The sequence below is a fragment of the Ollibium composti genome (assembly GCF_004801285.1).
Taxonomy (GTDB): Bacteria; Pseudomonadota; Alphaproteobacteria; order Rhizobiales; family Rhizobiaceae; genus Mesorhizobium; species Mesorhizobium composti.
On the sequence record NZ_SSNY01000003.1, the window covers coordinates 167,130 to 397,815 of the forward strand.

Genomic DNA, 230,686 nt, shown 5'->3' on the forward strand with positions numbered 1-230,686 from the left:
CCATCGGCAATCCCTTCGGCGTCGGCCAGACGACCACCAGCGGCATCGTCTCGGCGCTGGCACGCACCCACATCGGCATTTCCGATTCCGGCTTCTTCATCCAGACCGACGCAGCCATCAATCCCGGCAATTCCGGCGGCGCGCTCATCAACATGGCGGGCCAGCTGATCGGCATCAACACCGCCATCTTCAGCCGCAGCGGCGGCTCCATCGGCATCGGCTTCGCCATTCCCTCCAACATGGTGCACGCCTTCGTCGAGGCGGCGAAGGCCGGCCGTGACTTCTTCGAGCGGCCCTATATCGGCGCCACCTTCGACCTCGTGACGCCGCAGATCGCCGAATCGCTCGGCATGGACAAGCCCTATGGCGCGCTGGTTTCGGCGGTGGAGCCGAACGGTCCTTCGCAGAAGGCCGGTTTGAAGCCGGGCGATGTCGTTCTCACCTTCAACGGCACCGCGCTGGAGAACGTCGACGCGCTGGGCTACCGCCTGGCGACGCAGCCGATCGGCGCCACCGCGCAACTGGGCATCCTCACCAAGGGCGAGCAGAAGACGGTCGACGTTGCGCTGGAGCGCGCGCCCGAAGGCGCTGCTTCCACGCAGGTGGTGCTGCGCGGCCGCAGCCCCTTCGCCGGCGCCAAAGTGGCGCTCCTGTCGCCCAGGCTTGCCCAGCGCCTCGGCATGAACGCTGACGTGAAGGGCGTCACCGTCGTCGATGTCGATCCCAATTCGCCGGCCGCCGATTTCGGCTTCCAGCCGGGCGACATCGTGCGCGAGGTCAACGGCGCGACCATCGACAGCGCCCAGAAGCTGGAACAGGCCGTCGCGCAGAACACCCGCTGGTGGCGCTTCACCGTCGAACGCAACGGCCAGCTCCTGCGTCAGGTGCTGCGCTACTGATCCGGCTTGTGGGCTCTCTCGGCCGGCGCTGGTTCTCGGCGCCGGCCGCGCCTATATTCGCGCCATCATGGCCGACCTTTTCAACACCGACGAACCCAAGGCGCCGCCGCCCGGTCAACCGCTTGCCGATCGCATGCGGCCGAAGACGCTTGCCGAGGTGGTCGGCCAGGAGCACCTGACCGGCCCGGACGGTGCGCTGACACGCCTGATCGCTTCCGGCTCGCTCGGCTCGATGATCTTCTGGGGGCCGCCCGGCACCGGCAAGACGACGGTGGCGCGGCTCTTGGCCGGCGAGACGAAGCTCGCCTTCGAGCAGATTTCGGCGATCTTCACCGGCGTTGCCGACCTTAAGAAGGTGTTCGAGGCGGCCCGCCTGCGCCGCGCCAACGGCCGCCAGACCTTGCTGTTCGTCGACGAGATCCATCGCTTCAACCGTGCCCAGCAGGACAGTTTCCTGCCCGTCATGGAAGACGGCACCGTCATTCTGGTGGGCGCCACGACCGAGAACCCGTCGTTCGAGCTGAATGCCGCGCTTCTGTCGCGGGCGCGGGTGCTGGTCTTCCATTCGCTCGGCGAGGACAGTATCGAGAAGCTTCTGACGCGCGCCGAGACCATGCAGGGCAGCGCGCTGCCGCTGGACGAAGAGGCGAGGGCGGTGCTTGCGCGCATGGCCGACGGCGACGGCCGCGCCTCGCTCACGCTGGCGGAAGAAGTGTGGCGCGCCGCCAAGCCCGGCGAGGTGTTCGACGCCGAGGGCCTCCAACGCATCGTCCAGCGCCGCGCGCCGATCTACGACAAGGGGCAGGACGGCCATTACAACCTGATCTCGGCGCTGCATAAATCCGTGCGCGGTTCCGATCCGGATGCCGCGCTCTACTATCTTTGCCGCATGTTCGACGCCGGCGAGGACCCGCTCTATCTCGGCCGCCGGCTGGTGCGCATGGCGGTGGAGGATATCGGCCTGGCCGACCCGCAGGCGCTCGTCGTCGCCAACGCCGCCAAGGACGCCTACGACTATCTCGGCTCGCCGGAGGGCGAGCTGGCATTCGCGCAGGCCTGCGTCTATCTGGCGACCGCGCCGAAGTCGAACGCGGTCTACACCGCTTTCAAGGCGGCCACCCGCGCGGCCAAGGAACATGGCTCGCTGCTGCCGCCCAAGCACATCCTCAACGCGCCGACCAAGCTGATGAAGGAAGAGGACTACGGCTCGGGCTATCGCTACGACCACGACGAGCCGGACGCCTTCTCCGGCCAGGACTATTTCCCCGAGAAGATGGGCCGCCGGACCTTCTACGATCCGCCCGAGCGCGGCTTCGAGCGCGATATCCGCAAGCGCCTCGACTACTGGTCGAAGCTGCGCCGCGAGCGGCAGGACTGACACCGGTCCGCTTCGCCAGACTGCCCGAAAACTTGAAACAGCTTCAAACCGGGTTGCTCGAGTAGCCCCTTGCGCTCGGCATGCCACCCGGGCGACAGACTACAGGTCGGGAGGACAGCCGGATATCGCGTTGCCAGAGGGCAGGGCGTTACGGCTGTCGGGGATAGGCAGCCATTGTGGCGACCGGGAGGAACAATGCTCGATAAGTTTTTCAGATTGTCGGAAAATGGCACCACCGTGCGCACCGAACTGGTGGCCGGCCTGACCACTTTCCTGACCATGTCCTACATCATCTTCGTCAACCCGGACATTCTGTCCTCGACGGGCATGGACCGCAACGCCGTCTTCGTCGCCACCTGCGTGGCCGCGGCCATCGGCTCGGCCGTCATGGGCATGGTCGCCAACTGGCCGATCGGCATGGCACCGGGCATGGGACTGAACGCCTTCTTCGCCTTCACCGTCGTTGCCGCCATGGGCTTTTCCTGGCAGCAGGCGCTGGGCGCGGTCTTCATCTCCGGCGTGATCTTCCTGCTGCTCACCGTCACCGGCGCGCGCGCCTGGCTGATCCGCGGTATTCCGAAATCGCTGCGTAGCGCCATTGCCGTCGGCATCGGCCTGTTCCTGGCGATCATCGCGCTGAAGACCTCGGGCATCGTCGTCGCCAACCCGGCGACGCTGGTCGGCCTCGGCGACCTCGGCAATACCGGTACGCTGCTTGCCATCTTCGGCTTCTTCGTCATCGCCGGCCTCGACGCGCTGAAGGTGAAGGGCGCGATCCTGATCGGCATCCTCGTTGTCACGCTGGCCTCGATGGCGCTCGGCGTCAGCGAGTTCCACGGCATCGTTTCGGCGCCGCCGAGCCTGGCGCCGACCTTCCTGCAGCTGGACATCATGGGCGCGCTGCATGCCGGCTTCCTGCACGTCATCCTGGTCTTCGTGCTGGTCGAGGTCTTCGACGCCACCGGCACGCTGATCGGCGTCTCCAAGCGCGCCGGCCTGATCGAGGAGGGCAAGAAGAGCAACCTCGGCCGCGCCCTGCTGGCCGATTCGACGGCCATCACCGTCGGCTCGCTGCTCGGCACCTCCAGCACCACGGCCTATGTCGAGAGCGCCTCGGGCGTCCAGGCCGGCGGCCGCACGGGCCTCACGGCGCTGACCATCGCGGTGCTGTTCCTGGCGGCGCTGTTCATCTCGCCGCTGGCGGGGTCCGTGCCGGGCTACGCCACAGCCCCGGCGCTGCTCTACGTTGCTGGCCTGATGCTGCACGAACTGGTGGAGATCGACTGGACCGACGTCACCGAGGCGACGCCGGCGGCGCTGACGGCCATCATCATGCCGTTCACCTATTCCATCGCCAACGGCCTGGCCTTCGGCTTCATCAGCTACGTCATCCTCAAGGCGGCTACCGGCAAGTGGCGCGTCATCCATGCCGCGACCTGGATCGTGGCGGCGCTGTTCGTCGTCCGCTACGCCATGCTGTCGGAATAGCCACGGCAGCGATCCATAGCTTCCCTATGCATGGCCGATGTTCTAGACATCGGCCATGCTGAATCTCGGGCTGGTGATCGTCGGCGGCGGAATAGGGGCTGGTATCCGCCACCTCCTCAACATGGGCGCCATGCGCCTTCTCGGCTCCGGCTATCCCTGGGGCACGATGATCATCAACATCACCGGTTCCTTCGCCATGGGCTCCTTCATCGAATTGCTGGCGCGGCGCTTCGGCGCTTCCAACGAGCTACGCCTGTTCGTCGCCACCGGCATCCTCGGCGGCTACACCACCTTCTCCTCCTTCTCGCTCGATTTCGCCGCGCTGTGGGAACGCGGCGCGCTCGGCCCGGCGCTGGCTTATGTGCTGGTTTCCGTCGTCGGCGGCATCCTTGCTCTGTTCGCCGCCTTCTGGCTCGTCAGAAATCTCGTCTGAAGCCCTTGCCGCCGCTGAAAAGGCACGGCAGATAGCCGGACATGGCTGGCGTCGAACAAATTACCGTTGAAGCAGGCGAAGCGGGCATGCGTCTCGACCGCTGGTTCAAGGCCCATTACCCGGGCCTCGGCTTCGGCCATCTGCAGAAATTGCTGCGCTCGGGACAGGTGCGCGTCGACGGCGGCCGCGCCAAGACCGACACGCGCGTCGAGCCGGGGCAGGTGATCCGCATCCCACCGCTGGACGTCGACAAAAAGGGCGACGCCAACCTCACCGGCCATTCTATCCGCAACCAGGACGACGCGGACGTGCTGGCCAAGATGCTGCTGCACGAGGACGACAAGGTGTTCGTCTTCAACAAGCCGGCGGGACTTGCCGTGCAAGGCGGCTCGGGCGTGACGCGCAACGTTGACGACATGCTGGAAGCCTGGCGCAACAAGAAAGGCGAGAAGCCGCGCCTCGTCCACCGCCTCGACCGCGATACCTCCGGCGTGCTGGTGGTGGCGCGCACGCGCCTTGCTGCCATGAAGCTTTCGGAAGCCTTCCGCGCCCGCGAGACGAAGAAGACCTATTGGGCGCTGGTCAAGGGCGTACCGCCCAAGCGCGAGGACAAGATCTCGACCTGGCTGGTCAAGGAGCAGACGCCCGACGGCGACCGCATGCGCGTCGCCAAACATGGCGAGAAGGGCGCCGACCACGCCGTCTCCTTCTACCGCGTGGTCGAGCAGGCGGCGCGCTCGCTAACCTGGCTGGAGATGGAGCCCTACACCGGCCGCACCCATCAACTGCGCGTCCATGCCGCCTATATCGGCTGCCCGATCATCGGCGATCCGAAATATTTCGAGGCCGACACCAACTGGGAATTTCCCGGCGGCATCCAGAACCGGCTGCACCTGCACGCGCGCCGCATCCGCATCCCGCATCCGGGGCAGGGCGTGCTCGACGTCACGGCACCCATGCCGCCGCATATGCGCCAGAGCTGGAACCTGATCGGCTTCGACGAGCAGAGCGCGGAGGAGGGGACGTGACAGCGCCTGCGTTGACGCGCTACGACGCGATCGATGCCACCGCGGCCGCCCTCATGGTCGGCATCACCTTCTCCTGGGGGTTGAACTACGTCGCCGCCAAGATTTCCTACGCAGGCTTCGACCCGGTCTTCGTTTCCATCATGCGTTCGCTGCTCGGCGGCCTGTGCGTGGTCGCCTGGTGCCGCTGGCGCGGCATTTCGCTTCTGAGCCGCGACGGCACGCTTGCGGCCGGCATCGGAGTCGGCCTGCTGTTCGGCGTCGAGTTCCTGTTCCTCTATATCGGCCTGGAGCACACGACGGTGGCGCGCAACACGCTGCTGGTGAACGCCATGCCGTTCTGGATGCTGCTCGGCGGCCACTTCCTGCTCGGCGAACGCATGACGACACGCAAGGTGTTCGGTCTCGTGCTGGCCTTTGCCGGGCTGATCGTGGTGTTTGCCGACAAGCTCGGCGCCTACGAGCAAAGCATGCTCACCGGCGACCTGCTCAGTCTCGGCGCCGGGGTCGCATGGGCCGCGACGAACATCCTCATCAAGCGCTCCAACCTCACCACCGTGCCGGCGGAGAAGCTTCTGCTCTACCAACTGGCGGGTGCGGCGATGGTCGGGCTTCTGGTCCTGCCGTTCTCCGGGCCGCCGGTGCGCGTCTTCGCGCTGGTGCCGACGCTGGCGCTGTTGTTCCAGGCCGTCTTCATCGTCGCCTTCACCTATGTTCTGTGGTTCTGGATGCTCGGCCGCTACCCGGCCTCGGGCCTGTCGAGCTTCGCCTTCCTGACGCCGGTCTTCGGCGTTCTGTGCGGCGCGCTGTTCCTGGGCGAGCCGCTTTCGGCCGGCATTTTCGTCGCCCTTGTGCTGATCGTTGCCGGATTGGTCATTGTCAACAGGCCTGCGCGACGCCAGATACCGGGTGAGGTGCCCGATGCGTGATATTTTGAGCGATCTTGAAGCCGGCAAGCTGCTGTCCGATCCCGATCCGGTTCGCCGTGCCCAGATCCAGATGCGGACGCCGCTGCCCAAGCGGTTCTACAAGGCCGTCTCGGTGGAGCCGGACGGCGAGGTCTTTGGCGTGCGGCTGGACGGAAAGCCGGTGCGCACGCCCGGCAAGGCGCTGCTGGCGCTGCCGAACGCGGCGGCTGCCGCTCTGGTGGCCGGCGAGTTCGAGGCGCAGGCCGAGGTCATCGATCCGGTGACCATGCCGACGCTCAGGCTGGTCAACACGGCCATCGACGGTGTCGCCGCCGATCCGCAGGCGGTGCTGGAGGACATATTGCGGTTCGCCTCGTCCGATCTGCTGTGCTACCGCGCGGACAGCCCGCAAGGGCTGGTGGATCGCCAGAACGAGCATTGGGACCCGGTGCTGGACTGGGCGAGCAGCGAACTCGGTGCGCGCTTCAACCTCGCCGAAGGCGTCATCCATGTCGAGCAGCCGCGCGGCACGATCGCTGTGCTCGGCGCGCATCTCGCCCGCCGTGCCGATCCGCTCAGGCTTGCGGCGCTGCACGTCATGACGTCGCTGACCGGTTCGGCGCTGCTGGCGCTGGCGGTCGAGGCCGGCGGGCTCGACACCGAAGCGGCGTGGCTCGCCGCCCATGTCGACGAGGACTGGCAGATCGAGCAGTGGGGGCAGGACGCCGAGGCCCTGTCGCGCCGCGCCCAGCGCAAGCGCGACATGATGGCGGCGGCTGGCCTGCTTGCCGCGCTGGATTGATTTGACGGCTTTTCGCCATCCCCTTGAAAATTAGACCAAAGCCGTAATCCCAAAGGCTCTCTGCCGTCGGTCGCGACTTTCTGCCAGTTTGCGCCTGCGTCCGCTGCCCGTCCGCATCCCGAGGAGGAGATGCGGGCCTGCCGGCGCAGCATCGCAACGCTTGATGGGAGAACAGTCATGACAGTGGCATCGACCACCGCCGGCAGAGCCAGCCGCGGCATGACGCGGGAGGAAAAGAAGGTCATCTTCGCCTCGTCGCTCGGCACGGTCTTCGAATGGTACGATTTCTATCTCTACGGGTCGCTTGCCGCCTTCATCGGCTCGACCTTCTTCTCCTCCGCCATTCCCGAAGCGACGCGCAACATCTTCGCGCTGCTCGCCTTCGCGGCGGGCTTCCTGGTGCGCCCGTTCGGCGCGCTGGTGTTCGGCCGCGTCGGCGACCTCGTCGGCCGCAAATACACCTTCCTTGTCACCATGACGATCATGGGCCTGTCGACCTTCCTGGTCGGCGTGCTGCCCGGCTATGCGAGCTGGGGCATGGCCGCACCCATCATCCTGATCCTGCTGCGCATGCTGCAAGGCCTGGCGCTGGGCGGCGAATACGGCGGCGCGGCGACCTACGTGGCCGAGCACGCGCCCGACGACCGCCGCGGCTACTACACGTCCTGGATCCAGACGACGGCGACGCTCGGCCTGTTCCTGTCGCTGATCGTCATCCTTCTCGTGCAATCCTCGCTAAGCAAGGAGACCTACACCGAGTGGGGCTGGCGCATTCCCTTCATCGTCTCCTTCGTGCTCCTGGCCGTCTCGGTGTGGATCCGCCTGCAATTGTCCGAATCGCCGACCTTCCAGCGCATGAAGGACGAGGGCAAGACCTCCAAGGCGCCGCTCAAGGAAGCTTTCGGCCAGTGGAAGAACGCCAGGATCGCGCTGCTGGCGCTGCTCGGCCTCACCGCCGGCCAGGCCGTGGTGTGGTACAACGGCCAGTTCTACGCGCTGTTCTTCCTCACCAATGTGCTGAAGGTCGACGCCTGGTCGGTCAACATCATGATCGCCATCGCGCTCGCCATCGGCTCGATCTTCTTCGTCGTCTTCGGCTGGCTGTCGGACCGGATCGGCCGCAAGCCGATCATCATGGCCGGCTTCGTTCTGGCGATCCTGACCACGTTCCCGCTGTTCAAGGCGCTGACCTGGGCCGCCAACCCGACGCTGGCGGCAGCCCAGCAGAACGTGCGGGCGACCGTCACAGCGGCCCCCGGCGACTGCAAGTTCCAGTTCAACCCGGTGGGTACCGCGAAGTTCACCACCTCCTGCGACATCGCCACCTCCTTCCTGACGAAGAACTCGGTTCCCTATGACGTGGTGACGACGGCAGCCCCCGGCACGGCCGCTACAGTCACCATCGGCAACGAGACGGTCGAGTCCTACGACGCTGTGGCAGCCGGTGCCGACGCCAAGGCCAAGGACGCGGTGTTCGCCAAGGGCATCAACATCGCCCTGCAGGACGGCGGCTATCCACTGAAGCGGGCGGCTGCGACGATCGCCGACCAGAAACTCGACGCCTTCGTCGCCGCCAATCCGGAACTGAAACTCGACGCCGCCGCCATCCGCGCCGGCGAGAAGAAGACGGTTCCGGTGGCTCAGGCCGTCGCCGACAAGATCGTCACCGCCGAGGAAGCGGCAGGGGCGACCGAGATCACCGCCTATTCGATCCCGAATGGCGGCGCCTTCTCGATGTTCGCTGATCCGGCCAGGATCAACTGGCCGCTGACCATCGCGATCCTGTTCGTGCTGGTGCTCTACGTCACCATGGTCTACGGGCCGATCGCCGCCATGCTGGTGGAGATGTTCCCGACCCGCATCCGCTACACCGGCATGTCGCTGCCCTACCACATCGGCAACGGGTGGTTCGGCGGCCTGCTGCCGGCGACGGTGTTCGCGCTCAGCGCCTACAAGGGCGATATCTACTACGGCCTCTGGTATCCGATGGCGATCGCGGCCATGTCGCTCGTCATCGGCACGATCTTCGTGCGCGACACGCTGGGCACGAATCTGGACGAGAAAGAGTAGCGGCTTCAAGCCCAGTCTTCTCCAAAAGCAAAAACCCGGCGGGAAACCGCCGGGTTTTTCGTCGCCCGTATCAATAGATGCCGGCGGTGGGCAGGCCGAGCGCCGTAGCACCGGCAAACCGGGACTGTGGGCCTGGTTGAAGGGGATGGTACCGGGCCCCCTGGATGTCCCGGAATCGACGCTCCAGTCCGTTCGACCGATAAAACCCCGCACCGCCTGCGACCTCCATGGCAAGCGTCACCGCGGCGATCGCATTTTCGGCCACCAGGTTGCGGCCGATCATCACCTCGTTGACGGTGTCCGCGGACGGCGCGTTCCTGTCTATGACATCGAGCATCCAGCGATGGGCCAGTTGCGCGGCGCGCAGCGCCGTTTCCATCCGCCCCGCGAGCGCGACGGTGTCCGAGTTCGGCTGCTTGCGCCTAGCCAGGTCCAGGGCGATGTCGCGCGCGGATTCCGCCACTCCAAGATACACCGAATAGATCAGCGGAATTGCGATCGTCGCGATCACCTGGAACAGCGGATGCCATTCCCCGGCTTTGCGGGACAAGGCGACGGCGCTGTCAGGGACGAAGAGGCCCTCGATAATGACGTCGTTGGAGCCGGTTCCGCGCATGCCCAGCGTGCGCCAGTTGTCGAGCACTTTCACCTCCGCCGCCTTCATGGAAACCGGGAAATGGATGATCGTCTCCGGCGGGCTGTCTCCATCGGGTTTGATGAGGGCGGTGGTCATCAGCATGTCGCCGATCGGCGATCCGGACGTGAAGACCTTCCGGGCGGTGATGCGATAGCCGCCTTCCACCCTGGCGGCCCAGCCAGCACCCCCGACCCAGTCCGACCCGCCGCTGGAGAGCAGGATAATGCCGTCGCTGGCGACGCGCTTCAGCAACGGCTCGACGGCCGTTACCTTCTGGTGGCGCCAGCGCCATGCGGGGATCGCGACCTGGTGGGTGTGCATCGCGAAGGCGAGGGCGGTGGAGCCGCAGTGGCGCGCGATCTCCTGCAGCATCGCCGAGAGTTGACGGATGTCGGCGTCGCCGCCGCCGAGCGCGGCCGGCACGCCGGCCCTGGCAAGACCCGCCTGTTTCAGAGCGGCGTAGTTGACGGCGACGAACTCGTCGTTCGCATCTGCGGCTTCTGCTCTCGCGGCGATTTCTGGAACCAGCAACCGCACCTTTTCGACTGGCGTCGCCTGCGCATCTTCCACTTCTCTTGTGATTGTCTGGGTGGACATTGAAATCTCCTTCACGACATCGATGGCGAAGGATGCCGTTCAGGCGTTGGCCGCTCCAGTCCACGGACTGTACCGCAAATGGCGCAGGCAGGCGTTTCTTGGCAGGTAGAGCGCATGCGGCTATAATTGGAAAGGCCAACGACCGAGCATCCGACGATGGGCGATCAAGGCAGTTACGGCCAGTTCTGTCCCGTCTCCATGGCTGCGGAGATTCTCTGCACGCGCTGGACGGCCCTTGTCGTGCGCGAACTCCTGTGCGGCAGCACGCGCTTCAACGATCTACGGCGCGGCGTGCCGCGCATGTCGCCGTCGCTTTTGTCCAAGCGTCTGAAAGATCTGGAAAAAGCCGGCGTCATCGTCACGGCGCCCGGCAGCTCGGGTTCGACGGAATACCGTTTGTCGGCCGCCGGCGAGGAGCTGGGTCCGATCATCCTCGGCATGGGTTTCTGGGGGCAGAGATGGATAGAGTCTCAACTGTCGCTCCAGAATCTCGATCCCTCGTTGTTGATGTGGGACATCCGCCGCAAGCTCGATCCCCAGCCGCTACCGGCCAGAAAATGCACGATACAGTTTCAGTATCCCGAATTGCGGGATGCCCGGCGAAATTGGTGGATGGTCATCGAGAACGGTGAGGTCGACCTGTGCAGTTCCGATCCGGGCTACGAGGTCAACCTGCTCGTGCGAAGTTCGCTACGCACGATGACGGCCATCTGGATGGGGTTTGCTGCCATTCCGCGCGAACTCGAGGCTGGGCGGCTGGAACTGGAAGGCGAGCGCCCGATCGCCAACGCGATCCAGAGGTGGCTGTCCCTGAGCACCTTTGCACCGGAGCCGCGCCAGGTTTCCTGACACAGGACCCGCAAAGCAAAACCCCGGCGCTGGCGCCGGGGTTCTGGTGGTCGAGACAATCTGCCTGAACGGCCGATCTCACACCGAATAGTACATATCGTACTCGACCGGATGCGGCGTCATTTCGAAACGCATCACCTCGACCATCTTCAGCTCGATGTAGGAATCGATCTGGTCGTCGTCGAAGACGCCGCCGGCCTTGAGGAAGCCACGGTCCTTGTCGAGGCTCTGCAACGCTTCGCGCAGGCTGCCGCACACGGTCGGAATGCGCTTCAGTTCCTTCGGCGGCAGGTCGTAGAGGTCCTTGTCCATCGGCTGACCGGGATGGATCTTGTTCTTGATGCCGTCGATGCCAGCCATCAGAAGGGCTGCGAAGGCGAGATACGGGTTCGCGCCCGGATCGGGGAAGCGGACCTCCAGACGCTTGGCCTTCGGCGAGTTGCCGAACGGGATGCGGCAGGACGCCGAGCGGTTGCGCGCCGAATAGGCGAGCAGGACGGGGGCCTCGTAGCCCGGCACCAGCCGCTTGTAGGAGTTGGTCAGCGGGTTGGTGAAGGCGTTGATCGCCTTGGCGTGCTTGATGACGCCGCCGATGAAGAACAGGCAGCTTTCCGACAGGCCGGCATACTCGTTGCCGGCGAAGGTCGGCTTGCCGCCCTTCCAGATCGACATGTTGACGTGCATGCCCGAGCCGTTGTCGCCGAAGACCGGCTTCGGCATGAAGGTGGCCGTCTTGCCGTAGGCGTTGGCGACCTGGTGCACGACGTATTTGTACATCAGGATCTTGTCGGCGTTGCGCACCAGCGTGTCGAACTTGATGCCGAGCTCGTGCTGGCCGGCGGCGACCTCATGGTGATGCTTTTCCACCCTGACGCCCATTTCGGTGAGCACGGTCAGCATCTCGGAGCGCATGTCCTGGCAGTTGTCGATCGGCGGCACCGGGAAATAGCCGCCCTTCATGCGCGGCCGGTGGCCGAGGTTGCCGGTCTCGTAGTCGGTGTCGTCGTTCGACGGCAGGTCGGCGCCGTCGAGCTTGAAGCCGGTGTTGTAGGGGTCGGCCTTGAACTTGACGTCGTCGAAGACGAAGAACTCAGCTTCCGGGCCGACATAGATGGTGTCGCCGATGCCTTCGGCCTTCAGGTAGGCCTCGGCCTTCTTGGCGGTGCCGCGCGGGTCGCGGTTGTAGGCTTCGCCGGAGATCGGATCGAGGATGTCGCACAGGATGACCATGGTCGACTGCGCGAAGAAGGGGTCCATGTGCACCGTCTCGGGATCGGGCATCAGCACCATGTCGGACTCGTTGATGGCCTTCCAGCCGGCGACGGACGAGCCGTCGAACATGACGCCGTCGGCGAACATGTCCTCCTCGACCTCGGCGACGTCCATCGTCAGATGCTGCAGCTTGCCCTTGGGGTCGGTGAAGCGAAGGTCGACGAATTTCACGTCGTTGTCCTTGATCTGCTTCATGATGTCGGATGCGGTCGTCATAGGCTGTTTTCCTGTGGCTTTGACTGTCTGTTGGGAATGGCTGCGCGTCAGATCGCGTCCGGTCCGGTCTCGCCGGTGCGGATGCGAACGACTTCCTCGATGTTGGAGACGAAGATCTTGCCGTCGCCGATACGCCCGGTCTGGGCGGCCTTGCGGATCGCCTCGATGGCGGCGTCCACGGCGTCGTCGCCGAGCACGACCTCGATCTTCACCTTGGGCAGGAAGTCGACGACGTATTCGGCGCCGCGATAAAGCTCGGTGTGGCCCTTCTGGCGGCCGAAGCCTTTCGCCTCGGTCACCGTGATGCCTTGCAGGCCGGCTTCCTGAAGCGCCTCCTTCACCTCGTCGAGCTTGAACGGTTTGATGATCGCTTCGATCTTCTTCATCGCAACATGGCCTCCAAATGCAATTCGAGAGGGCTGCGGCCCGCTCGCGCATTTGGAAAGCAGGAAGCGTGCCAGTTCGAAAACCGCGCGTTTATGGGCAGCCCTGCGGTCAGGTCCAGAACGTGTTTCGATGTGCTGCTTATTTTTTGTGCAACGTGCCTGTCGTAGCGGCTTCGCAGGCCGCTAAAAATCCCACGGCGAAATCAGGTCGAGGCCGGTGTCGCGGAAATCGGCAAGATTGCGCGTTGCAAGCCTGCCGCCGTTTACCCTGGCGATGGCGGCGATCATGCCGTCGGGCGCGCTCATCGTGTTGCCGCTGCGAACGGCCTGACCCATGATATCGCCATAGGCCAGCGCCGCTTCCTCGGTCAGTCCGAAAATCCGGTCGGAAAAGCGGCGGCGCCAGTCCGCAAGCCCTTGTTCCAACCGTATCGCACGCTCGTCGGGACGGATCTTGGCGATGCCGAAAGCGATCTCCGCGATGGTGACGGTCGGCAGCGCGAGTTCGGCGTCGTGGCGTACCAGCCATGCGATCACCGGTTCGGCAGGTGCCTTGCGCAGCGTCTCCGACACGACATTGGTGTCGAGGAAGATCAAAGTTCCGGGCCTTTATGGGGGAGCCGTTCTTCGCGGATGACCGCGTCGAGATCGATATCGGTCCCGTACGTGTTCGATAGCCGCGCATAGAAGCTTGACGCCGGCTCGCGCCCGGCTTCACGTACTTCGTAGGCTTCCAGCGCCCGCTCGACCACGTCGGCGATGGAGCGTTTCTCGCGGCGGGCGAGACGGTGAGCAAGATCGCGTGCTCTGGCACTGCGGACGGAAAGTTGAGGCTCGGCCATGGGAATATCCTTGCTCGACGCTAATATAGTCGAGTTCCATTTTGCCATCAAGATGGCGGGTGCCATCTTGATGGCTGATGATGTGTCAGAGGCAGGCACGATTGGCATCGATCAGAATGCGCACCATTGAGCTGCTGACGTCCGCCGAAATGGCCGAGGTTGACCGCCGCGCCATCGCTGCCGGGCCGTTCGATGGCATCGGCCTGATGCGCAACGCCGGACAGGCGGTGGCGTCGCTGGTGCTGGCGCGCTGGCCCGGCGCGCCGCGCGTGCATGTGCTCGCCGGACCGGGCAACAACGGCGGCGACGGCTACGTCGTGGCTCGTCTGCTGCATGAAAGCGGCGTCGCGGTTTCGCTGTGGGCGTCGGGCAAGCCGCGAACCGGCAGCGATGCCGCGCTTGCGGCGGCCGAATGCCCGCTGCCGGTGCATGACCTCGCCGCTTTCGACGCGGAGCCGGGCGATCTGGTCGTCGACGCACTCTACGGTGCCGGTCTGTCGAAACCGCTTGTTGGCGCGGATGCGCGGGCCGTCGACAAGGTGGCGGCACTCGGCCTCGCTGTCGTCGCGGTGGACCTGCCGTCCGGCGTGTCGGGCGACAGCGGCAGGGTGCTTGGTCGTGCTTTCAAGGCGAACCTGACCGTCACTTTCGCTCGGAGAAAACCCGGCCATCTGCTTTTGCCCGGCCGTGAGCTCTGCGGCGAGGTGGTGGTGGCCGATATCGGCATCGCCGACGCCGTCGTCGCTTCCATCGGCGCCGGGACCTTCGCCAACGAACCGGAACTGTGGCGCGCCGCGCTGCCGGTGCCGGCGATCGACACGCACAAATACAGGCGCGGCCACGTCGGCGTTTTTTCCGGGGGACCGGCATCGACCGGCGCGGCTCGGCTGTCGGCGCTCGCTGCCGCGCGCGCCGGGGCCGGCGCGGTGACGGTGTTGTCGCCGGGCAGCGCCATGCAGGTCAATGCCGCGCATCTCACCGCGATCATGCTGCGCCGGACGGACGACGCTTCCGACCTCGACGCTTTCCTGGCCGACCGCCGTCCTTCCGCCTTTGTTCTGGGACCCGGCTTCGGCGTCAGCGAGAAACTGCGCGACTTCGCCTTGGTCGTGATGGCAAGCGGCGAGGGTGAGGGGCCATCCGGGGTGGAAGGCCTTGTGCTGGATGCCGACGGCATCACCGCCTTCCGCGACGACTCTGCGCCGCTTTTCCAGGCTGCCGGCGCCGCCAACGCTCCCGCGCTGGTGCTGACGCCGCACGAGGGCGAGTTCGCCCGGCTGTTTGCGGACTTGGCAGGGGACGAAACGCTTTCGAAGCTGGACAAGGCACGCAAGGCGGCGAGCCGCGCACACGGTGTGATCGTCTACAAGGGACCCGACACGGTGATCGCCGCTCCCGACGGTCGCGCCGCGATCAACGCCAACGGCGCTCCATGGCTGGCGACGGCAGGTTCCGGCGACGTGCTGGGCGGCATCGTCGCCGGCTTACTGGCGCAGGGCATGCCGGCCTTCGAGGCTGCCTGCGCGGCCGTCTGGATGCATGCCGAGGCGGGCGCCCGCTTCGGGCCGGGCCTCATCGCCGAGGACCTGCCGCAGGCACTGGCGCCGGTGCTGCGCGAATTGCTCGGCGATCACGCAAGGTAGAGCATTCGCCGGCCGGAGGCCCCATCTATGGCGGAGGACGGCCGCGGCGGTTGACTTGGCACCAGCCTTCCGATTTACACCGACCCAACACCATCCTACGGGAAAATCCCGACAATTCGGACGCCTCCCATGCTTGAGAAAACCTATGACGCTAGAAGCGTCGAGCCGAAGATCGCGAAGGCCTGGGAAGAGGCGGACGCCTTCCGCGCCGGCGCCGGGTCGGAGGAGGGCGCCGAAGCCTTCACCATCGTCATCCCGCCGCCCAACGTCACCGGCTCGCTGCATATGGGCCATGCGCTGAACAACACGCTGCAGGACATTCTCGTCCGCTTCGAGCGCATGCGCGGCAAGAATGTGTTGTGGCAGCCGGGCATGGACCATGCAGGCATCGCCACGCAGATGGTGGTCGAGCGCAAGCTGATGGAACGACAGATCCATCGCCGCGACCTGACCCGCGAAGAGTTCATCGAGAAGGTGTGGGAGTGGAAGGCCGAGTCCGGCGGCGCCATCTTCAACCAGTTGAAGCGGCTGGGAGCCTCGGCCGATTGGTCGCGCGAGCGCTTCACCATGGACGAGGGCCTGTCGAAGGCCGTTCTGGAAGTCTTCGTCACCCTTTACAAGGAAGGGCTGATCTATCGTGGCAAGCGGCTGGTGAACTGGGACCCCAAGTTCGAGACGGCGATTTCCGACCTCGAAGTGGAGAACCGCGAAGTCGACGGCCATATGTGGCATTTCAAGTACCCGCTGGCCGGCGGCGAGACCTATACCTATGTCGAGAAGGACGCCGACGGCACGATCACCTTCCAGGAGGAGCGCGACTACATTTCCATCGCTACGACCCGGCCGGAAACGATGCTGGGCGACGGCGCGGTGGCGGTGCATCCGTCCGATGAGCGCTATGCGCCCATCGTCGGCAAGCTGTGCGAAATCCCGGTTGGCCCGAAGGAGCACCGACGGCTGATCCCCATCATCACCGACGAATATCCCGAGCCGGATTTCGGCTCGGGCGCGGTCAAGATCACCGGCGCGCACGACTTCAACGACTATCAGGTCGCGCGCCGTAACCGCATTCCGCTCTACCGGCTGATGAACGGCGTTGCCGCGATGCGCGACGACGGCGAGCCTTACGCTGTTTGTGCCGCGCAGGCGGCCGAAATCGTGCGGTCCGGCGAACTGCCGGACGAGGCGGATGTCGACGCCATCAACCTCGTGCCGGACGAGTACCGCGGCCTCGACCGCTACGAGGCGCGCAAGCGCATCGTCGACGCCATTAACGCCGACGGCTTGGCGGTGACGGTCACGGACGCCGAAGGCAATGCCGTGCCTTATGTCGAGAACAAGAAGATCATGCAGCCCTTCGGCGACCGCTCCGGCGTCGTCATCGAGCCGATGCTGACCGACCAGTGGTTCGCCGATGCCGAGACGCTGGCCAGGCCGGCGATCGCCTCGGTGCGCGAGGGCCGCACGAACTTCGTGCCGAAGAACTGGGAAAAGACCTATTTCGACTGGATGGAGAACATCGAGCCGTGGTGCATTTCGCGCCAGCTCTGGTGGGGCCACCAGATCCCGGCATGGTACGGGCCGGACGGCCATATCTTCGTCGAGAAGTCGGAAGAGGAGGCGCTGGACGCCGCCGTCCAGCACTATCTCGCCCATGAAGGGCCGTGGAAAGCCTGGGTGGAGGAGAAGCTGGAGAACTACCGGCCGGGCGACATCCTCACCCGCGACGAGGACGTTCTGGACACCTGGTTCTCTTCGGCGCTGTGGCCGTTCTCCACGCTCGGCTGGCCGGACGAAACGCCGGAGCTGAAAACCTATTATCCGACTTCGGTGCTGGTCACCGGCTTCGACATCATCTTCTTCTGGGTCGCCCGCATGATGATGATGGGCCTGCACTTCACCGACAAGGAGCCGTTCCACACCGTCTACGTGCACGCGCTGGTGCGCGACAAGAACGGCGCCAAGATGTCGAAGTCGAAGGGCAACGTCATCGACCCGCTCGACCTGATCGACGAGTACGGCGCCGACGCGCTGCGCTTCACGCTGGCGGTCATGGCCGCGCAAGGCCGCGACGTGAAGCTCGACCCGGCCCGCATCGCCGGCTACCGCAACTTCGGCACCAAGCTGTGGAACGCCACGCGCTTCGCCGAGATGAACGGCGTGGCGCGCAACGATGAGGTCTGGTTGGGCGACGCCAAGCTGGCGCTGAACCGCTGGATATTGACGGAGCTGACGCGCGCGGCGAATGCCGTCACCGAGGGCATCGCCACCTACAAGTTCAACGAAGCCGCGAGCGCGGCCTACCGCTTCGTCTGGAACCAGGTCTGCGACTGGTATCTGGAGCTTCTGAAGCCTGTCTTCATGGGCAACGACGAGGCCGCCAAGGCGGAAAGCCGTGCCTGCGTGGCTTTCGTTCTGGACGAGATTTACAAGCTGCTGCATCCCTTCATGCCGTTCATGACGGAGGAGCTGTGGGCCGAGACGGCGCCCGAGGGCGGCGAGCGTTCGTCGCTGCTGTGCCATGCCGCCTGGCCGGCGCCGGACTTCGAGGACGACGAGGCCGCGAGCGACATCAACTGGCTGATCGATCTCGTCTCCGGCATCCGCTCGGTGCGTTCGGAGATGAACGTGCCGGCGGCGGCGATCGCGCCGCTCGTCGTCATCGGCGCCGATGCGGCGACGCGCGAGCGCCTTGCCCGCCACGACGGCGCCATCAAGCGCCTGGCGCGAATCGGTGACATCTCGCTGGCCGATGCGGCACCGAAGGGGTCGGCGCAGCTCGTGCTCGGCGAGGCGACGGTGTGCCTGCCGCTGGGCAGCCTGATCGATCTCGATGCCGAGGCCGCGCGCCTGCAGAAGGAACTGGCCAAGGTGACGGAAGAAATCGCCCGCCTGCACAAGAAGCTCGGCAACGAGAAGTTCGTCGCCAACGCGCCCGAAGAGGTGGTGGCTGCCGAGCGCGAGAAGCTGGCCGAATACGGTGAGTCGCAGCTTCGCCTGAATGTCGCCCTGCAGCGTGTGCGCGGCACCGGCTGACGCTCCGGAACGGCCGGTTTGCGCGGGTTTCCGTCCTTCCGTTGCGTCAGAATTGACGTAAACGGAAAGATTTGAGCCTCATTGTTGCCGTAATGTAACAATGGAGCCGAAATCCGCGAAAAACGACGATTTTTGAAGTGAAAGCCGTTGGATTTGTCGGATTTTTGGGTCGCGCATATCGATTTTTTGCCCGTTTTGGCCATGCACCGCATTGGTGTGATCGAAAGCCAGCTTCTGCACGCATAGGTGTACTTGTACGGCCGGAAAATTCGTTATTGCGCCGTTAACCGGGAAACGCTCTTGCTTGAGCGACTGATTTTCGGGGAGACGGACTCATGCGGACTTTCAAGGCAAAGGCGCTGTTGGGGGCAGGCAGCCTGACGCTGGCGCTGGTCGGCGCGGCACAGGCCGGCGGCTTTTCGCGCGGCACGGCCGACACCGACATCCTGTTCGATGCCGGCAACTTCAACATTCGCGCCGGCGTGACCTATGTCAGCCCGAAGCGCGAGTTTTCGAGGACACAGGACCCACAGCCTGGGAAATTTAACCCGAGCGGGCTAGCCGGCACGTCCTATACGGACGATTACATCGTGCCGTCGATGGCGATCAAGATGAACCTCACCGACAATCTGCGCTGCGCCGCCACCTTGGTGGATAACAACGGCGGCTCGGTCACTTATGCCGTACCGAAGCCGAGCGGCAAGTTGTCGGAAGACTTCACCACGAACGAGAAGGCGCTGACCTGCGGCGTGAAGTTCCAGGCCGGGCCGGGCAATGTCTGGCTGCTCGGCGGCGGTTACGTGGAAACATTCAACTACGACCGTGTGAATGCAACTCCGATTCCCGGCGCATTTGCAAATCTAACGCTCGGTGGCGAGGAAGTAGGCTATCGCATCGGCGCTGCCTATGAAATTCCCGACATCGCGTTTCGGGCCCAATTGATGTATCGCTCGGGCACCGACTACGGCGCCACCGGGACTCTCGCTGTGCCCGGCGCGCTGCTGGGACTCCCCGTGGCAAGCGTTCCGCTGAACGCCACCGGAACCGGCCACTTGCCGCAAACAGTGGAGTTCAAGCTTCAATCCGGTATCGCGCCCGGCTGGCTCGCTTTCGGCTCCGTAAAATGGGCGGATTGGAGCGTGCAGGATAAGCTTCTGGTGACGAGTGTCGTTCCCACTCCCGGTGGGCCTGTTCCGGGTCCAGGTAGTGATGACGAATACTTCTGGAAGGACGGCTGGACCGTCACCGGTGGCGTCGGTCATGCCTTCAACGACCGCGTGTCCGGCCTCGTCAGCCTGACCTGGGACAGCGGCGTCAGCACCGGTTACGATTTCTCCTCCGACAGCTATACGCTGGCGCTTGGTGGTTCGGTCAAGGACACGCTCGGCGGCGAACTGCGTGCCGGCGTCGGCGTCAGCTACCTGACCTCGGCCGAAATCACAAAGGGGGCGGACAAAGGTTTTGCGGTCAAGGACGGCTACGCGGTGGCCGGTAGCGTGGGCTATAACATCAAGTGGTAAGTTATTGCCATTATTGACAAAAAGGCCGGGCATCGCCCGGCCTTTTTGTTGCGGCAATTGTCAGATTGTCTCACCGGGCGTTGCGAACAGGAAAAGGGGCCGTGCCGGCATGCGTGTGTGTCGTTTCAGCAACAGTTTATGAACACCCTTGTGTTACAAGCCTGCGCCGGAGGGAGTTGCCCACATCCCGCCATAAACCCGGCGCACCTCGTTAAGGTCCCCGGACACGCGCCATGAAGGCTCGGCGACGGGCAAGGCCGCACCGCCCGCGGCAAGGATGAGTATGAGCGCCAGAGTGATCGCATTTGCGGATCTGACGGATCGCTGCACCGCCGGCTCCCCGGCGCTTGTGGATGCTTCCGCTTTGATCCGCGGCATCGGCCGCCATGCCCGCCGGGGCAGGGTGCCGGCTGCCCCGATCCGCTCCTGTCTTCTCTCCGCGCTGGCCGCCGTTGTCCTGCTGATCGGCGCCGGGCAGGCGCTGGCCTTCGACGACAAGGTGTTCGACGACAAGACCGGGGTGAAGCCGCAGTCGAGCCCCTGGGCCGTTTTCCAGTTCGGTTTCTCCGCCTACAAGAGCGGCCACAAGGAACAGGCCGTCGAGGCCTACAAGTACGCCGCCGAGAACGGGCAGATTGGCGCCACCTGGAAGCTCGCCCGCATGTATGCCGAGGGCGACGGCGTGACGCGCGACGACTACGAGGCCTACAAGTTCTTCTCCGAGATCGCCGACCAGGACGTCGAGCCCGGTTCGCCGGAGGAAAGCTATGTTTCCGATGCGCTGGTGGCGCTGGGCAATTACCTGAAGAAGGGCATTCCCGGCACGCCCGTTGCGATTAATGAGGTACAGGCGCAGGAATATTACATGCGCGCCGCCGCCAACTACCGCAATCCCGTCGCCCAGTTCGAGATGGGCAAGATGTTCCTCAAGGGCGAGGGCGGTGTCAGGGCCTCGGTCAAGCAGGCGGCGCGCTGGTTCCAGCTTGCCGCCGAGAAGGGCCATGCCGGCGCCCAGGCGACGCTCGGCAATCTGCTGTTCCAGAGCGGCAAGATCGTGCGCGGCCTGGCCATGATGACGGCGGCCCTCGACCACGCGCCGGCCAGCGACCAGCCGTGGATTCGCTCCATGCAGGAAGAGGCCTTCGCGCTGGCGCCGGAAGCAGACCGCCGCACAGCCATTTCACTGGCCGACGACATCCTCACCAAGGGCTTCGGCGGCCAGTAGCAGGCATCGCCGTCCTGTTCCGTACCATTCATGGACATTCAGGTTCGACCCGCCACGATGGAGACGCGCGATGCGTTTGCATCCCTGCTGGCGCGGGCCAGTGCGTGGCAAAGAGCGCGCGGCTCGGAGGCGTGGTCCCGTCCCTTCGACGATGATTGGATGCTGCCGCGCATGGAGCGAGGCGAACTGTTCCTGGCCTATCTGGACGGCGAACCCGTTTCCGCGTTTCGTCTCCTCTGGGAGGATCGCCCGTTCTGGGGTGAGCGGGAGGTCGGCGACAGCGTCTATCTTCACACATTCGCGGTCCGGCGCGACAGGGCGGGCCTCGGCATCGGCGAGGCCGTCATCGAAACGGTCGTCGGCATGGGACGCGAGCGCGGCCGGACCAGGGTCCGGCTCGACTGCTTCCTCTCCAGCACGGGCCTGATCGCCTATTACGAGCGCAACGGCTTCGTTTCGGTCGGAACCGCGTCCATGCAGGGCAAGGTCGTGGCACTCATGGAGAGGGCAATCTGATTATTGGAGCGCCGCTCACGAGCGGCCGAGCAGCCTGTCCAGAAGCTCGCGCGGTTTTTCCAGCGGCTTCCACGACCCGTCGTCCGGCGCATGGCTCGCGTCAAGCGGCGGATTGCCCGGACAGTCGTCCTGCACCTTCGTCCACGACGAGGTGTTGAGCACGAGGTCGCAGCGCGCCAGGTAGCGCGTGCCGTCTACGCTGAGGCAGGCCAACCTGCCGGCGGCGAACGATTGGGCGTTCGCCAGGCAATTGGCGTCGAAATCGGCCGTCTGCGGGGCCTGTTGGTGTTCGCCGCCCGGGCAGTAGTCCTGCACCGTGCGCCAGGACATCACGTCCTGCGTCGTTTCGCACAGCGCCAGCTTTCCCCTTTCGCCGACCTGCAGGCAGGCATACTGGCCGACGCCGAACGCTTCTCCCGCGGAAAGGCACCGAGGTTCCGCCGCCGCTTGCGATGCGCCCGCAACCGCTGCGGCGGTCATGGCAAGCGTGGTTGAAAACCGCATGTCCGCCTTCAATTCCAAACCCGAAAAGTCAAGCAGAACAGGCGAATGTGGCCATATCGCGGAGCCATGCCTCAAGCTGCGGCGAGATCGAGTTCGATCGCGACGGGCACGTGGTCGGAGGGTTTTTCCCAGGCCCGCACATGTTTCTCGATCGAGGCCGCGGAAAAGCGATTTGCCGCCTCCGGAGAGAGCAGGAGATGGTCGATGCGGATGCCGTTGTTCTTCTGCCAGGCTCCGCCCTGATAATCCCAGAAGGTGTATGTGTCGGGCTGGTCAGTCACCGCGCGCACGGCTTCGGTGAAGCCGAGGTTCTTCAGGCGCCGGAAGGCCTGCCGCGTCTGGGGCTGGAAAAGGGCGTCGCCCAGCCAGTTCTCCGGATAGCGGGCGTCGGCTGGTTCGGGAATGACATTATAGTCGCCGGCGATCACCAGCGCTTCCTCCAGCGCCAGTCGCTCCTCGGCCCAGCGCTCCAGCCGCTCCATCCACGAAAGCTTGTAGGGAAACTTCACCGGATCGTCGATCGGGTTGCCGTTGGGCAGATAGATGGAGGCCACGCGCAGCGCGCCTTTGTCGGTGGAGAACACGCCCTCGATGAATCGCGCCTGCTCGTCGCCGTCGTCGCCCGGCAGGCCGCGGTTCACCTCGTCGAAGCGCAGCTTCGACAGGATGGCGACGCCGTTGAAACCCTTCTGGCCGTGCGTCTCGACATTGTAGCCCAGCGCCTCGACCTCGGCGCGCGGGAACTGCTCGTCGACGGTCTTGATCTCCTGCAGGCACACGATATCGGGCTGGCTTTCGCCCAGCCAGTGGGTGAGGTTGCCGATGCGGGCGCGCACGCCGTTGATGTTCCAGGTCACGATCTTCATGAAAATCTCGCGATGATTTCAAAATGTTCTTGATAGCGCACACGGCGATTGCAGACGATCCTGCACTATCCTTCGGAGGAAGGGAACCGGCTCTCTTGGGCATTCTTCGGGCCGGTTCTGGGAGAGAGGAAAAAATGCCATGACGTCAACCACGCATTCCGTGGACGAGGTGCTGCCGGCACCGCGTCTGTTCGCGCTCGGCCTCCAGCATGTGCTGGTCATGTATGCCGGCGCCATCGCCGTGCCGCTGATTATCGGCCGCGCATTGAAATTGCCGCCGCAGGATGTCGCCTTCCTGATCTCGGCGGACCTGTTCGTCTGCGGCATCGCTTCGATCCTGCAGTCCATGGGCGCCACGCAATGGTTCGGCATCAAGCTGCCGGTGATGATGGGCGTCACCTTCGCCGCCGTCGGGCCGATGGTGTCGATGGCCGTCGCCAATCCCGGTGTCGACGGCGCGCGCACCATTTTCGGCGCGATCATCGGCGCCGGCATCGTCACCGTGCTCATCGCGCCCTTCGTCTCGCGCATGCTGCGCTTCTTCCCGCCAGTGGTGACGGGCACCATCATCCTGGTCATCGGCGTGTCGCTGATGAAGATCGGCATCGCCTGGATCTTCGGCCTGGGTGTCGGCCCGACCGCGCCGAAGCTGGTCGATCCGGTGCATGCCGACTGGCTGAAGGCGGCGATGGATACGGCAAGCGCGGGCGGGTCCGCCATTCCGCCGGTACCGCCGGGCATCGCACTGGCCCCTTCGCTGCCGAATCCCGCCTACGCGCCGGTTTCCAACATCGTGCTCTCGCTGGTGGTGCTCGCCATCGTCGTCGGCGTCGCCCGTTTCACCAAGGGCTTCCTGTCCAACATCGCGGTCCTGATCGGCATCATCGCCGGCGGCGTCATCGCGGCCGGGCTCGGCCTCATGCACTTCGACAAGGTCGCGAACGCGGCCTGGTTCGCGCCGATCATGCCGTTCCATTTCGGCATGCCGATCTTCTCGCCGGTGCTGATCCTGACCATGGTGCTGGTGATGATCGTCGTCATGATCGAATCGACCGGCATGTTCCTGGCGCTGGGCGAGATGACCGGCAAGGAGGTGACCCAGCCGATGTTGTCGTCCGGCCTGCGCATGGACGGTCTGGGCACCGTGCTCGGCGGGATCTTCAACACCTTTCCCTACACGTCCTTCTCGCAGAACGTCGGATTGGTCGGCGTGACCGGCATCAGGAGCCGCTTTGTCTGCGTCGCCGGCGGCGTCATCATGGTTGTGCTCGGCCTCATTCCGAAGATGGGTGCGCTGGTCGAAGCCTTGCCGACGGTGGTGCTGGGCGGGGCGGGCATCGTCATGTTCGGCATGGTCGCCGCGACCGGCATCCGCATCCTGACGGCGGTCGACTTCAAGACCAACCGCAACAACCTGTTTATCGTCGGCATCTCGGTCGGCTTCGGCATGATCCCGGTCGTGGCACCCGAGTTCCACATGTGGTTGCCGAAGGCGATCGGCCCACTGATCGATTCGGGCATCCTGCTCGCCTCGATCGCGTCTGTGTTGCTCAACCTGGTCTTCAACGGCGCCACCGGCGATGCCGAGGGCCTGCGCGAAGCGGCGATGAGCGCCGAGGCGTGATCCTCGACGCCAAATTCCCTGGCGCCAAATCCTCAACACCAAATCCATTGAAAAGGGCCGCTCGGGCGGCCCCTTTCGTTTTATCCGGAATCTGGACGGGCGGTCCGGGCCGTGCTGAAGTGTCGGTGATGAACGCTTGCTCGACGCTGCCGCTTTCGCGGCGGACTCTCCTCAAACAGGCGGCCGCCCTCGGGATCATCGGCGCCGCCGGCCAGGCTTTCGCCCAGTCGGCTCGCGCCGTTCCACCCATCGACGCGACTTTCCTGTTCATCGCCGATATCCATGCCTGCCGCATGGCGAAGGGGCTGAGCCCCAATTGCCAGAAGGAAGGAAAGACCGACGCCAACCTGCTGCGCAACATCGCGGCGCTGAACGGCCTCGGCGACACGCTGTGGCCGGCCGAGATCGGCGGCGTGGCCACGAGCCTGCGTTCGGCCGGCCGGCCGATCGGTACGCCGCTCGGCATCGTCGTCGGCGGCGACATGACCGACGACGGCGGCGGCCAGGTCATCCTGCCCAGCGAAGGCACGCAGCTGCTGCAGTTTTCCCAGCGCTACCAGCAGGGTGTCGGGCCGGACCGGGTCCACGTTCCGGTCTATGTCGGGCTGGGCAACCACGACCTCGACCAGAATGGCCCGACGGGGCACCTGAACTGGTATCGGCGCGAACTGCGCGACTATGTCGAGATCAACCACCGCGCCGGCGTCTTCTTCAAGCCGCCCGTGCCGGCCGACAACTACGACGTCGGTTCCGACTGCTATTCGTGGAACTGGGGCGGCCTCCATCTCGTTCAGACGAATCGCTTCGCCGGCGATACCGGGCACGGCGCCCTGAGCAGCTTGCCATGGCTGAAGCAGGACCTTGCGGCCAACGCCGCGGACGGGCGTCCCGTCGTCCTGTTCCAGCACTACGGCTGGGACACGTTCTCGACCGAGATATGGGACAAGGCCCAGCATCGCTTCGACGACAGCGGTGAGGGCACCGCACACTGGTGGAGCGCGGCAAACCGGGAGGCGCTGCTGGAAGTGCTGAAAGGCTACAACGTCGTCGGCGTCTTCCACGGCCATCAGCATGAAACGCCGATGATCTATCAAAGCGACGGGCTCGACCTGTTCAAGCCGAAGGCCGCCTATATGGGCGGTTTCGCGATCGCGCGGGTCACCAACCAGGCGATAGATGTCGTGCTGGCCGAGGCGAGCGACGACCATGGCGGCGTCGTCTTCACCAACGCCTTCAGCAAGACGATCAGCGTGTGAAGCCGGGACTGCCGGTCAGATGGAGAAGCTGGTGCCGCAGCCGCAGGAGGCGACGGCGTTCGGATTCTTGATCTGGAAAGACTGGCCCATCAGGTCGTCGACGAAATCGACCACCGAGCCGCCCATATAGACGAGCGACAGGTCATCGATCAGAAGCGTCGCGCCGTCCTTCTCGATGGCGACATCGTCGTCGTTGCGGCCATCCACGAGATCGAATCGGTAGGAGAATCCGGAGCAGCCGCCACCCTCGACGGCGACGCGCAGCGCCGTCTTGCCGGGCTCGGCGGCGACGATCCGGGCAATCCGCTTCGCCGCGGCTTCGGTCATTTCTACGGTCGTGGTGGTCTTGGCGCCGGCATCCATTGCGCTCACCTTGCGTTGTGCTTGCCATGATAGGTATGAAGCGACAGCGGCCAAGTCAACGGCCGCCGAAGGAGGTGGCGATGATCCAGATCAGGGCCATGACCGAGCGGGATGTCGAGGCGGTCTCGCGGCTGCTGGGTGCTTCCTGGCGCCGCACCTATTCGACGATCCTGGGATCGGAGACGACCGCGCGCGAATCCGATGCCCGCCATGCGCCGCAACGGCTTGCCGCGGAACTCGCCGACCCCGACAAGACATCCTTCGTGGCCGAGCGGCGGGACAAGTCGCTTGCCGGCTATGCGCTGGCCAGCATGGATGAGGCCGGCGACGTCACGCTCGACCGCCTGCATCTCGATCCGTCCGAGTTCGGCACCGGCCTGGCGGTTGACCTGCTGCATGCTGTTCTGGCCTTCCATGCCGGCATCCCCAGCATCGCGGTGGAGGTGATCGAGGGCAACGACAGGGCTCTGGCTTTCTACCGCAAGCACGGCTTCGAGGTCGTCCAGCGCCAGGACGCCTCGCACGAGGCGGACGGCCATTCGTCCGTCATCCTGCGCAAGCTGCTGCCGCGAGCCTGATTGCGATTTGAATGGAAGACGGGGGCAGGGATCTCGGCGACATCGGCTTCGGCTACAGGCCGCGCGCGGCCTATGCCTGCGATCCGGCGCGTTCGCGCGGGCGGCTGTTCGCCGAGCCCGAAAGCCCGACGCGCACGCCTTTTCAGCGCGACCGCGACCGCATCATCCATTCCACCGCTTTCCGCCGGCTGAAGCACAAGACGCAGGTCTTCGTCGCGCACGAGGGCGACCACTATCGCACGCGGCTCACTCATACCATCGAGGTGGCGCAGATCGCGCGTGCGCTGGCCCGAGCGCTCAGGGTGGACGAGGACCTCGCAGAGGCGGTGGCGCTGGTGCACGATTTCGGCCACACGCCCTTCGGCCACACCGGCGAAGACGCGCTGAACGAGAAGATGGCGGCCTGGGGCGGCTTCGACCATAACGCCCAGTCGTTGCGCATCGTCACGCGGTTGGAGCACCGTTATGCCGACTTCGACGGGCTGAACCTGACATGGGAAACACTGGAAGGGCTGGTCAAGCACAATGGCCCGCTGACGGATGCGGCGGGCAGGGGGCTGGCCGGCCCGGTGCCGCCGTCCATCCGCAACTACAACGAGCTGCACGACCTCGAGCTCGCGAGCTTTGCCAGCATAGAGGCCCAGTGCGCAGCACTCGCCGACGACATCGCCTACGACACGCACGATATCGACGACGGCCTGCGTTCCGGCCTGCTGACGCTGGACATGCTGGAGGAGCTAGCGCTGCCGGGCGCGATCCTGAAAGCCGTTCGCGAACGCTATCCCCACCTCGATCCCGTCCGCACCGGGCACGAGCTGATGCGGCGCCAGATCACGGCGATGGTCGAGGACGTGATCGCCGAGGCTTCCGCCCGGCTGGCTTGCATCGCCCCGCAATTTCCGAATGACGCGCGCGCCGCAGGCGAGCCCATCGTTGCCTTCTCGCCGGCCATGGCGGCGAAGGAGAAGGAACTGAAGGCCTTTCTCTACGGCCACCTCTATCGCCATCCGGAGGTGATGCGCGTGCGCGCCGACGCCGAGCAGGTGGTGAAGGACCTGTTCGACGCCTATTACGCCGATCCACGCGCCATGCCCGAAGGCTGGCGCGAGGGGCTGGACCGGGCAGAGGATCGCATCAAGGCGCGTTCGGTGTCCGATTTCCTCGCCGGCATGACCGACACCTATGCCCTCAAGGAGCACCGCCGCCTGTTTGACCGCACACCGGATTTGAGCTAGGGCGAGCCGAAACCACGAAAAACGTGAAAATCACGCCCGAAACGTGAAATTTTACGTGTTTTCCGTTCTACGAAAGCCCGTCATGAACATTTTCGCCGACTTCACTGCGCGGATCACCAAGGCCGTCGAAGCGCTTGATTTGAAAGACAAGGAGGGCGCCGCGCCTGATCTGTCGCGCATTGCCGTCGAGCCGCCGCGCGACGCCAGCCACGGCGACCTCGCCACCAATGCGGCAATGGTATTGGCAAAGCCCACCGGCCAGAACCCGCGCGCGCTGGCCGAAAAGATCGCCGCCGCACTTCGCGGCGACGCCGATATCGCGTCCGCTGAGATCGCCGGCCCGGGCTTCGTCAATCTCAGGCTCACCGAGCGCTTCTGGCAGGCGCATCTGGTCGACATTCTGGACGCCGGGCGTGACTTCGGTCGCTCGACCGTCGGCAAGGGCCACAGCACCAACGTCGAGTACGTTTCCGCCAATCCGACAGGTCCCATGCATGTCGGCCATTGCCGCGGCGCGGTGGTCGGCGACACGCTGGCCAACCTTCTGGCCTTCGCCGGCTATGCGGTGGTGAAGGAATACGTCATCAACGATGCCGGCGTGCAGATCGACGTGCTCGGCCGCTCGGTGATGCTGCGCTATCGCGAGGCGCTGGGCGACGACATCGGCGAGATCCCGGCCGGCCTCTATCCGGGCGACTATCTCGTGCCCGTCGGCGAGGCCTTGGCGAAGGAATTCGGCCGCTCGCTGCTGCAAATGCCGGACGACGAGGCGCTCGCCATCGTCAAGGATCGCACCATCGACGCCATGATGGTGATGATCAAGGCCGACCTAGCGCTGCTCAACGTCCATCACGACGTCTTCTTCTCCGAGCGGACGCTGCACGCCGACAACGCCAAGGCGATCCGCGCGGCCATCGCCGATCTCACGATGAAAGGCCACATCTACAAGGGCAAGCTGCCACCGCCGAAGGGTGAGAAGCCCGATGACTGGGAGGATCGCGAGCAGACGCTGTTCCGTTCCACCGAGGTCGGCGACGACATGGACCGGCCGCTGGTCAAGTCGGACGGCTCCTTCACCTATTTTGCCGCCGACGTTGCCTATCTGAAGGACAAGGTGAACCGCGGCTTCGACGAACTGATCTATGTGCTCGGCGCGGACCATGGCGGCTACGTCAAGCGGCTGGAGGCTCTGGCGCGCGCCGTCACCGGCGGTCGCGTCAAGCTCACCGTGCTCCTGTGCCAGCTGGTGAAGCTGTTCCGCGATGGCGAGCCGGTGCGCATGTCGAAGCGCTCGGGCGATTTCATCACGCTGCGCGAGGTGGTGGAGGAGGTGGGGCGCGACCCGGTGCGCTTTATGATGCTCTACCGCAAGAGCGACGCGCCGCTGGATTTCGACTTCGCCAAGGTGACCGAGCAATCGAAGGACAATCCGGTGTTCTATGTGCAGTACGCCTCGGCGCGCTGCCATTCGGTGTTCCGCCAGGCCGGCGAGCAGTTTCCGGGCGAAACGTTCGACCGGGCCGCGTTGAAGGACGCCGTGGCTGGCCTGACGGACGAGGGCGAAATCGGCCTTATCCGCAAGCTCGCCGAGTACCCCCGGCTGATCGAACAGGCGGCTCTTGCGCAGGAGCCGCACCGGCTGGCATTCTACCTCTACGACTTGGCGAGCGCCTTCCATGCACACTGGAACCGGGGCACGGAGAATCCCGGCTTACGTTTTGTTAAGGTTAACGACCGACAATCGACTTATGCCAGGCTGGGTCTGGTGCAGGCTGTTGCGGACGTTTTGACGTCCGGCCTGACGCTGATAGGGGCCGACGCCCCGACCGAGATGCGTTAGGCTTTACTAAAAAACCTGCCACCTTTCGCCCACATTGGCTTGGTAAGGGCCAACCCTTCGCGACGTCGCTGGCGCGCGGACGAGTACGAGTTCGGGAACGATTATGGCAGACAGAAACCAGCTGAAAGTCGCCGATCATCATGGCATAGCCGATGACGATCCCTTTGCGGAACTGACCCGTATCATGGGTTTCGATCCGCGCGAGCCGGTTCGCCCGCAGACGCCGGTCCAGGCCGTTCCCGCCGAGGCGGCGGATGACGCCTTTGGCATCGACCTCGAAAAGGAATTGATGGGCGAGCTTGCCGGGTTCGACGACGAGCCCGTCGCTGCGCCTGCGGCCATCGAGCCGCAGGTGGACGCGCAGGCGTCGCAGGTGGAGTGGGATTCCGCCCCGACCGCAGCGGTCGAAGCTGCCGCCGGCGACGGTTTCGATCTCGATGCCGCCATGGACGAGCACGTCGCCGCATCGCTGCATGAGGATTTCAGCGTCGAGGACGAGATCGAGCAGGCCGCCGAGTACGAGGCCTATGTCCAGCCTGAATCCGAGGACGCTACTGACGAGCAGGCGCTGGCGGACGAAAACGCATTCGGCGACGTGACGGCGGAAGACTTCAGCGCCGCGCCGCAGAACGCAGACACGGCCGGGGACGATGGCTATGCCGTCGCCGCCGAAGCTGCGCCGGCCACAGGGCAGGGCGCGTCCGACAACGATTTCGCCGCCTACTTCGATGGCGCCATGGCCGACGTGGACATGGATTTCGCCGCCCGTCCGGTTGAATCGGAAGCGGTCGCGCAGCCTGTCCACGACGACGTGGTCAAGCTGGATGACGCGCTCGGCGCTGTCGGCGAGGAATATCGCGAGGCCGTCGACGAGCCGGCTTTCGAACACGTCGCCGAACAGCCCGCTTTCGAGGAGACGGCCTACGAGCCCGAGCCGGTGTCGGCCTACGAGCCCGAGCCCGTGGCGACTTACGAACCCGAGCCTGTTGCTGCCGCCTATGTAGACGACCAGCCGGTTGCCGACGAATCTTCGGTGCAGGATATCGATTTCCGCGGTGCCTTCGACGAGCACTTCGCGGCTGATCCCGTTGCGGAAGCGCCCCAGCCTGTCGCGGCCGAACAGTCGCAGCCGGCCCCGGCCTTGCACGAGAGCACGCTGGAAGACGAACTGAATGCGCTGTTGAACCGTATGACGGCGCGCCCGGCTGCTTCCGAGCCGGCAATCGCGGCCGTGAGCGAGGCTGCTACCCAGGCAGCCGAGGAGCCGCCCGTGTCGCATCACGAACACGACCCGGAAGCCCTTGACGCGGCGTTGCTGGCCGACCTCCAGGCTCTGGATTTCGACGACATCGCCGCTGACGCGCACGAGCAGGAGGCGGCCACCGCTCCCGCCGCCGAATCGAACTGGACGTGGAGCCGTGGCACGCCGCTTGCCCAGACGCCGGTCGCCGAGCCCCGCGCCGCCGCGCCCGAACCAGCGTCCGATTGGCAGGGGATGGCGCAGCAGCCCTACACTTACGGCGTACAGACGGCCGCGCCGGTCGCAAGCGTAGAGCCTGCTGCACCCGCCGCCGCGCCGCGTTCCGAGATGCCGGACGTGGAGACGGTGGACGTGCCGGAACGCGTTGTGGCGCTGGCCGACGATCTTGATCTTCCCGAATTGTCCTTCGAGCAGGATGAACCCGAGTCCGTCGCCTACGACGATCTCGACGCGGAATTCTCCGGCCTGATCGGCACCATGGCGGCTCCCGAGCCGGAGCCCGTCGCGCCGCGTGCGGCCGCTTATGAAGACGATCCCTATGTCGGCGGCGCACACGCGCAGTATGAGGCGCCGGCCTATGCCGCGGCAGCTGCGGTGGCGGCATCCGCCGGCAGCAAGGCCGCGGAGTTCGGCCCGGCAGGTTTCGCCGCCAGCCGGCCGCGCGCCGGTCACGATCCTCTTCCCGTCGGCGAGTTGGACTACGATCCCGACCTCGACGAAGTGAACACCGTCCCGGATGTTGCGGAAGGCGTCGGGCGACCACGCAACCGCGTTCTTCTGGCGGCCGCCGTCATCGGCGCCGTGGCGATCGTCGGCGGCATAGGTGCCTTCGCCCTGTCGCCAGGCAGCGGCGGCAGCGATGCGCCGGCCATCGTCAAGGCCGACAACCAGCCGATCAAGGTGAAGCCGGAGAACCCCGGCGGCACCGTCATTCCCAACCAGGACAACAAGGTCTACGAGGCAGTCAATGGCGTGAAAGCGGCCGATCCGAAGCAAGAGAAGCTGGTGACGGACGCCCAGGAGCCGATGGACGTAACGCAGTCGGCGGGCGGTCAGCCGGAAAGCCGGGTGGTAGACCTGTCGCCGGATAGTGATGCCGGGCCGGCTGTGCCCGCACCGAAATCGGAAGACCGCATCGAGCAGGCGGCCGCTCCCGAAGCCGACGCTGGCAACAAGGAAACCGCGCTGGTGACGCCGCGCAAGGTGCGCACCATGGTCGTCAAGCCCGACGGCTCGCTGGTGCCGCGCGAGGAGCAGGCGCCCGCCAAGGTCGCCGCGACCGAACCGGCCGATCCGGCGCCGCAGCATGTCGATACGTCGGGCGACCAGACGGGCGCCGTGCCGGCCGCCGCCGCCAACGAGCCGGCGGCAGCCGAAAGCGCGGCCCCGGCGCAGTCCTCGGCCACGCCCAAGGTGGCGCCGGTCGCCCCGCAGCGTCCCTCCGACCAGCCCGTCGACATCGTCGGCGAGGTCAAGCCGGACCAGGTCGCGGCACTCGATCAGGGCGCGCCGGCTGCCGGTTCATGGTCGATGCAGATCGCCTCGCAGCCGACCGCCGAGAGCGCCCAGGCGAGCTACAAGGACCTTGCCCGCCGCTATGCCAGCGTGCTCGACGGCCACACCGCCAGCATCGTCAAGGCCGAGATCGCCGGCAAGGGCACCTTCTATCGCGTGCGCGTGCCGGCACAGTCGCGCAACGACGCCATCAAGCTGTGCGAAAGCTACAAAGCCGCCGGCGGCAACTGCTTCGTCTCGAAGTAACGGCGGCTTCAGCCCAATCGGAAAACGGCGCGGCTTCCCGCGCCGTTTTCGCTTTTTGTGGAGCCGACTGTGCTCCGTGCCGCCCGATTCCCTTTGGTCCCGCAACATTCTAGAGTCCGCATATGAGCGAATCACAATCCCTTGTCCTCGGCTGCGCCGGAAAATCGCTGACCCGCGAGGAGGTTTCCTTCTATCGCAGCGAGATGCCGTGGGGCTTCATCCTGTTTGCCCGCAATATCGGCGAGCCTGAGCAGATCCGCGACCTCGTCGCCCATCTGCGCGATTGCGTCGGCTGGCACGCGCCGGTCTTCATCGACCAGGAGGGCGGCCGGGTGCAGCGCCTGCGCCCGCCGCTGGCGCCGAATTATCCGGCGGCGGGCGCGCTCGGCGCGCTCTATCGCGACAGCGAGGAAGACGGCCTGCGCGCCGCCTGGCTCATGGCGCGCCTGCATGCCTTCGACCTTGCCCGCTACGGTATCGATGCGGACTGCCTGCCGGTGCTCGACGTGCCGGTGGAAGGTGCCAACGACGTCATCGGCCAGCGCGCCTACGACCGCGAGCCGAAGATCGTCGCCACGCTCGGCCGCGCCAGCGCCGAGGGGCTGATGGCTGGCGGCCTGCTGCCGGTGATGAAGCACATGCCCGGCCATGGCCGGGCCACCGCCGACACGCATCTGGAACTGCCGACCGTCACCGCCTCGCTGAAGGCGTTGATGAACCACGATTTCGCCCCGTTCCAGGCGTTGAACGACCTGCCGGCGGCGATGACCGCGCATGTCGTCTATCAGGTGATCGATCCGGCGAACCCCGCCACCACCTCCGGCAAGGTGGTGGACGAGGTCATTCGCGGCGAGATCGGCTTCGATGGGCTGCTGATCAGCGACGACACCTCGATGAAGGCACTTTCTGGGGATTTCCGCACAAAGGCCGCCTCCATCCTTGCGGCGGGCGTTGATATCGTCCTTCACTGCAACGGCGTCATGGAGGAGATGCGGGGCATCGTTTCCGGCGCCAAACCGTTGCAGGGCAAGGCGCTGGAGCGGGCGACAAGGGCGCTGGCGGTCATCGGCGGCGGGGACGACAGTAAGGAAAGCGAATTGCGCGAGGAGTTCGCGCAGTATTTCGAAGCGGTCGCTTGAGGGTGTAGCAGCCCCGGCCGCAACAGGCGGAAACGGACAGGTGGCACAGGCAGCGGAGACGAAAGGCGGAACGGGCGGAGCGGGCAAGGCCGCTCCCATGGATCGTCTTTGGGCCGAGAACGAGGAGACCCGCGCCACCAGCGAGCCGTCGCTGGTTGTCGACGTCGACGGCTTCGAAGGGCCGCTCGACTTGCTTTTGCATCTTGCCCGCAACCAGAAGGTCGATCTGGCGCGCATTTCGGTGCTGGCGCTGGCCGAGCAGTATCTTGCCTTCATCGGCAAGGTGAGGGCGATGCGGCTGGAACTGGCTGCCGACTATCTGGTCATGGCGGCCTGGCTGGCCTTCCTGAAATCGAAGCTCCTGATCCCTAAGCAACCGGGCGAGGAAGGCGAGAGCGGCGAGGAACTGGCGGCGGTGCTGCAATTCCGCCTGCGCCGGCTGGAGGCCATGCGCGATGCCGCCGCCCGGCTGGTGAACCGCAACCGGCTCGGCCGCGACGTCTTCCAGCGCGGCATGCCGGAAATGGTCATCGTCGAGAAGCGCAACGAATTCTCCGCCACGCTCTACGACCTGCTCACCGCTTATGCGTCGCAGCGCCAGCGCCAGGCGATCTCCAACGTCACCATCGCCAAGCGTGGCGTCTGGTCGCTCAAGATGGCGCGTACGATGCTGTCGCGGCTGATCGGCACGAGCGCTGATTGGACGGCGCTGGACGCCTTCCTGATCGAGTATCTGGCGAGCCCGGAGGAAAAGCGCACGGCGATGGCCTCGTCATTCGCCGCGACGCTGGAACTGGTCCGAGAGGGCAGCCTGGAAGTGCGTCAGGAAGAGGTGTTCGCGCCGATCTACCTGCGCGGGCGCCAGCGCGTGAAAGCAGTCGAGGTTGCACGATGAGCGAAAGCGTCAACGCGTCGGTCATTCCCTTCGTCATCGGCGACGACGGCGAGGCCGTCCGCAATCCGGCCGAGCGCCTGCATCTGGCCGAAGCCGTTCGCATGGCCGAAGCCATCGTTTTCGCCAGCGCCGAGCCGGTCAGCGAAAAGCAGCTTGCCCAGCGCCTGCCGGAAGGCGTCGACGTGCCGGCGGCGATGGCCGAACTGCACAAGATCTACGAGCGGCGCGGCGTCAACCTCGTGCGTGTCGGCGACGCCTGGGCCTTCCGCACCGCCGGCGATCTAGCCTTCCTGATGAGCCGCGACGCCGTGCAGCAGAGAAAGCTGTCGCGGGCCGCGCTCGAGGTCCTGGCCATCATCGCCTACCATCAGCCCGTCACCCGCGCCGAGATCGAGGACATCCGCGGCGTCGAGACCTCGAAGGGCACGCTGGATACGCTCCTGGAGACGGAATGGGTGAGGATGCGCGGTCGCCGCAAGACGCCTGGCCGCCCTGTCACCTACGGCACGACGGAAAATTTCCTCGACCATTTCGCGCTGGAGGAAATCCGCGACCTGCCGGGCATCGAGGAACTGAAGGGCGCCGGCCTCTTGTCGGCACGCATGCCGTCCAATTTCTCCATTCCCCTGCCGCCGGCCGATCCCGATGAACTGACCGAGGACGAGGATCCGCTGACCGATATCGACCTGGAGGAACTCGGCCTTTTGACGCCGAAAGTCACCGAAGAATGATCGCCGACCGGGACGCTTGCCTTAACCACGCCGAACGCCTGCGTCATTTCGGTACGTTGGGCGATGCGGTTGTGTTTGAAACCGGAAGCGAAAACGCATAGATCAACATCTGGGAACAGTTCTGAGAGAGAGTGACAATGGGTTCGTTTTCGATTTGGCATTGGCTGATCGTTCTGGTGATCGTGCTTCTTGTGTTCGGCCGCGGTAAGATTCCCGAGTTGATGGGGGACATGGCCAAGGGCATCAAGAGCTTCAAGAAGGGCATGGCCGACGACGACGAGGCCGATGATGCCGCCGACAAGGCCCGCACCGTCGAACATCGCGCCGACGAAACGGTTTCGGCGCGCGAAAAGGCGACCAAAAGCTGATTTTCGTTCGCCTTTAAGCGGGTAGCAGCGTCATGTTCGAGGTCGGCTGGACCGAGATGCTGGTGATTGCGGTCGTCATGATCGTGGTCGTCGGGCCTAAGGATTTGCCCAACATGCTGCGCACCATGGGCCGCATGACGGCGAAGATGCGCGGCATGGCGAACGATTTTCGCCGCCAGTTCGACGAGGCGCTGAAGGAAGCCGAGCTTGACGACGTCAAGAAGTCGGTGGATTCGCTGCGCAGCCTCAATCCGGCGACCGAGATCAGGAAGCAGCTCAATCCCTTCGAGAAGGCGGCTGCCGACGTGCGTGCCGGGCTCGACCAGGCGATGAAGCCGAAGCCTGCGCCCGAACCGAAGGTCGCAGAGGCCGACGCCCCCGCCGAACCCGCCGAGCCGCTGAAGAACGGCGCGACGGAGATGCCGGGCGTCACCGGGCCAGACACCATGCCGCCCGCGCCGGCGATCGCTTCGGCAACGGCGGACGCCACTACAAAGGCCACGCCGGCCATAAAGGCGAAAACCGCAACGAAACCCGCGAAGGCGCCAGCGGCGAAGCCGGGCAAGAGCGCGGCTCCCGCCACGGGTAAGGTAGCAAAATCGCCCGCGAAGGTCGCTGCTCCCAAGGCCGCGGCAACTGGGAAGGCCGTTGCGAGTGCGCCGGCAGCCAAGGTTGCCAGGCCGGCGGCAGCAGGGAAGGCGGCTGCTGTGTCCAAGGCTGCGAAGCCGGGTAAGGCAGCTTCGCGCAAGAGGGCCGGCTCGTGAGCATCACCGAACGCGATCGCGATGAGATCGACAAGTCGTCGGCGCCGCTGATCGAGCATCTGATCGAGCTGCGCCGCCGGCTGATCTGGTCGATCGCCGGCTTCTTCATCGCTTTCCTCGCCTGTTTCTTCCTCGCCAAGCGGCTGTTCAACCTGCTCGTCATCCCCTTCAAATGGGCGACGCAATGGGCCGGGTTGGACCCTTCCAAGGTCGAGCTGATCTATACCGCGCCGCAGGAATTCTTCTTCACGCAGGTCAAGCTCGCCGCTTTCGGCGGCATGGTCATCGCCTTTCCGCTGATCGCCACGCAGATCTACAAGTTCATCGCCCCCGGCCTCTACAAGAACGAGCGGAACGCCTTCCTGCCGTTCCTGATTGCGTCGCCGATCCTGTTCTTGATGGGCGCGGCGCTGGTCTACTTCTTCTTCACGCCGATGGTGATGTGGTTCTTCCTGTCCATGCAGCAGGTCGGCGGCGGCGGCGACGTGCAGATTTCGCTGCTGCCCAAGGTGTCGGAATATCTCAGCCTCATCATGACGCTGATCTTCTCCTTCGGCCTGGTGTTCCAGTTGCCGGTGGTGACCAGCCTGATGACGCGCGTCGGGCTGTTGTCCTCGCAGGCGCTGAAGGACAAGCGCAAATGGGCGATCGTCATCGCCTTCGTCGTGGCGGCCGTGCTGACGCCACCCGATCCGATGAGCCAGATCGGCCTGGCTCTACCCACCATCATCCTCTACGAGGTGTCGATCTGGTCGGCGAAGCTGATCGAGCGCAGCCGCGAGCAGGCCACCAAGGCGGAAACCGAAGACAAATCGGACGAATCGCCCTCCCAGCCGTCGGCCTAGACATAGTTTCATGAAAAAACCTCCCGGCGGGTCCGCCGGGAGGTTTCTTTTCGTCTGCCCTGCAAACGTGCCGGGCGGAGGCTTCAGGCTCCTTCGACGATCGAAAAGCCCTCGAATTGCGGGTGGCCCAGATAGTGGACCTTGCCGGAACCGGCATTGCGGTGGGCAGCCCGGAAGTTCTCCGATTTCGTCCAGGCGATGAAGTCGTCCTGCGTGGCCCAAAGCGTATGCGAGGCGAACAGCGTGTAGCCTTCCTCCTCGTTGACGGGGCCGCGCAGCAGATGGAATTCCTTGAAGCCGGTCATCTGCGAAAGCGAGGAATCGCGGCTCTTCCAAACGTTTTCGAAGGCATCTTCCGATCCCTTCTGCACCTTGAAACGGTTCATGGCTATGAACATTGGCTTTCCTTTCTGGGGTGGGTTGGAGAACAATCGTCCAGCCGCCGTCGCAGGCCGAACGGTAGAATAAAGGGTCGGCTTGGCGCGCCGTCTGTTCAGACGCCGAAGGTGATGCCGGCGCGCGTCGAGGTCTTCAGGCCGCGCATGCAGGCCGTCGGCTCGATGCCGGAACCGGCGCATTCGGTGGCAGCATTGACGAGGACCCGGCTCACCTTGGTGCAATCGGTGCCGGCGAGATCGAAGCGCGTCACCTTGGTCTTGCCGGCCGGCAGACCCTTGAAGTCCAGCACTGTCAGGCGCTCGACCACGCCGGCCTCGTTGAACAGCGCAATCTCGAACGCCGCCTTGGAAAGGGCGGCGCCGAGATCGTTAGTCACCACGAAGGTCAGGCGGCAGCCCTTGTCAGAGGGCTGCGCGCCGTTGAGTTCCAGCGAAAGCGCAGGGGCGGGCTTTGCCGCCTCCTGCGCCGCCGCCCCCGAGCAAAGCACTGTCGCTACGGCTGCCGAAAGAACAAAGGTTGCCGTCTTCATGGTCGTGTCAGCCTCCGAATCGCACCGTCGCCGCAAGCTTCACCGACACGCCCGGCTCGTAGATGGTGCTGGTCGCCGTGGCGTTGAGCGGGTTGGCGTACTTCTCGTCGAAGATGTTGTCGACGCGGAAGTCGAACTTGAGATTCTCGTTTGCCTTGTAGCTGGCGAAGGCGTTGACCAGCGTGTAGTCCCTGGCCGCGTCGTTGCCCTTCGGCTTGCCGTTGTGCTGCACCTCGCCGCCGACCGTCAGCCTGTCCTCGAGGAAGCGGAAGCCGAGCTGTGCGGTCACCTGCGAGGAAGGGATGGTCGTCAGGTCTTCGCGCAGGCCGTCATAAGACACCGTGTGGCCGTCGATGATCGAGGCCGAAAGGCCGGCGAAGCCCCAGCTCGCGTCGTAAACGCTCTCGAATTCGAAGCCGCGGATCCTGGCGCTCGCGTAGTTCTGGTACTGGTAGCACGAGTACGTGTAGGAGCCGGGCTGCAGTCCCGGGATATAGGGGCAGCCGGGAGCGCCAGCCGCGATATCGTCGTTCCCCTGAATATAGTCATCGACGTTGTTGTTGAAGTACGCGGCCTTCATGCGCAGCGCATCACCAGCCTCAATGACGCCGTCGGCCTTATAGTTGACGCCCAGTTCCCAAGTCTTACCGGTTTCGGGCTTCAGGTTCGGGTTCGGCAGGAACGGGAAGGTGACACCGCTCGGGTGCATACCGTTCATCAGCGTTTCGGTGATCGACGGCGAGCGGTAGCCCTCGGCATAGGTGCCGTAGAACTGCAAACCATCCAGCCCGGCGGACTCGAAGGGCGTCACGCCGACGGTGATGCGCGGCGACAGGCGGTCGCCGGAGCTTTCGGCCGTGGCGCTGTCGAGGCTGTAGCTGTCGTAGCGCAGGCCGGCGATCACCTCCAGCCACTCCCAGCTCATCTTGTCCTGGACGTAGAGGCCGCTCACGCGCCGCTTGCCCGACGGCGTGTAGGTGTCCTGGCCGCCGGACGGGTCCAGCGTCACCATGTCGTCGCTCACCCAGTCGCCGCCATAGGTCAGCTCGTGGCCGAGCGTCCCCGTCTCGAAGCGAGAGGTGTTCCAGATGTCGAAGCTCAGCGTTTCGAGGTCGTAGGTGGTCCGCGAGCCGGCGGGAATGGTGGTCGGACGCCCGGTGACCGGGTCGTATTGCCCGCCGAGCGTCCTGAGATAGGTCCGTTCCAGATCGGTCTTGCCGTAGGAGGTGTTGATGTGGAGGTCTAGCCAGCTCCTGTCTTCGTCCGTCAGGTTGTAGCGGGCGGTGAAGGTGTTCTGGCGCATGTCGAGATCGGACGTCGGGACGCCGCCGCTGATCTCGCTCCAGCCGTCGCTGGAGCCGACCCAGCCGAGCTTCAGCTCGCTGTTCTCGCTCGGCCGCACGGTGGCCTTGAGCAGGCCGCCGAGCACGTCGAAGGCGGAGCCCGCGACCCTGTTGCCGTCGCCGTCCTTGTAGTCGCCGTAGTCGCGATAGACGATGTTGCCCAGCACGTCGAAGTCGGGGCTCAAGCGATAGGCGCCGGTGGCGCTGGTGGTCCAGCCGGAGCCGTTCGTTTCGTAGCGGCCGGTCACCGAGGTGGCCCAGGTCTCTTCCGGCTTGAGAAAGTTCGTCGCGTCCTTGGTGTCGAAGAAGACGACGCCGCCGATGGCGCCCGAGCCGTAGGTGTTGGCGACCGGACCGCGGATCACGTCCACGGACTGGATCAGTTCGGGGTCGATCCAGAAGGTCGACGATGTGCCGTGGCCGGAGCGGTTGAAGTCCTGCCGGGCGCCGTCGACGATCACCTGCACGCGGCCGAAGTCCTGCAGGCCGCGGATGTTGACGCTGGAGGCGGTGCGCTTGGCGTCGGACTGTACGGTCAGGCCCGGCACGCCGAAGAACACGTCGTTCACGCTGGTCGCTAGGCGCCGGTCGATCTGTTCTTGGTCGACGTGGCTGGATGACGACAGCGATTCGATCGCCGTTTCGCCGGTACGGCTGAGCAGCAGGATCTTGTCGAGCAGCGTTTCGCCGGAGGCGCCTGTCTTGCCTTCGGCCTGCTGCTCTTCCTGCGTCTGCTGCTCCGTATTTGTCTGCTGCGCGTGAGCGAGAGACGCCGACAACGAAGCCGTCGCCACGCCCGCCAACAGAATGCTGATGCTCTTTAGTGTCCGCCACTTTGCGCCGCTATCGCCGGCGCAACCCTCGAAACGATCCGCGGGCACCTCGCCCCCAACCGCCAAGCCCATGATTCAACTCCAAATTCTGTGTTGAATGCTGGCTGGCGTTGCCGCTTGCTCGCATTTTTCATCTCATCCGGCATCTTAAATGTTGACTCATTTAGTCCGGTATTGCACTGACTAGTAAACATGATTATCCGAGTCAACAAATGAATCGGCGATCATCCCCGGCGTCGCGGGCAGCGGCGCGAGATGGATCAGGAGCCTGACGATGAACACGCACAACCCTGACGAATTCCGCTATCGCTTCCGCCGCGCCGAGACGCACACGCCCATGCGGTCGGAACGCATGCCGCTGTCGCCTCGCACGCTGTCATCCAATTCGCTGTTCCAGGGCGAACACGAGATCGGCATCGAGCATCATGGCGCGCTCTACCGGCTCAAGATCACCCGGCAGGGCAAGCTCATCCTCAACAAATAGGGCCATAGCCAGCCGATACGAACGATTGTTGCCAGCGAACAGGTGTGACCATGGATCGGAATGTGAAGCCCACAGCGCAGGAAATCAGATCGGCGCGATCGCAGAATCCCAAGATGCGGGAGCGCGATCTGGCCCTGCAACTGGGCATTTCGGAAGCCGACCTGGTCGCGGCGCATTGCGGTGACGGCGTGCGGCGCATCGAGCCGCGCGTTCGCGAATTGCTCGACGAACTGCCGGCGCTCGGCGAGGTGATGACGCTGACCCGCAACGACAGCGCCGTGCATGAGACGATTGGCACGTTCGGCGAGGTGCGGGCGAGCCCGCACGCCGCTGCCGTGTTTGGCGACAATATCGACCTTCGGGTCTTCTACGAGCACTGGGTGCACGGCTTCGCCGTCGAGAAACGCGACGGCGACGCCATTCGCCGCAGCCTGCAATTCTTCGACGCCGGCGGCGAGGCGGTGCACAAGATTCATCTGCGTCCGGCATCGGACGTGGCTGCCTACGAAACGCTGGTCGACCGCCATCTGTCGGCCGACCAGTCACCGGTCGTGCGGACCGAAACCGTCGCCGAGGAGGAAGGAATCGCGATTGATGCCTTTTCGCGGCGGGACGAGTTGCGCGCGCGTTGGGGCAGCATGACCGACGTTCACCAGTTCTACGGCATGCTCAAGGATCTCGGCGTTTCGCGCCATGTCGCGGTGCGTTCCGTGGGCGAGGAATATGCCTGGCCGGTCGATCGCGAGGCCATCGGCACGCTGTTGCCGCGGGCGGCTGCGGCGCAGACGCCGATCATGTGCTTCGTCGGCAGTCGTGGCTGCGCTCAGATCTACACGGGGCCTGTCAGCGAACTGAAGACGATGGGCCCGTGGCTCAACGTGCTGGACGAAACCTTCCACCTGCACTTGCGTACCGACCATATCGCCGAGGTGTGGGCTCTGCGGCGGCCGATCAGGGAAGGGCATCTGACGACGATCGATGCCTATGATGCGCAAGGGCGGCTGATCATCCAGTTCTTCGGCAAGCGTCGCGAAGGCGAGGATGAGCGCCAGGACTGGCGTTCGCTGGCCGAAAGCCTGCCGCGCCTGCCCGGCTCGGTCGCGGCCTGAGCGGACGTGGACGCATGAACGCCGTGGTTTGCAGCTTTGTGCGCCGGTCGCTGCTCGGTGCGGTTCTGGTCTTCGGCGCCGCCTCCGCAGCGGCGGCGGCGGAAGACGGCGATGTCTTCGCCGATTCGTCGCGCATCGCCTCCATCGGCGGTTCGCTGACCGAAATCGTCTATGCGCTCGGCCAGCAGGAGCATCTGGTGGCACGCGATTCCACCAGCCTTTATCCGCAGGAAGCGCTCAAGCTTCCCGATGTCGGCTACATGCGCCAGCTGTCGCCGGAAGGCGTGCTGTCGGTCAATCCGTCGGGAATCCTGGCGCTGCAAGGCAGCGGCCCGAAGGAAGCGGTCGAGGTTTTGAAGAAGGCCAGCGTGCCCTATGTCGAGGTGCCCGAGACCTTCGACCATGAGGGAATCCTTGCCAAGATCCGTGCCGTCGGCAAGGCGTTCGGCGTTGACGACAGGGCGGCGGCGCTGGCAATGGAAGTCGACGCCAAGCTGAAGGCGGCCGAGCAACTCACGGCGGCGGTCAAGCAGCGCAAGCGCGTGCTGTTCATCCTGTCCATGCAGGGTGGCAAGATCCTGGCTTCCGGCGGCGACACCGCGGCCGACGGCATCGTCAAACTGGCCGGCGGCGTCAATGCCATCGAAGGCTTTACCGGCTACAAGCAGCTTTCGGACGAGGCCGCCGTCACCGCCGCGCCCGATGTCATCCTGATGATGGATCATGCCGGCCCCGCCGTATCCGACGAGGAACTGTTCGCCAACGCGGCCATTTCCCAGACACCGGCCGGTGCCGCCCGCAAGGTCATCCGCATGGACGGCGGCTATCTGCTGGGCTTCGGCCCGCGCACCGCCGACGCCGTCCACGACCTTGCCGTGGCGCTCTACGGCGCCGACCTCGGCCAGTGAACGCGAATCCGGTTTGAACGAGGCTGAGCGATGGCGGATCAATCGATCGCCGGCCCGTCCGGCATGACCAGGCTCGCCAGGGGCGGCGAGGACGGCGACCGCGCGGCGCGCGCGCGGCTGGCCATTGTGCTGCTGGCCGTTATGCTTGGCGCGGCCATGCTTTTCAGCCTGACCTCGGGGGCGTCGGACGCCTCTGCTTGGGCTGTCTTGCGCGATTGGGTCTCGGGTGCTGTCGCCGATGGTTCGGCGACCGATATGCGCACCCGCGTCATCATCCAGGACATCCGCCTGCCGCGGGTCGTGATGGGGGTTCTGGTCGGCGCTTCGTTGGCGGTCTCCGGCGCGGTCATGCAGGGCCTGTTCCGCAACCCGCTGGCTGATCCCGGCCTGATCGGCATTTCGGCTGGAGCCAGCCTCGGCGCCGTCGCCGTCATCGTGCTCGGCGCCACGATGCTGGCGCCGCTGGTGGCGCTGCTGGGGCCGATGGCACTGCCGCTGGCGGCCTTCGTCGGCGGTCTGGTCGCCACGCTCATCCTCTATCGCATCGCCACGCGGCAAGGCCGCACTTCGGTGGCGACCATGCTGCTCGCCGGCATCGCGCTGGCGGCGCTCGCCATGGCGCTGACGGGCGTCCTGGTCTACATGGCCGACGACCGGCAGTTGCGCGACCTGACCTTCTGGCAGCTTGGCTCGCTGGCCGGCGCCACCTGGCAGAAGATCGGCACCGCCGGTCCGGTGATCGTGGCGGCGCTCGCGGCGACACCCTTCCTGGCACGCGGCCTCAACGCGCTGGCGCTGGGGGAGGCGACGGCCGGCCATCTCGGCATTCCCGTGCAGCGGCTGAAATACGTCGCGATCATCTCGGTCTCGGCTGCGGTGGGAGCGGCTGTGGCCGTCAGCGGCGGCATCGGCTTCGTCGGCATCGTCGTGCCGCACCTGCTGAGGCTGGCCATCGGCCCGGACAACCGCTATCTGCTGCCGGCTTCCGCGCTGTTCGGCGCCGCCATGCTGCTCGTTGCCGATGCCGTCTGCCGCACCATCGTCGCGCCCGCCGAACTGCCCATCGGCATCATCACGGCGGCGGTGGGCGGGCCGTTCTTCCTGTGGATCCTCCTGCGCAAGCGCGGCATCGTCGATCTCTAAGAGCAAGTCCAGCAAAAGTGGAAGCCGGTTTTGCGTTCGGGATTGCGACAAGAAAGATGAGTCCGATATGATCGAGGCGAAAGAGGTTTCGGTTTTCATCGGCCGCCGGCGCATCGTCGCCGACGTCGCTTTCACGGCGAGGCCGGGTGAGGTAACAGCCATCGTCGGTCCCAACGGCTCCGGCAAGACGACGCTGCTCAAGGCCCTGTCGGGCGAACTGCCTTATGAAGGCCGCATTGCCGTCAACGGCCGCGACCTCGCCGCCATGAAGCCGGCCGAGGCGGCAAGCCTGCGCGCCGTGCTGCCGCAGGCGACGAGCCTGGCCTTTCCCTTCACCGTGCGCGAGATCGTCCGGCTCGGCCTGCTCGGCGGCCGTTCCGGCGCGCTGGCGGGCGAGAGCGAGCGCTTGCCGGAGCGTGCGCTGGCGAAGGTCGATCTCGACGGCTTCGCCGGCCGTTTCTATCAGGAGCTTTCCGGCGGCGAGCAGCAGCGCGTGCAGCTTGCCCGGGTGCTGTGCCAGGTCTGGGCACCGGTTCTGGAGGGCGTTCCGCGCTATCTCCTGCTGGACGAGCCGGTCTCCAGCCTCGACATCCGCCACCAGCTCACCATCATGGATATCGCCCGCGACTTCGCCCGCCGCGGCGGCGGCGTGGTGGCGGTGCTGCACGACCTCAACCTGACGGCCATGTATGCCGACCACATCCATGTGATGCAGGGAGGCCGGCAGGCCGCATCCGGCGCGCCGCAAGAGGTGCTGGTCGATCCGCTGCTGGAGAAGGTTTTCGGCTGCAGGCTGAGGGTCGGCGCCGTACCGCCCAGCGGCGCGCCTTTCGTGCTGCCGCAGTCGGCGGCGGTGTCCTGACATTCCTTGGAAACCGGCCGTGCTTAAGCCGCCGGTGCGTGGCCTTCCAGCATGTCTATGCCGAGCAGGTTGCGCATGCCCGGGCGTGCCGCCACCAGGTCGGCGATGGTGTGGCGTCCGAGTACCTCGAAGAAGGCGTTGAGCGCTTCGCGCAGGGCCGCGTTCAGCGAGCAGCTGTCGACTAGCGGGCAGTCAGTATCGCTCTCGAAGCATTCGGCCATGGCGAAGCTTTCCTCCGTCACGCGCACTACGTCGAACAAGGTGATGTCCTCGGCCGGGCGGCCGAGCCTGACGCCGCCGTGGCGCCCGCGCACCGTCTGGATGAGGCCGTTTTCCACCAGCGGCTGCAGGATCTTGAACAGGAACAGTTCCGACACCGAATAGGCGGCGGCGATCTCGGGAATGCGGCTCAGCCGATCGTTATTCGCCGTGCAATACATAAGGATGCGTATCGCGTAGTTGGTCTGGCGGGTGAGTCGCATAAGACGGGTCCTTGAAATTCACCCGACGAATATGGCCCATACCTTGGAACAATTCCAGACAAGCTGTGCCGGATAGGTGATTTTTTCTGTCATCTTTCGGTGATCGGCGGCAGAAACCTCGAGAGCCGACCGTTTTCGCCCCGGTTTCGCTTTCCCTTCCGTTATGCGCGTGCGCCTTGCAATTCATGCTGCGCTGCACAATATTAGGCACAGCACGACTCGAGGGAGGAGACCCCACGAGGAGTTCGACATGGACGACCGTCTTCACCTTGCCGCGCCCCCGATCGGGCCGGTTCCGCTTACGGGCACGATCCGCCAGCTCAGGCCTTCCGATCTGCCACGTTTTCGCGACCATCTCCTGCGTCTCGACGCAGTCAGCCGCCGCGACCGTTTCAACGGCGCCATCAGCGATGTTTTCGTCGCCGCCTATGCCGACCGTTCCTTCGCCGAAGGCACGACGGTGATCGGCTATGTCGAAGGCGACGAGGTTCTGGGCGCCGCCGAATTGCACGAGCGGCCAGAGGAAGCCGAACCGACCGCCGAGATCGCCTTCAGCGTCGAGCGCCATCTCCAGCATCGCGGGCTGGGCGGGCGATTGTTCGCGCGGCTGATCCAGCAGGCGAGGGGGTTCGGCTACACCCGCCTGTTCGTCACCACCCATGCCGATAACCGCGCCATGAAGGCGCTGGCCCGGCGCTTCGATGCGGCCTTGACCTTCGCCGAAGGCGAGACGGTCGGCGTCATCCACCTCGAACCGGCGGCGGAAGAGGATTTTTTTCCCGTTCCGCGACGCCTAGTGCCGGTAGGCCCGATACCGGCAAGAAGGGCGTTCGCGTAGGAAAATAACCGGCACGGAATCAAAAAGGCCGCATCGAACCTCGATGCAGCCTTTTCCGTTTTTCCGGGCAGTCCGGATCAGTTCTCGTTGGCGGTGACCGTGAGGCCCAGCGTCTTGGGCAGTTCCAGCGGGTTCGACATGCCGTTCGCCATCAGGAGCGCGAAGGGCACCGGCGAGGCCGGCTCGGCGGCGATCTCGAGGCTCTTGGGGTCGTCGAGGAACTTGCTCACCGCCGCTGTTACCTGCGCCGTCAGTTCGGGATTGTTGAGCTGCGCCATGCCGAAGGGCACGATCGCCTTGGCCTGGTTGGCGATGTCCTTGGCCGACATGCCCTGCTGCTTGCCGACATATTCGAGCACCTTGTTGGTCAGCGAATCATCGTCGAAACGGATCGAGGCGCCGTTGAAGGTGAGCTGCTGCAACAAGCCCAGCATCGCCATGCCCTCGGCGGAACTGTCGGCGCCCTCGGGCTTTTCGGCCATCTTCTTCTGCATCTCCTGCAGCGACTTGACGAAATCCATCGTGTAGCCGCTGATGTCGAAGGTCATGCCGAAGGTGCCGGCATTGTCCACGGTGATGTCGTACTGCGACAGCTGCATCTTGCCGTCGGACGGCTGCCAGGAACCGGCGACCTGCATGTCGCCGGAGATGGTCTGGTAGCCGAGCGCCTCGATGACCGCCTTCGACTTCGGGTCTTCCACCAGCGAAAGGTCGCCGGTGAACTTCGCGGCGCTGCCGGTGAACTCCAGCGCCTTGCCGTCGGCCGGCGGGGTCACCTCGACGCTGAGCGTGTCGAGCGTGAAGGCCGGCTTGTCGCCTACCTTGACGGTCATGTTGGCGAGCTCGGCCGATTTGTACATGAGGATGCCGGCCAGCGGATCGGTGCTGCCCTCGGCCGGAATGGTCAGGCCGTGCATCATGAAGGGGCTGATATCGACCGAAATGCCGTCCTCGGTGCGCGAAAATGCCTGCGTGGAGACGGTCTCGATCGCGTAGCCGCCGTTCTCCTCGCTGACACCCTCGAGGGTGACGTTGCCGATCGGCAGGGCGTCCTTTTCCGCCGCCGGCTTGATGGTGACGCCTTCCATCACCATGGAGGACGCGTCGCCCGAAATGCCGCTCCAGGCGAGATCGACGCCCTGGTTCGCCATCAGCGCCTTGAGCCGGTCCGCGACGGCGGTGGTGTCCTGCGCGAAGGCCACGTTGAGCGGCAGGGCGAACAAGAGGCCCGAGAAGGCGAGCTTGGAAAGGGTCGAGCGGTGGATCGTCATCGCGGGCTCCGAAATAGGCCTGAGTATATGTTGATTTGCTGTATGCCCTTCACGTCTCCGTGAAGAACTGGACCGGAAAAAGGCGATCGCCGCCACAATGGCAGCAAACCGCCGAAAAAGGCAATCGGCACGGCTACGCCCACACCGTGGTCTGTCGCAAACGCCGTGCCGTCCCATCCTGGGGCGATAGCCGCCCAATGTAACGGCAGGATGCCGGGAGAGGCGGTCGAGGTTTCCGGAGCGGACCCCGCCTTTGGCGGTTAAGCTGCCGCCAGCATCGCCCGCGTCTTGCCGATGACAAGGGCAGCCTGCGCGGCCTCACGTCCCTTCTTGACGAAATGGGAGCGGAAGATCTGCGTATGGTGCTCCGTTTCCTGGTAGTTATGCGGCGTCAGCGACACCGACAGCACCGGCACGCCGGTGTCCATGCCGGCCCGCATCAACCCGTCCACCACCGCCTGGGCGACGAAGTCGTGGCGGTAGATGCCGCCGTCGACGACGAAGGCGGCCGCCGCGACCGCCGCATAGCGGCCGGAAGCAGCGAGGTCGCGCGCCAGCAGCGGCATTTCGAAAGCGCCGGGCACGTCGAACACGTCGACCTGCTCACGCGGGATCAGTTCGAGGAAACCGTCGAGCGAGCGGTCGACGATATCGGCGTGCCAGCCGGCTTTGATGAAGGCATAGCGGGTGTGTGTCATCGTAATCACCTTTCTCGTAACGGACACGTCACCCAAGGCGATCACGGCTGTTCCGCCGGCAGGCTGCCGCCCGGAACTGCACGTTCTCTTTCATCCGGACTATACCGTCGGCCCAGGCATCGCACCTGGTCTGCTGACCCTTCCTGCGGAAGGCGCTCGCGGGCTCGCGGCTCGCACCGCATACCGCCGGTGGGGAGTTTCGCCCCGCCCTGAGAACGGCGAATAGATAGCGACGCCATAGCGGGCAGGCAAGGGGCGTGGATTGGTCCTGCCGCACCCTCAGCGCGAAAGGAAGGCGGCCACGGTGCCGGAGCGCAGCACCGACTGCGTGACGCCGCCGAACAGGAGCCGGCGCAGCCAGGAATGGCTGTAGGCGCCGAGCACGAGGAGGTCGGCCCCGGTTTCGGTCATCCTGCTCTGGATGACATCCTCCACCGACGCGCCGTCGGCCTTGCGCACGGCGACGCTGACATTCGCGCCATGGCGCGCCAGCGCGGCGGCGATTTCGCTGCCGGCCGTGCCGTCGTCGTCCTGGTTGTCGGGCGGATCGACGACGAACACTTCCGTCTTGTCGGCGGCGAGGATGAAGGGCAGGGCGTCGAAGGCGGCGCGTGCCGCCTCGCGGGTGCCGTTCCAGGCGAGCAGCACCGTCTTGAAGGTGGTGACCACAGGTCCCGCATGCGGCACCACCAGCACGGGGCGCCCGGCGTCGTAGACCAGCGAGCCGACGTCGGCATTGCCGTCGCCGCCGCTTTCGCTCTGGGCGGCCACCACGAGATCGGCGGCGCGTACGGTCGAGATGCCCGACAACCCGCTGTCGCCGGAGAAGGTTTCCAGGCTGCGCCATTCGAAGGACAGGCCCGAACCTTCGACGCGCTTGAGGAAGAGCGCCTGCAGTTTTTCGGCGCGCTCCTTGTTCATCTCGGCCGAAACCTGCAGGAACTCGGTGTCCGGAAACCCGGTGGCGGAGGTGTAGGGAACCGGGACCGATTCGGCGTGAATGCCGACGAGATGGCTTTGAAGGCCGGTGGCGAGCGGTATGGCGCAGTCGAGCACGCGCCCGGCGTCCTGTTCGCTCTGGAGGATGGCGACGATGGTCTTGAACGACATGGCAGGCTCCCTCAACTGGCCGCGTGCCGTATCCTATCACGGCCGCCCGTATAAAACGCGCTGCTTGTCGTCACGGTTCCCGCCGTGCTTGGCTCAGCCCGCCGTGGCGAAGCGTTTCACCATCGCCTCGACGTCGGCGCGCGCGGCTTCAAGAGCCTCCTGCGTGCGGGCGCGCACCACCAGTTCGGTCCAGAATTTGCCCTCGCCGTACTTCGGATAGGAGCCGATGATGGTGTCGGGATGCGCCTTCTGGATCTCAGCCAGCGGGCCGCCGATCGTGCCTTCGCCGACCGGGCAGTGGACGGCCGCCGACAGCATCTTCGCGCCCGTCTTCAGCGTCGGCACGACGTTGTCGAGCATCGCCTGGAAGATCGACGGCACGCCCGCCATGACGTGCACGTTGCCGATGCGGAAGCCCGGCGCGGTTGAAACGGGATTGTCGATGTGGTCGGCGCCACGCGGCATGCGCGCCATGCGCTTCCTGGCCTCGGTGAACTCGATGCCGCGCTGGGCGTAGCTGTCGCCGAGCATCTTGTAGGCCTTGGCGTCGTATTCGCACGGCACGCCGAATGCCTTGGCCACCGAATCGGCGGTGATGTCGTCATGCGTGGGGCCGATGCCGCCGGTGGTGAAAACGTAGGTATAGCGGGTCCTGAGCGCATTCAGCGCCGCGACGATCTCGTCTTCCTCATCCGGCACGATGCGCACTTCCTTCAGGTCGATGCCGATGGCCGTCATGATGTCGGCCAGATGGCCGATGTTGCGGTCCTTGGTACGGCCCGAAAGGATTTCGTCGCCGATGACCATCATGGCGGCGGTGACGATATCTGGCATGGCGGTCTCCGGAAGAAGGGCAGGGCATCGACCCATACTCCCGCATCGGAACCGGGGCAATGGCATCCGATTAGTGAACAATCCGTGCTCCAGAAGATGGCTTCCGATGAACGGTGGGCACCTTAGATAGAGGTCGACGGCGCGCTTCGCGCCGACAGGTTTGCCCATCAAGGAGACTGTAATGGCAAAGGTTCTGGTTCTTTATTATTCGAGCTTCGGTCACATGGAGCAGATGGCCAAGGCGGCCGCCGAAGGCGCGCGCGAAGCCGGCGCCGAGGTCAGCTTGAAGCGCGTTCCCGAACTGGTGCCGGAAGCCGTCGCCAAGGCGTCCCATTACAAGCTGGACCAGCAGGCCGAGGTCGCCACGCCGGCCGAACTGGAGAACTACGACGCCATCATCGTCGGCTCGGCCACCCGTTACGGTGCCGTCGCCTCGCAGATGAAGAACTTCCTCGACCAGACCGGCCCGCTGTGGGCACGCGGCGCGCTGCTCGACAAGGTCGGCTCGGTTATGGTCTCGACCGCCACCCAGCACGGCGGCGCCGAACTCGCGCTGCTTTCCACTCAGGCGACGCTCCAGCATCACGGCATGATCATCGTGCCGCTGTCCTATGCCTATCAGGGCCAGATGGGCAACGACGTCGTGCGCGGCGGTGCGCCCTACGGCATGACCACGACTTCCGACGGCGACGGTTCGCGCCAGCCCTCGGCGCAGGAACTGGAAGGCGCGCATTTCCAGGGCAAGCGCGTCGCCGAGATCGCTGCCAAGCTGCACGGCTGAGTTCACGGTTGATCCGCGACGATCAGGGAAGGGCGCTCCGGCGCCCTTTCGCTTTTTTGGGGACACCGTCTTCCCGCGGTAATCCCTCACGGTAATCCTTGCGTAACGCCGCCGCGATAGCCAGTGCTTGCGGGCAGACGTTTTGCAGCGAGGACGGCGATGAGAGCATGGATATGGGCGGCCTTCGCGGTGACCGCCGTGATGGGACATGCAGGCGCCGTGCAGGCGGCGACCGTCTGCACCATCCTGGCCGATGCGGCGACCGGCGACAGGCTGGTGGCCGAAGGCGATTGCGACCGGCGCGTCACCCCGGCGTCGACCTTCAAGATCGCCATCGCCCTGATGGGCTACGACGACGGCTTCCTCAAGGACGAGCACAGCCCGAAACTGCCCTTCAAGAAGGGTTATCCCTCATGGGTTGCGGCCTGGAAGGCCGATCAGGACCCGATGTCGTGGATCGCCAATTCCGTCGTCTGGTATTCGCAGCAGGTGACGCAGCATCTGGGCGTCGAGAAATTCGACCGCTACATCCGGGCCTTTGGTTACGGCAACCGGGACGGCTCCGGCGATCCGGGCAAGGACAACGGGTTGACGCGGGCTTGGCTGTCGTCGTCGCTGAAGATTTCACCGGCCGAGCAGATCGAGTTCCTGCGGGCGCTGACGACGGGCAAACTGCCGGTGTCGCGCCACGCGCTCGACATGACCGCCGCCGTCACCGCCCTTGGCAAGCTGCCCGGAGGCTGGGACCTGCACGGCAAGACCGGAACCGGCCCCTTCCGCAAGGCGGATGGCAAGCCCGACCAGAACCACACCTATGGCTGGTTCGTCGGCTGGGCGGTGCGCGACGGCCGGACGGTCGTTTTCGCCCGCCTTGTCGAGGAAAAGGGCAAGCGCGTCACCATGACGGCTGGCCGCTCGACCCGCGACGCCATGATCAGGGAACTGCCATCCCTGTTGCCCGCCCGCTAAGCCAACCGGCTTCCGTCAGCCGTTTTCGGCGTCGTCCGCGATCTCGGTCTGCGGCCGGTCGCGGCCGTCGGCCAGTTCCTCGTGCCATTTGCCCTGGGCGTCTTCGTACTGGATGCCGTCGGTGGTGCCGGCCACCTGCTGCTCGGCAGAGGCGTTTTCGGCGGCCCGCCGCGCTTCCTCGTGGCTCCGGAAGGTTTCGGAGAAGGTCGAGCCGACCTTGTAGGCCCAGCCTCCGTCATGCTCGACGATCGTGTAGGTCAGTTTCGCCATAAGACGTCTCCGAGGGTACAATATTGCGGTCGCGCTGCCAAACGGGGCGCGTTCCGTGCCAAACGCGAAGCACGGAAAATGGTTGCCTGCCGGCGCCGGCCCGAGGCGGCGGACATACTATGCGTCAACCTGCCTTCTTCATCCAGTGCTGCATGGTGGTCACCGCGCGCACCAGTTGCGGTGCCGCATGGACCGGCTCACCAAGCATTGCCGCCGCGCGCCAGCCCCAGCGCGGATCGGCAAGGAAAGCACGCGCCAGCGCCACCATGTCGGCACGGCCGTCGGCGACGATGGCGTTCGCTTCCAGCGGATCGTCGATCAGTCCGACGGCGCGGACGGGAATGTCCGCGCCCTTGCGGATCGCCTCGGCCAGATGCACCTGGTAGCCGGGGCCGGAGGGAAGTTTCTGGTGCGGCGAATTTCCGCCGGAAGAACAGCAGATATAAGCGACGCCTTCCGCTTTCAGCGCCTTCGCCACCTCGATCGCCTCGTCGACATCGAAGCCACCGTCCACCCATTCCTTCACCGAAAGCCGCGCCCCCAGCATCAGCTTCGGCGCGGCCTTGCGCACGGCGCGCGATATCTCGACCGCGAAGCGCATGCGGTTTTCAAGGCTGCCACCCCAGCGGTCGGTGCGCCGGTTGGAGATCGGCGACAGGAACTGGAAGATCAGGTAGCCGTGAGCGGCGTGCAGTTCGATGAAGTCGAAGCCGGCGCGCTCGGCCCGCAGGGCGGCGTCCGCGAACCGCTCGATCAACCGGACGATCTCTTCTTCTTCCAGCGCGTGCGGCGGGTGCCATCCCTGATCGTAGGGGATCGCCGAGGCTGAGACCGTCTGCCACGGGTCCTGGTTCGGCCCGAGCGGTCCGCCGCCTTCCCAAGGCCGCTGGCAGGAGGCTTTGCGACCGGCATGGGCGAGCTGCGTGCCGAACTTCGTGCCCGGCTGCGCCACCCGGCGCGCCGCATCCAGCGCGCGCTTCGCCGCCGCTTCGTTATGGTCCGAATAAAGGCCGAGGCAGCCGTGGCTGATGCGGCCGCGCCGTTCCACGTCGGTCATCTCGACGGTGACCGTGCCGGCGCCCGACAGCGCATAGCTCATCCATTGGTGGAGATGCCAGTCGGTGGCCGAGCCGTCGTCGGCCGAATACTGGCACATCGGCGCCACCGCGATGCGGTTGGGGACGGTCATCCCGCCAAGCGTGATGGGCTGGAAAAGCGGTGCGGTCATGAAAAACTCCGGCGGATCGTGCAGGTGGCGGGATCGTCGAGCCTATGTAGGGGCATCTGCGGCGTGACGCCAGAGATGGGCCTGCCGGTCGCAGGCCGGCCCATTTGTGCGACGTGATGGAACCGCCAGCCGCGCCAGCCATTTGTTTCCCACGCCGGCCGACCAAAGGGAGAACAAGGCGATGCCGAAACTCAGCAATGCAAGCCCCGAGCGGATCGAGCGGCTGCGCGCCGATGCCAGCGCCATGTTCGGACCGGTCCTGCTCGGCGAGGCGCTACGCCGCCTGTGCAAGACCCACGGCAGCGGCTGCCTCGACGAATTCGAGAAATCAATGGCCGACCGCATCGAGGCCATGCGGGCCGAGACGCCGGATTTCGGCGACATGAAGGAACTAGCCATCGAGCAGCTGTTCGCCGTGGTCAAGGAAGTTCGCACGCATCCCGACAACAAGCAGCCGCTTGAAGATCCGGCCGCGCGCCGGACGTCCGGTCGTTCGGAAGAGAATGAGACGCTGGAGGAGCAGCTTCAGTCCGGCCTCGAGGACACTTTCCCGGCAAGCGATCCGCCGGCCGTCGTGTCCACCGCCATTCCAGGCGGCGCCAAGGACAAGCAGCCGACCGGCGTCGAGGAGCATCTGCGCCGGCAGCGCGAAGCCGCCAAGCGCGCAAGTTGAGCGTGGCAGCCACCGGGCAAGCCGGTGGCTGCGATCACGCCTAGAGCGAGGTGCCGTTTCGCTGAATCGGCACCTCGCTCTAACCTCTTGTTTTGACGCATGATGTTTTCCGAAAAGTCTGCAACTTTTCGGCATCATGCTTTAGCGGAGGAATTCGTCGATCCGGCGGATGGTGACGCGACGGTTGCGCCAATCCTCGTAAGGCGTATCGACCAAAAGATAATCTTCGCCGTAACCCACCGCCTCGAGCGTGCGGGAGGGAATGCCGAACTCCGACACCAGCAGACGTTTCAGCGAGGCGGCCCGCCGCTCGGAAAGCGCCTGGTTGGATTCGCGCGATCCGACCGCGTCCGTATGGCCTTCGATGAGGAAGCGCGCCCTGCGGCGGCGGCGCGTGATCTGGTCGAAGGCACGCGCGATCTCCCGCACCTTGCGAAACTCCGAGCGCGGTATCTCTGCCGAGCCGAACTCGAAGTTGATGGCCTGGATATCGATCGAGGGGGCTGCACGGCGCAGGTCCGGCCGGCGGCGGAATTCCTGGATGGTGACGCGCTCTTCCGGCCGTACGCGCCTGCGCGGCTCGACGTCCAGCCGGCGCATGATCTGGTCGGAGGTGGGCGCGCTGCGGCTTTGCGCGAAGGCAAGGCCGGGCGTGGCGAGCAATGCGGCGATGCCGGTCAGGACGTGGCGACGATCCATCGTGATCTCCTTGGTCGTTTGTTCCGGCCGCCTGTTTGCCCGCCGCAACCTGAAGATTGGCTGAACGAACCTGACAGCCAAAAACATCGATTGACGAAAACGGCCAAAGCCTCGACAAGCGGGCCAAGCGGACGTGGTGGAACTGGTAGACACAAGGGACTTAAAATCCCTCGGGCTTGCCCGTACGGGTTCGATTCCCGTCGTCCGCACCAGTCTTCGCGGTCACCGTGCAGCGAGAATTTCGGTAAAGCGGGAGCGCGAAACGGCTGGCGGGCTCGCCCCTCTGAGCCCCGAGCCGCGCGCCGGCTGAAATGTCCCGCGCCCCCTCTGTATCTTTACGGGACAACGGCGGAAGCTTCCAACGAAACGAAAACTTAACCTTAGCGGCTAAGGTTAATTCTCCGGCTCACTTGGCGTCGATGAAGTCCAGCACCGCCTGATTGTATTCGTCCGGTGCCTGCAGCATGGCGAAATGGCTGGCATTGGGCAGGATGATCTCCTTCGCGCCGGGGATGACGGAGGCCATGTAATCCGTGTGCTTGCGCAGGATTGCCTCGTCGTGGTCGCCGGCAACGACGGCGATCGGCGTGGTGATTTTGGCCAGCTCCTCCTTCGACCAGTTGGGCTGCGTCTCCCACATCTTCGAGATTTGGCCGACGAAGGCATCGTACTGGTCCGGCGTCTTGGACAATTTCTTGTAGTCGCGGCCGGAGCGGTCGATGTAGGCGGCGAACGTCTTGTTGGTCAAAACGCCGGGATCGACGCCGTCGGTGGTGACGTTGGCGGCCTGCGCGAACACCTTCGTCAGCCGCTCTGGATGGTGCAGGGCGATGTCGATGCCGATGATGCCGCCGTCGCTCCAGCCGACGAGTGCCGTCTTGTCGATCTTGAGATGGTCGAGCAAAGCGAGATAGTCGGAGGCCATGAGGTCGTAGCCGAAGGGCTCCTCGGTGCGTGTCGAGCGCCCGTGGCCGCGTGAATCGGCGATGATGACCTTGTGCGTTTTTGAAAGCGTGGCGACCTGGCTGGCCCAGATGTCGGCGTGGCCGAGGCCGCCGTGGATGAGCAGCACAGGATCGCCCTTGCCGAACACGGCGTAGTACATCTCGATGCCGTTGACCGGCGCATAGCCGCTCTCGTCGGCCTTCGGCATCGGCGCGGGTTCCGGCAGGGTCTGCCAGCGTTCCTCGGCGCCGGCGAGGCCGGGCAGGACGAACAGGGCAAGGACGGACAGCAAAAGGGACAGGCGGGTCATGGCGAACTCCCTCGATGTACGCGGAATGAACCGCCTTCCGCCGCTGAAAGTCAACAAAGCCAACTGGTCAAATCCGTTGCGGCTTGGCAGAGTCACCGCGAAGATTCTTCAGAAACGGTGACGCTGTGAAAAAACCAAGGCCATGGGCGGAGATGGCGACGGAGCTGGTGGATGTGGCGACCGGCCGCAAGCCGGCCGACCTCGTCGTGCGGGGTGGCCGCTGGGTGAACGTCTATTCCGGCGAGATCGTGCCGGATACCGACATCGCGATTTCCGGCGGCCGCTTCGCCTATTGCGGGCCGGATGCCAGCCACACCATCGGCGAAAGGACCAAGGTGGTCGAGGCGCAAGGGCGCTATCTGGTGCCCGGCCTGTGCGACGCGCACATGCACGTCGAGAGCGGCATGGTGACGGTGACCGAGTTCTGCCGGGCGGTGATCCCGCATGGCACCACCTCCATGTTCATCGACCCGCACGAGATCGCCAACGTGCTCGGCCTTCCCGGTGTCCGGCTGATGCACGACGAGGCGCTGGCGATGCCGATCAATGTCCATGTGCAGATGCCGTCCTGCGTGCCCTCCGCGCCGGGGCTGGAGAATCCCGGCGCCGTCTTGACGGTGAAGGACGTCGAGGAGGCGATGGGCTGGGAAAACATCATCGGCCTGGGCGAGGTGATGAATTTCCCCGGCGTCGCCGCCAACGATCCGGTGATGGCGGGCGAGATCGCCGCCACCATGCGCGCTGGCCGCACCGTCGGTGGCCACTATGCCTCGCCCGATCTCGGCCCTGCCTTCCACGGCTATGTGGCCGGCGGCCCGGAAGACGACCATGAAGGCACGCGCGCCGAGGACGCCATCGCCCGCGTCCGCCAGGGCATGCGAGCAATGCTCAGGCTGGGGTCCGCCTGGTACGACGTCGCTGCGCAGGTCAAGGCGGTGACGGAGAGCGGGCTCGATCCGCGTAACTTCATCCTGTGCACAGACGACAGCCATTCCGGCACGCTGGTCGAGGAAGGCCACATGGACCGTGTCGTGCGCCACGCCATCCGCCAGGGCTTGAAGCCGGTGACGGCGATCCAGATGGCGACGCTGAACACCGCCCAGCATTTCAGGCTTGAACGCGAACTGGGCTCCATCGCGCCCGGCCGGCTGGCCGATTTCCTGATCGTCTCCGACCTCGCCGAAATGGTCATCGACGACGTCTATGCGCGCGGCGTGCTGCTGGCGAGCAAGGGAAGATTGGCAATCGATATCCCCGCCTATGATTACCCGGCTTCGGCGAAGAACACGGTGCGGCTGGGCAAGACGCTGGCAGCGGCCGATTTCGATATCGCTGCACCCGCCGGCGCCAACGAGGCGCGGGTGCGCGTCATCGGCGTCATCGAGAATCAGGCGCCGACCAGGGCGCTGGAGGCGGACCTGGCCGTAGAAAACGGGCAGGTGGCGATGGATCGCGCCAACGACGTCTGCCAGATCGCGCTGGTCGAGCGCCATCGCGGCACCGGCGGCGTCACCAACGCCTTCGTTTCCGGCTTCGGTTACACCCAGGATTGCGCCATCGCCTCCTCGGTGGCCCATGACAGCCACCATATCATCGTCGTCGGCACCAACAAGCAGGATATGGCGCTGGCCGCCAATCGGCTGGCCGAGGTGGGCGGCGGCGTCGTGCTTTACTCGAAGGGCAGGGAACTGGCGCTGGTCGAAATGCCGATCGCCGGCCTGATGTCGGACGAGCGCGCCGAGATCGTCGCCGCCAAGGCACACAGACTGGTCGAAGCCATGCGCTCGGTCGGCTGCACCCTGAACAACGCCTATATGCAGCACTCGCTGCTGGCGCTGGTCGTCATTCCCGAACTGCGCATTTCCGATATCGGTCTGGTGGATGTGCGGACGTTCGAGAAGGTGGAGCTGTTTGTGTAGGGCAATAAGGCGCCAGGGCAATAGGGCAGTAAGGGAATAGGGCAGTAAGGGAATAGGGGAGTAGGAAAAGAGAAGAACCGGATTTCCCCTATTCCCCTATTCCCTTACTGCCCTGCTACCTTATTCTCCCCCCGTCGCCACCGACAGCACCTTGAACGGCGTTGTGATGATGATCTGGGCGACCGAGCCGACCGCCTGGCCGAGGCCGTTGCCGAGTTGCTCGATCGGCTGACCGGGCAGGGGCGCGCCGGTGGCGAGTGCGGCGGGCGTTTTCAGCTGGTCCCCGAGCAACTGCACCAGCATCGGGTTGTCGGCGAACTTGGCGTGGTTGAGCCGGTCGGCGCCCTTGGTGTTGGTAAGGTCGGCGACGACGACACCGTATTGCGCGAGGTCGGCGGCGTCGCCGTAGTCGCCGACGCGTGGCTTGTCGCCGGAGATGAAGCCGGAAAGCTTCAGCGCCCGGTCGTCGCCGGAAAGCAGGATGGCGAAGGGCTTGTCCGGCTTGCCGTAGCGCATCATCTGTTTCTTGAACACGTCGACGTCGATGTCGGGCGAGGCCAGCACCACGTAGCCGAGCTTGTCGTCGAGGTCGCGGTTGCCTTCGATGGCCAGCTGGCGCAACGCCTCCATCGTCACCCATGTGCCCATCGAGTGGGCGACGATATCGATGCTTTTGGCCTTGGTGCGGGCCAGCATCTTCAGCGTCGCCTCAAGGTCGTCGCGGGCGGCGTTGGCGCTTTCCTTGTCGTAGACATAGCCGGTGATCTTGCCGGCCGACGCCCAGGAAAACAGCACCGGCGTGCCCTTGTAGCCGGTGTCGTGGGCGATCTGGGTTATGCGGTAGACGCCGTCGTCGAAGCCGTTGTTGAAGCCGTGCACGAACACCAGCACCCGGTCGCCGCGCCGGGCGATGTCGGCGCCCACCGCCTTCTGGAACTGGCCGGCATCACCGTAGAGGGTGACGCGCGAAGCGGAAAAATCCTTGGCCGGGTCGCTGGGGGCCGATCCTCTGGCCCGCTCGATGGCGCCGACCTTGTGGACCTTCGGCACCGTCATCTCGACCTCGGCGAAGTTTGAGGTCAGCGAGCGGTCGCCGTCGAACACCTGGCGCGGCTGTTTGGTTGCTTTCTGGCGCGTGGTGACGACGAAGATGTCGTGCGTCGCGGCGATCGCCGATGCCGGCGCCTCGACCGCCGTCTTGTTCAGGAGGTCATGCGTGTTGCGGCCGGCGCAGCCGGTGGCCAGCAGCGCGAGTGCGACGATGAAAGCGGTCTTTCCCTGCACCGGCGCGGACCTCGCTGGCGAACGCGACACATGACGACCCTGCCTGCATAAAGCCGACCGCCTCTCCGGTCCAGCCCGCAGGCTACATTGCGCCCGGGCTGGCCTGCTGGTTCAGCTGGATGATGCGGTCGGTCACTTCGCGGTCGCTGGCATAGCCGTCATCCTGTCTCAACCGCTTGCCGAGCAGCGTCACCAGGTCCGGATTGTCGGCGAACTTGGTGTGGTTGAACCTGTCGCCGGCCTTGGCGCCGGACATGTCCACCACCGTCACGCCATAGCTGGTGAGGTCGGTGGCGGCGTTCTTGTAGTCGCCGACGCGCGGCTGCGAGCCGGCGATCATGCTGGACAGGCGCAGCGCGCGGTCGTCGTCGGAGAGCAGCACGATGAACGGCTTGTCCGGCTTGCCGTAGCGCTGCATCTGGCTCTTGAACACGTCGACGTCGATGTCGGGCGAGGCGAGCACCACATCGCCGAGCTTGCCGCCGAGATTGCGGTTGCCCTCGATGGCAAGCTGGCGCAGCGCTTCCATCGTCACCCATGTGCCCATCGAATGCGCCACGAGGTCGATGCGGCGCGCACCCGACTGCGCCAGCAGCCGCAGCGTCGCCTCGAGCTGGTCGCGTGCCGCGGCCGCACTTTCCTTGTCGTAGACATAGCCTGTCGTGCTGGCGCCCGAGGCCCAGGAAAACAGAACCGGCGTGCCGGGATAGCCGGAATCGTGAACAATCTGCGTGAGGCGGTAGACGGCATCGTCGAAGCCGGTGTTGTAGCCGTGGACGAACACCATGACGCGCCCGCCGCGCGCGGCGATGTCGGTGTTCAGCGCCGACTGGAACTTGGCCGCGCTGTCGTAACCGGTAGCCTGCGAGGCCATGAAATATTTCGACGGATCGTCGGACTTGCCGCGGCTCTTGCGCTCGATCTTGCCGGTCTCGTGGCTTTTCGGCACGGTGATGTTGACGCGCGCGAAGCTGAGCAGCGCCGACCGCTCGCCGTCGAACACCTTGTTGGGATCGTCCGAGCGCTTGCGCGTGGTGGCGATGAAGATGGCGTGGTTGCCGGAAATGTCGGCGATCGAGGCCGTCACCACGGCGCTGCCCAGCAACTCCTCCGGCTTGTGGCCGGCGCAGCCGGCGACAAGGACCGCAAGCACGGCGGCAAGAAGCGTTTTCGGCAGCACTTTCAAGTCCACTTCACTCCGCCATCGGCGCCAGTCCGCGGCTCAAACCCTGATATTTTCGTAAAAAATCTCCCCACAGGGCAAGTGCGGCCAAAGTAAGTCGAGGTCAGCCGAAATCGGCCGGGATGTGAGCGCCGGCGGCAGACTGTTGCGCAAAAGTCCGAATGGCGTCAGGAACGCGGTTTCGGTTCTACAGGGGAGATTGCCGTGACCAGCTTCGCCGAAAAGGTTTCCAGCGCGGCTGCCGCCATGCGCGAGCTTTTCCCCGAGACGCCGTTGCAGGAAAATCCCTACCTGTCGCGCAAATACGGGGCGCGGATCCTGTTGAAGCGCGAGGACCTGACCCCGGTGCGCTCCTACAAGATCAGGGGAGCCTTCAATTTCTTCCGCAAGGCGCTGGCCGCCGGCAACAAGGCCGAGCTTTTCGTCTGCGCCTCGGCCGGCAACCACGCTCAGGGCTTTGCCTATGTCTGCCGCCATTTCGGCAAGAAGGGCGTGGTGTTCATGCCCGTCACCACGCCGCAGCAGAAGATCGACAAGACGCGCCTGTTCGGCGGCGATTTCGTCGAGATCCGTCTGGTCGGCGACTTCTTCGACGACTGCTACCGCGCGGCCCTGGAATTCACCGCCGAAAGCGGCGCGCACATGGTGCCGCCCTTCGACCACAAGGACATCATCGAGGGACAGGCGACGGTCGCCCATGAGATCGCCGGGCAGATCAGCACCCGCATGCCCGACATCCTCATGCTGCCGGTCGGCGGCGGCGGGCTGGCGGCGGGCATTTCGCATTATTTCGCCGAGCAGGCCAGGGAGTGCCGCTATGTCTTTTGCGAGCCGGCCGGTGCGCCGAGCCTGAAGGAGAGCCTCGGCGCCGGCCGCCGCGTCAAGCTTGCCAAAGTCGACAACTTCGTCGACGGCGCGGCGGTGGCCGAGATCGGCCGTGAACCGCTGCGCTTCCTCAAGGATTTTCCTGCCGATGCGGTGCGGCTGGTGCCGGAAAACCGGCTTTGCGCCACGATGATCGAGATGCTCAATGTCGAGGGCGTGGTGCTGGAGCCCGCCGGCGCGCTGGCCATCGATGCACTGAAGGATTTTGCCAGGAAGGAGATCAGGGGCAAGACGATCGTCTGCGTCGTCTCCGGCGGCAATTTCGACTTCGAGCGGCTGCCGGACGTGAAGGAGCGGGCGCTGCGCTTCGAAGGCCTGAAGAAGTATTTCGTCATCCGCTTCCCGCAGCGGCCGGGCGCCTTGCGCGATTTCCTCGAAATGCTGGGGCCGGATGACGACATCGCCCGCTTCGAGTACCTGAAGAAGTCGGCGCGCAATTTCGGCTCGGTGCTGATCGGCATCGAGACGAAGGAACGCCGCAATTTCGACCTCCTGACCGCACGTTTCGATGCCAATGGCGTGCAGTATCAGGACATTACCGACAATGAGACGCTGGCGGGCTTCATCATATGACGGCGAGGGGGAAGATTTTCGTCGCGTTGTTTTCCGGCATCAATGTCGGCGGCAACCGTATCGTCAAAATGGCCGAATTGCGCGCCTTCTTCGAGGCGCTCGGCTTCACCGCCGTGCAAAGCTATGTGCAGAGCGGCAACGTCGTCTTCCGGGCGGACGAAGGCGACGCCGCTGAACTGGCCGGGACGATCGAGGACGCTTTCGAGACGAAATGGGGCTTCCGCTCGCGCATCATGGTGCGGGACGCCGACTGGCTGGCGCGCCGCGTCGCCGAGAACCCGTATCCCGAAGTCGCCGACGAGCCGAAGAAGCTCCACCTCTATACGCTGGAGCGCCAGCCGACCGAAGAGGAAGAGAAACGGCTGGCGGACAAATGCACCGGCCCGGAGCATTTCACCGTCAAGGGTGACGCCTTCTACCTCAAGGCGCCGAACGGGCTCGGCCATTCCGAATTCGCCAACCTGATCCCACGCACGCTGAAAGTGCCCGGCACGGCACGCAACTGGCGTACCGTGCTGACGCTGCTGGAAATGGCGAAGGCGGCGGGATAGGCGCTCAGCCGGCGTCGCGCTTCCAGTCGAAGACGAGCTCCTCGCGGAAGGCGAAACGCTTGATGTGGTCGGCCACCACCGTCTCCAGTCGCTCCAATGCTTCGGCGTCCTGTGCCGTCACGGCGATGTGCAGCGCTTCCGCATCGGCATCCATCACGGTGCGGCCCAGCGAAAGCTCGATCGTGCCGTGAGTTGGATCGAACGCGACCGGAAACTTGTGCGCCCAGTGCTTGCACAACTGCTGGAGATATTTGCTGGCCTGTCCGGTGACGACGTCGGCGCGGCTGGTCGGCATGGTCTTTCCTCTCGGGCCTACCAGGCGCCGGTGTTCGCCATCGAGGCCCATGGCTCGGCCGGCGCCTTGGGCTGGCCCTTTTGCAGGAGTTCGATGGAGATGCCGTCCGGCGAGCGGATGAAGGCCATATGGCCGTCGCGCGGCGGCCGGTTGATGGTGACGCCGCTGTCCATCAGGCGCTGGCACAGCGCGTAAATGTCGTCCACTTCATAGGCGAGGTGACCGAAATTGCGGCCGCCCTTGTACTCTTCCGGATCCCAGTTGTAAGTCAGCTCCACCAGCGGCGCGTGTTCGGCGCGGCCGCTTTGCTCGTCCTCCGGCGCGGCGAGGAAGATCAGCGTGAAGCGCCCTTTGTCGTTCTCGATGCGCCGCACCTCCTTGAGGCCGAACTTGTTGCAGTAGAAGTCGAGCGAGGCATCGATGTCGGCGACACGGACCATCGTGTGCAGGTAGCGCATAGGTATCTCCGGAATTGTGGCTGGCGGTTCGGAACGCAACATAGGGTGGGTGTATTGGGGCGGCAACCGCCAAGTATTCGCTGCTCGAAATGACAGCAAAACCGGCAACCGCAAACGAGCCGTGAAAAAAGCCCGTGCAGGTCTTGCACACCCCGGAAGCGCAAGTGTTAATCTGGCGTCAAGAATCAGTTTGCTGCACTGACGAAGAAAGGGGGCGCTCAATGGGGGAAAAGGCCTCTTGGATGGGGCAGGATGCGACAGCGGTGGGACACGACGAAGCCGGCGAGGGCGCCGATCTTCAGGAGGTCTCCGGCGCAATCAAGTGGTTCGATGTCGCCAAGGGATATGGCTTCATCCTGCCCGACGACGGCGTCACCGGCGATATCCTCCTTCATGTCACCTGTCTGCGGCGCGACGGCTTCCAGACCGCGCTTGAGGGCGCGCGGGTGGTTTGCCTTGTGCGCAAGGGGGAGCGCGGCCTGCAGGCCTTCCGCGTCCTGTCGATGGATATCACCACCGCCGTCCATCCCGCCGAGATGCAGGAACAGCGCACGCACGTCACCGTCACGCCCGAGAGTGGGCTGGAGCGGGCGCTGGTCAAGTGGTTCAACCGCACCAAGGGCTTCGGCTTCCTGACGCGCGGCGAAGGCACCGAGGACATTTTCGTTCACATGGAGACGCTGCGCCGCTACGGCGTCACCGAGTTGCGGCCGGGACAGGTGGTGCTGGTGCGCTTCGGCCGTGGCGACAAGGGGCTGATGGCTGCCGAGATCCATCCGGACGTCGGGACTTTGCCTGTCGCGCACTGAGCGGATGGCGAAGCGATGCAGAGGGGCCGCGCTTGCGCGGCCTTTGTTTTGCCGGCCGTCACCGTGGCAAGGGTCGCCGGCTTGGCTTTGCCGTGGCCGCATGCTTGATGGGCATGCCACGTTTCCGGCCCTTTCCGTGCCGATAAGGGGCCGAGGGCCGGGAAGATGATTGGACGAAAGAGCAGGACCTTGCGATGGCGCGTTTTGGCTGGCTGAAGGCACCGGCGCTCTGCCTGGGAGCGGTCCTTGCTTTGATGGCGTTGCTGCGGCCCACATGGTCCGGGCCGGCCGAAGGCCAGCCGATGATCCTGCCGGTCGATCCTGCGCCGCTGGTGGCGGTCACAAGCCGGGGTGAGCGCCCGTTCACCATCGAGATCGCCGACGATTCGGGCAAGCGGCAGGCCGGCCTGATGTTCCGGCAGGAGATGGCGGACGACCACGGAATGCTGTTCGTCTTCGAGGCCACCCAGCCGGTTGGTTTCTGGATGAGGAATACGCCGATGCCGCTCGACCTGATCTTCATCGGTCAGGACGGCCGCATCAAGGCCATCCGTCAGGGCGAGCCATTCTCGGAGGCCGTCATCTCGCCGGACGAACCGGTGCGCTTCGTCTTGGAACTGAAATCCGGCACGGCTGAAAAGAACGGGATCGCCGACGGTGATCTGGTCAGGCATCCGGCCATCGCGGCCGCTCCCGTTCCCGGCGAGCCGCCGCCCGACAACGGTGATGCGCCGAACGTCAATGATGGGCAGGGCACCGCGAAATGACGGTTCAGGACACGACGCTGCAATTCTTCCGCCACGACGGCTTCGATCTGGCCTATCTGGACCGCCGGCCGGCGTCCGGCGCCGGCGATCCGGTGCTGATGATCCACGGCTTCGCCTCCAGCCACTATGTCAACTGGGTAGCGCCCGGCTGGTTCAAGACGCTCAACGACGCCGGCTACCGGGCGATCGCGCTCGACAATCGCGGCCACGGTTCGACATCCAAGAGCTACGAGGCTTCCGACTATACACCGGCGCGCATGGCTGGCGACGCGGCCGCACTTCTCGACCATCTCGGCATCGGGCGGGCGCACGTCATGGGCTATTCCATGGGCGCGCGCGTTTCCGCCTTCATGGCGCTGTCCGATCCCGACAAGGTCGCGACGCTGGTGCTGGGCGGATTGGGCATCGGGCTGGTCGACGGCGTCGGCGACTGGGACCCGATCGGCGAGGCGCTGCTGGCCGAGGATGCGGCCAGCATCACCCATGCGCGCGGGAAGACCTTTCGGGCGTTCGCCGACCAGACGCGCAGCGACCGCCGCGCGCTCGCCGCCTGCATTATCGGCTCGCGCGACGAACTGACCGAGGACCAGGTGGCGCTGATCGCCCAGCCGACGCTGATCGCCGTCGGCACGAAGGACGACATCGCCGGCTCGGCCGAGGAACTGGCAGCACTTATGCCGAACGCCACCGCCTTCGCCATCGAAGGGCGCGACCACATGCTGTCGGTCGGCGACAGGAGCTTCAAGCAGCGCGTGCTGGAGTTCTATGCGGAGAATGCGCTGTAGGGCGCACGTTGTTTATTCCGTCCGGGCTTTGGTGCCTCGGATTTGAAGCTCTGAAAGGGGTGCAGATAAAGCCGCTACAGAGGCTGCCTCGCCAGCCTCTCAACCGACCGCGCCATGTTCTCCCGCGCCTGCGCCTCGAACCGGCCCCGGAATTCCGGCGTATGGAAAATATGCGGACGGGCGAGGAAGTTGTTCAGCACCGCGCCGCGCCCGGCCCGCCACGCCGGCTCGTCGACCCAGTCGTATTCGCTTCGCACCGCCTGTTCGTAGGCATCGAAGACATCCGGCTCGGCGCCCAGGATGGACAGGTCCATGTCGAGTAACAGGGCGGCGTCGCGAACATGGCCCGGATCGGCGAGGGCAGGGACCTCGTGCGTGGCCGTCGCCTCGATCATTGTGGCGATGCGGTCGATCCGCGTTCCGTCCGTTCGCCCAGCGAGCTTTTGCCGGGCAAGGCCGGCGCTCTGTGCCTCGTTGTCCTTGGCCCGGCTGTCGTAGATGGCGTCGTGGAACCAGATCGCTGCTTCCACCGCCTCCGGATCGGACAGGGCAGTGCGGTATTCGGCCGCCAGCGCCAGCAGCGCCTCGATGTGGGCAAGGCCGTGATAGTGGCGCCCGGCCGCGCGATAGAGATCGGCAAGCTCCGCCTTCAGCGCGATATCGAGCAGCGGCGTGCTCATCGGCCGGAAAACCGCGGCTGGCGTTTCTCGCGGAAGGCGGCGCGGCCTTCGGCGTAGTCGGCGCTCTCGAAGGTCCGCGCGCCGGCTACCCGCGCCGCTTCCGCATCGGCGGCGGTGCCGCTCAGCGTGGCGCGGATGGAAAGCTTGGAAGCCAGAACCGAAAGCGGCGCATTGGCGGCGATCGAGGCCGCGATGCTTGAAGCGCGGGCCTCCAGTTCGTCCGTTGGCACGATCTCCAGGATCAACCCGGCCGCCAGTGCCGTCTTCGCATCGATGCGGGCGCCGGTGAATGTGAGGTAGCGCGCCATCTGCGGCCCCGCCGCCGCGACGATGTCCTGCATGGCGTCTTGCGGATAGGCCAGCCCCAGCCGCGCCGCCGGCACCGAAAACAGCGCGTCGGGCGCGGCGATCCTCAAATCGGCGGCTGCCGCGAGGCCGAAACCGCCGCCGAAGCAGACGCCGCGGATCGCCGCGATCACCGGCACGCGCGCGTTGCGCACCGCCGCGAAAGCGGCGGAGTTGGCCGTCTCGTAGGCCTCGGCGTTGCCGGCGCCGCGCAGCGTGTCGAATTCCGCGATATCGGCCCCGGCGGAGAAATCGCTGCCGGCACCCGTAAGCACGATTGCACGTGTTTCAGCGGAGGCGGAGAGGGTCTCGAAAAGCCGGGAAAGCTCCAGCCAAAGCGCGTGGCTGATGGCGTTCTTGCGGCGTGGTCGGTTGAGCGTCACCGTGGCGACGCCGCCGGCCATACGAACCATCAAGGGTTCCTGTTCCATTGCCGGTTGATTTTGCGTCATCACAAACCACTTGAAGACAGGATAAGGAAAATTCAGTTCACGCCTGTTATCATCTGGCTTATATCAGCGGCCGGATAAGGCAAGCGGCAGCGGAGGCCTTCGATGAACAGCATGACCATGGCCCGCCCGAACGGGCTCCAGCAGGCCGATCCGATCTGGCGCTCGGTCCGCGACGAGGCGATGACCACGGTGGAGCGCGACCCGCTGCTGGCGGCGTTCCTCTATTCCACCATCCTCAACCAGGACAGCCTGGAAGAAGCGGTGATCCATCGGCTGGCCGAACGGCTGGCGCATGAGGACGTCGGCGCCGACCTGATCCGCCAGACCTTCAAGGCGATGCTGGTTGACGACCCGAACTGGTCGTCCGTGGTGCGTGTCGACATCCAGGCCTATTACGACCGCGATCCGGCCTGCGACCGCTTCATCATGCCGGTGCTCTACTTCAAGGGCTTCCATGCCATCCAGACGCACCGCCTGGCGCATTGGCTGTGGAACAAGGGCCGGCAGGATTTCGCGCTCTATCTGCAAAGCCGCTCCTCCTCGGTCTTCCAGACCGATATCAATCCGGCCGCGCGCATCGGCAAGGGCATCTTCCTCGATCATGCCACCGGCCTCGTCGTCGGCCAGACGGCGGTGATCGAGGACGACGTGTCGATCCTGCACGGCGTGACGCTGGGCGGTACCGGCAAGGCAGGCGGCGACCGCCATCCGAAGATCCGCCACGGCGTGCTGATCGGGGCAGGGGCCAAGATCCTCGGCAACATCGAAATCGGCCATTGCTCGAAGATCGCCGCAGGCTCCGTCGTGCTCTCGGCCGTGCCGCACAACAAGACGGTGGCCGGCGTGCCGGCCCGCGTGGTCGGCGAGACCGGCTGCGACCAGCCGTCGCGCCAGATGGACCAGCTTCTGCCGTCGCAGACGATGGACCAAGTCGTCTCCTTCGATATCTGACTGGGCGCGCATCCCTGCGCCGATATCTTGTCTCCGCGCGGTCGAGGCATAGATGCCTTTACAGCGCCGCAGTCGGCGTGCCAGAAGCCGGCGAGCCAAGCGCGGCGCCGATTGCGCCGTCGCCAGCCGTCCAACCGGAGAAAACCGTTGAAGCCTGACGAAATCCGAAAGCTCGACGCCTATTTCAAGCGCGTCTTCCAGAACCCCAAGCTGGAAGTGAAGGCACGTCCGCGCAAGGAGGATTCGGCCGAACTCTATATCGGCGACGAATTCCTCGGCCTCGTCTACAAGGACGAGGAAGAAGGGGACTACAATTTCTCGATGGCGATCCTCGACATCGACCTCGGCTGAGCCAGCCCGCCCGGCGCAGCCTTTCAGCGCGCCGTCTTGAGGATGCGTCCGGTCTCGGTCGCGATCGCCGCGTCGAGCTTGCGCCAATCGGCCAGCAAGCTCTGCGGAAAGCGGTAGGTGAGGCTGAGCGCATTGCCGACATGAACGTCGCGCTCGCAGGGCGCCAGCGATTGCTCGGCGGTGGGACCGCTCAGGCAACGGGCGACGAACGGCTCCTGTCCCGCTCTTGCCGCGACCGCCAGCACTTCGTTCACATAGCCCGACTGCTCGGTGAAGTCGTAGAGCGTCGTGCCGCCCGGCCCGGGCTTGCCGGGCCGGACAATGAGGTTCTTGTAGATCGGCTCGAAGCGGCCGCTCATGTCACGCGACATCATGCGGGGCTCGAAGGAGACGAAGACGATCGTCCTGCGTCCGCCGACGTCGTTGAAGTCGTCGCGGGCGGCCGTGCTGTAGCCATCCATCTGCGGATAGCGGAAATAAAGGTCGAGCCGCGAGGCGATGCCGTCGCGCCGGGCACGGTCGAAACGGATGACGTTGGCCGGTACGCTGACGACGTCGTTGCCGATGACGACCTCATGTACCGTCGTATCGTCCGTATAACCCGCCTTGATGATCGAGCGGCCCAGCCATTTGCCGCCGAAACTGATGACGAGCGACAAGAGCGCCAGGGCCGCGAAGGCGTAGAACACCTTCATCATCAGCGACGAATCGATCACCCGCAACTGCGGGCTGTCGACGGTTGCGGCGTTGTTGGCGGTCATTCCCGTTCTCTGTGCCGATGCGCGGCGCGCGATTTTCGCAGGCTGCAATCTGCCGCGACTGTGCGGGCGTTATGGTAAACGGGCGGTAAACGTGGCGCGGCGTGTCGTCGGCGGGATTGAAATGGTGCCGGATACGGCACAGAAAGAATGAGAGCCCACGAAGCCGACGACCATTGGAGGAGAAATGCCGCTCTATGAACTGGAAGGGAAGGCGCCCCGCCTGATCGATGCCGACAGCAACTGGATCGCTCCGGATGCGTCGGTGATCGGCGATGTCGAGCTTGGCCGCAATGTCGGCGTCTGGTTCGGCGTCGTGATCCGAGGCGACAACGACCCCATCGTCATCGGCGACGACACCAATGTCCAGGAACATACCGTCATGCACACCGACGAGGGTTTTCCGCTGACGATCGGAGCCGGCTGTACCATCGGTCACCGCGCCATGCTGCATGGCTGCACGATCGGCGACAACAGCCTGATCGGCATGGGCGCCATCGTGCTGAACGGCGCCAAGATCGGCAAAAACTCGCTCGTTGGCGCTGGCGCGCTGGTTACCGAAGGCAAGGAATTTCCCGACAATTCGCTGATCGTCGGGGTGCCGGCCAAAGCGATCCGTACGCTTGACGAGGCTGCCGTCGGGCGTCTTCGCGCTTCGGCCGCGCATTACGTCGTGAACGCCCGCCGCTTCAAGGCCGGGCTGAAACGAGCCTGAATTGTTGGATTTTTACGCCGGCCCAGCCATCAGCCGCGAATCGGCAGCGACGTCGTGGCGGCGAGAAGCTGAAGCAGTTCGGTCTGGCGCGAGGTCGCTGTCTTGGCGAAGATGCTCTTGAGTTGCGCGCGCACGGTTTCCTGCGAGACGCGGAAGGCCACGGCGCAGTCCTGAACGCTCATGCCGCCGAGCAGCGCGCGCGCGACGCGATCCTCCGCCGGGGAAAGGTCGAACAGGCCGCCGAGAATGTCGGCGTGCGGCGCCGGCGCCGGCACCAGCGGCGTGACGATGGCTAGGGCTACGGTGCGGGCGAAGACGTCGTGCGCCATGCGCCTGATCGGCACCAGATGCAGGATAGCGGCCCGTCCGTGTTCGACAGTTGGCAAGGGGATGGAGGCCACGCCGCCGGTATCCTTGCGGGCCATCCGCGCGAGACTGTCGGCGAGCAGGACATCGGCGGTCGGACTGGTCAGGTAGATGCGGTCGCGCGCCCGGATGCCGACCTGACCCTCGAGCGTATCGAGGAGATCGTTCTTGGCGATCACGCGCCCGTCGGCGTCGACGGCGGCGGCCGGGAGGCCGAGCCTGCGCATCGTCTCGGTGGCGTTCTGCGCCTCCTGCAAATGCAGCCGTGCAGCAAGCAGGCCGGCACGGGCAAGATGCGGCCGGAAGCCGTCGAGCAGTTTCAGGGCCGGGCTCTCGTAGGGGCCACGCTCGATCCGCCGGTCGAAGATGACGCCGACCTGATCGCCGGACGGAATGGAAATGTAGGTGCTGGCAGTCCAGCCGACCCCTGCCGGCAGCAGAATTTCCAGATTGATGATGTCGGTGGCCATTTCCGCTTCCGTCATCACGTCCAGATCAGTCATGAAGCCTGCGTAGCGCTTGGCCAGGTTTCTTTGCGGACGGGTGTTGTACTTCTCGTAGCCGCCTTCGATGTAGCGTTCCATCAGCGGCACGGCGAAGTCGGAGGCAACCCAGTTTCCCGTGCGATTTCCGTCCAGCGTGGTCAGCAGGCCGCCTTCGGCGTCGGCCATCCCGGCGAGTTTCTCAAGTATCGCGGGCCAGCGCTCCGGAACGAACGGAGCCTCGTAGATTTCGTCGATGATCGCCGCTGTGTTGTCGTTGTCCGCCATCGAATCGATGCCGGACATCAATGCACCCGACATTCTCCACCGTCTGCCCGTGGGAAGTCTAACGCATGTATCGCGAAAGTGGGAACCGGTTTCGGGGAAAAGACAGGCGCAAAGTCAAAAAACCGGGGCATCCGAAGTGAAGCGGGGATCGCAACGTGTTCCGGCCCGCTTTCGGCATCCGTCAGGTTGCAAAAAAGTGGAGCCGGCCCGGGGACGGGGCCGGCTCCTTAACCCGGTCGTTGGGGACGGGGAGGGTGGGGACTCGACCGGGTATTCCTGGCGCGTCCTATTGAACGCTGGCGACCGCGTCGGCGCGGCCGTCGTTGATGGTGACCCAGACACCGGAATTCTGTGTCGACTGGCGCTTGAGGTAGGTGTAGTCGGTGTCGGTCCAGGCCAGCACGCGCCCTTCCAGATTGTCGAGGATGAATTCGCCCAGACTGGTGCGCACGGTCAGCACCGCGTGGCCGTCGCCGTTCGGCTGGCGTGCTACCGTCATCAGGAGATCGCCTGCCGGCACGCCCGCCTGCATCAGCCGGCGGCGCTTTTCCAGCGCATAGTCCTCGCAATCGCCGAAGCCGCTGGTGGGATAGGACCAGACCTCTTCCTTGCCCCACATTTCCATGTCGGTGCGCGGCTGGACTTCCGTGTTCACGGCGTTGTTGACCGCCACGATCGTCGCCCACAGATTGCGCGACAGTTCGACCGGACCCTGTTTCGGCGTGCGCTGCCGGCATTCGGCCGGCAGTTGCTGGCAGAATTGATAGTGGCCGACCGGCTGGGTCGTGCGGCCTCCCGTGTGCATGAAGCTTGCATCGGCATTGGCGGCAGTGGCCCACCCGGCGGCCTGCATCGCCATTGCCAGAAGCAACAGCTTTCCCCTTGTCCCGAACATTGTTGTCGTCTCCCCTGTTGAGGAGACAATGACACGACCGGATTTATTTGACGCAAAAGTGCGAAGAAGATATTGAGTAAAACGAATGTCGGATTAGAATAGATTTTGAATTATATAAGAATAAAATGATCGAAAAATTGTCCTGATTTTTGAAAGAGTTCATTAAGGTGCGAAATGCCCGTCGGATCGCGGGTGGCAACGATAGGGCAAAACTAAAAGGCCGGCGCGAGGCCGGCCTTGATTATCGTTGGTGATGTTGTTCAGGACCGTTGACGGTTGAATTCCGAATCCAGCGTTTCGGGCAGCTGGACGACGGCAAATTCGATGGCGATCCCATCCTCGAAATGGCGGACGACCTGGCCGCGCATGGTGCCGAGCACCACCTGTACGCCGATCGCCGGTTTGACATCGATCTCGATGGCCGCGCCCGACAGCGACAGGTCGATGATGCGGCACTGGTACTGGCGCCCGTCGGTCAATTGCAGCACGCTCACCGGGTTGCGCGGCGCCGCGCGCTCGTGGCGGCGATCTTCCGGCAGGTCGAGCTCGTGCTTGTTGGCGAGCCAGGTGAGCTGGGCGGCGAGCTTGTCCTTCTTGCGCTCGGAGGCGATGATGGTCATCGCGAAGCCGTCCTGCTGGGTGCGGGTGACCACGCCTTCAACGCGGCCGATATGGTCCAGATAGGCGATGACCTTCTCGCCGGGTTCGCCGATACGATCGGTACGCAGCGCCACGTTGCCGGGTGACATGTCGATCACCTGGCAGGGATGTTCGGTGCGGTCTTCCAGCATGAAGCGCCCGTAGATCTTCACGCGGACGCGCTGGAAATTGCGCCTTTCAACCGTGGACGGCGCGTATTCGACCGCCGCTGACCTCATCACTGCCTACACCCCATTGGCATTCTCTCCGGCCGATCACCGGGAATTTCACCAGTAAACTAGGGTGGAAGAGGTTAACAAAGCAGTAAATGCGGCGCCAAAACCCGCTGAATCGTTAAGATCGGATACGTGAAGACAATGATTGCCGGCCTGCCTTGCGGCGGCTCTATTCCTCGCGGCCGCCGTCCAGGACAACAAGGTGGCGGATGCGGCGTGCCCTGCCGAATTCCGAGATGGTTTGCGGCGCTTCCAGTTCCGATGGCGCCAGCGCCGGCACGGAAATTGCCGGGCGATTCTTGAGGAAGAGCGGCTCCCGTTCGGGGTCGATGACGCGGATGGAATCGATCAGCACGTCGATGATCGGATCGGCGCCCAGCCAGAACGGCTTTTCGGCCGTGCTGATGATGCCGAGGCAACGCGGATGTTCGGCGCCGCCGTCGAGCGGCAGCGCCAGAAGCTCGAAGCGGGTGGATCGGCCGGCCCGGCTGAACCCTTCATAGGTCGCCAGAACCACCGATTTCTGCTGGAAGACCCCGTGAATGAGGCGCGCCATCAGCCGCTGGTCCTTCTCGCGCCACAACGAAGGGAAGGAAAAGCCTTTCAATTCGCGCCCGTAGATGGCGCACAGCCGCGTGCCGGCGAGGCGGAACACGGCTTCGCCGCGCGTGTCCTTTTCCAGGATGAACGTATCGGCGAGCAGCGTCTTGATATCGGCGGGCTCGACCTCGGTCCGCTTGGGGGCTGGGCGCCCGTCGCGCAGGCGGTTCCAGTATTGAAACAGGGTGATCGATCCGCTGAGGTTCATGAACTGGTCCGTTCCCTGACGTCTGCCGTTGGTTGTCCCATCGTTGAACAGAAGGGTGGCTCCGGGACACCTTCATGCGTCGCGGAGCACAGTCCGTGCCAGCTTCGTTAAGGTTTGTTCACGGGGATCGGGGCCGTTAAGGTTAACGAATGGTTTCCGTTGCACGCCTGCGGGCGCCGTGAGAGGCTTCGAACCACTCCGGGTCGCCATATGCGACCGTCCAGTCGGAAGTTTTCAGGGGAGCAAGGGGGCTCGACCGGCCGTTCAAGGGAAACCTTGGACGGCTTCTTTTTTGGTGATTCGCCTCGTTCCGGCATTTTCGCCGTTTGTGATTCGGCCAAGGCTCCTCTACATCGGCCCAATGTCGCGATCGCATGACGAACAGACGCATGGACAACCGGCCATGGAGCCGAACGGACCGGGGACCGAAGGGCAGGCGGGGCGACCGAGCCACGAACCGGTGTTCAACCTGCCGCCGGTGGTGCTTGCCATCATCGGCCTGTGCGCCGCCATCTTCCTCTTGCAGGCCTATGTGCTTACCCCGGACCAGAACCTGGACCTGATCCGCTACGGTGCCTTCATCCCGGTGATCTATACAGGCAAGTACGGTTTCGATATCTGGGCGTTCACCAGCCCGTTCACCTACACGCTGCTGCACGGCAGTTTCCTGCACGTCGCCGTCAACATGGTCTGGCTGGCGGCGTTCGGCTCGCCGCTGGCGAATCGCTTCGGCGCGCGGCGCTTCGCTGTTTTCTTCATGGTCACCGGCCTTGCCTCCGCCTTTTTCTTCTGCGCCATCCATCCCTTCACCCAGGCGCCGCTGGTCGGCGCCTCCGGCTCGATTTCGGGCATGATGGGGGCGGCCGCGCGCTTTGCCTTCCAGATCGACCGCTCGTCGGGCAAGGCCGCCTTCGCCGGAGCGCCGCTGCCGTTTCGTCTGGTGCTGCGTTCGCGCGCGGTGGTGACGTTCCTGGCGGTGTGGATGGTCATCAACCTCATCACCGGTCTCGTCGGCTTCGTGCCGGGCAACGAAGACCAGATCGCGTGGGAGGCGCATATCGGCGGTTTTCTCGCCGGTTTCTTCGGTCTGCGCTTCTTCGACCGGCCGGAAAAACCGATGTCCTGACACGCCTCGATGCCGCTTTGGATGCACTTGCAATGCAACCAATCGCGGCGCACCATGTTCACCGGAATGTGATGGCCGGTGACGGCTGGCGCCGGCCCCATCGACCAGAGGAGGACGCCATGACTGTTAAGGCAATTCTTGCGGCGAAGGGCCACGATGTGGTTACCCTCGGGCCGAACGAGAAACTTTCCGAAGCGATCCGTATCCTCGCTGAATATAGGATCGGCGCGCTGGTGGTGACCAATGGCGACCGCAAGATCGTCGGCATTCTTTCCGAGCGCGATGTCGTGCGCATGCTCGCCAGGGAAGGGGCTGCCGCCCTCGACACGCCGGTGCGCTCGGCGATGACGCCGAAGGTCAAGATCTGCAACGAGAACCATACGGTCAACGAGTTGATGGAGATCATGACCACCGGCCGCTTCCGTCATCTGCCGGTCGAGAAGGACGGCCTGCTCGACGGCATCGTCTCCATCGGCGACGTGGTCAAGCGCCGCATCGAGGACGTCGAGCGCGAAGCGGAGGAAATCCGCGCCTATATCGCCACCGCGTGAGATATCCGGTCGGCCTCTGCGAGCCGACCGGAAACCGGTTCAACGGTTGTCGAGCTCGGCGCGGACCAGTTCCAACCCGCGCCGTGTGATGCGGTAGGGGCCGCCGCCGGATGAGGCGACGGCCTTCTTCCGTTTCAGTTTCCTGAAAAGGCCGAGGTCGAAACCCGGATAGCGCCAGCCGTCGCGGGTGAGACAGACGACCGTCTCGATCTTCCTGTTCTCGTTCTTCTCGATTTCGATACGCCCGCCCTGTGCGAGCAGGTGCAGGATGCGCTGTTCGGTGCGCGAAATGTCCATGGAGTGTCTTCCGGGAAAACCAATGCGAAAAACCGCTGTCGCGATCGTTCGCGGCACGGTGGCTGAAGGTTTTCTGCCCTGCCTCGCTACGAGGTCAGGGCCTCACCGGGACTGAGAATAAGTGGACATCCACTCTCCATTGGATGTCGTTCATATAGAGGGGAGCGCGCGAAAAGGCCAGACGCCGTGTGCCGGCCGGCTTTGCGCTTGTCTCTCCGGTCGCTTTGCACTAGCGAAGGGCCGAGCAAAATTGCGAAAATCGCGACTTCCGGATAGCTGCCCATGACCATCGTCGACACCCGCACGCCCGATCCCAAGCGACTGATCCCCGGTGCCACCGGCGACTGGGAGGTCATCATCGGCATGGAAGTTCACGCGCAGGTCACCTCCGAGGCAAAGCTGTTTTCCGGCGCTTCGACCAACTTCGGCGCGGCGCCCAACGCTAACGTGTCGCTGGTGGATGCGGCGATGCCCGGCATGCTGCCGGTCATCAACGAGGAATGCGTCAGGCAGGCCATTCGCACCGGCCTGGGCCTGAAGGCGAAGATCAACCATAAGTCGGTCTTCGATCGCAAGAACTACTTCTATCCCGACCTGCCGCAGGGCTACCAGATTTCGCAGTTCAAGCAGCCGATCGTCGGCGAGGGCACCGTCGTCGTCTCCGTCGGCCCCGACAGCAAGGGCCAGTACGAGGACATCCAAGTCGGCATCGAGCGCCTGCATCTCGAACAGGATGCCGGCAAGTCGATGCACGACCAGCATCCGACCATGTCCTATGTCGACCTGAACCGCTCCGGCGTGGCGCTGATGGAGATCGTCTCCAAGCCGGACATCCGCTCGTCCGACGAGGCCAAGGCCTACATCACCAAGCTGCGCACCATCGTGCGCTATCTCGGCACCTGCGACGGCAACATGGACGAAGGCTCCTTGCGCGCCGACGTCAACGTCTCGGTGCGTCGGCCCGGTGAGGGCTTCGGCACCCGTTGCGAGATCAAGAACATGAACTCCGTCCGCTTCATCGGCCAGGCCATCGAATACGAAGCGCGCCGCCAGATCGCTATCCTGGAGGACGGCGGCAAGATCGACCAGGAGACGAGGCTGTTCGATGCCGTGAAGGGCGAGACGCGCTCCATGCGCTCCAAGGAAGAGGCGCACGATTATCGCTATTTTCCCGATCCCGACCTTCTGCCGCTGGAGTTCGACCAGGCCTATGTCGACGCGCTGGCTGAGCATCTACCGGAACTGCCGGACGATAAGCGGGGTCGCCTGATCGACAGGCTCGGCCTGTCCGCCTACGACGCCTCGGTGCTGGTGTCGGAAAAGGCCATCGCCGACTATTTCGAGCAGGTGGCGGAGGGCCGCGACGGAAAGCTTGCGGCCAACTGGGTCATCAACGACCTACTGGGTGCCTTGAACAAATCCGGCAAGGCCATTGAAGAAACTCCGGTTTCGCCTGCCCAACTCGGTGCCGTCATCGATCTCATCAAGGAAGGCACCATCTCCGGCAAGATCGCCAAGGATCTGTTCGAGATCGTCTGGACCGAGGGCGGCGACCCGAAGGAGATTGTCGAGAAACGCGGCATGAAGCAGGTCACCGACACCGGCGCCATCGAAAAGGCCGTCGACGAGGTCATTGCCGCCAATCCCGACAAGGCCGAGCAGGCGCGCGCGAAGCCGACGATGGCCGGCTGGTTCGTCGGCCAGGTGATGAAGGCCACCGGCGGCAAGGCCAACCCGCAGGCCGTCAACGACCTGGTCAAGGCCAGGCTGGGCATCGAGTGATGTTCGTCCGCACCGCCGGCGAGCGCGATCTCGAAGCGATCCGCGCTTTGCTGGTGGAGACGTGGCATGCCACCTATGACACCATCTACGGTGCGGCGAAGGTGACGGAGATCACCGGCGAATGGCATTCGCTGGCCCGGCTGAAAACCCGCCTCGTCGAGCCGAACTCCGAATTCCTCGTCGCCGACGACGGCGAGGCGCTTGCCGGCGTTGCCTTCGCCAGGGCGGAAAGCAAATCGGTCAAGCTGCACCAGCTTTACGTGCGACCCGCAATGCAGGGCAGGGGCGTCGGCGGCATGCTGCTGGACGAGATCGGGGGCTGCTTCCCTGAGGCGGATAAAATCACGCTGGAAGTCGAGCCGGCCAACGAGAGGGCCGTCGCCTTTTATGTGGCGCAAGGCTTCGTCAAGACCGGCACCGTCAACGACTGTGGCCGTCAGGGGTTCGGCATCGCCGCGAACGTCTACGAGCGGCCGATCCGTTGGGCGGAATGAGAAGGCTGCGTTCGTCCACTGCGGAGTAAGCCAGCCTGCCGTTCATCGTGCGCGCATAGTTCCGCCGCATTTTTGACGGAAAGGCTGGCTGAGAGGGCGCGCCGACAGGGCCCTCGGCGGGCTACCATGACTATTCGTTCCCATATTCGCAACACGACGATTATCGCCGGCACGGCGGTGGCCGTTTTCCTGGCCATTCTGGCTTTCCAGCAGGTGCTGCGCCTCAGCGGCAATTTCCATACCGTCGTTGCCGGCCAGTTCTACCGTTCCTCGCAACTCTCCACGGCGGCGCTCGAAGGCTACGTGCATCGCTATGGGTTGAAGACCATCGTCAACCTGCGCGGCGCCGAGCCGAACAGGAAGTGGTATCAGGACGAAAAGCATCTCGCCGACTCGCTCGGCCTGACGATGATCGATTTCGGCATGTCGGCGACCAAGCCGATCACGAGGGACCGGGCAGCGGCGCTGGTTGCTGTTCTGAAGGCGGCGCAAAAGCCGATCCTCGTCCATTGCCTCGACGGCGCCGACCGCACCGGCCTTGTCTCCGTCATTTACGCCAGCCAGGTAGCCGGTGAGGACGAGGAGACGTCAGAGAGGCAACTGACGCCGCTTTACGGGCATTTCGGCATACCGCTGGTGTCGCCGACCTTCGCCATGGATTCGAGCTGGGAAGACCTCGAGACGTTTTTCGGCATTGCCGGGTCCTAGCTCTTGCCTTCGCCGCCGCCGGACGCCATAAGCGGGCAACGGGCGGTCGCACCGCGAGGATGACGATGAAGACGCTGATCCTGCAGTTTTTCACCTGGTGGAACAGCCAGACCTGGGGCACGCGCTTCCACACCTGGCGCTTCGGCAAGAAGGTCGGTGAGGACGAGTTCGGCAACGTCTATTACGAAGGCGGACTCAATTCCGACGGCCAGACCCGCCGCTGGGTGATCTACAACGGCTATGCCGAGGCTTCCGCCATTCCGCCGGGCTGGCACGGCTGGATTCATCACCGCACCGACACGCCGCCCTCGGCCGAGACCTACAAGCCGCGCGACTGGCAAAAGCCGCACCTCCCGAACCTGACGGGAACGGCGGGCGCCTACCGGCCGAAGGGCTCCATCCTCGGTGCCGGCCGCCGGCCGCAGGTGAGCGGCGACTACGACGCCTGGACGCCGGGCTCCTGAGCCTGTTCCGGTTCGGGTTCTCGCCACATTTGCCGTTTAGCTGGTTCGCTTCATCGCAACGCTCTACCTTTGGGCGTCGAGAATCACCGCATGCCCAAAGACGGGTCGTCCGCATGATGCCTTCCAGCCGCCTTTCGACCGTCGCCCTGGCCGCGATGCTGGCGGCTGCCTGCCCGCTCGCGGCCCATGCGCAGCAGATGCCCTGGGACCCGCCGCTCGAGAACGAGGCGCCGGCAGAGGTGCCTTTCCAGATCCAGCCGGACCCCACACAGGACCAGCCGATGGGCGAGCCGGTTCCGGACCAGCCCGCGCAGGAACCGACTCCGGATCAACCCGCCGAAGGACAGCAGCCCGCGCCGGATCAGCCGACACAGGACCAGCCCGCCGACGGTCAGCCGGCCCAGGACCAGCCGGCACCGGCGCCGAAGGTCGAGCGCGTGAAGAACCCGATCGCCGAATTCACCGGCATCGACAAGATCACCGGCCGCATCATCACCTTCGACGTCTATATCGACGAGACCGTGCAGTTCGGCGCCTTGCAGGTGACGCCGCGCGTCTGCTATTCGCGCCCCGGCGCCGAGGAGCCGAAGACGGATTCCTTCGTCGAGGTCGACGAGATCACGCTGGACCGCAAGATCCGCCGCATCTTCACCGGCTGGATGTTCGCAGAAAGCCCCGGCCTGAACGCCGTCGAGCATCCCGTCTATGACGTGTGGCTGAAGGCCTGCAAGCAGAAGTCCGACGTGCCGCCGCCCGAAAGCGTCAAGGCGCCCGCCACCACGACCGATACGGTCCCCGATTCGGCGTCGGCCACGGCCAAGCCCGCCAACTGACCGGAACCGCAACCCGCGCCGCGCGTTTGGTGCGGCGGCAGGGCGCCAGCGGGACGGAGCAGGTTATGACAGCCAGCGAGAAGGAACTTCTCGAAATCGAGAAGGGGTTCTGGGCCCTTGGCGAAGCGTATTTCAAGGCCCACGCCGACAAGGAATGCCTGGTGGCTTTTCCGGACATGGCGATGGCCATGAGCAATGCCGACCTCGCGGCGACTGCGAAGAATCCCAACCGTTGGCGCGATCTCTCGATCGATCTCAAGGGTATGGTCGAACCCGGCAGCGATGTCGTCATGCTGAGCTACGAGGCGCATGCGACGCGTGAGGGCGGCGAGCCCTATGCGGCGCTCGTCAGCAGCGGCTACGTCCATCGCGCCGACGGCTGGAAACTGATGTTCCATTGCCAGACGCCACTGACCGTGGACCACGGCAAGAAGAAACGGTGAACCGTCCGCCATCTCTTAGGGGTTGAAGGTCGCGCTGCCCTTCAGCGCCTCGGCCAGCATCGTCTCGTATTTGGCCCGCGGCACGTCGACGGCGCCGAAGCGCTTCAGGTGTTCTGTGGTGAACTGCGTGTCGAGCAGCACGAAATTCCGAGCCTTCAGCCGTTCGACCAGATGGACGAGGCAGACCTTGGAGGCATCGGTCTCGCGCGAGAACATGCTTTCGCCGAAGAAGACGCGGCCGAGCGACACGCCGTAGAGCCCGCCGATCAGCCGGTCGTCACGCCACGCTTCGACCGAATGGGCATGGTCCATGCGGTGCAGTTCGACATAGGCCTGCCGGATCGGTGCGTTGATCCACGTCGAGGTGCGTTCCTCGCGCTTTTCCGCGCAGGCGTCGATGGTCGCCTCGAAATCGGAATCGAAGCGGATATCGAAACGGCCTCTGCGCAAAGTCTTGGCGAGGCTCTTCGGCACATGGAAACCGTCGAGCGGAATGATGCCGCGCGTTTCCGGCCGCACCCAGAACACCTCCGGGTCCGACGCGCTTTCCGCCATCGGAAAGACGCCCGAGGCATAGGCCTTGAGCAGCAGGTCGGTCGGAATGTGGAAACCGGGCGCGTAGGGACGGGTCATGAAGGTTCGTTGATAGTCAGGCCACATCGGCCTGCAAATGTCGGCTTGCTGTGCTTCCGGTGCTCACGTACCCAAATGTACGCTCCGCTCCGGTTCTCGCAACCCGGCATTTTGGTCGCTACGCGCCCATCTTCGCTTCCGGCTCGCTCTGACCTGAATCTGAACGAACCTTATCCTTCCTTGGCCAGATACTTCTCCAGCCAGTGGATGTCGTAGTCGCCGTTGGCGATGTCGGGGTTGCCGACAAGGTCGCGGAACAGCGGCAGCGTCGTCTTGATGCCGTCGACGACGAACTCGTCCAGCGCGCGTCTCAGCCGCATCATGCACTCGACCCTGTTGCGGCCGTGTACGATCAGCTTGCCGATCAGCGAGTCGTAGTAGGGCGGGATGCGGTAGCCCGAATAGACACCCGAATCGACGCGGATGCCGAGGCCGCCCGGCGTGTGGAAATGCGTGATCGTGCCGGGCGAGGGCGTGAAGGTGCGCGCATCCTCGGCGTTGATGCGGCACTCGATGGCGTGGCCGTTGAACTTGATATCCTCCTGGCGCACCGAAAGGCCGGCGCCGGAGGCGACGCGGATCTGCTCGTGCACGAGGTCGATGCCGGTGATCGCTTCCGTCACCGGATGCTCGACCTGCAGGCGGGTGTTCATCTCGATGAAGTAGAACTCGCCGTCCTCGTAGAGGAACTCGATGGTGCCGGCGCCGGAATAGCCGAGATCGGCCACCGCCTTGGCGCAGATGCCGCCGATCCTGGCGCGCTGGTCGGCGTTGAGGGCAGGGGAATTCGCCTCTTCCCAGACCTTCTGGTGGCGGCGCTGCAGCGAGCAGTCGCGCTCGCCGAAATGGACGCCCTTGCCGAAGCCGTCGCCGAACACCTGCAATTCGATGTGGCGCGGCTTTTCCAGGTACTTCTCGATATAGACGGCGTCGTCGCCGAAGGCCGCACCCGCCTCCTTGCTCGCCGTCTGCAACGCCTCGATGAGGTCGTCCTCGGTGCGCGCCACCTTCATGCCGCGCCCGCCGCCGCCGGCGGAAGCCTTGATGATGACGGGATAGCCGATCTCGGCGGCGATGCGCTTGGCGTCCTTCTCGTCGGAGACGGCGCCGTCGGAGCCGGGAACCACCGGGATGCCGAGGCGCTTGGCGGTGCGCTTGGCCTCGATCTTGTCGCCCATGATGCGGATGTGGTCGCCGGTCGGACCGATGAAGGTGATGTTGTGAGCCGCCAGTATGTCGGCGAACTTGGCATTCTCCGACAGGAAGCCGTAGCCCGGATGCACGGCGTCCGCGCCGGTGATCTCGCAGGCGGCGACGATCTGGTGGATGTTGAGATAGCTGTCGCGCGATGGCGGCGGCCCGATGCACACGCTCTCGTCGGCGAGCCTGACATGCATGGCGTCGGCGTCGGCGGTCGAATGCACCACGACCGTCTGGATGCCGAGTTCCTTGCAGGCGCGCAGGACCCGGAGTGCGATTTCGCCGCGATTGGCAATGAGGATCTTCTGGAACATCGGCCCTTTCCCGGCCTTATTCGATCACGACGAGCGGCATGCCGAATTCGACCGGCTGGGCGTCCTCGATGAGGATGGCCGTCACCGTGCCGGCGCGCGGCGCCGGTATCTGGTTCATCGTCTTCATCGCCTCGATGATGAGCAGTGTCTGGCCTTCCTTGACCTTCTGGCCGATCTCGACGAACGGCTTGGCGTCCGGCGAGGGGGCGAGATAGGCGGTGCCGACCATCGGCGAGGGCACGGCGTTCTTGGACGGATCGGCAGCCGGGGCGGCGATGGGCGCTCCGGCAGTCGGCGCAGCGGCGGCCGGAACCGGGGCGGCGTAGGTCGGCGGCGCGGCGAAGGCCTGCACGGACGGCGCCTGGCGCGAGACGCGCACCTTGAGGTCGCCCAGTTCCACCTCGATTTCGCTGAGGTTGGTGTCGTTCAGAATGCCCGCGAGATCGCGGATCAGCTGCTGGTCAACACCGGTCATTTTCGTCGACATGATCGATCCTTCTTCTTGTCCGCGCTCAGAGCCGGGCCGCGAGCGCTTGCAGCGCCAGCCTGTAGCCGAGTGGCCCGAAGCCGCAAATCATGCCGAGCGCATGCGGAGCGACCATCGAGGCGTGGCGGAACGGCTCCCGCGCGTGGATATTCGACAGATGCACTTCCACCACCGGCACCGGTGCGGCGGAACGGATGGCGTCGTGAATGGCGATTGAGGTATGCGTATAGGCGCCCGCATTGAGAACGATGCCGGCCGCCGCGCCGCCCGCCTCCTGCACCCAGGAGACGAGATCGCCTTCATGGTTGGACTGGCGGAAATCGATTGCCAGCCCGAGTTCCTCACCGGCCTTGCGGCAGTCGGCGGCGATGTCGTCCAGCGTCTGCGTGCCATAGATGGACGGCTCGCGCTTGCCGAGCATGTTGAGGTTGGGACCGTTGAGGACGAAAATCGTTTTCAAAAATACATACCTTTCCCGGCGCCGCCGCGGGCGGGCGCCGGACCCTCTATAATGGGCATAGTCCACCGCGAAAAGAGCGCAAGTGCCTTCTTTGGCTGTCCACAGCGGCGCCAGTCGCAAGCCGGCGCGAGGGAACGCCGGATTGCGGACTGAGAATCGGTCAGAGCGAGGCCTTGGCGGCTTCGATCTTCTCGGCCAGCACCTTCTGGCCGAGTGCGCCGAAGATCACCTCGTCGCCGACGACGTAGGAGGGCGTGCCGGTGATCGCCAGCTTGTTGGCGAGGTCGTAGGTCTTTTCCAGCGCCGCCGGGATATCGGGGTCCTGCATGTGTTCGCGCAGCTTGCCTTCGTCGGCTCCCAGCGACAGCGCGATCTTGATCGCCTTGGCTTCCGTCGCACGCCCTTCGCCGCCGAGCAGGGCGGTGTGGAACTCGCCGTACTTCTCCGGCATCAGCTTGTGGAAGGCCATCGAGACCACGCTGGCCTTATGCGAATCCGGGCTGAGGATGGGGAATTCCTTCAAGACGAAGCGCAGGTCCGGGTCGGCCTTGGTCAGCGCCTGCATATCTTCCATGGCGCGTTTGCAGAAGCCGCAATTGTAGTCGTAGAACTCGACGATGGTGACCTTGCCGTTGGGGTTGCCGACGACGCCGTCGAAGGCCGAATTGAAGATATCGCCCTTCTGGTTCTTGATGACGTCCAGATGGGCGAGGCGTTGCTCTTCCTTCTGCTTGGTTTCCAGCGCCTCCTGCACTTCGAGCAGGATTTCCGGATTCTTCAGAAGATAGTCGCGCACGATCGCTTCCACCTCGGCGCGATCGAGCGTGCCGCCGGCCGGGACCGTCGTGGTCGAGGCGACCTTGATCACGTCTGGCGCGGCCTGCATGGCAGGCTTGTTGCCTGCCGCATAGCCGGCGCCGAGCATGGCGAGCGCGGCGATGGCTCCGGTCGCACTCAGAAGAACTGCCTTGTTCATGATCCCTGTCCTTTTGGTCGTCCGGGCGGCGACGGCGCCTGCCGGAGAAATGTTCAGTTGCTCTTGGCCGGTCCGAAATTGATGATGTCCTGCGCGCGTAGCCAGGCAGGCTCGCCGCGCTTCAGGCTCTTTTGTGCGCGCATGGCGAATATCTTCGCGTCGCGGAAAGCGCCGGAATAGAAATAGCCCTCGGCCGTCGCCAGTTCCGCCTTGGCGACGTCGCCCTGTTCGCCATAGGCTTGCGCAAGATAGCGGTAGGCCGCGCCGTTTTCGCGGTCGCGCGCAAGCCCGCTTTCGATCTGCGCGACCGCCTTCTTCAGCGAATCCGGCGTGCCCTGTGCCAGCAGCGCCTGGCCGTAGGACACCGGCAGGATGCCCGATTTGGCCGGATCGAGGCGAACCGCCTTGGCATAGGCCGTGGCGGCGTCCTTCGGCCGGTTCGCCTTCATCAGGATGTCGCCCCGCAATTCGTGGAAATAGGGGTTCTTCGGCTGCGCCTTGATGAGCGCGTCGGCCTGGCTCAGCGACGAGGCGAGGTTCCCATAGAGATAGGCCACCTGCGCTTCGCCGTACTTTGCGGCCAGCGGGTCGAGCTTCCTGCGGATCAGCCGCGACACCGCCGCCTGGCCGTCCAGATAGGCGGCGATCTTGACGCGCATCATGTCGTGGCGCTGTTGCAGGGCCGGCGGGTCGGTCTTGTCGCGATAGGGGCTCTTCTTGACCAGTTCTTCGAGGTTGGAGATACGGTCCTGCGGCATCGGGTGGCTGATGCGGTAGGGGTCGATCTGCGCGCCCGACAGCGACAGCGCGCTCTGGAACCGTTGGAAGGTCTTGAGCATGCCCATGCCGGACTGGCCGGTGGCGTTGAGGTAGGTGATGGCCGAGCGGTCGGCGGTGATTTCCTCGCCGCGCTGGTAGCTGAGCAGCGAGCGCTGAGCCATTTCGCCACCGCCGGCGGCCAGCCCCATGCCGGCACCGGCAAGGCCCTTGCTGTTGGTGGCGGCACCCGCGGCGATCGCGCCGACGCCCAGCAGGCTGGCCACGATCGCCATCGTCTTGGCGCGATCGAGCTGCTCGCGCAACTTATCTTGGTGCCCGCCGGCGAGGTGGCCGGCTTCGTGCGCGATGACGCCGATGATCTCGTTCGGCGTTTCGGATTGCATCAACGCGCCGGTGTTGATGAACAGGCGCCGGCCGGCGACGAAGGCGTTGAAGGACTTGTCGTTGACCAGCACGATCTGGATATTGGAGCTGGACAGGCCGGCGGCCTTGAAGATCGGCCGGGCGTAGTCGCGCACCAGCGCCTCGATCTCGGCGTCGCGCACCACCGGCACGCTTTGCGCGAAGGCGCTGACGGTGCCGGCAAAGGCCATCACGGCACCCAGCGACAAAGTCGCTGCTACGCGCGCGGCTTTGGCGAAAGTCGAGGCGGGTCGTGACAGGCTCAGCATTGCGCGTCCACTGGTAGACGAGGCGGCGCGCGATGAAAAGCCGCCGCCCGAAACATCATGAACTTGTGAAGGCCACGCCAATCGGGCATTTGTGCGGCGCGCCGGGCCGAAACGATGGCATTGCCCGATGCGCAACAAATGGGAAAGGGATGAGATGGCTGTTTCGCTGTCACGCCGGGGCGAGGTCGAGCCGTTCCATGCGATGGACGTGCTGGCGGAGGCGAATCGGCTTTCGGCGGGCGGCGCCGACGTCATTTCCATGGCCGTCGGCCAGCCGTCCGACCCGGCGCCGGCTGCCGTGCGCGCTGCTGCCGCGGAAGCGCTGAAGCGCGGTCGCATCGGCTACACCGACACGCTGGGCCTGCCGGGGCTGCGCGCCGCCATCGCCGCGCATTACAGCGAGCACTACGGCATCGAGGTGCCGGCCGCCCGCATCGCCGTCACCACCGGCTCGTCGGCCGCCTTCAACCTCGCCTTTCTGGCCATGTTCGACGCTGGCGACCGTGTCGCCATCGCGGCCCCCGGCTACCCGGCCTACCGCAACATTATGACCGCACTCGGCATCGAGGTGGTCGAGATCGAACTGGAAGGGGAGGCGTGGCTACATGCCGGCCATCTGGAGGCCGCGCACCGAGAAAGGCCGCTTGCCGGCGTGCTGTTCGCCAGTCCCGCCAACCCGACCGGCGCCGTCGTTCCGCCCGACGAATTGAAGACGCTGGTGGAGACGGCGCAGAGGCTCGGCATCGCCGTCATTTCCGACGAGATCTACCACCGTCTCGCCTATGGCGCGCCGGATACCACCGCGCTCGCCTACAGCAAGGACGTGACGGTCATCAATTCCTTCTCGAAATACTACTGCATGACCGGCTGGCGCATCGGCTGGATGGTGCTGCCGGAAACCCTGGTGCGGCCCGTCGAGCGGATTTCCCAGAGCCTCTACATTTCGGCGCCCGAACTGTCGCAGGTCGCGGCCGTCGAAGCCTTCGGCGCGACGGCGGAACTGGAGGCAGTGAAGGCCCGCTATGCGGCAAACCGTGAGCTGTTGGCCCGGCGCCTGCCGGAACTGGGTTTTGCGCTGGCCGCGCCCATGGACGGCGCCTTCTATGCTTTCTGCGACGTCACGCGCCTGACCAACGACAGCATGGGATTCGCCCGCCGTATGCTGGCCGAGGCGCATGTCGCCGCCACGCCCGGCCGCGACTTCGATCCGCAGCGCGGCCATCGCACCATGCGCTTTTCCTATGCCGGCCGGACCGACGAGATGGCCGAGGCGATGAACCGCATCGAACGCTGGCTCGGCTGAGACGCCGCCGGTCCGTCCGGCTTGCGTCTCGTCGCGGACCGTTAACGTCTTTCACAATTGCGCGACTGTCGTGGCAATGCGCTGAAAAGGACTTACTTTTCAATGCAGGTAAACGAATTCGCGGAGGCGAACATGCGCGCGATCAACCAGATTACTCTCATCCTGACCATCATCGGCGGCCTGAACTGGCTGTCGGTCGGCCTTGCCGGCTACGATGTCCTCGGTGCCCTGTCAGGCGGCGCCGGCGACGCGGCTGCCCGCATCGCTTATGTCATCATCGGACTGTCGGCGATATGGCAGCTGATGCCCATGGTCCAGAGCTTCACCGAAGGCGAGGTCTCGGCGGAACGTCACGCCCACCACTGACCCGGACTGCGCGAGGCGGCGACATAAGTTGCCGCCGCTTCGTCCTGACGGATCCAAAGAAAAATCCCGCGCCGATGGTCATGCGGCGCGGGATTCTTTTTGTCAGCCGATCAAGGCAACAGGCTGAAAAGCTTAGAAGAAGCTTTTGCGCTGCCACCAGCCGGCGCGCTTCGGCTTGTCTTCTGCCGGTTTGTCTTCGACGGCCGCAGCATCTTCGCTGGCAGGCGTTGACGAGACCACGACCGGCACGGCCGCAACTTCGGCTGCTGCCGGCTTGCGACGCGATGACCGGACCTTGGGCTTGTCTTCGGCGGGCTTATCCTGGACCGGGGGAGTTGCCTCTACGGCTGTCGCCAACGGTTCGCTGGCCGCTTCGGTTTCTGCCGGGGCGGCGTCCGATTTCTTGGCGCGGGTGCTGCGGCGCGGCTTCTTCGGCTTGGCTTCCTCCGTCACCTCGGCAACTGGCGCTGCTTCCTCGACCGCTGCCGGCTGTGCGACCTCGGCGCTGACGGTCTCGGCGACTTCGGGGGCCTCCGTCGTCTTGGCTGCGGTTTCGTCCGTGGAAGCGACCGCTTCGTCGGAGTCCTCGCGGCGGTTGCGTTTGCCACCGCGCTTGCCGCGCCGGCGCTTCTTGCCTTCGGCCTCCTCGGCAGCGGATGCCTCGGCGGCGACGGTGGCCTCGCCCGCTTCGCTGTCGGCGCTGGTCTCTGTCGACTCGGCTTCGCCGTCATGCGCTGCCGCGACAGCCTCGTCCTGCTGGGCAGCGCCTTGCTCGCGGTCGCGCCCGCCGCGCCGACGCCGGCGACGCTTGCGCTTGCGCTGGCCGTCGCCGCTCTCGCCGTCATGACCATGCTGAGTGTCGGCCTGCTGGCGCGGCTGTTCGTCTTCCGCCTCGTCCTCGGCCTCGATGACGATATCGTCTTCCGGCTCTTCCTCGACGAGAGCCGGCTGCGGCACCTTGTTCTCCACAAAGCCTTCCGGCTTTTCGGCCAGTGCGCCGCGCACGATCAGGTAGTGCTGCACGCCGACCGTATCGTCCGCCTCGATGGTGATCGTCAGGCCGAAGCGCTGCTCGAGGTCAACCAGCGTCGAGCGCTTGTGGTTGAGCACGTAGAGCGCGGTGGCCACAGGCGTCTTGACGGTGATGTGGCTGCGCGAATCCTTGAGCAGGAATTCCTCGATGGCGCGGACCACCAGCAGCGCCGTGGAGGAATCGGAACGCACATGACCGGTGCCGCCGCAATGCGGGCAGGGCTTCATGGTCGATTCCAGCACCGAGGCGCGGATGCGCTGGCGGCTCATCTCCATCAGGCCGAAATGCGAGATGCGGCCGACCTGGATGCGGGCACGGTCGTTCTTCAGGCAATCCTTGAGCTTCTTTTCGACCGCACGGTTGTTGCGGTTCTCCTCCATGTCGATGAAGTCGATGACGATCAGGCCCGCAAGGTCGCGCAGGCGAAGCTGGCGCGCCGCTTCCTCGGCCGCTTCCAGGTTGGTCTGGAGTGCGGTGTCCTCGATGTTGTGCTCCTTGGTGGAGCGGCCCGAATTGACGTCGATGGCGACGAGCGCTTCGGTCTGGTTGATGATGAGGTAGCCGCCGGACTTCAGCGTCACCTGCGGCTGCACCATCTTGTCGAGCTGCGCCTCGATGCCGGCGCGCGCGAAGATCGGCGTGGTGTCGCGATAAGGCTGGACCATCTTGGCATGGCTGGGCATCAGCATGCGCATGAAGTCCTTGGCCTCGCGATAGCCTTCCTCGCCGGAGACCAGGATTTCGTCGATGTCCTTGTTGTAGAGGTCGCGCACCGAACGCTTGATCAGCGAACCTTCCTCGTAGACGAGGGCAGGGGCCGTCGATTCCAGCGTCAGGCTGCGGACGTTCTCCCACAGCCGCATCAGGTATTCGTAGTCGCGCTTGATCTCGGCCTTGGTGCGGCTCTCGCCGGCGGTGCGGAGGATGACGCCCATGCCCTGCGGCACCTCCAGGTCGGCGACCACTTCCTTCAGCCGCTTGCGGTCCTGCACGTTGGTGATCTTGCGCGAGATGCCGCCGCCGCGCGCGGTGTTCGGCATCAGCACCGAATAGCGGCCGGCCAGCGACAGATAGGTGGTAAGCGCCGCGCCCTTGTTGCCGCGCTCTTCCTTGACCACCTGCACCAGCAGGATCTGGCGGCGCTTGATGACTTCCTGGATCTTGTATTGCCGGCGCACCGGCTTGCGGCGGTTGCGCACTTCCTCCAGCGCGTCCTCGGCGCCGACCGACTCGACCTCATGATCGTCACCGTGGGCGTCGTGGTGCACTTCCTCGACCGTGCCGCGATCTTCCGTGCTTTCCGGCGCTTCCTCGGTCGCGACCTCTTCCGAGATCACATGCGCATCGGCGGCCGCCGCGATGGTGGTATTGGTTTCCTCGTCGAGGACCGCCGTTTCCGAAACCTCGACGGTTTCCTCGCCGGCATCGCTTGTCTCTGCCGCGTTATCGACCTCGACCGCGCCGTCTTCGCCCGAGGTGTCATGATCGCCGGCGCCGTTTTCGGCGGGCGCGCTGTCGTCGCCCTCGGCGGCATGACGGGCCTCGCCATTGTGGCGGTTGCGGCCGCGCCGGCGTCCGCGCCGGCCGCGATTGCGGTCGTGCCGCTCCTCGCTCTCGCCGTTCTCGTCGTTGTCCTCGTCTTCGGCTTCCTGCGCTTCGGCGCGCAGCAGCGCCTGACGGTCGGCGACCGGGATCTGGTAATAGTCGGGATGGATTTCACTGAAGGCGAGGAAGCCGTGCCGGTTCCCGCCATATTCGACGAACGCAGCTTGCAGGGAAGGTTCCACCCGCGTCACGCGGGCGAGGTAGATGTTTCCTTTGAGCTGTTTCTTGTCCTGGGATTCGAAATCGAATTCTTCGATGCGGTTACCGCGAACGACAACGACGCGTGTTTCCTCCGGGTGGGAGGCATCTATCAGCATTTTGTTGGGCATTATCGTGTTTCCTGCCGGCCACACGCAGCCGCGACGCGGAGGGAAAGACCCGCCGCCGTGCGGTTTGTACGGTGTCTGTGCCGGATGATTGAACGTCCGCCCTGCGAGGCTGGAGCGCAATGCCGGTGCCGCCCGCCGCCACTACAGCGCGGTTGATTGCGGACCTTTGCATGGTTGCGCCTGAAGCCATCGTGACCAAGCGGACCTCTTTGAACCAAAGCCCGGACGATCCGGACCAGCTTGTTGCTCCTTGCGGGAGCCGGCGCGGGCAGGGCCCTGGCCGTTTTCTTCACCGCAGGCGATTCCCCCGCCACGGGCGCACGCCTGCGAAAATCGATGCGATCACCCTTGCCTGTCGTCCGGTCGCCCGTGCGAAGGAACTGCCCTTTGTGCGATACCCAGCCGAAAGCTGCGCGGAAGGCGGTTCCTGGATTGCAGTGATCCAACGTCGCTTTTATGATTTGGCAGGAGCGAAGGCAACCCCGATTTCCACGCCGGCAAATTGGCTCTTGCGTGACCGAATCCGGTGCCGAAAAGGCTTGGTTAACCTTCTCTGGATACCAATCGTTAATCGAGTTCGCGGCCTGAACGGCAAAGTCCTGCAATCGCCGCACGCGGCGCGCCAACCGGAAGCGACTGGAATGAAGATGGGGTCCAAAGCGACAGCACACAAGGGGATCGCCCGCTTTGCCGGGCGCGTCTGCCTTGACGGCAAAGACGGTTTCGGCGCTGCCGTCCGTGCCTTGACGGTCGCGGTGGCCGTCATCCTGGCCTGTCTTTGTGCGCCGACCGTCGTTCAGGCGGCCGAGACGGCGCCGACGGTCGCAACCGGCTACAAGATGGCCGGCGACGCGGAAAAAATCCGCGTCGTGGTCGATGTCGACCGCCAGCCGCAACCGAAATGGTTCCTGCTGCGCGGGCCGAACCGGCTGGTGCTCGACCTGCCCGATACGCGCCTTGCCATCGATGCCCACGACCTGAAAGCAAGAGGGCTCGTTCGCAACGTGCGTTGCGGCCGGCTGGATGACGGCACCGCCCGCCTTGTGTTGACGGGCAAGGGACCGTTCCTTGTCGACAAGCTGGACGTGCTGAAGAACGAGGAGGGCGCCGGCTGGCGCATCGCCATCGACCTCAAGGCGGCCTCGGCGCGTGAGTTCGAGGCGGCGCTTGCCGATCAGGCCTTGTCGACCGGCTCTACCGCTGCAACCAAGGGCCAGCGCGTCGGCACCGGCCCGGTCTCGGCCCCTTCCCACCGCTTCACCGTCGTCGTCGATGCCGGCCATGGTGGCGTCGACGGTGGCGCCGAAGGCGTCACCGGCGCGGTCGAGAAGGATGTGACGCTGGCCTTTGCCAGGCTCTTGCGCGACAAGCTCGCCGCGGCCGGCCCTTACGATGTGTTCTTGACCCGCGACAGCGATGTTTTTCTGCGGCTGGACGAGCGCGTGGCGATCGCCCGCCAGCACGAGGCGGACCTGTTCATCTCGATCCATGCCGACACGATTTCGGTGAAGAGCCTGCGCGGTGCCACCGTCTACACCGTGTCCGACAAGGCCACGGACGCCGAGGCGCAGGCGTTGGCCGACCGCGAGAACCTGTCCGACCGTTTCGCCGGCATGGAGATCAAGGGTGACGATCCCGAGGTGACCGACATCCTCATCGATCTTATCCGGCGCGAAACGCACTCCTTCTCGCTGCGCTTCGCCCGCACGCTCGTCGGGCAGCTTTCCACGACTGTCGGCCTCATCAACAATCCGCATCGCGAAGCCGGCTTCCGGGTGCTGAAAGCGCCGGACGTGCCGTCCGTTCTGGTCGAACTCGGCTACCTCTCCAACGCCAAGGACGAGGCGCAACTCCTGTCTTCGGACTGGCGCGACAAGGCCGCCGACAGCATCGTCAAGGCCGTCGGCCTGTTCGCGCAGGCCCGGCTGCAGACGGGCGGGTGAGCATGCGCCGCGGTCCTCGCCACAACCGGGACGGGCGTTGCGTGACGACAACACCGGTCGTTTTTATTCGGGGCGTCCGGAACGGAAATCAACCCTTGCCGCATTTTGCCCACATCGTGGCGACATGGGGTTCTGATTACGGATCGGGAGTGATCGGGAAGCTTGCGCTGCCCCGCGTTGCGTCTAGGACAATTCCCGACCACGGACTGGAGCGGGCATGATTCGGCTCATCGGCTATTTCTTCGGCGTCGCGACGACGCTCGGGCTGCTCGTCGCGGCGGCGGTGGCGGTCTATGTCGGCCATCTGGCCAAGGACCTGCCGGATTATGAAGTGCTGGCCAAGTACGAGCCGCCGGTGACGACGCGCTTCCATGCCGCCGACGGCGCGCTGATGGCCGAATATGCGCGCGAGCGCCGCCTTTATCTGCCGATCCAGGCCATTCCCGATCGCGTCAAGGCTGCTTTCCTGTCGGCCGAGGACAAGAATTTCTACAATCATCCCGGCATCGACATCACCGGCCTCGGCCGCGCCGCGCTGCGCTACGTCACCGGCGGCCCGACGCAGGGCGGCTCCACCATTACCCAGCAGGTGGCCAAGAACTTCCTGTTGACCAACGAGCAGACGATAGACCGCAAGATCAAGGAAGCGATCCTGTCCTTCCGCATCGAGCAGGCCTATCCGAAGGACCGCATCCTCGAACTCTACCTCAACGAGATCTATTTCGGCCTTGGCGCCTATGGCATCGCGGGTGCCGCGCTCACCTACTTCGACAAGTCGGTCAACGAACTGACGATTTCGGAAGTCGCCTACCTGGCCGCGCTGCCGAAGGGGCCGTCCAACTATCATCCCTACAAGCACACCGACCGTGCCATCGAGCGCCGCAACTGGGTGATCGACCAGATGGTCGACAACGGTTACGTGACCCGCGAAGAGGGTGCCAAGGCCAAGGCCGAGCCGCTCGGCGTCAAGCCGCGCCGCAACGGCACCTATCTGTTCGCCGGTGAATATTTCACCGAGGAAGTGCGCCGCCAGATCATCGCCCGCTACGGCGAGAACGCGCTCTACGAGGGCGGCCTTTCGGTGCGCACCACGCTGGAACCCAAGCTTCAGCGCCTTGCCCGCAAGGTCATGCAGCGCGGCCTGATCAAATACGACACGCTGCGCGGCTATCGCGGCCCCGTCACCACCATCGACGTCTCCGGCGATTGGGGCAAGCCGCTGAGCGAGGTCAAAGGGCTGAGCGACGTGCCAGAATGGTCGCTCGCCGTCGTCCTCGACAGTTCCGACAAGGGGCTCACCGTCGGCCTCCAGCCTGCACGCCAGGATTCCGGCGCACTGGTCGACGAACGGGTCGAGGGCACTGTCGCCAAGGCCGACATGAGCTGGGCGATGCGCTACAAGAAGGACGGCAAGACCGTGAAGGCCAAGTCGCCCGCCGACGTGCTGAAGGCCGGCGATGTCGTCTTCGTCGAGAAGAAGGAAGACGGCGACGGCTATCTGCTTCGGCAGGTGCCGGAAGTGGAGGGCGGCCTGGTCGCCATGGACCCGCATACGGGCCGCGTGCTCGCTATGGTCGGCGGCTTCTCCTATGCCGCCTCGGAGTTCAACCGCGCCACCCAGGCGATGCGCCAGCCCGGCTCCTCCTTCAAGCCGATCGTCTATTCGGCCGCGCTGGACAACGGCTACACGCCGGCCTCCGTCATCATGGACGGCCCGATTACCATCACGACGGGCAACACCACCTGGACGCCGAAGAACTATGACGGCCGCACTGCCGGTCCCGCCACGCTGCGCTCCGGCATCGAGCGCTCGCGCAACCTGATGACGGTGCGCCTCGCCAACGACATGGGCATGAAGCTGGTGGCCGAATATGCCGAGCGCTTCGGCGTCTACGACCATCTGGCGCCCTACCTGCCGATGGCCCTGGGCGCCGGCGAAACCACGGTCATGCGCATGGTCTCGGCCTATTCGATCATGGCCAACGGCGGCAAGTCGATCAAGCCGTCGCTAATCGACCGCATCCAGGACCGCTACGGCAAGACCGTCTACAAGCAGGACGATCGCAATTGCGAAGGCTGCAACGCCACCGAATGGAAGAACCAGCCGGAGCCGGAGCTGATCGACAATTCCGAACAGGTGCTCGATCCGATGACGGCCTATCAGATCACCTCGATGATGGAGGGCGTCGTCCAGCGCGGCACGGCCGTTACCATTTCGGAGCTCGGCTATCCGATCGCCGGCAAGACCGGCACCACCAACGACGAGAAGGACGCCTGGTTCATCGGCTTTACGCCCAACATCGTCGTCGGCCTCTACATGGGCTATGACACGCCCAAGGGCCTGGGCCATGGCGCCACCGGCGGCGGCCTGGCCGCTCCGGTCTTCAAGGATTTCATGAAGACCTATCTGGTCGGCCAGCCGAAGATCGACTTCAAGGTTCCGGAAGGCATGAAGCTGATCGCCATCAACCGCAAGACCGGCATGCGCGCCAATCCCGGCGATCCGGGCGCCTTCATCGAGGCCTTCAAGCCCGGAACCGGCCCGGCCGACAGCTATTGGGTGATCGGCATGGGCACCGACGGCTCCAACGGCCCGGGCGGGAATCTGTCGCCGGGCGCGGCCCAAGCCATCGAATCGGGTGGCGGCGGCCTGTACTGACGCTTTCCCGAGCGGCGTGCGAGCCGCTCGGATCCGTCGGGGCCCGCTTTGCCGGCCCATTTTCCTTTACACACTCCGGCGCGCTGCCTATGTATCGCGCCGACCAGTCGAACTCTTGCATCGGGACAGCATCGTGCGCGCGGAAACGCAGAACATCGTCGACGAAATCAGGCAGGCCATAACCCTGCTGAGGAGGCATCTTTGACTGGGATCAGGCTGTAAAGAGGCTTGAGTACCTGAACGTCCGCGCCGAGGATTCCAGCCTCTGGAACGATCCCGCCGAGGCGCAGAAGCTGATGCGCGAGCGCCAGAGCCTCGATGAGGGCATCGGCGCCGTCAACAGCCTGACGCGGGCGCTCGAAGACAATATCGGTCTGATCGAGCTTGGCGAGGAAGAGGGCGACGAGAGCGTCGTCGCCGAGGCCGAGGCCGCGCTGCGCTCCATGCAGGGCGAGGTCAAGGCGCGCCAGATCGAAACGCTTCTGTCGGGCGAGGCCGACGCCAACGACACCTATCTGGAAATCCACGCCGGCGCCGGCGGCACCGAGAGCCAGGACTGGGCCTCGATGCTCCTGCGCATGTATACGCGCTGGGCCGAGCGCCGCCGCTTCAAGGTCGAGGTGCTGGAAGTCCATGACGGCGAGGAGGCCGGCATCAAGTCGGCCACCGTGCTTATCAAGGGCCACAACGCCTATGGCTGGCTGAAGACGGAATCGGGCGTGCACCGGCTCGTGCGCATCTCGCCCTACGATTCCAATGCGCGCCGCCATACGTCCTTCGCTTCGGCCTGGGTCTATCCCGTCATCGACGATTCGATCCAGATCGACGTCTCGGAATCGGACGTCCGCATCGATACCTACCGGTCGTCGGGCTCAGGCGGACAGCACGTCAACACCACCGATTCGGCCGTGCGCATCACGCATCTGGCGACCGGCATCGCGGTCGCCTGCCAGGCCGAGCGCTCGCAGCACAAGAACCGCGCCAAGGCGTGGGAAATGCTGCGCTCGCGCCTCTACGAGGAAGAGCTGAAGAAGCGCGAGGCGGCCGCCAATGCGACCGAGGCCTCCAAGAGCGATATCGGCTGGGGCCATCAGATCCGCTCCTACGTGCTCCAGCCCTATCAGTTGGTGAAGGACCTGCGCACCGGGGTCGAATCGACCAGCCCGTCGGACGTGCTCGACGGCGATCTCGACGACTTCATGGAAGCCTCGCTGTCGCACCGCATCGAAGGCGGATCGGGCGAGCCGGTCGCCGACATCGACTGATCCTGGACATCCGGCGACGGGAGCGAATTCCGTCGCCTTTTTGCACGGTAACACTTTATTGACCGCGATCCGGCCGTGGCGGCTCTGCGCCCTGCCGATCCCCGGCATTCCGCATCGCAGCGGCCCATTCGGGGCGATTGCCATCGCTCAACGACCTCGGCCAAAACGGGCCGGCGCGGACCGGGGCAGGGGCGTCGGCAGGAACCGGTACAGGGCAAGGCACGTTTCCCGCACGGGTGGGCTTGGAAAAGCCGCTCGTTCGAAAGGAAACGACGATGTCTGCTGCCACCCAATGTTCGGCCCGAGCCGTTCCGTCGGCGGGCCGACTTCTGTGTTCCCTGCCGGCTGCCGGGGTCCTTGCACTTTTTGTGTTGCCGGCTTTCGCCCATGACGCCGCGCCGACACCCGCCAAGCCCCTAGGCTGGTCCTATCCGTTCGCCTGCTGTGCGAATTACGACTGTCGGGCCACCCATACCGGCGAGGTTCTGGAGCGCCCGGAGGGTTACGTCATCGCCGATACCGGCGAGGTCGTGCCGATGACCGACAGGCGCGTCAAGGACAGTCCCGACGGACAGTTCCACTGGTGCGCCCATCGCTCGGGTATCGATGCCGGCCACACCATCTGTCTTTTCGTGCCGCCACGCTCATACTGAGCGCCCGTTGATCCGGACTATCTCCTGACAGGCGCCGGTTGCCAGTGGCAAGGTCCTATGATCGCATGCCCGTCTTCAGCCAGGGAGAACGGTTATGCCGCTCAAGGGAAGCTGCCATTGCAAGGCGACGGTTTTTGAAGTGACGCAGGCGCCTGTCAGCGTGACCCGCTGCACCTATTCGATCTGTTCGAAGAAGGGCGCGCTCTGGGCCTACTACAGTCCCGATGAAGTCAGGATCGCGCCGCAGCGGTCGAGCGCCACGTACCGCTGGCAATCGATGACCGTGAAGCACAATTTCTGCCCGACCTGCGGCTGCACGACCTTCACCGAATCGCCCGACTGGAGTACGGGCGAGCCGAATTTCGACAACATGCGCATCGCCGTGAATGCGCGCCTGTTTGATGATTTCGACCTCGACGCGGTCGAGACAGTGACGATCGATGGCAAGAATCTCTGGTAATTGCTGCATCTGAAGACAGATACGGGCTGAAAGCCGTGGATCACGGCCACCGGCGGCTCCGTTTTTCGCCGCATTTCGTGTTACAAGTCGGCCGGAAGGGTGACGGCGCGCTCGCGCCGCGATTTGAGAGGGAATTCCATGAAAAAGGCCGTGCTCGCCGTGATGGCGACGTCATTCCTGGTCGCCGCATGCACCACCGACCCCTATACCGGCGAGCAGAAGGTGTCCAACACCGCCGGCGGCGCCGTGATCGGAGGTCTCGCGGGCGCTGCGCTCGGCACGCTGGCCGGCGGTAACGACCGCCGTAACGCGCTGATCGGCGCCGGCATCGGCGCGCTGGCCGGCGGTGCCGTTGGTTCCGTCATGGACCAGAACGAAAATGCGCTGCGCGCGCAGTTGCAAGGTACCGGCGTCAGCGTCACCCGCACCGGCAACCAGATCATCCTCAACATGCCCTCCGACATCACCTTCGGCACGGACCAGGATGCGGTGAAGCCGCAGTTCTATTCGGTGCTCAATTCGGTGGCGCTGGTGCTGAAGAAGTACAACCAGACCGTCATCGACGTCTTCGGCCATACCGACTCGACCGGCTCCGACCAGCACAATTTCGACCTGTCGCAGCGCCGCGCTTTGTCGGTCGCCAATTACCTGTCCGCGCAGGGCGTGGATTCGCGCCGCTTCGCCGTCACCGGTTTTGGCGAGACGCGGCCAATCGCCTCCAACGGCAATGCCGAGGGCCGCGCACTCAACCGCCGGGTCGAGATCCAGCTTTCGCCGCTCACCTGACCAGAGCGGCGCCGTTGAGAATAGAAAAAGGCCCTTCGCGGGCCTTTTTCATGCGCGGAACGTAGATGTCCGCGAAACCGGTGGGTGAAGGTCAGACCTTGACGGCGATCTTCATGAAGGCCGGCACGTCGTCGCCGAAGCCGACTGTCTTGTCGTCGTCCTCGTCGCGACGGGCAGGGCGGTTGCGGCCCGGCCGGTCAGTGTCCCCGGATTTCTGACCGCGTTCGCCTTTGTGCCCGGCACTGCGCTCCGCGTTGTCGGCGCGGATGGCCTGCTTGCGCTCGCTGCGGCCGGCGTCGGCTGCCGGTTCGGCCGAAACAGCCTCGGCTTCCTCCGCGGCGGCGGGCTTGCTGCCACGCTTGCCACGTTCACGGCGGCCATCGCGCTCGCCGTCCTTGCGACCGGCCCGGCGCGGAGCACCACGGCCACGGCGCGGGGCGTCGTCCTCGCTGTCGCTGGCCGGCACGGTCGAAAGATCGCCGTCGTGCCATTCGATCTGCTGCCCGATCAGCTTCTCGATGGCGTCGATGTATTTGGTGTCGCTTTTGGTGGCGATGGTGAAGGACTTGCCCGACCGGCCGGCTCGGCCGGTACGGCCGATGCGGTGGACATAGTCTTCCGAATGGATCGGAACGTCGTAGTTGAAGACGTGGCTGACGTCGGGAATGTCGAGGCCGCGCGCGGCGACGTCGGAGGCGACCAGCAACTTCAGCTTGCCGTCGCGGAAATTGGCCAGCATCGTCATGCGGGCGCGCTGGTCCATGTCGCCATGCAGTGCGCCGGCATTGAAGTCGTGCTTGACCAGCGAGCGGAACAGCTCCGAGACCTCGACCTTGCGGTTGCAGAAGATGATCGCGTTCTTGAGGCCGTCTTCTTCCTCGCGGATCAGCTTGCGCAGCACCTCGCGCTTGTCCCACGGCTTGGAGCCGGACTTGACCAGCCGCTGCGTCACGGTGGAAGCGGTGGAGGCGGCCCGCGCCACTTCCACGCGCACCGGCGCGTGCAGGAACTGCTCGGTCAGCTTGGTGATTTCCGGCGGCATGGTGGCCGAGAAGAACAGCGTCTGGCGGGTGAAGGGGATGAGCTTGCAGATGCGCTCGATGTCGGGGATGAAGCCCATGTCGAGCATGCGGTCGGCCTCGTCGATGACGAGGATGTCGACGCCGGTGAGCAGCAGCTTGCCGCGCTCGAAATGATCGAGCAGGCGGCCGGGCGTGGCGATCAGAACGTCGGCGCCGCGCTCCAGCTTGCGCTCCTGGTCGTCGAAGGAAACGCCGCCGATCAGCAGCGCGACGTTGAGCTTATGGTTCTTGCCGTAACGGGTGAAGTTCTCTTCCACCTGAGCGGCAAGTTCGCGCGTCGGTTCGAGGATGAGGGTGCGCGGCATGCGTGCCCGCGCGCGGCCTTTTTCCAGCCGGGTGATCATCGGCAGCACGAAGGCGGCGGTCTTGCCGGTGCCCGTCTGGGCGATGCCCAGCACGTCCTTGCCCTGCAAGGCGTGCGGGATGGCGCCGGCCTGAATCGGCGTCGGCTGCGAGTAGCCGGCATCGGTGACTGCCGAAAGCACCTTCGGCGATAGGCCGAGGTCCGAAAAATGCAACGCTTCTTGAGCGGTCTGGCTGTCTGAGGACAAAATCTGCTGTCTTTGGCTTTTCGGGGAAGCGCGGCGGTTTGCGTCGCGGCGGGCGCCTCGCGCCTGCGTCATGTTGCATCGCGATAGGCGCAAGTCCGCGGTTTGTCAACTTAAACGGCTGTAATGAAGCTGCTTGCCGTAACCTAACCTTAACCATCAACGTTAATGTGCCGCTGGAATCAGTAGCGGAACTGTTCGCTCAGGATGCGCTCGTTCCACGAGTGGCTGGGATCGAACAGCAATGTCGCCGTCTTCGTCGGCGATTCGCGCACGGTCACCGCCGCCGCCGCCTTGACCTCGGTGTGGTCGGCTGCTGCGTTCACCGGGCGCTTGCCGGGCTCGAGGATATCGAAACGCACCGTCGAGCGGTTGGAGAGCAACGCGCCGCGCCAGTTGCGCGGCCTGAAGGGGCTGACCGGCGTCAGTGCCAGCAGCGGTGCATCCAGCGGCAGGATCGGGCCGTGGGCGGAAAGGTTGTAGGCGGTCGAGCCGGCGGGCGTCGCCACCATCACGCCGTCGCAGGATAACTCTTCCAGCCGCACATGGTCGTCGACGGTTATGCGGATCTTCGCCGTCTGGTAGGATTGACGCCACAGCGCCACCTCGTTGATGGCCAGCGCCGATACGGTTTCGCCGTCCTGCGTCACCGCCTCCATCTCCAGCGGGCGGATCGTCTCGGGCAGGGCGGCTGCGATGCGCTCGGGCAGGCCGCCGACGCGATACTCGTTCATCAGGAAACCGATCGTGCCACGGTTCATCCCGTACACTTTCCGGCCGCTGCTCATCGTCTCGCGCAGCGTTTGCAGGAGGAAGCCGTCGCCGCCGAGGGCGACGATGATTTCGGCCTCCTCCACCGGGGCCTCGCCATAGCGGGCGGCCAGCGCGTCGCGGGCGGCGCGCGCATCCGGAACGTCGGACGAAACGAAGGCGAAGCGGCTGCTGTTGCTGCTCATGGTCCCCGGCGGTCGCTGTCTTCCTGGCAAGATGGTGGGCAGGTAGCATGGGCGCGAGCCGCCTGCAAAGGAAACGCGCCGCGACTCGCCGCGCAGCCTCGGCGGAACAAAGGTTAACGACGCCCTTAAGTCATCGTAAAACCTCGATCGTCATGCTGACTGAGGGAGACGGGTGGCGGGGGCCAGACCGGTCGGGACACCGCGTTGCCACTGTCACGTTTGCTGTTTGTCTTGTTGCTCGTGTGCGGCTTTGCCGCCGCCTTCGCCGAACTCGTCGATCATTCCGACCGGTTGGGACCACGCCAGTCCGCATCGGCCAGGTGCGGCGAAGCCGCTGGCGTGCCGTGCCCGTCGCGGGCGATGATGGACTGAGGGTGCGGCTGGCAGCCGCCATTCGGCCTTGAGTCGGTAGACGCACTAAATGTCACATTGAAAATATATCTTTTATGATGATACTGGCGCATCGAACCTGTTTCGGGGAACGGCGATGGCCGAGAAGAATGAAGACAGCACCCTCCTGCCGATGCTCATCGCCGGTCTTGTGCTGGTCGTCATCGGTGCCATTGTGGTGATGATGTTCGTCTGAACGGGCGGCAGGACAGGCCGCACGCAGGAGCGCTCCTTGATCGGGGTGCCGATGCGGATCATGCTGCCCGTCGAACCATGCGAAACACAACGATGGCCGGACGCATAGCCTTTGTCGGCGGCGCCGACAGCGAAACCATCCAGCGGCTGTTTGCGGCCGTCGCGGCTGATCTGAAGGCCGAAGGTGTCAAGGTGGCCGGAGCGCTTGCCGAAGCGCCGCCCCTGCCGGACAGCACCTGTAGCGCCGGGCTGTTGCGCACGCTTGGCATCGGAGAAGCCTATTCGATCACCTGGACGCCGCGCCGGCCGGCACCTCTTGCCACCTCGATGCGCGAGGGGTGGAGCTTGCCTGCGCGGCTGTGCTCAGCGACATGCGCGGCTGCGACCTCGTCGTGCTCAGCAAGTTCGGCCAGCTGGAAGCTGTCGGCGAGGGGTTGTTCCCGGCCTTTGCAGCCGCAGTCGCAACCGGAACGCCGACCTTGACGACGGTATCGGCCCGGCACCGACAGGCATGGCTGGCCTTCGCTCCGGATGTCGATCTTGTCGACGCGGACATAGCGGCGGTGAAGCGATGGTGGCACCAGGTTTCAAGGTGAAGCACTGGCGGCCCGCGTATCGATCGTAAAGTGGGTGTTTAAAGCATTAAGTAAAGGCAAGCTTACATCGATATTTTGCGAGCTGACGCGAGCGAAGAACTTCATCGTATGGGCAGGATTTCCATTTTCGATAGGTGAATTAGGGATTCCTTTGATATTTCGAGCCCATCCTTCGCACGGGTTTGGTGCAGAAGGGGCGGGCTTTGTTCAAAGTCGTTTCATGTCTTGCCTACGAGCATGACTATTCGTTCGTCGTGGTCGCCGCCATCGTGTGTGTCGCAAGCGCGGTCATGACCATTCGCCTGTTCGACCGGGCGGGGCGGCTCTCCAGTGACGCGCGCCTCTCGTGGATCCTGCTGTCGGCCATGGCCTGCGGCGCGGCGATCTGGACGACGCATTTCGTCGCGATGCTGGGCTTCCGGCTGCCGATGGACCATGCCTTCGATCCGGTGCTGACCATTGCGTCGCTGCTGATCGCCATCGTCTTCAGCGCCGGCGGTTTGTTTATCGCCACCAGCCGGACCAAGGGTGTGCCGGGAGAATGTGGGGGCGTGGTCATCGGCCTCGGCATCGTGGCCATGCATTTCACCGGCATGGCCGGGTTGGAAGTGGCGGGCCGCATCGAATGGGATTGGTCGCTTGTCGCCGCCTCGGTGCTGTTCGCGTTCTCCTTCGGAACGGCGACGACCCATATCCTCGCCCGGCACAGGTTCCGGTTCAGCCGGCCGCTGGCGATGGGCCTGCTCGTGCTGGCCATCTGCACCATGCATTTCACGGCCATGGGAGCCGCGACCCTGATGCCTGATCCGTCCGTGTTCGTGGAGCCGCGCACGATGTCGAGCGAGTTTCTCGCCGTGCTCGTGCTGGCCGCGATGGCGATCATCGCCGGCCTTGCGCTCTACAGCGTGGACGCGCGCTCGCAGCGCGAGCTCATCGATGGCTTTCGCCACGCCGCTCTTCATGATGCGCTGACCGGCTTGCCCAACCGTGCCTTCCTGTCGGCCAATCTGCCCGCCATCCTGGAGCAGGATCGCGCCGGCGGCCTGCAAACGGCCGTGCTCGTTCTCGACCTCGACCGTTTCAAGGAGGTCAACGACGTCCACGGGCACCACACCGGTGACTTCCTGCTGCAGGATCTTTCCCGGCGCTTCACGCAGCTGATGGGCAAGGGCGAGATGATTGCCCGCGTCGGCGGCGACGAGTTCATCGCCGTCAAACGGCAGGTCAGGCAGAGGGCGGAAGTCGATCAGTTCGCGCTGCGCCTCGTTGCCTGCGTACTGGAACCACTGGAGCGTAACGCCAGCACCTTGAGCGTCGGCGCCAGCGTCGGCATCAACCTGTCATCGGGCGATTGCGGCGATGCCGAGGAACTGATCGGAGCGGCCGACCTTGCCATGTACCGGGCAAAGCGCTCGCTCGGCGACAAGATCTGCTACTACGAGCCGTCGATGGACGAGGGCCGGCGTGCGCGCAGCGCCCTGGCCATGGAGCTTCGCTACGCCATCGAGCGCGACGAACTGGAACTCTACTACCAGCCCCAGCTCGACGTTCGGTCGGGCCGGGTCAGCGGCTACGAGGCGCTCCTGCGCTGGCATCATCGCCAGCGCGGCATCATTTCGCCTGCCGAGTTTATTCCGATCGCCGAAGAAACGGGCCTCATCATTCCGATCGGCGAATGGGTGCTGAAGACCGCCTGCGCGGAGGTGGCCGGCTGGAAGAAACCCTACAGGGTCGCCGTCAACATCGCTTCGGCCCAGCTGACCCAAGCCGACCTGCCGAAGATCGTGCACGAGACGCTGCTGACGACGGGATTGCCGGCTTCCAGGCTGGAGCTCGAAATCACCGAGGCCAGCATCATCGAGGACCGTGAGCGGACGCTGCACGTCATCCGCCAGCTCAAGGCGCTTGGCGTGACCATCGCCATGGACGACTACGGCACCGGCTATTCGTCGCTGTCGACCTTGCAGGTGTTCCCCTTCGACAAGGTCAAGATCGACCGTTCCTTCATCGACGGGCTGCTGGCCGACGAGGCCGCGACGGCGATCGTCAAGGCGACCATCCTGCTCGCCTCCAGTCTGAATATCGCGGTCCTGGCGGAAGGGGTCGAGCGCCAGGAGCAGATCGATTTCCTGCAGGCCGAAGGCTGCACGGAAGCGCAGGGCTTCCTGTTCGGGCGGCCGCGCCCGCTGCCGGAGATTGCCGAGCAGGTTGGCCGCCGTGTAAAGCAGGCCGATCCGGCCGTCTCGCGCGCTGCCTGAAATCACCCCGGAAAGCGGGCGATGTCGGGGGAGGGGCGTCAGAACCGGATATCGAAATCCGCCTTGGCGCCATTGTCGGTGGCGTGTGCGCCGAACTGTCCGGTGTAGGAGAGGCCGAGCGTGGCGTTGTCGGAGATGGCGAAGTCGAGCCCGGCTTCGAGCACGGCGGCGTCCTTTGCGATCGGGGTGCCGGCGATGTCGAAGCTGTTTGTACTGGCAAAGGCGAAGGCTTGTGTGGCCAGCGGCGTGGTGTCGCCGAAGGCATGCCGCCAGCCGACCATGCCGCGTGCCGTCGCCGTCATGCCGCCGAGGTCGAAGCCGGTCGAGGCGCGCATGCCCAGCGTGGTGAAGGTGGTGTCCGTGGTCTGGCCGGCGCTGGTGAGGGCCGCCGCACCGCCTTTCTCGGCAAAGCCGTCGGTGTGCAGGCTGACATAGGCAAGGTTGGCGAACGGCTCGAACGAGGCGCTCGCCGTGTCGATGCGATAGCCCGCCTCGCCGAAGGCCTGGAAGGTGCCGGCGTCGTAGTCGGCGCTCAGGCTGTCGGCAAAGCCGGGGAAGGCGACCGAGCGCGCCGTCGAAATGTCGTGCCAGCTGTAGGCGAGGCCCGAGCGCAGGCCGAGCGCGCCCATCTCAGTGCCGCCATAGAGGCCCAGATGATAGCTGTCGCTGGAGCCGGAAGAGGCGCGGCCGTCGATGGCGAAGCTCGCATGGCTGTAGCCGGTCATGATGCCGAGGCGGACGTTTTCCGCCACCAGTCCGTCGATGCCGGTGAAGAAGCCGCCGGCGGAGCGGTCGAGCCCGGCGGCATTGCCGTCGCCGGCGGTCGAGCCCCAGGAGCCGAAGACCGAGCCCCATGCCGCCACGCTTGCCGAATCGGCCGGCGCCAGCGCGTGGCTGAAGGCCGCTGTCGCGGCACCATCCGTATCCGTCTCGCCATAGGCCAGCACCGGCGAAGCCGCCGCGCCGACGCCGGCGAAGGCGGCGCGGATGCGCTCGTTGACGGCATCGCGCAGGAAGCGGCTGTCCTCAAGCAGCGCCGTCCTGGCGGAGGCGTGGATCTCGCCGGACAGACCGTCGAAGGCGCTTTCGGATTGGGTGGCACTCAACGAGACGACAGCGTTCCAGATCGGATTGCCGGGGCCGAACAGGTCGACGGCGCCGCCGACGTTGCGCTGGTTCGGCGTTTGGCCGGCAGATGCAAAGGCGACGTCGTTACGGACGAGCCTGAGATAGACGCTGGTAGGGTCGTAAGACAATTTTGGGTCGAGGAACGCGAAACTGGAGGTGACCGCGCCGAAAGTGCCGCTCACGCCGGCGTCGGCTTTCAGGATGGTGTAGCTGGCGTTCGGCTCGTAGGTGCCGGCCTGGCCGACATGCACGACTTTACCGCCATTGAGGAAAGCCTTTCCCGTCGCGCGGATCAGGTCGCTGCCGGTGCCGCCCGGTTCGACTTCCACTTCGTAGGTCGAGTCCGATCCCAGAGTGATGTCGCCCGCCACGGTCAGCGTGCCGATCGAATTGCCCGGCGCGACGGTGCCGGCGACCGACGTCGTGCCCACGGTGCCAGATCCCATCAGCCTGCCGCCCGACTGGACGTCGAGCGTGCCGCCGAGCGTGCCGTTGACGGAGAGCGCTCCGCCTTCGACCGTCGTGCTGCCGGCGAAGGCCGAGGACAGTCCGCTGAGCAGCAGGCGACCGTCGCCCTTTTTCACAATACCGCCGCCGCCCGTTATAGTTCCCGCGAAGAGCGCGTCGGCCGCCTGGTCGAACACCACAGCCGCGTCGTTGCTGAGGTTGCCGCGGATGGAATCCACATTTCCCACCAGCGTGCCAGCCTGCACCACCGTGCCGCCGGTATAATTGTTGGTGCCGGACAGAAATACGGTGTCATTACCCGATTTGACGAGCATCCCAGCCCCGGTCAGGTGGCCGCTGACGGTTCCGGCCTGCATGTCGAACAGGGTCGCCGCCGTCGCCATGCCGGAAATCAGGCCGCCGGTGAGCTGATAGGTGCCGGCATCGGCCGTTCCGGCCATCGTGCCGCCGGACTGCTCGACTTTCGTGGCCGTGACCGCGCCTTGGGTCAATCCGCCGGACTGGTCGTAAGTGCCGGCGGTCGCGCTGCCGTTCATCGTGCCGCCGGTGAAAACGAACTGCGTCGCGATCACCGTGCCGCTGGTCAGGCCGCCGGACTGCTGGTAGGCGTCGGCATGCACGTTTCCCGCCATGGTGCCTTCCACCAGGGCATAGAGCGGCGCGTTGCCGATCCCGCTCGGGCCTGCCACGGTGCCCGCCATGACGGTGTTGGCGCCATTCTGCGTCATCCCGCCGCCGGGAATGATGTTGTCGATATTGATGAGGCCGGTAGCCGACACCGCGCCGTTGCCCGTCAGCTCGAACTTGCCTGTGTCGGTGCTACCGGACAGAGTGCCGCCCGTGAGCTTGTATTGCGTCGTCGCCACGGCGCCGGAAGTCAGCCCGTCGTCCTGTTCGTACCGGCTACTGGCAATGATGCTGCCGGACATGGTGCCGCCGGCCAACGCGTAGTCGATACTGTAGGCGGTCGCCGCCATCGTGCCGCCCGACTGGGCAAAAGCTGAGACGTCACGAAGCGTGCCGCCGCGGATTTCTCCATTGCCGGAAAGGTCAACGACAAACTGGCTGACATCGAAGCCGCCGAGATCGACGACGCCACTGGACGTAACCTGCAAGGTGTTGGTGGGATTGCCGAATGCCGAGGTATTGCCCGCTTGCAACGTGCCGTTCGAAACCAGCGTCTGCCCGGTGTAGGTGTTGGCCCCGTTCAGCACCAGCGTGGCGCCGCCTTCCTTGGTCAGCGCGCCGCCGCCGGAAACGACGCCGTCGATGATCAAATCGGCATCGGTCAGGAACGTGCCGGCGCCATTCAGCGTGACATTGCGCGTGGACGTGAAGGAAGCCGTGTTCTCCAGCGTGCCGCCGTTGAAGGTGAGGGGGCCGGCGCTTGCACCGAGATTGGCCTCGGAAGACACCGACAATATGCCTTGTTTCAGCGTCCACGGCGTCACCGCGGTGGTCGTGTTCGTCAGCGTCCAGGTGCCGGAGCCGGTCTTCTCATAGCCGGTGAAACCCCGATATTGCTGCGCGGCGCCGACTTTCGAGACGTCGAAACTGCTGGCGGCCACCCCGCCGAGCGTCAATAGGTTGCCGGTGCCGGCCGTCGCATCGACATTGCCGACGATCGTCGACCCGGCCTGCAATTCCAGCCGGTTCGTGCCGCCGGTGAAGGTGATGGCGTTTGCCCGCGCCGAGCCATCGCCCCTCATTCCGCCGGAAATCGTTCCGGAATTGATGATGGTGAGGTTCGATCCGATAATGCCTACGCCGCCGACGCCGCCCGCACCGGCTGAACTGCCCGGATTGCCGGGAGTGTAAGGGGCGCCGCCGCCCGCGCCACCGGCGCCGCCGTAACCGCCGAAACCGCCGAAGGTCGCCCCGCCACTCGTACCACCAGGACTTCCGGTCGTGCCAGGAGCGCCGGCAACACCTGAACCCGTACCGCCCGTACCGCCAAAGCCGCCATCACCGCCCTGACCACCCGGGCCAGTGATAGAACCGAAGCCGCCCGCGCCGCCATCTCCACCGTAACCGCCTCTGCCCCCGGAACCGCCCTTGCCGTTGGCAGCATTTCCTCCTGCCCCGCCAAAACCGCCAATGCCGCCGACACCGCCGGCCGTCCCAGGCGCGCCTCCGATGCCAAGGCCACCGATTCCGCCCATACCGCCATACCCGCCCGGGCCGCCCGATCCACCGTCGCCCGCGACGCTTCCCCCTGCGCCTCCTGCGCCCCCTGCGCCGCCGACGCCACCTGCACCACCTGTTCCGCCGGGAGTGCCTGGAACTCCGGTTGCACCAATGTCGCCGGCGCCGCCCTTGCCGCCGTTGCCGCCAACGCCACCAGTGCCAATCGTGCCGGCGTTGCCGCCAGCCCCGCCAACCCCACCGCCGCCGCCAGGGTAGCCGCCTGCGCCGCCATTGCCGCCGGCACCACCATTGCCGCCGCCGGTATTCTAGAATCCCACGGAGGCGCTGCCGCCGGCCCCTCCGTCGCCGCCGGCAATCGTGCCGGTATTGGTCACGGTCCCGTTGCTGCCGCTCACCGCGTTCCCGCCGACGCCACCCGCGCCCGCCGTGCCGGAAGCTCCCCCGGCACCCAGATCGCCGCCATCACCGCCACGGCCGCCCGCGCCGCCCGAGGGCCCGACGCCGCCGGCAGCACCATTGCCGCCCGCGCCGCCGTTGCCTGCCGCACCGCCGGTGCCGCCACTGGCGCCGCCGCCCGAGCCACCCAGACCACCGACGATGGCCCCGGCATTCTGCAAGGTGAAACCGCTGCCGTCGAACGCTGTGCCGCCGGAACCGCCGGAACCGGCCTGAGCGCCCGCTCCTCCCTGTCCACCGTTGCCGCCATCGCCGCCGGCACCACCGTCACCGCCAGAGCCGGCTACGGCGTTTACACCGGCTACACCGTTGGTGCCGTTGCCACCCGTTCCGCCATTGGCGCTGCCGCCCACGCCGCCAGTGCCGCCGATCGCGGCCGCATCCGAGTTAATCGTAATGATCGGGGTGCCGATGAACACGCTGCCGCCAACGCCACCGGCGCCGCCGTTTGTAGCGTCGCCACCCATCGTGCCGACGCCGGCAACCGTTGTCCCTGCCGTACCGTCGCCGGCGGTGCCGGTCGACCCTGCGACGCCTTGGGTACAGGTCGTGTAATTCACGTCGTTGATCGTGCAAGCCGCGCCCCAGGCAGGCGGCGCGTATGCCCCCGCCGTGAGTGCCGTCGAGCACAGCAGGACAAACGCCGCCCGGTCATGCTTATGGAATGAACGCTTCGCCATGCTCCCCCAGCGCGCCCAAGATCGCGCCGCCTCCTCCCCACAAACCCGTCAGACTTTCAGCCGGGCTAAATTCCTCCTGGATTGTCAAATCTATCGGGTTGCGATCTTTCAGCTACACGTTACTTCCATGATTTTGCGGCCTGCAAGGAAAAACGGTCCGCATCCCCGACATAGTCTCGAATTCGCAGGGATTGCGGGCGGCCGAAAGCGTTCCAGCGGCGGGTGGGCCGTTCGGTCCGGACGGGAAGCGAAGCAACAGTCGGGAAGGTGGAAAGTGGTGCGGATGAGAGGACTCGAACCTCCACGCCTTTCGGCACTGGAACCTAAATCCAGGGCGTCTACCAGTTCCGCCACATCCGCTGCGCCTGCGGCAATCCCATGTAGCCATCATTCTGTCAATGTCGGGGCCTTGATTGCGCTCGTCTGGAAGCGCGAAGACGGTTGAAAATTGGCCTCGCCTGTGACAGAAGGCGTGTCGAATGTGACGGGATGAGACGATCCGCTTCTGGAAGATGTGATAAGAAGTCGGAAAAACAAAGACTTAATCACATTTTGGAGCGTGTTTCGGATGCTTCGGCCTAATCGCGGCCGGCTTTCCGGGTCCCGCGCCAAAGCTATCCCGGCCAAGACTGTTCCACAGGCTGCAAACGGCGAACACCGTTTTGACGGCCTGATCGATTGAAACAAAGGTTTGATGATGCAGGTCACCGAAACGCTCAATTCCGGCCTCAAGCGCGAGATCAAGGTCACCGTACCGGCCGGCGATATGGAAGCCAAGCTGATGGCGCGGCTGTCCGACGCCAGGGACAAGGTCCGCATCAACGGCTTCCGTCCGGGCAAGGTGCCTGTGCAGCACCTGCGCAAGGTCTACGGCAAGTCGTTCATGGCCGAGGTGGTCAACGAGATTCTCAACGAGTCGCGCACGATCATCACCGGTCGCGGCGAGAAGGCCGCCATGCAGCCCGAGATCGTCATGACCGAGGACGAGAAGGAAGCCGAGAAGATCCTCGCCGGCGGCGCCGATTTCGAGTTCAAGCTGAACTACGAGGTCATCCCGCCGATCGAGATCAAGGACTTCGCCGACATCAAGGTCACCCGTCCGGTCTACGACGTGCCGGAAAGCGAGATCGACGAGCAGGTCAAGCGCGTCGCCGAATCCGCCCGCACCTATGAGCCGAAGGACGGCAAGGCCGCCGAGGGCGACCGCGTCACCATCGACTACGTCGGCAAGATCGACGGCGAGGCTTTCGCCGGCGGCGCCGGCAACGACCAGCCGCTGGTGCTCGGCTCGAAGGAGTTCATCCCCGGCTTCGAGGATCAGCTTGTCGGCGCCAAGGCCGGCGACGAGAAGCAGGTCACCGTGACCTTCCCGGAGAACTACCAGGCCGCGCATCTGGCCGGCAAGGAAGCCACCTTCGACGTCACCGTCAAGGAAGTCGCCAAGCCGGGCGCGCTGGAGATCAACGACGAGACGGCCAAGAATCTCGGGCTGGAGTCGCTGGAGCGCCTGCGCGAGGTGGTCAAGGGCCAGATCGAGAGCCAGTTCGGCTCGATGACCCGCCAGAAAGTCAAGCGCCAGCTTCTCGACCAACTCGACGCCGCCTACATCTTCGAGGCCCCCTCCAAGCTGGTGGACGCCGAATTCAACAACATCTGGGCCCAGGTCAACCGCGATCTCGAAGCTGCCGGCCATACCTTCGCCGACGAGGACACCACCGAGGAGGACGCGCGGGAAGAGTATCGCCGTCTGGCCGAGCGCCGGGTGCGCCTTGGCCTCGTGCTGGCCGAAATCGGCGAGAAGGCCGGCGTGACCGTCACCGACGACGAATTGCAGCGCGGCCTATTCGAGCAGATCCGCCGCTTCCCGGCCAACCAGCAGCAGGAAGTCTACGAGTTCTACCGCTCCAATCCGGATGCGCTGAACACGCTGCGCGCGCCGATGTTCGAGGAAAAGGTGGTGGACCACCTGCTCGGCCAGATCTCCGTGACCGACAAGGCTGTGAGCAAGGAAGAGCTGATGGCCGAGGACGACGAGGACGAGGTGAAGGCCAAGCCGGCCAAGAAGGCGTCCGCCAAGAAGGCCGAGGAGGCCGGTGAGGAGCCGAAGAAGAAGGCGGCGCCGAAGAAGAAGGCAGCCAAGGACGCAGAGTAAACCGTTCCGCGTTCGTTTTCGAGAAGGCCGCCGCGAGGCGGCCTTTTCCGTTTGCGGGGATCGCAGCTGTATCCGATCCCGTCAGATCAGAAGCAGGCCCTTCATCGACACATGGCCTTTCTTGCCGATGATGATGTGGTCGTGAACGGCGATGCCCAGCCTCTTGCCGATCTCGACGATCTCCTTGGTCATGTCGATATCGGCGCGCGAGGGCGTCGGGTCGCCGGAAGGATGGTTGTGCACCAGCACGATGGCCGTCGAGGAAAGCTCCAACGCCCGCCGCACGACCTCGCGCGGATAGACGGGCGTATGATCGACGGTGCCGGTCTGCTGCACTTCGTCGGCGATCAGCGCGTTCTTCTTGTCGAGGAACAGGATGCGGAACTGCTCGCGTTCTTCGAAGGCCATGGCCGCGCGGCAATAGTCGAGCACCTGCGTCCATGACGACAGCGTCTCGCGTCCCTTGATCTCGGAGCGCAGCATGCGCTGTGCTGCGGCGGCGATGATCTTCAGGTCGAGTGCCACCGCCGGGCCGATGCCTTTGACCTCTCGCAGCAGGTTTTCCGGCGCGCCCAATACTTCGGCCAGCGTGCCGAAGCGCGCCAGCAGCGCCTTCGCCACTGGCTTGGTGTCGGCGCGCGGTATGAGGCGGAACAGCAAAAGTTCCAGGAGTTCGTAGTCGGGCAGGGCACTATGCCCGGCGCTGGCGAAGCGTTCGCGCAGCCGGTCGCGATGGCCGAGATAGTGCGGCTTCTGTTCGGCGGTCGGCGGCACGACGGCCTGCTCCGCCAGGAATCCAGCTTCTTGTCGCCTGTCTGCGCCCACTTGCACCGCTCCCTGCCGGCATCATGATAGGCGATGTTTCCGGCACGTTGAACGGGCATGGCGGCCTTTTTTCCACAGGGCCGCACTGCAGGCAGTTGTTGAAATCAGGTGGGCAGGCCGGGCCGGTCCAGCCCTTTGGGCGAAAGCGTGAAGATCTCGCAGCCGGTCTCGGTCACGCCCACCGTATGCTCGTATTGCGCCGACAGCGAACGGTCGCGCGTCACTGCCGTCCAGCCGTCCGACAGCACCTTCACATGCGGCCGGCCGAGATTGATCATCGGCTCGATGGTGAAGATCATGCCCGGCCGCATCTCGACGCCTTCGTTGGTGTGGCCGTAATGCAGGATGTTGGGCGCGTCGTGGAACAGAAGGCCGACGCCGTGGCCGCAGAAGTCGCGCACCACCGAGCAGCGTTCGCCCTCGGCATAATTCTGGATCGCGGCGCCGATGGCGCCTGTGCGGGCGCCGGGCCTGACCGCCGCGATGCCGCGCGTCAGGCACTCGTGCGTGACCTCCAGCAGGCGCTCGGCCGCCCGCTTGATCTGGCCGACCGGATACATGCGCGAGGAATCGCCGTGCCAGCCGTCGAGGATGTAGGTGACGTCGATGTTGACGATGTCGCCCTCGCGCAGCGGCTTGTCGTCGGGGATGCCGTGGCAGACGACATGGTTGATCGAGGTGCAGGACGATTTGGTGTAGCCGCGATAGTTGAGGGTCGCGGGCAGGGCGCCGTTGTCCATGCCGAATTCGAAGACGAAGCGGTCAATCGTCTCGGTGGTGACGCCCGGCTTCACCAGCTCGGCGAGCTCGTCCAGGCAGCGCGCCGTCAGCTGGCAGGCCTTGCGCGTGCCGGCGAAGCCGTCCTCGTTGTAGAGGCGGATCTGGCCGGTGTTGCGCAACGGAGCAGTGGCGGCGTCGAGATAGGTGGTCATGAACGGTGCGGCAGGGTTTGTTTCGATATCGACCCTTCATGTGACATCGAAAGGCTCATTCTTCAACCTTCAATATCGCGCGATGGCCTTGAAGCGCCCGCATGGAAGCCACAATTGAGGGCGACAAGCGCCCGATCAATCGCAACCTTTCACCACGCAAGGCGTTGCCGTCGCACGACGGCGCCGGATGAAAAGACGTTCCATGAGCAGCCTGCAATTTGCCATTCCCGTCAGGGTCCGCATGGTGGACGGCCTGCCGATCGAGGAAATCTACGGGATCGAGCAGGCCCTGGACCTGTTGGCCGAATGGCCGGTGGGCCGGCAGGGCAAGCTCTACCAGGCGGCCTTCAACGCCTGTTTCAGCGCCAGCGTCGGCGTGGTCGACGTCGAGGAAGCCGGCCGCGCCTTCACGGCTTTCTGCCGCGTCGGCGGCATCCTGGCCAAGGACATGATGTGGCAGGCCAAGCGCGGTCGCGACCACCGCAGGCCGCTGTCCGCCTGATCGGGCGGAAACGCGTGCCAGCGTTGGCGGGCGAGCCGCTTCCCGTCAGGCGATCGATCTCGGCTGTGCCACCGCGAATTGTTGTGTTCTTCCGTTTCTTAACTGCTCAGATGCCTCGACTGCAGGGCAATAGTGGAGAAGGCAGGAACAGTGACGCGATTGGCCGAGCGTTTCGCAATCTCCCTGCCGACCTCGATCAGCGGCTTTTCGACCGCACGATGCAGCACATAGGCAACAGCGATCGAGGCAGCGTAGGAAAGTACGAAAACTGCCATCCAAGGCATCGCAATGTTCAGCTTTGTCATGATCAGCACGACCACGTTCATGGTGAGGACGTGAGTTAGATAAACGGCATAGGTCAAACGACCGGCGGCGGCCAGGGGACGCATGGAAAGCGCCCTGCTGAGGAGCCACTCGCCTTGCGCCAGCCAGAGATTACCGATCAAACCTGCTGCAAAGAAAGCGATACCGACGTTCCACAGATACAAGTGAGGCAAGGCGAGCGAGCCTGTGTAGGAGGCGGCAATTCCGACCAGCGCCAGCCATGCCGTCTTTTGCGACTGGAGCCGAACCCTCAACCTGCCTGACTGTGAGGCCGCGACAGCCAGCGCGGCGCCGAAGCTCAACCCGGCGTAGCCCCGGATGAGCAGTTCCGGGTTTTGCCCGATCCAGATCAAGGACAATAGCGCACTCGCCAGCGCGGTCACGGCAAAGAGCCTGGAGTTCCACAGGAACACCATGATGAACGGCCAGATGATGTAGAATTTTTCTTCTATGCCGAGCGTCCAGGAGTGGCCGAAGAGCGTTCCCGTCTCCTGGTGCATGTATTCGCCGTTGAAGGTCGCGAAATAGGGTAAGCCGTCGCGAAAATTGAGGATCTCCGCATCGCTTCCCGTCAAGAATCCGAGCGCCAGCGCCGCTAGCCCGTAAAGGATGACAGTGAGTGCATAGAGCGGCACGATGCGGAAGACACGACGGATATAGTAGGAAGCCAGTTTGGCTCCTCTGCCGTCATGTGTGTCGTGGATCAGCAGCCAGGTGATCAACCATCCGCTCAAGGCGAAGAAGATATCGACACCGACCGAGCCGTTGATCAGTCGTGGCGTGCCCGGAACATGGTTCGCCACCGTGAACAGGATGCAGATGGCGCGAACCCCGTCGAGTTCGGGCCGGTAACCGGTTCGCATTGCGGTCTTGGCGTTTCCGCCGCGTGTCAAAGCCATCGCAACAAATCCCTGTACCGTTCCAGTTTGGAACAACTCATCCGTCTGTCGTCCGTTGAGAGGGGTAAAGCAAAAGACATGCCAAGCACGGGTGGCGATGTCAGCATTGAGTGAGCGGCCTCTGGTTTGGCCACTTGGCGGTGGAACTCATTGTGATCGCTGGAATGCTCCGATCGGGAGACGGATGATCCCCCGCTCCGCTACATCAGGCTCGTTGCCCGATGGGGCGCCTTTCCGGATCTGGCGTCGGGTGCGGCGGCATGTTTGCGGGTAGGCGAGAAAGTCTGGTCACATAGCCGTATATGCCCAGGGAAATGACGAGGAACATCAGGAAAAACGACGATGTCGAGCGGCCTATCTGGTTCTCGACCAGATTGCTGACCAGGAACATCATCGTGAAGGCGAAGGCGACGCTGAGATAGGCGTCCCTGAGATGACCGACCGAGACGAGAAGCAGCAAAAGGATAAAGCCGATCGCTGTCAGCATCAGCAGCAGGCCAACCAGGCCGCCCTCGATGAGGATGGTGATGTAGCCGTTATGGAAATTATCCAGCACCCAGCCGTGCATGTCCTGGAAAGTGAGCAGCCGTGCCGGTGTCCAGAAGCCGCCGACGCCGAAGCCGAGGAACAGGTGGCTCTGGAGCTGGTCGAGACCGTAGAACCAGAGCGTCGTGCGATTGCTGGTGTTGAGGGTCGTGCCCAACACGCCGATCCTGTCGTCGGTCAGGGAGATGGTCGAGAGCACGAGCTGGATCAGCGGCACCGAAAAGACGACGAGCGCGACGAGGATCAGGCGCTGCAACGTCTTCGGCAGGCGCGAGCAGATGAGCGAGGCAACGCCGACGACCGCGATCAGCTGGCCGCCGCGCGATCCTGAATTGATCAGGCAAACCATGGCGATGGCGATGTTGGCCAGCCGTATCGGCATGGCCAGCCGGCCGAGTCCCACGGGCAGGGCGAGGGCGCCGACCACGACGAAGGCCGAGATTGCTCCCAGCTCGTTCTTTTGCGCGGCAAATCCCTTCCAGTCGCCTTCCAGCTCCCAGCCAGTTTCGATGCCTTGCGCCGGAAACAACACCACGATGATCAGCGATACGACCACGAAGATGCAGGCCAGTGTGTAAAAGACCACGAGAAGCTCATCGAGTCGCTTCAGGTTGACGATGCAGATCGACACCGTAAGGGTGAAAAGGATCAGCACCGCCTTGATCATTCCGTTCGCCCCGCCGTCGCCCCACAGGGCCGACAGCGCCGTATAAAGCAGGAACGCGATCAGCAATGCCCAGTCCGCGGACAACGATACCCTGATGCGCCGCGCGAAATAGGTATAGGCGATCAGCGTCAGCGAGATGCCAGCAAACAGGGCGTAGCGAAGCGGTTCGCCGAGGCTGCCGAGCGGCGAGTCCGGAGCAGGACTCCACATCGAGACGATTACCAGCGCATAGATCGCGACGCTTTCGAATTTCGGGGATGCCATGGCCTGGTCCGAACATCTGCGCGGGCGCGGCCGCGTGCTGCCGCCTGCGGATGCGGTCCGTGCGCTATGATTACCGGGAATGGTAAACAAACTCGGAACCGGGGCGGGGAGGCAACACGCGGGATTGGCCCTCGAAACCGAAAATTAAATACGCTGCCCGTAATGGAATTGAGGGACTTTCCGCGAAGCGCGGAGAGTCGCTGCAACGCGAGGTTCGCATACCGATGAACCAGGACCACGATCAGAGCCCATACGGTACGCAGCAGCGTAACGGATGGGACGCCGTCAGCGCCTATCTGCTGGTCGACCTGCCGCGTCTGTTCTTCTGGCTGCGCAAGGGCGTTCGCTGGATCGTTCTTGCCATGGTCGTCGGTCTGCTGGTGGGCGTGTCGTACTCGATGCTGTCAAAGCCCCGCTACACGGTAACGACCGACATATTGATGAATCCGGCGGGCCTGCAAATCGTCTCAGACGACCTCTTCAGGCAGAACGACCAGCAAAGGGACGCACAGCTTCTCAACGTCGAGAGCAAGCGGCAGACGCTGGTTTCGCGCAGTGTGCTTCTCAGGGCCATCGCCGCGCTCGACCTCGAGAACGATCCGGAATTCGTGCCGCCGCCGTCCGCGTTCAGCATCGGCCGGCTGCTCGGCCGCGCGCCTTCGCAGAGCAACGAAGTAATTGCCCTCGCCAACCTCATGAAACGCCTGAGCGCCCGTCGTGACGAACTTTCCTTCGTCGTCACCCTGTCGGTCTGGACGAACAATGCCGACAAGTCGATCCGCATTTCCGAGGCGATCATCAAGGCGTTCCGGGAAGAGCTGGTTTCGGCCGATTCCGAAGGCGCCGGCCGCACCGTGGATGCGCTGACCGAGCGCATTGGCAAGCTGAAGGCGGACGTCAACGCCGCCGAGGAAGCGGTCGAGGCCTTCCGTCGCGAGAACGGATTGCAGGCTATCCAGGGGGAGCTTGTCTCCTCGCGCTCCATGTCGCAAATCAACCAGCAGCTCGTCGAGGCGCGGCAAAAGCTGATCGCGGCGCAATCGCGCTATCGCGAACTGTCGTCCGGCAACGCCGATGCGGTGGCGATGCAATCGCCGACGGTCTCTGCCCTGCGCACGCAGTATGCGACACTGAAGTCACAGGCGGACGCCCAGTCGATGATTTACGGCCCCCGGCATCCGCGCGCGTCGTCGCAGCAGATCGAATTGCGAGCCCTGCAGCAGGAAATCGACGCCGAGACGAAACGCATCGTGCTCGCTGCCAAGAACGACCTCGATCAGGCGCAATCCAATGCCTCGTCGCTCGAAGCCGAGGCCGCCCGGGCAGGCTCCGGCGTGTTTTCGGACAACGACGCTCAGGTGCGGCTGCGCGAGCTTACGCGGGAAGCGGCGGCCAAAACCGCCATCTACGAGGCCTTCCTTGTCCGTGCGCGCGAAGTCACCGAGCGCCAGCAGCTGGACACGACCAACATCCGTATCATCTCGCCGCCGGTGGAACCCAGGTCCCGCAGCTGGCCGCCTCCAACCATGCAACTGGGTGCCTTCGGCGCGCTGGTCGGGATGGTGCTTGGCATCCTCGGCGTTCTCGGCAGGGGCATCGCCATCGATATGAAGGGGCCGCGTCGGCCGCCTTCCAGGCCTGTGGATTCCACGCGCCGTTCTCCGGCCCAGGCCCGCTTGCACGAACTGCTGCGGACCTCGCCGTCGCATGCTGCTGTTCGCGCGCCGGCTCACGCCCGTTCGCTGCTCGATCCATGGTATGCAAGTGCGCAGGAGTCCCCAGCACCCCATCGGGATGATCCGCGGACATATCGAGCCGCGCCCGCCTATCGCCGATAGGAAGATTTCCGTGGCGGCATCCCAGCCGCCTCGCTTTCGCCCTGCACGAATCATCGGCCGAGGCAGCGACATGGCGTAACTTGCCGACCGATGGCGGCCTGGAACCGGTCAAGGATTTTTGCACGGCTAAATGGACGTCGATGGGATCGCGGACGACTTCGTCGCCTTGCTCAAGGCGACGACATGAACTTGTGCCGGTTCGCGCGCCAGCGCTGCCCTGATCTGCAATAGCCGCTATCGATGGAAATTGGTACGCTCAAGCGGAATCTAACCCCTGTTACCGCCGTGGAAAGGGGCAAAGAAAAGGCCGATCGGATGGCACTACCAGCCTTCGGTACCTACACTTGGCTATGGCCGGCTGTTTGATTCCCGCGATTTTGATGATCCTTGGTGCCGCCGTCGGTGCGATTGTCGGCGGCGACGGAGGTAGCGTCTATGGCGCGGCCTTAGGGCTTGCTGTCGGCGGGATTGCCATGTCTTGCTGATTTTCGTTATGTCTATGGCGAAGCGATAGCCACTCCATGACAGCATGAGCAATCTCAGCACATTGGTCGCCATCGCTACGGCTCGGCAAGAGATCAAAAAGAGCCGTTTTCTCGCGGTCGCCGGGCCAGTCCCCGACGAAGCTGCGGCAAAGGCTTTCATAGAGGCGAATTCGGATCAGACAGCGAACCATAACTGCTGGGCCTGGCGGATCGGGCAAGCCTACCGGTTCAGCGACGACGGCGAGCCAGGCGGAACGGCAGGCAAACCGATCTTGCAGGCTATCGATGGGCAGTCGTTGGATCGTGTCGCCGTTGTCGTCACGCGCTGGTTCGGCGGTGTCTTGCTCGGGAGCGGCGGCCTGGTCCGGGCATACGGTGGCACGGCCGCCATGTGTTTGCGGGAGGCTGAAAAGGTGCTGCTTGTCGATACTGTCGCGGCGACGGTGAAATGCGCCTTCGGTGATCTGGCGCTTGTGCAGGCTCGGCTTGAGGCACTTCCCGGAGCGCAGGTCCGCGTTCAGTCATTCACAGGTACCGGGGCGGAACTGATCGTCTCGGTGCCGGAGGACCTGGCAGACGGCATGGCGCGTATGGTCGCTGATCTGACGAGCGGCCGGGCGGTAATCAAATTCAGCGAATAGCCGTCCCAGCCGCGAGTATCCATAGATCTTACAGAGCAGCGGGGACGAATTGCCCTGCCTGAAGGATTCGCGTCTCGTTTCCAGGCGAATTTCAGAGATTCGTTTGCCACCGTTGACAGCCGTGCAAGAGCGTGAACGGTTCAGCTTTACGTTCGTGGAGCATATTTCGACTGCCCCTTTCTCTATGGATTCGTATTTTAAAATAAAAATAAATATTTATATATTATAATCACTACAATTATTAAATATTATTCTATGTGTCATGATATGATGAATAGATAGTTTTTCTTACTATAATATATTAAATTCTATATTGTTGTCAACAAACCATTGGAAATTCATCTTATTTCTTTCCTCGTCCGTCAAATTGCGAAGAAAAGCGAAAAAAATTAACGTAAGGGTAGGTCACTCCCATGGCGCCGCGAGTTTTAGCATGATATAAAGTGACATTCCGTATCTTGCCAGGGGGGTTGAGATGCTGCGTCCATTCGCTGTGAGTTCGTCATTATTGCGGGAGGCGGCGCAAGAGCCGGGAACTGCTGGAAGGAGCGTGTGGGCGCGGTTGCTCGGCTGGGGCAGGAAGCGCAAGGCGAGCCGGAAACCGCACTCCGCCACCAGTCATCTGCCCGGTCTCCGGCTCGAGCCGCTGGAGCCGCGGTTTCTGCTCTCGGCGGACATCATTCCCTTCCGGATCGACATGACGGGCGACGCCAGCGGCGCTCATTATTCTCTGAAGTACGACAATCTTATTCAGACGGTTCAGGTTTTCGACGACCGGACCGGTACGCTGATCGACAGCCGCAGCGCGCAGGACATCAATTTCATCCAGGTGGTCGGCACGGCCGCGAACGATCGGCTGACGGTGGACTTCGCCAAGGAGTTCCTGCAAGGGATCGAAATCGACTTCGAAGGCGGCGACGGCGACGATGTACTGGCGCTGTCGGGCGGCGACGTCACGGACGTCACCGTGACGATGACCGGCGACGGTGCCGGGGCCGTCACGGTCAACGGCGCGGCCGGGGCGCAGACGATCGGCTTCACCGGCGTCGGCACGGTCTCGGACACGAATGCGGCCGGCAACCGCATCTTCCGGGATGCGACAGGGCAGGGCCAGACGCTCAGGATCGGCGACAACGGCACGGTGGGAGACGGCGTCTCGAGCATCGACGCGATCGGCGCCGGCGGCGCGCTCACCTACAATTTCCTGCATCCGGGCGTCACGCTGACCGTCGATGCCGGCGCGGGTGACGACACCTTCGTCCATGGCGGCTTCGAGACGGCGCTCGCCGGCAAGATCCTGCTGAGCGGCGGCGCAGGCGGCGATGCGGTGACCGGTCCGCCCGCAAACACCACCTGGAGCATAACCGGACAGGATTCGGGCAGTGTTTCAGGGGTGTCCTTCGTTGAGGTCGAGAACCTTCGGGGTTCGGCCGACAACGAGGACACCTTTGTCGTTTCCGCGGGCGGCGCCATAAGCGGCGTCATCGACGGTGGCGCTGGCGGCTTCGACAGCCTGGCGCTGGAAGGTAATTCCGACACGGTTGTCTACAAGGCCTTTGACGCAAATTCCGGCACCATCACGCGCGATGGCAAGGTGCTGACATATGCCGGCCTGGAGCCGGTCGATCTCGGTAACGCGGCGAATGTGACCGTGGATCTCAGCGGCAATTCCGACGATGCCCTGGTAACGATGAACGGCTCGACCGTGACGGTTGCCTCGCAAAGCGTCGTCTCGACCTTCGAGCAGGCTACCTTCGCAATTCCGACCACTTCCGTCACGATCAGGCTTGGCAACGATCAGGGCCTGTTTCCGCTTCTCAACGAATATGTCGGCCAGACGGATGTAGCGCTTGGCCTCATCAATTTCATCCAGGGTGACGCGATCACCTTCCAGGGCACCATTGATCTCGGCGGCGCGAGCCTGACGGTCGACGGCGAGGACGGGCTCGACAACATCATCGTGGCCGGCTCCCTGACCGCGGGAGCGATCCATTTCAAGGCCGAGGAAATCAACGTAGACGCTGGAGCGTCTGTTTCCGGCACCTCCGTCAACTTCGAGGCCGCCGGCGAGGGCAACGGCCTGATTCCGACGGAACTCACCGAAGGCGTCTATCTGGCCGCGCCGCACGCCACCATAAACGTCAAGGGCGATGTGTCCGCAACGGCGGGCGACGTGGTGATGAGCGCGACCGCGACCTCCTCGCTCACGCCCAGCCAGGGCCAGATCGGAAGCATCGGCGGCGCTATCGTGCTTGGGCTGCCCAAGGCGACGATCACCTTCGGCGTTGCCGGCGATGGCGCATCCGGTGCCCATGTCTCGGCCACCGGCAAGATCGATCTCGGCACGGCGGTCAATGTCACCGTCGCGGCGGCCGATGCCGCGGATTCGAGCGACACCGAGGCCAAGGTGGACGCCGCGATCGCGGTGACGACGCTGATTTCCAAGTCCGAAATCGGCATCTACGGGATCAGCACGATCAATGCAGCCGGCGCGGTCAGCGCCGATGCCGCTTCGACTTTCGAGATTGAGAACGTCGCCGACGGAACGCAGGGCGGAGCTGGCGCGACCGTTGCCGCGACGGTGGTCGTCGCGGCCACTGGCGTGAAGCTCGGCGATGCCGCCTCGATCGGCGCCACCACCACACCGACTTCCGTCGCGCTCACCGCGACCACCACCAGCACCATCACGACCTCGGCGATCTCGACCAAGGGTGGTGGCGACGAGAGCGCCGGCGGCACCAACGAATCCGAGCAGCAACTCGCCAGCAACGATGCGAAGACGGCCGAGGGCTCCGTCAAATTTGCGGGCGCGGTCGCTGTGACGGTCTATAAGCCAGTCACGGAAATCTCCAGCAACACGTCAGGCTCGATCGCGAGTTCCGGCGACGTCACGCTGACGGCGACGACCTCCGACACGATCACGTCCAGCGCCGACGGGTCCAACACCGGCGAAGCCCAGGACCCGCCGCCTGCGGGCGGCACCGGCGTCGGTGTCGCCGTGGCGATCAGCTACATCACGCCCGAAACGCGGGTTTCGCTCGGCGGCACCGGCAGTTTCACCACCCCGAACGTGATCCTGACCGCGACCCTCGATGCCGGCAGCGTCTATAAGACCGAAGCCACGTCCGGCGTCGGCGACGGCGGCAAGACCGGCTTTGCCGGCTCGCTCGCCATCGGTATCGTCACCGCCACCACCGAGGCGCGGATCGAGAGCGGCGCGAACATCACCCTGAACGGCGCCAACCTGACGGTTTCGGCGCAGGCCTCCACCGCCATCGAGACCTCCGCCAAAGCCTCTGTCGACGGTGCGGGCAACTCGACCGGCATCGGCGCCTCCGTGGCGATCGGCGTCGGCGACAACGATACGCTCGCCCGCATTTCAGGCGCGGTCGCCGGTGCGGCCGACGTCACCGTTTCGGCGAAGGGGGAGCATGCGGTTATTTCCACGGCCGAAGGCGGCACGACGGGCGGCACGGCCGTCACTCCAGTCGTTGCGACCACGGTCGCGCTTAACGACACGAGCGCCGAGATTCTGGCCGGGCCGGCACTTACGGTTACCGGTGACCTGACCGTCACCGCCGAACAAGACAATGAGGCGGCCTCCATCGCCACCGGTGCGGCCAAGGGCACCAAAGCGGCGGTCGGCGCAAGCCTTGCGCTGACGATCGTGCAGGGCAGTTTGCTCGCCGATCTGGCGCGCAGCGTCACGGCGGGCGGGGCGGTGCTCGTCTCGGCGACCAGCCGGGCGGCGAGCCGTGCCGATTCCAAGGCCAGCGCCACCGGCGCCAAGCAGGAGGGCGACAACGGCAGCAGCACCACCCAGAGCCAGACCGACACCCAGGTCGCGGGCGCCAACAACGCCAGCGGTTCGAACGCAACGGCGCCGGGCACCAGCACGTCGTCCGGTCCGCTCAGCGTGGCGGCGGCCATCGGCATCAATATCGCGCAGGATACGTCCTCGCGTGCGGTCATCGGCGGCACCGTTGGCACGCCGATCACCGTTGCCGCAGAGGGTGGCGTCACCGTCAAGAGTCTCGCCAACCACGATGCCGCCGCAACCGCCGACGGCAAGTCGGTGACCACTTCGAACGCCACTGCCATCGGCGCGGCCGTCGCGGTCAACGCCTCGGACAGCCAGAACCATGCCCTGATCGAACATGCCGCCGTGACCGGCGACGGCGTCACTGTCGAGGCAGGGATGGCCGAACGCGAGATCGAGGCGCTTTCGACCATCGATCTCGATGCCGACACCATCTTCGTCGGCGAGCAGCCCGGTCTCGAGACTGGCGAGAAAGTCACCTATTCCAACGGTGGCGGCGGCAGCATCGGCGGACTGACCAGCGGTACTGAATATTACGTCATCAAGGGCGAGAAAGGTCTGATCCAACTCGCCGAAACCGCGCAGAAGGCCGACGACGGCGAGGCAATCGACCTGACCAGCCTCGGTTCCGGCAATTCACACAAGCTCCAGCGCACCGAGACCGCCGAAGACGATGACATCACCTTCGACCCCGATGCGGCGCGGTTTGCGTCTCCCGGCGTGGTGACCGGCGACGAGGTCGTCTATTCCAACGGTGGCGGCGGCAATACCGACATTGGCGGCCTGACCAACGGCACCACCTATTTCGCCATCGTCGACGGCGACGGAAACATCAAGCTCGCCGAAGATCGCGCCAAGGCCCTGAAGGGCGAGGCGATCGACATCACCTCGTCCGGCACCGGGGACGGCCATAAGCTGACCGAAACCAGCCATTCGGCCGACGCGACCGCGAAATCGGGCGCCAGCAAGGGCAAGATCGGCGTCGCGGGTTCGGTGGCGATCAACGTCGCCGAGGGCGAAACCAGCGCTATTTTCGGCGACGGCGCAGCCATCACCGCTCGGGACGGCGACGATGCCGATACGGATATTGGCGCATCGGCCGTCAAGGCCGCGACAACGGCCTATACGCTCACGCGGGCGTTTCCGGCGACCGCGGCGACGGGTGCGACCACCGGCGTCGGCCTCTCCTTTGCCGTCGGCTATGCCGGCTACGACACGCTGGCCGAAATCAACGGCTCGGCCACGGTAACGGCGAACGACCTTGAGGTCAGCGCCAGCGCCGGCCACGGTTTGATCACGCTGGCGACCGCCGGCGCGGGCGCTGGCCAGGGCGGCACCTCGGTCGGCGGCGCCATCGCGCTCGGAGTTTCCGACAACCACACCGATGCGCGGGTGCTGGCGGGTCTTGGGGCGCTCGAAATCGAGGGCGACCTGACGATCACGGCTGACAATGTGGTCAGCCAGACGACCGAAGCCAATGCCGAAGTGACCGGTTCTGGCGGTACGGGCGTCGGCGCGGCCATCGCGCTCGGCTGGACCGAGGACGATGTCGGCGCGCGGCTCGAGCGCAGCGTCTCGACAGGCACGGCGGTTGCCGACGACGTGAAGGTCGAAGCCAAGGGCACGATCACCTCGACGGTGCTCGCGACGGGCAGCGCCGAGGGCGAAAAGAACGCCAACAGCGGTGGCCAGACCGCGCAGAGCCAGACGGGCTCGCAGACCAGCTTCCTGAACGCCAGGACGAATTCCAGCCTGACCGAGCCGACCCCGCAGACCCAGGTGGCGAGCGCCAACCAGACATCGCAGAACCAGACGACGAATCCCGGCGGGCAGGGCAACGCCAACGCCAATCAGGCGGGCACGCAGACATCCGGCGGCGTGCTGCGGATTGCGGCGTCGATCGGCGGCACGGTGATCGTGTCCAAGGTCGCGGCGGAGATCGCGGACGATGTGACGATCGATGCCAGCGGCGACCTGTCGGTCAAAGCGATCAGCGACGTCGATGCGCAGGCGGAGGCGGTGAGCATCGCCTTCACCAAGGGCTCGTCCGCATCCAACAATGTGAGCGCCGCGGTGGCGTTCAACGTCGCGCTGATGGACACCACGGCCCGGCTCGGCGACGGCACCACGACGGCAGGATCGGTGACCGTCGAGGCCGGCACCAGCGCCGGCGAGACGAACACGTTCAAGGCGTTGGCTCTTTCGGGAGCCGGCTCGCAGCAGAGCAGCGGCGGCGGCTCCACCCAGGGTGGCCTCGGCGGCGGCCAGGGAAGCGGCGGCGACAAATCGAGCCTCGGCATCGCCGGCGCGGTCGCCTTCAGCGTGCTCGGTTCGCCGGCAACTAGCGACCCGAACACGGTGAGCGCCAGCATCGCGGACGGTGCGACCGTCACCGCGCTGACGGGCGACGTCACGGTTACCGCGCGCCAGGATATCGGTATGCAGAACATCGCCGGCGGCGGCGCGCTGAGGATCGCCGGCGGCAATGGCGGCGGCGGTGGTTCCGACACGACGGTTGGCGCAGCGGTCACCATCGGCGTTCTCGATGTCGAGACGCTGGCCACGATCGGCAGCGACGCCACGGTTACGGCGGATGGCGGCAATATCGGCGTAAGCGCCGCGACCACGTTCAAGCCGCTCGAGATCGTCTCGCCATTCGTCAAGGCGGTGGACACGGGCGTCGACGTCACCAATCTGGCGATCGGCGCGGCCATCGGCACGGGCGGCGATGCAGGCGCGGGCTCGGCCGTCATCAACGTCTTCGACGTGACCACCCGGTCGAGCATAGGTTCCGGCGCGACGGTCACAGCCACGGCAGGCGACGTCTCGGTGACGGCGTCGAGCGACGTGAGCGTCATCGATTTCGCGGGCAGCATCGCGGTCACCATCGGCACTGGGCAAAAGAGCGGCAGCGGCGTCGGCATCGGCCTCGACGTCACAGTTCTCAATGAAACCACCGAGGCGCTGGTCGAGACGCGGAACGGTGCGGCGACCACGGTCGCCGCCGGCGGCAATGTCGTCGTCGACGCCACCTCGTCGGAGGACTTTTTCCAACTCACCGTCAATGCCGGGGCAGGCAACAGCACTTCGGGCGCCGGCGGGCTCAATGTGCTCGTCAACGATACCACGACACGGGCGCTGGTCGGACGCGACCCGGAGGATGCTGCGTCAACCACCGGTACAGCTGCGATCGATGCCGACGGTTCGGTCGTCGTCGCGGCAGACAGCAAGACGGTGATCGAAAGCTATGCAGGTACGCTCGGCCTCTCGCTGAGCGGATCGGCGGTCGGCGTTTCCATCGGTATCCTGGTCGATCTCGACCAGACCACAGCGACCGTGGGCGCAGGGTCCACGATCACCGCGCTCGGAGGCAAGACCGCCTCGGTGCACGACGGACTGTTCGACGCCGACGGCAATCAGGGCACGGAATCCGTCCGCGGCCTTGCCGTTACCGCGACCAGCTACGGCGACGTGTTCCTGCTGGCCATAGCGGCGTCCGGTTCGCTGGGCAGCGACAATAGCGGCCAGGGCGGCGGCTCGGGCGGCAGCAGCAGTTCCGGCGGTGGCGCCAAGGTGGGGATCGCGGCCTCGGTCGGCGTTGCGGTCCTGAAGGGCGAGACCAAGGCCACCATCGGCAATGGCGTCGCGGTCAATCCGGCCAACACCGGGGCCAACGCGGCGCAGGGAATCCTGCTGCGTGGCGCCGGCGAAACCAACCTGACCAACGTCACGGGCGGCCTGGCGATTACCCTCGGTGGCGGCGACGCCGGCATCACCGGCTCGGTCACCGTCAATGAGGTCGACAATTTCGTGTGGGCGAGCGCGCTCGGCGGCAACACGCTGAACGCGGCGGGGGGCGGAGTCCGTCTGGATTCCCACTCCAAGGTCGACATCGACGCGGTGACGATCGCGGTCGCGGGGGTGATCGGCACCAGTTCGTCCAGCTCCGGCAAGAAGAGTTCCGTCAACTTCTCCGGCGCCGGCGCGGTGACCGTGAACATGGTGGAGACGGAAGCGCGGGCCGATATCGGCGCGGGCAGCAGCGTCTCGACCACCGGCGACCTGACGCTTGACGCAGGCGACGATTCGGCGATCAGCGCGGATTCCGGCGGGGTCGCCATTACGATCTCGACTAACAACGGCACGACGGCGGGCTCAGTGGGTGCGTCGGTCGCGGTCAACGACATCACCCAGACGATTTCGGCGACGGCGACGGACACCTCCATCTCGGCCGCCAACGTGTCGGCCACGGCCGACAACAGTGCCGTCATCGATGCACTGACCATCGCGGGCTCGGCCGCGGCGTCGACGAGCGGCGGCAGCGCGTTCGGCGGCGCCGGTTCCGGCTCAGGCAACTATGTGAAGGCTGACACCGTAGCCGAAATTATCGGCGGCAGCGTGACAGCGACCGGCGACGTGACGCTCACGGCGACAAATTCCGCAAGTGTGACTGCCGATGCCGGCTCGGGCGCGCTGGCCGTGTCGCTGAAGGGCGGCAATCTCGGCGCCATCGCCGTTGGCGCGGCCGCTGCGGTCAACGAAATCACGGCGGTCACCAGCGCAGCCTTGCGTGGCGCCAGCATCACCCAGTCCGATAATGTTTCGCTGACCTCCGAGTTCACCGGAACGATCACCGCCACGACCTTCGCCGTTTCCGGCTCCGTGTCTTCCAACAGCGGTCCGCTGGCGCTTGCCGGCGCCGGATCCGGTTCGGGGAACTTCATCGCCGGCAAGACGGAAGCCGTCATCGGTACGCGTCTCGTCGACGGATCGACGGTTGCCGGCACGGTCACGACCGGCGGCAACGTCACGCTGATCGCGAAAGACACAAGCACGATCACCTCGACCGCCGGTTCCGGATCGGCGTCCATCACGGTCGGCGGCAGCGGTTCCAACGTCGGTGTCGGCCTCGGCCTTTCGATCACCGAAAACGACATCGCCATGCGCACGGCGGCGCAGATCCTGTCCATTGAGGTGACCGCCGGCGGCGGTCTGACGATCTCGGCCGAAAGCTCGGCAACGATCAAGGCCCTTGCCGTCGGAGCCTCGCTGACGGTTTCGTCCTCCTCCAGCGGCAGTTCGGTCAGCGCACAGGCGACGGGCGCGGTCGCGATCAACGACATCGATAACGACGCCATCGCGGAGGTCGCCGATCCCGACGGACTGACCCCCACCGTCAGCCTAGGTGGGCCGGTCAGCATCACGGCCCAGAACGGGTCGCTCACCAATGACGCCACCATCGAAGCGACGGCCATCGCCGCCAAGCTGAGCGTCTCGAACGCGTCCAGCGGGACATCGATCAACGGCTCGCTCGGCGCGGCCGTTGCGGTCAACAAGATCGGCCTCGGCGCCGAAACCATCATCCTTGGAGAGGACGACGCCTCCAATCCGGGCGCGGACGATCCCGAGGATATCGTGGTCGGCGATGCCGACGCGTCGAGCATCACCCGCGCCGCGATCTCGGGGGTCGATGTATCCTCCAGCGCCGGTGCGGCCACGCTCTCGGCTACGTCGCGGGCCGATATCGATGCCGTCACGGTGATGGCCGGCGTCTCCGTTTCGAATTCGTCGAGCGGCACGTCTGTCAACGTCTCGGTCGACGCCTCGGTGGCCGTGAACCTGACCGCCAGCACCGTCGAGGCCGTCATCGAAAATGGCGCCCTTACGGTTCCGGGCGCGGTGACGCTCACCGCGCGCGACGAATCCACGATCAAGGCGGACATCGTCTCCGCAACCATCAGCGCGACGATTTCGTCGGGCAACAGCCCGTCCGTCGGCGTCAATGTGACCGCGTCCGTCGCGGTGAACGAAATCAACAACACCACCCGCGCCGTGGTCGACAACGCCACCGTTTCCGGCGCCAGCTTCACGGCGGGGGCAAGCTCCACCGCCGAGATCGACGTGGTGGCGGTCGCAGCCTCGGTCTCCGTCTCCGTGGGCGGCAGCTTCACGCTCGGCGGGCAGGGCACCGGCGCGCTTGCCTTCAACACCATCGGCAACGTCATCGAGGCCGGCGCGATCAACGGTTCCGTCGTCACGACGACCGGTTCCGCCAATATTGCGGCCACCAACGCCGCGACGGTCGATGCGAAGGTGGTCGCGGCCTCGGCCAACATCGCCGCCTCCACGGGGTCCGGCGCCGCCGTCACCCTGGACGTGGTCCTGTCCATCGCGGACAACACCGTGACGACCGAAACATCGGCCCTCATCGACAACAGCAAGCTGACGGCGGGGGGCGATCTGTCGCTGATGGCCACGGCATCGGGCTCGGTGAACGTGATCGCCGTCGCGGCGAGCATTTCCGTCGCCGCATCGGGCAGCGGCGTCTCGGCCGGCCTGTCGGTCCTGGTCGCCCAGGCCACGAGCACGGTCGCCGGCTCCGTCGAAGCCGTGATCCGCGACAGTCTCGACAATGTCCTTCCGTCGCTCGACAAGGGCGTCTCGGCGAACAACGTGACCATCAAGGCCTCGAACCTGACCGTCGTCGATGCCCTGAACATCTCCGCGTCCATCAGCATCTCCGCGAGCGGCGGCAGCTTCACCATGACCGCGAGCGCGGCGACCGCCATTGCGCGCAACGACGTGAGCACCGACGTCACGGGCGGCATCGTTCGCGGCGATCTGACGGCTGGCGGTTTCGTCGATATCGACGCGGTTTCCGGCACCAGCATCATCGTCAAGACCATCGCCGCAAGCGTGGCCGTGGCGGCCGGCAGCGGCACCTCCTTCTCCTTCACCGGAGCGGGCGCCAGCGCCAAAAACATCTATAGCGGTGTGGTCCAGGCCCTGGCCGAGGATTCGTCGATCGATGCCGCGGGCATCGTCAGCATCGACGCCGTCGAACAGGACGGCACCGGCAGCTACCTGGCGACACGCGTGACCGAGGAGATCGTCGACGTCGACGCGAACACGATCTTCGTGGGCGACGCCTCGGGCTTCGAGGTGGGCGACAGGGTGGTCTATTCCAACGGCAACGCCGACCCGCGCAAGGGCACGAATATCGGCGGGCTGGTAGATACCGTCACGGTCACCGACGACAACGGCACGCCGTCGCTGCTTGAGGACGACGACATCGAGGATACGGCCGACATTTACTGGGTCGTCTCCAAGGTCGACGGGAAGATCCAGCTTTCCGCGACCAATGGCGGCCCGGTGATCGACCTGACGACGAACAGCCACGGCGGCGCGCAGACGCTGTCGGCCTATGAATCCGGCGAGGCCAAGACCGGCACCGCCGTGCGGATCGGCGACCCGGGCGGCGAAGGCCGCCAGTTCGCCATCGTCGACACCGGCGACGACAGCATCTATGTGGGCGACGCCGCAGGACTGACGACCGGCGACCAGGTCGTCTACTCAAGCAGTGACCGGCCGGCCATCGGCGGCCTGCAGGACGGCGAAACCTATTTCGTCATCGCTGCCGAGGACGGGCGCATCCGTCTTGCGGCGACGCTTTCCGACGCCAGTAACGGCGATGCCATCGATCTCACGAGCGCCGGCCTCGACGGCGGTCATACGCTGACGAAAGGCGCGCAGCTCATCGATCTGTTTGCGCCGCTCGAGGTTTCCGGGACCAAGATGCAGGCGACCGTGGTCGCGGCCTCGGTGGGCGTCGCGGCAGGCAGCGGCGGCGCCTCGGCGGCCGTGACCGTCTCGGTGACCGAAGCCATGAACGAGAGCACCGGCGTGACGGAAGCGCTGATCACCGGTTCGCATGTGAGCGGCTCCAACGTTTCGGTGTCGGCGGACGCGTCGGGCGAGATCTCGGTCGTGGGCGTCGCGGCGAGCATCTCGGCGGGCGTCTCGTCGAGCGTCGCGGTGAGCGTCACCGTGAGCGCGGTGGTCATCGACAACGCCATGAACAACACCGTCTCGGCCCATTTGCTTGGCGGCGACATCACCAGTGGCACGGGCGTCTCGGTGACCGCCGAAGACAGTTCCGGTATCGACGCGGTGGGCGTTGCCGCTTCGGTCGCGATTTCGGTCGGGTCTTCGGCTTCGATCGCCGCGGGCGCGGCGATCTCGATCGTGGACAACGAGGTCAACACCGACCTTAAGGCGATCCTGGACTCGGAGTCCGTCGCTGCCGGCGGTCCCGTCCTGGTGACGGCGACCAACGAGACCGAGATCAACTCGGTCGCGGTCGCGGCGGCGGTAAGCGTTGCGGGCGGCGGCAACGTCGCGGTGGGCGCCGCCGGTTCGGGCGTCGAAGTCACGACCACGATGGGCAATTCCGTCTCGGCGATCCTGGGCGCCGGCACTGTCACCGACCTCGGCACCGTGACGGTGACCGCGAGCGACCGGGCCGACATCGACACCGTGGGCGTCGCAGCCTCCGTCAGCGCGGCTGTCGGGTCGAGCGCGGGCGTCGCGCTCGGCATCTCGGTGGTCAAATCCACCCTCGACATGACGACGGCCGTGCTTGCATCGATCCTGGCGGCGAACCTGGCGTCGCCGGGCACGGTCGCGGTGACGGCGCGCAGCGATACCGAGATCGATACCGTGGTGGTCGCGGCCTCGATCAGCATCGGCGGCGGCTCGACGGTGGGCGTGGCGGCGGCGGGCTCGGTGGTCCTGGCCGACGCGACCGTGGGCGGCACCACCGCGGCGAGCATCACCGGCTCGACGATCACGGATGGCGGCATCGTGCGGGTCAACGCCTATGGCACCATGGATGTCTCCACGGTCGCGGTGGCGGCGGCGATCGCCGGTTCCTTCGGCGGCACCGGAGGCGTGTCGGTCGCGGTCTCCGTCGTCACGGCGGATGTCTCGGTCGAGAACGCGGTCAGCGCGAGCATCGCAAATTCGACGATAACCACAGGCGACCTCGTTGAAGTGAAGGCGCAGAGCGTCGAGGGCGCCGACCGGCTGAACGTCGACACGATCGGCGTCGCAGCCTCGATTTCGGTTGCCGTGGGCGGCACCTTCGCGGTGGGCGGCGCGGGCGCGGGCGTGAATGCCACGGCCTCGCTCACCAACCAGACCACGGCGGAGATCGACGGTGGCACGATCACTGCCGACCGGGTGACGGTGACGGCTCTCGACCGGGCGGACCTGGAGACGGTCACGGTTGCGGTTGCAGCCTCGATCGCGGCCTCTGGCACGGCTTCCGTGGGCCTTTCCGGCGCGGCGGCGCTGGCGGATATCGATTACGATTCGGCGACGCGGGCGAAGATCAGCGGCGCGACGGTCACCCAGACCGGCAATCTCGACACGCTCGTGACCGCGACGTCGGACGGCGACGTCGTGACCACGTCGGTCGCGGCGGCTGTATCGATCGCGCTTTCCGGAACGGCGGCGGTGACCGCCTCGGTGGGCGTGGCGACGGCGAGCACCTATGTCGGGACCACCACCGAAGCGCTGATCCTGGGCGGCAGCACGGTGAAAACGCCCGGCAACCTGATCGTCGCGGCGAACGATACGTCCGTCACCGACACCTTCGTTCTGAGCGCCGCACTTGCCGTTTCCGGATCGGCATATGCCTCGCTGAGCCTCTCGGTGGCGCTTACCTTCGCCGACAACACCTATGACGGCACCGTGCGTGCTAAGATCGACGACAGCACGATCGATGTCGAGGGCGACCTGTCTGTCCTGGCCACGTCGAGCGCCAATATCGAAGTCGACGGGATTGGTGTGTCCGTTTCGATCTCGGCTTCGGCTGGAGGCTCGATCGCCGGCGCGGCCGGCGCGGCGGTCACCTCCAACACGGTGACGAGCGTCGTCGAAGCGGCGATCACCAATGCCGACACGGCCTCGGGCCAATCGGTCACGGCCGACAACGTTACGGTGGACGCGACCGAATCGCTTACCGTCGATGCCGACGCGCTTGCCGCGTCGGTGGCGGTTGCTGCCGGCATCGGCGGCGGCTCGCTCTCCATTTCGGCCGCCCTTGCGGAGAACACCAGTAAGAGCACCGTGCGCGCCGTGATCTCGAACAGCAAGGTGACGGCCGAGACCGGCTCCGTCCTGGTCGACGCGGACACGAAGACGACGCTGACCACCAAGCCCACGGCCGTATCGGTCGCGGTCACGGCGGCGATCGGCATCGCCGCCGCCGGCGCCGGCGCGGTGGCGCGCAACACCTCCGCCTCGACCGTCACCGCCAAGATCGACGAGGACTCGACCGCCACGGCCGACGGGGCGCTGACCGTCAGGGCGACCGACACTTCGGACGCCCATGCCGAACTGCTGTCGCTCGCCATTTCCGGCGGCCTCCTCGGCCTCTCGATCGGCGTCGGCATCGCCCAGAACGACATTCACAATGCGGTGCTTGCGTCGGTGCTGGACAGCAGCGCGATCGCGGGCGGGGCGAACGACCTCTCGATCATCGCCAGCGCGACCCAGGACGTCGAGGCAAAGGCCGACGTCGTCTCCATTTCGATCTCCCTTGGCGGCGCCGGGGCCGGCGCGGTCACCCGCACCAACCTCGACAGCAATGTCGAGGCCTATGCCCGCAACGCCAACCTGACGGCCAGCGGCAACAAGGTCGTGATCGATGCCCACAGCACGCATACGGCGCGCGCGAACTCCCTCGGCACGGCGGCCGCAGGCGGTGTCGGCGCCTCGGTGGTCATAGCCGAGGCCAGCATCGGCGGCGCGACGCGCGCCTATGCCGATGGCGCGACCTCGATCAACGCCACCGCCATGGACGTGCTTGCCAAGTCGACCACCAAGGCGCTGCCCGACGGCGTCTCGGTCGCGCTGGCCTTCGGCGGCGCAGGCAATGCCGTGATCATGAGCGGTTCCGTCGACCGGGTGACGGAGGCCTATGTCGGCGACCGCGCGCAGCAGCAGCGCGACAGGGTCGAGCCGGTGTCGAACTCGATCTATATCGGAAACACGGGTTTCCAGACCGGCGACCTCGTCACCTACAATTCGGGCGGCGGTGACGACATCGGTGGCCTCGAGAGCGGCAAGACCTACCTTGTCATCAATGACGGCGACGGCACGATCCGCCTCGCCGAATATGTGGAGGATGAGGACACAGGCGACGCCATCTACCAGCACGATGTCTTCCTGCAGTCGCAGGGCACCGGCGCAAACCACAGCCTGACGCGGGTGAACGGCGCGCCGCTGGTCTTCAACTTCAATCCAAAGGGCAAGGTCGATCTCGCCAACGCCAATCCGGCCACGGATGCGACGACGATCACGCTGACCGGCGGCGAACTGACGATCAAGGCCCAGTCCGATCATACGGCCACTGCGACGCCGACGAGTTTCGGCTTCGCGGCCGGCCTGTCGGTCAGCGTCGCGCTGACCGATGCGACCATCGCGGCCCAGACGCTGGCTTATGTGGGCGAGCGCGCCACGGTGAACGCCGGCGATCTCGACATCGACGCGATCTCGGACGAGACGGTGAACTCCGTCAACACCACAGTTGCGCTCGGTGGCGGCGTTTCGGTCAATGTCTCTATGGCCACGGCCACGATCGACAGCCAGACCGAGGCCTTTGTCGGCGCCCGCGCCGGGCACGCGCCGTCACCGGGCGGCGCCGTCAACATCACGCTCCACGATACCGACACATCCGCCGGCATCGCCGATATTTTCGCCCAGGGCGACAGCAGCGCGACGGCGAAGGCCGACGGCGGCACAGGCTCCTTCGGCATCGCCGCCACGGTCTTCATGCCGACGGCGGAAAACAGCGCGGCGATCTTCGCCTATGTCGGCGAAGGCACGACGCTGACCGCGGACGATCTGACGGTGAAGGCCGCGACCGGACCGGCCGGGCCGATGAAGGCCTACGCCGACAGCGTCGCCGGGACGATCTCCGGCATCGCCTCGATCAATGCGCTGATCGCACCGTCGCGCGTCACCGGCCAGGTCGAAGCCTTCGTCGGCGCACAGGAGGCGAATGTCTCCTCGAGCACCGCGAGCCCGGTTCTGATCATCGCCGGCACCGACGCCGGCGACGGCGATGTCGATGTGATCGCGGACGCCTCGATGCAGGCGGATGCTGAAATCCACGGGGTTTCCGGCTCCTTCGGCCTCGACATCTCCTATGTCCGGCCGACGGCGGAAATCGCGGGCGCGACGCGAGCCTATGTCCGTGACGGCGTCGACATAAGCGCCGAGCGGTTGAAGGTGCAGGCGGGCTCTTCGAATTCCGACCGCATCGACTACACCGCCAACGCGACGACCTTCACCGCCGGCTTCTCCGGCGTCGCGGGCATCAGCCTCGGCGATGCGGAGGCGATTGCCGGCGGCACCGTCGAGGCCTTTGTCGGCGCACCGGTCGGCCGTGCGGTAGGTGGCTCGGATGACGGTGTGATCGACATCGACGAGCCGGTCACGATCAACGCCTGGTCGGACCTCAACGCCAACGCTCTCCTTTCCAAGCTCAATGCGTCCTTGTCCGTCACCGTGAACGATCTGACGACCAACGCCAGGGTCTCGGGCATGACCCGGGCGTTCTTCGGGCAGGGCGGCGACCTTCTGGCGCCGGGTCTCACCATTATGGCCGATGGCGACTACGACGCGGTCGGCGAGACTAACGTGGTCAGCATCGCCGGCATCGTCGGCGTGTCGGACCTGACCGCGAACGCCACCGTCTCGGGCACCGTCGACGCCCATGCGGGTGCTGGCGCAAAGACCACGCCGTCGGACGATATCGGCAAGATCGACCTGGGCGGCGGCACGCTTTCGATCACCGCCAACGGCAACATGCTGGCGAAGCCCGATCTGCTCGACGTCGGCATCTCGGGCCTCGCCGATGTCGGCATCGTTGGGATGAACGCGACCGTCAATGGCGCCGTGCGCGGCTATATCGGCGAGGGCATGGATGTCGATGCCGGCAACGTCAACGTCACCGCGACCGCGCCGCAGATGGAGGCGAAGTCCGACCTGTTCTCGTTCAGCCTGGCGGGTGCGGCGTCGGTCAGCAGCGTCACGTCGTCCGCCACGTCGAGCGGCGTGGTCGAAGCCTATATCGGCGCCAACGCGGCCGATGCCGCGCATAATGTGACGACGGATGTCGACGTCGGCACGACGGGCACGATCAACGTCTTCACCGACGCTTTCATGAAAGCCGACGCGAATGTCGACGGCGGCGGGTTCGGAGGGCTCCTCGAACTCTCGCTCTACGAAGTCACGGCGACCGTTTCGGGCCGCGTGTCGTCCTATGTGCGCGACGGCGTCGATCTCGACGCCGGGACCCTCAACGTGAAGGCGGGCGTCGACGGAAGCGACCGCGTGACGATGCTCGCGACCGCGCACTCGACCGCCGGCAATGTGAGCCTGGGCGCCGCGGTGCAGGACATCGCCCCGACGGCAAATGTGACGGGAATCGTCGAGGCCTTCATCGGCGCTCCGGCGGAAATCGACGCCGGCGGCTCGGCTGACGCCAATATCACCGTCTCCAATTCGCCGCTCAACGTGCTGGCCTATTCCGACATCGACGCCACCGCGAGCGTGGAGGGCGGCAGCGGCTCGCTCGCCGTCTCGGTCAACGCCTACAGGCCGACCGCGAATGCGGGCGGCACGACGCGCGCCTTTGCCGGCGACGGCACGAAAGTGTCCGCCGGCACGCTCAAGCTCTTCGCCGACGGCGACGCGCGGGCCGATGCCGACCTGTTCTCGCTCACGCTTTCGGGCGTGGCCTCGGTGAGTGTGCTGAGGCCGGAGGCGAACGTCACCAACAATGTCGAAGCCTATATCGGACGAAACCTCGACGAGGCGACGGGCGACGGCGCCGAGATCACGCTCTCGGGCGCGGCGGATGTCGACGCTATCGGGCGCAGCATCGCCGAGGCGACCGGAACTGGCGTCGCGGTGGCCCTTGCCGTCGGCGTAAGCGACGTGAACGCGCTGGCGACGCTGGCCGGCAAGACGCGGGCCTATATCGGCAAGAACACCACGCTTGGCGCGACCACGGTGGACCTGCGGGCCGAGGAAGCCTCGGCCAAGGCCAGGGCTTACATCGAATCTGGCTCGGGCGGGCTGATCGCGGCCGTGACCTCCCTCGAACCCGTCGCGGTCGGAAGCCGCGAAACCGGCGCGCTGGTCGGCGATGGAGCCCATGTGACCCTGAGCGGCAGCTTCACAGCCACCGCGCGCACCGAAACCGGCCAGCCGCTGGCCGACGCTTCGGTTTCCGGCGGCTCGGGCTCGGGCGGGGTGGCGGTCAACGTGCTGAAGGCGACCGCTGTCGTGGGCGACGGGGACGTGAACGGCGACGGGATCAACGACGATCCCGACATCGTCGGCTTCACCCTGTCGCCTTCCTCGACCCGCGCGGCGATCGGCAATGACGCCAGCATCTCGGCCACGTCCATCACGCTCGACGCGAAGGCCAACACCGACGCCGCCGCCAACGTGACCGCGGGCAGCGGAGCGGGAATCGCGGCCGGCAACGTAACCACCATCAACGCCAATTCGGGCCACGACACCGTGGCCAGCATCGGCGACCGGTCCACCGTGACGGCGACGAACGGCGCTGTGACGCTGCTGGCCAACGGCACCACGACGGCCAGCCCGTCGTCCGACACGGGCGGCGGTGCGCTCGGCATCAACTTCAACGTCGCGACGCTGAAGACCGTGGTGTCTTCCAACACCACGGCGGCCATCGGTGGCGGCGGCACGTTGACCGCGCAGAGCCTGCGGCTCGACGCCCAGGCCAGCCATACCGCGACCGGCGTCGCCACTTCGGGCGGCGGCGCGGGTATCGCCGATATCGCCAGCCTCGACAGCCGCGCCGAAGACCATGGCTCGGCCAACGTCGCCATCGGCAAGGCGGGCGATGCGACGGGTGCGACCATCACCACCTCCGGAGCGGCGGGCATCGACGCCGACGCCAGGCTGACGTCGAACGTGCGCTCGGCGGCCAGCGGCGTGGGCTTCGCCCTGATCGCGGGCGTCCAGTCCGTCAAGACGACGGCGCTGAACGAGAGCGCGGCGACCGGCTATATCGGTGACAATGTCCACATCACTGTCAATGGCGGCGGCGACTTCGACCTCAAGGCCGATCTCGACGGCTATGCCGTCGGCAAGGCTTCCTCGGTGGGCGGCGCCGCGGTGGAGGTCAAGGACTCCACCACCGATGTCGACTTCAAGGCGAAGACCGCAATAAGCAATGGCAGCGGCGGCAGCATCTTCGCCGACGGCAACGTCAATATCGCGGGCGAACTCAACTTCGACGAAACCGCCGGGCCTGGCGGCAAGTTCCGCACCACGGCTCAGGGCTATGGCGCCATCGGCGATGCCGACAATGCCGGCGGCGGCTTGGCGTCGGTGCAAGGCGGCACCGTGGACGTCGACGCCAACTCGACGCTGAACGTGTCGATCGGCAACGGCCTGTCGCTCACTTCGGACGGCGGCGACATCAACATTTCGGGCAGGCATTCCAATCAGGCCTATGGCACGCTCCAGAACGCGGGTGGCGGCCTGGTGGCGGTTTCCACCGGAACGGTGACGGCCGATGCCACGGGTTCGACCACGGTCGGGTTCACCGGCGATGTCGATCGCGGCGTGGCCAACAGCGCGAACAATCTGAACGTGCTCGCCGAAACTGCCTCGATCTCGAATACGAACATGAGCGCCTCCAGCGGCGGCGCGATCAACGTGCAGGCGGATTCCGGATCGATCACGGCGACGACGAACACCACCCAGACAGTGAATTTCGCCGGCGACGGCAGCGTGATGCGCCTGGGCGGAAACATCCACGTCACCGCCAACCTCACCACCGACGCGGATTCTTCGACCCAGTCGGCAGGCGGCGGCATTGTCGCGGTCCAGACCCTCAATCCGACGGCGCATTCGACCGGCGCCGTGACTTTCAACGTCGGCAGCTCCGAGAACGTGACCGCCGGCAAGGAACTGAAACTCAGCGCCAGCCATGGCGGGGACGCGCAGCCGGTGTCCGACGGCACCATCCAGAGCGCGAACGGCAGCACGGAAACCATCGACTTCGGCCTGCCGCACCTTCTGGCGACGGGCGCGCAGGTTTCCTTCAACGGCGCGAACGGCAATGGGCTGACGAGCGGCCGCGAATACAACGTCATCGTCCGCGGCCCCAACGCCATCAGCCTCGGCGAGGTGTTTGGTTCCGGCGCGGTCAACACGGAATTCGACACGATCACCGTTGAAGGGCACAAGTTCAACAGCGGCTGGGACGAGGCCGGATGGAACCAGGCCAACGCCGACGTGGTCGTCTACCAGTCGGGCGGCGCCGACACGATCAACGGGCTTACCAACGGAACGGCCTATGGCGTCCTGGTGATCGATGAGAACACGATCAAGTTGCAGGCGATCGGCCAGAACCTCGTCACCGATACGGTCTCGCGCTCTGCGATAAGCAGTGCCAACGACACGATCACCTACGCGAACCACAACTTCGCCGATGGCACGGCGATCACCTATCGCGTCAACCCCGCCAAGGCGTTTGCGGGCAACTTCATCGACGCCACGGTCAGCATTCCCAATTCGGGCGGCGCCCCCTCCGTCGCCTTCGACGCGCTCAACCGGATATTCATCAAGAGCCACGGCTTCACCGCGGGCCAGGAACTGGTCTATCACGGGCCGGGCATCTCCTATGGCGGAGGTGTTTATTTCAACGGCACCACCCAGGTGGCCCTGCCGGCCGGCACCATTGTCGAAGGCCAGCATGTCTTCGTCGCCAGCAGCGGTCTGTCGACCGACTATTTCCGTCTGGCGCTCACCTCTCAGGATGCCCTCGGCTATACCGACACGAAGGGCACGGCGGACCCGGATGACGACGTGCCTCGTGGCGCGAACCCGCTTAATCTTTTCCAGGGCAGCGCGACATCGGAGCACTCCATACGAGCTGCGGCGGATGAGCCGCTTGAACTGTCCGGCGGCGGCAAGCTGGTCGACGGGCGCACCTACTACGTCCGCGACGCGACGACGAACACCTTCAAGCTCGCCGAGACATCGGGCGGCACGGCCCTCAACTTCGCGCTCGGCGCGACCAGCGGCGGCACCCACAAGTTTGCCATCGAGGGCCTCGATCTCGGCGACGGCGGCCCGTCTTCGGGCCAGGAACTGCTCTTTGATATTTCGAGCGGCCTCTCCGGCAGTTTCGACGGCATCGGCGGCGCGCTCGGCTTCGCGACTCCCTCCGGCGGGGACGGCACGGCCAGCGCGTCCTCGACCGGCGGCTCGGGCGGCGGCGTCAATGTGCAGGACTCGACCGCTATCGCGACGTCCTCCGTCTCCACCAACCTCACGGTCGCCGACGGTGCGCACCTCAAGGGCGAGACCGTTGTCATCGAGACCAACAGCCGCATGGGCGTGAGCGCCACGGCCGACGGCGCCGGCGGCGGCGGCATCCAGGTTGGTGTCGCCGGGGCCGAGGCCAGCGGCAGCAACACCTCGACGATCACCATCGGCAACGCCACCATCGAAGCGATCGCCGACCTGACCATACAGACGAAGCTGGACAGCGACGTCACCAGCCAGGCCTCGTCGGACGGCGGCGGCGGCATTGCCGTGCTTCTTGCCGACGCCAGCTCCGATCTCGATTTCGGAACGCTGATCAGCGTCAACGGCAAGCTGACGGCAGGCGGTGCCGTCAATGTCCAGACCAATGTCGACAATTTCGCCGACAGCCAGGTCACCGCCTATGGCGGCGGCTTCGGCGCGGGGACGGATATCAACGCCGACTCCTTCATCGATAACGAAACGGGCTTCAAGGGCAGCGAGATCCACCTTCTCGGCAATGCCGACGTGACCGGCAACACCGTGGCCATCAAGTCGGAGATCACCCGCCAGAAGAACCGGGCCTATACCGACACCGTCGCCGGCGGCGTCGGCGGCGCGGCGCTGGCGTCCTCGGACGCGCGCGTTTCCAGCGACAACACCGTCATCCTCGACCACGGCTCGTTCATCGTCGGCAATTCGCAGGTCCTCATCCAGGCGAAGTATGACGGAACGGACAACAACGCCCGGTCCAAGGCGCGCTTCTATGCCTTCGCCGGCTACTCGCGCGCTCGCGGCACGGCGGACCTGACGGAAAACGGCAAGATCGAGGGTCATTGGGAAGCGATCATCAAGACCGCGGATCTCGATGTGAACGTGCTCAACAGCTTCGTGGCGGCCAATCATCGCGCGAGCGGCGACGCGGGCGGCGTCTATATTGGCCCGGCGGACGACGAGCCCAACCGGAACAACCCCGTGCTCAAGCGGGAAATCTTCTGGGAGGCTCACGTCATCCTTCTGGGCGAGCCCAATCCCTATCTGCACATCGACAAGGACGGCTACATCCGCTCGCTGTCGAACATCAAGTTCCTCGGCATCAATGAAGGCAAGGGTGTCAACGACCAGCTCGAAGCCTTCGATCCGGGCAACAAGCAGGTCGTGCTGGACGATATCGTCTTCGACCGTGCCGGCGACGCAACCTTCTTCGCCAGTGCCATTTCCGGTGAGGAAGACGGCGTCATCTGGGGCAATGAGGGGCTTATCGAGAGCCAGCGGAGCTGGGATTCCGTCACCATCATCAACGAATCCGAATGGGATCTGGTCATCAACCACATCGACACCATCGACGGTGGCGCGGTGGTCAAGGTGCAGGTGGACCACATCCCCTATGATGGCGGCGATTCCAGCAACAACACCTCGAACACGGCCGGCACGGTCGGCAATACGTTCGAGTTCCGCCTGAACCTGCTCTACCCGCAAACCGCGGTGCGTATCCTCAACATGGATCACGCGCTGGAGCACCCCATCGATCCGCTTTCGGCGCCGATCTTCGGCACCACGGCCCTGAACGAGCCCCACAGCGACATCATCCTGCTGGGCGGAATCGAGAACACCTTCGGCCACACCCAGATCGTCAACGAACGCGGCAATATACGGGCCGACGAGCGCGACCAGGTGGTGAATGACACCACGGCCGGGAAGCCATCGGTCTTCAAGACGCCGATCTTCGACGAAGCGCTGATCCGCACCAACACGATCGAACTCGAGGCAAGCGGCGACATCGGCGACCAGACCGCGGCGTCCTTCGGTTCGGGCGACAGCACTCGCGCCCGCAAGGCGCTGGAAGTCGAGCTGATGCGCATCAACCATGCCGTCGGAAGCGCGGACGAGGTCGAGCTCAAGGAAATCTCGCTGACGGCCGAAGCCGGCGGTGACGCCGTGCTCGACATCACGCTGCATGACCGCACGACCAACAGCGGGCCGCTGACCGTCGAGATCGAGAAGATCACGGCGGGCGACGACGTCGATGTGGTGATCAACGACAGCAAGGCCGGCAATGCGCCCTCGACGCTGACCGGCGTGACGGTACAGACCTACGACCCGCCGAATCTGACGACGACAAAAGACCGGACCGGCCCCTACTTCCGCTATTGGAGCCCGGACGAGGACGGCGGCGCGGCCTATTACGATTTCATTGCCCGCACCCTCAACACCACGGCGACCGAGGTGGATTCGACCTACATCTTTGCCGAAGTCCGCGCCGGCGACGACATCGACATCGGCCATGTCTCGACCAACGACGTCTATCCGAACAACCTGCCCGGCGAGGAAAACCGGAGCTATCGGACCACGGACATTTCCTACGGCACCATGGATCCGGTCCTGAAGACCACGCCGATCACGGTGACGCCGGCGACGTCGTCCACGACGGTGAACTTCATCGTCTTCGGCGACGTGGACTGGTCTGCCGGCACCCCGATTGACGAGGAGGGCGGCGGCGAACAGATATTCCTGACCACCGACGGCTTCATCAAGGCGCAGGAACTGGCCGGCGACATGCTGGTCGGCCATATCCATTCGACCGACGACGATGTGACGCTTTGGTCCGGCGCGAAGATCCTCGATGCCGACGGAACCGCGACGGTGGACGTCACGGGCGTCAACATCACGATGTATTCAGGCGTTGCGACCGGCGCCTCCAATGATGCCGTCCTCGACGAGATCTTCGGCGTGCACGGCCTGAACAAGACGCCGGGCGGCCTGTCCGTCCCGACCGGCGTTCAGAACCCGTCCACCGGCGGCATCGGACTGGCGGGCGACTTCCTGGAAATCAATGTCGACCGCAACAACGGGTCCGGCGTCCTCAACGCCTTCGACAACAACGCGTCGATCACGTCCCATGGCGGCATCTTCCTCGACGAGCTGACCGGCCCGATGGAGGTCGATACCGTCTGGTCGATCGACAATGTCAGCCTGCGCACCGTCGACGGCTCGATCCGCGACGCACGCAACAACGGCCTCGGCGACAATCTTGCCAACGTGCTCGGCCAGACCGTCGATCTCGATGCCAACGGCGCCGGTGCGAACATCGGCTCGTCGGGCAACGATCTCGAGATCAACAGTTCGCGCGGTTCGCCGGCGCTCACCCTCGACGCGGCTGGCGACGATGTCGCCATGGAGGCGACGGACAACATCTACGTGACCGAGACGGACGGGCTGCTCAGGCTCGTGCTCGCCCACACCTATACCGGCGACATCCGCATCACCGTGCATGAAACGGCCGAGACGGACGAGCATCTGCACCTGGTCGACAGCGGTTCGGCGCGCTTTGCCGAAAGCACGTTCCGCAACGCCCAGCCCGACGCACCGCGTCTCATCCCGCACGGCCAGATTTTCGCCGAGAACGGCAAGGTCACGCTGCTGGTCGGCGACAATGTCTCGCTCGACTCCAACAGCGAGATCCTGGCTCGCGAAAGCATCGACATCTTCGGTGACGTGTCCGCGACCAACGGCACTATTGCCGCTCTCGCCAATCTCGACCTGGGATTCGGCACGATCATGCTGCTGCGCGGCCGCATCATCGCGAATGCCGTGGTGGTGGCGGGCAGCCAGTCCGGCGGCACGCCGGTCGGCACGGCCACCCGCCGCACGACGGCGCCGGCCTTCCTCACCCAGATCTACGGCAACACGGATGTCGACACGATCCAGTTCGGCGACGGCAGCGGTGCCGCCGGCGGCATCAGCCAGGGCGATGACGGCTACATCTTCCTCGGTTCCAAGACGCGCGCCTATGGTTCCCAGAACATCCCCGTCTACGACGCGGCGACTGGCAAATTCGTGTCCGCCGGCGATGACGGCGAGGACAGGTTCATCGTCTACTACCTGCAGGACACCGCCAGCCAGACCGGCCCGAATATGGTCACCAGCGCCGAGCACACGCTGACGCTTGACGGCCAGGCGGACACCGACACCTATCTGGTCTACACGCTGGGCTCGCAGGGCAACGCGCGCAACTACGTCATCAACGTGCTCGACACGGGCAGGGAAGACGACGGCGTGGACGAACTCTCGATCTTCGGTTTCGACAGCGCCAAGAACGGCGCCAGCTTCCAGACCGACGACATCTTCCTGCTGCGCGCGGCGGCCTACCTGCCGAACGAGACGGCCGACCGGCCGGGCTATGTGGCCCTGCTGCACGGCACGCTCGGCCCGTACCAGGACGTCGTGCAGGGCAACGAGGATTCGAACGAGGTCCAGCGGATCAACTACGACAGTGGCCTGAACGGACGGCTCACCGTCGAAGGCCGCGGCGGAAACGACGCCTTCTTTACCGACGACACCACCGTCATCACCACGCTCGACGGCGGCGCGGGCGACGATACGTTCCAGATCGGCCAGATATTCGGCGCGCAGCGGGACACGGCCGATGGCGGCCTGCTGCCGCAGGACGTCTTCCCGAACCTCGTGGCCACGACCCGTGGCTGGCTGTCGGCCGGCTCCTCGTCGCCCACGGTCGCTCAGGGCGGCACGGGCAACGACACCTTCCGCGTCTATTCCAACCAGGCTGAACTGCGCCTGGAGGGCGACGACGACAACGACCTGTTCATCGTCCGCGCATTCGCGCTCGCGGCCACGACCGATTTCGACTGGAACGGCGACGGAACGATCAACAAGGCCGACCTCGATGCCGGTGTTGCGATCCTGAAGGGCCTCGACAACGGCTCGATCACCTTCGGCAGTCTCTCGAACGGCGCGGCGCTGCAGTCCAGGATCGGCAATGTCTTCGACACCAATGGCGACGGCGGCATCAACTATCTCGACCTTCTGATCACCGACGATCCGACCGACGACGTCATCGTGCTCGACAATGAAGGCGTGGCGACGCCCCAGATCGGGCTTGGCTTCTCTGTCGCCCAGGCGCCCGACATCCGGGCCGGCGGCGGCCAGGACGAGGTCCGCTACAACATCAACGCGCCGGTCTCGGTCGACGGCGGCGCCGGCTTCGACAAGCTGGTCATCCTCGGCACCGAGTTCGCCGACGACATCGTCATCACGGCGAAGGGCATATTCGGCGCCGGCCTCAACGTGCGCTACTCGACCGTCGAGGTCGTCGAGGTCGACGGCCTTGAGGGCGACGACGAGTTCTTCGTGCAGTCGACCGCCTTCGGCGTCGCCTACCGGGTGATCGGCGGGCTCGGCTCCGACACGATCAACGTGACGGGAGACGTCACCGAGGACATCATAACCCGCGAGCTGGAAGGCGTTTCCGGCGCCGTCGATCACCTCGTCACCTCGAACGACCCGCTCTATAACGGCGTCGTCGTCGACGGCTTCGATTACAACGTCTCGACCGCGAACGAAGGCCTCGTCGTCATCAACGAGGAGGCCGCCGGCGATACCAGCTCGGGACGCACCGTCGTGCGCGAGGAGGATCAGGCTCATCAGTTCACCGACTTCTACACGGTTCGGCTCTCGCAACAGCTGACGGCCGGCCAAGTGGTCTACGTCACGGTCTCCGCGGCGCGCTCGCCGCAGGAGGAACGTACGATCAACCCTGCAACGGGTCTTCCCTACGACCTCAATCCGTCGTTCCTGACCGATGCGCTCGGCGACTCGATCTGGCTCTCGACCGATCCGCTTTCGGGCAATCACACCAATACGTATGACGGCCAGCTGGCGACGACGGCCGACGATGGCTTCATGCACAAGGTCACGATCGACGGCCACGATATGTGGATTCCCGATCGCGCCGTCGTCCTCAAATTCGATGCCAGCAACTGGAACCAGGAACAGAAGGTTTTCGTCTTCGCGCCCGACGACCAGCGCTCGGAGGGCGACCGTGTGGTCGTGGTCCAGCATTCGGTCATCTCGAATGTCGACGCCTATGACGGCGCGGATGTACGCAACGTCGAGGTTCAGGTTCTGGATAACGACACCCCCGGCGTCTATGTCCGCGAGATCGACGCGGCGGGCAATCTCGACGACCGCACCATCGTGATCGAGGGAACCGACACCACCAAGCTGACCGACCAGATCGAGCTTCGTCTGGCCAAGGCGCCCGCCGGCACGGTCGTGGTCGACATCGTGCTCAACGACTTCGCCGACAAGGCGATGAAATTCTTCAACACGAATGCGGACAGCCGCCTGACGTTGTTCGCCGATCCGACCTACGACGCGGTCAACGATCGCATGGTGGTCGGGCAGGTGACCTTTAACGCCGGCGACTGGAACGATCCGATCGCGCTCGGCGTCGAGGCGCGCGACGACTATGTCCGCGAGGATGTCCAGACGGCCGTGGTCGAGTTCGTGCGCAACGACGCACTGACCACCGATACGAACTACGTGTTCCCCAACCTGCGCTCGGGCCTGCAACTCCTCGACGTGGAAGTGCACGACAACGAGACCTCGGGTGCGGTCATCATCGAGAGCGGCACCGGCACGCAGCTGATCAAGAACGTTCCGGCCGGCAGCGGCAGGAACGACACCTATCAGATCCGCCTGACCCGCGAGCCGGACGCGACGGTTCGGGTCGCCGTCCTCACGGACGGCCTCGCCGACGTGGTCAAGATCGGTTCCACGGTCATCTCGCCGGAAGACTATGCGGTGATCGGCGGGCTGCAGGCCACGCAGATGTTCACCGGCAATCTGGTGTTCGGCACCGAGGGCGGGTTCCTGACCATCAAGCGTGGCGCTGGCTCCGATCTCGGCAGCTTCATCGATCAGGGTTTCTTCGGTGCTTCCGAGGCCGCTCATCAGGTCTTCAGCGGCAGCCTGACCTTCACCACCAGCGGCGGCAAGCTGGCGCTGAATGGTGCCGGCCTCAACACGCTGGGCTTCGCCGCGGGCGACAAGATCCGCGTCAGCGCCCCCTCGGCGAACGGCTTCGACGTCAACAATGACGACTATCAGGTGCTGAGCGTCAGCGCCACGCAGATCGTCCTGACGAAGACCGGCGTGTGGGACAAGGCGGGCGCTTCCAGCCAGCCCGTCATTCTCAGCGAGTTCGTGCCGGTGGAAGGCCAGCGGATCCGCATTGGCGGCAGCGCGGTGGCACAGCAATTGCTGAGCGGCAGCCTGACCTTCGGCACCAATGGCGCCAATCTGGCGATCACCCGCGCCGGGCTCGGCGCTCTGGGCCTTGCTGTCGGCGACCGGATCCGCATCGACGCCACCGGCGCGTTCTCCGGTAACGACGGCGATTATGTGATCCAGTCGATCGGCGCCAGCGAGATCGTCTTCACGGCGCTTGCGGCGGCCGACCCATGGGCGGCCACGGGCGCCTCGCCAACCGCCGTGTCGGTGAGCAAGCTCGTCAGCAATGACGGCGACTACCAGATCGCGTCGATCTCGGAGGACGGCAAGACCATCACCCTGACCCAGGCGGGCACCTGGAACGCCGCCGGCCAGACGGCCGATCCGGCCGTGCTCAGCGACCTTGCCAAACTGTTCTTCTTCGAAGGAACCGTGAATTACGGCCAGGAAACCAACCCGCAATCCTTCCCCGGTCAGTTCCTCGACAGGGGGCTGACCGGCGAGCAGGCTGGATGGCTCTCCGAAGGCTTCCTCGAAGGCATGTGGGTGCGCATATCGGACCTCAACGGCGTCAATCCCGACATCGAGGCCAAGATCCAGCTCATCCGCGGCGACAACGCCGGCAAGGATGCGAAGCTCCAACTGATCCATGTCATGATCGACGGCGTGGAACAGACGCTGAGTTCGACCTGGCTGGGCGACGCCACGGCGGACAACGTGCGCGTCGCACGCATCGCGCCGGAAGCGGTGTTCAGCGGCGGCGACGCTTCGGCGCCCGATGCCTGGCATCAGTTGCAGACCGTCGAACTGGCGGCCGACGTGGATTACATCGTCCCGCCGACCCGCGACGGCGTGAAGATCTTCCCGGTCTCGACCCATCTCCTGTCCAAGCTGCGCGGCCCGCTGGCCGTGGAGGGCGGCCCGGCCGGTGCCGACCGTTCGCTGACCGCCGGCGTCAAGCTGCCGGGCGAGAAGGATGCCTTCCTGATCGCCATCGGCGCGCAGCCACCGGAAAGCCAGCAGATCGACGTCCTGAACATCTTCGACGACTCCAGCCAGGCGGACGGCAACGGGGTCATGGACCAGACGACGCTGCGCGGCTTCGGCATGGCGGGCGACCTCGTCTTCAAGGGGTTGAGCGGCCCGCTCTTCGGTGAAGCTGCGGCAGGTTCCACGCAGATCGTGGTTCCCGGCGGCATCAGCTTCGGCAAGGTGAACTACGGTTCGGCCAGCGTCGGCACCGACGGCCACCAGAGCACCATCGAAGTGTTCAACCTGATGCTCGGGCAGGGCAACGACCGCCTCGACATCGGCGGCACGCTCGACCCTGCGCCGTTCGTTTCGGCCCAGAATGTGTTCGATTACAACAATGTGGGCCATGACCCGGAATATCCGGCCAATGTCACCATCCGCAGGGACGGCTTCGACTGGAAGGCACAGGGCTTCCTGCCCGGCCAGACGGTCACCATCGAAGGTGTCGCCGGCAGCTGGACTGTGCTTTCGGTCGAGGACGCATTCTATCTCGACGGCAACGGCCAGAAAGTTTCCGACGGGCACGGCGGATATTTGCGCGATCCCAACGACAACTCGATCCTGGTGCTGAGCGGCCCGGCCTTACCGGCGGGCCTGACGGGCGAACGCAAGATCGTCGCGGTCGATCCGCTGGTGCTGGAGAGGGTCGTCTATGACGTGGCCTATACGGCGACGGGCGGCATCCTGACGCGCAGGGACGGCCAGAACTGGGAGGACCATGGCTTCCTCAAGGGTCACCTGATCAACATCGGCGGCGAGAACGGCAGCTTCGATCAAGCCAGGCAGTACCGCGTCCTGTCGATCGACGGTGACGTCATGGAATTGCTGGGCGAGCCGATCGCCAGCGCCACCAACGCCAGCGCAAACATCTGGGTGCAGGGCCCGCATGGCGGGCTGACCATGGTGCATGGCGGCGGCAATTTGCCGGTCCAGACGACAGGCTCGTATCAGACCGAGACCCGCGGCGGCCAGAACATCCTGACCCGGCTCGACGGCCGCAACTGGCAGGCCGACCGCTATGTGGTCGGCCAGTTCATCCAGGTCGGCAACGAGGGCGAGACCCGCCAGATCCTCGGCTTCGGCAATGCCGCCGATTACGGGGTCGCGCGCCCCGCCGGCGAGTTCGCCACATGGGGCACGGGTTCCGTGCTGATCCTTTCCGGCCCGGATTTCGGCACGGCGGCGACCATAAGCGACGTTGACCTGCATCGTTCGATCCCGCAGCGCGTGGAAGTGCAGATCGAGGCGACACTGGTCGTCGACACGCTGACGCGTGCCAGCGGCAACTGGCTCGACGACGGCTTCGCGGCGGGGCAGGTGATCTATATCGAAGGCCTGCCGGGCGGCTTCACCATCAAGTCCGTCACCGCGACGGAACTGGTGCTGGACGGCGCTGCGATCCACGACTGCGTCATCGAAGAAGGCAGCACGATCACCGTCTACCGGATCGACCTGCAGCAAGATTCCGGTCCCGAGGTGGGCGGCGATCACTTCGTCATCGCACCGGCCACGCCGGACAGCGTGCTCGCCGGCCCGAACAGCCCGCTCGTCGTCTATGGCGACACGAGCCAGGACGGAACCTGGTATTCGGGCCGGTCCTTCGACCGGCTGGGCCAGGAATTCGGCCAGAAGCCGTTCGATCCGTTCCCGCAACTGCCGGATGAGGAAAACGAGGATAATGAGTGGGTCTTCCCGCTCGCCAACCGTTTCGTCTATTTCGGCAACGACATTATCGACGCCAGCGCGTTGTTCGCCAATCTGTACGACCAGAACGGCAACCTGACAGGCAACCTGCCGAGCGTGGGCTTCACCGCCTATGGCGGGGCCGGCAACGACCTCATCATCGGCAGCCAGGCGGGCGACCATCTGGCGGGCGGCTCGGGCGACGACACCATCTACGGCCAGGGCGGCAGCGACCACATTTACGGTGACAGCGGCTTCAACGTGAACATCCTGACCCGCGCGCTCGATGTGGCCACTTCCGACGCCAGCCCGGCGCCGACCATCGATCCGCGGCTTGGCGCCAGCGACCAGACCTTCAAGCCGGTCAAGGTCCAGACGCCGATGCGCGACGATATGGCCGCCGGCAACGACTTCCTGGATGGCAACGGTTCCATCAACAAGGACATCCCGAATATCATCTTCGGCGACCACGGCGTCGTGAAGCAATTTGTGGACGATCCCAACCTGCCTCCGGTCCTGCTGCAGAAGATCCAGACGACGGACCTGTCGACCGTGATCGAGATCAGCACGGCCGAGCCGCAAAACGGTGGCGACGACATCCTCTACGGCAGCGATATCCCCGATATCCTGATCGGCGGCAGTGGCAACGACATGCTCGACGGCCGTGAGGACGACGACCTGATCTTCGGCGACAACGTCAAGCTGACCCGCAGGGGTGGAGACGACGCCAACCTGCTGGACGACATCCAGAACCTGCGCTTCCAGACGCTCGCCGGCACGTTGCTGTATTCACGCACCGACCGGCCGGTTCCGGCCGGCGTGGATCCCCGCTATGCCTATGATGCGACAGGCGCCAATTCGCTGACCGAATACACCTCGGGCAGGCTGCTGACCGATGGCATCGCGCGCAACTACCGCGACCCGACCGGTCCGGAATGGTGGGCGGAATACGCGATCGACTATGCCCAGTACCACACCTTCGCCATCAACAATGGCGGGGCCGGTATCGGCTCGTTCGGCAACGACTATATCGCCGGCGGCGCGGGCAACGACGAAATCTTCGGCCAGCTCGGCCATGACGTGATCCAGGGCGACGGTTCGATCGACGCAGCCGTCATGGGTACCGCCCATGTCGGGGCCGCTCGCAAGCCGATTCGGCTGAGCGATCTCGACGGCCACGGCATCGATGATCCGGCAGGCGCGCTTTTCGTGGTGCCGAGCTTCGAGGCGGCCGGCGACGGACAGGACTATATCGAGGGCGGCGGCGGCCGGGATGTCATCTTCGGCGGCATCGGCCAGGACGACCTGGTGGGCGGCTCCTCGGACTTCTTCAGCCTGACGACTGCCGAAAACCGCCCCGACGACATGGACTGGATCTTCGGCGGCGCCGGACTTCGGATCGATCGCAACGATGGCTTCGATCCAACATTGGGCCAGGTTCCGGGTGCTGCCAGCTACGGCGCGGACGTCGTCACCATCGAGGACGGCACGCCGTTCGCAAGCAAGCACGGCCGCGATTCCGATGCGATCGTAGGCGACAATGGCGACATCATCCGCATTGTCGGCATCAACCACACCGACGTGAACCCGCATCCGGAAACCAATCCGTTCGGGCAGAACTACGTCACCTTCAACTACGACAATTACGGCGGCGAGAGGATCGTCGTGCGCGGTATCCGGCTGCTCGACTACACGCCGGGCGGTCCGGACTTCAAGCCGGAGGACTTCTCTCTGGTCGACCCCGCCACGACCGCGACGACCGCCGACGACGACATGCGGCCGATGTTCTCGCTTTGCTGCTGTGATCCCCATACCGGCATATGGGCCCGTTTCGACATCGGCGGTAACGACGAGATTCACGGTGAAACCGGTGATGACTTCATCTACGCAGGCGGTGGCGGGGATGTCGTCTTCGGCGATGCCGATGACGACGACATCATCGGCGGCTGGGGTTCCGACTGGATTTCCGGCGGCACCGGCGCCGACGGCGTACTTGGCGACGACGGTCGCATCTTCACAAGCCGCAACACTGCGAGCCAGTCCCTTGCCGAAAGCCTCTACGGCGTCCTGCCGCTGCGCGCCACGGATCCCGACACCAGGACCAGCCAGGGCGACGTGTTGAACGAGCTGATCCATACGCCGGGCAACGTCCAGGTCGAGTTGATCAACGTGGCGGGTGCGCTCACGAAGTCGGTCGACCTCACACCGTTCAACCTGACGGACGTAGAACTGGGCGCAGCCAATCCGTTCCTGTCCGATCAGCAATTCGCGGACGACGTCATCTTCGGCGGCCTGGGTCAGGATTTCCTGCACGGCGGCTCCGGCGACGATGCCATCAGCGGTGCGGAGGCGCTCGGGGAATCCTATGCTCCGCGCTTCGACAGCCTCGGTAATTTCGTCGGGCTGATTCGGACCGATTTCAGCCGGCCTTACAACCCCGGCGATATACTGCACTTCGGCTCCGGCGATCCGCACTGGAACGAACCCAAGCCCGTGCAGAGCCGTACCGGCGAATTCTTCCTCTACAACGAGTACGATCCGCGCCGGGTCATTCTGTTCAACGGTGACGCGGGGCAGGTCTGGAATGGACCGACGGCCGCGAATGGAGGCTTGCCAGCCATCAGCCAGGACGGCATCACCGGCGGAACGGAGCTTCTGCAGTACTTCCTTAACTGGCGCAGCGACGAGGGCGTCAGCGTGCTCGGCTATGTCGCGTTCAAGCCCGACGGCCAGACGCCTGATCCGACCGTGCCGCAGCAATACCGTCAAAGCGACGGGGACGACCGCATCTTCGGCGATCTGGGTAACGACTGGATCGTCGGCGGTACCGGTCGCGATCACATCTACGGCGGCTTCGGCAACGACCTGATGAACGCCGACGACTATCTGGGCACGATCAATCCGGATCCGCCCCATGCCAATCCGGGCCAGTTGCCCTTGCACGGCACCGACGAAAGCCCGGACACGCACTGGAGCTATGAGGACCGGGTGTTCGGTGGCGCGGGTCTCGACATCCTGATCGGCAACACCAAGGGCGATCGCCTGATCGACTGGGTGGGCGAGTTCAACAGCTACATCGTGCCATTCGCGCCCTTTGGCATCGCGACGGTCAGCCGGCAGGTGCCGCCGCATCTGTACGACTTCCTCTATGCCCAGGCGTTCTCGGACGGCGTGGATATCACCCGCTACACCGATACCGGCACGTCGAACCACAACCAGAAATACTCGAACGTCACCACCATGCAGGGCGGCATCGACGGCGAGATGGGGTTGGTGACCCAGCAGGATCACGGCTACTGGCAGAACCAGACCGGCGGGCCGACCGATCCGCAGGCCGGCAATGTTCCGGGTGGACGGCGCGACGTGCTGCGCACGGCGGCCTTCAACGACGGCACGCTCGACGTGTTCGCGGCCGACCAGGGTAAATTCGCTGTGTCCAGCGCTGCGATGTCGGTGCAGTCCGACAGCCCGACCGACCAGGCCGCGGCGGTGTTCTACGCCGACCAGTACCTGCCGGTCTATTTCGAGATCACCGCCAAGATCACTGCGGAGAAGCCGACCGGCGGCTGGAAAGCCAATTCCTACATTATCTTCGACTATCAGTCGCCGACCGACTTCAAATATGCCGGCATCAACATATCGAACGACCAGATCGAAATGGGCTATCGCGATGCGAGCGGCTGGCACCAGGTCGTCAAGTCGAACAAGCCGGTGCAACTGAAGCCGGGTACGGCCTATGACGTGCTTGTCGCCGTCAATGGCACCAATGTCACGGTGAGTGTCGCCGGGGTGAACTGGTTCAGCTACACCTTCGCGCCACGCATCGAGGACGGAGAGCCGCAGGGGCTGAACAAGGGAATGATCGGCGTCGGCAACCAGGGCTCCAAGTCCACAGTCGACAACTTCACGCTGCAGATCCTGCCGCCCGAACTGACGCTGGACTACACCGATCAGTTCGACAACGCGCAGGGACGCTTCCCGCTCGCCCCGACCACAGGCTGGACGTTCAGCAACGGCAGGCTGATAGCCAATGGCGGGGCCGCTCCAAACACGTTCAAGCTCGGCACATCGCTGGAAGCGGACTCCTATCTGGAAGTCGAAACCAAGCTGTCGACTGTTTCGACCGGCGGCATCGTTTTCGACCGCTATGCGGCGAACGACTACAAGTTCATCACGCTTGATGTCGTCAACGACAAGGTGCTGGTCGGCCATGTCAGCCCGAAAGGCGGCCTGACGATCGACGCGAGCTTCAGCAAGGTTCTCGACGCGAATGTCGATTACTCGCTCAGGCTCATCTTCAAAGGCGCGTCGGCCAGCATCCAGGTCAACGGCGGCTTCGTCGGCACTTATGGCTACAACTCGGTGCTGGTCGATGGCGAAATCGGTCTGATGACCGGCAGCGGCGCGACCTCGTTCGACCGCTTCCAGGTGCGCACGAACGACCTGTTCTTCGACACCTCTTCCAGCCTGATGGCTGCCTCGTCCGAAACGACCGGAAATGCGGTCAGTCTGACGGACGGGGCGCCTGTGGAAGCCCTGTTCGACCAGGCAGTCGCGGTGTGGAAGGCGAGCGGACGCTTCGACGAGCAGCAGATTGCGGCGCTGTCCGATGTCACCATCGACATTGTCCAGCTCGATGGCCGCACTCTTGGGCGTTACGAGAACGGTACGGTGTTCCTGGATGCCGATGCCGCCGGCAACGGCTGGTTCGTAGACCTGACGCCGGCTACCGCCGAGGAGTTCACCTGGCGCGACGGCAAGCTGGTGGCTGTCGGTGGCGGGGCGGCCGAGGGCCGTGTCGACCTTCTGTCCGTGCTGATCCACGAACTTGGCCATGGCCTTGGCCTCACCCATGAGGACGGCGCCTCCGGTGGTTTCGGTACGGTGATGGGCGAGGTGCTCGCAATCGGCGAGCGGCGTCTGCCTGCCATCACCCCCGATGCTGGCCTGAGCGTTACCGCCTTCTTCGACGAAGGACTTGGCGCTTTCGTCGGTGGCTCGGCTGGCGGGCGTGAGCAGGGGGCGGCGAGCATCGAACTGCCGCTTCCTGTCATTGGCCCGCAAGCCGTCAAGGCCACTCCGGCAAACGGTGGCAAGTCGTCCGGCGGTAGCACGACGGGTTTCTTCGACGAAGGGCTTGGCGGTTTCGTCAGTGGCTCGGCCGGCGGGCGCGAGCAGGGGGCGGCGAGCATCGAAGTGCCGCTTCCTGTCATGGGTCCGCAAGCCGGCAAGGCGACTCCGGCAAACGGTGGCAAGGCGTCTGGCGGTAGCACGACGGGCTTCTTCGACGAACAGAGCGGTGTGTTTGTTGAAGCATCGGAGTTCAAGCTGATGCGTCTCGCCAACGTCAATGGTGATGGCGCTGAGGATGCCTATCTGGTCGTGGAAGCAACCAGCGACGGCCATCGCAACGCCACCCCGGCACCGTCCGACGACAGCGGTGCGGACATCGAAGACCTCAGCGGCATGATCGAGTGGGAGGCCCGCACTGGCCTTCTGCAAAGATTGGCCGGGCTGTTCGGCAGGTCATAAGGCGCGAGTAAAACGAGGTATGCCCGGCGTATGAATGAATTGCTGAGGGGCCCGGCGCCGGGCCAGACGGATCCAGCATCAGGAACGGTGAGCTTCGCCGTTCTTGACCAGGCCCTGTGGCACAAGTTCCGCAACGCCGCAGGGCCGGAGGAATTCGTAGAAGCGTGGCTGGCGCTTCTTTGCCGGCAGATTCCGGGCGTGATGGCTGGTCTGGCCGTTCTCGGTGAGCCGGATATCGGCCCATTTACTCCGGTGGCATGGTGGCCCGACAAGGAAATCGTCGGTGTCGGCCTTTCCGCCATCGCAGAGAAGTCGCTCGCCCAGCGTCAGGGTGCCATTACCAGCGGCACGGGCCCGGACGGAGCGCAAACGGTTCGGCAGATCGCCCAGCCGCTCATCGTCGATGGGCGGGTCTATGGTGTGTGCGCGGTTTCCTCCACCGGGGATGAGATCGGCGCCAGCGAGACCTTGCGTCGCATGCAGTGGGCGGCAGGCTGGATGGAAGTCCTGTTGCGGCGCCAGATGCAGGCCGAGGACCAGGAAGCGCGCGAGCGCAGCCGCATCGCCTTTGACATGCTCGCGACCGTGCTCGACAACAGTGGTATTACCGCAGCGAGTACGGCCCTGGTCACGGAGCTTGCACTACGGCTCAACTGCGATCCGGTCAGCGTCGGCTTCGTCAGGCATCGCCGGTGTTCGGTGGTAGCGGTTTCGCATACCGCCGATTTCTCAAAGAAAATCAATCTTGTAAAAGATATTGCCGCAGCGATGGACGAGGCCGTTGACCAACGCGCCATCGTGCTGCATCCAGCGCGGGAAAGCTGGGAATATCGGGTCAGCCGCGAACATGAGGAACTTGCCCGGGAGCACAAGACTGGCGGCGTGCTTACAGTGCCGCTGCAGGCTGACCATCAACCGATCGGTGCGATTACCTTCATCAAGCCGGCAGGCCGAGAGTTCGATGAGGCCGAGGTCGATCTGTGCGACGCGGTGGCAGCCGTCGTCGGACCGGTGCTCGAGGAAAAGCGCCGCAACGATCGCAACATCTTCGTCAAGATCTGGGAAGCATTCGCCAGACAGGTCCAGCGGCTGCTCGGACCCCGCTACTTCGGTCGCAAACTCGCTACACTCTGTTTCGTCGCTGTAGTGGCCTGGCTTAGCGTGGCCACAACCGACCACACCGTCACGTCGCCGGCCATTGTCAGGGGCACGATTCAGCGGACGATCGTGGCGCCCTTCAACGGCTACGTAGCCAGCGAGAACGTGCGTGCCGGCGAAACGGTCCGGAAGGGCGACACGCTGGCGCAACTCGACGACCAGGATCTTTCCTTCGAGCGCTTGAGGCTCTCCACTTCGCGCCAGCAGCGGATCACCGAATACGACCGAGCGCTCGCCAAGTACGATCGCGCCGAGGCGGCGATCATCAAGACCCAGATCGAGCAGGCGGACGCGCAACTGAAGCTTATCGACGAACAACTGAGGCGCACCCGTCTCGTCGCGCCGTTCGATGGTTTCGTGGTCCAGGGCGACCTGAGCCAGTCGATCGGAGCTGCCGTCGAAAGGGGACAGGAGTTGTTCCGGATTGCGCCCCTCGATACGTACCGGGTCGTCATGGAAGTCGACGAAAGCGACATCGACGACATTGCGCTTAACCAAACCGGCGTGCTGCGCGTGGCCTCCCTGCCGCAGGAGCCCATGAGCTACCACATTGAGCAGATTACCGCGCTTTCCATGCAGAAGGACGGTCGGAACTTCTTCCAGGTGGAAGCCGCCCTGGACCATCCGAGTGCTCGGCTCAGACCGGGCATGGAGGGTATCGCAAAAACGGCGATCGACCGGCGTCTTCTTGTTATGAGCTATGCCGGCAAGATGCTGGACTGGGCCTACCTCGTCCTGTGGCGTTGGCTGCCTTAGGCCGAACCGATGGAACAGTCCTATTTCAGCTCGTCCTGGTATCGGGTCTCTGGCCTGAAGCTCAGGCTGCGCAGTCACGCCCGCATCCACAGAGCCATCTTCCGTGGACAGCTCTGGTATGTGCTGCAGGACAGGACGTCCGGCCGCTTCCACCGGTTCACGCCCGAAACCTGGTTCATCATAAGCTTGCTCGACGGCACGCGGACGATCCAGGAAATCTGGGACATGGCCTGCGCGCAACTCGAAGACAAGGTGATGACCCAGGACGAGGTCATCCAGCTTCTCGGACAGTTGCACACGGCCGACGTGCTATTCGGCGACGTGCCGCCCGACATCGGAGAACTCGCCGACAGGGGCAAGAAACAGCGCGACCGCAAGCTCATCATGAGCTTCATGAATCCGCTGGCGTTGCGCTTCGGCCTGATCGACCCCGACAAATTTCTGCAAGCGACCCTGCCGCTGATAAGACCGCTCTTCTCCTGGGTGGGCGCACTCGGTTTCTGCCTGCTTTTGGGCTACGCCATTGTGCTCGCGGGGGTGCACTGGAGTGCGCTTACCAAGGACGTCACGGATCGCGTGCTGTCGGCGGAGAACCTGATCCTGTTGCTCATCGCCTTTCCGATGATCAAGGCGGTGCACGAACTCGGCCATGCCTATGCGGTAAAGCGGTGGGGCGGCACTGTCCACGAAATCGGTGTGATGCTGCTCGTCTTCATGCCTGTGCCCTATGTCGATGCATCCGACAGCCTCGCCTTCCAGAACAAATGGCACAGGGCGCTGGTCGGCGGTGCGGGAATACTGGTCGAGATCGTGCTCGCCGCGCTGGCGTTGATTGTCTGGATCAACGCGGAACCCGGGCTGGTGCGGGCCTTCGCCTTCAACGTGATGCTGATCGGCGGCGTGTCGACGCTTGTCTTCAATGGCAACCCGCTGCTCAAGTTCGACGGCTATTACGTGCTCTCCGACATTATTGAGATCCCGAACCTCGCCAGTCGTGCCAACGCCTATCTCGGTTACCTGGTTCAGCGCTATGCGTTCCGGATACGCTCGGCCACTTCCCCCGTCACGGCGCCGGGGGAGGCGGGCTGGCTCTTCTTCTACGGGCTCGCTGCCTTCTTTTACCGGCTTACCATCACGGCGGCGATCGTCACTTTCGTCAGTCGGCAGTTTTTCATCGTGGGGACGCTTATCGCAGTGTGGGCGGTCATACTGATGCTTGGCGTGCCGGCCGCGAAGGGAATGTGGTTCCTGCTGACCAGCCCGGTACTCCGGCATAATCGCGGACGGGCCTTCGGCGTGCTTTCAGGCACGATCGCCGCGCTTGCGGTGGTACTGTTCCTGGTCCCGTTACCGCATTCGACGATCGCACAGGGAATAGTCTGGTTACCCGGCAACGGCATCGTCAATGTCGGGGCCGATGGCGTCGTGAAGGAGGTTCTGGCCGCTCCGGACAGCGAAGTGGCGCCTGGGATGCCCTTGGTCAGGCTGGAGGACCCGCTGCTTTCGGCCAAGGTCGAGCTACTGACGATACGCGTCCGGGAACTGCGGGTGAGGCTGGGCAAGCAGGATATAGCGGATGAAGCCAATTCGCTCATCATCAAGGAGGAGCTTCGGCTGGCGGAGGCCGATCTCGCCTTGGCCACGGACCGGCAAAAATCGCTCACCGTGCGCAGTCAGGCTGCCGGAACTTTCATCCTGCCAGGGGCGACCGACCTTGTCGGACGCTTCCTGCACCGCGGCGAGACGGTGGGTTACGTCGCCGAGTTCGACCATCCGCTGATCCGGGTCGTCGTGCCCGAAGATGAAGCGGATCTGGTACGCAGCCGCACCCGTGATGTCAGCGTGAGACTGGTTGGCGATATGTGGCGGGCCGTTCCCGCCAGCGTTATCCGGGAAGTGCCGGCGCTGAGCGACTCTCTGCCGAGCGCCGCCTTGAGCACCGCCGGCGGCGGCGCGATCTCGCTTGATCCGACCGACCCAAAGCAGCGCCGTGTGGTTGCCAATCTTCTCCATCTCGATTTGCGCCTGGATAAGGATCGAACCATTCCGCGTATCGGCAGTCGCGTCTATGTGCGCTTTTCATATGGGACGGAACCGCTTGTAGGGCGTCTCTATCGAGGTTTTAGGCAGGTATTCCTGCGCGTTTTCCAAATATGACTTAACGAATATTATTGATAAAATAATGTATTGTTTAGATTAGAAGATATTATCTATGATAAAATTTTGGGAACAAAGGTGATAACTTTGATATTATATCGTAGTTTTAATCGACGGGTAAGTCTCTCTGTTCGATTCGACGGTTATCTTGGTGTTAACGATTCTTTGTAGCCTTTTGGAATCTGACTGGACAGCGAAGCCATGAACGTGTTCCATTGCTATCCGGGGGAGCCAGGCGGCGAAAATAAGTAAATATCATTTCAGCCTGCAGATGGCGTCGGGATTCTCCTTGGATTAACGAGGGAGTGTTTCATGTCCACACAACTGCTTTTCTATCAAAATGCAACGCCAGTCAGTGCCGAGCGCCACAGGGACCTCGCCGTCAAGGCGGGTGTCAGCTACCGTTTTGCAAGCAGCGTCAACTCCGTACCGCTCACGGCGGTCGAGTTTGCCCAGGCAGCGGCTGAATATCCGATCGTCTTCGCCGGTACCGACGATGCGGTCATGCCGGTCGTGGTGCTCGGTGCCCAGCAAACCGAGAACCTATTCATCAATGACGAGGGCGCCTGGCAGGGCAAATACATACCGGCCTTTGTCCGCCGCTATCCTTTCGTCTTCTCCACCGACAAGTCAGGCAAGACCTTCATCCTGCACATCGATGAGAGCTTCGAGGGTTGCAATCGGGAAGGGCGCGGCGAGCGACTGTTCGACAATGACGGACAGCAGACGCAGTATCTGAAGGGCGTCCTGAGCTTCCTTCAGGATTATCAGGGGCGCTTCCAGCGAACCAAGGAGTATTGCGACAGGCTGAAAGCGCTCGACCTTCTGCAACCCATGCAGGCACAGTTCAACCTCAACAGCGGCGAGCGTCGGTCGCTTTCGGGTTTCATGACGGTCAACCGGGACAAGTTGAAGGCGTTGCCCGATGCCGATCTGCTCGCCATGTTCCGCAACGACGAACTCGAGTGCACGTACCTGCATCTGCATTCGCTCCGCCATTTCGGCGACATGATCGAGCGCATCGCCACGAGGGGAACTGCATCCGAAAGCGCGGCCGAACCCATCGAAATCGGCAAGGAAGCATCACGGCACACATCCAAGACGGCTGGCCGCAGTGCCAAGGCCGAGGAAGTCTCGGCATAGCTTACTGCCGTGCGAAGACAGACAGATATTAGGATCCCCGGGGGCCGAGGTGCAGACACCATCCCCGGGGCAGTACTCTGCCTGCGGGGTGAAGTCAGGTGAGCGAGCAAGCGCAAGGGCGGCCGCTGCCCGCCCTTGAACGGTATGCTGAACGGGCTGACCCGCGACAGCATTGGCTGGATCCGATCGAGGCAGCCGTCACAGCGGCGCCAAGTGCGTTTCTTAGGCGGCTGTGGCGATCGCGGATCGGCGGGCTGGTCGGCGACGTTGCCGCGCTCGAACCGGAGCTCAAGCAGGCGTCGGATGCTTATCTGGCGCGACGTGCTCGCGAGGTGCGAGCCGCGATGCGCCGTGACGGACTGGACGACCGGCTTGTTGTTGGCCTCTTTGCGCTGGTGAGGGAGATTTCCCGCAGAACCGTCGGGCTGCGGCATCACGACGTCCAGGTTCTCGCGGGTCTTTCAATGATCGGGGGAGCCGTCGTCGAGATGGACACAGGCGAAGGCAAAACGCTCACCGTTGCCTTGCCGGCCGCGGCCGCTGCCTTTGCCGGGATGCCCGTGCATGTTGTGACGGTGAACGACTATCTCGCGGCGCGTGATCACGGCGCGTTGTCGCCCGTCTTCGATTTTCTGGGCCTTTCCACCGGTGTCGTCACCAACGGGCTGTCGCCAGCGGAGAAGGCTGCGATCTATTCCCGCGATATCGTCTATGCCAGCAACAAGGATATTGCGTTTGACTATCTGCGCGATCGCATTGCGCTCGGCATCCGTCCGAATTTCCTCCGCACGAGGCTCAGAGAGTTCGCTCGTGACGCCAGCGTCGGCCAGCGAGTGGTGATGCGCGGGTTGCATTTCGCCATCGTCGACGAGGCCGACAGCGTGCTTGTCGACGAGGCGCGAACGCCGCTGATCATCTCAAAGGAAACCGACGCAGGCGAAGAACGGGAGTGGGCGCAACAGGCCTTCCGGCTGATCGAGGATATGGAGCCTGACCTCCACTACCGGATGCGGCCCGAAGAGCGACGGATCGAGCTCACCGATGCCGGACGAACGTACCTTGAGCACAGGGCCGAGGCCATGGGCGACATCTGGCTGAATCGTATCCGGCGCGAGGAGGGGGGCCGCCAGGCGCTGTCGGCCTTACATCTCTTCCGCAAGGGCGAACATTATCTCGTCCAAGACGGCAAGGTGCAGATCGTCGATGAGTACACCGGCAGGATCATGCCGGACCGCTCCTGGAGTGACGGGCTGCACCAACTAATCGAATTCAAGGAAGCATGCGAGACGACGAGCAGGAAGCTGCCGATGGCCCGTATGACCTATCAGCGCTTCTTTCGACGCTATCTTACGCTGTGTGGCATGACCGGGACCGCGCGCGAAGTGTCGAATGAGTTGTGGTCGGTCTATCGACTCGGCGTCGTTCGCATTCCGCCGAACGTACCATCAAAGCGTCGGGATCTCGGCGTCACCATCTGCGCCAGCCAGGACGAGAAGTGGCGCTGCATCGTCGAGCGCGTGAGGACGTTACATTCCAGCGGCCGGCCGGTGCTGATCGGCACGCGCTCGGTGCTCGCCTCCAACCAACTCAGCCGGTCCTTGATGGAGGCCGGGCTCGAACACGAAGTGCTCAATGCTGAGAACGTCGCGCGCGAGGCCGGGATAATCGCCGAGGCGGGACGCCGCGGCCGCATTACCGTGGCCACCAATATGGCTGGCCGCGGCGTCGATATCGCTGTCGACCCCGATCTTCTCGATCATGGCGGCCTTCATGTCATATTGAGCGAATTGCACGACGCGGGGCGTATAGACCGTCAGATGCAAGGGCGAACCGCAAGGCGCGGCGAGCCAGGCACGACCGAGGCGGTGCTTTCCATGGAGGATCCGCTGCTCGAACTTTTGTCGGCGCGCCTGCCGCGCCCGCCGCATTTCGGCCGGATGCTTTTTCATCTGGCTCAGCGCCGGGCCGAGCGCGCCCACAGGCGGGATCGCAAGAACCTGCTCGCACAGGACGGGCGGCTGGGTGTGCTCCTGGCATTCTCGGGAGGAAAAGAGTGATGTCGGCAAGGTCTTCGGCCCGGCGAATAAGGTTTACTGCGGCGCAGGATCTTCGCTCTCGGCAACCTCCCGACAGAGGAAAGGCGGTCGTCCGCAGGGACGAGAAAGTCGGCTATCGCAGATTGGCTCTGGCGGTGGCGTCACGGTTGGCGGCAGGATTGGTTTTCATGGCTTCGGCGGCTACCTCGGCACCGGCCGAATCGTTCGACTGCGTCATCGATCCTGCAATCGTCGTCAAGGTCGGCAGCCAGGTCCCCGGTCTGCTCGATTCCGTCCTCATCAACCGCGGCGACAAAGTCACAGCCGGAGAAGCGATCGCGACGCTCTCATCGAAAGTCGAGTCGGCGACGGTGGCGCTGATGACTGTGCAGGCTGGGAGCACAAGCGAGATTGAAGCACAAAAAGCGCGCCTGGACCTTGCGCAGAACAAATTGTTGCGCATCGAGGAACTGGTAAAGCGCAACATATCGGCGAAGAGCGACCTCGATGCCGCGATTGCGGAGGCAGAGGTTGTAAAACGGGAGTTGGCACTCGCGGAAATGCGTAAGCGTGCTGCGGAACTGGAACTTGCCCGGGCGCAAGCCGTGCTCGACCAGAAGACCATCCGCAGCCCTATTACCGGTGTCGTGATCCAGCGGTCTCTCTCCAAAGGAGAGTATCTCGACCAGGACGGACAACTCGCTACGATCGCCCAACTCGATCCCTTGTTTGTCGAGTCTTTCCTTCCAGTGAGCAAGTTCGGCAGCATCAAGTTGGGCATGCCGGCAATCGTCACGCCTAATGAACCGATCACGGGCACTTATGAAGGCACCGTCAAGGTCGTTGATTCTGTGTTCGACGCCGCCTCCAGCACATTCGGCGTGCGTGTGGAGCTTTCCAATGCCGGCCAAAAGCTACCCGCCGGCCATCGCTGCAGGGTTTCGTTCGATGGCACGACGGATTAACGGAAACGACGAAAGGAGGTAACCTCAGGAAAAGAAGGTTGGTACGCCCAAGGGGAATCGAACCCCTGTTACCGCCGTGAAAGGGCGGTGTCCTGACCGCTAGACGATGGGCGCAGCCAAGCGCGCTTATAGTTGCGTTGAACGCGGCGGGCAACCCCGTGCAGCGCGCTTATGACGAACTTTTTCGCTGTTATTTGCGCCGGCGGCAGCGCCAGTTCCAGTCGCGTTCCGGGCCGACGTCGACATGCACAGATTCGGTGTGGCAATAGGTACCGACCCCGCCGCGGCCGGGCATCGAGCGCACATAGTTCGCCAGATCCCATTTGCTGACGCCGGGAATCTGGATATCGGCCGCCGCGCAGTACATATGCAGCGAATTCTTGGCGCCGCGCGCGCGGCGGTTGCGATTGGGATCGCGATAGCCGGAGGTGACGATCATCTTGCGTCCGTAATGCCCCTCGATGGTCTTTAGCACCCGGACCAGCGAGGGTTTCAGGCAGGCGACGTCAACGCCTTCGGTCTGCTTGAGCAGGCCATTGGGCGCGAGCCGCGCCATGCCGGCGGCGGACGCGACCTGGTAGGGGCCGCCTTCGTCTTCGTTGAGATCGACGTCGCTGTCGTCGTCGATGCCCGACCGGCGCCGGATCTCGAACAGCGCCGTCTGGCGCACGCCGGGCAGGGCGTTCTCGGAACCGAGCGAGACGAGCGGCTTGGTATCCCCGCCGGTGGAGGCGAGCTGGACGATCGGCGTCACCGCCTGGCGCGCGGCGTCCGGCTCGATGATCGGCTGCGGCTGGCGTGCCGGCGCCGGAACGATCGGTGTCGGTGCCGGCTTTGCCTTCGCCGGCGACGAGCCAAAGAACGCGGCGAGGAAGGTTTTCTTCGGCTTCACCGGCTCGGCGGCCGGCATCTCGCCGGCCGTAACATAGACCGCGTTGTCGGTAGCCGTTTCCGACGCGGCGGTCGCCTGCTCGGCCTGTTTTGTCGCAGATGCTTCAACATCGCTGGCCGCGATCTTCTGCGCCGCGGCGGTGGTCTCTTCGGCGCTTTGCGCCGGCGGCACCAGCGGCTGCGGCGTGGTGCCGGCGATGGATTGCGCCTCGACCGGCGCGGGAATGGCGAGCTCGGCTGGCGTGCCGGGTTTCTGCGTCGGGAAATAGGCGATCTGCTCGGGCAGGGCGGTGTCGCCTTCGGCGCTCATCAGCGCCTGCGGGCCACTGGACGCCGTCGATTCGCCCGCTTCCGGCTGGGCTGATGCGGCCGCGATATCGCCGGCTGTCGCATTGTAGCCCGGCATTCCGACCGATAGCGACGGATTGTTGACGGCGGTGCAGGAGGCGGCGAGCACGGATAAAAGAGCCGCCAAGACAGCGCGGCGTCCTTCTCGTGCGAGACGCGATCCCGTTGAATTCAATGCGTTTCCCCCTCGCTATCCGCCTCGGATGACCAGCAGCGCGCCGTTTGCATGGCGGCTTCCGCATGGTCGTGTTTCCGCGATCGGAAACGAGATATGTATCAAATCCGCCAGCCTCGACGAAAAACGTCAGCAGCAAGCAGATAGAGTCAATTTCATGCTTGACCGTGACCATTTCGCCCGCTTTGCGGACGCCGTCAACTCACCACACATTACAGCGTGTTACACGCGCACCTTGACATAGCTGCCGGGTGCGTCGCCCAGCGTCTTGGCGCCGGGCTGGCGTGCCGGCACACGCGTGGCGTCCTGATCCTCGATCCAGCGCTGCCAATGCGGCCACCAGGAGCCGGCATGTTCATGGGCAGCGGATAGCCAGTCTGCCAGCGAGCCGACAGCCTTGCCGCCGGTCCAGTACTGGTATTTCTTCAGCGAAGGCGGGTTGACGACGCCGGCGATATGGCCGGAGCCGGAAAGGACGTACTCGACCTCGCCGCCGAAATAGCGGCTGCCCTCGAAGGCCGATTTGGCCGGTGCGATATGGTCTTCCTTGGTGGCGAGATTGTAGACGGGAATGGTTATGTCGGAGAGCGACAACGTGCGGCCCGCCAGTTCCATGCGCCCGGCCGACAGGTTGTTCTCCAGATAGCAGTTGCGCAGGTAGAAGGAGTGGTTGGCGGCCGCCATGCGGGTGGAATCGGCGTTCCAATAGAGCAGGTCGAAGGGCAGGGGCTCCTTGCCGCGCATATAGTTGTTGACGACGTAGGGCCAGATCAGGTCGCCCGAGCGCAGCATGTTGAAGGCGGTCGCCATCTTGGTGCCTTCCAGATAGCCGCGCTCGTTCATCGCCAGTTCGAGGGCGGCGATCTGTTCCTCGTCGACGAACACCTTGAGGTCGCCCGCATAGGTGAAATCGACCTGCGTGGCGAAGAAGGTGACGGAGCGGATGCGGTCGTCGCCTTCCTGCGCCAGGAGGGCGAGTGCCGCAGCGAGCAGCGTGCCGCCGACGCAGTAGCCGATGGCATTCACCTCACGCTCGCCGGTGGCCTTCTCGATCATGTCCAGCCCGAACTGAATGCCTTCGCGCGTGTAGGCTTCCCAGGTCTTGCCGCCGTGCCGTTCGTCCGGATTGACCCAGGAGATGACGAACACGCTATGGCCCTGTTCGACGGCCCAGCGGATGAAGGATTTCTCCGGGTTGAGGTCGAGGATGTAGAACTTGTTGATCCACGGCGGGCAGATCAGCAGCGGTCGCTTCAGCACCGTTTCGGTGGTCGGCGTGTACTGGATGATCTCGGCGATGTCGCTGCGGCCGATCACCTTGCCGGGTGAGACGGCGATGTTTTTGCCGATCTCGAAGCGCGTGTTGTCGGCCTGCCTGAGTTTCAGGTCGCCCTTTCCGGCGGTGATGTCCTCGGCCAGCATCTTCATGCCGCGCACAAGGTTCTCGCCGTTCGAGGCGATTGTCTCGCGGAACAGCTCGGGATTGGTCAAAACGAAGTTGGACGGCGAGATCGCGTTGGTGACCTGCTTGACGTAGAAGGTCGCCTTGTGGCGGGTGTGCTCGTCCATTTCATCGGCATGTTCGGCGAGATCGGCCGCCCAGCGCGCGGTGACCAGATAGGCCTGCTTGAGGAAGTCGAAGAAGGCGTTCTTGCCCCATTCGGGGTCGAGGAATCGCTTGTCGCCCTTTTCGGGTTTCACCACGTCTTCGACCTCGGCGCCGCCGCTGACGCGGTCGATGGCGTTGGCCCAAACCTGCATATAGCCGGAAAACAGCCGCGTCTGCGCCTCCAGCGCGCGCGAGGGGTCGGACAGCCAGTATTCGGTCAGCTTGGAAAAGGTCCGCACCATGTCGGCGGCTGGCTCGGCGACATGGTCGCTGCGTTCGCCCTTCTCGCGCGGCTCGGCCCAGGCGGAGGCGGCCTTGCCGGCCTGTTCGATCATGCGCGCGATGTTGAGCGCGAACCGCTCCGGATCCTTGACCAGATATTGCTCGACGGATGGGGTGTCCGGAGCCTCGGTCTTGCCGGCGTCTTTGCCGGATCCGGCTGTGCTTGGCATGATGGACGCGGCTCCTCCCTGAAGCGTTTTCTTGACACATTATCATGAGACGTCGGATACGGTCCAATGCCGATCAACAGCGGCCAGTCCGACTTTCGGGGCAAGACAATGAGATATCGCGCCGGCCAGCCTGCCATCTTCGTCCTTGGATCGTTTTGCCGCAGCCTTGCAGCGACCGTTTTGCTCGTGGCGGCCGCCGGCTGCACCAGCACCGGCATCGAGGACGCGGCCCCGCAATCGGCGACGGTAACCGGGCCGAAGGACACCGGCAGCTACCCCAACCTCAACATTCCTCCCCAGCAGGCGGCCGAGCAATTCACCGATGCCGACAAGAACGCCAAGCTGGCGGCTCTGCAGGCGGACCAGACTGCGGCCAACGCAGCTGCGGGCAATACGGCCGGCACACCCGATTCGGCCGAACTCGACAAGCTGGCCAAGACGCATGCCTCGGACACGTTGAAGCAAATCGAAGGCAAGTGCGATCCCGCCCTCGACCCTACCTGCAAATAAGTGTATATCGCGCGCCCAATCCCTCCTTCGACCGGAAACTGACATGGAAGAGTTTCACAAGGTCCGCCGGCTGCCGCCTTACGTCTTCGAGCAGGTCAACCGGCTGAAGGCCAGCGCGCGCTCGCGCGGCGCCGACATCATCGATCTCGGCATGGGCAATCCCGACTTGCCGACGCCGAAGGCGATCGTTGACAAGCTGGTCGAGGTGGTGCGCGATCCGCGCACGCATCGCTATTCCTCCTCGCGCGGCATTCCGGGCCTGCGCCGCGCCCAGGCCGCCTATTACGCCCGCCGTTTCGGCGTGAAGCTCGATCCTGATACGCAGGTGGTCGCCACGCTCGGCTCGAAGGAAGGCTTCGCCAACATGGCGCAGGCCATCACCGCGCCGGGCGACGTCGTGCTGTGTCCCAATCCGACCTATCCGATCCACGCCTTCGGCTTCATCATGTCCGGCGGCGTCATCCGCTCGATGAAGGTCGAGCCGGACGACGGCTTCATCCCGGCGCTGGAACGCGGGGTGCGGCATTCCATCCCGAAGCCGCTGGCGCTCATCCTGAATTATCCGTCCAACCCGACGGCGCTTGTCGCCTCGCTGGATTTCTACAAGGACGTCGTCGCTTTCGCCCGCAAGAACGACATCATCATCCTGTCGGATCTCGCTTATTCCGAGATCTATTTCGACGGCAATCCGCCGCCTTCGGTGCTGCAGGTGCCGGGTGCGATGGACGTGACCGTCGAATTCACCTCGATGTCGAAGACCTTTTCCATGCCCGGCTGGCGCATGGGCTTCGCGGTCGGCAACGAGCGGCTGATCTCGGCGCTGACGCGTGTGAAATCCTATCTCGATTATGGCGCCTTCACGCCGATCCAGGTGGCCGCGACCGCCGCGTTGAACGGCGACGGCGCCGACATCGCAGAGGTGCGCGACATCTACCACAAGCGCCGCGACGTGATGGTGGACGCGTTCGGCCGTGCCGGCTGGACGATACCTGCGCCGGCGGCTTCTATGTTCGCCTGGGCGCCGATCCCCGAACAATTCCGGCATCTTGGCTCACTCGAGTTTTCCAAGCTGTTGATCGAGCATGCCGACGTGGCAGTGGCGCCCGGCGTCGGCTTCGGCGAGCACGGCGACGATTATGTGCGCGTCGCCCTGGTCGAGAACGAGCACCGGATTCGCCAGGCCGCGCGCAACATCAAGAAGTTCCTGGCATCCAGCGCCAAGCAGCCGAACAATGTTGTGCCGCTCGCGGCGCATCGCTAGATCGCCGTGCGTCCTTTCAGACGCACAAAGGATGATCTAGCACTTTGATTGAGCATCGGAATATTCCGAAAACCGGATTCCACTTTTCGGTCCGATGCTCTAAACAGCCCGCATCAGCGACGAATCCGGGGACGGCGCCTATCATGGCCGAAGCATTGCGTATTGGAATTGCCGGGCTCGGCACGGTTGGCGCGTCGGTTGCGCGCGTACTGCGCGACAAGGCCGGTGAACTCACCCGCCAGTGCGGCCGCCCGATCACCGTCACCGCGGTTTCGGCGCGCGACCGAGGCAAGGATCGCGGCGTCGATCTTGGCGATGTCGCCTGGTTCGACGATCCGGTCGAACTCGCCCGCTCGAACGGCATCGACGTGTTCGTCGAACTGATGGGCGGCGATGAGGGCGCGCCGCGCGAGGCGGTCAAGGCGGCGCTGGAAGCCGGTCGCCATGTCGTCACCGCCAACAAGGCGCTGCTGGCAATGCACGGCGTGGCGCTGGCCGAGATCGCCGAGAAGAAGGGCGTCCTGCTGAACTACGAAGCGGCGGTGGCCGGCGGCATCCCGGTCATCAAGACCATGCGCGAGGCGATGGCGGGCAATTCCGTGTCGCGCGTCTTCGGCATCCTCAACGGCACCTGCAACTACATCCTCACCCGCATGGAGGCCGAGGGCCTGACCTTCGAGGCCTGCCTGAAGGATGCGCAGCGGCTGGGCTATGCCGAAGCCGACCCGACCTTCGACATCGAGGGCAATGACACGGCCCACAAGCTTTCCATCCTGACCAGCCTCGCTTTCGGCACCAGGATCGCCGCCAACGACATCTATCTGGAAGGCATTTCCAACATCACCCAGGCCGATATCCGCGCGGCGAGCGACCTCGGCTATCGGATAAAACTGCTGGGCGTGGCGCAGCGCACGGAAAGCGGCATCGAGCAGCGCGTCCACCCGACCATGGTGCCGACCGCTTCGGTGATCGCGCAGGTGCATGGCGTCACCAACGCCGTCGCCATCGAGACCGACATTCTTGGCGAACTGCTGCTGTCTGGCCCCGGCGCCGGCGGCAACGCCACGGCGTCCGCCGTGGTCGGCGACATCGCCGATATCGCCAAGAGCCGCCCCGGCTTTCAGCACGGCCCGGTGTTCGGCCGCCCGGCAAAGGAGCTGAAGCCCTACAAGAAAGCACAGATGCGCAGCCATGCCGGCGGTTACTTCATCCGCCTTACCGTGCACGACCGCGTCGGCGTCTTCGCCGCCGTCGCGCGACGCATGGCTGACAACGACATCTCGCTGGAATCGATCGTCCAGCACGCCGCCGGGACGAACGGCGACGACAAGAAGACCGTCATCCTCGTCACCCACGAGACGACCGAGGCGGCCGTGCGCAAGGCCGTCGACGGCGTCACCAAGGACGGTCATCTGGTCGACAAGCCGCAGGTGATCCGCATCGAGCGTGCGGGCTAAGCTGATCGCCTTTCAATCGATTGATATTCCTGCGTTTTCGAAAAAGCGTGGGAATGGCCTTGCCGTTGTCGCACGGCTTTGACAAAAGGCGCCCGCATCAGGCCGGAAGCCAGAGGATATTGCCCATGACCATCGCCCAGACCCTTTCCACCGGCCTCGACCGCGTGCTGACCATGGAACTGGTGCGCGTCACCGAGCGCGCGGCGGTGGCGGCTGCCCGGCTACGCGGGCGCGGCGACGAGAAGGCGGCCGACCAGGTCGCCGTCGACGCCATGCGCCAGGAACTCAACCGGTTGGCGATCCGCGGCACGGTGGTGATCGGCGAGGGTGAACGCGACGAGGCGCCGATGCTCTACATCGGCGAAGAGGTCGGCACCGGCAAGGGACCGGCCGTCGATATCGCGCTCGATCCGTTGGAAGGCACGACGATCTGCGCCAAGAACCTGCCGAACGCGCTGGCGGTTGTTGCCTTGGCCGAGAAAGGTAGCCTGCTCAACGCGCCCGACGTCTACATGGACAAGATCGCCGTCGGTCCGGGTTACGCGGCCGGCGTCATCGACATCGACGCGCCTCCGGCAGACAACATCGCCGCCGTCGCCAAGGCCAAGGGCGTGCCGGTCGGCGAGGTCACCGCCTGCATCCTTGATCGCCCGCGCCACGCCAGGCTGATTGAGGCGGTGCGCGCTACGGGTGCTGCGATCCGCCTGATCGGTGACGGCGACGTCGCCGGCGTCATCCACACCACCGATCCGGACGAGACCGGCATCGACATCTATCTCGGCACCGGCGGCGCGCCGGAGGGCGTGCTGGCGGCCGCCGCATTGCGCTGCACCGGCGGGCAGATGCAAGGGCGACTGATCCTCGATACGCCGGAGAAGGTCGAGCGCGCGGCGCGCATGGGCGTGGACGATCCGCGCCGCATCTACCGCGCCGAGGATATGGCTCGCGGCGACGTGCTGTTTGCCGCCACCGGCGTCACCGACGGCAACATGCTGGCCGGCGTCAAGTTCGGCCGCACCTTCATCACCACCCACACCATCGTGCTGCGCTCGTCGTCCCGCACGGTGCGCGAGATCAAGGCCCGGCATCAGGATCTGGAAAAGTTTTGATTTCGCCCGGCCGAACGGCGCATAGTGCCCCGCACGCAGGATAGGCGTGCGGCAGCTGTAATGGCGGGTGAAAAGCGTTTCTTTCTCGATGTTCGGCGGTCTGCGACTGGCCTGGCTTGGGCGCATCGGCTGAGCGAGCGCCAGGACATGGCGGCGTTGGCCATCGCCCAGGGGCAGGGCGTGCCCGATATCGTGGCGCGCGTGCTTGCCGGCCGCGATGTGCTGGCGCACGAGGCAGCCCGCTTCCTCGATCCGACGATCCGCGACCTGCTGCCCGATCCGGCCTCGCTGACCGATATGGAAAAGGCCGCCGCCCGCCTCGCCGAGGCCGTCATGGCCCGGGAAAAGGTCGCGATCTTCGGCGACTACGATGTGGATGGCGCTTCGTCCTCGGCGCTGCTCAAGCGCTTCCTCGGACATTTCGACGTACCGTCCGAAATCTACATTCCCGACCGCATCTTCGAGGGGTACGGACCGAATCCCGATGCGATGCGCGAACTGGTGTCGCGCGGCGCAAGCCTGATCGTCACAGTCGACTGCGGCACCAACAGCGCCACCTCCATCGACGCGGCGAAGCAGGCCGGCGCCGATGTCGTCGTACTCGATCATCATCAGGTCGGCGGTACGCTGCCGGCTTCCGCCGTCGCCGTCGTCAACCCGAACCGGCAGGACGACCTGTCGGGGCAGGGGCATCTCTGCGCTGCCGGCGTCGTGTTCCTGGCGCTGGTGCAGACGGCGAAGGTGCTGCGCTCCCGCATGCCCGGTACGCCGCCGCCGGACCTGCTCTCGCTGCTCGATCTGGTGGCGCTCGGTACCGTCTGCGACGTCGTTCCGCTGACGGGTGTCAACCGGGCCTTCGTGGTCAAAGGCTTGCAGGTGATGCGCCAGCAGTCCAACCCCGGCCTTGCCGCGCTGGCCAATGTCGCGCGCATCGGCGAGCCGCTCGGCGCCTTCCACCTCTCCTTCATGATCGGTCCGCGCATCAATGCCGGTGGTCGCATCGGCGACGCCGCGCTCGGCAGCCGGCTGCTTGCGACAGACGATCCGGTCGAGGCGCGCGCGATCGCCGAAACGCTCGACCGGCTGAATCAGGAACGGCAGGCGATGGAGCAGGAGATGCTGGCCGAGGCGCGCGCCGAAGCGGATGCCGAACTCGCTGGCGGGCAGGGGCCGGCGGTGATCGTCACGGCGAGCACTAACTGGCATCCGGGCATCGTCGGGTTGCTCGCCTCACGCCTGAAAGACTATGCCCGTCGTCCGGCTTTCGCCATCGCTTTCAATGCCAACGGCGTCGGCACCGGCTCAGGCCGCTCCGTAGCCGGTTTCGACCTCGGACGGCTGGTGCGTGAAGCCACGGAAGCCGGGTTGATCGTCAAGGGCGGCGGCCATGTCATGGCTGCCGGCATCACCGTGGACCGTTCCATGCTCGGCACCCTGCGCGCCTTCTTCGAGGAACGCGCCGCGGCCGACGTTTTCCGTCTCCAGGACGAGGAAAGCCTGCTGGTCGACGCGGCACTCGCCGCCGAGGGTGCGACGCTCGATCTGGCGGACACGCTGGAGAAGGCGGGGCCGTTCGGCGCCGGCCATATCGCGCCGCTGTTCGTGCTGCCGCGCCACCGGCTGGCGGATGTGCGGCCGGTTGGTACCAATCATGTGCGGGTCGATCTGTCGTCCGAGGCGGGAGGCCGGCTGCAAGGCATCGCCTTCCGGGCCGCCGGCACGCCGCTCGGCGAATTCCTGCTCCGCAACAGGGGCGGCACCGTGCATGTCGCCGGTTCGTTGTCGGTGAACCACTGGAACGGCAGCCGCAACGTGCAATTCCGCATCGTCGATGCGGCTCAGGCCTGACTATATCTTTGTTTTCCGCAATTCCGGACGGAAAACCGCTTCACACTTTTCCTGGAATTGCTCTACACCAGCGCCGTCTGCAGGCGCTCCAGTTCGCCGATACGCGCCGTCGCCGCCTCATAGCCCATGCGGATGGCTTCGTCGGCGCGGTGAAACTCGGTCATGCCGACATGGCCGAGTTTCGGCTGCAGCGCGAGGTCGGGCGGGTCACCGGCAAGCCGCGCGCGCGAGATGCGGTCCTGGATGATGTTGAAGGCTTCCACCATGACGCCGGTGATGCCGAGCTTGGTTTCGCGCGCCTGGTGCTCCAGGTCTGTGCCTTCCGGCTGCGGCGCATCCTTCTCGGCGACGAACTCGCCGGCATTGTGCCGGATCACCGCGGCGCGGCCGAAATTGTCGTTGTTGAGATTGACTGCCACCACCAGCGGCTGCTCGTAGGCGCGGCAGACCGACACCGGGACCGGATTGACCAGCGCACCGTCGACCAGAAGACGGCCATTGCAATTGACCGGCTCGAACACGCCGGGCAGCGCATAGGAAGCGCGCATGGCCGCGATCAGCGAGCCGGCGGTCAGCCAAATCTCGTGGCCAGTGCGGATTTCGGAAGCGACGCAGACGAACGGCTTGGGCAGGTCTTCAAGGCGCACGCCTTCCAGATGCTGGCGCAGCCGGGCGTCGAGCCGCATGCCTCCGAGCAGGCCGCTGCCGCCGAGCCGGAAGTCGAGCAGGCCGAACATGCGCCGACGGGTCAGGCCGCGGGCGAATTCCTCCAGTTCGTCGAGCTTGCCCGCGAGATAGCAGCCGCCCACCAGCGCACCGATCGAGGTGCCGGCGATCATCGAAATCTCGATCCCGGCCTCGTCCAGGGCACGCAGCACCCCGATATGGGCCCAGCCGCGCGCGCATCCGCCGCCGAGCGCCAATGCGATCCCGGCCTTCTTCTGAAGCCGAAAGCCGGCGAGGCTGCCGGAGGAGAAGCCATCGGCTTCCCGAACGTCCGGTCTGCTACGGAATGACGCCCATTCGAGCATCATTTTCTCCCTTGTCCCACGGTTAGCCTACAGGCGGGCCGTATCGAAATGGTGAATCTATGGCGGGAACTGGGCAAAGGGATTCACGAAGGATTTCGATACGTTTCTTCCGCATCGAACAGCGGCGCGCTGCCGTCGCTGGCAAGGGTTGCCTTGCCGTCCTTCAGCCCCACCGTCCGATAGAAACAAGAACGTCTGCCGGTATGACAGGTTGCATCGTGGCCCAACACATTCACGCGCAGCCAGACCGCATCCTGGTCACAATCCGTGAGCACGGCGACGACCTTCTGCACGTTGCCGGACGTCTCGCCCTTTTTCCACAGCGCCTTGCGCGAACGCGACCAGTAATGCGCGATGCCGGTTTCCAGCGTCAGAGCCAGTGCCTCGGCGTTCATGTGCGCGACCATCAGCAGCTTGCCGTCGCCGGCGTCGGTGACGACGGCCGTGACCAGCCCGTTCGCGTCGAAGCGCGGCGTGAAGACCTCGCCGTCTTCGAGCGTCTTCTTGTCGGAGGAGGGAGGATCGAACTCAAAGGTCGGCATGCTTGACTGCCGACCTCGGCCGGCTCCTTTCCTGTGACGACGACCCGGCCGCTTAGCCGATGCCGCCGCCGCGCACCATGGTGACGAAGCGCAGCTGCTCTTCCGGATGGTCGCGGAAGACGCCGGTGAAGGTCGAGGTCAGGGTGGTCGAGCCCTGCTTGCGGATGCCGCGCATAGCCATGCACATATGCTCGGCCTCGATCATGACGGCGACGCCGCGCGGGTTGAGCACGTCCTGGATGACGCCGGCAATCTGAGCCGTCATCGCTTCCTGCGTTTGCAGGCGGTGCGCGAAGATGTCCACCACGCGGGCAATCTTCGACAGGCCGACGACCTTGCCATCGGGCAGGTAGCCGACATGCGCCTTGCCGATGATCGGCACCATGTGATGCTCGCAATGCGAATGGAACTGGATGTCCTTGACCAGCACGAGATCGTCGTAGCCGGCGACTTCCTCGAAGGTCCGGCCGAGCTCGTCGGCCGGGCACATGTCGTAGCCGCCGAACATCTCGCGATAGGCTTTGGCGACTCGCTTCGGCGTATCGACCAGTCCCTCCCGGTCAGGATTATCGCCCGTCCAGCGGATCAGGGTGCGAACGGCGACTTCAACCTCGGCCTGGGTCGGCCGGTCGGTCACCGGCTTGTCGAGGTAAACAGAGGGCGGCATGATTTTCTTGGCAACGGCGTCCATCAAAGGCGTCTCCCGTAGTCCCTTGCGCGAAGGGACGAGTTGAACGGACCACAGCCTTCCACGGAGCGGTTGCCCCGAAAGCGGCGTGACATGGTTCCGGGTCTTGGATGCGTGGATCGCCTTGCCGTTCCCGGATTGCAACCATTATATATGGTGGTGCCGAGCGAATGAAAGGCTGGCCAGCGGCAAAGCTTGTTCGCTGTGCGGCGATGGACCGGAAAATCATGATCGACGACGTCTACAACGCGAAAATTCTCGGTTTTGCCGGCAACATCGCCCGTATCGGTCATCTCGATCATCCTGATGCCACCGCCAAGGCGCACTCCAAGCTGTGCGGCTCGACGGTCACCGTCGACCTGAAGATGCAGGACGGCGTCGTCACCGATTTCGCCCATGAAGTGAAGGCCTGCGCGCTCGGCCAGGCCTCGTCGTCCATCATGGCACGACACGTCGTCGGCGCAACGGCCGAGGAACTGCGCTCGTTGCGCGAAACGATGCTGAAGATGCTGAAGGAAGGCGGCCCGCCGCCGGCAGGCCGTTTCGAGGAACTGAAATATCTGGAGCCTGTGCGCGACTACAAGGCGCGCCACGCTTCCACCATGCTGACCTTCGACGCCGTGGTCGATTGCATCGGCCAGATCGAGGCCAGGCACGCTGGCGAGGCGGCCTGACATTCACAACTTTCTTGAGACGCGCACGTCGCCGGCCAGCTGACGTTCGGATAGGAACGGGTGGTTATCCCTCGTTCCTCCCGGAGGCTCCATGTTCTTCAAAACGCTTGGTCTGGGCGTTCTCGCTCTGGCCGCTCCCGCTGTTGCGATGGCACAGCCGATCGCTCCGAAGGTGATGGTCATCACCATGTTCGGAGCGGAAACCAAGCCGTGGCTCGACAATCTTCAACTCTCCGAAAAGGTCGCGGTGCCGGGCCTGGCTGCAGACGCGCCCGAAGTCTCCTGCAACGGCGACCTGTGCGTGATGACAACGACGATGGGCTTTGCGGACGCCGCGACCTCGACCGCAGCGGTCGCCCTGTCAGACAAGTTCGACCTGTCGAAAACCTATTTCATCGTGGCCGGCATCGCAGGTATTGACCCGTCCAAGGGCACGCTTGGTTCGGCCGCCTGGGCCGACTATGTGGTGGACGGTGGGCTCTTCCATCGCATCGGCAAGGCCGACGCGCCTGCCGACTGGACCTCGACGATCGTCGAACTCGGTGCCAAGGCGCCCGGCGAAAAGCAGGGCTGGGGCGCCGGCACGGAAGTCTATGAAATGAACAAGGCGGTCCTCGATGCCGCGGTCGCTGCCAGCAAGGACACCGAACTTGCCGACAGCGAGGATGCCGCCGCCTATCGCGCGCTTTATACGCAAGAGGCTGCCAGGGCCAAGCCGGGCGTGACGGTCTGCACGACCGTATCGGCGGACACCTACTGGCACGGCGCCGAGATCGCGAGGGAAATGGCGGCCCACGCCAGGACCCTGACCGACGGCAAGGCCGACTACTGCACCAGCCAGATGGAGGACAATGCGACGCTGACGGCGCTGAAGCGCGCGGCGAACGCCGGAAAGCTGGATTTCAACCGCGTCGCGGTGTTGCGCACGGCTTCCAATTTCGACCGACCCCATGACGGCCAGGGCGCGGCCGAATCGCTTGCCGCCAAATCCGGCGGCTTCGGTCCGGCGACCGAGAACGCCTTCCGCGTCGGCAATGCCTTCGCGCAGGACATTGTCAAGAACTGGGACCGTTACGAAGCTGGCCTCAAATAGCCGGTGACTGGCATAGAAAAAGGGCCGGCAGCAGTGCCGGCCCTTTTTTGTCGGTTTTGCAGCTATTCGCAGGCGTCAGGCGGCCTTGTCCTTCTCTGCCAGTATGTCTCGTACCATCGGGATCACCTTGGTGCCGTAGAGTTCGATGCTTTTCATCATCTTCTCGTGGCTGGTGGTGCCGGCCGAATATTTCAGGTCGAAGCGGTCGTTGCCGAGCGCCTTCACAGTTGCGGCGATCTTCTTCGCCACGGTTTCGGGCGAGCCGGCATAGGTCGAGCCGAGTTCGATCTCGCGGATGAAGCTGTCCTTGGTCGTCTCCGGCCAGCCGCGCTCCCGGCCGATGCGGTCGTGCATGGCCTTGTAGCCGGGCCAAAGCTCCTCGCGCGCCTGCTCGTCCGTCTCGGCGACGTAACCCGGCGAATGAACGCCGAGCGGCATAGCCTCCGCGCCCATTTGCTGCTGGGCGCGCTTGTAGAGATCGACGAACGGCAGGAACCGCTTCGGGTCGCCGCCGATGATGGCGAGCGTCATCGGAATCCGGTAGTGCACGGAACGCACGACCGATTCCGGCGAGCCGCCGACACCGATCCAGGCGCTGAGCTTGCCGCTTTCGATTCGCGGATAGACGGTGACGTCCTTGAGCGGCGGCCGGAGTTCGCCGTCCCAACTGACAGGGCCGTTGGCGAGCAGCGCCGCGAACAGGTCGAGTTTCTGCTCGAACAGCACTTCGTAGTCGCTCAGCTTATAACCGAACAGCGGAAAGGATTCCGTGAAGGAGCCACGACCGAGGATCACCTCGGCGCGCCCGTTCGACAGCGCGTTGACGGTCGAAAAGCGCTCGAAGACGCGGATCGGGTCGTCGGACGACAGAACGGTGACGGCTGACCCCAGCTTGATTCGCTTGGTGCGGGTGGCGATGCCGGCCAGCACAACTTCCGGCGCCGAGACGGCGAAATCGCCGCGATGATGCTCGCCGACGCCGATAAAATCCACGCCCACCTCGTCGGCGAGGATCGCTTCGTCCACCACGTTGCGGATGACTTCGGCCTCGTGCAGCAGCTTGCCGTCGGCACCGACGGTGACGTCGCCGAAAGTGTCCATCCCGAATTCTATTGGCTTGGTCATGGTCGTTCTCGATCCGTGGGAAATCCGGCCCGGCCGGTCGCGAAAGGGGCGCTTGGCCGAAGGGTTCGGACGATGCGCCAGGTTGTTTGCAGGGCAAGATAGGGGGCGTTCCGGCGTTATTCAAATTGAACGGACAGCACTCACTGTTCACTCCTGCTTGACGATAGCCTCTTGACGGCTGGTCATGCCTCGCGCCACGAGGGCGAAGCGCCTATCTTGAGCCCATGCACGACCATCCTCACGCAAAGCCGGCCGCGAACCGCTCCCGCAACTGGGCCGGGCCGTGGCCGCGTACACCGGCGCGCCTTGCCGGTACCGGGCTGGTGCGGCTCTATCAACTCACTCTGTCCGGCTTCGTCGGCAACACCTGCCGCCACATGCCGACCTGCTCGGAATATGCCTATGAGGCGATCGCCCGGCATGGCCTGTGGGCAGGCGGTTGGCTGGGCCTCTTCCGGGTGCTGCGCTGCGGGCCGGGCGGCACACACGGCATCGACAATGTGCCGGAGCGGCTGACCGCCGATCTCGCCTGGTGGGCGCCCTGGCGCTACTGGCGGGTGGGCAAAAAGCGCGGCGGGACTGTCGGATGAGCGGTGTTCGCCACGCCATATGCCGCAATCGTTAATCTTCGCTTCATGATTTGTTAGCGTGCCCTTAGCACAGTCCGGCGGAAGGTCGCCGGTCCGCATCACGATGCGCGCCCCGCTGGCCGTTGTTGCTTTGGGGAGAGGGGACCAATGCGGGTCTTTACCGAACGGCGTGTCCGGCATGTCTTTGCGATCCTGTTTACGGCCGCGGCCGTGAGCATTAGCGCGGGTGCCGCAATGGCCACGTCATGGGTGGTCCTCGATGCCGACAGCGGCGTCTTTCTGGGCGAGGACGGCGGCAATCACGTCCAGCCCCCGGCTTCCTTGGCCAAGATGATGACGCTCTACCTGACGTTCGAAGCCTTGCACGATGGCCGCCTGCACTGGAACGACCGCATTACCGTTTCGCGCAACGCCTCGGCCAAGATCCCGATGAAGCTCTGGATCAAGCCGGGCAATACGATCAGCGTGCGCGAGGCCGTGGACGGCATGATCGTCATTTCCGCCAACGATGCTGCTGCCGCCATCGGCGAGCATCTGGCGGGATCGGAAGCCGCCTTCGGCCGCCTGATGACGAAGCGCGGCCGGCAACTCGGCCTGAAGAACACGGTCTTCACCAATCCGTCCGGCCTGTCCGACGGGCACCGGCAAGCGACGACGGCGCGCGACATGGCGCGGCTGGGCCGCGCCTTGCAGCGTGATTTTCCCAGGGAATACAAGCGGTTTTCTCAAACCTCCTTCGTCTATCGCGGGAAGCGGCTGAGGGGCCACAACAACCTGATGTATCGCTACGACGGGGTGGACGGCATCAAGACCGGCTTCACCAATCTGGCCGGCTACAACATCGTCAGTTCGCTTAACAGCGGCGGGCGCCATCTCATCGGCGTGGTGCTGGGCGGCAGGACCGCGCGCAAGCGCGACGACCGGATGGCGGCGCTTCTGAGCCGGTTCAGCAGCAAGAGCGCCGCCCAGCCGCAGATCGCCATGCGCGTGCCGTTGCCGACGCCACGGCCTTTGCAGGACGTCGCCATGGACGATTCTCTCATCGAGCAGGGTGACGGCGGCGTGGTGCCGGCGATCTCCGCATGGAAGATCCAGATCGCAGCGCTTCCCAGCGCCGCGGCAGCCCGCGCGTTGCTCGACAAGGTCTCTGCGCTGGCAGGTTTCGCGCGGGACGGGCTGACGGCGAGCGTCGAGCCGGTCGTCGCCGGTGGCAAAAAACTCTACCGCGCCCGCTTCGATGGCTTCGAGGATCACACCGCTGCCGGAAAGGCATGCGCCGCGCTCAAGCAGCGCAAGTTCGACTGCATCACCGTCGAGGCACCCTGAGAGACATGGATGCGGTGGCCTGAGAAACCGGCGGCTGCCGCTTTACGACCTCCGATCCGCTGACTAAAAGACACGGCGCTGCCGGACCTTATCCGGCGATCAACCACCCGCGCTCGTTTGCGGGACTGGATAGGAGTGAAGAATGTCCCAGGTTTCCCTCACATTTCCCGATGGCTCCGTTCGCGACTACGACGCGGCGACCACCGGCGCGCAACTGGCCGAATCCATCTCGAAATCGCTGTCGAAGAAGGCTGTCGCCTATACGTTCGACGGTACACTGCGCGATCTCGCCGATCCGCTGGGCGCTTCCGGCGCGGTCGAGATCGTCACCCGCGAAGACCCGCGCGCGCTGGAATTGATCCGCCACGACGCCGCGCACGTTCTGGCCGAGGCCGTGCAGGAACTGTGGCCGGGAACCCAGGTGACCATCGGTCCGGTGATCGAGAACGGCTTCTATTACGACTTCGCCCGCAACGAGCCGTTCTCGCTGGAGGATTTTCCGGTCATCGAGAAGAAGATGCGCGAGATCGTCGCGCGCAACAAGCCGTTCACCAAGGAAGTCTGGGCGCGCGACAAGGCCAAGAAGGTTTTTGCCGACAAGGGCGAGGCCTACAAGGTCGAGCTGATCGACGCCATTCCCGCCGATCAGGACGTCAAGATCTACCATCAGGGCGACTGGTTCGACCTCTGCCGCGGCCCGCACATGGCCTCGACCGGGCAGATCGGCTCCGCCTTCAAGCTGATGAAGGTGGCCGGCGCCTATTGGCGCGGCGACAGCAACAACCCGATGCTGACGCGCATCTATGGCACCGCATGGGCCGACCAGGTGCAGCTCGACGCCTATCTCACGATGCTGGAGGAAGCCGAGAAGCGCGACCACCGCAAGCTCGGCCGCGAGATGGACCTGTTCCATTTCCAGGAGGAGGGGCCGGGCGTCGTCTTCTGGCACGCCAAGGGCTGGCGGGTCTTCCAGAACCTGATTTCCTACATGCGCCGCCGCATCGACGACGACTATCAGGAAGTCAACGCGCCGCAGGTGCTCGACAAGTCGCTGTGGGAGACGTCCGGTCACTGGGGCTGGTATCAGGAGAACATGTTCGCGGTGAAGTCCGCGCATGCCTTCACCCATCCCGACGATCCGGATGCCGACCAGCGCGTCTTCGCCCTGAAGCCGATGAACTGCCCCGGCCATGTGCAGATCTTCAAGCATGGCTTGAAGTCTTACCGAGATCTCCCGATTCGGCTTGCCGAATTCGGCAACGTCCATCGCTACGAGGCATCCGGCGCCCTGCACGGGCTGATGCGCGTGCGCGGCTTCACCCAGGACGACGCGCACATCTTCTGCACGGAAGAACAGCTCGAGGCGGAAATCCTCAAGATCAACGACCTGATGATGTCGGTTTATGAGGATTTCGGCTTCGACGAGGTTGAGGTCAAGCTCGCCACGCGCCCGGAAAAACGGGTCGGCACCGACGCCATGTGGGACCATGCCGAGGATATTTTGCGGCGGGCGCTGGCGAAGATGGCGCGCGACGACAACCGCATCAAGACCGGCATCAACGAAGGCGAGGGCACCTTCTACGGCCCGAAGTTCGAATACACGCTGAAGGACGCCATCGGCCGCGAATGGCAGTGCGGCACCACGCAGGTGGACTTCAACCTGCCGGAGCGATTCGGCGCCTTCTACATCGGCTCGGATTCGGAAAAGAAGCAGCCCGTCATGGTGCATCGTGCCATCGCCGGCTCGCTGGAACGGTTCCTCGGCATCCTGATCGAGAACTTTTCCGGTCATTTCCCGCTCTGGTTCGCGCCGGTGCAGGTGGTGGTGGCGACCATCACGTCCGATGCCGACGACTACGCCGCCAAGGTCGTCGCGCGGCTGAAGGCCGCCGGCCTGACCGCCGAGGCCGACCTGCGCAACGAGAAGATCAACTACAAGGTGCGCGAGCACAGCCTCGCCAAGGTGCCGGTCATCCTGGTGTGCGGCCGGCGCGAGGCGGAGGAAGGCACCGTCAACCTGCGCCGTCTCGGCTCACGCGACCAGCAGGCGCTGACTCTGGACGAGACAGTCTCCGCTCTGGTCGAAGAGGCGGTGCCGCCGGACCTGCGCCGCAAGCGCGCCCTGGCCTGATGAGGTCGCCCCTGACGGGAACGGCCTGAAAAGGTGGCGGTGGAGCATTCCACCGCCATTTTCATGTGCCTGTCATCGCTGGCGGCTATCCGGTCTTCATGCCAGCCCTGAAGACGCGACCGCGACCGTTTCCCGAGCTTTCCTACGCCAATGACGGGCAACCCCCTCTTGCGCGATGGTTCATCCGGTCGATCGAAGGCCTGTCCGGACGCGACCGCTTTGCTGTCCTGTACGATTTCTGGCGCCGCGACGTCGCCCCCACAGGCCATCTCATCTTCGGCCGCATGCTCGAACTGATCGACGTCACGATACGCAATGCCGACAGCTGGCCGCCGGAGGTCCTGCCCGATACGCCGCTCGTCATCGTCGCCAACCATCCTTTCGGCATCGGCGACGGCATTGCCATCCTGTCCCTGGCCGAACGGCTCGGCCGCCCTTTCCGTGTGATGATCCACAAGGATCTGCTACGGGTGCGCGAAATGGAGCCGTATGCGCTGCCGGTCGATTTCTCGGAAACCAAGGAAGCGTTGAAGAACAACATGGCCGTGCGCCATGAGGCGGTGCGCCTCCTGAAGCAAGGCGTAACGATCGTCGTCTTCCCCGCCGGCGGGGTCGCCACCGCGCCGAAAGGCTTCGGGCGGGCAAGGGACCTGCCGTGGAAGATGTTTCCGGCACGCCTCGTCCAGGACGCAAAGGCGTCCGTGATCCCTGTCCATTTCTCCGGCCAGAACGGCCGGTTGTTCCATATCGTCAGCGGACCGATGAATCTGGCGGAGCGGCAAGGGCGCCTTGCCAGGTTTATCGGCAGGGCGTCGCTGACCTTGCGCATTTCCCTGCTGATCCGCGAATTCGCGCGCCTGTCCGGCAGCGTGATCGAAATGCGGGTCGGTGCGGTATTGCCGTGGAACGAGCTTGAAAGCCTGCGCGACCGAAAGGCGCTGTTGGGCAGGCTGCATCGCGCGGTATTCGATCTGGAGCCGAAGCGTCCGGGGAGGCGTTTCGGCCCGCCGCCGCTCTGGCGTCGGAGTGCCTTCGCTCAGTCCGCGCCTTCTTCCGGATCGATGGCCGAGGCTTCCGAGGCGATCACCTCGACTTCCGTGTTCTTACCGGCCTCGACGGCGAAATCTTTCTGATAGATGCGGTCGCGGTTCTTGGCGATGACCGTGTACTGGCCCTCGGCCAGAACCATCGGGGCGTAGGCGCCGACGGCTTCCTTGACCGGGTCGCCGGCTCCGTTGAGCACCGACCATGAGGTGTCGGCGATCGCCTCGCCGCCGTCTTCGCGCACCAGCTTCATGGTGACTTCGGCCGCATGGTGCTCGACCGTCGCTTCGGTCAGCTTGCCGGCCTCGACGCGGATGTCGGAGCGGACCACCGCGTTGGTGGCGCCATAGGTCGAAACGACATGGTAGGTGCCCGCATTGAGCCGGATGACCGTGTTGGGCTTGACGTTCGGGACAATCAGCGCCCGTTCGCCGCCGGCCTCGGCCTTGCCCTCGTATATCGAGAAGCGCAGCTTGCCGGGCGGGATGCGCTGGCCGCCGGCAAGCACGGCATCCAGTTCGAGGCCGCCGGCGTCGAGCACCAGGCTTTCGCGCTTCGGCTCGCGGCCGACGGTGATTCGCTTGGTGGCTCCGGCACGCCCGTAGGAGGCGTGCACCAGATAGCTGCCTGGCTCCAGCGTGAAGGCGGCCGTGCCGCCATGCGCCGACGCCACCATCGGCAGCTTGCCGTCGGCGCCCGGTTCCGGCTTGAAGACGCGCCAGACGATACCGCGGGTGATGTCGGCGCCCCTGTCCATGAGCTGGGCGCTCAGTGTCACGTCGCCATGTGTGCCTGAGGCGAGGGACTTGTCGCCATGGGGCGGCGCATAGCTGGAGATGTCGGGAAGGTTGAGGTTCTTCAGGACGTCCTTTTCCTGTGCCGTTGCAGGTCCGCTGACGGCGGCCAGCAGCGCTACCGCACAGGCAAGCGACAAAAGGTGGAAACCCCTCGAGATCATGCCTTGCGTTGAAGCCCAATGCGGTGGCAATTTCAAGGCCTGCCGGCGCTCTCGCGCCACGCCCGAGCCGCCGATTCTTTCCCAAAGGGCGCGCTTCAGCCAAATCCCGTTCAGGAGAACCGCGCCATGTCGTCGCCTATCATCGATTTCCTGCTGACCCGCAGTTCGGCTCCCATCTCGGAGTTGCTCGAACCAGGGCCGAGCGACGCCGAGATCGCCACCATCATCGCCGCGGCCTCGCGGGTACCCGATCATGGCAGGCTGGTGCCGTGGCGCTTCATCCTCTATCGCGGCGAGGCCCGCGTCGAGATCGGGGAGAAGCTGGCCGAACTGGCCGAAAGCCGTGAAGGGCCGCTGGCGGAAAACCGCCGCAACCAGGAACTGGCGCGGTTCTCGCGCGCGCCGCTGGTCATCGGCGTCGTCTCCAGCCCGAAGGAAAGCCCGAAGATCCCGCAATGGGAGATGTTCCTGTCGGGCGGCATGGCGGCGATGAACCTCGCGCTCGCGGCCAACGCGCTCGGCTATCGCACCAACATGATCACCAACTGGTATTCCGACGTGCCGGAGGGCAGGGCGATCCTCGGCCTCGCGCCGCATGAGCGTGTCGTCGGCTTCGTCCACATCGGCACCTTCTCCGGCGCCGCGCCGGAACGGCCGCGTCCCGATCCGGCGACGCTCGTTACCGACTATTCAGGCCCTTGGGGGGAATAGACGCCGGCCGCTCTTGCCCGCGCCAGCAGCCGTTCGGCCAGCCTGAGGTGCGGGCGGTCGAACATCCTGCCGTCGATCGAGACGACGCCCGGATCGCCGGCGGCCGCGAAGGCGGCCACCACGGCCGCTGACCTCTCGACCGCCTCGCGCGACGGCGTGAAGGCCGCGTTGATGACCGGAACCTGGTCGGGATGGATCGCCATCTTGGCGGTGAAACCGTCTCGCTCGGCCTCGGCGCATTCGGCCGCGAAACCGGTGGCGTCGCGGAAATCCGGATAGACCGTGTCGACGGCTGCGACGTCGGCCGACGACGCGGCGAGCAGGGTGAGCGCCCGCGCCAGCCGGAACACATCGGTGTAGCGTCCGCTGCCATCGCGGGCGGCCTGCGCACCGATCGCCGCCGAAAGGTCCTCCGCGCCCCAGGTCAGGCCGGCGAGCCGGGCACTTGCGCCGGCGTAGCTCGCGGCGGCAAGGACGGCGCCGGCGGTCTCGGTAACAATCGGCAGGATCTTTATCCCACCGTCCGGCAGGCCGGCTTCGGCCTCATGCACCCTGAGTTTGGCCGAAAGCTGCTGCACGTCCTGCCCACCGCCGGACTTCGGCAGCATGACGCCGTCCAGCCGAACCGGCACGAGTGCTGCGAGATCCTCGTCGGTCAGGCCGCTCTGAAGGTCGTTGACGCGGACATAGACGGCTGCCTGCGTATTCCCCCGGTGCGCGGCGATGAAATCCGCCGCGATGCGACGCGCCGCCTGCTTGTTGGCGAGGGCCACGGAGTCTTCCAGATCGACGATCACCACGTCCGCTGCAGAAGCGAAACCCTTTTCCAGCTTGCGCTCCGAATCGCCGGGTACGAACAGCAGCGAGCGCATCAGGCAGGCTTTTTCCACATCATCGCCTGACGCACGCAGCGGGCCACCAGCACGTCATTCTGGTTGTAGGCGCGATGCTCGAATTCGACGATGCCGCGATCCGGCTTCGACTTCGAATCGCGCGCCGAGACCACGGTCGTCTCCACGCGGATCGTGTCGCCGTGGAACACTGGATTCGGGAAGACCGTCTCCTTCATGCCGAGGTTGGCGACGGTGGTGCCGACCGTGATGTCGTTGACCGAGATGCCGATCATCAGGCCGAGCGTGAACAGCGAGTTGACCAGCGGCTTGCCCCACTCGGTCTTGGCGGCGAAGTCGAAGTCGATATGCAGCGGCTGCGGGTTCAGCGTCATCACCGAAAACAGCACGTTGTCGCTTTCGGTCACGGTCTTGCGCAGGGAGTGCCTGAAGACTTGGCCAATGGTGAATTCCTCAAGATAAAGTCCGGGCATGATGTCCTCCGTTGACGGTTGATAAGACGCCCGGTCGCGGCCTTCAAGCCGGTTAAGGAACATGGTGAACCCTTCGTAAACCAATTCCCGTCTAACGTCGCCGTGGGTTAACGGGCGGGCAGGGGCATGGCGGCAGGAATGGTCGTTTCGCATTTCCTTCATTGGATCGACACCGCAAGGGTGGCCGAACGCGCCGCTGCCGCCACGGCGCTCGCCAGGGCCTATGTCAACGCCGAGCTGCCGTTCGAGGATCGCTGCGCTGCCGAGGCGGCGCTGACGCTGCTGCTGGACGATGCCTCCTCCAAGGTGCGGCAGGCGCTGGCCGAGGTGCTGTCGACCAGCCACCACGCTCCGGTGCAGATCGTGGCGGCACTTGCCGCCGACCAGCCGGAAGTGGCCGGTCCGGTTCTGGCACGCTCGCCGTTGCTGACCGATTCCGACCTCATCGACCGCGTGGCAGGCGGCGCGCCGGCGACGCACAGGCTGATCGCCGATCGGCCGATGCTGTCCATGGCCGTCTCCGCAGCGCTTGCCGAAATCGCCGGCCCGGAGGCCTGCGTCATCCTGGTTGCCAATTCCGGCGCCGAGATCGCCTCGCTGAGCTTCCGGCGCATGGCGGAGCGCCACGGTCATGTGGCGCTGCTGCGCGAAGCCCTGATCGGTGATCCGCGCCTGCCGGCCGATTGCCGCCACATGCTTTTGACCAAGCTCGGCGAAGCGCTGACGGGCTCGCCGCTGGTGCTGGCGCTGATGGGTCGGGCGCGGGCCGACCGGGTCATGCGCGACGCCTGCGTGAAGGCATCCGTCACCCTGATCGAGAACACGCGCGCCGGCGAGCATCCGGCCCTCATCGAACATCTTCGCCTGCGCGGCGACCTCACGGCCTCTTTCCTCATCCGCACGGTGGCGCACGGCAAGATCGATTTCTTCGGTTCTGCGCTGATGGCGCTGACCGGCCATTCCGGCGAGCGGGTGCGCTCGCTGCTGGCCGGCGGCCACGACACGGCTCTGCTGGCGCTGTTTGGTGCCGCCGGGCTCGCCCGGTCGACGCATACCATCATCTTGCGTGCGCTGAAGGTGTGGCGCGAGGTGGCCAACGGCCGCCGCGTCGCCGGCGTGCAGGAAGTCAGCTGGCTGATGCTGAAGGAACTCGGCGGGCAGGCCGCCGAGGGCGACCTCGCTATGCTGGTCAAGTCGATCCATCTAGACGCATTGAGGCAGAACGCCCGCGGCCACGCACTGGCGATTGCCGCCGCCTGAGCACCTCATTTCGCCCGGAAGAAGGCCGGGTGGTCCTCTATGGCCGCCGCGATGACACGTAGCGAGGCGCCCGCGTGAAGCGACGTCGCCTGGCCATCGGTCGCGATGGCGTCGGCCCTTGCCCGCATATTGTCCGCCGTCACCGAAGGCTTGCCGGCTCCGGGCCGCACCAGCAATTCGCGCGCGAAGAGTTTTAGGAAGTCGCCGATTGCGCCCTCCGCTTCCCGCGTCAGGCTATGGGCCGGCAGCAGGGCGCGCAGCCTGAGCAGTTCCAGCCCGACGGCGACAGCCGCGATGCTGCCCCCGAACAGCGCCTCGCCTTTCCGGCCGGCCCGGGCGGCCAGCGGCAGCAGCTGGTTGATCCGGTCGTAGGCGAGGCTTTCGAACGCCGAGCGGCGCGGCGCGCGTTCGTGCAGGCACAGCCGCACCAGATCCTCGCGCATCGCCTGAACGATCCGGCCGACGGCGGCGGCGGGGTCCACCGGCAGCACGACGAGATAGACGCCGATGGCCAGCAGTTCGCCGATGAGGATCGACAGCGAGCCGGCGCCGAAGACGGTGGGGTTGTAGACCATCGTCTGGTGCGGGCTGAGGAAGGCGAGGAAGTTGATGGCGAAGGCGGTGGCGACGCCGACGGTGCGGGGATTGGCCATGGCCAGCGCCGCCGGAATGAGGATCGGTACGACGAAGACCATGAACCAGCCGAAGCCAGGCAGGGCAGGCAGGACGAGCTGGCCGACGACGAAGGCGAAGGGCAGGGCGTAGAGCGTACCCTTGAAGAAGCCCCAGGCGACCTGCACCGGATCGGGGCGCGGCGCGAACAGGCTGGACACCACGGCGATGATGATGACGACGCCTTCCAGTTCGGACCAGCGCGTCGCGATCCAGAAGGCTGCGACCAGCATGGTGGCGATGGTGGCACGCACGGCGTTGCGCCAGGCGCCGTGATGGTCGCGGTGGATGACCAGTGCCGGCTGGCGGCGGTCGCGCGTGCGCCGCGACGGCGGCCGACGCAGCGCATCCAGCCCGAGCAGAACCTCGCGCAGCGCTTCGGCGAATTCACCGGCGATGGTGAGCCGCGAGACGGTGCCGATGCGGTCGGCGCCTTCCGCGCCGCCGGCCGCTGGCACCTTACGCGCCTCGTCGGCGATCGCCGTCAGCCGCTCGATCCACGGGCGGGTATCGTCCAGCGGGCTGGCCGCCAGTTCGACCAGCAATGCCCGAAGGCGCTCGCGCACCGGCATCAACGCCACGTTTCCGGGCGCCGAATGGGCGCGCAGCATGCGCGCCGCCGACAGGGCGGACAGAAGGTGTCCGATGGTGCGCCGGACCGGATGAGCCCGCGTCGCCTGGCTTGGCGCCTCCAGCCGCGCATAGGCGCGCATTTCGCCGAGAGCCCCGGCATCGGCGACCAGCTTGCGGTAAAGCGCTTCCAGCTTCGCATCATCGACCGCGCCGAAGGCGTTGGCGCCGTAGGTTGCGAGATCGTTGACGCAGCGCTTGAGCCGCGCGCCCATGGCGTCGCCGGCAAGCTGGGGCAGGATCAGCCGGCTGGTCACCGCCGCGCAGACGATGCCGATGACGATTTCAGCGCAGCGGGCGGTGGCGAGCTCGGTCAGCAGATGCGTTTCGCCGAAGGCCGGCAGGGCGATGATCGTGGCGGTGTAGCCGGCAAGGGCCGCGCCATAGGCTTCCGGATTGCGCAGCAGCGAGGAGACGAAGGTGCAGACGCCGATCCAGAGCGACAGCACCGCCACGAACAGCCACGGGTTGGCGCCGAACAGCCAGGTCAGCGCGATCGCGGCGGTGGCGCCGGCGAGTGTTCCGGCCAGCCGGTAGAACCCCTTGGCCAGCACCATGCCGGCGACGGGTTGGGCGACGATGAAGACCGTCATCATCGCCCATTGCGGTTCGCCGATGTTCAGCGCGTAGGCGATGAGAAGCGCGATCAGCCCGGCGGAGACGGTGCGCAGCGCGAAAATCCAGTCCGAACGGGTGGGGCGCGGCACGCGGCCGAGCCAATCGCCGATGACGCCTGCCGGCCACGCATTCACCGCTCCACCTCCGCGTTCGGCAGGCAGGCTGGACGCACCCGGCTCAGATGTCCAGAACCTCGGCCTCGGCGAATTCGGCGCGCTCCTGGATGAAGCGGAAGCGCGCCTCCGGCTTGGTGCCCATCAGCGCGTCGACGGCGTCCTTGGTGGCGCTTTCCTCGTCCAACACCTCGACCCTCAGCAACGTGCGCTTCTTCGGGTCCATGGTGGTTTCCTTGAGCTGGCCCGCCATCATCTCGCCCAGTCCCTTGAAGCGGCCGATCTCGATCTTGCCGCGTCCGGTGAATTCGGTGCGCAGCAGCTCGTCCTTGTGCGCGTCGTCGCGCGCATAGGCGACCTTGCCGCCCTGGCGGATCGAATAAAGCGGCGGTACCGCCATGTAGAGATGGCCGTCGAGGATGAGCTGCGGCATCTCCTGATAGAAGAAGGTGATGAGCAGTGAGGCGATGTGGGCGCCGTCGACGTCGGCGTCGGTCATGATGATGACGCGGTCGTAGCGCAGGTCGGAATCGCGGTATTTCGAGCGCGTGCCGCAGCCGAGCGCCTGGATCAGGTCGGAAATCGTCTGGTTGGCGGCGAGCTTGTCGTTGCCGGCCGAGGCGACGTTGAGGATCTTGCCGCGCAGCGGCAGCACCGCCTGCATGGCGCGGTCGCGCGCCTGCTTGGCCGAGCCGCCGGCCGAGTCGCCCTCGACGATGAAAAGCTCGGCACCGGCGGCTGCGTTCTGCGTGCAGTCGGCGAGCTTGCCGGGCAGGCGCAGCTTGCGCACCGCGCTCTTGCGCGAAATCTCTTTCTCTTGCCGGCGGCGCACCCGCTCGTCGGCGCGCGCGATAACCCAGTCAAGCAGCTTGGTCGCTTCCTGCGGATTGTCGGCCAGCCAGTGGTCGAACGGATCGCGGATGGCGTTCTCGACGATGCGGATCGCCTCGACGGTGGCCAGCCGGTCCTTGGTCTGGCCGACGAATTCCGGCTCGCGGATGAACACCGAAAGCATGCCGGCGGCCGAGATCATCACGTCTTCGGAATTGACGATGGAGGCGCGCTTGTTGCCGGTCAGTTCGGCATAGGCCTTGAGGCCGCGCGTCAGGATGTTGCGGAAGCCGGCCTCGTGCGTGCCGCCTTCATGGGTCGGGATGGTGTTGCAGTAGGAATGGACGAAGCCGTCGCCGCCATACCAGGTGACGGCCCATTCGATCGACCCGTGGCCGCCCTGCTTTTCGCTTTTCCCTGCAAAGACTTCGCGGGTGACCTGGAAGTCACCGTTGAGGGAGGCGGCGAGATAGTCTTTCAGGCCGCCGGGGAAATGGAAGTCCGCCTTGGGTGGCGTGTCGTCCTTTTCCTTCAGCAGCGCCGGATCACACGACCAGCGGATGTTGACGCCGCCGAACAGATAGGCTTTCGAGCGGGCCATGCTGAAGACGCGCGCCGGCTCGAAGGCCGCACCCTTGCCGAAGATTTCGGGGTCGGGATGGAAACGGGTGCGCGTGCCGCGGCGATTGTGCACCTCGCCGAGCTTCTCCAGCGGCCCCTGCGGAATGCCGCGCGAAAAGCGCTGGCGGTAGAGCTGCCGTCCGCGTGCGACCTCGACCTCACAGGAATCGGACAGCGCGTTGACCACCGACACGCCGACGCCGTGCAGGCCGCCGGACGTCTCATAGACCTTGGAATCGAATTTGCCGCCGGCGTGCAGCGTCGTCATGATAACTTCCAGCGCCGACTTGTCCTTGAATTTCGGGTGCGGATCGACCGGGATACCGCGGCCGTTGTCGGTGACGGTGAGGAAACCGTCGGCCGAAAGCTCGACCTCGATGAAGGTGGCGTGGCCGGCCACCGCCTCGTCCATCGAATTGTCGATGACCTCGGCGAACAGATGATGCAGCGCCTTGTCGTCGGTGCCGCCGATATACATGCCCGGCCGCCGGCGCACCGGCTCCAGTCCTTCCAGCACCTCGATGTCGGCCGCGCTGTAGCCCTCCGACCCGTCGCGCGGCGCGGCCTTCTTCGCGGCAGCTGCCTGCACCAGCGGATCGGCCGGGCGCGAAGGCGGGCGTACGGCTTGCGGCTGTTTGTCCGAAGTGCCGAAGAGGTCGTTCATGTCGTCCATGCGGGAGGCGAGGTCCGATGTTGCGAATCACAGATGATATTGCCACGCTTTCAGCGTGGAGGCACGGAAGTTCGCGTTCCGTTCGCGCGGTCCATCCTGCAATGCCGATGCTTCGCCGCAGGTATGGAACTGCAATATCCTGCGGGAAAATGCAAATTTGAATGAAGTGCGGTAATCGTCTGCAAAGCATTCTCCTGTAGGGCTGACGCTGATCAGCGCGGGGGAGGTCGAAACTGCCGGATTTCACATCGATGCTGCTGGCTGTCGGCTTCTCGGGCGTTTGCCTGAGCGCGACCCTGCTCGGAGTCTGGACCTCGACCCGCCGGGACAGCTTCCTGCTGACCTGGGCCTTTGGCGTCCTGCTTCTGGTCGGCCATGTGCTCGTCTACTGGAATTACGTGCAGGCCCCGTCGCTTCCGCTGCTGGCGGGCTTCGTGGCCTTCCTGGCCGCCGGCCTTGCTTTTCTTTACGGAGCAGCCCGGCAATTCTGTTCGGGGCAGTCGCCGTTGCGCTCGTCGCTGCTAGCCGGTCTCACGGTCTTCGCCCTTGAAGTTCCCTTGCTGCTGGCCGGCTATGACGGCGCGGCCATGATGGTGGAGAATTTCGGCGCGCTTACCGTGCTGGGTCTGACCGCATGGGTTTATTTCCGGCATCGGTCTGATGCACCGATCCCCATGGTCGCGCTCGCGGCGATGTACATGGCCTGCGCCGTTTCGTTCGGATTGTGCGGACTGATGCTTGTGCTGAATGGTCGATGGACCATCGGCCACGCACCGCAGAACTGGGCCGAGGACCTGAGCATCATGGTGGCGGTGGCCAGCATGACCGGCATCGGCGCGCTCTCGCTGGCGCTCAACCAGGCGCGCAACGCCGCGCGCCACCGCGCCGCGTCGCTGCGCGACCCGCTGACGGGCGCGATGAACCGCCGGGCGCTTTTCTCCCGCCACGGCGAGCGGTCCTTTGGCGCCTATATGGCGATCGCCATGTTCGACCTCGATCACTTCAAGCGCATCAACGACACCCACGGCCATGCCACGGGCGACCGTGTGCTGTTCAGCTTTGCGGAAGTCGCGAGGCGCCATTCGAGGACGAACGACGATCTGATCAGGCTCGGCGGCGAGGAATTCGCGCTGGTCATGCCGCGCATCACGGAAGAACAGGCGCAGGCGCTGGTGCGCCTCATCTCCGAGGACTTCGCGGCCACGGCGATGACGACCGATCTCGGACCGCTGTCCTGCACGGTCAGCGCCGGCATCGGCTTCGGCCATGCCGAAGGGGCGAGGCTTGAGGAAGTGCTGCACAAGGCCGACGCCGCGCTCTATGCGGCCAAGCGCAACGGCCGCAACCGCATCGAATACAAGAACTGGCGCCTCGTCGGCTGAACCGGTTGCAACGATCCCGGAAAAGCATCAGGCCGGCGTCGCCGCCGGCCTGATGTGAAAATCACTCCGCTGCGTCGGAATATTCCGACAGCGGCGGGCAGGAGCAGACGAGGTTGCGGTCGCCGGCGACGTTGTCGATGCGCGACACCGGCGGCCAGTATTTGACCAGCGTGTCGGCGTTGCCGGCAGGGTAGGCCGCTTCCATGCGCGAATAGGGGTGAGTCCATTCGCCAGCCAGCGTTTCGGAGGCCGTATGCGGGGCGTTGACCAGTGGGTTGTCGTCCGCCGGCCATTCGCCCTTTTCCACCTTGGCTGCCTCGTCGGCGATGGCGATCAGCGCTTCGCACAGCCGATCCACCTCGGCCTTTGGCTCGGATTCGGTCGGCTCGACCATCAGCGTGCCGGCGACCGGGAACGACATGGTCGGCGCATGGAAACCGTAGTCGATCAGCCGCTTGGCGATGTCGTCCACCGTGATGCCCGAGCGGTCCTTGAGCACGCGCGTGTCGAGGATGCATTCATGCGCCACGCGCCCGCCGCGGCCGCGGTAGAGCACCGAATAGTGGTTGCCCAGCCTGGCCACCAGATAATTGGTCGACAGGATGGCGATCTCGGTCGCCTTCTTCAGCCCGTCCGGCCCCATCATGCGGATGTACATCCAGGTGATGGGCAGGATGGAAGCGCTGCCGAAGGGGGCTGCGGCCACGGCGTGCTCCGACCCTTCCGCGACGTGACCCGGCAGGTGCGGCGCCAGATGCGCCTTGACGCCGATCGGGCCGACACCTGGACCACCGCCGCCGTGCGGGATGCAGAAGGTCTTGTGCAGGTTCATGTGGCAGACGTCGGCGCCGATATCGCCCGGCCGGGCGAGCCCGACCAGCGCGTTGAGGTTGGCGCCGTCGAAATAGACCTGGCCGCCATGCGAATGCACGATGGCGCAGATATCCTTCGCACCTTCCTCGAACACGCCATGCGTGGACGGGTAGGTGAACATCAGCGCGGCGAGGTTGGCGCCGTGTTCAGCGGCCTTCGCCTTGAGGTCGTCGATGTCGATGTTGCCGTCGTCGGTGCAGCGCACCACCACCACGCTCATGCCGGCCATCGCGGCACTGGCCGGATTGGTGCCGTGCGCGGAGGAGGGGATGAGGCAGATATTGCGATGCCCTTCGCCGCGCGCCTTGTGGTAGCCGCGTATGGCGAGCAGGCCCGCGTATTCGCCCTGGCTGCCGGCGTTCGGCTGCAAGGTCACCGCATCGAAGCCGGTGATTTCGGCGAGCCACCCTTCGAGTTCATCGATCATGGCGCGGAAGCCGGCCGAATGCGCCTTGGGCGCAAACGGATGCAGGTTGGCGACGCTCGGCCAGGAGACCGGAATCATCTCAGCTGCGGCGTTGAGCTTCATGGTGCAGGAGCCGAGCGGGATCATGGCGCGGTCGAGCGCCAGGTCCTTGTCGGCCAGCCGGCGCAAGAAGCGCATCATGTCGGTTTCCGAGCGGTTCTCGTGGAACACCGGCTGGGTCAGGAATTCCTTGCCACGCGGTTTGCCCGGCAGGCTGGTCGCCGTCGCCGGCTTCGCCTTGGCGCCGAACAGGGCAGCGATCGCCGCGAGGTCTTCGGCGGTCGAGGTCTCGTCGAAGGCGACGCTGACATGGTTGGCATCGATGACGCGCAACAGCCGGCCGCCCTTTTCCGCTTCAGCGGCAATGGCTTGTGCCTTAGCCTTCACCTCGACTGTCACGGTATCGAAGCGACTGGTGCCGAGCACCTTGACGCCGGCTGCCGTCAGGCCTTCGGCGAGTCCGGCTGCCAGCGCGTGGATGCGCGAGGCGATGCCTTGCAGGCCGGCAGGGCCGTGCCAGATGGCATAGGCCGTCGCCATATTGGCGAGCAGCGCCTGCGCGGTGCAGATGTTGGAGGTCGCCTTGTCGCGGCGGATATGCTGCTCACGTGTCTGCAGCGCGAGCCGGAAACCGGGCCGGCCCTTGGTATCGACCGACTGGCCGACGAGACGGCCGGGCATCAGGCGGGTCAGCTTGTCCGACACGGCGCAATAGGCGGCGTGCGGGCCGCCGAAGCCCATCGGCACCCCGAAGCGCTGCATGGAGCCGACCGCGATGTCGGCGCCGAGGCTCGCGGGTGTCGCGGTGACGGTCAACGAAAGCGGGTCGGAAATGAAAACGACGATGGCGCCGGTTGCCTTCGCCTTCTCGATCGCCGCCTTGTGGTCGCCATAGACGCCGTTGGCGTCCGGCCACGAAACGATCAGCGCGGCGGTGTTGTCGTCGATGGTGTCGCCGTCGATCTCGATGCCGAGCGGTTCGGCGCGCGTGTTGAGCACGTCGAGCGTCTGCGGCAGCGGCGCGCCGGCAAGTGCTATCTTGTGGCGCTTGTCGCGATGATGGCGCACGGCGATGCCGACCGCTTCGGCGGCGGCCGTCGCCTCGTCCAACAGCGAGGCCGACGCCACCGGCAGGCCGGTCAGTTCGGTCACCAGCGTCTGGAAGTTGAACAGCATCTCCAGCCGGCCCTGGCTGATCTCGGCCTGGTAGGGCGTGTAGGCCGTGTACCAGGCCGGGTTCTCGAACATGTTGCGCAGGATGACCGGAGGCACCACGACGCCATGGTAGCCGGCGCCGATGAAGCTCTTCATCACCGTGTTCTTCGCCATGGTGGCGGAAAGCTCGGCAAGGGCCTCGGCCTCGCTGGCGGGCGCCGGCAGGCCGAGCGGCCGGTCGAGCCGGATCGACTTCGGAACCGCCTGATCGATCAGCGTCTCCACTGAAGGGACGCCGATACGGGCGAGCATGGCGCGGATGTCGTCGTCGCCGGGGCCGATATGGCGATCCGAGAAAGCGTAGGGTGCCGTGGTCATCTCATCCACCTGTCAGCCGATATGGGCCTGATAGCCGGCCTCGTCCAGAAGCCCGGCAAGCTGGCTTTCGTCGGCCAGCTTCATCTTCCACAGCCAGCCGTCGCCGGTTGGCGCGGAATTGACCAGCGCCGGGTCGGCCGACAGCGCCTCGTTGGCCGCGGTGATCTCGCCGTCGACCGGCGCGTAGACGTCCGAGGCCGCCTTGACGGACTCGACGACGACTGCGGTGTCGCCCTTGGAGAGCGTCTTGCCGACTTCCGGCAATTCGACGAAGACGAGGTCGCCGAGCTGCTCCTGCGCGTAGTCGGTGATGCCGACGGTGGCGATGCCGCCCTCGACGCTCAACCATTCGTGGTCGGTGGTGAAATAGGTCTTGGCCATCGGAATCATCCTTTGTGGTAGCGATGGGGTGAAAAGGGCAGGGCGGCGACGTCGACGGGAACCTTCGTCCCGCGCACGTCGGCGAACAGTTTGGTGCCGGCCTTGGCCAGCGGGGTAGATACGTAGCCCATGGCGACCGGGTGGCCGACCGAGGGGCCGAAGCCGCCGGAAGTCACCTCGCCGGCGGGGTTGCCGTCGGCGTCGGTGAGCTTCGTGCCGGCGCGCACCGGCTGGCGGCCTTCCGGCTTGAGGCCGACGCGCTTCGTCGCCGGGCCTTTTTCGAGGATGGCGCGCAGCGCGTCCGCGCCGACGAAAGTGCCGGACGCGCGGAGCTCCTTCGGGATCGCCCACATCAGCGCAGCACTTGCCGGGTCGGTCTCGGGCGAAAGGTCCTGCCCGTGCAGGCAGAGGCCGGCTTCCAGCCGCAGGCTGTCGCGCGCGGCAAGGCCGATCCACTGGACGCGCTCGTCGCCGGTGAGTTTTGCCAGCAGATCGCGAGCGTCGTTCTCGGGCAGGCCGATCTCGAAACCGTCCTCGCCGGTATAGCCCGACCGGCTCATGAACCAGTTCGCGCGCGGCTCGACGCCGTGCATGAAAGTCAGGGCATCGACGTCGAGGCCGGCGGCGCGCAGCACCTCGGCCGCTTCAGGCCCCTGTACTGCCAGGAAAACCCGGTCGAGCGGTTTCACTTCGGCATCGAAATCCTTGGCGAAGCCCTTGAGGTGTGCTTCGTCGGCGGCGGCGTTGCCGGCATTGGCCACGACCATAAAGCGCTCGGCGCCCAGCCGCGTGACGATCAGGTCGTCGCGGATGCCCGCTTGGTCGTTGAGGAAGAAAGTCAGCTTCGATTGCGACTGTTCGAGCGCGCCGGCATCGATCGGGCAGGCACGGTTGATGAGTGCCGCCGCGCCCGGTCCCGTCACCAGGAACAGCTTCATGTGCGAGATGTCAAACAGGCCGACATGATCGCGGCAATGCTGGTGCTCCTTCATGACGCCGGCCGGATAGGTGAGCGGCATTGACCAGCCGGCGAACCCGCCGAACCTGGCGCCCGCGGCCTTGTGCACATCTTCGAGAGGAAGGGTCTTTAAGTGTTCATCGCCCGCCATGAGGCCTCCAGATCAGAACAGCACGCATCGACCGCTTGCGCGGCCCGTTCGTGCCCCTCTGTCTGAAGCCTGAGAGACTCGGCGCCCCGGAACTCTGTCGGGGAGCCTTACACCTTCGGCGCGGGGCGGAACCCCCGACTTTCCAGAGCGTCTTTCCCGTCTACGGTTCTTTTGCCTGAGAGATTTCGGGCGATTTCCCCTTCGGCGGCAGCTTTCGCTGCTCTCTCCCGCAAACGGTAGGAGCCCAAAAGGCCCCGGACGAGTCATCCATAGCCCATGGGCGACACATTGTCACCTCTCGGCGACACAGGAAAATTCCGAGCCGACAAGCGGCCTATTCGGCCGGAGATTGGGCGAGCCTGTCGAGCCGGCCTTCGATGCGGCCGATGAGCAGGCCGGTTTCCGCATGCAACTGTTTCAGCTTGGCCAGTTGCTCGCCGACCAGCTTCATGGCCGTTTCTTCTTCGGGATCGGCGGGAGCCGTTCCCACGCCGTGCAGCAGCCAGGACAGGCTGACGCTCAGGATGCCCGATAATTTGTCCATGCGCAGCGCGCTGGGTTGGGAGCGATCACACTCCCAGGCGTTGATCGTCGAGGATTTCACCCCTAGCCGCCAGGCGACATCCTTGGTGGAGAGGCCGGTGGCCGCGCGTGCCCGCGAAAGCCGGCCGCCGAACGTGTCGAGATCCTGTTCCCGTTCAAAAATAGTCGTGGTGTCGGACACCCGAAACACCTCCTTGTTTGCTGTTTGAGGGAAGACGCTGGCCCTCACGGCCGACCGACAAAGCATGACCATGCAGCCGGCAATCGCAAGGCACGATTACGGATTTGTTCATAAACTATTGAAAACAAACGAAACTAATTGTGCTGAAAGCAGCAGGTCAGATGCCGCCGTACCAGTCGTAGCCGTAATCCTCCCAATAGCCGCCGCGCCCGCCGCCCATGGCGGCGAAGGAAGACACCAGCTCGATCTTGACCAGGTATTTCGGCATCTTGTAGCCGAGCTGGCGCTCGACGCGGGCGCGCAGCGGCGCGCCGTTTTCCACCGGCAGCGGCTTGCCGTTCAGGCCGTATGCCAAGATGGTCTGCGGATGGCGGGCATCGATCAGGTCGATCGAGCCGTAATATTTGACGTCGCCCGACTGGTTGCGGTCGATCGTGTCGAGGCAGTGGAACACGACGTAGCGGGCTTGCGGTTTCGCCACCGCCTGATCCAGCACCAGCGACAGCGGCGTGCCGGTCCATTTGGCGATGCAACTCCAGCCTTCGACGCAGTCGTGGCGGGTGATCTGCGTGCGCGCCGGCATGGCGTGAAGCTGGTCGAGGCTGAGCGACAGTGGCTTTTCCACCAGACCCGTAACCTCCAGCCGCCAGTCGGCGAAATTGTTGGAGAGCAGGGCTTTGTAGGTGGCGTCGTCGGGCGCGGTGACGCCGTTCGGCCGCATCGGCTGGCGGATGTCGGCCTCGGAAAACTCCGGCGCCAGCGCGTCGCGCGTCAGCAGTCGTTGGGCGCGGTGGGTGAGGTCGTTCGCCCCTTCGAGGAAGGAGCGCAGGCCGTCGCCCATGCCGAGATGGCTGTCGAAAGCGTCGCAGCCGGAAAGCATCAGGCCGGAGGCGCCGAGGCTCGCGGCGGTGAGGAACTTGCGGCGGCTGAGCTGGAATTTCGCCATGTCAGGGGCTCCTTTCGCCGTCGCTGCCGGGCGGGTCGGTGCGATACCAGCCGGTGACGATCGAGCGCAGTTCGTTGATCGGCCCGGCCGCCAGGATCATCAGCATGTGGACGATGAAGAACAGCACCAGGAGCACCATCACTGTGAAATGGATGGTGCGCGCCGTCTGCCGCCCGCCGAGCACCTCGTTCAGCCACGGCAGGAGTGAATCCACCGACGGCGACATGGCGAGCCCGGTCACGATCACCAGGGGCAGCAGGATGAACAGGACGCCGCCGTAGGCCAGCTTTTGCAGCGCGTTGTACTCGCGCGCATGATGGAATTTCAGCCGCAGGTGGGCGGCGATATCGCCGGGCAGGCGCCTGAAATCCTTCATGCGCGGCCACAGGTCGCGGGCGATATGCCCGTTGAGCAGGCCGGCGACGAGCCACACCAGCAGGGTCGCGCTCAACACCCAGGCGAAAAAGAAGTGGACCACCCGCGCCGTGCCGAGATCGTAATAGGAGGGGATCGTCGCCCAGGACGGGAAGGCGCGGGCTCGCTCCTGTCCCGGCGGACCGGACCAGCCGAGCACACCGGTGGTGTCGAAGGTGTGTCCGAAAATCCGCGTGAAGCCGCGCGGTCCGTTTTCGGTGTTCATCGCACCGATCTGGAAAACGGTGTTGTCGTAGCTGAAGCCGGATTCCTGGCCGATATAGAGCTGCGGCCGGGCGTTGAAGATCTGCAGGCCGGACAGGAGCATGAAGAACAGCGTGAACGCCCAGATCCAATGCGTCAGCCGCGTCCAGCGCGACTGGCGATAGACCAGGGGTCCCTTCGATGGAGCCTGCTCCACCTGCGGCGATCGATCGTGGACGGCGGCATCCATGTCGCGAGCCCTTCTGCCGCTCCCATGCGGCGCATGTTTTCATCTACCCCAATACGAGGCGACCGAAGCCGATGTTTCGGCTCTTCACGAATTGTTGTTGGCGGTCGCTCAGCTGCCGAGGCTGACGGCGAGATTGACGGCCGCCGCGACGATCACCGTATTGAAGAAGAACGACACCACCGAATGCAGCAGGACGATGCGGCGCATCTGCGTGGTCGAAACCTCCGTATCCGAGGTCTGCGAGGTCATGCCGACGGTGGTCGAGAAATAAAGGAAGTCCCAGCCTTCCGGCCGTTCCTTGCCGGCGAAGACGAGCCCGCCGACAGGTTTTTTCTTCTTCGAAGAGCTGTCGGTTTCGTTGTCGTCGATCCAGTAGACATGCGCGTAATGCAGGGCCGTCATGGCATGGATGGTGAACCAGCCGAGCGGAATGGAAAGCAGCGCGAAGGCGAGTTCCAGCGGATGAAAGCTGCCCTTGCTGTTGATGATCTGGAACAGCGACAAAAGGGCGGCGGCAACGACGCCTGCGGTGAGGGCGAAGATCAGCAATACCGGCAGGTCGGCGGCGCGCGCTCTTTTGCTCAGATAGTCCGCTGTCAGTTTCGGCATTTCGCGCAGCACCAGCGCGCAATAGACGGCGAAGGCGACGTCGGCACCGGCTGGAAAGGCGAGGCGCAGGCTGAAGAAGCCTGCCACCGCCGCAGCGGCGACACCGCAAACGGCGGCCACCACGAATTGGAGATGGCGCGCGAGGAAGGTGCTTTCGGAACCGGACATGCCGTCAACCCGCCGCCCTGATTGCCCGACGCAGGATGCGGTCCAGTTCGCCGAGGAAGCGCGACCGATCCTCGCGCGTGAAGCCGGCATTGTAGCCCTTGCTTTCGCCTGTCTCGCGCAGATGCTGTTTAAGGTCGCGCATCGCCACCGCCATGCCGATCGTCTCCGGCGTGAACGGCCGCCCGGTCGGCCCCAGAACATGTGCGCCCAGCGCCACGGCGCGCGCCGCCAGCGGAATGTCGGCCGTCACCACGATGTCGTTTGCCTTGGCGTTTTCCACGATCCAGTCGTCCGCCGCGTCGGCCTTTTCCTTCGGCACCACGACGTTGCGGATCATCGGGTCGCGCGAAGGCCGCACCCCTCCGTTGGAAACGAAGGTGACGGGCAGGCCATGCCGCTCCGCCACCCTCACCACTTCGTCCTTCACGGGACAGGCGTCGGCGTCGACGAGGATCTGCGGTCCGCTCAAGCCGGGAGCGCGCCCGACTTCTTGGCCGTCCATTCCGCGATATAGTCCATCAGGCCCGGCGACAGGCAGTCGTAGGGCGCCAGACCCGCCTTCGCCAGGCGGTTGCGGATGCCCTTCTTCTTCGCAGGCTGCACGCCGGCCTCGATAATGGAGGACACGAATGCCGCGAAGCCGGGCGGCGCCCAGCCGCTTTCCTGGAAGCGCTCGGGATGGATGAAAGATAGGCCCTGGAACGGATGCTCGCGCTCCACCGGCCCGTACATATGGACGCCGCAGGCGCGGCAGGCATGGCGCTGGATGAGCGCCTTCTTGTCCACCACCTTGAGCTTCGACTTGTTGGCGGTGACTTTGACATTGTCGGTCGGCACCACGGCGACCACCGAGAACAGCGCGCCGGCCGGCTTCCAGCACTTGGTGCAGCCACAGGCGTGGTTGTGCAGGACCTGCCCGGCGATCTCGACTTCCACCGGATTGTTGACGCACTGGCAGACCAGCGTGCCGCCCTTGAAGCGCGCGCTCTTCTTCGGCAGGCCCTTGTCGATACTCGGATGCAGTTTCTCAGCCATTCTCAGTCCTCCCTGTTGGCCGTTCAACGCGAAGTCGCTGGCCTGTGCGGTCGGCGGCTTTTTCCTCCTGAAATCAATAGACCACGACGCTGCGGATCGACTTGCCCTCGTGCATGAGGTCGAAGCCCTTGTTGATGTCCTCAAGCTTCAGCGTGTGGGTGATCATCGGGTCGATCTGGATCTTGCCGTCCATGTACCAGTCGACGATCTTCGGCACATCGGTGCGGCCGCGCGCCCCGCCGAAGGCGGTGCCCCTCCAACTGCGGCCGGTGACGAGCTGGAACGGCCGCGTCGAAATCTCCTGGCCGGCTCCTGCCACGCCGATGACGATCGACTGGCCCCAGCCGCGATGCGAGCATTCCAGCGCCTGGCGCATGACGGTGACGTTGCCGGTGCAGTCGAAGGTGTAGTCGGCACCGCCGATCTGATCGGCGCCGCGCTTGGTCATGTTGACGATCTCGGTGACGACGTTGTCGACCTTCTTCGGGTTGACGAAATGCGTCATGCCGAAGCGCTCGCCCCACGTCTTCTTGTCGTCGTTGACATCGACGCCGATAATCATGTCCGCGCCGGCGAGCTTAAGGCCTTGAATGACGTTGAGGCCAATGCCGCCGAGGCCGAACACGGCAGCGGTGGCGCCTTCCTCCACCTTGGCCGTGTTTATGACGGCGCCGATGCCGGTGGTGACGCCGCAGCCGATGTAGCAGATCTTGTCGAAGGGCGCGGCCGGGTCGACCTTGGCCACCGCGATCTCCGGCAGCACGGTGAAGTTGGAGAAGGTCGAGCAGCCCATGTAGTGGAAGATCTTGTCCTTGCCGATGGAGAAGCGGCTGGTGCCGTCCGGCATCAGGCCTTGCCCCTGCGTGGCTCGGATAGCGGTGCACAGATTGGTCTTGCGCGACAGGCAGGACGGGCACTGGCGGCATTCCGGCGTATAGAGCGGAATGACATGGTCGCCCTTCTTGACCGACGTCACGCCCTTGCCGACGTCGACCACCACGCCGGCGCCCTCATGGCCGAGGATGGCCGGGAAGATGCCTTCCGGATCGGCACCCGACAGCGTGAACTCGTCCGTGTGGCAGATGCCGGTCGCCTTGATCTCGACCAGCACCTCGCCCTCGCGCGGCCCGTCGAGGTCGACCTCCATGATCTCGAGCGGCTTTCCGGCTCCAACAGCCACGGCGGCGCGGGTTTTCATGGCATTCTCCTGCAAGGATTCGTCAGCGGCACGCTATCAGCCGGCTGCCCGCGGGGAAAGGGCGCAAGGGGCCCAATGGCGGGCGAAACCATGCACAGCCGTCTAGACCGTTCGTCGGCTTGAGCACACCTGCGGAACGTCATAAAGAAAAACCCCAGCCGGAGGACGATGCACGCATGTTCAAGAAGATCCTGATCGCCAACCGTGGCGAGATCGCCTGCCGTGTCATCAGGACGGCGAAGAAGGTGGGCATTGCCACGGTTGCGGTCTACTCCGACGCCGATCGAGACGCCGTGCATGTCGAGATGGCGGACGAGGCGGTTCATATCGGCCCGCCGGCTGCGGCGGAAAGCTATCTGGTCGCCGACAGGATCATCCAGGCCTGCAAGGACACAGGCGCCGAGGCCGTGCATCCGGGTTACGGCTTCCTGTCCGAGCGCGCTTCCTTCTGCGCGGCGTTGGAGAAGGAGGGCGTCGTCTTCATCGGCCCGAAGGTGAAGGCCATCGAGGCGATGGGCGACAAGATCGAATCGAAGAAGTTCGCCAACGCTGCCAAGGTCTCCACGGTGCCCGGCTATCTCGGCGTCATCGAGAACGCCGACCATGCCGAACAGATCGCCGACGAGATCGGCTATCCGGTGATGATTAAGGCGTCTGCCGGCGGCGGCGGCAAGGGCATGCGCATCGCCTGGGACAGGGCGGAAGTGCGCGACGGCTTCGACCGCGCCCGCTCGGAAGCGAAAAGCTCCTTCGGCGACGACCGCGTCTTCATCGAGAAATTCGTGGTCGAGCCGCGCCACATCGAAATCCAGGTCCTTGCTGACGGGCACGGCAATGCCATCTATCTCGGCGAGCGCGAATGCTCGATCCAGCGGCGTAACCAGAAGGTCGTCGAAGAGGCGCCGTCGCCGTTCCTCGACGAGAAGACGCGAGCCGCCATGGGCGAGCAGGCGGTGGCGCTGGCCAAGGCGGTGGACTACCAGAGCGCCGGCACGGTCGAGTTCATTGTCGACAAGAACAAGAACTTCTACTTCCTTGAAATGAATACACGTTTGCAGGTTGAACACCCGGTGACCGAGTTGATCACCGGGGTCGATCTGGTCGAACAGATGATCCGCGTGGCGGCGGGCGAGAAGCTTGCCATAGTGCAAAAGGACGTGACGCTGAACGGTTGGGCGGTGGAAAGCCGTCTCTATGCCGAAGACCCGTACCGCAATTTCCTGCCTTCCATCGGCCGGCTGACGCGCTACCGGCCGCCGGAAGAAGGAAAGTTCGGCGACGTGATCGTGCGCAACGACACCGGCGTCACCGAGGGCTCGGAAATCTCGATGTTCTACGATCCGATGATCGCCAAGCTGTGCACCTGGGCGCCGACCCGTGCGGAGGCGATCGACGCCATGTCGGAAGCGCTGGACGAGTTCGTCGTTGACGGCATCGAGCACAACATCCCGTTCCTGTCGGCCCTGATGCAGCATCCGCGCTGGCGTGAGGGGCGGCTTTCCACAGGCTTCATCGCCGAGGAATATCCCGACGGTTTCGCGCCGATCGAGCCGGGTGCCGACGACAAGGCGGTGCTGGCAGCCATCGCCACGGCCGTCGAGATCCTGCGCCGCGACAGGCTCGACCGGCTGACCGGCCGGCTGGCCCCGCATTCGGGCGCGCTGAAGACGGAATGGGTGGTCAAGATCGGCGGCGACTATCTCGCCGTCTCCATCCGCGACGGCATGGTTTCGATTCCCATGGAGATCGACCTGTCGGTCGAGGGCGGCAAGCCTTTCACCGTGACATCCGAATGGCGGCCCGGCGAGGCGGTGTGGCGCGGCACGGTCGGCGGCCGCTCGATCGCAGCCCAGCTTCGGCCGCTGCCGAACGGCCTGCGCATTGCTTGGAAAGGCATGTCGGTCAATGCTTTGACTATGCTGCCGCGCACCGCCGAGCTGGAACGGCTGATGCCGGTGAAGCTGCCGCCCGACACGTCGAAGCTGCTCCTGTGTCCGATGCCGGGCCTTGTCGTTTCCATCTCCGTCGCCGAAGGGCAGGAGGTCAAGGCCGGCGAGACGCTTGCCGTGGTCGAGGCGATGAAGATGGAAAACGTACTGCGCGCCGAGCGCGACCTGACCGTCGCCAAGCTGAACGCCAAGCCCGGCGACAGCCTTGCGGTCGATGCCGTCATCATGGAGTTCGCTTAGGCTTGTGCTGTGAACTGGGGAATGTTCGGCTGGCATCGCCGGGCCGGGACTAATACATTCGGGCCCGATCCCGAGTCCTTGCAAGCTGCGCGAACCCATGTCGGATGAAAGACTTCCCCGCGACCCCCTGAAGCGCGAGGCGCTTGTGCAGGCGGCCAAGCCGGAAAGGCCGACCCGTCCCTTCATTCATCTGCGCGTGCATTCCGCCTATTCGCTGCTGGAAGGGGCCTTGCAGCTCGGCAAGATCGTCGGCCATGCCTTGAAGGACGAGGCGCCGGCCATCGCCGTCACCGACACCAACAACCTGTTCGGCGCGCTGGAATTCGCCCAGAAGGCGGTGAAGGACGGCGTCCAGCCCATCGTCGGCTGCCAGCTCGACCTGGCGTTCTCGGGCGAGCCCGCCGACGGCCAGCGCGACCGGCGCCGGTCCGGTCCCGACTTGCGCCCCGTGGTGCTGATCGCGGCGAGCGAGGCCGGCTACGCCAATCTCGTGCGGCTGGTCAGCCGCGTCTATCTCGACACGCCCTCGGGCGAGGCGCTGCATATATCCACCGACATGCTGACAGCCTTGGCTGAGGGCATCATATGCCTGACCGGCGGGCCGCGCGGGCCGATCGGCAAGGCGCTCGGCGACGGCCACGCCGAACTGGCCGAGAGCCGCCTTCTGGCGCTCAAGAGCCTGTTCGGCGACCGGCTCTATGTCGAGCTGGAGCGCATGGGGGGCTATGACCGGGCGATCGAGAAGGCCACACTGGAACTGGCCTATCGGCACGAATTGCCGCTGGTCGCCACCAACGAGGCGTTCTTCCAGGCGCGCGAGGACTATGAGGCGCATGACGCACTGATCGCCATCGCCGAGGGCGCGGTGGTCGCGGCCGACGACCGGCGCCGGCTGTCGCCCGACAATCACCTGAAGTCTCAGGCCGAGATGGCGGCCTTGTTCGCCGATCTGCCAGAAGCGATCGACAACACCGTCGAGATCGCGCTGCGCTGCTCCTATTATCCGGTGAACCGCAAGCCGATCCTGCCGCGTTTCGCCGGCGCTGGCGTCGCCGACCCGGAGGCCGCCGAAAGGGCGGAAGCGGAGGAATTGAAACGTCAGGCGCGCGAAGGGCTTGTGAAGCGGCTGGCCGCACACGGCCCCACAGCCGGCCATACGCAAGAGGACTACGACAAGCGGCTGGAATACGAGCTGGGCATCATCGAGAAGATGAAGTTCCCCGGCTACTTCCTGATCGTCTCGGACTTTATCAAGTGGGCGAAGGCGCAGGACATTCCCGTCGGGCCGGGGCGCGGCTCCGGCGCCGGCAGCCTCGTCGCCTACGCCCTCACCATCACCGACATCGACCCGTTGCGTTTCTCGCTGCTGTTCGAGCGCTTCCTCAACCCCGACCGCGTGTCGATGCCCGACTTCGACATCGACTTCTGCCAGGACCGGCGTGAGGAGGTCATCCACTACGTGCAGGGCAAATACGGCCGCGACCAGGTCGGCCAGATCATCACCTTCGGAACCTTGCAGGCGAGGGCGGTGCTGCGCGACGTCGGCCGCGTGCTGCAGATGCCCTATGGCCAGGTGGACCGCCTGACCAAGATGGTGCCGCAGAACCCGGCCAATCCGGTCAAGCTGGCCGACGCCATCGCCAACGAGCCACGCTTCGCCGAGGAGGCGGAGAAGGAGCCGGTCGTCCAGACGTTGCTTGCCATGGCGCAGAAGCTGGAAGGGCTTTATCGCCATGCCTCCACGCACGCCGCCGGCATCGTCATTGGCGACAGGCCGCTGTCTGAGCTGGTGCCGATGTACCGCGATCCGCGCTCGGACATGCCGGTCACCCAGTTCAACATGAAATATGTCGAGCAGGCGGGACTGGTGAAGTTCGACTTCCTCGGCCTGAAGACGCTGACGGTGCTCGACATCGCCGTCAAGCTGATCCGCCGGCGCGGCGTGGACATCGATCTGGCGCATATCCCGCTTGATGACGAGAAGACCTATTCCATGCTGTCGCGCGGCGAGGTTGTCGGCGTGTTCCAGGTGGAAAGCGCGGGCATGCGCAAGGCGCTGATCGGCATGAAGCCGGATCGCATCGAGGACCTGATCGCGCTGGTGGCGCTCTATCGCCCCGGTCCGATGGAGAACATCCCGACCTACAATGCGAGAAAGCACGGCGAGGAGGAGACCGCCTCCATCCATCCCAAGATCGACCATCTGGTGAAGGAGACGCAAGGCGTCATCGTCTACCAGGAGCAGGTCATGCAGATCGCGCAGGAACTGGCCGGCTATTCGCTCGGCGAAGCCGACCTGTTGCGCCGCGCCATGGGCAAGAAGATCCGCGCCGAGATGGACAAGCAGCGCGAGCGCTTCGTTTCCGGCGCCGTCGAGCGCGGCGTTTCCAAGCCGCAGGCCGACTTCATTTTCGACCTTCTGGCCAAGTTCGCCGACTACGGCTTCAACAAGTCGCACGCCGCCGCCTATGCGGTCGTGTCCTACCAGACGGCCTACCTGAAGGCGCATTATCCGGTCGAGTTCCTCGCGGCCTCGATGACGCTCGACATGGCCAACACCGACAAGCTGGCCGACTTCCGGCAGGACGCGATGCGTCTCGACATCGAGGTGATGGCACCTTCGGTGCAAACCTCGTTCCGCGACTTCGAGGTAGCGGAAAACCGCATCTTTTATTCGTTGGCTGCCATCAAGGGCGTCGGCGACGCCGCCGTTCATCACATCGTCGAAAGGCGCGGCGACAAGCCGTTCAAGAGCCTCGCCGACTTTTGCGAGCGGATCGACCCCAAGATCGTGGGAAAACGCGTTTTCGAAAGCCTGACCATGGCCGGCGCGCTGGATTGCTTCGGCCATGATCGCGCCGCCATGATGGCCGGTGTCGATCGCATGATGGGGCTGGCCGCCCTTGCGCATGAGAACGCCGTGCTCGGCCAGGCCGATATTTTCGGTGCTTCGCTGGGGGCGCAATCGCAGGCGCTGGCGTTGCCGCCCGCCGAGCCGTGGCTGCCGGCGGACAGGCTGCACCGCGAATTCCAGGTCGTCGGCTTCTATCTCTCCGCGCACCCGCTGGATGAGTACAAGGCGGTGATGGAAAAGTTGCGCGTGCAGAACTGGGCGGAGTTTTCCGCCGCCGTCAAGCGCGGCGCCACGGCCGGCCGGCTGGCTGGCACCGTGACCTCGAAGCAGGAGCGCAAGACCCGCACCGGCAACAAGATGGGCGTCGTCAATTTTTCCGACATGACCGGCCAGTACGAGGCCGTGATGTTTTCCGAGACGCTGGTGCAGTATCGCGACATGCTGGAGCCCGGCAAATCGGTGGTCATCACCGTTTCGGCGGAAGACCGGCCGGAAGGCATCAACATGCGCATCCAGACCGTGCAATCACTGGACGATATGGCCGGCCAGGTGCAGAAATCGCTGCGCATTTTCCTGCGCGATGCCGGCCCCGTCGGCACGCTGGCCAGCCAGCTCGGCGTGAAGGGCGAAGGGCAGGTGAGCTTCGTCATCATCAAGGGCGATGCCCAGGGCGAGGTCGAGGTCGCGCTTCCGGATCGCTATCGCATCGGCCCGCGCGAAGCGTCCGCCCTGCGCGCCGTTCCGGGCGTGGTTGAAGTGGAACTGGTGTGACCGGCGCCGAAGCCAAGGAACAGGAGCAACGGACCGGCCTGGCGCGGCTGCGCGATATCTTGCGCAAGCTCTACCACGGCACGTCGCCGGCCGCGTTTCGCTTCCAGTTCGCGGCCATCATCGTCGATCTGGCGATCATCGCCTTCTTCATAGCGACGCCGGTGCTGCAGGAATCGCGGTCGTTCCTGTGGCTGGACTATATGGTGGCGGCTCTCGTCGCCGCCGATCTCGGTGCCCGGTTGCTCGCTTCCACCGATCCGCTCAGGCTGATGAAGCAGCCCGCCTCATGGGTGGACGTTTTCATCCTCGTCACCCTGCTTTTCCCGACTGCGCTCGCCAATCTCGGCTTCCTGCGTATTCTGCGCCTGTGGTCGCTGTCGCGCGGCGGCGCGATCTGGCGCCATTTCAGGCGTGGTAAGGTGCGCGAATGGCGCGATGCCAGCCAGGCCGTGGTCAACCTGGTGACGTTCCTGCTGGTGGTTACAGGCTTCGTCTACACCTTTTTCTTTCGCACCGGCGCCGGCATCGCTGGCTATGTCGACGCGATGTATTTCACGGTCGCGACGATAACCACGACCGGCTTCGGCGATCTCGTGCTGCCGGGCGTGGCGGGCAAGCTCACCGCCATCGTCACCATGCTCATCGGTATCTCGCTGTTCGTGCGATTGGCACAGGCGATCTTCAGGCCCTACAAGGTCTATTTCCCGTGCCCGCAATGCGGCCTGTCGCGCCACGAACCGGACGCCGTGCATTGCAAGGCCTGCGGCCACTTGCTCAAGATTCCCGACGAGGGGCAGTAGTTGGCGGCTACGCGTCAGCTTGCCGCCGCCTCGGCCGGCCCCGGCTGGCGGCGCTGGATGTTGAGCAGGTTGCCGGACAGCACCAATACGGCGCCGAGCGCCGTAAAGGCGTCGATCTGCTCGGAATAGACCGCCCAGCCAAGCAGGGCTGATAGCGGCACGCGCAGGAAATCCATCGGCGACACCAGCGTCGCATCGGCATAGGTCAGCGCCCGCGCCAGGCACAGGTGCGACGACATGCCTGAAAAGGCGATGACCACGATCCAAGGCCACAGGTAAAGCGGTGGGTTCTGCCATTCGTAGAGGGCGGGAACCAGCCCGATGGCGGATTGCACGACCAGCATCCAGAAGATGATGCGCAGCACCCTGTCCGTCCGCGTCAGCGATTTTACCATCACCACCGACATGCCGAAGCAGACCGCGGCTCCCAGCACCACCAGATGGCCGGTGCTGAGCGACCCCGCGCTCGGTCGCACAATGATGACGACGCCGATCAGGCCGAGTACGACGGACGCGATACGCGCCTTGTCGAGTTTCTCGCCGAGGAAGGCTACGGCCAGCAGGGCCGTCCAGATCGGCGTCGTGAATTCGATCGAGACCAGAACGCCGAGCGGGATGAGCGTCAGCGCATAGAGCCATGCGCCCTGGCCGACATAGTGGACGGCGTTTCGCGCGATGTGGAGAGGAAGGCGCGACGAGCGCATCGATGCGAACCCTCCGGTGGCCAGCACCGCCGGAAGCAGGATGAACCAGCCGATCACCGAGCGCAGTTCCAGCACCTGGAAGACGTTGAGGATTCGCGTCGTTTCGCGCCCGGCAACCGACATCGCCAGGAAGGAAGCGATCGACAAGGCCATCCAGAAGGCGGCTTTCGCGATGGAGGGTTGAGGTGCCATCGCCGCTCTGTGACAGGCTCGCGGTCGGGCCGCAATCGCTATCGGGAAATCTTCGCATGGGCCAGAGCCCGCGTAACGAAAAGGAACCTGGCTTGGCCGGCAGCGTTGCGCCCGGTACTTTCCGGAAACGGGACAGGAGAACACATTGAGATCGATCCTGCATATCATGGCCCTGGTCGGCTGCGTGATGGCCGGTGCGGGTTCGGCCCGTGCCGACGAATCGGCTTTCCTGAAGTCGATGGAGGGCAGTTGGGCAGGCAAAGGCTCGGTCAAGGTGCGTATCACGGCGCCGACGATCCGTGTTTCCTGCAAATTCAAGTCGACTGCCGCCGCCGACTCTCTGGCGCTGGATGGCGACTGCCGGGGGCTCCTTGTCTTCTCCAGACATTTCAGTGCGACGCTGAAATCCAGCGGCTCAAAATATTCGGGCTCTTATGTCGGTTCCGCGACCGGTCCTGCGGGGCTGAATGGCGTGCGCAAGGGCAGCGCGATCAATCTCGGCATCACCTGGGCAAAGCCGGTCAACGGCGACCGCACCGCCAGGATGACGGTCGAGAAAAACGGCGACGACGGCATGACGCTGACCACGACCGACACTGATCTCAGGACCGGCGAGGCCGTGGTGACCAGCCGGATCGAACTGAAGCGCATGTGAATCGTTGGACGGCCGGCGCGTTGCTGGGTCGGCAGGCTTCTAGATTCGCTCCCAAGGGTGCTGGACTTCCGGTCCCTCGTCCTCGTCGGGTCGGGCCGGGCGGCCGCGATGCCCCTTGCCGAAGGTGTAGCCCGTCTCGACCGCCTTGCCGCCGAACTTGTCACGCAGTGCGTCGATGGCGCCTTCGGCAAGCGCGCGCTTGCGCGCCTGCACGTCCACGAGGTCGGGCGGATCGGCCTTGCCGTCGTCCGAAATGTCGCTGACGCCGATGCCGAGCAGCCGGTAGCGGGTGCCGTCCATCTCGCGGCGCAACAGGTCGAGGCCGGTGGAGAAGATGCGGTCGGCCAGCCGCGTCGGGTCGCCGAGCTGCCGGTTGCGGGTGCGGATTTTGAAATCGGCCGACTTCAGCTTGAGCACGACGGTGCGGCCGGCGAGCCCGGCTTTCCTCAGTCGCGCCGCCACCTTTTCCGAAAGCGACCGCAGCACCGGTACGAGGTCGTCCGCCGAGGCAAGGTCCATGTCGAAGGTCGTTTCGGCCGAAACGCTCTTGGTGTCGCGGTCGGCGTGGATGCGCCGGTCATCCTCGCCGCGCGCGAGGTGATAGAGCCGGTCGCCCATGGTGCCGTAGCGGCGCATCAGTTCGTTGCGCTCCATGCGCTGCAACTGGCCGATCAGGCGGATGCCGTCGCGCTCCAGCACGGCGGCGAAGGCCTTGCCGACGCCCCAGATCAGCGTCACCGGCTGCTCGGCCAGAAACTCCTGCGCTTCCACCTCGCCGATGATGGAGAAGCCGCGCGGCTTGCGGAAATCCGACGCCACCTTGGCGAGGAACTTGCAGTAGGAAAGACCGGTGGAGACGGTGATGCCGATCTCCTTTTCCACCTGCAGCGCGAAGCGCGCCAGCACGAGTGCCGGCGGCAAGCCGTGCAGCCTTTCTGTGCCGGCGAGGTCGAGGAAGGCTTCGTCGATCGAGATCGGTTCGACCAGCGGCGTCAGCGCCTGCATCATGGCGCGCACCTCTCGCCCGACGCGGACGTATTTTTCCATGTCCGGCTTGATGACGATCGCTTCCGGGCAGGCTTCCAGCGCCTTGAACATCGGCATGGCCGAGCGCACGCCCTGTATGCGGGCGATGTAGCAGGCAGTGGAAACCACGCCGCGCTTGCCGCCGCCGATGATGACGGGCTTGTCGCGCAGCGCCGGGTTGTCGCGCTTTTCGACCGCCGCATAGAAGGCGTCGCAGTCGATATGGGCCAGATGCAGCCCGTAGAGTTCGGCGTGGCGGGCGAGTCGGGGGCTGCCGCAGCGCTCGCAACGGCGGACCGGCCCGCTTTGCAATCGCAGGCAGTCGCGGCAGAAACCGTGTTCCGGATCGTTGACAGGGATCGCCATGGATGCGAACATAAAGAGAACAATTGCAAATCTAGTCTACATGATCGGACGGGACAAGGCGACCGGACCCATGGCCATTTCGATCGAACCGGTGACGGCGGAATTTTGGCCGGCCTTCGAGGATTTGTTCGGCAAGCAGGGCGCCTGCTATGGCTGCTGGTGCACGCATTTCCGGCTGCCGCCGGCGGTGCGCCGCGAGAACAATCGCGAGCGCAACAAGGATCACATTCGCTCGCGCATCGAGGTCGGGCCGCCGCCGGGCCTGCTTGCCTTCGACGACGGACAGGCGGTCGGCTGGATGCAGGTCGGCCCGCGCGCCGACGTGCCGGAGTGGAACAATCAGGGCAGGGGATCGGCGCCGCTGGAGCAGGCAGACGCCGCCGATCCGGCCGTCTGGGCGATCTCGTGCTTCTTTATCCGTACGAAGGCACGCGGCCATGGTCTGACGCATCGGCTGGTGGAAGGCGGCGTCGGCTTCGCTCGGGAAAACGGCGCGCGCTACCTTGAGGCGTGCCCGATGGACCTTTCCAAGGATTCGCGTTCCATCGGCCTGTTCGTCGGCTCCTCGCGGGTGTTCGAGAAGGCCGGCTTCCACAGGATAGCGGAACGCAAGGCCGGTCGGCCGCTGATGCGGCTGGTACTTTAGATTCCGAGCGCCTCGGCGATCCTCGGCGTAGCCTCGCGCCAGTCGTGGACCGGAACGATGTCGTCCGGCAGCGGCGGCAGGAAAGCGCGCAGCGAATTGTCGGCCATCAGGTGGAAAAGGTGCACGTCCGGCACCGACTGGCGTGCCGAGACGAGGTTGTTCGGCTGGTCGTCGACGAAGGCGACGGGGCGGCCGCTGGCGCCGCGCAGGCGCGCCACCGCCGGCCCCTTGGCCATTTCCGTGGTGAGCAGCGGGTAGGACAGGCCGAGCGCGTCGAGATGCGCTCGCCGGGTGGCGCGATGGCGGTGGAACATCGCCGTCAACAGCACGATCTCGACCTGCTCGCCGAGCACGGCCAGCGCTTCGGCCGCACCCTCCGTGATCGTCTGCCACTCTGACTGTCCGTCGAAGAAAGCGTCGAGCAGGGCCGTCACTTCCGTCTGTTCCACCAGCCGCCCGGTCGCCGTCTCGGCGATGTTGCCGGTCAGCCGGAAGGACGAGATGGTCAGCTTGAAGCCCTGCTGCTCGAGGAATTTCGGAAACGGCCGGATGAACTCCAGCACGACGTCGTCGACGTCGAGCACCAGCAGCGGCCGGTCGTCGGCCGCCAGTTCCTCGATCTGGCGCAGCGTTTCGGGATCGTCGCTCATATCGACCGCTCGTGGTTGTCGTCGCCGGCGGGCAGCGCCTTCAACGCCATGCCCACCGCCGGCGGCGGCGTTCCGGTTTCCTCGCAGAAGCGCATCAGGGTCGGCTCGTGCGCCAGGACGAATTGCAGCACGCCGGCCAGGAAGCCCGGTTCCGCGGCGGCGCGGCGGATGGACGACGCCTCGATGCCGGTAAGGGCCAGGAAGCGCGGCAGAAGCTCCGGATCCGCCGCCACGAAGCCGAGCGCGCGGATCGCAACGGCTTCCGCCTCCTCGCGCATTGACGCTGGATTTGCCATCACTACCTTTGGCTTGCGAGTGATTGAGTCTGCCTTCCGCAGTAGCCGCAAGTGCCCGGCACGACAAGGCCGGTGTCAGCCTCGCACGGGAATCGAGCGCCTTTTCAACCGCCGGTTTCCGTTTCGTCAATTATCTTGCGGTAGGTTCGGCGCCGGGTTTGGTGCGTTTGCCCCGCGAACGCGAACGGCGGTGTTCGGACGAAGGCCGCCGGGACGGGAAGTCGATGCCGAAGAAGGTCATGATCGTCGAGGACAACGAGCTCAACATGAAGCTCTTTCGCGACCTCATCGAGGCCAGCGGCTACGAGACCGTGCGCACGCGCAACGGGCTGGAGGCGCTCGACCTGGCGCGCACCCACAGGCCCGACCTGATCCTGATGGATATCCAGCTTCCCGAGGTGTCGGGGTTGGAGGTGACCAAGTGGCTGAAGGAGGACGACGACCTGCACGTCATCCCCGTCATCGCCGTCACCGCTTTCGCCATGAAGGGCGACGAGGAACGCATCCGGCAGGGCGGCTGCGAAGCCTACATCTCCAAGCCGATTTCGGTGCCGCGCTTCATCGAAACGATCAAATCCTACCTGGGCGACGCCTGATGCCCACCTGCCTGCCGACCGGAGCCGCTTTGAGATGACCGCCCGCATTCTTGTCGTCGACGACATTCCGGCCAATGTGAAACTGCTCGAAGTCCGGCTTCTGGCTGAATATTTTGAGGTTCTGACGGCGACCAACGGCGCCGATGCGCTCGAAACCTGTGAGAACGGCAAGGTCGACGTCGTGCTGCTCGACGTCATGATGCCCGACATGGACGGCTTCGAGGTCTGCCGCCGTATCAAGAACGATCCGGCGACCTCGCATATACCCGTGGTGATGATTACTGCCCTGGATCAGGTTTCGGACCGCATCCGGGGGCTGGAAGTCGGCGCCGACGATTTCCTCACCAAGCCAGTCAACGACCTGCAGTTGATGACACGGGTCAAAAGCTTGGTGCGGCTGAAGATGCTGACCGACGAATTGCGGCTGCGCGCCTCGACCACACGCAACATCGGCATCGAGGAATTGCTGAGCCGCAGCTTCGCAGCCGCCGACGCCGTGCCGAAGGTGCTTCTGGTGGATGAGCGCCCGTCTTCTTCCGAGCGCATGCGCAAGCTGCTGCGCGGCATGGCGGAACTGGACATTTGCCCCGACCCGCATGCAGCACTGTTCCAGGCGGCGGAGACCCCCTACGAATGCGTGCTGGTGTCGACCGGCTTCGCCGATTTCGATCCCTTGCGGCTGTGCTCGCAGCTTCGCTCGCTCGACCGCACGCGTTTCATGCCGATCATCCTTCTGGCCGAGGAGAGCGAGGACGAACGCATCATCCGCGGGCTGGAACTCGGCATCAACGATTACCTGATGCGGCCGATCGACCAGCAGGAACTGACCGCGCGGCTGCGCACGCAGGTGCGCCGCAAGCGCTATAACGACCAGCTTCGCGCCAGCGTCACCGAAACGATCGAGATGGCTGTCACCGACGGGTTGACCGGTCTGCACAACCGCCGTTACCTCGACAGCCACCTCGAGACGCTGTTCGACCGCGCGGTTGCCCGCCGGCGCCCGCTGTCGCTGATGATCACCGACCTCGACCGGTTCAAGTCGATCAACGACACCCATGGTCATGACGGTGGCGACGACGTGCTGCGCGAGTTCGCCCGCCGGCTGCGCAAGAACGTGCGCGGCATCGACCTGGCCTGCCGCTTCGGCGGCGAGGAATTCGTCGTCGTCATGCCCGATACCGAAGGCCACATCGCCGAGAAGGTCGCCGAGCGCATCCGCGCCGAGATCGAGCGCGAGCCCTTCGCCATCGGCCACGACGGCAAATCGATCCCCGTCACGGTGAGCGTCGGCGTGTCGTCGCTGCTCAAGGGACTGGATACGGTGGAGGGGCTGATGAAACGGGCCGACCTTGCCCTTTACGAAGCCAAGAACGGCGGCCGCAACCGGGTCGTCGCCAAGGCGGCTTGAGCACGCCGCCGGCGCCTCATCCTGTTCGAATACAGGCCGGCCGCTTGCAATTTTCCGGCGCCGGCGCAAGCCATTACGGTTAGCGGTTTACCTTAACCCAAGCGATTCGCGAGCTGTGGTTAAGAAACTGTTGATTTTCATAAGCTCTTGCGCAAATGTTCCATGACGTTCAACGGGTGGAACCGGCGGGGAGGGCAAGCCGGGCATTCCGAATACCCCATGATGCTCAGGTCCGCCGCATCTCCTGGGTCCGTGGGGTCGGCCGGCCGGCGCTGGCACATAGTGGCCTCCTCGTACCGCTGCCAGATTGCCGACCGGCCCCCTTCTTTCCAGCAAAGACGTTTCGCGAGACGGACTTCCGGCCTTGCGACCAGCCGTCTTGCCGGCGCCGGCTATGCCATGCGTCCGATGACCAGGCCGCCGAACACAGCCACGACGACCACGATCCAGGGCGGCGCTTTCCAGACCATGAGAAGCAGGAAGCATGCGAGTGCCAGCGCGAAGTCGTGCGGTCCGGCAATCGCGCTGGTCCATATCGGCTGATAAAGGGCGGCGCCCAAGATGCCGACGACGGCGGCGTTGCTACCGCGCATGAACGCCTGGGCGTTCGGCTGTGCGCGCAGGGCGTCCCAGAACGGTATCACGCCGACCAGCAACAGGAAACCGGGCAGGAAGATCGCGACGAGCGCAATCGCCGCGCCAAGGAGCCCGTTGGGTTCGGGGCCGAGGCTTGCGCCGAGATAGGCGGCGAAGGTGAAAAGAGGGCCGGGAACCGCCTGTGCCGCGCCATAGCCGGACAGGAACGTATCCGTCGACACCCAGCCCGGCTCTACAACGCCCGACTGGAGCAGCGGCAACACAACATGGCCTCCGCCGAAGACCAGCGCGCCCGCGCGGTAGAAGGAATCGAAAACGGCAATGCCTTGCGACTGCAGGATCGCCGCCGCGGCCGGCAGGCCGAAGAGGAGGACGGCGTACAGCAGAAGGCAGACGGTCCCGACCGTGGGCGAAATGGCGAACGTCAGATGGCCGGAGATCGCCTCGCGGTCCGACCGGCACATCCACAAGCCGGCAAGCCCGCCGGCCAGAATCGCGGCGACCTGGGCGAACGCGCCCTGTGCGAAAGCCACGATCAGCACGGCGCCAAGCGCGATGCCGGCGCGCGTCCGGTCCGGACACAGGGTCTTCGCCATGCCCCATACGGCCTGGGCCACGATGGCCACGGCAACGACCTTGAGGCCGTGGACGATATCGGAATCGGCCGCCGTTCCCGATGCGGCGGTCGCAAATGCGAACAATACCAGCGGGATTGCCGACGGCAGCGTGAAGGCAGCCCAGGCGGCCGCGGCCCCCAACGGCCCACCGCGCAGAAGCCCGAGCGCGAAGCCGACCTGGCTCGATGCCGGACCCGGCAGGAACTGGCACAATGCGACCAGATCGGCATAGCCCTTCTCGTCGATCCAGCGCCGGCGAACCACCAGTTCGTTGCGGAAGTAGCCGAGATGGGCGATTGGGCCGCCGAAGGAGGTCAGGCCGAGTTTGAGGAACGCGGCGAAGACTTCGCCTGCGCTTCCCTTTTGCCGCTGAAGGCCTGTCCCGGTGTCAGGATCATTCATCTTTCACCGCTGCGATCCGAGGGCGAGGCCGGCCTCATAATTACCCGATCGGCAAATCCGGTCGAGGTGTTTCATTTCGACCATGAACAGGGCCTGCATGACAGGCATTTGACGTCGCCGGCCAGCAGCCGAAACGAAAAACGCCGCCCGGAGGCGGCGCTTTCGCAAAAGGCCAACAAGACCAGGATTACTTGATCTTGGTTTCCTTGAATTCGACGTGCTTCTTGGCGACCGGGTCGTACTTGCGGAACGACAGCTTGTCGGTCTTGGTGCGGCTGTTCTTGCTGGTGACGTAGAAGAAGCCGGTATCGGCGGTCGACAGAAGCTTGATCTTGATGTTCGCGGCTTTGGCCATGGGTGTTCGTCCGTTGAATGTCGTGAAATTCCGGCGGCCGGAAGATCGGGAAAACGACCGGGCGCGAAAACTTGGGCGGACACATAAAGATTGTGCCCGGAAAGTCAAGCCGGGCCGGGCGTTCGCGCGCGCCCGGCCTGCTTTTTTAGCTCGTATGCTGCGGCTTTTCGGCCGTCTCGGGGAAGAAGTCGGGCGCCGCGCGGCGCTTGCCGAACATCATGTCGTACTGCAGGAAGCGGAAATTGCGGATCCCCGCATCGATCTCCTTCTGGCGCGCCCAGTCCATGGCTGCTTCACCGTCGCGGGCCAGAAGCATATTGCGGTCGACCACGCTGTAGCGCTCGTTCAGTTCGCCGAGGAAGCCGGTGTAGTAGGGGTGCGTAATGCCGGCCGTCTTCAGGATATGATAGGGCAGAAAGGCCGAGCTGACCGGACCGATGTCCGTCTCCGGGCCGGTCTTGTTCGACCACACCACCAGCGGCGTCTGGTGATGTTCGAGCATCTTGTCGGCCGCTTCCCGGCGCGGCGCCACGTTGTCCTTCAGGAAACCGGTCTCGACATAAACGGGTCCCAGCGGCGGCAGATGGTCGCCGAAGAAGGCGATGACGGTCGGCCGTTCGCGCTTCTTCGCCCACTCGATCAGCCGCTGGAGGCCGTGGTCGGCGTCGGCCGCGCCTTCGGCGTAGCTGGCGAGCGAATCGCGCGCCCACTGGCTGGTCGGCGCCTCGACCTTGTGCGTGGTGTCGCTATAGCGATGCGGCTCGTAGGGGCCGTGGTTCTGCAGGCTGACCGCGAAGAAGAAGAACGGCTCCTGCGTTGAATCGGCTTCGCGGATGATCTCGTCGGTCATGGCGGCGTCCGAGGCCAGCGGCCCCCGCTTGGCCATCGGCGGCAGCGTCTCTTCCGACTTGAAGTCGTCGAAGCCGAAATCGGCGTAGACGTTGGTGCGGTTCCAGAACCAGTTGGTGCCGGGGTGGATGGCCCGCGCCTCGTAGCCTTCGCTCTTGAAGAAGGTCGCGAGCGACGGGATCGGCGCGCGTACATACTGCTGGTAGGGGATGGAGCCCGCCGGCAGGAAGGCGTTCGAGAAGCCGGTCAGTGCCTCGAACTCGACGTTGGCGGTCATGCCGCCGAACTCGGGCGAGAACATCGAACCCGAACGCAGCGAGCGCACGGTCGGCATCGGGTCGGGCGTGATCTTGACGCCCGGCAGCTGCGTCGGATCCCAGAAGGATTCGCTCATCACCACGATGATGTCCGGCTTCTCGGCTGGAATGGACGTGGTGACCTTTGGCCGCTCGATCGCCGCCATTGCCTTTTCCGAATAGCCGGCCGGCGCCGAGACGTGCGCCATCGGCACGTTGAGGGCGAAGGCGAGAGCGAAGCCGTTGGAGGCGTAGTTCTCCTTCTGGTCCCACATCATCGGGATGATCTGCAGGCGGTCGCGGGTCCACGAGAACGTCGCGTAGTCCATGATGGAGACGAAGAAGGCGAGCAGCGGCAGGCACAGCGCCAGCCGCGCGACCCTGCCCTTGTAGGTGAGCCTCGGCATGCGGCGGCGGCATTGACGCCACGCGAAGACCAGCAGTGTCAGCCCGGCAAGCAGGCCCACGGCCATGGCGAGCGCCGTCCACGGCCGCTCCCGCACCAGAAGCGGCATCAGGTCTACGATCTGGCGGGCATAGAGGAAATCCGTCGGATAGAGCGGGTCGCCAAGATAGTTGGATTTCTGGTGGCCGATGAAGGCGAGCGCCAGCGTCAGCGGCGCCATGACCATCAGGCCCTGGTGCCTGCGCCCCAGAACGGCGTCCAGCGTGACGAGGATCAGGGTGAACAGGATGACGGTCGTCCAGCCTGGCTTGAACGGCTGCAGGAAGAAGCCGACGGTCGCTGCGACATCGCCGCGGAAGATGAGCTCGATGGCGAACACCAGCACCGCCGAAGCGAGCAGCGAGATCAGCCCGTAACGCAGGGCCGCACCATAGCTGTACGTGCGCTTTTCAGCGCCCGAAGCCATACGGTCCTGTTCTTTTGTCGTCCTGTTCACGTCCGCACCGTTTTCTACTGACATGATGCACCCGTGCATCGTCACGGAAGTGTCATTAAAATGACGCGGGACCCTAGCGGTTGCGAAAAAAATGAAAAGAGCCGGCAAAAAATCGTGTTCGGTTTTAATCATGAGTGATCGGTGAAAAGCCCTGTGGAACAGGCGTTTGCGGGACGAACGGCGGCAGAGGCGGGCTTGACTTGGCGGGCCGGCTTGCGTCACACGCAATCGAGAACCGAAAAACCGGGATAGACCATGGCGATCGCATTTACCTTTCCGGGCCAGGGCAGCCAATCCGTCGGCATGGGTAAAGATCTTGCCGATGCCTTCCCCGAAGCGCGGCGCGTCTTCGACGAAGTCGACGAGGCGCTGGGCGAGAAGCTGTCCAGCCTGATCTGGGAAGGGCCGGAAGAAACGCTGACGCTGACCGCCAACGCCCAGCCGGCGCTGATGGCTGTATCGCTGGCGGCGATCAGGGCGCTGGAAGCGCGCGGTTTTTCGCTGAAGGACAAGGTTGCCTATGTCGCCGGCCATTCGCTCGGCGAATATTCAGCCCTTGCCGCCGCCGGCTTCGTGTCGGTCGCGGACGCCGCCCGGCTGCTGCGCATCCGCGGCAACGCCATGCAGTCGGCCGTGCCGGTGGGCGAGGGCGCCATGGCCGCCATCATTGGTCTCGACCAGGACGGTGTCGAGGCCGCCTGCCAGGAAGCCGGACAGGGCGCCATCTGCCAGATCGCCAACGACAATGGCGGCGGCCAGCTCGTCATTTCGGGAAGCAAGGCGGCGGTGGAACGCGCCGCGGCCCTTTGCACGGAAAAGGGCGCAAAGCGGGCATTGATGCTCCAGGTGTCCGCCCCCTTCCATTCGGCGCTGATGCAGCCCGCCGCCGATGCCATGCGCGCAGCCCTTGCCGAGGTGAAGAAGAATGCGCCCGTCGTGCCGGTGGTGTCGAACGTGTCGGTGACCCCGACCACCGATCCCGAAACCATCGCCGCGCGGCTGGTCGAGCAGGTGACCGGGCGCGTGCGCTGGCGCGAGACGGTGGAATGGTTCGGCGCCAACGGCGTGACGACACTTTATGAAGTTGGTGCCGGCAAGGTGCTGTCGGGTCTGGCGCGGCGCATCGATCGCGACATTGCCACCGCCAACGTCGGCTCGCCGGCCGATGTCGACGCGGCGCTGGCGGCGTTGGGCTGAACTGATACAGTCGACACGCCCGTGTGAAGGGTGTGCCTTCAAGGAGAAAAAGATGTTCGATCTGACCGGCCGCAAGGCGCTCGTCACCGGGGCTACCGGCGGCATCGGCGAAGCGATCGCGCGTACGCTGCACGCGCAGGGCGCGCTCGTCGGCCTGCACGGCACGCGCGTCGAGAAGCTTGAGGCGCTGGCCGCAGAGCTGGGCGACCGCGTCAAGCTCTTCCCCGCCAACCTGTCGGACCGCGACGAGGTGAAGGCGCTCGGCCAGAAGGCAGAGGCCGAGCTGGAAGGCGTCGATATCCTCGTCAACAATGCCGGCATCACCAGGGACGGCCTGTTCGTGCGCATGTCGGACGCCGATTGGGATGCGGTGATCGACGTGAATCTGGGCGCCGTCTTCCGCCTGACGCGCGAGTTGACGCATCCGATGATGCGCCGCCGCCATGGCCGCATCATCAACATCACGTCGGTGGTCGGGGTGACCGGCAATCCGGGGCAAGTCAATTATTGCGCCTCCAAGGCCGGCATGATCGGTTTTTCCAAGTCGCTGGCGCAGGAGATCGCCACCCGCGCCATCACCGTCAACTGCGTGGCGCCCGGCTTCATCGAATCGGCCATGACCGACAAGCTGAACGACAAGCAGAAGGAGGCGATCATGGGCGCCATCCCGATGAAGCGCATGGGAACCGGCGCCGAAGTCGCCTCGGCCGTCGCCTGGCTCGCTTCCGACGAGGCCGGCTACGTCACCGGCCAGACGGTGCATGTCAACGGCGGCATGGCGATGATTTGAGGCTGAAATGCCGGCCCGAACCGCCTTGCCGGGGACGGGCCGGGAAAAAGCCGGCTGCCGCCTTGGATGCCGGGCGGTTTTCGTGTATTGCGCCCCGAACCGCGCGGTTTGCGGCAAAACCGGCCTGCCGGAAGGCTTTCGGCAAGGCCATCTTTGAGCTTGATTAGCGGCATTCGGCCCGCTAACGAAGACAGACAAACATTGGACGAGGATGCCCACATGAGTGACACCGCAGAGCGCGTCAAGAAGATCGTTATCGAGCATCTGGGCGTGGATGCCGACAAGGTGACCGAACAGGCGAGCTTCATCGACGACCTGGGCGCGGACAGCCTCGACACGGTCGAACTGGTCATGGCCTTCGAGGAAGAATTCGGCGTCGAGATCCCCGACGACGCGGCCGAGACGATCCTCACGGTCGGCGACGCCGTGAAGTACATCGACAAGGCTTCGGCCTGATCCTGCCTGCGGTCGTCGGCGAGGATTTTCGGCTATGAGGCGTGTCGTTGTTACGGGCCTCGGCCTGCTATCGCCGTTCGGCATGGGCTTCGAGCATAGCTGGAAGGAGTTGCTGAGCGGCCGCAGTGCCGCCCGGCGCGTCACCGAATTCCAGGTCGACGACCTTCCCTGCCAGATCGCCCACATCATCCCACGTGGCGACGGCAGCGACGGCACCTTCAATCCCGAGGCGGTGCTCGAGCCGAAGGAACTCCGCAAGATCGGCAGCTTCATCCTCTACGGCATCGCCGCGGCGGATGAAGCGCTGAAGGATTCCGGCTGGGCCCCGAAAACGCATGAGGAGCAGTGCGCCACCGGCGTCATGATCGGCTCCGGCATCGGCGGCATCGAGGGCATAGCGGAAAATGCGCTGATCCTTGAACAGCGCGGCCCGCGCCGCATCAGCCCGTTCTTCATTCCCGGCAACATCATCAATCTGGTTTCCGGCCAAGTGTCGATCCGGCACGGCCTGAAAGGGCCGAATCACGCGGTCGTCACCGCATGCTCGACCGGCGCGCACGCTATCGGCGATGCAGCCCGGCTGATCCAGTTCGGCGATGCCGATGTCATGGTGGCCGGCGGCGCGGAATCTGCGGTATCGCGCCTTTCGCTGGCCGGCTTCGCCGCCTGCCGGGCGCTGTCCACCGAGCGCAACGATACGCCCGAGACCGCCTCGCGGCCCTACGACCGCGACCGCGACGGCTTCGTCATGGGCGAGGGCGCCGGCGTCGTGGTGCTGGAGGAGCTGGAGCACGCCAAGGCGCGCGGTGCCAGGATCTATGCCGAGGTCGTCGGCTACGGCCTGACCGGCGATGCCTATCATATCACGGCACCTGCCGAGGATGGCGACGGCGCCTTCCGCTGCATGACGGCGGCGCTCAAGCGAGCGAACCTGTCGCCGGCCGACATCGACTACATCAACGCCCACGGCACTTCGACCATGGCCGACACGATCGAGCTCGGCGCGGTCGAGCGACTGGTCGGCGATGCGGCCTCGAAGGTGTCGATGTCGTCGACCAAGTCGTCGATCGGCCATCTGCTGGGTGCGGCAGGCGCGGCCGAGGCGATCTTCTCCATCCTGGCCATCCGCGACAACATCGCGCCGGCCACCATCAACCTCGACAATCCCGAGCGCGAAACGGCCATCGACCTCGTGCCGAACAAGCCGCGCAAGCGCGCCGTCGATGTGGCGCTGTCCAATTCCTTCGGCTTCGGCGGCACCAACGCTTCGCTTGTCTTCCAGCGATACAATGGGTGACGTGGCGGGCGCTCGATCAGCCCGTTTCGCACCCGCCGTCTGCTGCCAATTTTGCCATATTCGCCCCTACTGTGCCGAAGGGGATTCGTCGAAAGATCAACGGTAGGACGCCATGAACACCAGTCCGGCGGATAATGGAGGCGTTGGGGAAAGCGCCGAGGCAGGCTTCGGGCAGCGGCCGGCGCCGCCGGCGGCGCCCCTGATGCCGAAGACGGCCAGCGAGGCCTTGCGGCCGGAGGCAGGCACGCCGCCCCCACCGCCTTCGGGCAAGCGCTCGCGCGCCTCGCGCAGCCAGATCGTCGTCTTCATGAATTTCGTCGTCTCCTGCGTCATGCTGATGGTGCTGGCGGCGGGCGTGGCGCTTTATTTCGGCAAGCAGGCCTTCTACGGACCCGGACCCTCTGACAATGGCGGCACGTTCCTGGTCAAGCCGAACAGCGGCGTGGCCGAGATTGCCGACCAACTCGAGCGCTACGGCCTGATTTCGGATGCCCGTATCTTCCGGCTCGGCGTGCGCGCCTCCGGCAACGACCAGGCGCTCAAGGCCGGCGAGTACGACATCAAGCCGAAGGCTTCGATGCGCGACATCATGGAATTGCTGAAGAGCGGGAAGTCGGTGATGTATTCGCTGACCATCCCGGAAGGGCTGACGGTCGAGCAGGCGTTCCAGCGCATCGCCGAGCAGGAGGAACTGACGGGCGACATGCCGGCCGCCATGCCCGCCGAAGGCAGCCTCGCCACCGACACGCTGCGCTTCACCCGTGGCGCGACCCGCCAGCAGATGGTGGACAAGTTGCTGGCCGACCAGAAGAAACTGGTCGAGGAGGTGTGGGCGCGGCGGGCGCCCGACCTGCCGCTGGCCAATGTCGAGGAATTCGTCACGCTGGCCTCGATCGTGGAAAAGGAGACGGGCAAGAACGACGAGCGATCGCGCGTCGCGGCCGTCTTCCTGAACCGGCTCGCCAAGGGCATGCGCCTGCAGTCGGACCCGACCATCATCTATGGCCTCTTCGGCGGCAAGGGAAAGCCGGCCGACAGGCCAATCTACAAGTCCGACATCGACAAGCCGACCCCTTATAACACCTATCTGGTCAACGGCCTGCCGCCGACGCCGATCGCCAATCCCGGCAAGGCGGCGCTGGAAGCCGTCGCCAATCCGTCGAAGACGAAGGACCTCTATTTCGTCGCCGACGGCAGCGGCGGCCACGTCTTCGCTGCGACGCTGGATGAGCACAACGAGAACGTCGCCCGCTATCGCGCCTGGCAGAAGAAGCAGGCCGAGGAAGCGGCCAAGGCAGGCAAGGACGTACCGGCGACCGAAGACGGTGCCGGCACGGGAGTCGTTCCGGTCCAGTAGATCGGATCGGGGCGAGGGGGAGCGAACCGCATGAACCTTCAGAGCATGACCGGTTTTGCCCGGGCCACGGCCGAGCATTCGGGCGCCGCCGTGGCGTGGGAGCTGAAATCGGTCAACGGCAAGAGCGCCGAGGTCCGCCTGCGCCTGCCGACGGGTTTCGAACGTCTCGAACAGGCGGTCCGGCAGGCCGTGCAGAAGCGCTTTTCGCGTGGCAATTTCCAGGCGACCCTGACGCTCGGCAAGGCTGCGGCGGCTCAGGCGCAGCCGGTGGTCAACGAGGCTTTCCTGAAAGATCTGGCGGGCCTCGCCAGGCGCTTGCAGGAGCAGTTCGGCACGGCTCCCGCCAGCGCTGACGGGCTGCTGGCCCTGCGCGGCGTTCTCGACGTGCCGGAAGCCGTCGAGACCGAGGAGGAACGCGCCGCCGCCGATGCGGCGATCCTGACCTGTTTCAACAAGGCGCTCGACGGGCTTGAGCAGGCACGAACCGACGAAGGCGCTGCACTGAAAGGCCTCCTGTCGGGTCATATCGATGCCATCGAGGCACTGACGCTGCGCGCCGAGGCCGATCCGTCGCGCGAACTGGCGGCAATCCGCGCGCGCATCGCCGAGCAGGTGAAGCTTCTCATGGACGCCTCCGCCAATCTCGATGAGGCGCGGCTCAATCAGGAAGCGGCCTTCCTCGCCACCAAGGCCGATATCCGCGAGGAGATCGACCGGCTGAAGACGCATGTCGCTTCGGGCCGCGCTTTGCTGACAGCCGGAGGCGCGGTCGGCCGCAAGCTCGATTTTCTGGCGCAGGAATTCAATCGCGAATCGAATACGCTGTGCTCCAAGTCGAATGCCGCCGCCGTGACCTCCGTCGGGCTGGAACTGAAGGCCGTGGTCGACCAGTTTCGCGAGCAGGTCCAGAATCTGGAGTAGTCGATGGCGTCCAAGGACACCGCTTCCCGCATTCGTCGCAGGGGGCTCATGCTCGTTCTGTCCTCTCCTTCGGGAGCGGGGAAGTCGACCATCGCCCGCAACCTGATCGAGAGCGATCAGGGTTTTGAACTGTCGGTCAGCGTGACGACCCGGCCGCGCCGCGGCAGCGAGATCGATGGCATCCACTACCATTTCCGCTCGCGCCGCGACTTCGAGATCCTGCGCGACAACGACGAACTGCTGGAATGGGCCGAGGTCCACGGCAATTTCTACGCCACGCCGCGTGAACCGGCCGAAAAGGCCATGGCGGAAGGCCGCGACATGCTGTTCGACATCGACTGGCAGGGTGCCAAGCAGCTCAAGGAGAAGATGCGCGGCGACATCGTTTCCGTCTTCATCCTGCCGCCGTCGATGGCCGAGCTGAAGGCGCGGTTGAAACGCCGCGCCGAAGATCAGGAGCAGGTGATCGAGACGCGGCTGAAGAACGCCCGTACCGAGATCGAGCACTGGACGGAATACGATTTCGTCGTCGTCAACGACGACCTCGATCGTGCTTTCGCCGAGGTGCGCTCGATCGTCTCGGCTGAACGCCTGCGCCGCGACCGCCGGCCGGGCCTGTTCGATTTCGTCTCCGGCCTGCTGGACGAGAAGGTCTAGCCTCGCTCTGCCCTCAAGGGATCGCGTTCGCTAACCTGACGAATTCCTCGATGCTGAGCGTTTCGGCCCGTCGTGTCGGGTCAATGCCGCAACGCTCCAGCAGCGCTTCGCCGCCGAGGCTTTTCACGCTTTGCCGAAGCATCTTGCGCCGCTGCCCGAAGGCGGCCTCGGTGACGCGCCCGAGCTTGCGCACATCCGCCGCCAGAGGCTCTTCGCGTGGTACCAGATGGACGACCGAGGATGTCACCTTCGGCGGCGGCGTGAACGCCTGGCGGGGAACGTCGAAGGCGATGCGTGCCTCGGTGCGCCAGCCGGCAAGCACGCCGAGCCGGCCGTAGGCATCGCTGCCGGCCTTCGCGACGATGCGTTCGGCCACTTCGCGTTGGAACATCAGCGTCAGCGATTGGTAGAAGGGAGGCCAGGCTTCTGGCGTCAGCCAACGCAGGAGGAGTTCGGTGCCGATGTTGTAGGGCAGGTTGGCGACGATCTTCACCGGGCCATCGGCCAGGGCTGAAAAATCCGTCTTCAGCGCGTCGCCCGAAATGACGTCCAGCCGTCCCGGATAATGTGCCGAGATTTCGGCGAGCGCCGCCAAGCAGCGCTCGTCGCGCTCGATGGCGACGACCCTGTGGGCGCCGGAAAACAGCAGTGCACGAGTCAGCCCGCCCGGTCCCGGCCCGACCTCGATGACTGTCGCGCCGGTCAGGTCGCCTGCTGCCCGCGCCACCTTGCCGGTAAGGTTCAGGTCGAGCAGGAAATTCTGGCCGAGCGCCTTCTTCGCCTGCAATCCATGGCGCTCGATCACCTCGCGTAGCGGCGGAAGTCCGTCTGCGCTCATGCCTGCTGTCCGCCGGCGGAACCGTCGGCGAGCCGGCGCGCCAGTTTCAGCGCCGCGATCAGGCTGTCGGGACGCGCCACGCCCTTGCCGGCGATATCGAAGGCCGTGCCGTGGTCCGGCGAAGTGCGGACGAAGGGCAGGCCGAGCGTGACGTTCACCGCTTCGTCAAAGGCCAGCATCTTGGCCGGGATCAGCGCCTGGTCGTGATACATGCAGAGCACGGCGTCGTATCCCTGACGGGCGCGGGCGTGGAACAGCGTGTCGGCGGGCAGGGGGCCGAAGGCGTCGATGCCTTCCGCGCGCAGCCGTTCGACCGCCGGTGCGACGACGCGCAGGTCTTCCTGCCCCATGGCGCCGCCTTCGCCGGCGTGCGGGTTGAGGCCGGCAACGGCCAGGCGCGGCGCGACGATGCCGAATTGGTCCCGCAGGTCCCTGGCGACGATGCGGCCGGTCTCGATAACAAGATCGGATGTCAGGGCCTTCGGCACTTCGGCGAGCGCGATGTGGATGGTGACCGGTACGGTGCGCAGGTCTGGTCCGGCCAGCATCATCACGGGAAGGATGCTTCGACCGAAGTGGTGCGACGCCAGATGCGCCAGATACTCGGTATGGCCGGGAAAGGCGAAGCCGGCATCATAGAGCGGCTTCTTGGCGATGGGGCAGGTGACGACCGCCGCCGCCGCCCCGGCGATGCAATCGGCCACGGCGCGGTCGATGGCCTCCACGATGCCGGCTGCGTTGGCCCGGTCCGGCAGGCCCGGCGTGTCGGCAAGTCTGGCCGCCAGCGACACGACCGGGAGTGCGCGGGAAAACGCTTCGCAGGCTGCCTGTGGCGTCGTCTTCGCAATGTCGAGGGATACACCAAGCCTTTTCGCGCGCGCCGCGATCAAGTCAGGGTCGGCCAGCAGGTAGAAAGGCGGAACTGCCGCGTCTTTGCGCAACCGCCAGGCTGCGATCGCGATCTCCGGGCCGACGCCGGACGGGTCGCCGACGCTGAGAGCCAACGGTGCGGCAGCCGCCGCCGGCGAGGGAGTGACCACGATTGCCTCAGCGCTCGACGATACGGGCCTTGGCCTTCAGTTCCGCGACGTATTTCTTGGTCAGTTCGTCGTTGGCGCCACCGCCTTCGAACCCTTCGCTCTGCAGGACAAGCTGCGCGGCCTTGTCGTCCGAAACCTCGCGCGCGCTGCAGATACCGATGAACTCGACGCCGCGCTCCGTCTCCCGCACGGCGGTCGCTCCGCCGGTCTTCGTCTTCTTGATCTGGTCGGCCCAGTCGGGCGGCAATTGCGGCGCCAGGATGCGGCCAAGATCCTTCACGGTGACATCAAGCAGCCCCTTGGCGAAATCGCGGGTGGTGCTGCAGCCGTTGAAACGCGCGCGCATCGCCTCGGCCTCGCGCTTGCGCTTGCCGAGCGTCGCGCTGCGTTCGGCCTTCGGCACCACGAAGATCACCTGTTGAAGCATGTATTCCGTGGCGCTCGGCTTGTTGCCACTTTTGTCGAGCATTTTGCGCACCACGTCCGTCTCGCTCGTCCCCGTGCCGCCCTGCTCGGCGCGATAGCGGGCGCTGAGAGCCTGGTTCCAGGCCATCTGGGCACGGATGTATTCCTTGAAATGTTCCTTGGTGACGCCGGCCTTCGCCATGATGCCGTCGAGCTGGGAAAGCTTCATCTTGTTGTTCGAGGCGAACCGCGCATAGGCGTCGTTCACCTGGCTGTCGGAGATGCGGATTCCCAGCCGCTTGGCCTCGGCCATCTTCAGCGCCTGCTCGATCATTTCATCGGAGGCGCTGCCCTTCCTGTGCTGAAGGCGCAGGAAGGCGGCCCGATGCTGGATATCGGTGCTGGTGACCGGGATGTTGTTGACGACGTATTTGATCGAACTCGCGACAGCCGGAAGCGTCGGCAGGGTGATCGAAACGGAAGTTGCCGCGACAAGCAGGGCAAAACTCGCGGAGAACAGGTATTTCCTCATCTGATGTTCCCGTTTCTGTTCCGACCTTGGCCAATCATGGCCTGATACGCCCGGTGCATGCCTGCTCTATGCGGCGAAAGCATGTCGACAGGATTGGCGCCTTATTCCGTGAAGCTGCTCGACGAGGTACCGAAGTCGCCGAGGGTCCGGAACGACAGGTTGAAGCCGATGCTCTGGGTCGGCTCCGCCCTTATCTTGGTGATGGGGTCGGCAGTCTGGTTCTCGGAGAAGGACATCATATAGGTGAAGCACTCGTCGTCGTAGGCGAAGCCGATCCCCTTGTTGGTGATGAGGTCGGTGTGCAGATCGTAGGTGCCGGATCCGAAAACGCGCCAGTTCTGGTTGATCCGCGCGCTGCCGCCGAGGGTCACCTCCTCGCGGTCGTAGGGA

At 64.9% G+C, this 230,686-nt stretch carries 179 protein-coding genes, 3 tRNA genes, 2 pseudogenes and 2 riboswitches (2 of these 186 only partly in view); of the genes and pseudogenes, 102 read left to right on the forward strand and 82 right to left on the reverse strand.

The window, feature by feature from the left end; genetic code table 11:
* From E6C48_RS06700 to E6C48_RS06735, 8 genes are all read left to right on the forward strand, one after another.
* Positions 1-899 carry the 3' portion of a DegQ family serine endoprotease gene (locus E6C48_RS06700; RefSeq protein ID WP_136355356.1) on the forward strand. 589 nt of this gene lie to the left of the window's left edge, so only the last 899 of its 1,488 coding nucleotides appear in the window; the start codon falls outside the window, past its left edge; its stop codon occupies positions 897-899.
* A 67-nt stretch (positions 900-966) separates the two neighbouring features.
* Entirely contained in the window at positions 967-2,277 is a 1,311-nt protein-coding gene (locus E6C48_RS06705; protein WP_136355359.1) for a replication-associated recombination protein A, read from the forward strand.
* A gap of 195 nt (positions 2,278-2,472) precedes the next feature.
* The gene (locus tag E6C48_RS06710; protein WP_136355361.1) at positions 2,473-3,765 is read left to right on the forward strand and encodes an NCS2 family permease; all 1,293 of its coding nucleotides are present in this window, start codon (positions 2,473-2,475) and stop codon (positions 3,763-3,765) included.
* A 55-nt stretch (positions 3,766-3,820) separates the two neighbouring features.
* Complete coding sequence (crcB, locus tag E6C48_RS06715; protein WP_136355362.1) at positions 3,821-4,198, forward strand: fluoride efflux transporter CrcB; 378 nt, start codon at positions 3,821-3,823, stop codon at positions 4,196-4,198.
* 41 nt (positions 4,199-4,239) lie between these two features.
* Positions 4,240-5,226, forward strand: coding sequence for an RluA family pseudouridine synthase (locus E6C48_RS06720; protein WP_136355364.1), 987 nt, complete (start codon positions 4,240-4,242; stop codon positions 5,224-5,226).
* Positions 5,227-5,279: 53 nt separating this feature from the next.
* Complete coding sequence (locus tag E6C48_RS06725) at positions 5,280-6,152, forward strand: DMT family transporter (RefSeq protein WP_136355916.1); 873 nt, start codon at positions 5,280-5,282, stop codon at positions 6,150-6,152.
* Positions 6,145-6,933, forward strand: a complete 789-nt coding sequence (locus E6C48_RS06730; protein WP_136355366.1) for an ATP12 family chaperone protein — start codon at positions 6,145-6,147, stop codon at positions 6,931-6,933. The genes E6C48_RS06725 and E6C48_RS06730 overlap by 8 nt, the downstream gene beginning before the upstream one ends.
* A 177-nt stretch (positions 6,934-7,110) precedes the next feature.
* Positions 7,111-9,003 (forward strand): MFS transporter, encoded by a 1,893-nt coding sequence (locus tag E6C48_RS06735; protein WP_136355368.1) that lies wholly within the window; start codon positions 7,111-7,113, stop codon positions 9,001-9,003.
* A 70-nt stretch (positions 9,004-9,073) separates the two neighbouring features.
* On the opposite strand, the gene E6C48_RS06740 is transcribed toward E6C48_RS06735, so the two are convergent.
* A complete protein-coding gene (locus E6C48_RS06740; protein ID WP_136355370.1) occupies positions 9,074-10,237 on the reverse strand; it encodes an acyl-CoA dehydrogenase family protein in 1,164 nt (387 codons plus the stop codon).
* 156 nt (positions 10,238-10,393) lie between these two features.
* On the opposite strand from E6C48_RS06740, the gene E6C48_RS06745 reads away from it, so the two are divergent.
* Positions 10,394-11,086, forward strand: coding sequence for a winged helix-turn-helix transcriptional regulator (locus E6C48_RS06745; protein WP_136355372.1), 693 nt, complete (start codon positions 10,394-10,396; stop codon positions 11,084-11,086).
* A 78-nt stretch (positions 11,087-11,164) separates the two neighbouring features.
* Here E6C48_RS06745 and glnA read toward each other — a convergent pair whose 3' ends face one another.
* From glnA to E6C48_RS06765, 4 genes are all read right to left on the reverse strand, one after another.
* Positions 11,165-12,574: a type I glutamate--ammonia ligase gene (gene glnA, locus E6C48_RS06750; RefSeq protein WP_136355374.1), complete on the reverse strand. Its 1,410-nt coding sequence runs from the start codon at positions 12,572-12,574 to the stop codon at positions 11,165-11,167.
* 47 nt (positions 12,575-12,621) lie between these two features.
* A complete protein-coding gene (locus E6C48_RS06755) occupies positions 12,622-12,960 on the reverse strand; it encodes a P-II family nitrogen regulator (RefSeq protein WP_136355376.1) in 339 nt (112 codons plus the stop codon).
* A 183-nt stretch (positions 12,961-13,143) separates the two neighbouring features.
* Positions 13,144-13,557: a type II toxin-antitoxin system VapC family toxin gene (locus E6C48_RS06760; RefSeq protein WP_136355378.1), complete on the reverse strand. Its 414-nt coding sequence runs from the start codon at positions 13,555-13,557 to the stop codon at positions 13,144-13,146.
* Positions 13,554-13,802: a type II toxin-antitoxin system VapB family antitoxin gene (locus E6C48_RS06765; protein ID WP_136355380.1), complete on the reverse strand. Its 249-nt coding sequence runs from the start codon at positions 13,800-13,802 to the stop codon at positions 13,554-13,556. The genes E6C48_RS06760 and E6C48_RS06765 overlap by 4 nt, the downstream gene beginning before the upstream one ends.
* A gap of 116 nt (positions 13,803-13,918) precedes the next feature.
* Here E6C48_RS06765 and E6C48_RS06770 point away from each other — a divergent pair, with 116 nt between their 5' ends.
* The 5 genes from E6C48_RS06770 to E6C48_RS06790 all read left to right on the forward strand — a co-directional run bounded on the left by E6C48_RS06770 (position 13,919) and on the right by E6C48_RS06790 (position 21,742).
* Complete coding sequence (locus tag E6C48_RS06770; RefSeq protein ID WP_136355918.1) at positions 13,919-15,445, forward strand: NAD(P)H-hydrate dehydratase; 1,527 nt, start codon at positions 13,919-13,921, stop codon at positions 15,443-15,445.
* Between the two features lie 129 nt (positions 15,446-15,574).
* Positions 15,575-18,481, forward strand: coding sequence for a valine--tRNA ligase (locus E6C48_RS06775; RefSeq protein ID WP_136355382.1), 2,907 nt, complete (start codon positions 15,575-15,577; stop codon positions 18,479-18,481).
* Positions 18,482-18,816: 335 nt separating this feature from the next.
* Positions 18,817-20,001 (forward strand): outer membrane protein transport protein, encoded by a 1,185-nt coding sequence (locus E6C48_RS06780; RefSeq protein WP_136355384.1) that lies wholly within the window; start codon positions 18,817-18,819, stop codon positions 19,999-20,001.
* A 418-nt stretch (positions 20,002-20,419) separates the two neighbouring features.
* The gene (locus E6C48_RS06785) at positions 20,420-21,226 is read left to right on the forward strand and encodes a tetratricopeptide repeat protein (RefSeq protein WP_206086450.1); all 807 of its coding nucleotides are present in this window, start codon (positions 20,420-20,422) and stop codon (positions 21,224-21,226) included.
* A 30-nt stretch (positions 21,227-21,256) separates the two neighbouring features.
* Positions 21,257-21,742, forward strand: coding sequence for a GNAT family N-acetyltransferase (locus tag E6C48_RS06790; RefSeq protein ID WP_136355386.1), 486 nt, complete (start codon positions 21,257-21,259; stop codon positions 21,740-21,742).
* Between the two features lie 15 nt (positions 21,743-21,757).
* On the opposite strand, the gene E6C48_RS06795 is transcribed toward E6C48_RS06790, so the two are convergent.
* Together E6C48_RS06795 and xth are read right to left on the reverse strand one after the other, a co-directional pair.
* Positions 21,758-22,246 carry a hypothetical protein gene (locus tag E6C48_RS06795; protein WP_136355388.1) on the reverse strand — a complete coding sequence of 163 codons (489 nt, stop codon included), beginning with the start codon at positions 22,244-22,246 and terminating at the stop codon, positions 21,758-21,760.
* 71 nt (positions 22,247-22,317) lie between these two features.
* Positions 22,318-23,112 (reverse strand): exodeoxyribonuclease III, encoded by a 795-nt coding sequence (gene xth, locus E6C48_RS06800; protein WP_136355390.1) that lies wholly within the window; start codon positions 23,110-23,112, stop codon positions 22,318-22,320.
* 139 nt (positions 23,113-23,251) lie between these two features.
* On the opposite strand from xth, the gene E6C48_RS06805 reads away from it, so the two are divergent.
* Positions 23,252-24,736, forward strand: coding sequence for a nucleobase:cation symporter-2 family protein (locus tag E6C48_RS06805; protein ID WP_136355392.1), 1,485 nt, complete (start codon positions 23,252-23,254; stop codon positions 24,734-24,736).
* A gap of 128 nt (positions 24,737-24,864) precedes the next feature.
* Positions 24,865-25,992, forward strand: a complete 1,128-nt coding sequence (locus E6C48_RS06810) for a metallophosphoesterase (RefSeq protein ID WP_136355394.1) — start codon at positions 24,865-24,867, stop codon at positions 25,990-25,992.
* 15 nt (positions 25,993-26,007) lie between these two features.
* On the opposite strand, the gene erpA is transcribed toward E6C48_RS06810, so the two are convergent.
* Positions 26,008-26,355, reverse strand: a complete 348-nt coding sequence (gene erpA / locus E6C48_RS06815; RefSeq protein ID WP_136355396.1) for an iron-sulfur cluster insertion protein ErpA — start codon at positions 26,353-26,355, stop codon at positions 26,008-26,010.
* A gap of 80 nt (positions 26,356-26,435) precedes the next feature.
* Here erpA and E6C48_RS06820 point away from each other — a divergent pair, with 80 nt between their 5' ends.
* The 10 genes from E6C48_RS06820 (at position 26,436) to tatC (ending at position 37,772) form a co-directional block, all read left to right on the forward strand.
* The gene (locus tag E6C48_RS06820; protein ID WP_136355398.1) at positions 26,436-26,933 is read left to right on the forward strand and encodes a GNAT family N-acetyltransferase; all 498 of its coding nucleotides are present in this window, start codon (positions 26,436-26,438) and stop codon (positions 26,931-26,933) included.
* An 11-nt stretch (positions 26,934-26,944) separates the two neighbouring features.
* Positions 26,945-28,168 (forward strand): deoxyguanosinetriphosphate triphosphohydrolase, encoded by a 1,224-nt coding sequence (locus E6C48_RS06825; RefSeq protein ID WP_136355400.1) that lies wholly within the window; start codon positions 26,945-26,947, stop codon positions 28,166-28,168.
* A gap of 82 nt (positions 28,169-28,250) precedes the next feature.
* Positions 28,251-30,008 (forward strand): arginine--tRNA ligase, encoded by a 1,758-nt coding sequence (argS, locus tag E6C48_RS06830; protein WP_136355402.1) that lies wholly within the window; start codon positions 28,251-28,253, stop codon positions 30,006-30,008.
* 103 nt (positions 30,009-30,111) lie between these two features.
* Entirely contained in the window at positions 30,112-33,030 is a 2,919-nt protein-coding gene (locus E6C48_RS06835; protein WP_136355405.1) for an SPOR domain-containing protein, read from the forward strand.
* 122 nt (positions 33,031-33,152) lie between these two features.
* The gene (nagZ, locus tag E6C48_RS06840) at positions 33,153-34,169 is read left to right on the forward strand and encodes a beta-N-acetylhexosaminidase (protein ID WP_136355407.1); all 1,017 of its coding nucleotides are present in this window, start codon (positions 33,153-33,155) and stop codon (positions 34,167-34,169) included.
* Positions 34,170-34,266: 97 nt separating this feature from the next.
* A complete protein-coding gene (locus E6C48_RS06845) occupies positions 34,267-35,064 on the forward strand; it encodes a segregation and condensation protein A (RefSeq protein ID WP_136355409.1) in 798 nt (265 codons plus the stop codon).
* The gene (scpB, locus tag E6C48_RS06850) at positions 35,061-35,795 is read left to right on the forward strand and encodes an SMC-Scp complex subunit ScpB (RefSeq protein ID WP_136355411.1); all 735 of its coding nucleotides are present in this window, start codon (positions 35,061-35,063) and stop codon (positions 35,793-35,795) included. The genes E6C48_RS06845 and scpB overlap by 4 nt, the downstream gene beginning before the upstream one ends.
* A 137-nt stretch (positions 35,796-35,932) precedes the next feature.
* The gene (locus E6C48_RS06855) at positions 35,933-36,163 is read left to right on the forward strand and encodes a twin-arginine translocase TatA/TatE family subunit (RefSeq protein ID WP_136355413.1); all 231 of its coding nucleotides are present in this window, start codon (positions 35,933-35,935) and stop codon (positions 36,161-36,163) included.
* A 32-nt stretch (positions 36,164-36,195) separates the two neighbouring features.
* Positions 36,196-36,927 (forward strand): Sec-independent protein translocase protein TatB, encoded by a 732-nt coding sequence (tatB, locus tag E6C48_RS06860; protein WP_136355415.1) that lies wholly within the window; start codon positions 36,196-36,198, stop codon positions 36,925-36,927.
* Positions 36,924-37,772 carry a twin-arginine translocase subunit TatC gene (gene tatC / locus E6C48_RS06865; protein ID WP_136355417.1) on the forward strand — a complete coding sequence of 283 codons (849 nt, stop codon included), beginning with the start codon at positions 36,924-36,926 and terminating at the stop codon, positions 37,770-37,772. Before tatB ends, tatC begins: the two co-directional genes overlap by 4 nt.
* An 83-nt stretch (positions 37,773-37,855) precedes the next feature.
* On the opposite strand, the gene E6C48_RS06870 is transcribed toward tatC, so the two are convergent.
* From E6C48_RS06870 to E6C48_RS06880, 3 genes are all read right to left on the reverse strand, one after another.
* Positions 37,856-38,170 carry an antibiotic biosynthesis monooxygenase family protein gene (locus E6C48_RS06870; RefSeq protein WP_136355419.1) on the reverse strand — a complete coding sequence of 105 codons (315 nt, stop codon included), beginning with the start codon at positions 38,168-38,170 and terminating at the stop codon, positions 37,856-37,858.
* 95 nt (positions 38,171-38,265) lie between these two features.
* On the reverse strand, positions 38,266-38,700 hold the full coding sequence (locus tag E6C48_RS06875; protein WP_136355421.1) for a hypothetical protein: 435 nt from the start codon (positions 38,698-38,700) through the stop codon (positions 38,266-38,268).
* Between the two features lie 7 nt (positions 38,701-38,707).
* Positions 38,708-40,948, reverse strand: a complete 2,241-nt coding sequence (locus E6C48_RS06880) for a TonB-dependent hemoglobin/transferrin/lactoferrin family receptor (protein WP_136355423.1) — start codon at positions 40,946-40,948, stop codon at positions 38,708-38,710.
* Positions 40,949-41,150: 202 nt separating this feature from the next.
* Between E6C48_RS06880 and hemP the strand changes: the two genes are divergently transcribed.
* The 5 genes from hemP to E6C48_RS06905 all read left to right on the forward strand — a co-directional run bounded on the left by hemP (position 41,151) and on the right by E6C48_RS06905 (position 45,382).
* A complete protein-coding gene (gene hemP / locus E6C48_RS06885; RefSeq protein WP_136355425.1) occupies positions 41,151-41,360 on the forward strand; it encodes a hemin uptake protein HemP in 210 nt (69 codons plus the stop codon).
* A gap of 50 nt (positions 41,361-41,410) precedes the next feature.
* The gene (locus E6C48_RS06890; protein WP_136355427.1) at positions 41,411-42,469 is read left to right on the forward strand and encodes a hemin-degrading factor; all 1,059 of its coding nucleotides are present in this window, start codon (positions 41,411-41,413) and stop codon (positions 42,467-42,469) included.
* Between the two features lie 14 nt (positions 42,470-42,483).
* Positions 42,484-43,377, forward strand: coding sequence for a heme/hemin ABC transporter substrate-binding protein (locus tag E6C48_RS06895; protein ID WP_136355429.1), 894 nt, complete (start codon positions 42,484-42,486; stop codon positions 43,375-43,377).
* A gap of 30 nt (positions 43,378-43,407) precedes the next feature.
* Positions 43,408-44,520: a FecCD family ABC transporter permease gene (locus E6C48_RS06900; RefSeq protein WP_136355432.1), complete on the forward strand. Its 1,113-nt coding sequence runs from the start codon at positions 43,408-43,410 to the stop codon at positions 44,518-44,520.
* A gap of 67 nt (positions 44,521-44,587) precedes the next feature.
* A complete protein-coding gene (locus E6C48_RS06905) occupies positions 44,588-45,382 on the forward strand; it encodes a heme ABC transporter ATP-binding protein (protein WP_136355434.1) in 795 nt (264 codons plus the stop codon).
* 23 nt (positions 45,383-45,405) lie between these two features.
* Here E6C48_RS06905 and rirA read toward each other — a convergent pair whose 3' ends face one another.
* Positions 45,406-45,864, reverse strand: a complete 459-nt coding sequence (gene rirA, locus E6C48_RS06910; protein ID WP_136355436.1) for an iron-responsive transcriptional regulator RirA — start codon at positions 45,862-45,864, stop codon at positions 45,406-45,408.
* 250 nt (positions 45,865-46,114) lie between these two features.
* Between rirA and E6C48_RS06915 the strand changes: the two genes are divergently transcribed.
* On the forward strand, positions 46,115-46,702 hold the full coding sequence (locus E6C48_RS06915; RefSeq protein ID WP_136355438.1) for a GNAT family N-acetyltransferase: 588 nt from the start codon (positions 46,115-46,117) through the stop codon (positions 46,700-46,702).
* Between the two features lie 77 nt (positions 46,703-46,779).
* Here E6C48_RS06915 and E6C48_RS06920 read toward each other — a convergent pair whose 3' ends face one another.
* From E6C48_RS06920 to E6C48_RS06935, 4 genes are all read right to left on the reverse strand, one after another.
* Entirely contained in the window at positions 46,780-47,973 is a 1,194-nt protein-coding gene (locus tag E6C48_RS06920; protein ID WP_136355440.1) for a hypothetical protein, read from the reverse strand.
* Positions 47,974-48,233: 260 nt separating this feature from the next.
* Positions 48,234-48,698, reverse strand: coding sequence for a 6,7-dimethyl-8-ribityllumazine synthase (locus tag E6C48_RS06925; RefSeq protein ID WP_269142506.1), 465 nt, complete (start codon positions 48,696-48,698; stop codon positions 48,234-48,236).
* Positions 48,699-48,749: 51 nt separating this feature from the next.
* A riboswitch (FMN riboswitch) is annotated at positions 48,750-48,892 on the reverse strand.
* A gap of 58 nt (positions 48,893-48,950) precedes the next feature.
* A complete protein-coding gene (locus E6C48_RS06930) occupies positions 48,951-49,781 on the reverse strand; it encodes a universal stress protein (protein WP_136355444.1) in 831 nt (276 codons plus the stop codon).
* Between the two features lie 93 nt (positions 49,782-49,874).
* Positions 49,875-50,615 carry a competence/damage-inducible protein A gene (locus E6C48_RS06935; RefSeq protein ID WP_136355446.1) on the reverse strand — a complete coding sequence of 247 codons (741 nt, stop codon included), beginning with the start codon at positions 50,613-50,615 and terminating at the stop codon, positions 49,875-49,877.
* 181 nt (positions 50,616-50,796) lie between these two features.
* Here E6C48_RS06935 and wrbA point away from each other — a divergent pair, with 181 nt between their 5' ends.
* Together wrbA and blaOXA are read left to right on the forward strand one after the other, a co-directional pair.
* Complete coding sequence (wrbA, locus tag E6C48_RS06940; RefSeq protein ID WP_136355448.1) at positions 50,797-51,396, forward strand: NAD(P)H:quinone oxidoreductase type IV; 600 nt, start codon at positions 50,797-50,799, stop codon at positions 51,394-51,396.
* 159 nt (positions 51,397-51,555) lie between these two features.
* Entirely contained in the window at positions 51,556-52,365 is an 810-nt protein-coding gene (gene blaOXA / locus E6C48_RS06945; protein WP_136355450.1) for a class D beta-lactamase, read from the forward strand.
* A 15-nt stretch (positions 52,366-52,380) separates the two neighbouring features.
* Here the strand turns inward: blaOXA and E6C48_RS06950 are convergent, their stop codons facing one another.
* Together E6C48_RS06950 and E6C48_RS06955 are read right to left on the reverse strand one after the other, a co-directional pair.
* Entirely contained in the window at positions 52,381-52,635 is a 255-nt protein-coding gene (locus E6C48_RS06950; RefSeq protein WP_136355453.1) for a hypothetical protein, read from the reverse strand.
* A gap of 124 nt (positions 52,636-52,759) precedes the next feature.
* On the reverse strand, positions 52,760-53,863 hold the full coding sequence (locus tag E6C48_RS06955; RefSeq protein ID WP_136355455.1) for an NADH:flavin oxidoreductase/NADH oxidase: 1,104 nt from the start codon (positions 53,861-53,863) through the stop codon (positions 52,760-52,762).
* Positions 53,864-54,044: 181 nt separating this feature from the next.
* On the opposite strand from E6C48_RS06955, the gene E6C48_RS06960 reads away from it, so the two are divergent.
* Positions 54,045-54,536 carry a hypothetical protein gene (locus E6C48_RS06960; protein WP_136355458.1) on the forward strand — a complete coding sequence of 164 codons (492 nt, stop codon included), beginning with the start codon at positions 54,045-54,047 and terminating at the stop codon, positions 54,534-54,536.
* 141 nt (positions 54,537-54,677) lie between these two features.
* On the opposite strand, the gene E6C48_RS06965 is transcribed toward E6C48_RS06960, so the two are convergent.
* Positions 54,678-55,235 carry an OmpA family protein gene (locus E6C48_RS06965; RefSeq protein ID WP_136355460.1) on the reverse strand — a complete coding sequence of 186 codons (558 nt, stop codon included), beginning with the start codon at positions 55,233-55,235 and terminating at the stop codon, positions 54,678-54,680.
* A gap of 127 nt (positions 55,236-55,362) precedes the next feature.
* Here E6C48_RS06965 and E6C48_RS06970 point away from each other — a divergent pair.
* Positions 55,363-55,447 (forward strand) — tRNA-Leu (locus E6C48_RS06970).
* A 194-nt stretch (positions 55,448-55,641) separates the two neighbouring features.
* Here E6C48_RS06970 and E6C48_RS06975 read toward each other — a convergent pair.
* Positions 55,642-56,490, reverse strand: a complete 849-nt coding sequence (locus tag E6C48_RS06975; protein WP_136355462.1) for an alpha/beta fold hydrolase — start codon at positions 56,488-56,490, stop codon at positions 55,642-55,644.
* Positions 56,491-56,642: 152 nt separating this feature from the next.
* Between E6C48_RS06975 and ade the strand changes: the two genes are divergently transcribed.
* Entirely contained in the window at positions 56,643-58,409 is a 1,767-nt protein-coding gene (gene ade, locus E6C48_RS06980; RefSeq protein ID WP_136355464.1) for an adenine deaminase, read from the forward strand.
* A 120-nt stretch (positions 58,410-58,529) separates the two neighbouring features.
* Here the strand turns inward: ade and E6C48_RS06985 are convergent, their stop codons facing one another.
* Both E6C48_RS06985 and E6C48_RS06990 read right to left on the reverse strand, forming a co-directional pair.
* Entirely contained in the window at positions 58,530-59,693 is a 1,164-nt protein-coding gene (locus tag E6C48_RS06985; protein ID WP_136355466.1) for an alpha/beta hydrolase, read from the reverse strand.
* Between the two features lie 82 nt (positions 59,694-59,775).
* Positions 59,776-60,879: an alpha/beta hydrolase gene (locus E6C48_RS06990; protein ID WP_407940963.1), complete on the reverse strand. Its 1,104-nt coding sequence runs from the start codon at positions 60,877-60,879 to the stop codon at positions 59,776-59,778.
* 243 nt (positions 60,880-61,122) lie between these two features.
* Between E6C48_RS06990 and ilvA the strand changes: the two genes are divergently transcribed.
* Both ilvA and E6C48_RS07000 read left to right on the forward strand, forming a co-directional pair.
* Positions 61,123-62,334 (forward strand): threonine ammonia-lyase IlvA, encoded by a 1,212-nt coding sequence (gene ilvA, locus E6C48_RS06995; protein ID WP_407940964.1) that lies wholly within the window; start codon positions 61,123-61,125, stop codon positions 62,332-62,334.
* Positions 62,331-62,885, forward strand: coding sequence for a DUF1697 domain-containing protein (locus E6C48_RS07000; protein ID WP_136355471.1), 555 nt, complete (start codon positions 62,331-62,333; stop codon positions 62,883-62,885). The genes ilvA and E6C48_RS07000 overlap by 4 nt, the downstream gene beginning before the upstream one ends.
* A 4-nt stretch (positions 62,886-62,889) precedes the next feature.
* Here the strand turns inward: E6C48_RS07000 and E6C48_RS07005 are convergent, their stop codons facing one another.
* Both E6C48_RS07005 and E6C48_RS07010 read right to left on the reverse strand, forming a co-directional pair.
* Positions 62,890-63,180, reverse strand: coding sequence for a DUF2218 domain-containing protein (locus E6C48_RS07005; protein WP_136355473.1), 291 nt, complete (start codon positions 63,178-63,180; stop codon positions 62,890-62,892).
* A 17-nt stretch (positions 63,181-63,197) separates the two neighbouring features.
* Complete coding sequence (locus tag E6C48_RS07010; RefSeq protein ID WP_136355475.1) at positions 63,198-63,638, reverse strand: VOC family protein; 441 nt, start codon at positions 63,636-63,638, stop codon at positions 63,198-63,200.
* A 242-nt stretch (positions 63,639-63,880) separates the two neighbouring features.
* On the opposite strand from E6C48_RS07010, the gene E6C48_RS07015 reads away from it, so the two are divergent.
* From E6C48_RS07015 to E6C48_RS07025, 3 genes are all read left to right on the forward strand, one after another.
* Complete coding sequence (locus E6C48_RS07015) at positions 63,881-64,447, forward strand: cold-shock protein (RefSeq protein ID WP_407940959.1); 567 nt, start codon at positions 63,881-63,883, stop codon at positions 64,445-64,447.
* A gap of 194 nt (positions 64,448-64,641) precedes the next feature.
* Positions 64,642-65,214: a DUF192 domain-containing protein gene (locus E6C48_RS07020; RefSeq protein ID WP_136355479.1), complete on the forward strand. Its 573-nt coding sequence runs from the start codon at positions 64,642-64,644 to the stop codon at positions 65,212-65,214.
* 17 nt (positions 65,215-65,231) lie between these two features.
* The gene (locus E6C48_RS07025; RefSeq protein WP_168734478.1) at positions 65,232-65,999 is read left to right on the forward strand and encodes an alpha/beta fold hydrolase; all 768 of its coding nucleotides are present in this window, start codon (positions 65,232-65,234) and stop codon (positions 65,997-65,999) included.
* Positions 66,000-66,073: 74 nt separating this feature from the next.
* Here the strand turns inward: E6C48_RS07025 and E6C48_RS07030 are convergent, their stop codons facing one another.
* Both E6C48_RS07030 and E6C48_RS07035 read right to left on the reverse strand, forming a co-directional pair.
* Positions 66,074-66,679 carry an HD domain-containing protein gene (locus tag E6C48_RS07030; RefSeq protein WP_136355484.1) on the reverse strand — a complete coding sequence of 202 codons (606 nt, stop codon included), beginning with the start codon at positions 66,677-66,679 and terminating at the stop codon, positions 66,074-66,076.
* Positions 66,676-67,437, reverse strand: coding sequence for an enoyl-CoA hydratase-related protein (locus E6C48_RS07035; RefSeq protein ID WP_230978684.1), 762 nt, complete (start codon positions 67,435-67,437; stop codon positions 66,676-66,678). The genes E6C48_RS07030 and E6C48_RS07035 overlap by 4 nt, the downstream gene beginning before the upstream one ends.
* A gap of 141 nt (positions 67,438-67,578) precedes the next feature.
* On the opposite strand from E6C48_RS07035, the gene cysE reads away from it, so the two are divergent.
* Positions 67,579-68,427, forward strand: a complete 849-nt coding sequence (gene cysE / locus E6C48_RS07040) for a serine O-acetyltransferase (RefSeq protein WP_136355488.1) — start codon at positions 67,579-67,581, stop codon at positions 68,425-68,427.
* Positions 68,428-68,574: 147 nt separating this feature from the next.
* Positions 68,575-68,778 carry a DUF3126 family protein gene (locus tag E6C48_RS07045; RefSeq protein WP_129415718.1) on the forward strand — a complete coding sequence of 68 codons (204 nt, stop codon included), beginning with the start codon at positions 68,575-68,577 and terminating at the stop codon, positions 68,776-68,778.
* Between the two features lie 23 nt (positions 68,779-68,801).
* Here E6C48_RS07045 and E6C48_RS07050 read toward each other — a convergent pair whose 3' ends face one another.
* Entirely contained in the window at positions 68,802-69,539 is a 738-nt protein-coding gene (locus E6C48_RS07050; RefSeq protein ID WP_136355490.1) for a hypothetical protein, read from the reverse strand.
* A gap of 184 nt (positions 69,540-69,723) precedes the next feature.
* On the opposite strand from E6C48_RS07050, the gene E6C48_RS07055 reads away from it, so the two are divergent.
* Entirely contained in the window at positions 69,724-70,251 is a 528-nt protein-coding gene (locus E6C48_RS07055; protein WP_136355493.1) for a gamma carbonic anhydrase family protein, read from the forward strand.
* 29 nt (positions 70,252-70,280) lie between these two features.
* On the opposite strand, the gene E6C48_RS07060 is transcribed toward E6C48_RS07055, so the two are convergent.
* The 4 genes from E6C48_RS07060 to E6C48_RS07075 all read right to left on the reverse strand — a co-directional run bounded on the left by E6C48_RS07060 (position 70,281) and on the right by E6C48_RS07075 (position 73,965).
* Positions 70,281-71,405 (reverse strand): helix-turn-helix transcriptional regulator, encoded by a 1,125-nt coding sequence (locus E6C48_RS07060; RefSeq protein ID WP_136355495.1) that lies wholly within the window; start codon positions 71,403-71,405, stop codon positions 70,281-70,283.
* 268 nt (positions 71,406-71,673) lie between these two features.
* A complete protein-coding gene (locus E6C48_RS07065) occupies positions 71,674-72,282 on the reverse strand; it encodes a transglutaminase-like cysteine peptidase (protein ID WP_136355498.1) in 609 nt (202 codons plus the stop codon).
* A gap of 260 nt (positions 72,283-72,542) precedes the next feature.
* Positions 72,543-73,160 carry a PilZ domain-containing protein gene (locus E6C48_RS07070; RefSeq protein ID WP_136355924.1) on the reverse strand — a complete coding sequence of 206 codons (618 nt, stop codon included), beginning with the start codon at positions 73,158-73,160 and terminating at the stop codon, positions 72,543-72,545.
* Positions 73,161-73,326: 166 nt separating this feature from the next.
* Positions 73,327-73,965 (reverse strand): PAS domain-containing protein, encoded by a 639-nt coding sequence (locus E6C48_RS07075; protein WP_136355500.1) that lies wholly within the window; start codon positions 73,963-73,965, stop codon positions 73,327-73,329.
* A gap of 403 nt (positions 73,966-74,368) precedes the next feature.
* On the opposite strand from E6C48_RS07075, the gene E6C48_RS07080 reads away from it, so the two are divergent.
* On the forward strand, positions 74,369-75,091 hold the full coding sequence (locus E6C48_RS07080) for a rhomboid family intramembrane serine protease (protein ID WP_230978685.1): 723 nt from the start codon (positions 74,369-74,371) through the stop codon (positions 75,089-75,091).
* Positions 75,092-75,210: 119 nt separating this feature from the next.
* Positions 75,211-75,642 (forward strand): CBS domain-containing protein, encoded by a 432-nt coding sequence (locus tag E6C48_RS07085; RefSeq protein ID WP_136355504.1) that lies wholly within the window; start codon positions 75,211-75,213, stop codon positions 75,640-75,642.
* A gap of 39 nt (positions 75,643-75,681) precedes the next feature.
* Here the strand turns inward: E6C48_RS07085 and E6C48_RS07090 are convergent, their stop codons facing one another.
* Entirely contained in the window at positions 75,682-75,939 is a 258-nt protein-coding gene (locus E6C48_RS07090) for a YjhX family toxin (protein WP_136355507.1), read from the reverse strand.
* 282 nt (positions 75,940-76,221) lie between these two features.
* On the opposite strand from E6C48_RS07090, the gene gatB reads away from it, so the two are divergent.
* From gatB to E6C48_RS07120, 6 genes and pseudogenes are all read left to right on the forward strand, one after another.
* Positions 76,222-77,721, forward strand: a complete 1,500-nt coding sequence (gene gatB / locus E6C48_RS07095) for an Asp-tRNA(Asn)/Glu-tRNA(Gln) amidotransferase subunit GatB (RefSeq protein WP_136355509.1) — start codon at positions 76,222-76,224, stop codon at positions 77,719-77,721.
* Complete coding sequence (locus tag E6C48_RS07100; RefSeq protein WP_136355511.1) at positions 77,721-78,215, forward strand: GNAT family N-acetyltransferase; 495 nt, start codon at positions 77,721-77,723, stop codon at positions 78,213-78,215. Before gatB ends, E6C48_RS07100 begins: the two co-directional genes overlap by 1 nt.
* 126 nt (positions 78,216-78,341) lie before the next feature.
* Positions 78,342-78,923: a fused DSP-PTPase phosphatase/NAD kinase-like protein gene (locus E6C48_RS07105; RefSeq protein ID WP_136355513.1), complete on the forward strand. Its 582-nt coding sequence runs from the start codon at positions 78,342-78,344 to the stop codon at positions 78,921-78,923.
* Between the two features lie 65 nt (positions 78,924-78,988).
* Complete coding sequence (locus E6C48_RS07110) at positions 78,989-79,387, forward strand: NADH:ubiquinone oxidoreductase subunit NDUFA12 (protein ID WP_136355515.1); 399 nt, start codon at positions 78,989-78,991, stop codon at positions 79,385-79,387.
* Positions 79,388-79,782: 395 nt separating this feature from the next.
* A pseudogene (locus E6C48_RS07115) lies at positions 79,783-80,220 on the forward strand (DUF2155 domain-containing protein); the annotation flags it as partial.
* Positions 80,221-80,285: 65 nt separating this feature from the next.
* Positions 80,286-80,663: a hypothetical protein gene (locus tag E6C48_RS07120; RefSeq protein WP_136355518.1), complete on the forward strand. Its 378-nt coding sequence runs from the start codon at positions 80,286-80,288 to the stop codon at positions 80,661-80,663.
* Positions 80,664-80,678: 15 nt separating this feature from the next.
* On the opposite strand, the gene aat is transcribed toward E6C48_RS07120, so the two are convergent.
* From aat to E6C48_RS07150, 6 genes are all read right to left on the reverse strand, one after another.
* Positions 80,679-81,296 (reverse strand): leucyl/phenylalanyl-tRNA--protein transferase, encoded by a 618-nt coding sequence (gene aat / locus E6C48_RS07125; RefSeq protein WP_136355520.1) that lies wholly within the window; start codon positions 81,294-81,296, stop codon positions 80,679-80,681.
* A 170-nt stretch (positions 81,297-81,466) separates the two neighbouring features.
* Positions 81,467-82,810 carry an acetyl-CoA carboxylase biotin carboxylase subunit gene (gene accC, locus E6C48_RS07130; RefSeq protein WP_136355522.1) on the reverse strand — a complete coding sequence of 448 codons (1,344 nt, stop codon included), beginning with the start codon at positions 82,808-82,810 and terminating at the stop codon, positions 81,467-81,469.
* A gap of 16 nt (positions 82,811-82,826) precedes the next feature.
* A complete protein-coding gene (gene accB / locus E6C48_RS07135; protein ID WP_136355524.1) occupies positions 82,827-83,297 on the reverse strand; it encodes an acetyl-CoA carboxylase biotin carboxyl carrier protein in 471 nt (156 codons plus the stop codon).
* A 25-nt stretch (positions 83,298-83,322) separates the two neighbouring features.
* Positions 83,323-83,757, reverse strand: a complete 435-nt coding sequence (gene aroQ, locus E6C48_RS07140; RefSeq protein WP_136355537.1) for a type II 3-dehydroquinate dehydratase — start codon at positions 83,755-83,757, stop codon at positions 83,323-83,325.
* Between the two features lie 160 nt (positions 83,758-83,917).
* On the reverse strand, positions 83,918-84,736 hold the full coding sequence (locus E6C48_RS07145; protein ID WP_407940965.1) for a DsbA family protein: 819 nt from the start codon (positions 84,734-84,736) through the stop codon (positions 83,918-83,920).
* A gap of 50 nt (positions 84,737-84,786) precedes the next feature.
* The gene (locus E6C48_RS07150; RefSeq protein WP_136355541.1) at positions 84,787-86,184 is read right to left on the reverse strand and encodes a M48 family metalloprotease; all 1,398 of its coding nucleotides are present in this window, start codon (positions 86,182-86,184) and stop codon (positions 84,787-84,789) included.
* Positions 86,185-86,338: 154 nt separating this feature from the next.
* Between E6C48_RS07150 and E6C48_RS07155 the strand changes: the two genes are divergently transcribed.
* Complete coding sequence (locus tag E6C48_RS07155; protein WP_136355543.1) at positions 86,339-87,487, forward strand: pyridoxal phosphate-dependent aminotransferase; 1,149 nt, start codon at positions 86,339-86,341, stop codon at positions 87,485-87,487.
* A 132-nt stretch (positions 87,488-87,619) separates the two neighbouring features.
* Positions 87,620-87,853 (forward strand): DUF378 domain-containing protein, encoded by a 234-nt coding sequence (locus E6C48_RS07160; RefSeq protein WP_136355545.1) that lies wholly within the window; start codon positions 87,620-87,622, stop codon positions 87,851-87,853.
* Between the two features lie 132 nt (positions 87,854-87,985).
* Here the strand turns inward: E6C48_RS07160 and E6C48_RS07165 are convergent, their stop codons facing one another.
* Positions 87,986-90,820 (reverse strand): Rne/Rng family ribonuclease, encoded by a 2,835-nt coding sequence (locus E6C48_RS07165; protein ID WP_136355548.1) that lies wholly within the window; start codon positions 90,818-90,820, stop codon positions 87,986-87,988.
* A gap of 641 nt (positions 90,821-91,461) precedes the next feature.
* Here E6C48_RS07165 and E6C48_RS07170 point away from each other — a divergent pair.
* From E6C48_RS07170 to E6C48_RS07195, 6 genes are all read left to right on the forward strand, one after another.
* Positions 91,462-92,763 (forward strand): N-acetylmuramoyl-L-alanine amidase, encoded by a 1,302-nt coding sequence (locus E6C48_RS07170; RefSeq protein ID WP_230978686.1) that lies wholly within the window; start codon positions 91,462-91,464, stop codon positions 92,761-92,763.
* A gap of 217 nt (positions 92,764-92,980) precedes the next feature.
* Positions 92,981-95,422: a penicillin-binding protein 1A gene (locus tag E6C48_RS07175; protein ID WP_136355550.1), complete on the forward strand. Its 2,442-nt coding sequence runs from the start codon at positions 92,981-92,983 to the stop codon at positions 95,420-95,422.
* Between the two features lie 133 nt (positions 95,423-95,555).
* Positions 95,556-96,687, forward strand: a protein-coding gene (gene prfB, locus E6C48_RS07180) for a peptide chain release factor 2 (RefSeq protein WP_136355552.1) whose coding sequence is annotated in 2 segments (ribosomal slippage) — positions 95,556-95,621 and positions 95,623-96,687 — 1,131 coding nt in all. Because the reading frame shifts where the segments join, the coding sequence is not laid out codon by codon here.
* Between the two features lie 275 nt (positions 96,688-96,962).
* Positions 96,963-97,340, forward strand: a complete 378-nt coding sequence (locus tag E6C48_RS07185; RefSeq protein ID WP_136355553.1) for a hypothetical protein — start codon at positions 96,963-96,965, stop codon at positions 97,338-97,340.
* Between the two features lie 94 nt (positions 97,341-97,434).
* A complete protein-coding gene (locus tag E6C48_RS07190; RefSeq protein WP_136355554.1) occupies positions 97,435-97,800 on the forward strand; it encodes a GFA family protein in 366 nt (121 codons plus the stop codon).
* Positions 97,801-97,938: 138 nt separating this feature from the next.
* Positions 97,939-98,586, forward strand: a complete 648-nt coding sequence (locus tag E6C48_RS07195) for an OmpA family protein (RefSeq protein ID WP_136355555.1) — start codon at positions 97,939-97,941, stop codon at positions 98,584-98,586.
* A gap of 91 nt (positions 98,587-98,677) precedes the next feature.
* Here the strand turns inward: E6C48_RS07195 and E6C48_RS07200 are convergent, their stop codons facing one another.
* Positions 98,678-100,219: a DEAD/DEAH box helicase gene (locus E6C48_RS07200; protein ID WP_230978687.1), complete on the reverse strand. Its 1,542-nt coding sequence runs from the start codon at positions 100,217-100,219 to the stop codon at positions 98,678-98,680.
* A gap of 179 nt (positions 100,220-100,398) precedes the next feature.
* Positions 100,399-101,172 carry an NAD kinase gene (locus tag E6C48_RS07205; protein ID WP_136355556.1) on the reverse strand — a complete coding sequence of 258 codons (774 nt, stop codon included), beginning with the start codon at positions 101,170-101,172 and terminating at the stop codon, positions 100,399-100,401.
* A 678-nt stretch (positions 101,173-101,850) separates the two neighbouring features.
* Between E6C48_RS07205 and E6C48_RS23160 the strand changes: the two are divergent.
* The 3 genes and pseudogenes from E6C48_RS23160 to E6C48_RS07215 form a co-directional block, all read left to right on the forward strand.
* Positions 101,851-102,036 (forward strand): annotated as a pseudogene (locus E6C48_RS23160) (DUF2478 domain-containing protein); the annotation flags it as partial.
* 11 nt (positions 102,037-102,047) lie between these two features.
* Complete coding sequence (locus E6C48_RS23020) at positions 102,048-102,353, forward strand: DUF2478 domain-containing protein (RefSeq protein WP_407940966.1); 306 nt, start codon at positions 102,048-102,050, stop codon at positions 102,351-102,353.
* A 203-nt stretch (positions 102,354-102,556) separates the two neighbouring features.
* On the forward strand, positions 102,557-104,611 hold the full coding sequence (locus E6C48_RS07215; RefSeq protein WP_136355559.1) for a putative bifunctional diguanylate cyclase/phosphodiesterase: 2,055 nt from the start codon (positions 102,557-102,559) through the stop codon (positions 104,609-104,611).
* Positions 104,612-104,649: 38 nt separating this feature from the next.
* On the opposite strand, the gene E6C48_RS07220 is transcribed toward E6C48_RS07215, so the two are convergent.
* The 4 genes from E6C48_RS07220 to E6C48_RS07235 form a co-directional block, all read right to left on the reverse strand.
* A complete protein-coding gene (locus E6C48_RS07220) occupies positions 104,650-107,916 on the reverse strand; it encodes an autotransporter outer membrane beta-barrel domain-containing protein (RefSeq protein ID WP_136355561.1) in 3,267 nt (1,088 codons plus the stop codon).
* 53 nt (positions 107,917-107,969) lie between these two features.
* Complete coding sequence (locus E6C48_RS23025) at positions 107,970-108,644, reverse strand: hypothetical protein (RefSeq protein ID WP_168734469.1); 675 nt, start codon at positions 108,642-108,644, stop codon at positions 107,970-107,972.
* A 16-nt stretch (positions 108,645-108,660) separates the two neighbouring features.
* A complete protein-coding gene (locus tag E6C48_RS22515) occupies positions 108,661-109,491 on the reverse strand; it encodes a hypothetical protein (RefSeq protein WP_168734470.1) in 831 nt (276 codons plus the stop codon).
* 275 nt (positions 109,492-109,766) lie between these two features.
* Positions 109,767-109,851: transfer RNA gene (locus E6C48_RS07235), tRNA-Leu, on the reverse strand.
* A 337-nt stretch (positions 109,852-110,188) separates the two neighbouring features.
* Here E6C48_RS07235 and tig point away from each other — a divergent pair.
* Complete coding sequence (gene tig, locus E6C48_RS07240; protein ID WP_136355930.1) at positions 110,189-111,643, forward strand: trigger factor; 1,455 nt, start codon at positions 110,189-110,191, stop codon at positions 111,641-111,643.
* A gap of 81 nt (positions 111,644-111,724) precedes the next feature.
* Here the strand turns inward: tig and radC are convergent, their stop codons facing one another.
* Both radC and map read right to left on the reverse strand, forming a co-directional pair.
* Positions 111,725-112,435 (reverse strand): RadC family protein, encoded by a 711-nt coding sequence (radC, locus tag E6C48_RS07245; RefSeq protein ID WP_230978696.1) that lies wholly within the window; start codon positions 112,433-112,435, stop codon positions 111,725-111,727.
* Between the two features lie 137 nt (positions 112,436-112,572).
* Positions 112,573-113,400, reverse strand: a complete 828-nt coding sequence (gene map / locus E6C48_RS07250) for a type I methionyl aminopeptidase (protein WP_136355565.1) — start codon at positions 113,398-113,400, stop codon at positions 112,573-112,575.
* Positions 113,401-113,602: 202 nt separating this feature from the next.
* Here map and E6C48_RS07255 point away from each other — a divergent pair, with 202 nt between their 5' ends.
* Positions 113,603-113,902, forward strand: coding sequence for a DUF982 domain-containing protein (locus E6C48_RS07255; protein WP_136355567.1), 300 nt, complete (start codon positions 113,603-113,605; stop codon positions 113,900-113,902).
* 98 nt (positions 113,903-114,000) lie between these two features.
* Here E6C48_RS07255 and E6C48_RS07260 read toward each other — a convergent pair whose 3' ends face one another.
* Positions 114,001-115,125 (reverse strand): acyltransferase family protein, encoded by a 1,125-nt coding sequence (locus E6C48_RS07260; RefSeq protein ID WP_136355570.1) that lies wholly within the window; start codon positions 115,123-115,125, stop codon positions 114,001-114,003.
* Between the two features lie 205 nt (positions 115,126-115,330).
* Positions 115,331-116,602 carry an O-antigen ligase family protein gene (locus E6C48_RS07265; protein WP_136355572.1) on the reverse strand — a complete coding sequence of 424 codons (1,272 nt, stop codon included), beginning with the start codon at positions 116,600-116,602 and terminating at the stop codon, positions 115,331-115,333.
* A gap of 224 nt (positions 116,603-116,826) precedes the next feature.
* On the opposite strand from E6C48_RS07265, the gene E6C48_RS07270 reads away from it, so the two are divergent.
* From E6C48_RS07270 to E6C48_RS07305, 8 genes are all read left to right on the forward strand, one after another.
* Positions 116,827-118,440, forward strand: coding sequence for a GumC family protein (locus tag E6C48_RS07270; protein ID WP_136355574.1), 1,614 nt, complete (start codon positions 116,827-116,829; stop codon positions 118,438-118,440).
* 529 nt (positions 118,441-118,969) lie between these two features.
* The gene (locus tag E6C48_RS07275; RefSeq protein ID WP_136355576.1) at positions 118,970-119,566 is read left to right on the forward strand and encodes an IMPACT family protein; all 597 of its coding nucleotides are present in this window, start codon (positions 118,970-118,972) and stop codon (positions 119,564-119,566) included.
* Positions 119,567-120,116: 550 nt separating this feature from the next.
* Complete coding sequence (locus E6C48_RS07280; RefSeq protein WP_168734472.1) at positions 120,117-155,813, forward strand: LEPR-XLL domain-containing protein; 35,697 nt, start codon at positions 120,117-120,119, stop codon at positions 155,811-155,813.
* Between the two features lie 30 nt (positions 155,814-155,843).
* Positions 155,844-157,727: an HlyD family efflux transporter periplasmic adaptor subunit gene (locus tag E6C48_RS07285; RefSeq protein WP_136355581.1), complete on the forward strand. Its 1,884-nt coding sequence runs from the start codon at positions 155,844-155,846 to the stop codon at positions 157,725-157,727.
* A gap of 9 nt (positions 157,728-157,736) precedes the next feature.
* A complete protein-coding gene (locus E6C48_RS07290) occupies positions 157,737-159,884 on the forward strand; it encodes a zinc metalloprotease (RefSeq protein ID WP_136355583.1) in 2,148 nt (715 codons plus the stop codon).
* A gap of 312 nt (positions 159,885-160,196) precedes the next feature.
* Entirely contained in the window at positions 160,197-161,027 is an 831-nt protein-coding gene (locus E6C48_RS07295; protein WP_136355585.1) for a SapC family protein, read from the forward strand.
* Positions 161,028-161,125: 98 nt separating this feature from the next.
* Positions 161,126-163,084, forward strand: coding sequence for a preprotein translocase subunit SecA (locus E6C48_RS07300; protein WP_230978688.1), 1,959 nt, complete (start codon positions 161,126-161,128; stop codon positions 163,082-163,084).
* A gap of 167 nt (positions 163,085-163,251) precedes the next feature.
* A complete protein-coding gene (locus E6C48_RS07305; protein ID WP_168734473.1) occupies positions 163,252-164,028 on the forward strand; it encodes an efflux RND transporter periplasmic adaptor subunit in 777 nt (258 codons plus the stop codon).
* Positions 164,029-164,067: 39 nt separating this feature from the next.
* Here E6C48_RS07305 and E6C48_RS07310 read toward each other — a convergent pair.
* From E6C48_RS07310 to E6C48_RS07320, 3 genes are all read right to left on the reverse strand, one after another.
* Positions 164,068-164,142 (reverse strand) — tRNA-Glu (locus E6C48_RS07310).
* Between the two features lie 76 nt (positions 164,143-164,218).
* On the reverse strand, positions 164,219-165,394 hold the full coding sequence (locus E6C48_RS07315) for a YcbK family protein (RefSeq protein WP_136355589.1): 1,176 nt from the start codon (positions 165,392-165,394) through the stop codon (positions 164,219-164,221).
* Positions 165,395-165,664: 270 nt separating this feature from the next.
* Positions 165,665-167,503, reverse strand: coding sequence for a PHA/PHB synthase family protein (locus tag E6C48_RS07320; protein WP_136355591.1), 1,839 nt, complete (start codon positions 167,501-167,503; stop codon positions 165,665-165,667).
* Positions 167,504-167,569: 66 nt separating this feature from the next.
* On the opposite strand from E6C48_RS07320, the gene E6C48_RS07325 reads away from it, so the two are divergent.
* The 5 genes from E6C48_RS07325 (at position 167,570) to recJ (ending at position 173,688) form a co-directional block, all read left to right on the forward strand.
* Complete coding sequence (locus E6C48_RS07325) at positions 167,570-168,013, forward strand: hypothetical protein (protein ID WP_230978689.1); 444 nt, start codon at positions 167,570-167,572, stop codon at positions 168,011-168,013.
* A gap of 43 nt (positions 168,014-168,056) precedes the next feature.
* Positions 168,057-169,274, forward strand: a complete 1,218-nt coding sequence (locus E6C48_RS07330) for an LL-diaminopimelate aminotransferase (RefSeq protein WP_136355593.1) — start codon at positions 168,057-168,059, stop codon at positions 169,272-169,274.
* A 143-nt stretch (positions 169,275-169,417) separates the two neighbouring features.
* Positions 169,418-170,731: a homoserine dehydrogenase gene (locus E6C48_RS07335; RefSeq protein WP_136355596.1), complete on the forward strand. Its 1,314-nt coding sequence runs from the start codon at positions 169,418-169,420 to the stop codon at positions 170,729-170,731.
* Positions 170,732-170,856: 125 nt separating this feature from the next.
* On the forward strand, positions 170,857-171,840 hold the full coding sequence (gene glpX / locus E6C48_RS07340; protein ID WP_136355598.1) for a class II fructose-bisphosphatase: 984 nt from the start codon (positions 170,857-170,859) through the stop codon (positions 171,838-171,840).
* A gap of 60 nt (positions 171,841-171,900) precedes the next feature.
* Positions 171,901-173,688 (forward strand): single-stranded-DNA-specific exonuclease RecJ, encoded by a 1,788-nt coding sequence (gene recJ / locus E6C48_RS07345; RefSeq protein WP_136355600.1) that lies wholly within the window; start codon positions 171,901-171,903, stop codon positions 173,686-173,688.
* A 62-nt stretch (positions 173,689-173,750) separates the two neighbouring features.
* On the opposite strand, the gene E6C48_RS07350 is transcribed toward recJ, so the two are convergent.
* The 3 genes from E6C48_RS07350 to folE form a co-directional block, all read right to left on the reverse strand.
* Positions 173,751-174,719 carry a patatin family protein gene (locus E6C48_RS07350; RefSeq protein WP_136355936.1) on the reverse strand — a complete coding sequence of 323 codons (969 nt, stop codon included), beginning with the start codon at positions 174,717-174,719 and terminating at the stop codon, positions 173,751-173,753.
* 83 nt (positions 174,720-174,802) lie between these two features.
* Positions 174,803-175,261, reverse strand: a complete 459-nt coding sequence (gene hisI, locus E6C48_RS07355) for a phosphoribosyl-AMP cyclohydrolase (protein ID WP_136355602.1) — start codon at positions 175,259-175,261, stop codon at positions 174,803-174,805.
* A 52-nt stretch (positions 175,262-175,313) separates the two neighbouring features.
* Positions 175,314-175,952 carry a GTP cyclohydrolase I FolE gene (gene folE, locus E6C48_RS07360; RefSeq protein WP_136355604.1) on the reverse strand — a complete coding sequence of 213 codons (639 nt, stop codon included), beginning with the start codon at positions 175,950-175,952 and terminating at the stop codon, positions 175,314-175,316.
* 224 nt (positions 175,953-176,176) lie between these two features.
* Here folE and E6C48_RS07365 point away from each other — a divergent pair, with 224 nt between their 5' ends.
* Positions 176,177-176,623: an iron-sulfur cluster assembly scaffold protein gene (locus E6C48_RS07365; RefSeq protein ID WP_136355606.1), complete on the forward strand. Its 447-nt coding sequence runs from the start codon at positions 176,177-176,179 to the stop codon at positions 176,621-176,623.
* Positions 176,624-176,714: 91 nt separating this feature from the next.
* Complete coding sequence (locus E6C48_RS07370) at positions 176,715-177,716, forward strand: purine-nucleoside phosphorylase (RefSeq protein ID WP_136355608.1); 1,002 nt, start codon at positions 176,715-176,717, stop codon at positions 177,714-177,716.
* A 75-nt stretch (positions 177,717-177,791) separates the two neighbouring features.
* Here the strand turns inward: E6C48_RS07370 and E6C48_RS07375 are convergent, their stop codons facing one another.
* Positions 177,792-178,841: an LLM class flavin-dependent oxidoreductase gene (locus E6C48_RS07375; protein WP_136355611.1), complete on the reverse strand. Its 1,050-nt coding sequence runs from the start codon at positions 178,839-178,841 to the stop codon at positions 177,792-177,794.
* Positions 178,842-179,065: 224 nt separating this feature from the next.
* Here E6C48_RS07375 and yidD point away from each other — a divergent pair, with 224 nt between their 5' ends.
* From yidD to E6C48_RS07395, 4 genes are all read left to right on the forward strand, one after another.
* Positions 179,066-179,431 carry a membrane protein insertion efficiency factor YidD gene (gene yidD, locus E6C48_RS07380; RefSeq protein ID WP_136355613.1) on the forward strand — a complete coding sequence of 122 codons (366 nt, stop codon included), beginning with the start codon at positions 179,066-179,068 and terminating at the stop codon, positions 179,429-179,431.
* Between the two features lie 147 nt (positions 179,432-179,578).
* Positions 179,579-180,757, forward strand: a complete 1,179-nt coding sequence (locus E6C48_RS07385; protein ID WP_269142501.1) for a D-alanyl-D-alanine carboxypeptidase family protein — start codon at positions 179,579-179,581, stop codon at positions 180,755-180,757.
* A 142-nt stretch (positions 180,758-180,899) separates the two neighbouring features.
* A complete protein-coding gene (thrS, locus tag E6C48_RS07390) occupies positions 180,900-182,888 on the forward strand; it encodes a threonine--tRNA ligase (RefSeq protein ID WP_136355617.1) in 1,989 nt (662 codons plus the stop codon).
* A gap of 98 nt (positions 182,889-182,986) precedes the next feature.
* Positions 182,987-184,021: a lysophospholipid acyltransferase family protein gene (locus tag E6C48_RS07395; protein ID WP_136355620.1), complete on the forward strand. Its 1,035-nt coding sequence runs from the start codon at positions 182,987-182,989 to the stop codon at positions 184,019-184,021.
* Here the strand turns inward: E6C48_RS07395 and E6C48_RS07400 are convergent.
* The gene (locus E6C48_RS07400) at positions 183,925-184,890 is read right to left on the reverse strand and encodes a hypothetical protein (RefSeq protein WP_230978690.1); all 966 of its coding nucleotides are present in this window, start codon (positions 184,888-184,890) and stop codon (positions 183,925-183,927) included. The two genes, E6C48_RS07395 and E6C48_RS07400, sit on opposite strands and share 97 nt — an antisense overlap.
* Before the next feature lie 126 nt (positions 184,891-185,016).
* Between E6C48_RS07400 and E6C48_RS07405 the strand changes: the two genes are divergently transcribed.
* Positions 185,017-185,601, forward strand: a complete 585-nt coding sequence (locus E6C48_RS07405; RefSeq protein WP_136355622.1) for a nitroreductase family protein — start codon at positions 185,017-185,019, stop codon at positions 185,599-185,601.
* On the opposite strand, the gene E6C48_RS07410 is transcribed toward E6C48_RS07405, so the two are convergent.
* The gene (locus tag E6C48_RS07410) at positions 185,577-186,473 is read right to left on the reverse strand and encodes an HpcH/HpaI aldolase/citrate lyase family protein (RefSeq protein WP_136355940.1); all 897 of its coding nucleotides are present in this window, start codon (positions 186,471-186,473) and stop codon (positions 185,577-185,579) included. The genes E6C48_RS07405 and E6C48_RS07410 overlap by 25 nt on opposite strands.
* Positions 186,473-186,925 carry a MaoC family dehydratase gene (locus tag E6C48_RS07415; protein WP_136355624.1) on the reverse strand — a complete coding sequence of 151 codons (453 nt, stop codon included), beginning with the start codon at positions 186,923-186,925 and terminating at the stop codon, positions 186,473-186,475. Before E6C48_RS07415 ends, E6C48_RS07410 begins: the two co-directional genes overlap by 1 nt.
* A 138-nt stretch (positions 186,926-187,063) precedes the next feature.
* Here E6C48_RS07415 and E6C48_RS07420 point away from each other — a divergent pair, with 138 nt between their 5' ends.
* The gene (locus E6C48_RS07420; protein WP_136355942.1) at positions 187,064-188,185 is read left to right on the forward strand and encodes a DUF2336 domain-containing protein; all 1,122 of its coding nucleotides are present in this window, start codon (positions 187,064-187,066) and stop codon (positions 188,183-188,185) included.
* Between the two features lie 5 nt (positions 188,186-188,190).
* Here the strand turns inward: E6C48_RS07420 and E6C48_RS07425 are convergent, their stop codons facing one another.
* Together E6C48_RS07425 and parE are read right to left on the reverse strand one after the other, a co-directional pair.
* Positions 188,191-190,239 carry an FUSC family protein gene (locus tag E6C48_RS07425; RefSeq protein WP_136355626.1) on the reverse strand — a complete coding sequence of 683 codons (2,049 nt, stop codon included), beginning with the start codon at positions 190,237-190,239 and terminating at the stop codon, positions 188,191-188,193.
* Between the two features lie 43 nt (positions 190,240-190,282).
* Complete coding sequence (parE, locus tag E6C48_RS07430) at positions 190,283-192,343, reverse strand: DNA topoisomerase IV subunit B (RefSeq protein ID WP_136355629.1); 2,061 nt, start codon at positions 192,341-192,343, stop codon at positions 190,283-190,285.
* A 251-nt stretch (positions 192,344-192,594) separates the two neighbouring features.
* Between parE and E6C48_RS07435 the strand changes: the two genes are divergently transcribed.
* On the forward strand, positions 192,595-193,725 hold the full coding sequence (locus tag E6C48_RS07435; RefSeq protein ID WP_136355631.1) for a GGDEF domain-containing protein: 1,131 nt from the start codon (positions 192,595-192,597) through the stop codon (positions 193,723-193,725).
* 61 nt (positions 193,726-193,786) lie between these two features.
* On the opposite strand, the gene gcvP is transcribed toward E6C48_RS07435, so the two are convergent.
* The 10 genes from gcvP to E6C48_RS07485 form a co-directional block, all read right to left on the reverse strand.
* Positions 193,787-196,597, reverse strand: a complete 2,811-nt coding sequence (gene gcvP, locus E6C48_RS07440; RefSeq protein ID WP_136355633.1) for an aminomethyl-transferring glycine dehydrogenase — start codon at positions 196,595-196,597, stop codon at positions 193,787-193,789.
* A gap of 12 nt (positions 196,598-196,609) precedes the next feature.
* Positions 196,610-196,978: a glycine cleavage system protein GcvH gene (gene gcvH / locus E6C48_RS07445; RefSeq protein WP_136355635.1), complete on the reverse strand. Its 369-nt coding sequence runs from the start codon at positions 196,976-196,978 to the stop codon at positions 196,610-196,612.
* Positions 196,979-196,983: 5 nt separating this feature from the next.
* Positions 196,984-198,087, reverse strand: coding sequence for a glycine cleavage system aminomethyltransferase GcvT (gcvT, locus tag E6C48_RS07450; protein ID WP_136355637.1), 1,104 nt, complete (start codon positions 198,085-198,087; stop codon positions 196,984-196,986).
* Between the two features lie 153 nt (positions 198,088-198,240).
* Positions 198,241-198,327: riboswitch (glycine riboswitch) on the reverse strand.
* A gap of 94 nt (positions 198,328-198,421) precedes the next feature.
* Positions 198,422-198,811: a helix-turn-helix domain-containing protein gene (locus tag E6C48_RS07455; protein WP_136355639.1), complete on the reverse strand. Its 390-nt coding sequence runs from the start codon at positions 198,809-198,811 to the stop codon at positions 198,422-198,424.
* Between the two features lie 157 nt (positions 198,812-198,968).
* A complete protein-coding gene (locus E6C48_RS07460; RefSeq protein WP_136355641.1) occupies positions 198,969-199,757 on the reverse strand; it encodes a molybdopterin-binding protein in 789 nt (262 codons plus the stop codon).
* 1 nt (position 199,758) lies between these two features.
* A complete protein-coding gene (locus tag E6C48_RS07465) occupies positions 199,759-200,625 on the reverse strand; it encodes a cytochrome b/b6 domain-containing protein (protein ID WP_136355643.1) in 867 nt (288 codons plus the stop codon).
* Positions 200,626-200,733: 108 nt separating this feature from the next.
* Positions 200,734-201,402 (reverse strand): DUF1345 domain-containing protein, encoded by a 669-nt coding sequence (locus tag E6C48_RS07470; RefSeq protein WP_136355645.1) that lies wholly within the window; start codon positions 201,400-201,402, stop codon positions 200,734-200,736.
* 4 nt (positions 201,403-201,406) lie between these two features.
* On the reverse strand, positions 201,407-201,871 hold the full coding sequence (locus E6C48_RS07475) for a YaiI/YqxD family protein (protein WP_136355647.1): 465 nt from the start codon (positions 201,869-201,871) through the stop codon (positions 201,407-201,409).
* Positions 201,868-202,437 carry an S-(hydroxymethyl)glutathione synthase gene (gfa, locus tag E6C48_RS07480; RefSeq protein WP_136355649.1) on the reverse strand — a complete coding sequence of 190 codons (570 nt, stop codon included), beginning with the start codon at positions 202,435-202,437 and terminating at the stop codon, positions 201,868-201,870. The genes E6C48_RS07475 and gfa overlap by 4 nt, the downstream gene beginning before the upstream one ends.
* Positions 202,438-202,510: 73 nt before the next feature.
* Positions 202,511-203,635: an S-(hydroxymethyl)glutathione dehydrogenase/class III alcohol dehydrogenase gene (locus E6C48_RS07485; RefSeq protein WP_136355652.1), complete on the reverse strand. Its 1,125-nt coding sequence runs from the start codon at positions 203,633-203,635 to the stop codon at positions 202,511-202,513.
* A gap of 176 nt (positions 203,636-203,811) precedes the next feature.
* Between E6C48_RS07485 and E6C48_RS07490 the strand changes: the two genes are divergently transcribed.
* The 3 genes from E6C48_RS07490 to E6C48_RS07500 all read left to right on the forward strand — a co-directional run bounded on the left by E6C48_RS07490 (position 203,812) and on the right by E6C48_RS07500 (position 210,249).
* Entirely contained in the window at positions 203,812-205,824 is a 2,013-nt protein-coding gene (locus E6C48_RS07490; RefSeq protein ID WP_136355654.1) for an acetyl-CoA carboxylase biotin carboxylase subunit, read from the forward strand.
* Between the two features lie 97 nt (positions 205,825-205,921).
* A complete protein-coding gene (gene dnaE, locus E6C48_RS07495) occupies positions 205,922-209,449 on the forward strand; it encodes a DNA polymerase III subunit alpha (RefSeq protein ID WP_136355656.1) in 3,528 nt (1,175 codons plus the stop codon).
* A complete protein-coding gene (locus tag E6C48_RS07500; RefSeq protein WP_136355658.1) occupies positions 209,446-210,249 on the forward strand; it encodes a potassium channel family protein in 804 nt (267 codons plus the stop codon). The genes dnaE and E6C48_RS07500 overlap by 4 nt, the downstream gene beginning before the upstream one ends.
* Positions 210,250-210,263: 14 nt before the next feature.
* On the opposite strand, the gene E6C48_RS07505 is transcribed toward E6C48_RS07500, so the two are convergent.
* The gene (locus E6C48_RS07505) at positions 210,264-211,145 is read right to left on the reverse strand and encodes a DMT family transporter (RefSeq protein WP_136355660.1); all 882 of its coding nucleotides are present in this window, start codon (positions 211,143-211,145) and stop codon (positions 210,264-210,266) included.
* 166 nt (positions 211,146-211,311) lie between these two features.
* On the opposite strand from E6C48_RS07505, the gene E6C48_RS07510 reads away from it, so the two are divergent.
* On the forward strand, positions 211,312-211,800 hold the full coding sequence (locus E6C48_RS07510) for a hypothetical protein (RefSeq protein WP_136355944.1): 489 nt from the start codon (positions 211,312-211,314) through the stop codon (positions 211,798-211,800).
* A 39-nt stretch (positions 211,801-211,839) separates the two neighbouring features.
* Here E6C48_RS07510 and E6C48_RS07515 read toward each other — a convergent pair whose 3' ends face one another.
* Complete coding sequence (locus E6C48_RS07515; RefSeq protein WP_136355662.1) at positions 211,840-213,204, reverse strand: DNA polymerase IV; 1,365 nt, start codon at positions 213,202-213,204, stop codon at positions 211,840-211,842.
* A gap of 58 nt (positions 213,205-213,262) precedes the next feature.
* On the opposite strand from E6C48_RS07515, the gene E6C48_RS07520 reads away from it, so the two are divergent.
* The gene (locus E6C48_RS07520) at positions 213,263-213,838 is read left to right on the forward strand and encodes a GNAT family N-acetyltransferase (RefSeq protein WP_136355664.1); all 576 of its coding nucleotides are present in this window, start codon (positions 213,263-213,265) and stop codon (positions 213,836-213,838) included.
* Here E6C48_RS07520 and E6C48_RS07525 read toward each other — a convergent pair.
* Together E6C48_RS07525 and E6C48_RS07530 are read right to left on the reverse strand one after the other, a co-directional pair.
* A complete protein-coding gene (locus E6C48_RS07525) occupies positions 213,835-214,488 on the reverse strand; it encodes a hypothetical protein (RefSeq protein WP_136355666.1) in 654 nt (217 codons plus the stop codon). The two genes, E6C48_RS07520 and E6C48_RS07525, sit on opposite strands and share 4 nt — an antisense overlap.
* Positions 214,485-214,784 (reverse strand): DUF3572 domain-containing protein, encoded by a 300-nt coding sequence (locus tag E6C48_RS07530; protein ID WP_136355668.1) that lies wholly within the window; start codon positions 214,782-214,784, stop codon positions 214,485-214,487. The genes E6C48_RS07525 and E6C48_RS07530 overlap by 4 nt, the downstream gene beginning before the upstream one ends.
* 239 nt (positions 214,785-215,023) lie before the next feature.
* On the opposite strand from E6C48_RS07530, the gene E6C48_RS07535 reads away from it, so the two are divergent.
* Entirely contained in the window at positions 215,024-215,380 is a 357-nt protein-coding gene (locus tag E6C48_RS07535) for a response regulator (RefSeq protein WP_082549853.1), read from the forward strand.
* Positions 215,381-215,414: 34 nt separating this feature from the next.
* Positions 215,415-216,788 carry a PleD family two-component system response regulator gene (locus E6C48_RS07540; RefSeq protein WP_136355670.1) on the forward strand — a complete coding sequence of 458 codons (1,374 nt, stop codon included), beginning with the start codon at positions 215,415-215,417 and terminating at the stop codon, positions 216,786-216,788.
* 392 nt (positions 216,789-217,180) lie between these two features.
* On the opposite strand, the gene chrA is transcribed toward E6C48_RS07540, so the two are convergent.
* From chrA to E6C48_RS07560, 3 genes are all read right to left on the reverse strand, one after another.
* On the reverse strand, positions 217,181-218,404 hold the full coding sequence (chrA, locus tag E6C48_RS07550) for a chromate efflux transporter (RefSeq protein ID WP_136355672.1): 1,224 nt from the start codon (positions 218,402-218,404) through the stop codon (positions 217,181-217,183).
* 187 nt (positions 218,405-218,591) lie between these two features.
* A complete protein-coding gene (gene rpmG / locus E6C48_RS07555; RefSeq protein WP_006201775.1) occupies positions 218,592-218,759 on the reverse strand; it encodes a 50S ribosomal protein L33 in 168 nt (55 codons plus the stop codon).
* 145 nt (positions 218,760-218,904) lie between these two features.
* Complete coding sequence (locus E6C48_RS07560) at positions 218,905-220,776, reverse strand: LTA synthase family protein (RefSeq protein ID WP_168734474.1); 1,872 nt, start codon at positions 220,774-220,776, stop codon at positions 218,905-218,907.
* A gap of 285 nt (positions 220,777-221,061) precedes the next feature.
* Between E6C48_RS07560 and fabD the strand changes: the two genes are divergently transcribed.
* The 7 genes from fabD to gmk all read left to right on the forward strand — a co-directional run bounded on the left by fabD (position 221,062) and on the right by gmk (position 227,481).
* Entirely contained in the window at positions 221,062-222,003 is a 942-nt protein-coding gene (gene fabD / locus E6C48_RS07565; protein WP_136355674.1) for an ACP S-malonyltransferase, read from the forward strand.
* A gap of 52 nt (positions 222,004-222,055) precedes the next feature.
* Positions 222,056-222,793, forward strand: a complete 738-nt coding sequence (fabG, locus tag E6C48_RS07570; RefSeq protein WP_136355675.1) for a 3-oxoacyl-[acyl-carrier-protein] reductase — start codon at positions 222,056-222,058, stop codon at positions 222,791-222,793.
* Between the two features lie 219 nt (positions 222,794-223,012).
* Positions 223,013-223,249 carry an acyl carrier protein gene (locus E6C48_RS07575; RefSeq protein WP_006203723.1) on the forward strand — a complete coding sequence of 79 codons (237 nt, stop codon included), beginning with the start codon at positions 223,013-223,015 and terminating at the stop codon, positions 223,247-223,249.
* A gap of 34 nt (positions 223,250-223,283) precedes the next feature.
* On the forward strand, positions 223,284-224,546 hold the full coding sequence (gene fabF / locus E6C48_RS07580) for a beta-ketoacyl-ACP synthase II (RefSeq protein ID WP_136355677.1): 1,263 nt from the start codon (positions 223,284-223,286) through the stop codon (positions 224,544-224,546).
* A 112-nt stretch (positions 224,547-224,658) separates the two neighbouring features.
* Positions 224,659-225,903, forward strand: a complete 1,245-nt coding sequence (gene mltG, locus E6C48_RS07585) for an endolytic transglycosylase MltG (protein ID WP_136355680.1) — start codon at positions 224,659-224,661, stop codon at positions 225,901-225,903.
* 30 nt (positions 225,904-225,933) lie between these two features.
* A complete protein-coding gene (locus E6C48_RS07590) occupies positions 225,934-226,824 on the forward strand; it encodes a YicC/YloC family endoribonuclease (protein ID WP_136355682.1) in 891 nt (296 codons plus the stop codon).
* Between the two features lie 3 nt (positions 226,825-226,827).
* Positions 226,828-227,481, forward strand: coding sequence for a guanylate kinase (gene gmk / locus E6C48_RS07595; protein WP_136355684.1), 654 nt, complete (start codon positions 226,828-226,830; stop codon positions 227,479-227,481).
* 13 nt (positions 227,482-227,494) lie between these two features.
* Here the strand turns inward: gmk and rsmA are convergent, their stop codons facing one another.
* The 4 genes from rsmA to E6C48_RS07615 all read right to left on the reverse strand — a co-directional run.
* Positions 227,495-228,319, reverse strand: a complete 825-nt coding sequence (gene rsmA / locus E6C48_RS07600) for a 16S rRNA (adenine(1518)-N(6)/adenine(1519)-N(6))-dimethyltransferase RsmA (protein ID WP_136355686.1) — start codon at positions 228,317-228,319, stop codon at positions 227,495-227,497.
* Positions 228,316-229,359, reverse strand: coding sequence for a 4-hydroxythreonine-4-phosphate dehydrogenase PdxA (pdxA, locus tag E6C48_RS07605; protein WP_168734475.1), 1,044 nt, complete (start codon positions 229,357-229,359; stop codon positions 228,316-228,318). Before pdxA ends, rsmA begins: the two co-directional genes overlap by 4 nt.
* Positions 229,360-229,366: 7 nt before the next feature.
* Positions 229,367-230,296, reverse strand: coding sequence for a peptidylprolyl isomerase (locus E6C48_RS07610; RefSeq protein WP_136355688.1), 930 nt, complete (start codon positions 230,294-230,296; stop codon positions 229,367-229,369).
* Between the two features lie 101 nt (positions 230,297-230,397).
* A protein-coding gene (locus E6C48_RS07615; protein WP_136355690.1) for an LPS-assembly protein LptD crosses the window boundary here: on the reverse strand, positions 230,398-230,686 show its end. It continues 2,174 nt past the right edge of the window; the window shows 289 of its 2,463 coding nt (coding positions 2,175-2,463); its start codon lies off the right edge, out of view; its stop codon occupies positions 230,398-230,400.

What these genes read in the sequence shown, in the direction of transcription:
- E6C48_RS06730 (WP_136355366.1), top strand. Translation starts at nt 6,145, where the DNA reads ATGCGTGATATTTTGAGCGATCTTGAAGCCGGCAAGCTGCTGTCCGAT.
- E6C48_RS07170 (WP_230978686.1), top strand. Translation starts at nt 91,462, where the DNA reads ATGAAGATGGGGTCCAAAGCGACAGCACACAAGGGGATCGCCCGCTTT.
- E6C48_RS07220 (WP_136355561.1), bottom strand. Translation starts at nt 107,916, where the DNA reads ATGAGGGGCGATGGCTCGGCGCGGGCAAACGCCATCACCTTCACCGGC.
- hisI (WP_136355602.1), bottom strand. Translation starts at nt 175,261, where the DNA reads ATGCCGACCTTTGAGTTCGATCCTCCCTCCTCCGACAAGAAGACGCTC.
- E6C48_RS06930 (WP_136355444.1), bottom strand. Translation starts at nt 49,781, where the DNA reads ATGTCGTTCAAGACCATCGTCGCCATCCTCCAGAGCGAACAGGACGCC.
- fabD (WP_136355674.1), top strand. Translation starts at nt 221,062, where the DNA reads ATGGCGATCGCATTTACCTTTCCGGGCCAGGGCAGCCAATCCGTCGGC.
- blaOXA (WP_136355450.1), top strand. Translation starts at nt 51,556, where the DNA reads ATGAGAGCATGGATATGGGCGGCCTTCGCGGTGACCGCCGTGATGGGA.
- gcvP (WP_136355633.1), bottom strand. Translation starts at nt 196,597, where the DNA reads ATGACCACGGCACCCTACGCTTTCTCGGATCGCCATATCGGCCCCGGC.
- E6C48_RS22515 (WP_168734470.1), bottom strand. Translation starts at nt 109,491, where the DNA reads ATGGCGAAGCGTTCATTCCATAAGCATGACCGGGCGGCGTTTGTCCTG.
- accC (WP_136355522.1), bottom strand. Translation starts at nt 82,810, where the DNA reads ATGTTCCAGAAGATCCTCATTGCCAATCGCGGCGAAATCGCACTCCGG.
- recJ (WP_136355600.1), top strand. Translation starts at nt 171,901, where the DNA reads ATGGCGGGTGAAAAGCGTTTCTTTCTCGATGTTCGGCGGTCTGCGACT.
- E6C48_RS06735 (WP_136355368.1), top strand. Translation starts at nt 7,111, where the DNA reads ATGACAGTGGCATCGACCACCGCCGGCAGAGCCAGCCGCGGCATGACG.
- E6C48_RS06915 (WP_136355438.1), top strand. Translation starts at nt 46,115, where the DNA reads ATGGACGACCGTCTTCACCTTGCCGCGCCCCCGATCGGGCCGGTTCCG.
- E6C48_RS06725 (WP_136355916.1), top strand. Translation starts at nt 5,280, where the DNA reads ATGGTCGGCATCACCTTCTCCTGGGGGTTGAACTACGTCGCCGCCAAG.
- E6C48_RS07205 (WP_136355556.1), bottom strand. Translation starts at nt 101,172, where the DNA reads ATGAGCAGCAACAGCAGCCGCTTCGCCTTCGTTTCGTCCGACGTTCCG.
- E6C48_RS07075 (WP_136355500.1), bottom strand. Translation starts at nt 73,965, where the DNA reads ATGAACCTCAGCGGATCGATCACCCTGTTTCAATACTGGAACCGCCTG.
- E6C48_RS06935 (WP_136355446.1), bottom strand. Translation starts at nt 50,615, where the DNA reads ATGCCAGATATCGTCACCGCCGCCATGATGGTCATCGGCGACGAAATC.
- E6C48_RS07460 (WP_136355641.1), bottom strand. Translation starts at nt 199,757, where the DNA reads ATGGCGAAATTCCAGCTCAGCCGCCGCAAGTTCCTCACCGCCGCGAGC.
- E6C48_RS06890 (WP_136355427.1), top strand. Translation starts at nt 41,411, where the DNA reads ATGGATCGGAATGTGAAGCCCACAGCGCAGGAAATCAGATCGGCGCGA.
- E6C48_RS07055 (WP_136355493.1), top strand. Translation starts at nt 69,724, where the DNA reads ATGCCGCTCTATGAACTGGAAGGGAAGGCGCCCCGCCTGATCGATGCC.
- E6C48_RS07370 (WP_136355608.1), top strand. Translation starts at nt 176,715, where the DNA reads ATGTTCTTCAAAACGCTTGGTCTGGGCGTTCTCGCTCTGGCCGCTCCC.
- glnA (WP_136355374.1), bottom strand. Translation starts at nt 12,574, where the DNA reads ATGACGACCGCATCCGACATCATGAAGCAGATCAAGGACAACGACGTG.
- E6C48_RS07410 (WP_136355940.1), bottom strand. Translation starts at nt 186,473, where the DNA reads ATGCGCTCGCTGCTGTTCGTACCCGGCGATTCGGAGCGCAAGCTGGAA.
- gfa (WP_136355649.1), bottom strand. Translation starts at nt 202,437, where the DNA reads ATGGCTGAGAAACTGCATCCGAGTATCGACAAGGGCCTGCCGAAGAAG.
- E6C48_RS07030 (WP_136355484.1), bottom strand. Translation starts at nt 66,679, where the DNA reads ATGAGCACGCCGCTGCTCGATATCGCGCTGAAGGCGGAGCTTGCCGAT.
- yidD (WP_136355613.1), top strand. Translation starts at nt 179,066, where the DNA reads ATGCACGACCATCCTCACGCAAAGCCGGCCGCGAACCGCTCCCGCAAC.
- E6C48_RS07465 (WP_136355643.1), bottom strand. Translation starts at nt 200,625, where the DNA reads ATGGATGCCGCCGTCCACGATCGATCGCCGCAGGTGGAGCAGGCTCCA.
- E6C48_RS06825 (WP_136355400.1), top strand. Translation starts at nt 26,945, where the DNA reads ATGGAAGACGGGGGCAGGGATCTCGGCGACATCGGCTTCGGCTACAGG.
- cysE (WP_136355488.1), top strand. Translation starts at nt 67,579, where the DNA reads ATGAACAGCATGACCATGGCCCGCCCGAACGGGCTCCAGCAGGCCGAT.
- E6C48_RS07275 (WP_136355576.1), top strand. Translation starts at nt 118,970, where the DNA reads ATGAGCAATCTCAGCACATTGGTCGCCATCGCTACGGCTCGGCAAGAG.
- aat (WP_136355520.1), bottom strand. Translation starts at nt 81,296, where the DNA reads ATGACCCGTCCCTACGCGCCCGGTTTCCACATTCCGACCGACCTGCTG.
- gcvT (WP_136355637.1), bottom strand. Translation starts at nt 198,087, where the DNA reads ATGGCGGGCGATGAACACTTAAAGACCCTTCCTCTCGAAGATGTGCAC.
- scpB (WP_136355411.1), top strand. Translation starts at nt 35,061, where the DNA reads ATGAGCGAAAGCGTCAACGCGTCGGTCATTCCCTTCGTCATCGGCGAC.
- rpmG (WP_006201775.1), bottom strand. Translation starts at nt 218,759, where the DNA reads ATGGCCAAAGCCGCGAACATCAAGATCAAGCTTCTGTCGACCGCCGAT.
- E6C48_RS07290 (WP_136355583.1), top strand. Translation starts at nt 157,737, where the DNA reads ATGGAACAGTCCTATTTCAGCTCGTCCTGGTATCGGGTCTCTGGCCTG.
- E6C48_RS07405 (WP_136355622.1), top strand. Translation starts at nt 185,017, where the DNA reads ATGTCGTCGCCTATCATCGATTTCCTGCTGACCCGCAGTTCGGCTCCC.
- accB (WP_136355524.1), bottom strand. Translation starts at nt 83,297, where the DNA reads ATGTCGACGAAAATGACCGGTGTTGACCAGCAGCTGATCCGCGATCTC.
- E6C48_RS07535 (WP_082549853.1), top strand. Translation starts at nt 215,024, where the DNA reads ATGATCGTCGAGGACAACGAGCTCAACATGAAGCTCTTTCGCGACCTC.
- E6C48_RS07090 (WP_136355507.1), bottom strand. Translation starts at nt 75,939, where the DNA reads ATGGACATTTCGCGCACCGAACAGCGCATCCTGCACCTGCTCGCACAG.
- E6C48_RS07000 (WP_136355471.1), top strand. Translation starts at nt 62,331, where the DNA reads ATGACGGCGAGGGGGAAGATTTTCGTCGCGTTGTTTTCCGGCATCAAT.
- argS (WP_136355402.1), top strand. Translation starts at nt 28,251, where the DNA reads ATGAACATTTTCGCCGACTTCACTGCGCGGATCACCAAGGCCGTCGAA.
- parE (WP_136355629.1), bottom strand. Translation starts at nt 192,343, where the DNA reads ATGGACGACATGAACGACCTCTTCGGCACTTCGGACAAACAGCCGCAA.
- E6C48_RS23025 (WP_168734469.1), bottom strand. Translation starts at nt 108,644, where the DNA reads ATGGTGGTGCCGGCGGCAATGGCGGCGCAGGCGGCTACCCTGGCGGCG.
- E6C48_RS07305 (WP_168734473.1), top strand. Translation starts at nt 163,252, where the DNA reads ATGGCTTCGGCGGCTACCTCGGCACCGGCCGAATCGTTCGACTGCGTC.
- E6C48_RS07175 (WP_136355550.1), top strand. Translation starts at nt 92,981, where the DNA reads ATGATTCGGCTCATCGGCTATTTCTTCGGCGTCGCGACGACGCTCGGG.
- E6C48_RS06745 (WP_136355372.1), top strand. Translation starts at nt 10,394, where the DNA reads ATGGGCGATCAAGGCAGTTACGGCCAGTTCTGTCCCGTCTCCATGGCT.
- E6C48_RS07070 (WP_136355924.1), bottom strand. Translation starts at nt 73,160, where the DNA reads ATGAGGTCAGCGGCGGTCGAATACGCGCCGTCCACGGTTGAAAGGCGC.
- fabG (WP_136355675.1), top strand. Translation starts at nt 222,056, where the DNA reads ATGTTCGATCTGACCGGCCGCAAGGCGCTCGTCACCGGGGCTACCGGC.
- E6C48_RS07190 (WP_136355554.1), top strand. Translation starts at nt 97,435, where the DNA reads ATGCCGCTCAAGGGAAGCTGCCATTGCAAGGCGACGGTTTTTGAAGTG.
- E6C48_RS07395 (WP_136355620.1), top strand. Translation starts at nt 182,987, where the DNA reads ATGCCAGCCCTGAAGACGCGACCGCGACCGTTTCCCGAGCTTTCCTAC.
- glpX (WP_136355598.1), top strand. Translation starts at nt 170,857, where the DNA reads ATGACCATCGCCCAGACCCTTTCCACCGGCCTCGACCGCGTGCTGACC.
- E6C48_RS06900 (WP_136355432.1), top strand. Translation starts at nt 43,408, where the DNA reads ATGGCGGATCAATCGATCGCCGGCCCGTCCGGCATGACCAGGCTCGCC.
- E6C48_RS07420 (WP_136355942.1), top strand. Translation starts at nt 187,064, where the DNA reads ATGGTCGTTTCGCATTTCCTTCATTGGATCGACACCGCAAGGGTGGCC.
- E6C48_RS06835 (WP_136355405.1), top strand. Translation starts at nt 30,112, where the DNA reads ATGGCAGACAGAAACCAGCTGAAAGTCGCCGATCATCATGGCATAGCC.
- E6C48_RS07610 (WP_136355688.1), bottom strand. Translation starts at nt 230,296, where the DNA reads ATGAGGAAATACCTGTTCTCCGCGAGTTTTGCCCTGCTTGTCGCGGCA.
- E6C48_RS07485 (WP_136355652.1), bottom strand. Translation starts at nt 203,635, where the DNA reads ATGAAAACCCGCGCCGCCGTGGCTGTTGGAGCCGGAAAGCCGCTCGAG.
- fabF (WP_136355677.1), top strand. Translation starts at nt 223,284, where the DNA reads ATGAGGCGTGTCGTTGTTACGGGCCTCGGCCTGCTATCGCCGTTCGGC.
- E6C48_RS07365 (WP_136355606.1), top strand. Translation starts at nt 176,177, where the DNA reads ATGATCGACGACGTCTACAACGCGAAAATTCTCGGTTTTGCCGGCAAC.
- E6C48_RS06950 (WP_136355453.1), bottom strand. Translation starts at nt 52,635, where the DNA reads ATGGCGAAACTGACCTACACGATCGTCGAGCATGACGGAGGCTGGGCC.
- E6C48_RS07530 (WP_136355668.1), bottom strand. Translation starts at nt 214,784, where the DNA reads ATGGCAAATCCAGCGTCAATGCGCGAGGAGGCGGAAGCCGTTGCGATC.
- E6C48_RS06780 (WP_136355384.1), top strand. Translation starts at nt 18,817, where the DNA reads ATGCGGACTTTCAAGGCAAAGGCGCTGTTGGGGGCAGGCAGCCTGACG.
- E6C48_RS06965 (WP_136355460.1), bottom strand. Translation starts at nt 55,235, where the DNA reads ATGGATCGTCGCCACGTCCTGACCGGCATCGCCGCATTGCTCGCCACG.
- map (WP_136355565.1), bottom strand. Translation starts at nt 113,400, where the DNA reads ATGACCACCTATCTCGACGCCGCCACTGCTCCGTTGCGCAACACCGGC.
- E6C48_RS06770 (WP_136355918.1), top strand. Translation starts at nt 13,919, where the DNA reads ATGCGCACCATTGAGCTGCTGACGTCCGCCGAAATGGCCGAGGTTGAC.
- E6C48_RS07540 (WP_136355670.1), top strand. Translation starts at nt 215,415, where the DNA reads ATGACCGCCCGCATTCTTGTCGTCGACGACATTCCGGCCAATGTGAAA.
- E6C48_RS07385 (WP_269142501.1), top strand. Translation starts at nt 179,579, where the DNA reads ATGCGGGTCTTTACCGAACGGCGTGTCCGGCATGTCTTTGCGATCCTG.
- E6C48_RS06895 (WP_136355429.1), top strand. Translation starts at nt 42,484, where the DNA reads ATGAACGCCGTGGTTTGCAGCTTTGTGCGCCGGTCGCTGCTCGGTGCG.
- E6C48_RS07260 (WP_136355570.1), bottom strand. Translation starts at nt 115,125, where the DNA reads ATGGCTTTGACACGCGGCGGAAACGCCAAGACCGCAATGCGAACCGGT.
- E6C48_RS07510 (WP_136355944.1), top strand. Translation starts at nt 211,312, where the DNA reads ATGGCCCTGGTCGGCTGCGTGATGGCCGGTGCGGGTTCGGCCCGTGCC.
- E6C48_RS06740 (WP_136355370.1), bottom strand. Translation starts at nt 10,237, where the DNA reads ATGTCCACCCAGACAATCACAAGAGAAGTGGAAGATGCGCAGGCGACG.
- E6C48_RS07035 (WP_230978684.1), bottom strand. Translation starts at nt 67,437, where the DNA reads ATGGTTCGTATGGCCGGCGGCGTCGCCACGGTGACGCTCAACCGACCA.
- E6C48_RS06875 (WP_136355421.1), bottom strand. Translation starts at nt 38,700, where the DNA reads ATGAAGACGGCAACCTTTGTTCTTTCGGCAGCCGTAGCGACAGTGCTT.
- E6C48_RS06810 (WP_136355394.1), top strand. Translation starts at nt 24,865, where the DNA reads ATGAACGCTTGCTCGACGCTGCCGCTTTCGCGGCGGACTCTCCTCAAA.
- chrA (WP_136355672.1), bottom strand. Translation starts at nt 218,404, where the DNA reads ATGAATGATCCTGACACCGGGACAGGCCTTCAGCGGCAAAAGGGAAGC.
- E6C48_RS07065 (WP_136355498.1), bottom strand. Translation starts at nt 72,282, where the DNA reads ATGTTCGGGACAAGGGGAAAGCTGTTGCTTCTGGCAATGGCGATGCAG.
- ade (WP_136355464.1), top strand. Translation starts at nt 56,643, where the DNA reads ATGGCGACGGAGCTGGTGGATGTGGCGACCGGCCGCAAGCCGGCCGAC.
- E6C48_RS06905 (WP_136355434.1), top strand. Translation starts at nt 44,588, where the DNA reads ATGATCGAGGCGAAAGAGGTTTCGGTTTTCATCGGCCGCCGGCGCATC.
- E6C48_RS07185 (WP_136355553.1), top strand. Translation starts at nt 96,963, where the DNA reads ATGTCTGCTGCCACCCAATGTTCGGCCCGAGCCGTTCCGTCGGCGGGC.
- E6C48_RS07400 (WP_230978690.1), bottom strand. Translation starts at nt 184,890, where the DNA reads ATGATCTCGAGGGGTTTCCACCTTTTGTCGCTTGCCTGTGCGGTAGCG.
- E6C48_RS07110 (WP_136355515.1), top strand. Translation starts at nt 78,989, where the DNA reads ATGAAGACGCTGATCCTGCAGTTTTTCACCTGGTGGAACAGCCAGACC.
- nagZ (WP_136355407.1), top strand. Translation starts at nt 33,153, where the DNA reads ATGAGCGAATCACAATCCCTTGTCCTCGGCTGCGCCGGAAAATCGCTG.
- E6C48_RS07285 (WP_136355581.1), top strand. Translation starts at nt 155,844, where the DNA reads ATGAATGAATTGCTGAGGGGCCCGGCGCCGGGCCAGACGGATCCAGCA.
- E6C48_RS07575 (WP_006203723.1), top strand. Translation starts at nt 223,013, where the DNA reads ATGAGTGACACCGCAGAGCGCGTCAAGAAGATCGTTATCGAGCATCTG.
- E6C48_RS07105 (WP_136355513.1), top strand. Translation starts at nt 78,342, where the DNA reads ATGACTATTCGTTCCCATATTCGCAACACGACGATTATCGCCGGCACG.
- E6C48_RS07050 (WP_136355490.1), bottom strand. Translation starts at nt 69,539, where the DNA reads ATGACCGCCAACAACGCCGCAACCGTCGACAGCCCGCAGTTGCGGGTG.
- E6C48_RS07265 (WP_136355572.1), bottom strand. Translation starts at nt 116,602, where the DNA reads ATGGCATCCCCGAAATTCGAAAGCGTCGCGATCTATGCGCTGGTAATC.
- E6C48_RS06920 (WP_136355440.1), bottom strand. Translation starts at nt 47,973, where the DNA reads ATGACGATCCACCGCTCGACCCTTTCCAAGCTCGCCTTCTCGGGCCTC.
- E6C48_RS06765 (WP_136355380.1), bottom strand. Translation starts at nt 13,802, where the DNA reads ATGGCCGAGCCTCAACTTTCCGTCCGCAGTGCCAGAGCACGCGATCTT.
- E6C48_RS06775 (WP_136355382.1), top strand. Translation starts at nt 15,575, where the DNA reads ATGCTTGAGAAAACCTATGACGCTAGAAGCGTCGAGCCGAAGATCGCG.
- E6C48_RS07525 (WP_136355666.1), bottom strand. Translation starts at nt 214,488, where the DNA reads ATGAGCGACGATCCCGAAACGCTGCGCCAGATCGAGGAACTGGCGGCC.
- E6C48_RS06955 (WP_136355455.1), bottom strand. Translation starts at nt 53,863, where the DNA reads ATGACCGCACCGCTTTTCCAGCCCATCACGCTTGGCGGGATGACCGTC.
- E6C48_RS07515 (WP_136355662.1), bottom strand. Translation starts at nt 213,204, where the DNA reads ATGTTCGCATCCATGGCGATCCCTGTCAACGATCCGGAACACGGTTTC.
- E6C48_RS07015 (WP_407940959.1), top strand. Translation starts at nt 63,881, where the DNA reads ATGGGGCAGGATGCGACAGCGGTGGGACACGACGAAGCCGGCGAGGGC.
- E6C48_RS07150 (WP_136355541.1), bottom strand. Translation starts at nt 86,184, where the DNA reads ATGCTGAGCCTGTCACGACCCGCCTCGACTTTCGCCAAAGCCGCGCGC.
- E6C48_RS07100 (WP_136355511.1), top strand. Translation starts at nt 77,721, where the DNA reads ATGTTCGTCCGCACCGCCGGCGAGCGCGATCTCGAAGCGATCCGCGCT.
- E6C48_RS06705 (WP_136355359.1), top strand. Translation starts at nt 967, where the DNA reads ATGGCCGACCTTTTCAACACCGACGAACCCAAGGCGCCGCCGCCCGGT.
- E6C48_RS06720 (WP_136355364.1), top strand. Translation starts at nt 4,240, where the DNA reads ATGGCTGGCGTCGAACAAATTACCGTTGAAGCAGGCGAAGCGGGCATG.
- folE (WP_136355604.1), bottom strand. Translation starts at nt 175,952, where the DNA reads ATGGACGCCGTTGCCAAGAAAATCATGCCGCCCTCTGTTTACCTCGAC.
- E6C48_RS06795 (WP_136355388.1), bottom strand. Translation starts at nt 22,246, where the DNA reads ATGCGGTTTTCAACCACGCTTGCCATGACCGCCGCAGCGGTTGCGGGC.
- E6C48_RS07320 (WP_136355591.1), bottom strand. Translation starts at nt 167,503, where the DNA reads ATGCCAAGCACAGCCGGATCCGGCAAAGACGCCGGCAAGACCGAGGCT.
- tatB (WP_136355415.1), top strand. Translation starts at nt 36,196, where the DNA reads ATGTTCGAGGTCGGCTGGACCGAGATGCTGGTGATTGCGGTCGTCATG.
- rsmA (WP_136355686.1), bottom strand. Translation starts at nt 228,319, where the DNA reads ATGAGCGCAGACGGACTTCCGCCGCTACGCGAGGTGATCGAGCGCCAT.
- E6C48_RS06870 (WP_136355419.1), bottom strand. Translation starts at nt 38,170, where the DNA reads ATGTTCATAGCCATGAACCGTTTCAAGGTGCAGAAGGGATCGGAAGAT.
- tig (WP_136355930.1), top strand. Translation starts at nt 110,189, where the DNA reads ATGCAGGTCACCGAAACGCTCAATTCCGGCCTCAAGCGCGAGATCAAG.
- E6C48_RS06820 (WP_136355398.1), top strand. Translation starts at nt 26,436, where the DNA reads ATGATCCAGATCAGGGCCATGACCGAGCGGGATGTCGAGGCGGTCTCG.
- E6C48_RS07160 (WP_136355545.1), top strand. Translation starts at nt 87,620, where the DNA reads ATGCGCGCGATCAACCAGATTACTCTCATCCTGACCATCATCGGCGGC.
- E6C48_RS06710 (WP_136355361.1), top strand. Translation starts at nt 2,473, where the DNA reads ATGCTCGATAAGTTTTTCAGATTGTCGGAAAATGGCACCACCGTGCGC.
- E6C48_RS07350 (WP_136355936.1), bottom strand. Translation starts at nt 174,719, where the DNA reads ATGCTCGAATGGGCGTCATTCCGTAGCAGACCGGACGTTCGGGAAGCC.
- E6C48_RS07155 (WP_136355543.1), top strand. Translation starts at nt 86,339, where the DNA reads ATGGCTGTTTCGCTGTCACGCCGGGGCGAGGTCGAGCCGTTCCATGCG.
- E6C48_RS06845 (WP_136355409.1), top strand. Translation starts at nt 34,267, where the DNA reads ATGGATCGTCTTTGGGCCGAGAACGAGGAGACCCGCGCCACCAGCGAG.
- thrS (WP_136355617.1), top strand. Translation starts at nt 180,900, where the DNA reads ATGTCCCAGGTTTCCCTCACATTTCCCGATGGCTCCGTTCGCGACTAC.
- E6C48_RS07010 (WP_136355475.1), bottom strand. Translation starts at nt 63,638, where the DNA reads ATGCGCTACCTGCACACGATGGTCCGTGTCGCCGACATCGATGCCTCG.
- ilvA (WP_407940964.1), top strand. Translation starts at nt 61,123, where the DNA reads ATGCGCGAGCTTTTCCCCGAGACGCCGTTGCAGGAAAATCCCTACCTG.
- E6C48_RS06755 (WP_136355376.1), bottom strand. Translation starts at nt 12,960, where the DNA reads ATGAAGAAGATCGAAGCGATCATCAAACCGTTCAAGCTCGACGAGGTG.
- mltG (WP_136355680.1), top strand. Translation starts at nt 224,659, where the DNA reads ATGAACACCAGTCCGGCGGATAATGGAGGCGTTGGGGAAAGCGCCGAG.
- E6C48_RS07520 (WP_136355664.1), top strand. Translation starts at nt 213,263, where the DNA reads ATGGCCATTTCGATCGAACCGGTGACGGCGGAATTTTGGCCGGCCTTC.
- E6C48_RS07270 (WP_136355574.1), top strand. Translation starts at nt 116,827, where the DNA reads ATGAACCAGGACCACGATCAGAGCCCATACGGTACGCAGCAGCGTAAC.
- E6C48_RS07435 (WP_136355631.1), top strand. Translation starts at nt 192,595, where the DNA reads ATGCTGCTGGCTGTCGGCTTCTCGGGCGTTTGCCTGAGCGCGACCCTG.
- E6C48_RS07325 (WP_230978689.1), top strand. Translation starts at nt 167,570, where the DNA reads ATGCCGATCAACAGCGGCCAGTCCGACTTTCGGGGCAAGACAATGAGA.
- E6C48_RS07295 (WP_136355585.1), top strand. Translation starts at nt 160,197, where the DNA reads ATGTCCACACAACTGCTTTTCTATCAAAATGCAACGCCAGTCAGTGCC.
- E6C48_RS07375 (WP_136355611.1), bottom strand. Translation starts at nt 178,841, where the DNA reads ATGACCAAGCCAATAGAATTCGGGATGGACACTTTCGGCGACGTCACC.
- E6C48_RS07085 (WP_136355504.1), top strand. Translation starts at nt 75,211, where the DNA reads ATGACTGTTAAGGCAATTCTTGCGGCGAAGGGCCACGATGTGGTTACC.
- E6C48_RS06855 (WP_136355413.1), top strand. Translation starts at nt 35,933, where the DNA reads ATGGGTTCGTTTTCGATTTGGCATTGGCTGATCGTTCTGGTGATCGTG.
- E6C48_RS06805 (WP_136355392.1), top strand. Translation starts at nt 23,252, where the DNA reads ATGACGTCAACCACGCATTCCGTGGACGAGGTGCTGCCGGCACCGCGT.
- E6C48_RS06960 (WP_136355458.1), top strand. Translation starts at nt 54,045, where the DNA reads ATGCCGAAACTCAGCAATGCAAGCCCCGAGCGGATCGAGCGGCTGCGC.
- gcvH (WP_136355635.1), bottom strand. Translation starts at nt 196,978, where the DNA reads ATGGCCAAGACCTATTTCACCACCGACCACGAATGGTTGAGCGTCGAG.
- rirA (WP_136355436.1), bottom strand. Translation starts at nt 45,864, where the DNA reads ATGCGACTCACCCGCCAGACCAACTACGCGATACGCATCCTTATGTAT.
- E6C48_RS07335 (WP_136355596.1), top strand. Translation starts at nt 169,418, where the DNA reads ATGGCCGAAGCATTGCGTATTGGAATTGCCGGGCTCGGCACGGTTGGC.
- hemP (WP_136355425.1), top strand. Translation starts at nt 41,151, where the DNA reads ATGAACACGCACAACCCTGACGAATTCCGCTATCGCTTCCGCCGCGCC.
- E6C48_RS07255 (WP_136355567.1), top strand. Translation starts at nt 113,603, where the DNA reads ATGAGCAGCCTGCAATTTGCCATTCCCGTCAGGGTCCGCATGGTGGAC.
- E6C48_RS07560 (WP_168734474.1), bottom strand. Translation starts at nt 220,776, where the DNA reads ATGGCTTCGGGCGCTGAAAAGCGCACGTACAGCTATGGTGCGGCCCTG.
- E6C48_RS06880 (WP_136355423.1), bottom strand. Translation starts at nt 40,948, where the DNA reads ATGGGCTTGGCGGTTGGGGGCGAGGTGCCCGCGGATCGTTTCGAGGGT.
- dnaE (WP_136355656.1), top strand. Translation starts at nt 205,922, where the DNA reads ATGTCGGATGAAAGACTTCCCCGCGACCCCCTGAAGCGCGAGGCGCTT.
- crcB (WP_136355362.1), top strand. Translation starts at nt 3,821, where the DNA reads ATGCTGAATCTCGGGCTGGTGATCGTCGGCGGCGGAATAGGGGCTGGT.
- erpA (WP_136355396.1), bottom strand. Translation starts at nt 26,355, where the DNA reads ATGGATGCCGGCGCCAAGACCACCACGACCGTAGAAATGACCGAAGCC.
- E6C48_RS07005 (WP_136355473.1), bottom strand. Translation starts at nt 63,180, where the DNA reads ATGCCGACCAGCCGCGCCGACGTCGTCACCGGACAGGCCAGCAAATAT.
- E6C48_RS07080 (WP_230978685.1), top strand. Translation starts at nt 74,369, where the DNA reads ATGGAGCCGAACGGACCGGGGACCGAAGGGCAGGCGGGGCGACCGAGC.
- E6C48_RS07330 (WP_136355593.1), top strand. Translation starts at nt 168,057, where the DNA reads ATGGAAGAGTTTCACAAGGTCCGCCGGCTGCCGCCTTACGTCTTCGAG.
- E6C48_RS07165 (WP_136355548.1), bottom strand. Translation starts at nt 90,820, where the DNA reads ATGCCCAACAAAATGCTGATAGATGCCTCCCACCCGGAGGAAACACGC.
- E6C48_RS07415 (WP_136355624.1), bottom strand. Translation starts at nt 186,925, where the DNA reads ATGCCCGGACTTTATCTTGAGGAATTCACCATTGGCCAAGTCTTCAGG.
- E6C48_RS07195 (WP_136355555.1), top strand. Translation starts at nt 97,939, where the DNA reads ATGAAAAAGGCCGTGCTCGCCGTGATGGCGACGTCATTCCTGGTCGCC.
- E6C48_RS07020 (WP_136355479.1), top strand. Translation starts at nt 64,642, where the DNA reads ATGGCGCGTTTTGGCTGGCTGAAGGCACCGGCGCTCTGCCTGGGAGCG.
- E6C48_RS06790 (WP_136355386.1), top strand. Translation starts at nt 21,257, where the DNA reads ATGGACATTCAGGTTCGACCCGCCACGATGGAGACGCGCGATGCGTTT.
- E6C48_RS07120 (WP_136355518.1), top strand. Translation starts at nt 80,286, where the DNA reads ATGACAGCCAGCGAGAAGGAACTTCTCGAAATCGAGAAGGGGTTCTGG.
- wrbA (WP_136355448.1), top strand. Translation starts at nt 50,797, where the DNA reads ATGGCAAAGGTTCTGGTTCTTTATTATTCGAGCTTCGGTCACATGGAG.
- E6C48_RS07490 (WP_136355654.1), top strand. Translation starts at nt 203,812, where the DNA reads ATGTTCAAGAAGATCCTGATCGCCAACCGTGGCGAGATCGCCTGCCGT.
- E6C48_RS07505 (WP_136355660.1), bottom strand. Translation starts at nt 211,145, where the DNA reads ATGGCACCTCAACCCTCCATCGCGAAAGCCGCCTTCTGGATGGCCTTG.
- gmk (WP_136355684.1), top strand. Translation starts at nt 226,828, where the DNA reads ATGGCGTCCAAGGACACCGCTTCCCGCATTCGTCGCAGGGGGCTCATG.
- E6C48_RS07590 (WP_136355682.1), top strand. Translation starts at nt 225,934, where the DNA reads ATGAACCTTCAGAGCATGACCGGTTTTGCCCGGGCCACGGCCGAGCAT.
- gatB (WP_136355509.1), top strand. Translation starts at nt 76,222, where the DNA reads ATGACCATCGTCGACACCCGCACGCCCGATCCCAAGCGACTGATCCCC.
- E6C48_RS06975 (WP_136355462.1), bottom strand. Translation starts at nt 56,490, where the DNA reads ATGACCCGCCTGTCCCTTTTGCTGTCCGTCCTTGCCCTGTTCGTCCTG.
- xth (WP_136355390.1), bottom strand. Translation starts at nt 23,112, where the DNA reads ATGAAGATCGTGACCTGGAACATCAACGGCGTGCGCGCCCGCATCGGC.
- E6C48_RS07470 (WP_136355645.1), bottom strand. Translation starts at nt 201,402, where the DNA reads ATGTCCGGTTCCGAAAGCACCTTCCTCGCGCGCCATCTCCAATTCGTG.
- E6C48_RS07060 (WP_136355495.1), bottom strand. Translation starts at nt 71,405, where the DNA reads ATGTCCGGCATCGATTCGATGGCGGACAACGACAACACAGCGGCGATC.